General features: G+C 40.2%; 220 protein-coding genes, 1 tRNA gene and 1 pseudogene (1 of these 222 cut by a window edge). 128 read left to right on the forward strand and 94 right to left on the reverse strand.

Annotated features, from left to right (window positions below; all coding sequences use genetic code 11):
- Window positions 1-129 precede the first annotated feature (129 nt).
- Window positions 130-378, forward strand: coding sequence for a hypothetical protein (locus KME09_16615; protein ID MBW4535561.1), 249 nt, complete (start codon window positions 130-132; stop codon window positions 376-378).
- Window positions 379-807: 429 nt separating this feature from the next.
- Here KME09_16615 and KME09_16620 read toward each other — a convergent pair.
- Window positions 808-881 (reverse strand) — tRNA-Pro (locus KME09_16620).
- A 128-nt stretch (window positions 882-1,009) separates the two neighbouring features.
- Between KME09_16620 and leuB the strand changes: the two genes are divergently transcribed.
- Window positions 1,010-2,104: a 3-isopropylmalate dehydrogenase gene (leuB, locus tag KME09_16625; protein MBW4535562.1), complete on the forward strand. Its 1,095-nt coding sequence runs from the start codon at window positions 1,010-1,012 to the stop codon at window positions 2,102-2,104.
- A gap of 96 nt (window positions 2,105-2,200) precedes the next feature.
- Here the strand turns inward: leuB and KME09_16630 are convergent, their stop codons facing one another.
- Together KME09_16630 and KME09_16635 are read right to left on the reverse strand one after the other, a co-directional pair.
- Window positions 2,201-3,328 carry an AI-2E family transporter gene (locus tag KME09_16630; GenBank protein MBW4535563.1) on the reverse strand — a complete coding sequence of 376 codons (1,128 nt, stop codon included), beginning with the start codon at window positions 3,326-3,328 and terminating at the stop codon, window positions 2,201-2,203.
- Between the two features lie 62 nt (window positions 3,329-3,390).
- Entirely contained in the window at window positions 3,391-3,792 is a 402-nt protein-coding gene (locus KME09_16635; protein ID MBW4535564.1) for a response regulator, read from the reverse strand.
- Between the two features lie 402 nt (window positions 3,793-4,194).
- Between KME09_16635 and dapB the strand changes: the two genes are divergently transcribed.
- From dapB to KME09_16650, 3 genes are all read left to right on the forward strand, one after another.
- Entirely contained in the window at window positions 4,195-5,022 is an 828-nt protein-coding gene (gene dapB, locus KME09_16640) for a 4-hydroxy-tetrahydrodipicolinate reductase (protein MBW4535565.1), read from the forward strand.
- 440 nt (window positions 5,023-5,462) lie between these two features.
- Entirely contained in the window at window positions 5,463-6,398 is a 936-nt protein-coding gene (locus KME09_16645; GenBank protein ID MBW4535566.1) for a pentapeptide repeat-containing protein, read from the forward strand.
- Window positions 6,399-6,412: 14 nt separating this feature from the next.
- Window positions 6,413-6,706 carry a hypothetical protein gene (locus KME09_16650; GenBank protein MBW4535567.1) on the forward strand — a complete coding sequence of 98 codons (294 nt, stop codon included), beginning with the start codon at window positions 6,413-6,415 and terminating at the stop codon, window positions 6,704-6,706.
- A gap of 17 nt (window positions 6,707-6,723) precedes the next feature.
- Here the strand turns inward: KME09_16650 and KME09_16655 are convergent, their stop codons facing one another.
- Window positions 6,724-7,002, reverse strand: coding sequence for a TMEM165/GDT1 family protein (locus KME09_16655; GenBank protein ID MBW4535568.1), 279 nt, complete (start codon window positions 7,000-7,002; stop codon window positions 6,724-6,726).
- Window positions 7,003-7,098: 96 nt separating this feature from the next.
- Complete coding sequence (locus KME09_16660; GenBank protein MBW4535569.1) at window positions 7,099-7,467, reverse strand: TMEM165/GDT1 family protein; 369 nt, start codon at window positions 7,465-7,467, stop codon at window positions 7,099-7,101.
- 310 nt (window positions 7,468-7,777) lie between these two features.
- Here KME09_16660 and KME09_16665 point away from each other — a divergent pair, with 310 nt between their 5' ends.
- The 9 genes from KME09_16665 to KME09_16705 all read left to right on the forward strand — a co-directional run bounded on the left by KME09_16665 (window position 7,778) and on the right by KME09_16705 (window position 18,903).
- Complete coding sequence (locus KME09_16665) at window positions 7,778-8,719, forward strand: class A beta-lactamase-related serine hydrolase (protein MBW4535570.1); 942 nt, start codon at window positions 7,778-7,780, stop codon at window positions 8,717-8,719.
- A 26-nt stretch (window positions 8,720-8,745) separates the two neighbouring features.
- Entirely contained in the window at window positions 8,746-9,753 is a 1,008-nt protein-coding gene (gene cydB, locus KME09_16670; protein ID MBW4535571.1) for a cytochrome d ubiquinol oxidase subunit II, read from the forward strand.
- A gap of 443 nt (window positions 9,754-10,196) precedes the next feature.
- A complete protein-coding gene (locus tag KME09_16675) occupies window positions 10,197-11,573 on the forward strand; it encodes an AAA family ATPase (protein MBW4535572.1) in 1,377 nt (458 codons plus the stop codon).
- A gap of 15 nt (window positions 11,574-11,588) precedes the next feature.
- Entirely contained in the window at window positions 11,589-13,028 is a 1,440-nt protein-coding gene (locus KME09_16680; GenBank protein MBW4535573.1) for a hypothetical protein, read from the forward strand.
- Between the two features lies 1 nt (window position 13,029).
- Entirely contained in the window at window positions 13,030-14,178 is a 1,149-nt protein-coding gene (locus KME09_16685) for a PAS domain-containing protein (GenBank protein ID MBW4535574.1), read from the forward strand.
- Between the two features lie 9 nt (window positions 14,179-14,187).
- Window positions 14,188-14,820: a response regulator transcription factor gene (locus tag KME09_16690; GenBank protein ID MBW4535575.1), complete on the forward strand. Its 633-nt coding sequence runs from the start codon at window positions 14,188-14,190 to the stop codon at window positions 14,818-14,820.
- A gap of 463 nt (window positions 14,821-15,283) precedes the next feature.
- Window positions 15,284-16,510, forward strand: coding sequence for a ScyD/ScyE family protein (locus KME09_16695; protein ID MBW4535576.1), 1,227 nt, complete (start codon window positions 15,284-15,286; stop codon window positions 16,508-16,510).
- A gap of 520 nt (window positions 16,511-17,030) precedes the next feature.
- On the forward strand, window positions 17,031-17,948 hold the full coding sequence (locus KME09_16700) for an AraC family transcriptional regulator (GenBank protein MBW4535577.1): 918 nt from the start codon (window positions 17,031-17,033) through the stop codon (window positions 17,946-17,948).
- A gap of 316 nt (window positions 17,949-18,264) precedes the next feature.
- Window positions 18,265-18,903, forward strand: a complete 639-nt coding sequence (locus tag KME09_16705) for a response regulator transcription factor (protein ID MBW4535578.1) — start codon at window positions 18,265-18,267, stop codon at window positions 18,901-18,903.
- A 244-nt stretch (window positions 18,904-19,147) separates the two neighbouring features.
- On the opposite strand, the gene KME09_16710 is transcribed toward KME09_16705, so the two are convergent.
- The 4 genes from KME09_16710 to ispF all read right to left on the reverse strand — a co-directional run bounded on the left by KME09_16710 (window position 19,148) and on the right by ispF (window position 24,484).
- Complete coding sequence (locus KME09_16710) at window positions 19,148-19,579, reverse strand: hypothetical protein (GenBank protein MBW4535579.1); 432 nt, start codon at window positions 19,577-19,579, stop codon at window positions 19,148-19,150.
- A 205-nt stretch (window positions 19,580-19,784) separates the two neighbouring features.
- Window positions 19,785-22,844, reverse strand: a complete 3,060-nt coding sequence (locus tag KME09_16715; protein MBW4535580.1) for a peptidase domain-containing ABC transporter — start codon at window positions 22,842-22,844, stop codon at window positions 19,785-19,787.
- 14 nt (window positions 22,845-22,858) lie between these two features.
- Window positions 22,859-23,599, reverse strand: coding sequence for a peptidylprolyl isomerase (locus KME09_16720; GenBank protein ID MBW4535581.1), 741 nt, complete (start codon window positions 23,597-23,599; stop codon window positions 22,859-22,861).
- A gap of 399 nt (window positions 23,600-23,998) precedes the next feature.
- Window positions 23,999-24,484 (reverse strand): 2-C-methyl-D-erythritol 2,4-cyclodiphosphate synthase, encoded by a 486-nt coding sequence (gene ispF, locus KME09_16725; protein ID MBW4535582.1) that lies wholly within the window; start codon window positions 24,482-24,484, stop codon window positions 23,999-24,001.
- A gap of 62 nt (window positions 24,485-24,546) precedes the next feature.
- Between ispF and KME09_16730 the strand changes: the two genes are divergently transcribed.
- From KME09_16730 to KME09_16765, 8 genes are all read left to right on the forward strand, one after another.
- Window positions 24,547-24,945: a hypothetical protein gene (locus KME09_16730; GenBank protein ID MBW4535583.1), complete on the forward strand. Its 399-nt coding sequence runs from the start codon at window positions 24,547-24,549 to the stop codon at window positions 24,943-24,945.
- 299 nt (window positions 24,946-25,244) lie between these two features.
- Window positions 25,245-25,790 carry a DUF2808 domain-containing protein gene (locus KME09_16735; GenBank protein ID MBW4535584.1) on the forward strand — a complete coding sequence of 182 codons (546 nt, stop codon included), beginning with the start codon at window positions 25,245-25,247 and terminating at the stop codon, window positions 25,788-25,790.
- 229 nt (window positions 25,791-26,019) lie between these two features.
- A complete protein-coding gene (rpmH, locus tag KME09_16740; GenBank protein MBW4535585.1) occupies window positions 26,020-26,157 on the forward strand; it encodes a 50S ribosomal protein L34 in 138 nt (45 codons plus the stop codon).
- Window positions 26,158-26,171: 14 nt separating this feature from the next.
- Window positions 26,172-26,543 carry a ribonuclease P protein component gene (rnpA, locus tag KME09_16745; protein MBW4535586.1) on the forward strand — a complete coding sequence of 124 codons (372 nt, stop codon included), beginning with the start codon at window positions 26,172-26,174 and terminating at the stop codon, window positions 26,541-26,543.
- Window positions 26,533-26,928, forward strand: coding sequence for a PH domain-containing protein (locus tag KME09_16750; GenBank protein MBW4535587.1), 396 nt, complete (start codon window positions 26,533-26,535; stop codon window positions 26,926-26,928). Before rnpA ends, KME09_16750 begins: the two co-directional genes overlap by 11 nt.
- Window positions 26,929-27,028: 100 nt before the next feature.
- Complete coding sequence (gene yidC, locus KME09_16755; protein ID MBW4535588.1) at window positions 27,029-28,183, forward strand: membrane protein insertase YidC; 1,155 nt, start codon at window positions 27,029-27,031, stop codon at window positions 28,181-28,183.
- Between the two features lie 18 nt (window positions 28,184-28,201).
- The gene (locus tag KME09_16760; protein ID MBW4535589.1) at window positions 28,202-28,690 is read left to right on the forward strand and encodes an RNA-binding protein; all 489 of its coding nucleotides are present in this window, start codon (window positions 28,202-28,204) and stop codon (window positions 28,688-28,690) included.
- Between the two features lie 55 nt (window positions 28,691-28,745).
- Window positions 28,746-29,258, forward strand: coding sequence for a DUF177 domain-containing protein (locus tag KME09_16765; GenBank protein ID MBW4535590.1), 513 nt, complete (start codon window positions 28,746-28,748; stop codon window positions 29,256-29,258).
- A gap of 104 nt (window positions 29,259-29,362) precedes the next feature.
- On the opposite strand, the gene KME09_16770 is transcribed toward KME09_16765, so the two are convergent.
- A complete protein-coding gene (locus KME09_16770; GenBank protein ID MBW4535591.1) occupies window positions 29,363-30,514 on the reverse strand; it encodes a spondin domain-containing protein in 1,152 nt (383 codons plus the stop codon).
- A 354-nt stretch (window positions 30,515-30,868) separates the two neighbouring features.
- On the opposite strand from KME09_16770, the gene KME09_16775 reads away from it, so the two are divergent.
- The 6 genes from KME09_16775 to KME09_16800 all read left to right on the forward strand — a co-directional run bounded on the left by KME09_16775 (window position 30,869) and on the right by KME09_16800 (window position 34,548).
- Entirely contained in the window at window positions 30,869-31,039 is a 171-nt protein-coding gene (locus KME09_16775; GenBank protein ID MBW4535592.1) for a hypothetical protein, read from the forward strand.
- A 142-nt stretch (window positions 31,040-31,181) separates the two neighbouring features.
- Window positions 31,182-31,583 carry a CAP domain-containing protein gene (locus KME09_16780; GenBank protein ID MBW4535593.1) on the forward strand — a complete coding sequence of 134 codons (402 nt, stop codon included), beginning with the start codon at window positions 31,182-31,184 and terminating at the stop codon, window positions 31,581-31,583.
- 219 nt (window positions 31,584-31,802) lie between these two features.
- A complete protein-coding gene (locus tag KME09_16785; protein MBW4535594.1) occupies window positions 31,803-33,092 on the forward strand; it encodes an FAD-binding oxidoreductase in 1,290 nt (429 codons plus the stop codon).
- 113 nt (window positions 33,093-33,205) lie between these two features.
- Window positions 33,206-33,403, forward strand: coding sequence for a hypothetical protein (locus tag KME09_16790; GenBank protein ID MBW4535595.1), 198 nt, complete (start codon window positions 33,206-33,208; stop codon window positions 33,401-33,403).
- 99 nt (window positions 33,404-33,502) lie between these two features.
- Entirely contained in the window at window positions 33,503-33,721 is a 219-nt protein-coding gene (locus KME09_16795) for a hypothetical protein (protein MBW4535596.1), read from the forward strand.
- An 86-nt stretch (window positions 33,722-33,807) separates the two neighbouring features.
- Window positions 33,808-34,548 carry a hypothetical protein gene (locus tag KME09_16800; GenBank protein ID MBW4535597.1) on the forward strand — a complete coding sequence of 247 codons (741 nt, stop codon included), beginning with the start codon at window positions 33,808-33,810 and terminating at the stop codon, window positions 34,546-34,548.
- Here the strand turns inward: KME09_16800 and KME09_16805 are convergent.
- Entirely contained in the window at window positions 34,545-35,876 is a 1,332-nt protein-coding gene (locus tag KME09_16805) for a pentapeptide repeat-containing protein (GenBank protein MBW4535598.1), read from the reverse strand. The two genes, KME09_16800 and KME09_16805, sit on opposite strands and share 4 nt — an antisense overlap.
- 306 nt (window positions 35,877-36,182) lie before the next feature.
- Here KME09_16805 and KME09_16810 point away from each other — a divergent pair, with 306 nt between their 5' ends.
- On the forward strand, window positions 36,183-36,947 hold the full coding sequence (locus KME09_16810) for a PspA/IM30 family protein (protein ID MBW4535599.1): 765 nt from the start codon (window positions 36,183-36,185) through the stop codon (window positions 36,945-36,947).
- A 198-nt stretch (window positions 36,948-37,145) separates the two neighbouring features.
- Here the strand turns inward: KME09_16810 and KME09_16815 are convergent, their stop codons facing one another.
- The 3 genes from KME09_16815 to KME09_16825 form a co-directional block, all read right to left on the reverse strand.
- Window positions 37,146-38,480: a hypothetical protein gene (locus tag KME09_16815; protein ID MBW4535600.1), complete on the reverse strand. Its 1,335-nt coding sequence runs from the start codon at window positions 38,478-38,480 to the stop codon at window positions 37,146-37,148.
- A 213-nt stretch (window positions 38,481-38,693) separates the two neighbouring features.
- Window positions 38,694-40,145 carry a tetratricopeptide repeat protein gene (locus KME09_16820; protein MBW4535601.1) on the reverse strand — a complete coding sequence of 484 codons (1,452 nt, stop codon included), beginning with the start codon at window positions 40,143-40,145 and terminating at the stop codon, window positions 38,694-38,696.
- A gap of 336 nt (window positions 40,146-40,481) precedes the next feature.
- Entirely contained in the window at window positions 40,482-41,924 is a 1,443-nt protein-coding gene (locus KME09_16825; protein MBW4535602.1) for a cytochrome ubiquinol oxidase subunit I, read from the reverse strand.
- Window positions 41,925-42,214: 290 nt separating this feature from the next.
- Here KME09_16825 and KME09_16830 point away from each other — a divergent pair, with 290 nt between their 5' ends.
- The gene (locus tag KME09_16830) at window positions 42,215-42,559 is read left to right on the forward strand and encodes a phage holin family protein (protein MBW4535603.1); all 345 of its coding nucleotides are present in this window, start codon (window positions 42,215-42,217) and stop codon (window positions 42,557-42,559) included.
- 95 nt (window positions 42,560-42,654) lie between these two features.
- On the opposite strand, the gene KME09_16835 is transcribed toward KME09_16830, so the two are convergent.
- From KME09_16835 to KME09_16855, 5 genes are all read right to left on the reverse strand, one after another.
- The gene (locus tag KME09_16835) at window positions 42,655-43,005 is read right to left on the reverse strand and encodes a DUF1257 domain-containing protein (GenBank protein MBW4535604.1); all 351 of its coding nucleotides are present in this window, start codon (window positions 43,003-43,005) and stop codon (window positions 42,655-42,657) included.
- A gap of 142 nt (window positions 43,006-43,147) precedes the next feature.
- Window positions 43,148-44,659: an AAA family ATPase gene (locus KME09_16840; protein ID MBW4535605.1), complete on the reverse strand. Its 1,512-nt coding sequence runs from the start codon at window positions 44,657-44,659 to the stop codon at window positions 43,148-43,150.
- A 65-nt stretch (window positions 44,660-44,724) separates the two neighbouring features.
- Window positions 44,725-45,075: a type II toxin-antitoxin system HicB family antitoxin gene (locus tag KME09_16845; GenBank protein ID MBW4535606.1), complete on the reverse strand. Its 351-nt coding sequence runs from the start codon at window positions 45,073-45,075 to the stop codon at window positions 44,725-44,727.
- A 134-nt stretch (window positions 45,076-45,209) separates the two neighbouring features.
- Window positions 45,210-46,085 carry a D-alanyl-D-alanine carboxypeptidase/D-alanyl-D-alanine-endopeptidase gene (dacB, locus tag KME09_16850; GenBank protein ID MBW4535607.1) on the reverse strand — a complete coding sequence of 292 codons (876 nt, stop codon included), beginning with the start codon at window positions 46,083-46,085 and terminating at the stop codon, window positions 45,210-45,212.
- Between the two features lie 371 nt (window positions 46,086-46,456).
- Entirely contained in the window at window positions 46,457-48,148 is a 1,692-nt protein-coding gene (locus tag KME09_16855) for a M3 family oligoendopeptidase (GenBank protein MBW4535608.1), read from the reverse strand.
- A gap of 81 nt (window positions 48,149-48,229) precedes the next feature.
- Between KME09_16855 and KME09_16860 the strand changes: the two genes are divergently transcribed.
- The 3 genes from KME09_16860 to KME09_16870 all read left to right on the forward strand — a co-directional run bounded on the left by KME09_16860 (window position 48,230) and on the right by KME09_16870 (window position 49,530).
- Window positions 48,230-48,904, forward strand: coding sequence for a DNA-3-methyladenine glycosylase 2 family protein (locus tag KME09_16860; protein MBW4535609.1), 675 nt, complete (start codon window positions 48,230-48,232; stop codon window positions 48,902-48,904).
- 27 nt (window positions 48,905-48,931) lie between these two features.
- The gene (locus KME09_16865) at window positions 48,932-49,174 is read left to right on the forward strand and encodes a hypothetical protein (GenBank protein MBW4535610.1); all 243 of its coding nucleotides are present in this window, start codon (window positions 48,932-48,934) and stop codon (window positions 49,172-49,174) included.
- Window positions 49,175-49,290: 116 nt separating this feature from the next.
- Window positions 49,291-49,530 (forward strand): DUF433 domain-containing protein, encoded by a 240-nt coding sequence (locus tag KME09_16870; GenBank protein ID MBW4535611.1) that lies wholly within the window; start codon window positions 49,291-49,293, stop codon window positions 49,528-49,530.
- A 58-nt stretch (window positions 49,531-49,588) separates the two neighbouring features.
- Here the strand turns inward: KME09_16870 and KME09_16875 are convergent, their stop codons facing one another.
- Window positions 49,589-51,661 carry a prolyl oligopeptidase family serine peptidase gene (locus KME09_16875; GenBank protein ID MBW4535612.1) on the reverse strand — a complete coding sequence of 691 codons (2,073 nt, stop codon included), beginning with the start codon at window positions 51,659-51,661 and terminating at the stop codon, window positions 49,589-49,591.
- 174 nt (window positions 51,662-51,835) lie between these two features.
- Window positions 51,836-52,525 (reverse strand): riboflavin synthase, encoded by a 690-nt coding sequence (locus KME09_16880; protein MBW4535613.1) that lies wholly within the window; start codon window positions 52,523-52,525, stop codon window positions 51,836-51,838.
- A 250-nt stretch (window positions 52,526-52,775) separates the two neighbouring features.
- On the opposite strand from KME09_16880, the gene KME09_16885 reads away from it, so the two are divergent.
- Together KME09_16885 and KME09_16890 are read left to right on the forward strand one after the other, a co-directional pair.
- The gene (locus tag KME09_16885) at window positions 52,776-53,276 is read left to right on the forward strand and encodes a bifunctional nuclease family protein (protein ID MBW4535614.1); all 501 of its coding nucleotides are present in this window, start codon (window positions 52,776-52,778) and stop codon (window positions 53,274-53,276) included.
- A 48-nt stretch (window positions 53,277-53,324) separates the two neighbouring features.
- The gene (locus KME09_16890; protein MBW4535615.1) at window positions 53,325-54,455 is read left to right on the forward strand and encodes an aldo/keto reductase; all 1,131 of its coding nucleotides are present in this window, start codon (window positions 53,325-53,327) and stop codon (window positions 54,453-54,455) included.
- A 423-nt stretch (window positions 54,456-54,878) separates the two neighbouring features.
- Here the strand turns inward: KME09_16890 and KME09_16895 are convergent, their stop codons facing one another.
- Together KME09_16895 and KME09_16900 are read right to left on the reverse strand one after the other, a co-directional pair.
- Entirely contained in the window at window positions 54,879-57,965 is a 3,087-nt protein-coding gene (locus KME09_16895) for an MFS transporter (GenBank protein MBW4535616.1), read from the reverse strand.
- Between the two features lie 982 nt (window positions 57,966-58,947).
- Window positions 58,948-59,652, reverse strand: a complete 705-nt coding sequence (locus tag KME09_16900; protein ID MBW4535617.1) for a DUF475 domain-containing protein — start codon at window positions 59,650-59,652, stop codon at window positions 58,948-58,950.
- Window positions 59,653-59,909: 257 nt separating this feature from the next.
- Between KME09_16900 and psaM the strand changes: the two genes are divergently transcribed.
- A complete protein-coding gene (gene psaM, locus KME09_16905; GenBank protein ID MBW4535618.1) occupies window positions 59,910-60,005 on the forward strand; it encodes a photosystem I reaction center subunit XII in 96 nt (31 codons plus the stop codon).
- A gap of 107 nt (window positions 60,006-60,112) precedes the next feature.
- The gene (locus tag KME09_16910; protein ID MBW4535619.1) at window positions 60,113-60,466 is read left to right on the forward strand and encodes a hypothetical protein; all 354 of its coding nucleotides are present in this window, start codon (window positions 60,113-60,115) and stop codon (window positions 60,464-60,466) included.
- Between the two features lie 14 nt (window positions 60,467-60,480).
- Here KME09_16910 and trxB read toward each other — a convergent pair whose 3' ends face one another.
- From trxB to KME09_16930, 4 genes are all read right to left on the reverse strand, one after another.
- Window positions 60,481-61,860, reverse strand: coding sequence for a thioredoxin-disulfide reductase (trxB, locus tag KME09_16915; GenBank protein ID MBW4535620.1), 1,380 nt, complete (start codon window positions 61,858-61,860; stop codon window positions 60,481-60,483).
- Window positions 61,861-61,973: 113 nt separating this feature from the next.
- Window positions 61,974-62,192 (reverse strand): glycogen debranching protein, encoded by a 219-nt coding sequence (locus tag KME09_16920; protein ID MBW4535621.1) that lies wholly within the window; start codon window positions 62,190-62,192, stop codon window positions 61,974-61,976.
- A gap of 214 nt (window positions 62,193-62,406) precedes the next feature.
- Window positions 62,407-62,697 (reverse strand): hypothetical protein, encoded by a 291-nt coding sequence (locus KME09_16925; GenBank protein ID MBW4535622.1) that lies wholly within the window; start codon window positions 62,695-62,697, stop codon window positions 62,407-62,409.
- 275 nt (window positions 62,698-62,972) lie between these two features.
- The gene (locus KME09_16930; GenBank protein ID MBW4535623.1) at window positions 62,973-64,370 is read right to left on the reverse strand and encodes an aspartate ammonia-lyase; all 1,398 of its coding nucleotides are present in this window, start codon (window positions 64,368-64,370) and stop codon (window positions 62,973-62,975) included.
- 161 nt (window positions 64,371-64,531) lie between these two features.
- Here KME09_16930 and KME09_16935 point away from each other — a divergent pair, with 161 nt between their 5' ends.
- The 5 genes from KME09_16935 to opcA all read left to right on the forward strand — a co-directional run bounded on the left by KME09_16935 (window position 64,532) and on the right by opcA (window position 70,575).
- Window positions 64,532-64,741, forward strand: a complete 210-nt coding sequence (locus KME09_16935; protein ID MBW4535624.1) for a hypothetical protein — start codon at window positions 64,532-64,534, stop codon at window positions 64,739-64,741.
- A 374-nt stretch (window positions 64,742-65,115) separates the two neighbouring features.
- The gene (fbp, locus tag KME09_16940) at window positions 65,116-66,177 is read left to right on the forward strand and encodes a class 1 fructose-bisphosphatase (GenBank protein ID MBW4535625.1); all 1,062 of its coding nucleotides are present in this window, start codon (window positions 65,116-65,118) and stop codon (window positions 66,175-66,177) included.
- A 48-nt stretch (window positions 66,178-66,225) separates the two neighbouring features.
- Window positions 66,226-67,374, forward strand: a complete 1,149-nt coding sequence (gene tal / locus KME09_16945) for a transaldolase (GenBank protein ID MBW4535626.1) — start codon at window positions 66,226-66,228, stop codon at window positions 67,372-67,374.
- Window positions 67,375-67,532: 158 nt separating this feature from the next.
- Entirely contained in the window at window positions 67,533-69,062 is a 1,530-nt protein-coding gene (locus KME09_16950) for a glucose-6-phosphate dehydrogenase (protein ID MBW4535627.1), read from the forward strand.
- Between the two features lie 154 nt (window positions 69,063-69,216).
- Complete coding sequence (gene opcA, locus KME09_16955) at window positions 69,217-70,575, forward strand: glucose-6-phosphate dehydrogenase assembly protein OpcA (GenBank protein ID MBW4535628.1); 1,359 nt, start codon at window positions 69,217-69,219, stop codon at window positions 70,573-70,575.
- A gap of 7 nt (window positions 70,576-70,582) precedes the next feature.
- Here opcA and KME09_16960 read toward each other — a convergent pair whose 3' ends face one another.
- Both KME09_16960 and KME09_16965 read right to left on the reverse strand, forming a co-directional pair.
- Window positions 70,583-71,149, reverse strand: coding sequence for a hypothetical protein (locus KME09_16960; protein MBW4535629.1), 567 nt, complete (start codon window positions 71,147-71,149; stop codon window positions 70,583-70,585).
- Between the two features lie 53 nt (window positions 71,150-71,202).
- Window positions 71,203-72,276: a potassium channel protein gene (locus tag KME09_16965; protein ID MBW4535630.1), complete on the reverse strand. Its 1,074-nt coding sequence runs from the start codon at window positions 72,274-72,276 to the stop codon at window positions 71,203-71,205.
- A gap of 165 nt (window positions 72,277-72,441) precedes the next feature.
- Between KME09_16965 and KME09_16970 the strand changes: the two genes are divergently transcribed.
- The 9 genes from KME09_16970 to KME09_17010 all read left to right on the forward strand — a co-directional run bounded on the left by KME09_16970 (window position 72,442) and on the right by KME09_17010 (window position 82,053).
- Window positions 72,442-73,719, forward strand: a complete 1,278-nt coding sequence (locus KME09_16970; GenBank protein MBW4535631.1) for an aspartate aminotransferase family protein — start codon at window positions 72,442-72,444, stop codon at window positions 73,717-73,719.
- A 937-nt stretch (window positions 73,720-74,656) separates the two neighbouring features.
- Window positions 74,657-74,863 carry a hypothetical protein gene (locus KME09_16975; protein ID MBW4535632.1) on the forward strand — a complete coding sequence of 69 codons (207 nt, stop codon included), beginning with the start codon at window positions 74,657-74,659 and terminating at the stop codon, window positions 74,861-74,863.
- Between the two features lie 164 nt (window positions 74,864-75,027).
- Complete coding sequence (locus KME09_16980; protein ID MBW4535633.1) at window positions 75,028-75,231, forward strand: hypothetical protein; 204 nt, start codon at window positions 75,028-75,030, stop codon at window positions 75,229-75,231.
- A 266-nt stretch (window positions 75,232-75,497) separates the two neighbouring features.
- Window positions 75,498-76,190, forward strand: coding sequence for a C39 family peptidase (locus KME09_16985; protein MBW4535634.1), 693 nt, complete (start codon window positions 75,498-75,500; stop codon window positions 76,188-76,190).
- Window positions 76,191-76,451: 261 nt separating this feature from the next.
- Window positions 76,452-77,108, forward strand: coding sequence for a lysozyme (locus KME09_16990; GenBank protein MBW4535635.1), 657 nt, complete (start codon window positions 76,452-76,454; stop codon window positions 77,106-77,108).
- Between the two features lie 265 nt (window positions 77,109-77,373).
- Window positions 77,374-79,368 carry an ABC transporter ATP-binding protein/permease gene (locus KME09_16995; protein ID MBW4535636.1) on the forward strand — a complete coding sequence of 665 codons (1,995 nt, stop codon included), beginning with the start codon at window positions 77,374-77,376 and terminating at the stop codon, window positions 79,366-79,368.
- A gap of 354 nt (window positions 79,369-79,722) precedes the next feature.
- On the forward strand, window positions 79,723-80,442 hold the full coding sequence (locus KME09_17000) for a DUF3120 domain-containing protein (GenBank protein ID MBW4535637.1): 720 nt from the start codon (window positions 79,723-79,725) through the stop codon (window positions 80,440-80,442).
- Between the two features lie 51 nt (window positions 80,443-80,493).
- Entirely contained in the window at window positions 80,494-81,537 is a 1,044-nt protein-coding gene (locus KME09_17005; GenBank protein ID MBW4535638.1) for an ABC transporter permease, read from the forward strand.
- Window positions 81,538-81,768: 231 nt separating this feature from the next.
- Window positions 81,769-82,053, forward strand: coding sequence for a hypothetical protein (locus KME09_17010; GenBank protein ID MBW4535639.1), 285 nt, complete (start codon window positions 81,769-81,771; stop codon window positions 82,051-82,053).
- A gap of 217 nt (window positions 82,054-82,270) precedes the next feature.
- On the opposite strand, the gene KME09_17015 is transcribed toward KME09_17010, so the two are convergent.
- Complete coding sequence (locus KME09_17015; protein ID MBW4535640.1) at window positions 82,271-82,930, reverse strand: hypothetical protein; 660 nt, start codon at window positions 82,928-82,930, stop codon at window positions 82,271-82,273.
- 568 nt (window positions 82,931-83,498) lie between these two features.
- Here KME09_17015 and KME09_17020 point away from each other — a divergent pair.
- The 3 genes from KME09_17020 (at window position 83,499) to KME09_17030 (ending at window position 86,120) form a co-directional block, all read left to right on the forward strand.
- Window positions 83,499-83,957, forward strand: a complete 459-nt coding sequence (locus tag KME09_17020) for a CBS domain-containing protein (GenBank protein MBW4535641.1) — start codon at window positions 83,499-83,501, stop codon at window positions 83,955-83,957.
- Window positions 83,958-84,047: 90 nt separating this feature from the next.
- Complete coding sequence (locus KME09_17025) at window positions 84,048-84,704, forward strand: HEAT repeat domain-containing protein (protein ID MBW4535642.1); 657 nt, start codon at window positions 84,048-84,050, stop codon at window positions 84,702-84,704.
- A 318-nt stretch (window positions 84,705-85,022) separates the two neighbouring features.
- Window positions 85,023-86,120, forward strand: coding sequence for a tetratricopeptide repeat protein (locus KME09_17030; protein ID MBW4535643.1), 1,098 nt, complete (start codon window positions 85,023-85,025; stop codon window positions 86,118-86,120).
- Window positions 86,121-86,196: 76 nt separating this feature from the next.
- Here the strand turns inward: KME09_17030 and KME09_17035 are convergent, their stop codons facing one another.
- Window positions 86,197-87,447: a DUF445 family protein gene (locus KME09_17035; protein MBW4535644.1), complete on the reverse strand. Its 1,251-nt coding sequence runs from the start codon at window positions 87,445-87,447 to the stop codon at window positions 86,197-86,199.
- A 44-nt stretch (window positions 87,448-87,491) separates the two neighbouring features.
- Window positions 87,492-88,202, reverse strand: a complete 711-nt coding sequence (gene ubiE / locus KME09_17040) for a bifunctional demethylmenaquinone methyltransferase/2-methoxy-6-polyprenyl-1,4-benzoquinol methylase UbiE (GenBank protein MBW4535645.1) — start codon at window positions 88,200-88,202, stop codon at window positions 87,492-87,494.
- 249 nt (window positions 88,203-88,451) lie between these two features.
- Between ubiE and KME09_17045 the strand changes: the two genes are divergently transcribed.
- Window positions 88,452-89,099 (forward strand): PadR family transcriptional regulator, encoded by a 648-nt coding sequence (locus tag KME09_17045; protein ID MBW4535646.1) that lies wholly within the window; start codon window positions 88,452-88,454, stop codon window positions 89,097-89,099.
- 261 nt (window positions 89,100-89,360) lie between these two features.
- Here KME09_17045 and KME09_17050 read toward each other — a convergent pair whose 3' ends face one another.
- The 6 genes from KME09_17050 to KME09_17075 form a co-directional block, all read right to left on the reverse strand.
- Entirely contained in the window at window positions 89,361-89,969 is a 609-nt protein-coding gene (locus tag KME09_17050) for a Uma2 family endonuclease (GenBank protein MBW4535647.1), read from the reverse strand.
- 138 nt (window positions 89,970-90,107) lie between these two features.
- Window positions 90,108-91,349 (reverse strand): DUF4912 domain-containing protein, encoded by a 1,242-nt coding sequence (locus tag KME09_17055; GenBank protein MBW4535648.1) that lies wholly within the window; start codon window positions 91,347-91,349, stop codon window positions 90,108-90,110.
- A 326-nt stretch (window positions 91,350-91,675) separates the two neighbouring features.
- Window positions 91,676-92,029 carry a hypothetical protein gene (locus KME09_17060; GenBank protein ID MBW4535649.1) on the reverse strand — a complete coding sequence of 118 codons (354 nt, stop codon included), beginning with the start codon at window positions 92,027-92,029 and terminating at the stop codon, window positions 91,676-91,678.
- 130 nt (window positions 92,030-92,159) lie between these two features.
- Window positions 92,160-92,429, reverse strand: a complete 270-nt coding sequence (gene rpmA / locus KME09_17065; protein ID MBW4535650.1) for a 50S ribosomal protein L27 — start codon at window positions 92,427-92,429, stop codon at window positions 92,160-92,162.
- 49 nt (window positions 92,430-92,478) lie between these two features.
- Window positions 92,479-92,853 (reverse strand): 50S ribosomal protein L21, encoded by a 375-nt coding sequence (gene rplU / locus KME09_17070; GenBank protein MBW4535651.1) that lies wholly within the window; start codon window positions 92,851-92,853, stop codon window positions 92,479-92,481.
- A 188-nt stretch (window positions 92,854-93,041) separates the two neighbouring features.
- Window positions 93,042-94,568 (reverse strand): ferredoxin:protochlorophyllide reductase (ATP-dependent) subunit B, encoded by a 1,527-nt coding sequence (locus KME09_17075; protein ID MBW4535652.1) that lies wholly within the window; start codon window positions 94,566-94,568, stop codon window positions 93,042-93,044.
- Between the two features lie 636 nt (window positions 94,569-95,204).
- Here KME09_17075 and KME09_17080 point away from each other — a divergent pair.
- Together KME09_17080 and aroQ are read left to right on the forward strand one after the other, a co-directional pair.
- The gene (locus tag KME09_17080) at window positions 95,205-95,345 is read left to right on the forward strand and encodes a hypothetical protein (protein MBW4535653.1); all 141 of its coding nucleotides are present in this window, start codon (window positions 95,205-95,207) and stop codon (window positions 95,343-95,345) included.
- A gap of 33 nt (window positions 95,346-95,378) precedes the next feature.
- Entirely contained in the window at window positions 95,379-95,822 is a 444-nt protein-coding gene (gene aroQ, locus KME09_17085; protein MBW4535654.1) for a type II 3-dehydroquinate dehydratase, read from the forward strand.
- 260 nt (window positions 95,823-96,082) lie between these two features.
- On the opposite strand, the gene KME09_17090 is transcribed toward aroQ, so the two are convergent.
- Window positions 96,083-96,208, reverse strand: coding sequence for a transposase family protein (locus KME09_17090; GenBank protein ID MBW4535655.1), 126 nt, complete (start codon window positions 96,206-96,208; stop codon window positions 96,083-96,085).
- Window positions 96,209-96,313: 105 nt separating this feature from the next.
- Between KME09_17090 and KME09_17095 the strand changes: the two genes are divergently transcribed.
- Window positions 96,314-96,550 (forward strand): DUF433 domain-containing protein, encoded by a 237-nt coding sequence (locus tag KME09_17095; GenBank protein ID MBW4535656.1) that lies wholly within the window; start codon window positions 96,314-96,316, stop codon window positions 96,548-96,550.
- Window positions 96,551-96,672: 122 nt separating this feature from the next.
- Window positions 96,673-96,948, forward strand: a complete 276-nt coding sequence (locus tag KME09_17100) for a DUF5615 family PIN-like protein (protein MBW4535657.1) — start codon at window positions 96,673-96,675, stop codon at window positions 96,946-96,948.
- 167 nt (window positions 96,949-97,115) lie between these two features.
- Here KME09_17100 and KME09_17105 read toward each other — a convergent pair whose 3' ends face one another.
- Together KME09_17105 and KME09_17110 are read right to left on the reverse strand one after the other, a co-directional pair.
- Complete coding sequence (locus KME09_17105) at window positions 97,116-98,006, reverse strand: hypothetical protein (GenBank protein MBW4535658.1); 891 nt, start codon at window positions 98,004-98,006, stop codon at window positions 97,116-97,118.
- A gap of 279 nt (window positions 98,007-98,285) precedes the next feature.
- On the reverse strand, window positions 98,286-99,077 hold the full coding sequence (locus KME09_17110) for a TIGR01548 family HAD-type hydrolase (protein ID MBW4535659.1): 792 nt from the start codon (window positions 99,075-99,077) through the stop codon (window positions 98,286-98,288).
- Window positions 99,078-99,150: 73 nt separating this feature from the next.
- On the opposite strand from KME09_17110, the gene KME09_17115 reads away from it, so the two are divergent.
- Window positions 99,151-99,459: a 30S ribosomal protein PSRP-3 gene (locus KME09_17115; protein ID MBW4535660.1), complete on the forward strand. Its 309-nt coding sequence runs from the start codon at window positions 99,151-99,153 to the stop codon at window positions 99,457-99,459.
- 178 nt (window positions 99,460-99,637) lie between these two features.
- On the opposite strand, the gene KME09_17120 is transcribed toward KME09_17115, so the two are convergent.
- Together KME09_17120 and atpD are read right to left on the reverse strand one after the other, a co-directional pair.
- A complete protein-coding gene (locus tag KME09_17120; protein ID MBW4535661.1) occupies window positions 99,638-100,048 on the reverse strand; it encodes a F0F1 ATP synthase subunit epsilon in 411 nt (136 codons plus the stop codon).
- A gap of 298 nt (window positions 100,049-100,346) precedes the next feature.
- Window positions 100,347-101,798, reverse strand: a complete 1,452-nt coding sequence (gene atpD, locus KME09_17125; GenBank protein MBW4535662.1) for a F0F1 ATP synthase subunit beta — start codon at window positions 101,796-101,798, stop codon at window positions 100,347-100,349.
- A gap of 602 nt (window positions 101,799-102,400) precedes the next feature.
- Between atpD and KME09_17130 the strand changes: the two genes are divergently transcribed.
- The 3 genes from KME09_17130 to KME09_17140 all read left to right on the forward strand — a co-directional run bounded on the left by KME09_17130 (window position 102,401) and on the right by KME09_17140 (window position 103,904).
- Window positions 102,401-103,033 (forward strand): hypothetical protein, encoded by a 633-nt coding sequence (locus KME09_17130; protein ID MBW4535663.1) that lies wholly within the window; start codon window positions 102,401-102,403, stop codon window positions 103,031-103,033.
- A 142-nt stretch (window positions 103,034-103,175) separates the two neighbouring features.
- Window positions 103,176-103,598, forward strand: coding sequence for a hypothetical protein (locus KME09_17135; GenBank protein ID MBW4535664.1), 423 nt, complete (start codon window positions 103,176-103,178; stop codon window positions 103,596-103,598).
- Window positions 103,599-103,643: 45 nt separating this feature from the next.
- Window positions 103,644-103,904 (forward strand): cytochrome d ubiquinol oxidase subunit II, encoded by a 261-nt coding sequence (locus KME09_17140; protein MBW4535665.1) that lies wholly within the window; start codon window positions 103,644-103,646, stop codon window positions 103,902-103,904.
- A 131-nt stretch (window positions 103,905-104,035) separates the two neighbouring features.
- Here KME09_17140 and KME09_17145 read toward each other — a convergent pair whose 3' ends face one another.
- Window positions 104,036-104,533 carry a nitrate reductase associated protein gene (locus KME09_17145; protein MBW4535666.1) on the reverse strand — a complete coding sequence of 166 codons (498 nt, stop codon included), beginning with the start codon at window positions 104,531-104,533 and terminating at the stop codon, window positions 104,036-104,038.
- A 399-nt stretch (window positions 104,534-104,932) separates the two neighbouring features.
- On the opposite strand from KME09_17145, the gene rodA reads away from it, so the two are divergent.
- Window positions 104,933-106,261 carry a rod shape-determining protein RodA gene (gene rodA, locus KME09_17150; GenBank protein ID MBW4535667.1) on the forward strand — a complete coding sequence of 443 codons (1,329 nt, stop codon included), beginning with the start codon at window positions 104,933-104,935 and terminating at the stop codon, window positions 106,259-106,261.
- Window positions 106,262-106,349: 88 nt separating this feature from the next.
- Here rodA and KME09_17155 read toward each other — a convergent pair whose 3' ends face one another.
- From KME09_17155 to KME09_17195, 9 genes are all read right to left on the reverse strand, one after another.
- The gene (locus KME09_17155) at window positions 106,350-107,156 is read right to left on the reverse strand and encodes a WecB/TagA/CpsF family glycosyltransferase (protein ID MBW4535668.1); all 807 of its coding nucleotides are present in this window, start codon (window positions 107,154-107,156) and stop codon (window positions 106,350-106,352) included.
- A gap of 3 nt (window positions 107,157-107,159) precedes the next feature.
- Window positions 107,160-108,221, reverse strand: a complete 1,062-nt coding sequence (locus KME09_17160) for an NAD-dependent epimerase/dehydratase family protein (GenBank protein MBW4535669.1) — start codon at window positions 108,219-108,221, stop codon at window positions 107,160-107,162.
- Window positions 108,222-108,894: 673 nt separating this feature from the next.
- Window positions 108,895-109,872 (reverse strand): glycosyltransferase, encoded by a 978-nt coding sequence (locus tag KME09_17165; protein ID MBW4535670.1) that lies wholly within the window; start codon window positions 109,870-109,872, stop codon window positions 108,895-108,897.
- A gap of 423 nt (window positions 109,873-110,295) precedes the next feature.
- Window positions 110,296-111,285 carry a glycosyltransferase gene (locus KME09_17170; protein ID MBW4535671.1) on the reverse strand — a complete coding sequence of 330 codons (990 nt, stop codon included), beginning with the start codon at window positions 111,283-111,285 and terminating at the stop codon, window positions 110,296-110,298.
- A gap of 101 nt (window positions 111,286-111,386) precedes the next feature.
- On the reverse strand, window positions 111,387-112,658 hold the full coding sequence (locus tag KME09_17175) for an oligosaccharide flippase family protein (GenBank protein MBW4535672.1): 1,272 nt from the start codon (window positions 112,656-112,658) through the stop codon (window positions 111,387-111,389).
- A 3-nt stretch (window positions 112,659-112,661) separates the two neighbouring features.
- Window positions 112,662-113,885, reverse strand: coding sequence for an O-antigen ligase family protein (locus KME09_17180; protein ID MBW4535673.1), 1,224 nt, complete (start codon window positions 113,883-113,885; stop codon window positions 112,662-112,664).
- Between the two features lie 115 nt (window positions 113,886-114,000).
- The gene (locus KME09_17185) at window positions 114,001-116,172 is read right to left on the reverse strand and encodes a polysaccharide biosynthesis tyrosine autokinase (GenBank protein ID MBW4535674.1); all 2,172 of its coding nucleotides are present in this window, start codon (window positions 116,170-116,172) and stop codon (window positions 114,001-114,003) included.
- 97 nt (window positions 116,173-116,269) lie between these two features.
- Entirely contained in the window at window positions 116,270-117,754 is a 1,485-nt protein-coding gene (locus KME09_17190) for a sugar transferase (GenBank protein MBW4535675.1), read from the reverse strand.
- Between the two features lie 342 nt (window positions 117,755-118,096).
- Entirely contained in the window at window positions 118,097-120,559 is a 2,463-nt protein-coding gene (locus KME09_17195; GenBank protein MBW4535676.1) for an ATP-binding cassette domain-containing protein, read from the reverse strand.
- 301 nt (window positions 120,560-120,860) lie between these two features.
- Here KME09_17195 and KME09_17200 point away from each other — a divergent pair, with 301 nt between their 5' ends.
- The 8 genes from KME09_17200 to arsC all read left to right on the forward strand — a co-directional run bounded on the left by KME09_17200 (window position 120,861) and on the right by arsC (window position 126,826).
- Window positions 120,861-122,045: a sigma-70 family RNA polymerase sigma factor gene (locus KME09_17200; GenBank protein MBW4535677.1), complete on the forward strand. Its 1,185-nt coding sequence runs from the start codon at window positions 120,861-120,863 to the stop codon at window positions 122,043-122,045.
- Between the two features lie 38 nt (window positions 122,046-122,083).
- Entirely contained in the window at window positions 122,084-123,250 is a 1,167-nt protein-coding gene (locus KME09_17205) for a DUF1822 family protein (GenBank protein ID MBW4535678.1), read from the forward strand.
- Window positions 123,251-123,433: 183 nt separating this feature from the next.
- Window positions 123,434-123,979: a pyridoxamine 5'-phosphate oxidase family protein gene (locus KME09_17210; GenBank protein MBW4535679.1), complete on the forward strand. Its 546-nt coding sequence runs from the start codon at window positions 123,434-123,436 to the stop codon at window positions 123,977-123,979.
- 79 nt (window positions 123,980-124,058) lie between these two features.
- Window positions 124,059-124,376, forward strand: a complete 318-nt coding sequence (locus KME09_17215; protein ID MBW4535680.1) for a metalloregulator ArsR/SmtB family transcription factor — start codon at window positions 124,059-124,061, stop codon at window positions 124,374-124,376.
- Window positions 124,377-124,534: 158 nt separating this feature from the next.
- On the forward strand, window positions 124,535-124,993 hold the full coding sequence (locus tag KME09_17220; GenBank protein ID MBW4535681.1) for a dual specificity protein phosphatase family protein: 459 nt from the start codon (window positions 124,535-124,537) through the stop codon (window positions 124,991-124,993).
- Window positions 124,994-125,012: 19 nt separating this feature from the next.
- The gene (arsH, locus tag KME09_17225) at window positions 125,013-125,639 is read left to right on the forward strand and encodes an arsenical resistance protein ArsH (GenBank protein ID MBW4535682.1); all 627 of its coding nucleotides are present in this window, start codon (window positions 125,013-125,015) and stop codon (window positions 125,637-125,639) included.
- 55 nt (window positions 125,640-125,694) lie between these two features.
- Window positions 125,695-126,408 carry an aquaporin gene (locus KME09_17230; GenBank protein ID MBW4535683.1) on the forward strand — a complete coding sequence of 238 codons (714 nt, stop codon included), beginning with the start codon at window positions 125,695-125,697 and terminating at the stop codon, window positions 126,406-126,408.
- 22 nt (window positions 126,409-126,430) lie between these two features.
- The gene (arsC, locus tag KME09_17235) at window positions 126,431-126,826 is read left to right on the forward strand and encodes an arsenate reductase, glutathione/glutaredoxin type (protein ID MBW4535684.1); all 396 of its coding nucleotides are present in this window, start codon (window positions 126,431-126,433) and stop codon (window positions 126,824-126,826) included.
- 50 nt (window positions 126,827-126,876) lie between these two features.
- Here the strand turns inward: arsC and KME09_17240 are convergent, their stop codons facing one another.
- Window positions 126,877-127,422, reverse strand: coding sequence for a Uma2 family endonuclease (locus KME09_17240; protein ID MBW4535685.1), 546 nt, complete (start codon window positions 127,420-127,422; stop codon window positions 126,877-126,879).
- Window positions 127,423-127,507: 85 nt separating this feature from the next.
- Between KME09_17240 and KME09_17245 the strand changes: the two genes are divergently transcribed.
- Complete coding sequence (locus KME09_17245) at window positions 127,508-128,071, forward strand: Uma2 family endonuclease (protein MBW4535686.1); 564 nt, start codon at window positions 127,508-127,510, stop codon at window positions 128,069-128,071.
- Between the two features lie 105 nt (window positions 128,072-128,176).
- Here the strand turns inward: KME09_17245 and KME09_17250 are convergent, their stop codons facing one another.
- Entirely contained in the window at window positions 128,177-128,734 is a 558-nt protein-coding gene (locus KME09_17250) for an SHOCT domain-containing protein (protein ID MBW4535687.1), read from the reverse strand.
- A 571-nt stretch (window positions 128,735-129,305) separates the two neighbouring features.
- Here KME09_17250 and sufC point away from each other — a divergent pair.
- From sufC to KME09_17265, 3 genes are read left to right on the forward strand one after another with little or no spacing between them, the layout of a single operon-like run.
- On the forward strand, window positions 129,306-130,082 hold the full coding sequence (sufC, locus tag KME09_17255) for a Fe-S cluster assembly ATPase SufC (protein MBW4535688.1): 777 nt from the start codon (window positions 129,306-129,308) through the stop codon (window positions 130,080-130,082).
- Window positions 130,082-131,392 carry a Fe-S cluster assembly protein SufD gene (gene sufD, locus KME09_17260; GenBank protein ID MBW4535689.1) on the forward strand — a complete coding sequence of 437 codons (1,311 nt, stop codon included), beginning with the start codon at window positions 130,082-130,084 and terminating at the stop codon, window positions 131,390-131,392. Before sufC ends, sufD begins: the two co-directional genes overlap by 1 nt.
- A gap of 12 nt (window positions 131,393-131,404) precedes the next feature.
- The gene (locus KME09_17265) at window positions 131,405-132,667 is read left to right on the forward strand and encodes a SufS family cysteine desulfurase (protein MBW4535690.1); all 1,263 of its coding nucleotides are present in this window, start codon (window positions 131,405-131,407) and stop codon (window positions 132,665-132,667) included.
- 281 nt (window positions 132,668-132,948) lie between these two features.
- Here KME09_17265 and KME09_17270 read toward each other — a convergent pair whose 3' ends face one another.
- Entirely contained in the window at window positions 132,949-133,170 is a 222-nt protein-coding gene (locus KME09_17270) for a hypothetical protein (GenBank protein MBW4535691.1), read from the reverse strand.
- Between the two features lie 61 nt (window positions 133,171-133,231).
- Entirely contained in the window at window positions 133,232-133,576 is a 345-nt protein-coding gene (locus tag KME09_17275; GenBank protein MBW4535692.1) for a toxin-antitoxin system HicB family antitoxin, read from the reverse strand.
- A 272-nt stretch (window positions 133,577-133,848) separates the two neighbouring features.
- Between KME09_17275 and chlP the strand changes: the two genes are divergently transcribed.
- The gene (gene chlP, locus KME09_17280; GenBank protein MBW4535693.1) at window positions 133,849-135,072 is read left to right on the forward strand and encodes a geranylgeranyl reductase; all 1,224 of its coding nucleotides are present in this window, start codon (window positions 133,849-133,851) and stop codon (window positions 135,070-135,072) included.
- 122 nt (window positions 135,073-135,194) lie between these two features.
- Here chlP and crcB read toward each other — a convergent pair whose 3' ends face one another.
- The 3 genes from crcB to KME09_17295 all read right to left on the reverse strand — a co-directional run bounded on the left by crcB (window position 135,195) and on the right by KME09_17295 (window position 140,522).
- Window positions 135,195-135,593: a fluoride efflux transporter CrcB gene (gene crcB / locus KME09_17285; protein MBW4535694.1), complete on the reverse strand. Its 399-nt coding sequence runs from the start codon at window positions 135,591-135,593 to the stop codon at window positions 135,195-135,197.
- A 180-nt stretch (window positions 135,594-135,773) separates the two neighbouring features.
- Window positions 135,774-139,052: an efflux RND transporter permease subunit gene (locus KME09_17290; GenBank protein MBW4535695.1), complete on the reverse strand. Its 3,279-nt coding sequence runs from the start codon at window positions 139,050-139,052 to the stop codon at window positions 135,774-135,776.
- A 123-nt stretch (window positions 139,053-139,175) separates the two neighbouring features.
- A complete protein-coding gene (locus KME09_17295; protein ID MBW4535696.1) occupies window positions 139,176-140,522 on the reverse strand; it encodes an efflux RND transporter periplasmic adaptor subunit in 1,347 nt (448 codons plus the stop codon).
- A 100-nt stretch (window positions 140,523-140,622) separates the two neighbouring features.
- Between KME09_17295 and KME09_17300 the strand changes: the two genes are divergently transcribed.
- Window positions 140,623-141,114 carry a helix-turn-helix transcriptional regulator gene (locus KME09_17300; protein ID MBW4535697.1) on the forward strand — a complete coding sequence of 164 codons (492 nt, stop codon included), beginning with the start codon at window positions 140,623-140,625 and terminating at the stop codon, window positions 141,112-141,114.
- A 33-nt stretch (window positions 141,115-141,147) separates the two neighbouring features.
- Window positions 141,148-142,314: an LptF/LptG family permease gene (locus tag KME09_17305; protein ID MBW4535698.1), complete on the forward strand. Its 1,167-nt coding sequence runs from the start codon at window positions 141,148-141,150 to the stop codon at window positions 142,312-142,314.
- Between the two features lie 87 nt (window positions 142,315-142,401).
- Here the strand turns inward: KME09_17305 and KME09_17310 are convergent, their stop codons facing one another.
- Window positions 142,402-143,793, reverse strand: a complete 1,392-nt coding sequence (locus tag KME09_17310) for an aminopeptidase P family protein (GenBank protein MBW4535699.1) — start codon at window positions 143,791-143,793, stop codon at window positions 142,402-142,404.
- 66 nt (window positions 143,794-143,859) lie between these two features.
- Here KME09_17310 and KME09_17315 point away from each other — a divergent pair, with 66 nt between their 5' ends.
- Window positions 143,860-144,273: a DUF4332 domain-containing protein gene (locus KME09_17315; protein ID MBW4535700.1), complete on the forward strand. Its 414-nt coding sequence runs from the start codon at window positions 143,860-143,862 to the stop codon at window positions 144,271-144,273.
- Window positions 144,274-144,618: 345 nt separating this feature from the next.
- On the opposite strand, the gene KME09_17320 is transcribed toward KME09_17315, so the two are convergent.
- The 7 genes from KME09_17320 to KME09_17350 all read right to left on the reverse strand — a co-directional run bounded on the left by KME09_17320 (window position 144,619) and on the right by KME09_17350 (window position 149,737).
- The gene (locus KME09_17320; GenBank protein ID MBW4535701.1) at window positions 144,619-144,861 is read right to left on the reverse strand and encodes a hypothetical protein; all 243 of its coding nucleotides are present in this window, start codon (window positions 144,859-144,861) and stop codon (window positions 144,619-144,621) included.
- 292 nt (window positions 144,862-145,153) lie between these two features.
- Entirely contained in the window at window positions 145,154-145,771 is a 618-nt protein-coding gene (locus KME09_17325) for a DUF721 domain-containing protein (protein ID MBW4535702.1), read from the reverse strand.
- Between the two features lie 69 nt (window positions 145,772-145,840).
- A complete protein-coding gene (gene pgeF, locus KME09_17330; GenBank protein MBW4535703.1) occupies window positions 145,841-146,641 on the reverse strand; it encodes a peptidoglycan editing factor PgeF in 801 nt (266 codons plus the stop codon).
- 269 nt (window positions 146,642-146,910) lie between these two features.
- The gene (locus KME09_17335; protein ID MBW4535704.1) at window positions 146,911-147,720 is read right to left on the reverse strand and encodes a hypothetical protein; all 810 of its coding nucleotides are present in this window, start codon (window positions 147,718-147,720) and stop codon (window positions 146,911-146,913) included.
- A 137-nt stretch (window positions 147,721-147,857) separates the two neighbouring features.
- The gene (locus KME09_17340; GenBank protein MBW4535705.1) at window positions 147,858-148,652 is read right to left on the reverse strand and encodes a type 1 glutamine amidotransferase; all 795 of its coding nucleotides are present in this window, start codon (window positions 148,650-148,652) and stop codon (window positions 147,858-147,860) included.
- 111 nt (window positions 148,653-148,763) lie between these two features.
- The gene (locus KME09_17345; GenBank protein MBW4535706.1) at window positions 148,764-149,099 is read right to left on the reverse strand and encodes an STAS domain-containing protein; all 336 of its coding nucleotides are present in this window, start codon (window positions 149,097-149,099) and stop codon (window positions 148,764-148,766) included.
- A gap of 254 nt (window positions 149,100-149,353) precedes the next feature.
- Window positions 149,354-149,737 (reverse strand): hypothetical protein, encoded by a 384-nt coding sequence (locus KME09_17350; GenBank protein ID MBW4535707.1) that lies wholly within the window; start codon window positions 149,735-149,737, stop codon window positions 149,354-149,356.
- Window positions 149,738-150,045: 308 nt separating this feature from the next.
- Here KME09_17350 and KME09_17355 point away from each other — a divergent pair, with 308 nt between their 5' ends.
- The 8 genes from KME09_17355 to KME09_17390 all read left to right on the forward strand — a co-directional run bounded on the left by KME09_17355 (window position 150,046) and on the right by KME09_17390 (window position 156,818).
- On the forward strand, window positions 150,046-151,728 hold the full coding sequence (locus tag KME09_17355) for an NAD(P)/FAD-dependent oxidoreductase (GenBank protein MBW4535708.1): 1,683 nt from the start codon (window positions 150,046-150,048) through the stop codon (window positions 151,726-151,728).
- 26 nt (window positions 151,729-151,754) lie between these two features.
- Window positions 151,755-152,669 (forward strand): homogentisate phytyltransferase, encoded by a 915-nt coding sequence (locus KME09_17360; GenBank protein MBW4535709.1) that lies wholly within the window; start codon window positions 151,755-151,757, stop codon window positions 152,667-152,669.
- 25 nt (window positions 152,670-152,694) lie between these two features.
- Window positions 152,695-153,642 (forward strand): MoxR family ATPase, encoded by a 948-nt coding sequence (locus tag KME09_17365; GenBank protein ID MBW4535710.1) that lies wholly within the window; start codon window positions 152,695-152,697, stop codon window positions 153,640-153,642.
- Between the two features lie 120 nt (window positions 153,643-153,762).
- The gene (locus KME09_17370; protein MBW4535711.1) at window positions 153,763-154,566 is read left to right on the forward strand and encodes a methyltransferase domain-containing protein; all 804 of its coding nucleotides are present in this window, start codon (window positions 153,763-153,765) and stop codon (window positions 154,564-154,566) included.
- A gap of 25 nt (window positions 154,567-154,591) precedes the next feature.
- Window positions 154,592-154,744, forward strand: coding sequence for a hypothetical protein (locus tag KME09_17375; protein MBW4535712.1), 153 nt, complete (start codon window positions 154,592-154,594; stop codon window positions 154,742-154,744).
- A 61-nt stretch (window positions 154,745-154,805) separates the two neighbouring features.
- On the forward strand, window positions 154,806-156,113 hold the full coding sequence (locus KME09_17380; GenBank protein ID MBW4535713.1) for a DUF58 domain-containing protein: 1,308 nt from the start codon (window positions 154,806-154,808) through the stop codon (window positions 156,111-156,113).
- An 83-nt stretch (window positions 156,114-156,196) separates the two neighbouring features.
- Window positions 156,197-156,442, forward strand: coding sequence for a type II toxin-antitoxin system PrlF family antitoxin (locus KME09_17385; protein ID MBW4535714.1), 246 nt, complete (start codon window positions 156,197-156,199; stop codon window positions 156,440-156,442).
- Window positions 156,429-156,818: a type II toxin-antitoxin system VapC family toxin gene (locus KME09_17390; GenBank protein MBW4535715.1), complete on the forward strand. Its 390-nt coding sequence runs from the start codon at window positions 156,429-156,431 to the stop codon at window positions 156,816-156,818. The genes KME09_17385 and KME09_17390 overlap by 14 nt, the downstream gene beginning before the upstream one ends.
- Window positions 156,819-156,834: 16 nt before the next feature.
- Here the strand turns inward: KME09_17390 and KME09_17395 are convergent, their stop codons facing one another.
- Window positions 156,835-156,990 carry a hypothetical protein gene (locus tag KME09_17395; protein ID MBW4535716.1) on the reverse strand — a complete coding sequence of 52 codons (156 nt, stop codon included), beginning with the start codon at window positions 156,988-156,990 and terminating at the stop codon, window positions 156,835-156,837.
- Window positions 156,991-157,013: 23 nt separating this feature from the next.
- On the opposite strand from KME09_17395, the gene KME09_17400 reads away from it, so the two are divergent.
- Window positions 157,014-157,643, forward strand: coding sequence for a GNAT family N-acetyltransferase (locus tag KME09_17400; protein MBW4535717.1), 630 nt, complete (start codon window positions 157,014-157,016; stop codon window positions 157,641-157,643).
- A gap of 37 nt (window positions 157,644-157,680) precedes the next feature.
- Here the strand turns inward: KME09_17400 and KME09_17405 are convergent.
- The 3 genes and pseudogenes from KME09_17405 to KME09_17415 form a co-directional block, all read right to left on the reverse strand.
- Window positions 157,681-158,019: pseudogene (locus KME09_17405) on the reverse strand (DUF86 domain-containing protein).
- Complete coding sequence (locus tag KME09_17410; GenBank protein ID MBW4535718.1) at window positions 157,991-158,323, reverse strand: nucleotidyltransferase family protein; 333 nt, start codon at window positions 158,321-158,323, stop codon at window positions 157,991-157,993. The pseudogene KME09_17405 and the gene KME09_17410 overlap by 29 nt, the downstream one beginning before the upstream one ends.
- A 138-nt stretch (window positions 158,324-158,461) precedes the next feature.
- The gene (locus KME09_17415) at window positions 158,462-159,418 is read right to left on the reverse strand and encodes a PhoH family protein (protein MBW4535719.1); all 957 of its coding nucleotides are present in this window, start codon (window positions 159,416-159,418) and stop codon (window positions 158,462-158,464) included.
- 352 nt (window positions 159,419-159,770) lie between these two features.
- Here KME09_17415 and KME09_17420 point away from each other — a divergent pair, with 352 nt between their 5' ends.
- Together KME09_17420 and KME09_17425 are read left to right on the forward strand one after the other, a co-directional pair.
- Window positions 159,771-160,331, forward strand: coding sequence for an HVA1 family protein (locus tag KME09_17420; protein ID MBW4535720.1), 561 nt, complete (start codon window positions 159,771-159,773; stop codon window positions 160,329-160,331).
- A 129-nt stretch (window positions 160,332-160,460) separates the two neighbouring features.
- The gene (locus tag KME09_17425) at window positions 160,461-161,315 is read left to right on the forward strand and encodes a DUF2267 domain-containing protein (GenBank protein MBW4535721.1); all 855 of its coding nucleotides are present in this window, start codon (window positions 160,461-160,463) and stop codon (window positions 161,313-161,315) included.
- A 205-nt stretch (window positions 161,316-161,520) separates the two neighbouring features.
- Here the strand turns inward: KME09_17425 and KME09_17430 are convergent, their stop codons facing one another.
- Window positions 161,521-162,483, reverse strand: coding sequence for a protochlorophyllide reductase (locus KME09_17430; protein ID MBW4535722.1), 963 nt, complete (start codon window positions 162,481-162,483; stop codon window positions 161,521-161,523).
- Window positions 162,484-162,628: 145 nt separating this feature from the next.
- Here KME09_17430 and KME09_17435 point away from each other — a divergent pair, with 145 nt between their 5' ends.
- From KME09_17435 to KME09_17450, 4 genes are all read left to right on the forward strand, one after another.
- Window positions 162,629-164,011: a DUF2157 domain-containing protein gene (locus tag KME09_17435; GenBank protein MBW4535723.1), complete on the forward strand. Its 1,383-nt coding sequence runs from the start codon at window positions 162,629-162,631 to the stop codon at window positions 164,009-164,011.
- Between the two features lie 4 nt (window positions 164,012-164,015).
- Window positions 164,016-164,597 (forward strand): GDYXXLXY domain-containing protein, encoded by a 582-nt coding sequence (locus tag KME09_17440; GenBank protein MBW4535724.1) that lies wholly within the window; start codon window positions 164,016-164,018, stop codon window positions 164,595-164,597.
- Between the two features lie 136 nt (window positions 164,598-164,733).
- Window positions 164,734-165,003: a type II toxin-antitoxin system Phd/YefM family antitoxin gene (locus KME09_17445; protein ID MBW4535725.1), complete on the forward strand. Its 270-nt coding sequence runs from the start codon at window positions 164,734-164,736 to the stop codon at window positions 165,001-165,003.
- Window positions 165,004-165,435, forward strand: a complete 432-nt coding sequence (locus KME09_17450) for a PIN domain-containing protein (GenBank protein MBW4535726.1) — start codon at window positions 165,004-165,006, stop codon at window positions 165,433-165,435.
- A 25-nt stretch (window positions 165,436-165,460) separates the two neighbouring features.
- On the opposite strand, the gene KME09_17455 is transcribed toward KME09_17450, so the two are convergent.
- The 6 genes from KME09_17455 to KME09_17480 all read right to left on the reverse strand — a co-directional run bounded on the left by KME09_17455 (window position 165,461) and on the right by KME09_17480 (window position 175,329).
- A complete protein-coding gene (locus KME09_17455) occupies window positions 165,461-168,100 on the reverse strand; it encodes an efflux RND transporter permease subunit (protein MBW4535727.1) in 2,640 nt (879 codons plus the stop codon).
- 295 nt (window positions 168,101-168,395) lie between these two features.
- Window positions 168,396-171,011 carry a CHAT domain-containing protein gene (locus tag KME09_17460; GenBank protein MBW4535728.1) on the reverse strand — a complete coding sequence of 872 codons (2,616 nt, stop codon included), beginning with the start codon at window positions 171,009-171,011 and terminating at the stop codon, window positions 168,396-168,398.
- A gap of 185 nt (window positions 171,012-171,196) precedes the next feature.
- Window positions 171,197-172,054 carry a sugar kinase gene (locus KME09_17465; protein ID MBW4535729.1) on the reverse strand — a complete coding sequence of 286 codons (858 nt, stop codon included), beginning with the start codon at window positions 172,052-172,054 and terminating at the stop codon, window positions 171,197-171,199.
- Between the two features lie 115 nt (window positions 172,055-172,169).
- Window positions 172,170-172,901, reverse strand: a complete 732-nt coding sequence (locus KME09_17470) for a hypothetical protein (GenBank protein MBW4535730.1) — start codon at window positions 172,899-172,901, stop codon at window positions 172,170-172,172.
- 418 nt (window positions 172,902-173,319) lie between these two features.
- Window positions 173,320-174,759 (reverse strand): phosphoglucomutase/phosphomannomutase family protein, encoded by a 1,440-nt coding sequence (locus KME09_17475; GenBank protein MBW4535731.1) that lies wholly within the window; start codon window positions 174,757-174,759, stop codon window positions 173,320-173,322.
- A gap of 210 nt (window positions 174,760-174,969) precedes the next feature.
- On the reverse strand, window positions 174,970-175,329 hold the full coding sequence (locus KME09_17480) for a hypothetical protein (GenBank protein ID MBW4535732.1): 360 nt from the start codon (window positions 175,327-175,329) through the stop codon (window positions 174,970-174,972).
- Window positions 175,330-175,588: 259 nt separating this feature from the next.
- Here KME09_17480 and KME09_17485 point away from each other — a divergent pair, with 259 nt between their 5' ends.
- From KME09_17485 to KME09_17505, 5 genes are all read left to right on the forward strand, one after another.
- Window positions 175,589-176,416 (forward strand): photosystem II manganese-stabilizing polypeptide, encoded by an 828-nt coding sequence (locus KME09_17485; GenBank protein MBW4535733.1) that lies wholly within the window; start codon window positions 175,589-175,591, stop codon window positions 176,414-176,416.
- 233 nt (window positions 176,417-176,649) lie between these two features.
- Window positions 176,650-179,007 (forward strand): heavy metal translocating P-type ATPase, encoded by a 2,358-nt coding sequence (locus KME09_17490; protein ID MBW4535734.1) that lies wholly within the window; start codon window positions 176,650-176,652, stop codon window positions 179,005-179,007.
- A 312-nt stretch (window positions 179,008-179,319) separates the two neighbouring features.
- The gene (locus KME09_17495; GenBank protein MBW4535735.1) at window positions 179,320-180,810 is read left to right on the forward strand and encodes an ATP-binding protein; all 1,491 of its coding nucleotides are present in this window, start codon (window positions 179,320-179,322) and stop codon (window positions 180,808-180,810) included.
- On the forward strand, window positions 180,810-181,322 hold the full coding sequence (locus KME09_17500; protein ID MBW4535736.1) for an HAD-IC family P-type ATPase: 513 nt from the start codon (window positions 180,810-180,812) through the stop codon (window positions 181,320-181,322). Before KME09_17495 ends, KME09_17500 begins: the two co-directional genes overlap by 1 nt.
- Window positions 181,323-181,496: 174 nt before the next feature.
- Complete coding sequence (locus KME09_17505) at window positions 181,497-182,297, forward strand: SAM-dependent chlorinase/fluorinase (protein MBW4535737.1); 801 nt, start codon at window positions 181,497-181,499, stop codon at window positions 182,295-182,297.
- Between the two features lie 12 nt (window positions 182,298-182,309).
- Here KME09_17505 and KME09_17510 read toward each other — a convergent pair whose 3' ends face one another.
- Both KME09_17510 and KME09_17515 read right to left on the reverse strand, forming a co-directional pair.
- Complete coding sequence (locus KME09_17510; protein ID MBW4535738.1) at window positions 182,310-183,254, reverse strand: 4-(cytidine 5'-diphospho)-2-C-methyl-D-erythritol kinase; 945 nt, start codon at window positions 183,252-183,254, stop codon at window positions 182,310-182,312.
- An 88-nt stretch (window positions 183,255-183,342) separates the two neighbouring features.
- Window positions 183,343-183,714, reverse strand: coding sequence for a phage holin family protein (locus KME09_17515; GenBank protein MBW4535739.1), 372 nt, complete (start codon window positions 183,712-183,714; stop codon window positions 183,343-183,345).
- 283 nt (window positions 183,715-183,997) lie between these two features.
- On the opposite strand from KME09_17515, the gene KME09_17520 reads away from it, so the two are divergent.
- The 5 genes from KME09_17520 to KME09_17540 all read left to right on the forward strand — a co-directional run bounded on the left by KME09_17520 (window position 183,998) and on the right by KME09_17540 (window position 190,109).
- Entirely contained in the window at window positions 183,998-185,551 is a 1,554-nt protein-coding gene (locus tag KME09_17520; protein ID MBW4535740.1) for an iron uptake porin, read from the forward strand.
- Between the two features lie 187 nt (window positions 185,552-185,738).
- Window positions 185,739-186,908, forward strand: coding sequence for a glycerate kinase (locus tag KME09_17525; GenBank protein MBW4535741.1), 1,170 nt, complete (start codon window positions 185,739-185,741; stop codon window positions 186,906-186,908).
- A gap of 30 nt (window positions 186,909-186,938) precedes the next feature.
- Window positions 186,939-187,133, forward strand: a complete 195-nt coding sequence (locus KME09_17530; GenBank protein ID MBW4535742.1) for a hypothetical protein — start codon at window positions 186,939-186,941, stop codon at window positions 187,131-187,133.
- Window positions 187,133-188,635 (forward strand): anion permease, encoded by a 1,503-nt coding sequence (locus KME09_17535; GenBank protein ID MBW4535743.1) that lies wholly within the window; start codon window positions 187,133-187,135, stop codon window positions 188,633-188,635. The genes KME09_17530 and KME09_17535 overlap by 1 nt, the downstream gene beginning before the upstream one ends.
- Window positions 188,636-188,639: 4 nt before the next feature.
- Window positions 188,640-190,109, forward strand: coding sequence for a sensor histidine kinase (locus KME09_17540; GenBank protein MBW4535744.1), 1,470 nt, complete (start codon window positions 188,640-188,642; stop codon window positions 190,107-190,109).
- A gap of 164 nt (window positions 190,110-190,273) precedes the next feature.
- Here KME09_17540 and ychF read toward each other — a convergent pair whose 3' ends face one another.
- Window positions 190,274-191,365 (reverse strand): redox-regulated ATPase YchF, encoded by a 1,092-nt coding sequence (gene ychF, locus KME09_17545; GenBank protein ID MBW4535745.1) that lies wholly within the window; start codon window positions 191,363-191,365, stop codon window positions 190,274-190,276.
- Between the two features lie 24 nt (window positions 191,366-191,389).
- Window positions 191,390-192,139, reverse strand: coding sequence for a response regulator transcription factor (locus KME09_17550; protein ID MBW4535746.1), 750 nt, complete (start codon window positions 192,137-192,139; stop codon window positions 191,390-191,392).
- Window positions 192,140-192,345: 206 nt separating this feature from the next.
- Between KME09_17550 and KME09_17555 the strand changes: the two genes are divergently transcribed.
- From KME09_17555 to KME09_17600, 10 genes are all read left to right on the forward strand, one after another.
- Window positions 192,346-193,794, forward strand: a complete 1,449-nt coding sequence (locus KME09_17555; GenBank protein MBW4535747.1) for an aminotransferase class I/II-fold pyridoxal phosphate-dependent enzyme — start codon at window positions 192,346-192,348, stop codon at window positions 193,792-193,794.
- 59 nt (window positions 193,795-193,853) lie between these two features.
- A complete protein-coding gene (gene cbiT / locus KME09_17560) occupies window positions 193,854-194,444 on the forward strand; it encodes a precorrin-6Y C5,15-methyltransferase subunit CbiT (GenBank protein ID MBW4535748.1) in 591 nt (196 codons plus the stop codon).
- 130 nt (window positions 194,445-194,574) lie between these two features.
- Window positions 194,575-195,450, forward strand: a complete 876-nt coding sequence (locus KME09_17565; protein MBW4535749.1) for a phosphatidate cytidylyltransferase — start codon at window positions 194,575-194,577, stop codon at window positions 195,448-195,450.
- A 116-nt stretch (window positions 195,451-195,566) separates the two neighbouring features.
- Complete coding sequence (locus tag KME09_17570; GenBank protein ID MBW4535750.1) at window positions 195,567-197,144, forward strand: hypothetical protein; 1,578 nt, start codon at window positions 195,567-195,569, stop codon at window positions 197,142-197,144.
- A gap of 31 nt (window positions 197,145-197,175) precedes the next feature.
- Window positions 197,176-197,868, forward strand: a complete 693-nt coding sequence (locus KME09_17575; GenBank protein MBW4535751.1) for a hypothetical protein — start codon at window positions 197,176-197,178, stop codon at window positions 197,866-197,868.
- A gap of 265 nt (window positions 197,869-198,133) precedes the next feature.
- A complete protein-coding gene (locus tag KME09_17580; GenBank protein MBW4535752.1) occupies window positions 198,134-200,968 on the forward strand; it encodes a hypothetical protein in 2,835 nt (944 codons plus the stop codon).
- A 151-nt stretch (window positions 200,969-201,119) separates the two neighbouring features.
- Window positions 201,120-201,338: a DUF433 domain-containing protein gene (locus KME09_17585; GenBank protein ID MBW4535753.1), complete on the forward strand. Its 219-nt coding sequence runs from the start codon at window positions 201,120-201,122 to the stop codon at window positions 201,336-201,338.
- A gap of 84 nt (window positions 201,339-201,422) precedes the next feature.
- Window positions 201,423-201,737, forward strand: coding sequence for a DUF5615 family PIN-like protein (locus tag KME09_17590; protein MBW4535754.1), 315 nt, complete (start codon window positions 201,423-201,425; stop codon window positions 201,735-201,737).
- Window positions 201,738-201,893: 156 nt separating this feature from the next.
- A complete protein-coding gene (locus KME09_17595; GenBank protein MBW4535755.1) occupies window positions 201,894-202,127 on the forward strand; it encodes a GFA family protein in 234 nt (77 codons plus the stop codon).
- Complete coding sequence (locus tag KME09_17600; GenBank protein MBW4535756.1) at window positions 202,076-202,759, forward strand: cytochrome P450; 684 nt, start codon at window positions 202,076-202,078, stop codon at window positions 202,757-202,759. The genes KME09_17595 and KME09_17600 overlap by 52 nt, the downstream gene beginning before the upstream one ends.
- Before the next feature lie 100 nt (window positions 202,760-202,859).
- Here the strand turns inward: KME09_17600 and KME09_17605 are convergent, their stop codons facing one another.
- Window positions 202,860-203,579: a polysaccharide deacetylase family protein gene (locus tag KME09_17605; protein MBW4535757.1), complete on the reverse strand. Its 720-nt coding sequence runs from the start codon at window positions 203,577-203,579 to the stop codon at window positions 202,860-202,862.
- 166 nt (window positions 203,580-203,745) lie between these two features.
- On the opposite strand from KME09_17605, the gene rplI reads away from it, so the two are divergent.
- Window positions 203,746-204,204: a 50S ribosomal protein L9 gene (gene rplI / locus KME09_17610; protein MBW4535758.1), complete on the forward strand. Its 459-nt coding sequence runs from the start codon at window positions 203,746-203,748 to the stop codon at window positions 204,202-204,204.
- A gap of 125 nt (window positions 204,205-204,329) precedes the next feature.
- Here rplI and KME09_17615 read toward each other — a convergent pair whose 3' ends face one another.
- Window positions 204,330-206,873, reverse strand: a complete 2,544-nt coding sequence (locus KME09_17615; GenBank protein MBW4535759.1) for an EAL domain-containing protein — start codon at window positions 206,871-206,873, stop codon at window positions 204,330-204,332.
- Window positions 206,874-207,097: 224 nt separating this feature from the next.
- On the opposite strand from KME09_17615, the gene KME09_17620 reads away from it, so the two are divergent.
- From KME09_17620 to KME09_17635, 4 genes are all read left to right on the forward strand, one after another.
- Window positions 207,098-207,859 (forward strand): DUF928 domain-containing protein, encoded by a 762-nt coding sequence (locus KME09_17620; GenBank protein MBW4535760.1) that lies wholly within the window; start codon window positions 207,098-207,100, stop codon window positions 207,857-207,859.
- A 96-nt stretch (window positions 207,860-207,955) separates the two neighbouring features.
- On the forward strand, window positions 207,956-208,846 hold the full coding sequence (locus KME09_17625; protein MBW4535761.1) for an alpha/beta hydrolase: 891 nt from the start codon (window positions 207,956-207,958) through the stop codon (window positions 208,844-208,846).
- Window positions 208,847-209,130: 284 nt separating this feature from the next.
- Entirely contained in the window at window positions 209,131-209,901 is a 771-nt protein-coding gene (locus KME09_17630) for a hypothetical protein (protein ID MBW4535762.1), read from the forward strand.
- A 40-nt stretch (window positions 209,902-209,941) separates the two neighbouring features.
- Complete coding sequence (locus KME09_17635; GenBank protein MBW4535763.1) at window positions 209,942-210,844, forward strand: DUF4351 domain-containing protein; 903 nt, start codon at window positions 209,942-209,944, stop codon at window positions 210,842-210,844.
- Window positions 210,845-210,893: 49 nt separating this feature from the next.
- On the opposite strand, the gene KME09_17640 is transcribed toward KME09_17635, so the two are convergent.
- The 7 genes from KME09_17640 to KME09_17670 form a co-directional block, all read right to left on the reverse strand.
- Window positions 210,894-211,361, reverse strand: coding sequence for a GNAT family N-acetyltransferase (locus tag KME09_17640; GenBank protein ID MBW4535764.1), 468 nt, complete (start codon window positions 211,359-211,361; stop codon window positions 210,894-210,896).
- A gap of 13 nt (window positions 211,362-211,374) precedes the next feature.
- Window positions 211,375-212,106 carry a Crp/Fnr family transcriptional regulator gene (locus KME09_17645; protein MBW4535765.1) on the reverse strand — a complete coding sequence of 244 codons (732 nt, stop codon included), beginning with the start codon at window positions 212,104-212,106 and terminating at the stop codon, window positions 211,375-211,377.
- Between the two features lie 17 nt (window positions 212,107-212,123).
- Window positions 212,124-212,507: a response regulator gene (locus KME09_17650; GenBank protein ID MBW4535766.1), complete on the reverse strand. Its 384-nt coding sequence runs from the start codon at window positions 212,505-212,507 to the stop codon at window positions 212,124-212,126.
- 148 nt (window positions 212,508-212,655) lie between these two features.
- Window positions 212,656-213,015, reverse strand: a complete 360-nt coding sequence (locus KME09_17655; GenBank protein ID MBW4535767.1) for a four helix bundle protein — start codon at window positions 213,013-213,015, stop codon at window positions 212,656-212,658.
- Between the two features lie 131 nt (window positions 213,016-213,146).
- Complete coding sequence (locus KME09_17660; GenBank protein ID MBW4535768.1) at window positions 213,147-214,967, reverse strand: hypothetical protein; 1,821 nt, start codon at window positions 214,965-214,967, stop codon at window positions 213,147-213,149.
- 471 nt (window positions 214,968-215,438) lie between these two features.
- Entirely contained in the window at window positions 215,439-216,422 is a 984-nt protein-coding gene (locus tag KME09_17665; protein MBW4535769.1) for a vitamin K epoxide reductase family protein, read from the reverse strand.
- A 215-nt stretch (window positions 216,423-216,637) separates the two neighbouring features.
- A complete protein-coding gene (locus KME09_17670) occupies window positions 216,638-217,489 on the reverse strand; it encodes a BtpA/SgcQ family protein (protein ID MBW4535770.1) in 852 nt (283 codons plus the stop codon).
- A 512-nt stretch (window positions 217,490-218,001) separates the two neighbouring features.
- Here KME09_17670 and rimO point away from each other — a divergent pair.
- The 7 genes from rimO to KME09_17705 all read left to right on the forward strand — a co-directional run bounded on the left by rimO (window position 218,002) and on the right by KME09_17705 (window position 228,029).
- Complete coding sequence (gene rimO, locus KME09_17675; protein MBW4535771.1) at window positions 218,002-219,336, forward strand: 30S ribosomal protein S12 methylthiotransferase RimO; 1,335 nt, start codon at window positions 218,002-218,004, stop codon at window positions 219,334-219,336.
- Between the two features lie 166 nt (window positions 219,337-219,502).
- A complete protein-coding gene (locus tag KME09_17680; protein ID MBW4535772.1) occupies window positions 219,503-220,972 on the forward strand; it encodes a DEAD/DEAH box helicase in 1,470 nt (489 codons plus the stop codon).
- A 145-nt stretch (window positions 220,973-221,117) separates the two neighbouring features.
- Complete coding sequence (locus KME09_17685; protein ID MBW4535773.1) at window positions 221,118-222,227, forward strand: threonine synthase; 1,110 nt, start codon at window positions 221,118-221,120, stop codon at window positions 222,225-222,227.
- A 364-nt stretch (window positions 222,228-222,591) separates the two neighbouring features.
- Window positions 222,592-223,956 carry an FADH(2)-oxidizing methylenetetrahydrofolate--tRNA-(uracil(54)-C(5))-methyltransferase TrmFO gene (gene trmFO, locus KME09_17690; protein ID MBW4535774.1) on the forward strand — a complete coding sequence of 455 codons (1,365 nt, stop codon included), beginning with the start codon at window positions 222,592-222,594 and terminating at the stop codon, window positions 223,954-223,956.
- A 37-nt stretch (window positions 223,957-223,993) separates the two neighbouring features.
- Complete coding sequence (locus tag KME09_17695) at window positions 223,994-224,230, forward strand: hypothetical protein (protein MBW4535775.1); 237 nt, start codon at window positions 223,994-223,996, stop codon at window positions 224,228-224,230.
- 281 nt (window positions 224,231-224,511) lie between these two features.
- A complete protein-coding gene (locus tag KME09_17700) occupies window positions 224,512-226,764 on the forward strand; it encodes a serine/threonine phosphatase (protein ID MBW4535776.1) in 2,253 nt (750 codons plus the stop codon).
- Between the two features lie 32 nt (window positions 226,765-226,796).
- The gene (locus KME09_17705) at window positions 226,797-228,029 is read left to right on the forward strand and encodes a protein kinase (GenBank protein ID MBW4535777.1); all 1,233 of its coding nucleotides are present in this window, start codon (window positions 226,797-226,799) and stop codon (window positions 228,027-228,029) included.
- Between the two features lie 41 nt (window positions 228,030-228,070).
- Here KME09_17705 and KME09_17710 read toward each other — a convergent pair whose 3' ends face one another.
- Window positions 228,071-228,289 (reverse strand): DUF4327 family protein, encoded by a 219-nt coding sequence (locus KME09_17710; GenBank protein MBW4535778.1) that lies wholly within the window; start codon window positions 228,287-228,289, stop codon window positions 228,071-228,073.
- Window positions 228,290-228,530: 241 nt separating this feature from the next.
- On the opposite strand from KME09_17710, the gene KME09_17715 reads away from it, so the two are divergent.
- Window positions 228,531-230,105, forward strand: a complete 1,575-nt coding sequence (locus KME09_17715) for a S8 family serine peptidase (protein MBW4535779.1) — start codon at window positions 228,531-228,533, stop codon at window positions 230,103-230,105.
- Between the two features lie 202 nt (window positions 230,106-230,307).
- On the opposite strand, the gene KME09_17720 is transcribed toward KME09_17715, so the two are convergent.
- A protein-coding gene (locus KME09_17720; GenBank protein ID MBW4535780.1) for a DMT family transporter crosses the window boundary here: on the reverse strand, window positions 230,308-230,686 show its 3' portion. Its footprint extends 524 nt past the window's final position; only the last 379 of its 903 coding nucleotides appear in the window; its start codon lies off the right edge, out of view — the gene reads right to left on this strand; it ends in the stop codon at window positions 230,308-230,310.

Consider the following 230,686-nt stretch of genomic DNA (forward strand, 5'->3'; position numbering starts at 1 on the left):
TAGGAAAAGCAGCGATCGCCCGTATGCTAATTGAGAAGGATGAAGGCGCTAGACCTAGCGAGGTAGGGATGGAATTGATCGCAAAATGGGAACGAATAGAGGACGAGATCATCAAAGAGGAAGCAAATAATGAACAGGAAGACTGAAGAATTCTTTGCTCTCAAGCACGCTATAGATGACCAGGTTGCTCGTTTAGGTTGGTCAAAGGAAAGATGTATCGTTTACATCAAGGATCGCTATGGGGTACGTTCTAGGCTGTCTATGACAGATGAACAGTTAAAACACCTTTTGAAGACCCTTAGTAAGATGAGTACTTCGATTGTTAGTACTAAACCTAGTACTAAAGTTGACAGAAGACGGAGGAGGAGGCGTATCTAGGAAGTGTTTAACAACTTGTTAAACAACTATGAGGAATGCTCTACCGAGGACAAGGCGAAATACTTGCTGTTCTCGGTTTTTTAGTACCTAGCGCTTAAATAGCTATAGTCTGATCGGCTCTATACAAGAATATTCTATCAGCTCTAGCACTCCTGGGATTACCGCTCATGCTAAATGTTTAAAGAGGTACTTGAGCTAGAAACGAGGTAGGACGGCTATTTGACAATTTTAGATAATTGTATTAAAATAGGCAGTTTTTTTTGCTACGAGCTAATTTAAGCGCTTAAATAATTGGGGTATGCATGTACCCGCTTCTCTTTCGTTCAGCACTCAGTTATAGTTACTTTTGAGTAAGTTTTGAGTAAAGCGTGCTACCTTCGGGAAGTAGAGGTAGCGGTGAAATCATAAGATTCAAGCCTTAGCGCAGAATCGGGATGACAGGAATTGAACCTGCGACCTCTGCTTCCCGAAAGCAGCACGCTACCAAGCTGCGCCACATCCCGTAGCCGTTATACATCCTAACACATCAATTTTTCTTTAGATTAGCGAATTTGAGGTGGCTGCCAAATGGTAAATTAGTAGCTGTCGCCAACGATATTGAAACAGCATTTAAACATTAAAAACAGTCATTATGACCAAACAGCACCGCATTACTTTACTTCCAGGGGATGGTATTGGCCCTGAAATTATTTCCGTAGCCGTAGAAGTATTAGATGCGATCGCTTCCAAACATGATATGGAGTTTAGCTTTACCAAAGCTTTGATTGGTGGTGCAGCGATCGATGCCACAGGCGAGCCTCTGCCAGAGGAGACTTTAACCGCTTGTCGTAATAGTGATGCAGTATTGCTGGCGGCAATTGGTGGTTATAAGTGGGACAGTCTACCCCGTCACCAACGTCCTGAAACGGGATTACTGGCAATGCGCTCAGGATTAGGACTGTTTGCCAATCTTAGACCAGCAACAATCTTACCCCAGTTAATCGATGCGTCCTCTCTCAAGCGAGAAGTAGTGGCAGGGGTGGATATTATGGTGGTGCGTGAGTTGACGGGTGGAATTTACTTTGGACAGCCCAAAGGGATATTTACTACGGAGACTGGTGAAGCAAGAGGCGTGAATACCATGGCATATAGCGCTAGTGAGATCGATCGCATTGCTCAAGTCGGTTTTGAAACCGCCCAAAAACGTAGCGGTAAACTATGTTCTGTAGATAAGGCTAACGTACTGGATGTTTCTCAACTATGGCGCGATCGCGTTACGGCAATGGCAGAAAATTATCGCAATGTAGAGTTAAGTCATCTTTATGTAGATAATGCAGTCATGCAACTGTTGCGCGCCCCAAAACAGTTTGATACGATCGTCACTGGCAATTTATTCGGTGATATTCTTTCTGATGCAGCAGCGATGCTCACGGGTAGCATTGGTATGTTACCTTCTGCCAGTTTAGGTGAGGCTGGTACGCCTGGCGTATATGAGCCTGTTCATGGATCTGCCCCTGATATCGCAGGTCAAGATCTAGCTAATCCTTTAGCGCAGGTATTAAGTGCAGCGATGATGTTACGGTACGGTTTAAATGAGCCTGATGCAGCGACGGAAATTGAAATGGCGGTCAATCGAGTTTTAGACCAGGGTTATCGTACGGGAGATATTATGTCCCCTGGAATGAAAGCTGTAGGGTGTCAAGAAATGGGACAAGTTTTACTCAAATCACTGAGCAATGAGCAGTGAGCAATGATCATTGAAAGAAGAGGTCTTAAACCTGATTAATTAATTGTTCGCGCGTTCATTGATAAGCAGATCATCCCCATTTTTAAATCATTAAAATTAACTTGCTCCTTCAATCTCTGATGTAATTACTACAGGCGAAGACGATTTGGAGATTTTAGTTGGATTGGTGCTGGCTTGTTTTGCTCCAGGGCGATCGCCTTTTTTGCCCCAATTGCTCAAGATATCTTTGATTAAAATTTCTTCAATCCAAACCTGGGAGACAACAGTTAGGGGTAGTGCTAAGAACAGACCAATAAAGCCAAAAAAGATGGCGAAAGTAGCTTGAGCTAGTAAAGTTACTGCTGGTAACAAAGAGACTTGTTGCTTCATCACCAAGGGAGTCAAAACATTACTTTCAGCCTGTTGAATCAGAACATAAAGTATGAGTACTGCTACTGCTTTCCACGGCGCATCAATTACAGCTAAAATTATGGGTGGAATACAGCTTAAAACAGCTCCTAAATTGGGAATAAAAGTTAATAAGCCAGCCAGTAGAGCATTTGCTAGAGGAAGCTGCACTCCCAAAATTGATAATCCCAACCAGCTTAAAAGGCTGATCACCAGCATATTGAATAAAATTCCTTGAGTCCAACCCCCCAAAGCTCGTTCGCATTTTTTGATAATTTGAGCAGCGCGACGACGGTAGAAAGAGGGAAAAAAAGCTAAAAACAACCGTAAATAGGGATGAGGACTGACAAGTAGCATAAGTGTAACCACTACAACCAGTAGGATATTAACAGCAGCACCTAAAGAACCAGAAAAAACTGCATAGAAGTTACTAAAAAGCTGAGTCATTACGTTTGGTAAATTACGAGTAACGTTCTCTAGTTTTTGGATTTCTCCGACTAACTGTTGGGGAACTCGTTCCTGCAACCATGTCAACCAGACGGCAATTTGGTCTACAGCTTGGGGTAATAAATAAAGAGAGTCCTGTACCTGATCGATGAATGGAGGGATAATCAACAAGGTAAAGCCAATCAACAATAACAATAGTAAAGTTAAGGAGAGAACAATTGATGTACCCCGTTTCTTTATTCCCAACCTCATTAAATATCTGACTAAATAATTAATTGCCGTTGCCAAAGCTACCGAAGCAAACGTTAGCAGTAAAATGAAGCGAATTTGCCACAGAATATAAATGGCAATTATTAGCGCGATCGCGCCAGCGAAACTACTAAAATTCACAATAAAACCTACACACTAAAATTTATTTTAATCTCATCTGTTTATACAGTTTAAGCTATCAATTAAATTAGACAAGGACTTAAATATTTAGTTAGCTTGTCTTCCAACTCTTCAAGAAGAAACGGTTTACAGATATAGTCCTCAAAACCAGCACTTCTAATCAGTGCTTGGTGATAAAGATTGGTTAATCCTGTTACAGCGATAACTGGAATATTTCTAGTAAATAAATTAGATTTAAGTTGACCTATTACTTCAAAGCCAGACATATTTGGCATAATTATGTTTAAAAGAATAAGATCTGGTGTCTTATCTACTGCTAAATCTAAAACCCTTCTGCTGTCACTAACTGCATAGCATTTAAAATTTAACGCTTTTAAAACATAGCTGATTAAAAGTAAATTATCATCGTTGTTATCTACAGCTAATACAGAAGGAACACTTGTTGAGCGTTTTTGATACAACATTATATTTTAAGTAAGCTTAATAAAATATCAAGACTCGATCGCGGTTGTGTTGTCTAGAGTAATTCCCCGTAAAGTATTAACGCAAGACAAGAATTTATACTTATGTACTTAATCAGGATTAGATAAATTATTTCTGCCCCAAAGATTGGAAAAAAATAAATTTATGTATATGTTAATTTTAGAATTATTATCGATAATACGATAATACAAATAAAACCTTTAATTGGTATTAAAAATTAACTTTTGTTCAAGATTATATTTACAAAATTTATTTATATGTGTTGTTTGGATAAGGCTTTTATAGATCGGGATCGATGAATTGATAGGTTTGGACAACTCAATTTGGTTTAAAATTTGGTTTAAAATTGTTCTCTAAAGACTTGTAAGCAACATAAAAAACAGATGACAGATAAATCACCAATTCCCGTAGTAGTTAATGGTGCGCTAGGTCAAATGGGTCGAGAAGTAATTAAAGCTGTATCCCAGGCGGAAGATATGATGTTGGTTGGGGCAATCGATCTCAATCTTGAATATTCAGGTCAAGACATTGGCGAAATCATTGGCATTGGTGCGTTAGAAGTGCCTGTGTTAAACGACTTACAAAGTGTTTTAGTTTTAGCGACGCAAGAAAAAGTGCAGGGAGTAATGGTAGATTTTACTCATCCTGATAGTGTGTATGAAAATACTCGTAGTGCGATCGCTTATGGAGTTCGACCCGTAGTTGGTACTACAGGCTTAAGTGATAAACAACTACAAGATTTAGCCGAATTTGCCGAAAAAGCCAGCACGGGAACGTTAATTATTCCTAATTTTTCCATTGGCATTGTTTTACTTCAACAAGCAGCTTTAACCGCCTCAAAATATTTCGACCACGTAGAAATTATTGAGCTACATCACGATCGCAAAGCGGATGCGCCTAGTGGGACAGCGATTAAAACGGCGCAAATGCTGGCAGAAATGGGTAAATCCTTTAATCCACCCAAGGTAGAGTCTAAAGAGACAATGGCAGGCGCTAGAGGTGCTACAGCAGAGAGTAATATTCCCATCCATAGTATTCGTTTGCCAGGATTAATCGCCCATCAAGAAGTGCTATTTGGTTCGCCTGGAGAACTTTATACATTACGTCATGATACTAGCGATCGCTCTTGCTATATGCCTGGAGTATTGCTGGCAATTCGTAAAGTAACTGAATTAAGCTCTCTTATTTATGGTCTAGAAAAAATAATTTAGCTGGCTTTTACAGCGATTTTCATGATTAATAGACTATGTTTTTAATTAGTTAGCTTTTAGCTTTTAGCTCTTAGCTCTCAATACGTAGATTTTATCTAGAACCCAATAATCATGCTGTTCGTGGAACTTATATAATACGCTTCTAGAAAAGCTTATAGCTTATAGTTTATAGCTAAAAATGAATCACTGTAATTTTTAATTCACATTAGGCGTTTAGTACAATTACTTTAAAAACTCTAGCTTGTTTACAAATCGAATTAGAAGCTTAGCTAAAATATATTAATACCTATAATGATTAAGAGTTATTAGACTACTCGATTCTCAAAACAACTATATTTAAAATTAAATAAAGGTTAATTGGTAAATTTGGTAAATTTAGGCACTACCACTGCCTAATAGTTTGAGTTAAACATAGGAAAAGTTGAGGAAGGATTGCCATAGTGATTCAAAACCTAGAACAACACTATAAAGTATTGGGACTAGAGCCAGGTGCATCTCTGGAAGAAGTTAACCAAGCATACAAAGATTTGGTGTTTATTTGGCATCCCGATCGCGTTCCCCAAGACAATGAACGACTAGTCAAAAAATCTGTCGCCAAAATTCAGCAGATTAATGAGGCGCGGGATTCTTTACGTTCGTATCATCGTCAACATAAGCCAGCAGCTAACAAACCAGCCAAATCAGCTGCCTATTCTAGCAACACGAGTCAAAGTAATCGTCAAGCTTATCAAGCAGATAATTCTAGTAGTAAAAATCCTTATAGCGATCGCTATTCCACCTATCGCGCACCCTATAGCGATAGTAGAAATCGTCAACAAACCTATTCTCGGCCTCATTACGAACAAACCAAAAGTTACGAACAGCCACGTCATTGGAACTACCGAGAGTATTATTCTGCGCCAAATAACCCTGAACAAAGTTCATCAAAAGATGGCTATCGGGATTTTCGGGAAACTACGAAAAGTTCTCCTTCCAGTCGTCCAGCCGAAAGTAATCCTCAAAGACCATATTACAAAGACCTTCGGGGTGCAGATCTAAGCAGATCGAACTTTAAAGAAAGAGATTTTTCTGGTCGAGATTTATCCCAGGCTAATCTTTCCTACGCTGATTTAAGCGATTCTTTCTTACATAAAATTATTCTCGAAGAAGCTAATCTTCAGGGTGCAAACCTCAAAGGTGCTAATCTGCTTCAGGCAAACTTACGTAATGCCGATTTAAGAGATGCTAATCTAATTGGCGCAGATCTTAGCGGTTCAGATCTAAGCGGGGCAAATCTTAGTGGGGCAAAAGTAGGCTTTAATAACAAAATTATGGTGAAGATAACTGCCGTTAAATTGACGGGTGCAACTCTACCTGACGGTTCAATTCATCCTTAAAATTGTTTAAATTAATGCGAGTAAAACTTCAAGACAATATTCTCTCGATTAATCACGAAGATTTACCAGAGTATAAAAAAGGGGGTTCGATAGTTCGTAATAGCTATTTTTGGGCCTTAAAATCTATTTCTTGCTATGCTTCAAGACAAAAAGATTGGGAATACGATCCTGAAGTTTGGGTAGCCTTGGCCAGAATGCTAATTTCTTTTACCGAGTCTGGATATTTAGGCGATCGCGAAACCTGTCTGGAATTTCCCCAAGACACCCCCATCCCCAGCGAATTGCGCTCCATCTCCAGCTATTTTTAAGTAAAGGCGTTTCCCCCCTACACGGCATCTTTTGTCCACAAAATTCGCAATGCCATAGTTGCAAAACCGATCGCTGCTAAAGATTTTAATAATTTTTCAGGTAAAAACTGTGCCACTGTACCACCAGCTAAAACGCCAAGCAAACTAGCCAAAATCAAGGCGACTGTCGAACCAATAAATACGGCACGGGGATTATTAGAACTGCCTCCGAGGGCGATCGCTGCAAGCTGGCTTTTATCACCAATCTCGGCTAGGAATACGGTAACAAAGCTGATGCCAATTAGTTGCCAGTCTATGTCAGTTATCATGGGATATTTTTTATTAGTTTTTTATGAGCTTTTTGTAAGTTTAAATCTACAAATTAAATCTACAAGTTAAATCTACAAGTTAAATTAAAGGTTAATTATGTCACCAATCAACCAGGCAGTAATCAACAGTAGCAGAATAGCGACGGATAAATCTAAGGTTTCAGGGGTTAGTTTTTTTGATAGCCAGTAACCGATAAAAACTCCAATCAGACTAGTGGTAATTAAAGCCAATGCCGAACCAATAAACACAGTCCAGGGTGCTTGAGACTCTGCACTCATCAAAAGAGTAACTAACTGCGTTTTATCTCCTATCTCCGCCAGAAAGATCGTAATGAATGTCGAACTAAAAACTAACCAAAAATTGCTTGGCTGTTTTGGTTTAACATCATTTATTTGAACAATAGAAGATGGTGGAGTAATTGGTTCTAGGGATTTGCGATCGCCTGTTTTCATTATTTAGTTTATTTATTGTGAAATTACGACTTTCTAGCTTTAATGGCAATGAATTTAATTAATGCCCTGCTATTGTCGCAAAAATCGGTCGAGATCTCCAAAAATAATCACAGAATTTGCCGACGCGATAAACTAAACGATAGATAAATAAAACATTAGTAATTACTGATTACTGATTACTGATTACTGATTACTGATTACTGATTACTGTCCATTGTGACGCGAGCTTGCGAGCTAATCCTTTAGGACTCATTGTTCACTGCTCACTGCTCACTGCTCACTGCTCACTGCTCATTGTTAATTGATTCCTATGCCTTTTTTCCGCCAAGACGAAAGACTAGCCAAAATTACCCAACAAATTCTGCAAACTACTAGAGAAAAATTTCCGACCCTTAAGAGAGATAAAATTGCTCTAACCTGGATTGTGTATGAAGAACCTGTGATTGTAAATACGGGAGGAGCTTTATCTGTTAACGAGTTTTGGCAATATCAGGTCAAAGGATTTAGCTACCGAGGAGTAGAAAGAATTTATCCCGCCAGCATCGTCAAACTATTTTACTTAGTGGCAATACATGAATGGCTACAGGGAGGAATGATTAGTGAGTCTTTAGAACTCAACCGCGCAATTCGTGATGCTATTGTCACATCGAGCAATGATGCTACTAGTCTACTAGTAGATGTCTTAACAGGGACTACTAGTGGGCCAGAATTACCCTCCAATCCCTTTGAAACTTGGCAGAAGCAACGCAATATTATCAATCGTTATTTTGCCTCATTAGGATGGTCGGAATTAGAAAGTATCAACGTCAACCAAAAAACCTGGTGTGACGGTGCTTATGGTAGAGAAAGAGCATTCTTAGGAGAACTAATGGAAAACCGTAATATGCTGACTACAGATGGAGTTGCCAGACTATTACACAGTATTATTGGTGGAGTTGCCATATCTTCAGAGCGATCGCAAAAGATGATGCAGTTACTCAAGCGTAGTCTTAATCCAGCGGAATTTGTTGACAGTGACGGCGAGAACCAAATTACAGGATTTATTGGCGAAGCTTTACCCCCTAATGCTCGGATTTGGTCAAAAGCTGGTTGGACGAGTCAGGTTCGCCATGATGCTGCTTATGTAGAAATACCAGGAGTTTCACCTTACCTACTAACCATATTTACTGAGGGTAAAGATAATGCTCAAAACAAATCAATTTTACCCTTCATTTCTCGGCTAGTTGTTGAATCAGTAATCAGTAATCAGTAATCAGTAATCAGTAATCAGTAATCACTATGGAAGCTTTAGATAATTTTCTCCCTCAAGTCTGGTTTGCAATCTTGGCATTGTTTTTATTTCTCTACGTGATGTTAGATGGCTTCGATCTGGGGGTAGGAATACTTTCAATTACAGCCTCCAGCGAAGAACGTCGCAGCATATTGATGACTAGCTTAGGAAATGTTTGGGATGCTAATGAAACTTGGCTAGTTTTGATGGGAGGAGCATTATTTGGCGCTTTTCCTCTAGCCTACGGCACAATTCTCCAAGCTTTGTATATCCCGATCATGATTATGATCTTTGGTTTGATCTTTCGCGCGGTGGCATTTGAGTTTCGGGAACATTCTAATACGAAGTTCCTTTGGAATGTAGCATTTGGTGGCGGTAGTTTCCTCGCTGCATTAGGACAAGGATTTGCCTTGGGAGGCATTTTACAGGGAATTAATGTTGATAGTGCTGGTCATTTCATTGGTGGAACATGGGATTGGTTTGGTTTGCGATCGCTTTTAGTCGCTTTAACTTTAATTCAAGGTTATGTTTTAATTGGTTCAACCTATTTGATTTTAAAAACTGAGGGAGAGCTACAAACTACCCATAATTTAACTGCTAAAATTTCAGCGGTCACAACTTTCATCGGTGCAGTATATCTAACGGTAACAACTCCTATCTTCTCTGTAAGTGCAAGAGAGAAGCTATTTGATGCTCCTTTAGTTTACATCTTTGCTCTAATTCCTCTCTTGGGTGCTTTGTTGATTTTTCTACTACTTAAAAGCCTTTTTTCCAACCAAGAAAATCGACCTTTTGTCTGGACTCTACTCTTATTTTTGTTATCTTTTATTGGCTTAGGATTAGTTATCTTTCCTTATATTATTCCTACCCAAATCACTATCTACCAAGCTGCTGCCAGCCCTAGTTCTTTAGTTTTCATGGTTGTCTTTATTGGTTTTCTAATTCCCATTATGCTGGCTTATAACATTTATAACTATATTGTTTTCAAGGGTAAAGTTATTACTGAAGAATATTAGTAAAGGGCTTTGTCTTAGTTACTAGCTCTTAGCTCAATCAAAAAAAGCTTTTTTTGGTAACTAAAGAAATCCAAAGACTTAGCAAGAATGTATTACCTAACCTAACTATTAGTTTAGCTGAGATATTTTAATCTATTTAGCTGCTCTTTTAATTAATGTTCCGATTGTTAGTACCAAGTTTTCTTTAGTTAATTAATAGCATTTTGCCTATCAGAAAAATTGGGGAGGAGAATACCTTAAAGATTTAGATTTTACGCGATCGCCTGCTACTGGGCTGCATGATTATCCAAGCTTGTGGCAGCATTGAGTATAGGGCTAATCTGGGAGATTTTAGCTCGACCTACAGTCAGCACTATCTTTGTTAAATATTTAATCTCTTGGAGTTGGGCAAACGATGTATTTTGTAATAATAGAGTTGATGACACTCATTGGGACAAAGTTTAATGATTACCCTACCTGGAGTTGCCATTCACAGTAAAATCTATGAAAGCTCGGCTTCTCTGGTGTATCGGGGTATTAGAGAGCAGGGTAATCGTGCAGTTGTCGCTAAGGTTCTTAAGCAAGATTATCCCTGTGTTGGCGAATTAACTCGCTACAGACAGGAATATGAAATTACTCATTCTCTCAACATCGATGGCGTAGTTAAAGCATACAGCCAGCAGGACTATCAGTGCACGCTCGTCATCCTTCTAGAAGACTTTGGTGGGGAGTCTTTAGAACGCTTACAGCAGCAGAGATCGGACATAATTTTGAAACTGATGGCGAAAAATGCCGAAGATCGCTATCAAAGTGCCTGGGGCATCAAAGCAGATTTAGAACGCTGCGCGAGGCAACCAGAAGAGATTGGTCAAATTGAGCAAATTCAATTAAGTCTTCAAGATGTTTCCGAACAGTTTCAAATTCCTCAAAAACTGTATGGACGAGAAGCAGAGATCGAAGCATTATTAGTGGCGTTTGACAGAATAGCCGAGAGGGAAAATAAAGACAATTCCCAACAATTCAGCGTCGAAATGATGCTGGTTTCTGGTTACGCTGGCATTGGCAAATCAGCATTGGTGCAGGAACTCTACAAACCTATCACGGCAAAGCGGGGCTATTTTGTCTGGGGTAAGTTTGACCAATTCGAGCGCAATATCCCCTACAGCGCGATCGCGTCTGCCCTCCAAAAATTGGTACAACAACTACTTGGTGAACCTGATGAGCAGTTGCAACAGTGGCGATCGCGTCTACTTACTGCTCTAGGAAGTAACGGACAAATCATCATTAATGTTATTCCTGAAGTTGAGTTAATTATTGGCAAGCAGCCACCCGTATCAGAAGTTGGAGCAACGGAAGCACAGAATCGCTTCAATTTAGTCTTTCAAAATTTTGTGCGGGTGTTTTGCTCAAAAGAACATCCCTTGGTAATCTTCTTAGACGATTTACAGTGGATTGACTCCGCAACGCTAAGGTTAATCGAGTTAATATTACTCGACGAGCAAATCCAATATCTATTTTTGATTGGAGCTTATCGAGATAATGAAGTGACTCCAACACATCCACTAATATTGACGCTGGAGAAACTGCAAAAACAAGGGGCAATAATTCAGGAGATTACCTTAGCACCCTTAACGCCCGAACCTTTAAAACAATTGATTGCTGAGACGCTACATCGCAATATTGACACCGTGCGTTCCCTACCCAAATTAGTGTTACGTAAAACCGAGGGTAATCCTTTCTTTGTCAATGAATTTTTACGAATGCTGTATAGCGAAAATCTGTTGACATTTGATGCAAAACAGTTGAACTGGCAGTGGGATATTGCCCAGATTGAAGCCTAAGATATTGCCGATAATGTGGTGGAGTTGCTGCTGCTCCAGTTAAAGAATCTGCCAGAAGAAACACAGCAAATTCTCAGTTTAGCCGCTTGTGTTAAAGCTGAATTCGATCTAAATACTCTAGCGATCGCCGAAGGTGAAAAATCGCCGCAAGCAATTTCTCTAGATTTACTAGCAGCTATCCAAGCTGGATTAATTCAACCTCTATCTGAATTAGACGAAAACTTGTTAGTTCAAGAGTATAAGTTTTTGCACGATCGCGTCCAGCAAGCTGCTTATGCTTTGATTGACGAATCTCAAAAACAATTTGTCCATCTGCAAATCGGTCGCAATTTACTGGAAAAAACTTCACTCCAACAGCGATCGGAACGACTGTTTGAAATTGTAGATCATCTCAATCGCGGAATTGAGCTTGTTAGCAATCGAGCAGAACGAAATGAAATTGCCAGATTGAATTTAATCGCAGGTCAGAAAGCAAAAGCCGCGATCGCTTGTAGTGGGGCAAAAGAATATTTAGCGATTGGAAGAGAGTGTCTGGTAGTTTCTAGCTGGCAAACTAACTATGAACTGACATTAGATTTATATTTAGAAACAACAGAAGTAACATACTTATGTGGCGATTTTGAGCGGGTAGAATATTGGGCAGAAATCATTCTACAAGAAGCGAAAACGATTCTTGACACTGTTAAAGTATACGAAATCAAAATTCAAGCCTATATGGCACAGAGTCAGCCATTAAGAGCACTCGATACAGCCTTACAGTTTTTACAGCAACTTGGGGTTAGCTTTCCCAAAAAGCCCACTCAGCTAGAGATCGATCTCGAACTTAACGCAATCCTATCCCGCTTTAGTGAAACGTCGGTTGAGAGCTTGATTCGTTTGCCGAAAATGACCGATCCAAATAAGTTAGCGATCGCACGAATCTTATTAAGAACAACGGCTGTTGCTGCTATGGCTGCTTCTAACTTGCACTCTCTAATTGTGTCTAAGTTAGTTAATCTATCGATCGAGTACGGCAATGCATCCGTGTCTGCTTGTGCGTACGTCAGGTTCGGCTCTATTCTCTGCGGAATGACGGGAAACATTGAGCTTGGTTATCAGTTTAGAAAATTGGCGTTAAAGCTATCATCACAGATCGGCAACCAGCCACTTAAAACCCAGATATTAATGAATGTAAGTCACATGATTCTTCACTGGAAGGAGCATAATAGAGAATCACTTGAGCGTCGGTCAAAGATTGCTCAAACATACATGAAAATCGAAAATGCTCAACTTTATTCAAAGCTGCGGAAGAGCGAAAGCAAAATAGCTCAGTTTTTTGAAGCTGTCCCAGTGGGGATTGCGATCGTGGATGCGACTGGTCGTCCTTACTATGCCAACCAACGGGGTAATCAGCTAATGGGGAAAGAAACCGATCCTTCTGTAGCACCAGAGCAAATTTCAACACAAAGCCGTTGAATTGTTGAAGTGGAATGATGAACTACAAAACTTTGAAGTACAGCTCCGCAAACAAGATGGCACATTGTTTTGGGGACTTTACTCCTCTCGTTTGAATGCAGCCGATGGATGTATGGAAGGTGTGATTGCAGATATTAGCGAACAGCAAGCTGCGCTACGCGAACGCAAGCGGGCAGAAGAAGCTCTACAAGCCTCAGAGACAGAGCTACGGGCTTTAATTGCAGCCATTCCCGATCCGTTATCTGTACTGACTGCCCAAGGGCAAATCATCGAAGCGATCGCCGTGGTACCAGATCTGCGATGTCTCCCCATTGAAGAAATGATTGGTAAAACACTGCATCAAATTTTTGCCAAAGAACAAGCCGATGAATTTCTAGGCTATATTCAGCGGATGCTTAGAACCCAACAAATGCTCACAGTCGAATATAGTATGTTTTTGAATGGGCGAGAAACCTGGTTTTCGGCTCGCATTGCACCAATTCGGCACGAGCAGGTGATTTGGCTGGCGCGAGATATTACGGCTCGCAAGCGTGCAGAAGAAGCCTCAATTCTGGAAGAACGCAACCGCATGGCACGGGAAATTCACGATACTCTAGCCCAAGCATTTACAGGTATTCTCATCCAGGTCGGTGCGGCAACTCAAGTACTAGATGATTCAGAAGCTACCCAAGCGCATTTAGACACGATCGAAGAATTAGCCCGTACAGGACTCACTGAGGCGCGTCGCTCTGTAACAGCACTTCGTCCTCAGTTATTAGAGGATGGCGATTTATCGACTGCTTTAGATCGCTTGGTAAACCAGATGAGACCCGCGACCGATACTGCTCTGATTTATACAGTTCGGGGTATAGCCTATCCCTTACCCGCCGAGGTAGAAAATCACTTACTGCGGATCGGACAAGAAGCACTGACCAATGCGATTAAATATGCAAATGCTAGCAAAATTTGGATTGAGTTGGGATATGAAGATGCAGGGTGTAGCTTGCGTGTAAAAGACGACGGACAGGGTTTTGGAGTTGGCGGCGTTCCACCTATAGGCGGATTTGGATTGTTGGGCATGAGTGAACGAGCAGAGCGAATTGGAGCGCAATTGTCAATTAGAAGCCAACCTGGGCAGGGAACAGAAATCATTGTCATTGTCAACCCTTGAATGAGAATTATGAGCGACCAATCGACTACAATTCGGGTTTTGATCGCTGACGATCATTCTATTGTCAGACAAGGATTGGCAACCATTATTAACCGCGATCCAGAAATGACGGCGATCGCTCAAGCAGAAGATGGGCAGCAGGCGATCGCTCACTTTCGCGAATACCAGCCAGATGTTACGCTGATGGATTTGCGAATGCCACAAGTCGGAGGAGTTGAAGCTATTACGGCAATTTGCGCTGAATTTAAATCTGCTCGAATTATCGTGCTAACTACCTACGATGGTGATGAAGATATCTATAGCGGTTTGCACGCAGGCGCTCAGGGCTATCTGCTCAAGGATGCTAAACCCAACGAGCTGCTTCAAGCAATTCGCACAGTTGCTCGCGGTCAGCAGTATATTCCGCCAGAAGTGGGGGCAAAACTGGTGCAGCGCCTTAGTAATCCAGAACTGAGCGAACGAGAGCTAGAGGTACTTGGTCTAATGGCGCAAGGGATGAGCAATCAAGAAATTGCAGCAGCCTTAACTATTGCTGAAAGCACGGTAAAATCTCACGTGAATCGCATTTTAAGTAAATTAGATGTAAGCGATCGCACTCAAGCTGTGATTGTGGCGGTTAAACGGGGAATTGTTAATTTGTAAGCATAACTTTAGTAAAAATCTGGATTCCAACTAAAGTTGGAGTCAACTTTCCATCGATTGATGGACTGATTCATCAATCGCTTTATTGAGTAAAAGTTTCAACTCTCAGTGGACGACAAGTAAAAGTCAATTTTATATATTGAATTTATAAACACTAACAACAGATTCATTCTCACGCTCGACGTGCGGCACAAGCGGCAGCCGCTCAAGGTCAGTTTGGGTAGATGCATGACATTTTGTTCGTCCATCAACAAGAGTTTAAATGCGTAACAGCTTAACTCAACAATTTAAACGTCTTACTGGCATGACACCAAAACGGATTCGCTTTTCACCATTCATCATCAGAATCTGAAAGAAATTGAGTATTGGAACTCAGTAAGCTTTAGGTAGGTAGAACGAAATTCTGGCGATTTTTTTGTCCGCTACCGAAGATAAATCGTTGTAAATTCACAGGAAGAAAATCATGTCTGAAACAGTAAAAACACCACAAATATCGCAAATTGAGGTGCTGGCATCTAATCTGGATGGCCCACGCAAGCTGAGCTTTGATTCTGATGGATCACTTTATGTTACCGAAGCAGGACGAGGGGGAACAGGAGCTAGTGTTCCGTCTCCAAGTCAACCAGGGGCGTTTTTGTCCTATGGCGCAACAGGTGCAATTACCCGCATTCAAAACGGAGATGTGGAACGAGTTGTAACTGGACTACCATCGCTGGCATTACCCGATGGCTCCGATGCTTCAGGTATTAACGATCTTGAGTTTGATGCCGATGGAAATGCTTATGGAATTGTTGGGCTTGCCAGCAATCCAGCCAATCGAGACAGCCTTTTACAAGTGACTGATTTTAGCCATTTAATTGCGATCGATAATTTTGACGGCGGTGCTTCTTGGACAAGATTGACCGATTTTGGCGTTTACGAACAAAACAACAATCCCGATGGGCAAGATGTGATTACCAACCTCTATGACTTGCTGATTGAAGATAATACAGCCTATGTCATTGATGCAGGTGGCAACGATCTGCTCAGTCAAAGAGCCTTTGGTGGCGAGCCAACTTTAGAAACCGTCTTTCCCACTACTACCACAACCGATCCGCTTACGGGTGAAGAAATAGTACGGCAGCCCGTTCCTACCTCGATCGCAGTCGGCCCTGATGGTGCTTTTTATGTCGGTGAGTTGACTGGGGCTCCTTTTCAAGCAGAAACAGCAGAAGTTTATCGGCTTAATGCCGAAGGTCAGCCAGAGGTTTATGCAGAAGGGTTTACAAATATCGCCGATCTAGCTTTTGATGAGTCTGGTGGTCTATATGTCTTAGAATATGACGCAGACGGGATAGCAAATGGAAGCGATGCAGGTGCGCTGATCTATATGTCTCCAGATGGTAAAACTCGCACTACAATCGCAGATGACGAGCTAATTAATCCAACGGGTTTAGAAATCGGTTCTGATGGCGATATTTACATTTCTAACAAAGGCTTTTTGGCTGGAGAAGGAGAGGTATTAAAGTTGAGTTTAGAAGAGGATGCCAGCTTTAATCTCGACCCGATTGACGATTGGGCAAAGCATTACGGGACGACGAGTGGGGCAGATGGCGACCCAGCAGATGTTTACTCTCCAGACGCGTTTGATTATGGGTATAACACGGGTGGCGACCTCGATCCAAATGTAAACGCGAGCGGGTTAATTTAACTCATATCTTGCACCATGCTCAATAGACCGCTCCTCGATTGAAATTACTACCTCTAACTTACTTGTGATGAGTGACTGGGAGACTGGGAGTCCTAAAGGATTCGCTAAAGTACTAGCTCCGCGACATATGCGTAGCGGTATCCTTTAGGACGAAGTTAGTCCTTTAGGGCTTCGCTCCGCGTCAGAGTTTAAGATTTTTTTCTTTATACAAATAAGATGTAGTTTAAATGCGATGGGAGCTTATCTGTTCAACTCCTACTTTTTCAAGCTTGCCCTAATTAGAAAATTAGAAAATTTTATCGTTTAGCGATCGCAACAAACCGAGGTTTGATCTTCCCCAATAATCAATTAATGGTTTCAGAAACAGTTAAGACATCAGAAGTATAAACGGCTGTCCTTTGGGCGATGCCTAGCGTGGGCTTTGTCCAATCGCTTTTGGATAAATATCAACACAATCCTGAAGATTTTTTTAGTGACATAACCAATCTAAAAGTAGCATTAAGTAAAGTAAATCAGTCAAATGTTGAAAACCAAATCTGTGACAGGAAACTTTGTTAGTCCAGTTGAACTCAGCCAACGGTTGAATAAAACTGTGGTGTTATCCAGTCGGCAACTAGGCTGGAATGGCATCTTGGTCGAGCAATGCCAAAATCACAGTCACGCAACTTCATCCTTTGAAATAGAGCTTCCCGCCATATCAGATCATTGGCTCAACTTACCCCTGGGTCATCCCACCTCTTTGATCCAGAAACGTGACAATCGCCTGCATGAATCAATCGTTCAAAAAGGGGACACTATCCTTATTCCTGCTGGACAACCGAGTTACTGGTGTCGGCATAAAGGTGACATCTGCACTCCGCTGCACATCTGCTTAAAACCAAAGTTTATCAAACAAATTGCTGATGCATCTGAAATCGATACAAAGGGGATTGACTTGATCAACTGTTTTGGTAAGCAAGATTTACAGCTTCATCAGATCGCTATGCTTCTTTTAGCTGAGTTGCGATCGGGTGGCATAATGGGACGATTATATGTTGAATCTTTAACTCAAGCGTTAGTCATTCATTTGCTGCGACACTATTCTGAGGTTACACACATTACACCCCAGAACAGAAGTTTAACTGGCGTTCAGTTGCAGCGAGTAATTGACTATATACACAGTCACCTTGATCGCGATTTGTCATTGGTTGAAATTGCCAAAGTCATTAATATCAGTCCGACTTATTTTGCCAGTTTATTCAAACGTGCGATTGGCACTTCTCCACACCAATATGTAATTCAACAGCGGGTGGAACAGGCAAAATTGATGTTGTCAAAAACCGATTGGGCGATCGCCGATATTGCCTTACAAGTGGGCTTCTCCAGCCAAAGTCATCTAACACAACAGTTTAAGCGCCTCACGGGAATGACACCCAAGCAGGTTCGCCCTTCACCATAAGAATCTGACAAATTTTCAGAAAAATCTGAAAGAAACTGAGCGCTAGAACTGGCTACACTCCAAGTAGCAAGGAAGAAAGGACTTAGACACAATGAGAAAGCAACTGATTAATCCGCCAGAAACAAATCCCTTCTCTAAATAAATATCTCCGTCCGATCTCAGCCACCATCAAGCCATTTCTGTCCAACAAGGGACACAGCGCGGAAGACGTTGAAAATATGTATCAAGCGATGAATCTCTCAATGATTTTCGACAATCTCACCAGTTTTTGTTTTGTACTTAGCTTGTTCTCTAAATTAATATGGAGTGTGCAATTATGATTCGCCTTTTACTAGTAGACGATCAAGAATTGGTCTGCCAGGGGTTACAGGCAATGTTAAATCTAGAGTCAGATATCCAAGTAGTTGGCGTGGCAAACAATGGTCAAGTTGCCATTCAGCAGGTAGAAGCTTTAGAACCAGATGTCATCTTGATGGATATTAGAATGCCTGTCATGGATGGCAGAGAAGCAACCAGAATTATCTCTCAGCGATTTCCCGAGATTAAGGTTTTGGTTGTTAGTACCTTCGATGAAGATGATTATATTGCCCATTCAATTAAAGCAGGAGCCAAAGGATATTTGCTCAAGGACATGCCCGTAGAAGAGTTAGCTCAGGCGATTAGATTAGTCGCTCGCGGCTACAGCCAAATGGGCCCTGGGCTGATGGAAAAAATGTTTGACGGAATAGTTAGCGATCGCAGCCAGACAAAAAGCGAATCGCCTGAACTATTAGAGTTAACTGCCAGAGAAATAGATGTCTTAAATTTAATTGGGACTGGTTGTACTAACCGTGAAATTGCTCAACAACTCTATATTGCCGAAGGGACAGTTAAAAGTCATGTTACTCATATTCTCAATCGGCTTAATTTACGTAATCGAGCGCAGATTGCTATTTATGCCAATTCGGTAAAGTAAGCTTGCTAACTAACTGCTTGATATATTTTAGTCAAGCTAATTAGTTACTAAAAAGACTATTCTTATAATCAATATTTTTCTGTCATTCCAAAAAAAGTTTAACTGAGTGTCATTCGGTTAACACATCAGAATCTGAAAGAAGTCAGGCATTAGAACTTAGTACCTTTGAGATAGATAAAAAAAAGAGCAGCATATGAGCGAGCGCCTTTTTTCCGCTTATGATCAAATTCTTTAGAGCTAACAGCTAAGAGTTAATATATTCAACTAATGCTGTTTCTAAACTAATAATTAATCCATCAATATCGCTATTCATAGCAGTAAAACATTCAGCAGGAGTTATTTTAGGTTGAAAGTTAATTAATTTTAATTGCCCTTTGCCAATGCCCACAATTACCACCTCGACGGCTGGATCATAATGATCGACAATACCTAATATTTCCTGGACAATACCTCGAGTATTTTTGTTGAGTTTTTCGAGGCTATCTTGAGAACAGGCGACAAAGTGTGGGACAGGTTGTAAGTCAATTCCTAACACATCATCGCTTTCTCCCCATTCTTGTTTTAATCCCCAGGCTAAAGCTGCAAGCTGTTGTTCATAGTCAGTTACGAACAAGTCAAGTTGCGATCGCCATTTTTGTTCAGCTATTTCTGGTCGATTGTCGCCAAAATCAAACATATAACCCAATTTAAATATTCTGATTTTTGTTCAGCAGCTAATTGTCAACTTTTCTAGACGCTCGCTAGAAAATCACTGCATCAATATTCATCGTCTTCTGAGAATAAACCAAAGTCAAATAAGCGTTACGAATTTTAGTTATAAAAAAGCCTGAGATCTAAATCTCAGGCTCAAACATATTAACTCAATTGATTGGCTAAAGCTTTTAAACAGATGATTCTTGCTGTTGATAGAGATAGCAGTAGCGACCTTTGAGTGCCATTAATTCCTCATGTGTACCTCGCTCAACAATTGAACCCGCATCCATCATGACAATCGTATCGGCATTTTTAATCGTGCCTAAACGATGCGTAATAAAGAACACAGTACGTCCTTTGAGAGCCTCTTTGAGATTACGAGATACCTCTTGCTCGGTAGCAAAATCTAGGGCGCTAGTCGCCTCATCTAGAACCATCATGGCTGGTGCTTGGAGAATCGTACGAGCGATCGCAATCCGCTGTCTTTGACCCCCAGAAAGCGCCGATCCTCTTTCTCCTACTCTAGTGTTATAACCATTCGGTAGGGTCATAATAAAGTCATGAGCAGCAGCAATTTGAGCAGCAGCAATTATTTCTTCGGTAGTAGCATCAGGATTAGTTAGGGCAATATTGTCTAAGATTGAGCCTTCAAATAGTAGAGTGTCTTGTGGCACAACACCAATCTGACGACGTAGAGAATAAAGTTCTACACGGTTAATATCATAGCCATCAACTAAAATTCTGCCCCCTTCGGGTTCATAGAGTCGCGATAACAGCTTAGTCACCGTGCTTTTACCCGCGCCACTTTCTCCCACAATCGCCACAAAAGTACCAGGCTCAAACTCGGTGGTCACATTTTTAAGCTGTAGTGGGCCACTGCTTTTGAAACGGAAGGAAAGGTTATCATATTTGACTCGACCTCTAATGGCTGGCATAGGAATATTGTTGCGATCTTCTTCTCCTTCTTCGGGATGATCGACAATATCAGCTAGGCGTTCTAAAGATAAAGCAGTCTCTTGGAAATTCTGCCACAGAGTCGCCAGACGCATTACAGGAGTAGTAACATAACCAGCGATAATTCTGAAGGCGATTAATTGACCCAGAGTAAGTTTTCCATCCAGAACTAAATAAGCACCCATCCCCAAAATCAGGACGCGCGAAATTTTATTGAGAAAGTCACTGGCAGATTTAGCCAGAGTAGAAGTAATAACTGTTTGAAATCCAGTAGAAATATAGCGGGCATAACGTTCTTGCCATTTCCAGCGCGATCGCAATTCAATGTTTTGCGCCTTAACCGTTTGAATCCCCGTTAAAATCTCAACTAAATATGACTGAGTTTCAGCGTTGCGTTCGGCTTTAACTCTCAACTCTTTCCGAATTTGGGGGGAAAACATGAGAGTCAAACCAATAAATACAGGAATAATTGCTAGAGATAGCGCCGTTAACAACGGGCTATATGCCAACATTACCAATACATATAATACTGAGAATACGCAATCAAGAACTACTGTTAAGGCTGTTCCTGTCAAAAATTGACGAATTTTTTCTAATTCATTAACCCTGGTGGAAATTTCCCCCACAGGTCGCCGTTCAAAGTAGCGCAGGGGCAGTCTTAGCAAATGATCGATAATCTCTGAACCCAGGCTTAAATCGATCCGATTAGTAGTATCAACAAATAGGTAAGTACGTAAAGTCGTTAGTAAAGCCTCAAAAACATTAATCGTAATCAGAAATCCTATTAACCACCAAAGAGTATCGGGACTATTTTGACTAATTACCTTATCAATGATGACCTGAATCATCAATGGATTAGCCAGTTGAAATAGCTGAACAAAAAATGAAGCAATAAAAACTTCAATTAATACCCGCTTGTATTTTTTCAAAGCAGGATAAAACCAATTTAAGCCAAATCTTTCTTGGGGCGTATCCTTGGTTTTTTTGAGTAGCAATATTTCTCCGCCATCACCCCAGCTTTCAATAAAGTCTTCAGGTTTATAGCGACGTACACCCAATTCAGGGACGGCAATTACTAATTCTTGTTCATTTAGTTCATAAATGACGGCTAGACTATCTTGCCAATTAACTAAACAAGGGCCTTCTAAACGAGTAATTGACTTGGCAGGAATATTAATTAGCTGAGGATTAAGCCCCATCAATTCCGAAATACCACCACACAAAGGTAAAGATAGAGTCGGCGATCGCTCAAGCTGTTCTGTCAACACCCGCTTAATTACTTCTTTGCGGAAAGGCATACCAAAATGCTTGCTCAACATTTGAAAACAAGCTACTCCGACTTCTAAAGTGGTCTTACCACGATAAAAAGGATAGTCTTTCTGGACTGGCTCAACAACTTCTTCATCACCCTGGAAAGCGTAACCTTCTCCTAGTCCTTCTGAATCATCAAAATCTCCCTCAGCTAAATCTAGACGAGGTACGATATTGAGATCATCTTGCAAAAGCTCATCAAAAGCACTAAATTCTCGATCTACCTCGTCTTCTTCACCTTCTTCAAACCAACAGGTTTTAGGAATAGAGATCAGGCGAGCTGGTTGATTGCCTGCTACGGTGACAGTCTGAAGATCTTTGGTGAAAGCTAAACGATTGCCTACAGAAAATTCATTTACCGAACCACCACTGACCAACCACACCAAACTAGGATCGATTAATGGCTTGGCAAGTTCTTCATTTAACTGATGTTCTCCAGGGGGAAGATAGTATACCTGCGCCATTTCCGCGATCTTATTCGCCAGTTCTGCCAATTCCCAATCGCCTTGAGCCTGTTTTTCTAGCTGAATTCCCAACAGGTCAAAAACCTCAACTTTGGCGGGTTTAAGTCTATATTCCGCCGCCAACTCAGGATATTGATCCAGCAGCTTTAAAAAATACTCATTGTCCAGGGCTAGGCAAACTACTTCCGTACTAGCCATCGCTGTTTCACAAGGTATGCCCCGCGCCAGATTGACCCAACCAATAATTTCTCCTGGTTTTAGCTTATCTAGGGTGGTAGGCATCTTCGTGCGGGGGTCATAACCCAGTAGCCTGACTTCCCCTTCAGAAATAATTGCTACCTGTCCCTGCATCTTTTCCCGCATAATCATTACCTTACCCACCCCGAACCGCAATGGCTTTAAGTGAGGAGCAATTTGGGCGATCGCTTCGGGAGAAAGTTGATTAAATTGTGGAACTAGTGAGAGAAACTGCTCGACAATCTTGGTAGTCTTAGTAGTATTGATATTAGTGTTGGTCATGAGTTAGGTAAGCCTTATGAGGTTACGGGGCTAGAGAAGAAGGATACTTTTTGCTGGATTGATTCATTCAGCCAGCGATTGAATAACTCATCCAGCATTCTTTGTCGCATGGGCTGATCGAGTTTAGCTGAAATATAATTCTCTAACCGCACAATGACAATCCATTCGCCGACACGAGTAGGGGGAACTAATTGACCAGCCTGGCAAGTAGTCAGAATTTGAGCAATTTTGGGATGGGGAGCATTAATTTCTACAGGGCCAATTAGACCCCCTGTTTGCGCTTCAGTCCCTTGAGAATATTCCATGGCTAAGGCGCTGAATGCGTTTTGGTCGTCTTTAATGCGGAAATATAACTCTTGAGCAACCTCTGCTTTGGCGACGCGAATTAAAGAATAGACCACGCGGTCTAGTTGAGACTTGCGCTGAATAAAATAAGCATCCACATGATCGCTCCAAGTTTCCTGCTTATATTTATCTATTCTTAATTTTTTCGTAATTAGGTTTTGTAATTGCTGGCGGTTCATGCCCTGCTTGTCTAACCACTCTTGCACTTTTTCTTCAGAGGTAAGCTGATTTTGCTGACAAAACTGCTCAAAGATAGTGGTATTTTCTTCTTCGCTACATTTAATTTGGGCGATCGCTCTGTCCGTTAAGATCTCTTGGGCAAGTTTGGGTAGAATTTGATATTGAGTCAGCAGAGGAATAAGATCCTCGGCTGTATAAACTTGGTTATCTACTTCTAAAACTACACTCATATTTTTTGAGTTATTGATGATGATAGGCTAATAAATACAGATAATTACAACTGATTACAACTAATTTTATGATAAGCAACTTAAATTACAACTTTTACAACTTTACGCCATAACTTTATGATTTGATCTGCCGAATCTGCCTTGGTTTAAGCTTTCCTCCCCCCAATTTGGCTATCCTAATTTAACCTAGTTTGCCTAGAATGACACATCTGCGCAGCTTTTTCAGCTTTTTGGTAATTGCGTGAATCTACTATGATGAATTCAATTACACTTACCATTAAGCAGTAAATAATTAGGTCAACCTAATAAAACAGTTATTAATTGAAGGATCGAGAACAGATTAAAGTTAAGGTGCAAAAACGCCATCTTCTGCGCGTAAGGAGCGAACCTATTTTACTTTTATTTGGTCGAGTTATTTAGCAGAACTACTGCATAAGCACAAATTCCTTCCTCTCTACCAACAGGGCCTAATCTTTCGTTGGTGGTTGCCTTGATACTCACTTGTTCTAAATCTAAAGCTAGAGCTTCTGCCAGAGTGGAGCGCATAGCTTTTAAATGAGGCTTGAGCTTTGGCTGTTCCGCGACGATCGTGGAATCAATATTACCAATTTGCCACCCGTGCGACTGGATAATTGCTAAAACTTGTTTGAGCAGCATGATGCTATTAGCTCCTTTCCATTTGGGATCGTCAGGCGGAAAATAATGGCCAATATCTCCCAAGCCTAAAGCACCTAAAAGAGCATCCATGATTGCATGGGTTAAAACATCAGCATCGCTGTGTCCCAATAACCCCAAAGAATGAGAAATCTCGACTCCTCCTAGAATTAGTGGTCTATTCGCCACCAGTTGATGTATGTCATAGCCATTGCCAATACGAATGTTCATTGTTTGAATGAATTATCCTAGATTAGTTTCTGTATTAAATTTACTGTTGGAGTATTAAAAGTATGCCAAATCGTCTTCGTGCTTTTTATCGACAAACAATCTTGACAAGTATCTTAACTGCTTGCGTTGCCACAATTGCTACTCCTGCTTCAAGTCAAATTTTACCCGAAGTATGGGGAACAATCGGCTCGGTTGACGATCTTGTTAGTTATGGTGCTGGGGTTAGATTTGCTGGGGTAGGTGTGGAAATTGGTACAGGAGAAGAAGGTGCTACGGGGGCAGATTTCCTCACGTTTATTGGTTTTCCTGTGGTTTCTCCCTATGCGGGACTCGGTTATTACACTGGGGATGAAACGATCGCCTATTCAGCAGGTATTCACGTTGGCGCAGGTAAAATAGTTATTGGTGGCGGATATCATTCCGTTCGGGGTATTAATGGTCAATTGGGTTTTAAATTTTAATTAGACGCGAAGGACGGACGCGCAGCTAATCCTTTAGGGCGAAGCTTATCCGCAGGTGTATCCGTGATGGACACCTGCGGATAGACCCTTTAGGGCAAAAGATTTAATTTTTGCCAACCAAATAAGTGACACTTTTCAGCCTCTAGTTCGTCCGATCATTTGATAACCTAGCTACAATCACCTGCATAATTTGCATAATTGTCTGTCAAAGTTAAATAGCAAAGTCTTTTAACATCTCATCCATCACGCTTGAAATATTAACCTGGAATAAACTTTTAGTTTAAATAATCAAAATAACTATGTTGTTCTCTAAATCTAAATTGCACTTGAAACCCATACTTACCGCTTTAACTCTTGCTGCCTGTACCTTTGGGGGAGTTCATACCATTGCCCAGGCTCAAGGTAGTTCTGGTCTGCTTCTATTTGGTAACAAAGATGTAGACATTCTTAGTTACTATCTTGATTTTGGTGGTGTTGCTGAAAATCGCGATCGCTACCGTTTGAGAATTCCCAAACAAAAATTAGCCAACGGTGTAACTCAGTTGGTTATTTCCTATCCCGACTATTTCGATGGTAAATTTAACACTGATAAAATTGAAGTTAGAGTTGACGGTAAAAAAGATAATTCGTTACCACTTAAAAATGTGGTTTGGGACGAAAAAAATCACTTGATCCAAATTGACCTGGCTGAACCTCTTTTAAAACCCAAAAAACTTGAGTTAGTCTTTTCTAACGTAAGAAATCCTGATGTGGGAACATACTATTTTTATGCTCAAGTAGTTCCTGCGGTCAACGCACCTATCCCACAACGAGTTGGCGCTTGGGTGATTAGCATCAATCCTTAAATAAATGTAGTTAAAATTGCGTTGAAATTGCCGATTCGACCTCTGGCAGTGTTTAAAGATTAAAAAATAGGTTTATTTTACTTTTTTGCAAGCGACATAAAGTTTGTAAACTATAGCTTATAGCTAAAATATATCTATTAAATTCAAAAAGGTCAGTAATTCTATTGTAAAATTACAGATTGTGGCTTTTGTCAAGCACATTGACTGTAATTTATAAAGGAAATAACCAGTGACCCAGCGTACTTTAGGCGGAACTTCCCGCAAACAAAAAAGAAAATCGGGCTTTCGCGCTCGTAAGCGTACCAGTAACGGCAGAAGAGTAATCTCTGCTCGTCGCAAAAAAGGTCGTCATCGTTTAGCAGTTTAGTTTGAGTATTTGAGTTGGGACTACCAAAACCCCATCGGTTGCGAGATCGAAGAGATTATAGGGCTGTTTACGCACAGGGCATCCGTCGTTACAGTCCTCATCTAACTCTGTTTGCCCTTGACTGTAGGGATACAAAAGGTGCGGATTTCCCCCCAGCAAGTAGTTTTGGCATTTCCATTAGTAAAAAAGTAAGTAAAAAAGCCGTAGTGCGCAATCGGCTTAAAAGACAGATCAAAGGAGTCATCAGAAACTATTTGCAGGGAATTGAACCTGGCTGGAAAATCGTAATTGCAGTCAAACCCCAAGCAATAAAATGCAAATATGAACATTTTTTGCGAGAATTAGAAGAGTTATTAAAACAAGCAAAAATAATCAATGGGTATTAAAGAAGAGGTTTATTACGAAGGTGGTCCCCACGTTGGAGATTTAATTTTTAATATATTTTTAGCATTTACAGTAATCTGCATTCCCTTGACTGTTGGGGCAATTGTCAGAGCTTTGTGGCTTCGCTATCGGATTACAGACCGCCGTATTTGTGTAACTGGGGGTTGGAGAGGTACGCAAAGAACAGATATTATTTATTCTGAGGTCATGAAAATTGTTAAAGTTCCTAGAGGAGTTGGTTTGTGGGGAGATTTAGTGATTACCCTCAGAGACAAAAGCCGTCTAGAAATGCGTGCGGTTCCTCAATTTAGAGAGATTTACGACTATATCTCAGAAAGGGCAGCAGATAAGACAGGTAGACCTTTAGAGTCGATTAGAGTCAACTAAATAGCAGAGTATACAGTTTAGATCGGTTTTCCTCACGGGCGATCGATTAAACTGGACTGGCAATTATAATTATTCCATAAAAGGCTAAACAGATTAAAAAATGGACTTTGGTATCGGCTTCCTCTCAAATAATATCATGCTCCCCATCCTGGATTTTTTCTATGGATTAGTGCCGAGTTATGGTTTTGCGATTATTGCTTTGACAATTGTAATTCGTTTTGCAGTAGTTCCTCTGAGTGCAGGACAAATTCGCAACATGCGAAAAATGAAGATCGTTCAGCCGATGATGAAGGAACGACAGGAGCAAATTAAACAGAAATATAAAAACGACCCTGAGAAACAGCGAGAAGAACAGGCTAAAGTAATGCAGGAGTTTGGGAATCCTTTGGCGGGATGTCTGCCATTGGTCTTGCAGATGCCCATCTTGTTTGCCCTCTTTGCCACTTTGAGAGGATCGCCCTTTACTGACACTCCCTACGATATTAACGTTCAGATTCTGCCACAAGAACAGATCGAACGTGTTGCGCCTCAACCTTTTGCGACTAAGCCCAAGAATATTTATATCGAAGATGGTATCCATGAGAGAATCGCCGCTATGTTGCCTGGTGGTAACAAGTTAGCAGTGGGTGAAACTACCAAGGTGGAACTACAAACTCCTGATGGCAAATCCTTAAATACCCTGCTTAAAGAATACCCAGAGAGCAATATTAAGTCTGATTTAAAAGTTACCAAAGGTTTTGAGCGAGTAAGCATTAATGAAGATGGTACAATCACTGCTCTAGAACCAGGAGACGCGACCATTCAGGTAACAATTCCTGGGATTGCAGCTAATACTGGCTTTTTGTTCATTGAAAAGCTTGGTCGAGTCGGTGTAACTAATGAAGATGGTGGCATCAACTTTGATATTTTGGCAATGGTCTTGATGTTTGGTGTGGGTATCTACGTCAACCAACAGCTGAGTGGAACGCAAAATGCTACTGCTGGTGCAGATCAGCAACAGGCAATTAATAAGATTACGCCTTTGTTGTTTAGCGGGATGTTCTTATTTTTTCCCCTCCCTGCGGGTGTATTAATGTATATCGTTGTGGCAAACTTCTTCCAAACTGGTCAAACTTGGTTCTTAATGCGTGAACCTCTTCCAGATGATCTCCAGAAAATTCTTGATGAACAGGAAAAAGCAGAAGCTGCCACTAATAGAGATGCTTTACCATTTGAGAAAAAGCGTTCTAAGAAGAAAGAAAAAACTTCAGGTTAATAACCATTATCAACTATTGTGAAAAGTCAATTGAGTTTGGGAAAAGAATGGTTAGAGCAGCTACTTACTCTAATGGGTGTGGCTGCGGAAGTTAAGACAGAAGGGTTTGAAACGGTAAGTGCTGATTCAGACTTCAACTGGCTAAGTATTAGCGCTGATGATTTAACCGAGACGCAAAAGCAGCAGCTAATTGGTAACAAAGGTGAAAGTATTGATGCGATTCAGTATTTGACTAATACTATTCTTAATTTAGATACAGATCCAGAAGTACAAAGTTCTTTTGTGGTTGAGCTTGATGGTTATCGAGTTCAACGTAACCAAGAATTAGCAACCTTGACTCAAGATGCGATCGCTCAGGTACAATCAACAGGTGAAGAAGTGGCAATACCTGGCTTATCTTCAGCCGAAAGAAAACAAATACATTCTTTATTAGAAGGCTCGGAAGGCCTGAGTAGCGAGAGTCGTGGTCAAGAGCCAAACCGTCAGTTGGTAATTTTGCCTCGATAGTCTTGCCTAATGCCATCAGTGCGCTAATATCCAAATGCGTCATATTAAGTAAACAATGGAACCGATATATATTCCTCATCTGCTCAAAGCACCTAAAAGAACGGCAGAAATCATTGTAGATGATAATATTTCAGGCTTGGACACGTTAGTTCCTGTTAAGGGATTTATCTCAGTACGTCACGGAGGTAATTTTTTAGAGATTGTTTCCATAGCGGAGACAATTACTACTTTAGTTTGCGATCGCTGTTTACAGCATTATAATCATCGTTTGGCGATCGATACTTCGGAGTTAATCTGGCTCGAATCTGAATTAGAAAACGCGCAAGATCTTCCCTCTGAAAGAGAAGTGCATCTAGAAGATCTTTCCGAAACTTTACCCCCTAATGGACATTATGATCCTGAAGTCTGGCTTTTTGAACAGCTATCTTTAGCCTTACCCTTACGGAAAATCTGTGGTGCAGACTGTCCTGGAGCAAGCATTAAAACAACTTCAGATGATCATTATGTCGATCACCGCTGGTCTTCTTTGGCTGCCTTAAAAGAGCAATTAAACAGTACTCAAGACTAAGTAGGTTTAAGCATCGAGTATCGAATACCAACAATAATTTAATTGAGTAGTAAGAGTTGAATTTTGAACTCTTACTTTTTTTATGGCAACTAATTACTATTCATCTATATTTCGGGGACTGGTTCTGCATAGAATGCAATACCATTTTCTCCTACTGCTTGGAAATCAGGTGATTTAAGATAAGAATCTTTCTCTTCGATTGAGGCAGTATAGAAATTAGCATCTAACTTAGAATTATAAAAAGCATAGACAGGAACTGTTCCCGCTTCTTGCATCTCATAACCATAAAAAGCAATTCCCCCAAACGAGTAGTCAAAGTTTTTGTCCATGACAGCAAGTTCCTCTTCTGATGAAGCGTATAAATATGCTCCCGTATCGCTACTGATAAAACGATACACGGGAGTAACACCCGTCAGATCTGCTAGAGACTCTGGTTCAGGCGCACTCAGAAAAGAACTTTCTTTTAACTCATAATTAGGTTCGTTTTTAATTAAGGAGTCTTTCTCTATCTCTGAAATAGTATAGTATTCTCCCTGAGTTTCGCTTTCAACAAAACGATAAACTTCACTCTTATCGCTATCAACGCTAGGTATTTCTTCAGCAGTAACGGTAATCCTAGCCACATTATAATTATCAGCAGTGAAATCGGCGTTGGCAAAATCTGAAGAACTTAAGATTCTACCTTTTGACTTCAAGCCTGAATGAGTCCGAACTACTCCAGAGGCAGTTGTTCCCGTATTCGGTTCTGTTTGTCCTAAGAATGCTGTATTGGATTGAGCCTCATCATTTACTTCTACTCCTGCATCTAAGACTCGATCGCCAGAAATCACCAAGTCTGCGCCGATAAAATTTCCCTCTTCGTCAAATACAGGAATAGAGGTGGGATTATCATTGGCGATAAAAGCATCATTAGATGGTATCACCATTGAGGCGTAGTTGAAAAAACGACTATTAGGATCGTCGCTATCTAGAGTAAAAGTTTGACTGACACTTTCTCCAGGATCTATAACCCCTTCCACACCATCAATGCCAACTAGCGTTCCCTCAACTGTTCCACTACCACTATTGATAAATTCGGCTGACACCCCAACAGTATTACCGTCTTCAGCTAAACTTTCTAATCCCAGTGATGCTGGTTTATTGTGGTCATAGAGATCGAATTCGCCATTATGAAACCCGACCCAAGTAGGGGTGATGAATGTACCATTTTCGGGAGCAAGATTTTCAATGGTTACAGTAATGTTAGTCTGAGGCATTTTCTGACTACTCGATTATTTAAACTATAATTTTTTTTCTTACTTCTTAGCTAAATCTCGATTATCTAAAATGTCAATATAACTAAAAATATGAGTATTTTCACTGAATATTTTCTAATTAAATCAAGTATTATAACAAGTGTATTAATGCATTTGAGTTTAAACTATTTGCTTTATAATTAAGGTTTAAAATTTTAAATTGCTATTATTTTTTGAAACATTATTTTCATGAATTTTATAGTTAAGTAAAAATCTCGATCTCAAAATAGTAGTAAAATTAGTATTCTAAATAAGCATTGGGATTACAACAATATATAACGTTTCTCACATTAGTTAGATACACTTCGGTTGTATTTGAAAAAAGGGGAAAGAGGAAAAGGGAAAGGGAAAGGGAAAGGGAAAGGGAAAACGATGTATCTCATTTATTTGAGAATTGCTATAGATGTAATTCAATTAGTTAATATTATTCATTTATTAGTGCCAGAAGTAATTTTTTCTGGTAAAAAAAAGGTGATTACTTTATGATTTACTATAATTTAAGACCATAAGTAGTTTTGATGTCACCTAATATCACCTGATGATTTTATATTTTATTTATCTAAATCTATTTGACTAAGCGCAACAAATATTGGTAGGGTGCCAAGGAATAATTCAATAGTCTTAATGTATGAATAATACAGATTCTTTCGATCAACAGATTCTTAATTTAGTAAATGAAGAACGCGCTAAAGTTGGAGCTGATCCTCTACAAATTAATGAACAATTAGATCAAGCTGCCGATCTTCATAGTCAAGATCAAGCTAGTATCAACACTATGTCTCATACTGGCTCAAATGGTAGTAATATGGGTAGTCGTGTTCAGGACACTGGTTATCAATATTCAACAGCAGGTGAAAATGTCGCTGCTGGTTACCCAGATGCAGAAGCTGTTATGGCTGGTTGGATGGGAAGCGATGGTCATCGCGAAAATATTCTCGATCCTAACTTTGAAGATCTAGGAGTAGGATATAGTGTAGGGGATGATGGCAATGCTTACTGGACTCAGGTTTTTGGGGCAGATATGGCTTAGGAGCAATAATTTTCTTCTAAATCACCAAATCAAGCAGAAAAAATAGTTACTCAAAGCGATCGCCTGACCATCATATTTGGTTAAAAGCGATCGCGATCTTGCTCAAAACATAAATGGATTGGTTGCTCCCCAATAGTTAACTAGAAGAAGTACTATTAGCACTTCAAGAAGTTATCAAAGATTTTCTGGATCATGATGACAGAAACACCAAGCTAAAATATGACCACTGCGATCGCCACTGTACTAAAATCAATTACTGATACTGAACTGATTGAACTAGATCATGCTGATGTCTATTGGCACAGAATTTATCAAGTAGTCAACAGTAGCGCGCCGATTTATCTCTTATTTCCCCAAACTATTGAGGCTCTAGCTGAAATTGTAAAGCAGGCATCCCAGCAGCAATGGCGCATTTTAATCTGCGGTAACGCCAGTAAAATCAACTGGGGTAAGATTACTCAGAATATTCAGTTGGTAGTTAGTACTCAAAAATGCGATCGCCTAATTGAACATGCGGTGGGAGATCTTACGGTGACGGTGGAAGCGGGGATGAAGTTAGCTGATTTGCAGTCAAAATTGCGATCGCACCATCAATTTTTACCCCTAGATTCCCATTATGCCGATGCCACTTTAGGCGGAATTGTCGCGACGGCAGATGCAGGAAGTTGGCGACAGCGTTACGGTGGCGTACGAGATTTATTACTGGGCTTGTCTTTTGTCCGTGCTGATGGAGAGATTGCCAAAGCAGGTGGTAGAGTGGTCAAAAACGTGGCTGGCTATGACCTGATGAAGTTGTTTACGGGTGCTTATGGTACTTTGGGCGTAATGACTCAACTTACCTTTCGTCTTTATCCCTTAATAACTACTTCTCAAACACTATTATTAACGGGAACAGCAGAACAGATTACTCAAGCCACTCAAACTATCCGTAATTCTGGCTTAACGCCTACAGCAATGGATTTATTATCAGCCACGGTAATTGAGCAGCTAAATTTAGGCTCAGATATGGGCTTGATGATCCGCTGGCAAACAATTCCTGAAAGCATTGAACAGCAGATGTTACAGGTACAGGCGATCGCTAAACAGTTAGGTTTGGCTACTAGTATTTATCAAGATGAGCTAGAAGAAAAGCTGTGGCAAGACTGTGGCAAAATTATCAATCTTCCCGAATCAGCGGAGATAGTGACCTGCAAACTGGGTATTGTTCCTAGCAAAGCCGTGGAATTACTAGCTCAAATTGACGATCGCCATATTAATATCTCAGCTAGAGTTCATGCTGGTAATGGATTAGGAAGATTACAACTCAAGACCAATTATGAGCTACTAGAGCAAATGCGATCGCACTGTCAGCAGAACCAAGGTTTTTTAACTATTCTGGATGCACCCCAAGCAGTTAAACAACAGATAGATATTTGGGGGTATTCAGGTAACGCTCTCAAAACCATGCAGGCGATTAAAAATCAGTTTGATCCACAGAACATTTTAAATCCAGGTCGTTTCATTGTTTAACAGCAAGATTTAAACTCTGATTATTTTCCCTCAGATAGTCAGTTTTGCCCTCTCTAAGTTCTGCCTGAGAAATTAAATGCTACAATAAGTATGACATTATAAGTTAAAACAATATGGTTCAAAGACTTAAACGGTGGGAATCTCCCCGTAAACAAGGACGTAACGACAAAGGAAAAGGTGGCACTGCCAGAGCAAGACAACTTCGTAAACGAGAACAAATGCTACGACAGAAGTTGAAAAGCAATGATTCATCAAAACCAGAAAAATTCAAGCAAGAAGAGAGGGAAGTAATACTCCCTCTTTTTTATTGACTACTTTATTTGTTTTATTTGTCTGTCTAAAACCGATCGACACCTTAAAAGCTATAATTTATCAATTTCACATCTAGGATCGCCAATATCATCAAGTCTATGTCTTTAGAAATAATTATTGCGATCGCAGCAGCAATCATTCTGTTGCTGTTATTTACTTGGTTACTCAATGTTCTTAAGTCAACTATCAAAACAGTCTTAATAATTGTGGCGATTTTGATCTTGTTACAGATTAGCTTGGGAGTCAATTCAGAGCAGATTATCCAAGCAATATTGCAAATAATAGAACGCATTCAAGAGTTAATCTTTGCTAAGTAGAGCAGTAGGGCGATTTTCCCAGTCAAAGGTTAAGCTAGACATTTCAATTAAGCTAACTCTCTATTTGACTTTATTTCTATCCAGCTATGTCGCCCAAGAATCAAAATAATCGTACTAAAGAATCGTCAATTAGTTCTCAGTTAAAGTCGAGTATTGTCCACAAACCCTTTGAGACAGGGACAATCAATATTTTTAATCCTTATCGAGCTAAAAATAAACCCCATGATCGATTAGATCAATTAGCTGCACCAAAGCTGTATTTAGATGCTCAACTACAATCCGAGCAATTTGCGACTAATTCAGAAGTTGCAGATCATCAGTCCAATTGGTTAGATCGCTTACTCAACCCCTGGAGTATTAGCGCGATCGCTATGATCTTTTTGGTCAATTTAATCTCAGGAGCAGTCATTTGGCGCAATTCTCGTTCCCTTGCTAGTGTTGAACCAGTTGAAGCTGTAGCTAGTTTGGGGAGTGCGAATATTGCCAGTGAGGAATTTATGCCTCTTAACCTAAGTACTCTAAGTCGATTAAAGATGGCAGAAGATTTAACACCATCTACCCTTGTCGCGCCGATTATTCCTGCTCTAGCACCGATTAATCTGGCACGCTCAGCGATCAATCCACAATATTATTACCTACTCACTGAATATCATGGCGATTCTTCCCTAGCTTTAGCCAAACAAAAAGTTGAGCAAGTTTCTCTGGTAAATCTTCCTCAAGGAATATTTATTTACTTGGGTGCATATAAAGATCGCGCTCAGGCAGAACAGTTTGTCGCTCACTTAAAACAAGAAAATTTGACGGCTCACATTTATCCTCCCGACTAGTTTTGTTCATAGGCGCTAAATAGCTCCTGTCTTATTTTTCGCTTAATATTGATATTTTTAGGAGTAGCAAAACTTTCTTTCCCTAAAGCAAGTAAATTGTATTCGTGGCGAAAAGATTCTGTAATCGCTACCCTTTCGGTGCTAAGTTTGACCTTCATTTTAACTACAAACCGATGATTAGACTTGGCTTCAACATATCTTAGTTGCATTTTATGAGCTGGAAATTTTTGCTGTAGGGATTTAAATGCATCAAGCATAATTACCCAGTTAATATCTTCATTGAAAGTTACCTCAACTGAATCCATCAAATCTTGAAGCATTGTTTCAAACTCACTGGAGCGAAGATTATCCTGATGATTTTCAGGCAACCGTTTCTGCTGAGCGCTTGCTAAATACAAATATTGGCAAACCACTTTAGAAAAACTAGTCTGACCATTAATTTTAAGATTTTCAAAACAAGCACCAGTCAAAATTGATTGATTGAAATTGGTAGTCCATGCCTTAGCAAGTATCAAATCAGCTTGGGTTAGGTTTGCATCGGTTAAATTTGCACCTGTTAAATCAGCTTGGGTTAGGTTTGCATCGGTTAAATTTGCACCTGTTAGATTAGCTTGGGTTAGGTTTGCATCGGTTAGATTTGCACCTGTTAAATTGGCTAAACTCAAGTTAGTGGCACTAAAATTTGCATCTGTTAAATCAGCTAAACTCAAGTTTGTTTTGAACAGCTTAGCTTTAGTCAAATTAGCTTCGTTGAGATTTGCTTGCTCTAGGTAGGCGCGGGTTAAATTTGCGGTAGTAAAATTAGCCTGAACTAAATTAGCATGATTAAAGTTTGTATCCTCTAACTGTGCTAGCTCTAGGTTGGCTCTGGTTAGATTCCCTCCCGTAAAATTAGCGCCCTTAAGATTGGCTTGATGAAAGTTGGCTCCCGACAATTGAGCTCCAGTAAAATCGACAACCCTCAAGTCTGCACCAGTAAAATTAGCCAAACTCAAGTTTGAGCTAATAAATCCTGCGCCACGGTAGTTCGCCTTAATTAGGATAGCTCCTGTTAAATTGACCCCACAAAGGCTGGCACCACTTAAATTAGCTTCACTTAAATTAGCTCCCGTTAAATCCGCACCATCAAAATTTGCCCCACAAAAATTACATTTAATTAGTGTCGCTCCTGCCAGATTAACTCCTGTTAAGTTAATTCCCAGTAAAATTTCGCCACTTAAGTTAATTCCTCTCAAATCTAACTGAAGATAGCGGTTTCTTTTTCGCCATTTGTTCCAAGATTTAACACCACGTTTAAGAGCAGTCAAGCATTTTTTATCGACCATCATTACCTTTTAATTAAATTGTAATAATTTTGTTTTTTTGCCCTAAATTATACATAGTACTTTTCCTTATGTAGCAATTAACTCTAATTAATTTTATTTTTAGCTAATTCAGCGTCAAAAAAGTCGCGTATTTTTGATTCAAGCAGGCATTTTATTTAACGATCGACAGTACACTAAAAGAATATGTCACACTAGAAACATAAAGAGCGGTAATTACTCTCTTAATCAAAAATTGGTGGTGGATTTAGTATCCTGGAATCTACCAAACCTAATATTTTTTTTGTAAACGGTTATAAGGATATACAAGTCATGGGATTATTTGATCGCCTTAGCAGAGTTGTTCGAGCCAATATTAACGATCTAGTCAGTAAAGCTGAAGATCCTGAAAAAGTCTTGGAACAAGCTGTCATTGATATGCAAGAAGATCTAGTGCAGCTTCGTCAAGCTGTTGCCAGATCGATCGCCACTCAAAAACGTACCGAGCAACAATATAACAAAAATCAAACAGAGGCTAGTAACTGGCAGCAAAGAGCCCAGTTAGCATTGTCTAAAGGTGATGAAAACCTAGCTCGTGAAGCACTGGTACGTAAAAAATCATTTGCTGATACTGCCACCAGTCTCAAGACTCAATTAGATCAGCAAAGCGGTCAAGTTACAAGCTTAAAACGTAACTTAATTGCCTTGGAGAGTAAAATCTCGGAAGCTAAAACTAAAAAAGATATGCTGCGCGCTAGAGCTAATGCAGCTAAAGCAAATAAACAGCTACAGGATTCCATGACCAACATTGGCACTAGTACCGCTATGGGTGCATTTGAGCGCATGGAAGAAAAGGTCATGGCATTGGAGGCGGAATCGGAAACCGCAGGCGAATTGGGTGGTAGTGGTATCGAACAGCAGTTTGCTGCCTTGGAAGCAGGGAGTGGGGTTGATGATGAGCTAGCTGCGATGAAAGCACAACTATCAGGTACTTCTGTCGAAACTCCCAAATTAGAAGCAGCCGCCCCCTCCGCTAGTCCCCAAGATGCTGTAATTGATGCCGAGCTAGACGAATTGCGTTCTCAACTTGATAAATAATTGACTATTTTTAAAACTATTGATGCAGCAGGTAGTGATTAACATTACCTGCTATTTTTTATATGGCGTTAGTGAATGCATAATGATTTAAATAGAAAATTGACGTAAATGAAATCATTGTCTGACCAACAGCCAGCGCATTTTGAAGAAGAAACGACTCTTGGCGGATAAAAACAGTAAAGTTTGCCAAGCTTACGGCTACCACCGTTCTACATCCTGAATCTCAATCAAAATCTCTACCACAGACTCCTGCCCTCCTATCGCATAGATTACAGCAGCTAGTGCCAGCATATGATGTGCAAACTCCTGCTTGGATAGTGATAGCCATAGCCAGTGTCTCGTAGTTTGCCAAAGGGGAAGAAGTTCGTCTGTTGGCATCTTCGACATTTGAGAGGCTAAGGCAATCAAAATTTTAATGCGATCGCTCTTAGATCTAATACCATCAACAATGCTAAATGCTTCGGGTAAGAGTTCGGATGACAGATGAGGTGCTATATCTGTGAGAGCTTGGACGCGATAAGATTCATGATGTAGACCTTTGACGACAGCGAGGACTTTTGATAACAAGTTAGGTGGCAGCTTAGGTATTAAAACTGAGAGGGCTGTAGCGATCTCCCAATCTTCTTCCTCGCTTTTAATGGCATCGAGAGCTTCCTGTAACACTTCTGCTTGTAACGCCTCTGGGAGCATGGGTGCTAGATCCGCCAGGGATACAGAACGACACCAGTCCTCTTCGACAGCCCTAGCAGAATCAAGAGCTTTTTGTAACACTTCTGCTTGTAACGTCGTCTCTGGCAGAACATCGGCTACAGCCGTTAAAGCTCCAGAACGATATACATTGTCGCGAAAATCTGTAGATGGAAGAGACTTGGCTGCGGTAAGTGCTTCTAATACCACCTCGGTTCGTAGCGTCTCTGGTAGCTTGTCTGCTAGTGCAGAGAGAGCCAAAGCGCTAGTATATTCAGTGTTTAAGTTAGGATTCTTAGCCAGATCGAGTGCTTTTAGCAACAAATCGGGTGACAGATGAGGCGCCAGGACTTTTAGAGCCTGAACGCGATTAATCCCAGATGGCAGAGCCTTACCAATGGCGAATGCTTTTGGTAGCAAATTAGGTGGCAGCTTGTCTACCAATTTCTCCAATGCGTTGAGACGAAAATTTTCATCAAACCCAATAGACTCGATCGCAACCAATGTCTTTTGCAGGACTTCTTCTTTTGTATCCTGCGGTAAATAATCGACAATCTCAGTTATAGCTCGAACGCGATTAAATTCAGATGGCAGAGTCTTGCTAATGGCGAGTGCTTCGGGTAACAGATCGGGTGGCAGCTTGTGTATTAAACTCTTCAGTGCATTAATACAATCTTTGCCACACTCTATAGACTTGACTGCAACCAGTGCTTTTTGCAAGACTTCTTCTTTTATATCCTGTGGTAAGTAATCGACAATCTCCGTCAGTAAACTTGCTTGAATTTGGGAATCTGTGTTTTGTAAAGCATAAGTTAGCGCTTCTAGAATTTGTGTTCGTCTCATCATGAGATTTACTTAAATAGGCGTTGCTGATTTGAAGTACACCATTAATGATGTTATGGCCGAAAAGAAATTCATAGATTCTTTCTTTAGGGTTGCAGCTCTTTAAAATCACACTAACACAGGTTTATTCTGTCTTTTGCAACTTTTTGCGACACACCCATCATGACAATTCGGCAACGCCTTTTATATTTATTTGACTCAGACTCAACAAGTTAACTAAGCTTTATTCTTTGCCCTGGCATAACAAGCTTCCGCTTCGTCAGTTTTCCCTTGAGTGGTCAAGAGCTTGCCCAAAACTAAATAAGCCTGATGGAAGTTGGGATTGAGTTTAATGGCATGGCGTAAACAGGCGATCGCTTTATCTACTTGACCTAGCTGAAAAAGATGTTGTGCTAAACCAAAATGTTCTTCAGGCTTGACTAAATCTGGCTTGAGGTCGAAAGCTTTAAACCAACAGAGTATTGCCTGGTCTTTTTTGGCAATTTTAAAGTAAACTTGAGCTAAATTACGGTAGGTTTGCACAAAATAGGGATCGAGTTCCACTGACTCTTGATAGCAACTAATTGCTTTAAGCCACTGCTGTTTTCGAGCATAGGAATTACCCAAGTTATGCCAAGAAACAGCCGAATTGGGCCGCTGAGCTACAATTGACGATGGTAAAATTTCCGCTGATTTAGCCTCTGGTTTAGGTGTATTGTTAGGTGATGGTGCGATCGCTTGGGGTAATTGCTGAACAACTTGATGTTGGTTGGCAGAAGATTTAGACTTGGACAGCAAGTGTTTAATTGGTTTTGTTAAAGCTAAATTATCATCGGCTGACTCGCCATTAGATAAAGACATTAGCTGATGATAAAAAACTACTGCCTGTTGCCATTCCTCTAACTCTTCTAAAATTTTCACTAATCTTGCTAGTTGAGTTGTGGCTTGGGGATTGAGCCTGACTCCATGAATATAAAAAATACTGGCTTCTTTGAGTTTTCCTGCTCGATCGAGGCGATCGCCAAAACTAAAATACTCGGAAGCCGAAAGCTTTTCTGGTTCAAGGTTAACAGCTAGACAAAGACAGTCTAAGGCTTGTTCTGTATCTCCTAATTCTTCCCAAATACGTGCCAAGCTACGATACGCTCCAGCCAAATTAGGATCGATAATTATTGCTTGTTGATAATAATCTAAAGCCTCTTGCCATTTTTTTTGTTCAGCGTAGAAGCTGCCTAAATTAGCATAGATAGGTGCAGAATTAGGATTAATTTCTAGTGCCTTGGCATATACCCCTAACGCCTCGGCTTTCTTGCCTTTAATTTTTAAAATGTTACCAAAAATTTTATAGGCATCAGCATTTTGGGGATTCAACTGCAAAGCATTTTTACAGGCAGCGATCGCATCACGCCAATTGCGATCCTGAAAATAAATCCAGGCTTGTTCTACATAAATTTGGGCGATCGCTTTTTTCTGCTGTTGATTTGGTCGATTTGGTTGATTTTCTTGATTTTCTTGATTAGTAGATTTGATGAGCGCCAGAGAATGCTGAGAATGTGGCAAATTATTCTCAGGGTTGCTGCCTAAAGAAACAAGATTTGAGGATTTTAAAGTATTGTTCATTAAAAAACCAGGAGTAAAATAATTCGACGCTGCAAAATAAATCACTCGACCTTTTACAGTAGTTTTCATGCTTGATAGACTACGCTGTTTATGAACTAGCTTTTAGCTTTTAGCTTTTAGCTCTTAGCTTTTTAGAGTTCAACTCATGTATTCCATTCAACTGAAAATTGCAGTAATTCAAGGCAAATTGGCGTGACTATCGAGCAACATAGACAGTTATTAGCGATGGTCAATCTTATCTCAGAAAATTATCAATCGCCAGATTTAAATTTTTACTCTGTTAGTTTTCAATGACTAAGATCGAGTACCGATCATGACTTTAAATAAAATGATTCCCCGACGCGATGCTAGTGCTAAAGCATACCGCTACGCATATCCTTTAGGGCTAGTCCCTAGATTCATTGTTCATTGTTGAGCCTCTGCGCGGCGACTATCGGGAATAGGTTCTGCTGGAGTAATATCCAATTCGGGAGATATATCTTTACCAGGAACAGGTAAATCAAAATTTGGCCCTTTACGAATAATACTGCTACCGAAATAAAGAGCGAATACAAACAAGATGCTATAAACGATCGCAAAAGCAGTCAAAGAGGTAAGTACATTACCAGGAGGTAGTTGGGAAGCAGCATCAACGGTACGAATTTCTCCGTATACTGTCCAGGGTTGTCTCCCGACGCAACGCACGATCCAACCACACTCGACGGCAATATATCCTAGGGGGGCAGAAAATAGCCAGAGTCTTAACAGCCATTTTTGTTGTGTAATATCTGCTGGCGATAGTTTTCCTCGTATCCACTGTAAAACGGTAATTGCCATTAATCCTGCCAAAATAAAGCCGATCGCAATCATGATTCTAAAGGCATAATAAACCAAGCCAATCTGATGAGGTCGATCTTCAGGGGCATATTCTTTTAAACCTAATACGGGTTCTGATAGTTGAGGCTTAATTTCCAGAATATAGCTTAATAAGCCAGGAATTGAGATTTCCCAGTTGTTTTTCTCGGCTTTGTCGTTAGGAATTGCTAACATACTCCAAGAAGGCGATTCCCCCGCAGGAATCGTGTCCCATTGTGCCTCCATCGCCGCTAGTTTAGTTGGTTGATAGTGGTACACTTGCTCGCCACTTAAATGTCCAATATATAGCTGGAGAGGAGTAACAGCGATCGCGATCGCTAAAACAATCTTAAAAGAAAGAGTGAAAAATTCTGAATTACGTTTATTTAGTAAATACCAAGCGCTAATCCCGCCGATGACAAACAACGAGGTTTCCATTGTGGCAAAGAACATGTGGAGAACACTATTGAGCATGAACGGATTAAAAATTGCCTGAAAGTAGTCAGTGACTACAAAATTACCATCAATAAAATTTCCCCCCACAGGAGTTTGTAGCCAAGAGTTAGCGCTTAAAATCCAGAAGATCGATAAATTTGCACCAAGAGCTACCATAATTGTTGCAAAGTAGTGCATGATTGGCGGCACTCGTTCCCAGCCGAACAGCATGATGCCTAGAAAGCCAGCTTCCAAAGCAAACGCCATGGACGCTTCAAAACCGAGAACACTGCCAAAAAAGTCTCCTACCGCCTGAGAAAATGGGGCCCAATTAGTACCAAATTCAAATTCCATTGGTAGCCCTGAAGCTACGCCGACCCCAAAATTTAGGACATAGAGTTTTGCCCAGAAACGAGCATGATAGTAATAGTTTTCGTTACGAGTTTTCAGCCATAGTCCTTCTACCACAATCAGATAGATGGCCATGCCAGTTGTCAAAACTGGCCAAAGCATATGAAAGATTGCTGTTAAGGCAAACTGTAATCGCGAGAGGACTACTGTATCGGATAAAAATTCCATTGCTATTATCTTGATTAAGCCTGATAAATTAGGTTGTAGAAGTGTTGCCTTAAGTTGAAAAATAAACTTCTACTCTTGTCTGTTTCAGTCTAACGATTATCTAGATGGGCAATGGTTAAATAAAGCTTTATCAATTCCGCTGTTTAGTTTGAGGGAATTATTTTTTTCAGTCTGGAAAGAGGGTTATCTAGAGTTTGTTTACCGAAAATACCGAACTGCTGAACATAGTAATGAATTGATAATTAATATTATGATTGAATCAAAATATTAATAGCTTAGGTATCAAAAAAATGTGGCAATTTATTTTAACTTGGTTAGCAACTGCTGTTTCCTTGATCGTTACAGCATTTATCGTCCCAGGGTTTACTATTGTCAGCTTTTCTTCTGCTGTAGTGGGGGCAGCAGTTTTGGGTTTGATTAATGCGGTGGTCAAACCAATTTTAATTTTGTTTACCCTGCCGTTAACAATTTTGACTTTGGGACTGTTTCTTTTGGTAGTAAATGCGATCGCTCTTGGTTTAGTCAGTTATCTTACTCCAGGTCTAACTATAGCAGGATTTTTTCCCGCCCTTTTTGGCTCAATCGTGCTTACTATAGTATCGGGACTGATTAATCAGCTTTTTCCAACTGTATAAAGATGAATATAAGCATGAAAAAGGGTTGACACAACTATTACATCGTATCAACCCCAGGTTTGGGAACGCGCTTTTAACTTAAAATATAATTCTTGTTACTGAAGAACTAGTTTGACGTTGGCATTTTGTAAACCACGTTGTTTAACGTCAGCCAAGGTTTTGTTAACAGCGTATTTTTGGTTGATTGAGTTGATTAGCTCAGTTTGGTTGTGCTTTTTAGCAACACCCCAAAGGTCAGCGATTAGGTCGAATGTACCATCACTGTTTTCAGACCAGCCTAGATCGTATTCGCCTTCTAAAGTTGCAACGATATCAGCACGAAGTCTTTGACCGTTGTAACCACGAACGTCAGCGTTAGTTTGAACGTTGATTCCAAGATCGCGAAGGGAATTTACGAGAATTGCAGAATCGCTGATTTTGGTGCGTAGAGTGCTAAAGTGAGACATTTGATTTCCTCCAGTAGAAGAGATATAAACAACAACTTTAAAATTAATAACCGTCTATATTGACGAGTTATTTTCCTGAAAACTGCTAGCGAGTGCTAGCCTCTGCTTCTGCAACTCCTGAGAAATTACAGAAGAAAGCCTGTTAAAACTCCAGTCGCTGATATTCAGCAACGGAGGCTGATGCAGGTCTGGCTCTTTGCCTAGCCCAATCTCTTAGGGCTGTTACCTGTTCAGTCATTGTCCGAGACAAAGGCAAGGTAGCTTTAATCGCAGCGATTATATCAAGCTGCGTAAACTCCCTGTCTTGAGCAAAAGCATCATACATTGCCGCGATGATCGCCTGCTCAATCTCTGCCCCAGAAAAACCATCGGAAACTTTGGTTAACTGTTCTAAATCGAAGCGATTGATTTCAGAACGTCTTTTGCCCAAATGAATCCTAAAAATATCTTCTCTCTCTGCGGAACTAGGTAAGTCCACAAAGAATATTTCATCAAATCTACCTTTACGGAGAAACTCGCCTGGCAATCTTTCAACTCTATTCGCCGTTGCCATGACAAACACAGGGGATTTTTTCTCTTGCATCCAGGTGAGAAAAGAACCAAATATACGACCCGATGTTCCACCATCAGAATCACCAGAACCTCCTCCCCCAGCAAAAGCCTTGTCTAGTTCATCGATGAACAGAATTACAGGAGAAATAGATTCAGCAGTTTTTAAGGCACTACGTAAATTTGCTTCTGAACGTCCGACGGTAGAACCATCATAGACGCGACCCATATCTAAACGCAGTAAGGGTAAACCCCAAAGGCGAGAGGTCGTTTTGGCAATCAAAGATTTACCGCACCCAGGAACACCTAAAATCAACATTCCCTTGGGTTGAGGAAGACCATATTCTCTAGCTCTCTCGGTGAAAGCATTAGAACGCTGTTTTAGCCAGCCTTTTAATTCCTCTAAGCCACCAACTGAATTAAGAGTTTCATCTTCTTCAATGTACTCTAAAATTCCATTACGACGAATTAACTGCTTTTTCTCCGAAAGGACAATTTCAACTTCGCTCTCCGTCAGCTTACCAGCCTTAACCTGAGCTTTACGATAAACTTTTTCAGCCTCATCCTTGGTTAAACCAAGGGCAGCTTTGAGTAATTTCTCTCTCGTCTCAGTATCTAGGCGATTTCCTCTACTCTTAGCTAGCCGTTCGGAAAGAACCTGATTTAGTTCGCTTAAGTTAGGTAGAGGGTAATCTAGGACCACAACTTCTTTCTCAAGCTCAATTGGTACAGTCTGTAGAGGAGACATCAAAATGATTACTTTGTCAGTGCCTTTAAATGATGCGATCGCATCACGCAGCCATCTAACTATCACGGGCCCATCAAGAAAAGGATGAAGATCTTTGAAGATGTAGATACCACCTCCTTTCTGTCTAATAGTCCATTCAATCGCAGCTTCGGGCGACACTGTATTGTGCTGTGTTGCTTGAGTAGTCTGACCGTATTCAATCATTCCTCTGGTAACAGTCCAAACGAATACTTGCTTGTACTCAGCATTGTCTTTGGCAATTTTAGCGATCGCCTGCTCTGCCCGTTCTTCTTCTGGTGTAATCAGATAAATTAACGGATATTGAGCTTGGACTAGAATATTTAGTTCTTCTTTCATGATATCGACCCCACTAAACCCCTTGCTCGCTAAAGTTTTAACCTGCTTCTAAACCTATTTTGAACCTATAAGCAGGAAACTAGTTCCTCTTCGTTAGGCTTCTCCGAACTCGACCCTTGATTAGTAACTTCTAACGGAATACTATCTTCAACTGTAACTGTTCGGTTACTGAGAGAAACCATTTCGCCATCTCGCATTACTATCGGTGAATCACAATCAGGACACATATGGATCTGATGAGTTTGACCGTGAACGGATGATCTAATTTCGTCTACTTTGTCAGGAAACTGCATATAAAAAGCGATCGCTTTTTCTACTAATGCTGACATGGATTCAATATCTACCGCGGCTTTAATCTTTAGCTTACGATGCAGCTCTGGAGGTATATATAAAGTTATCTTTTGCTTAGTTTGCATATCACTTAAGTTTAATAATTACCCGGGTATATAAATCAATTTACCTAGCCTAACTATTTCTGTCAAGACAGTATGCTGTTTTGACGTCATTATTGTAATATTACTTTACAAAGTAGTTAATCGGGATGTTCAATTTACTGGCAAGTGGTTAGTTTACTTAACTGTAAAACAATATCATCGATGCCTTGAACTATAGGATCGCTGGGTTGATCGATCGGTTGGTTAGTAATAATACTAAAGACCAAAGTTCCGTATTGAGGATGATCTAGATAGCCAGATAGAGCCTTAACTCCTCGAAGAGTTCCTGTTTTAGCTCGTACAGTTCCTTGAGCAGTGGTCTGTTGCAAGCGATTTTTCAGAGTGCCACTAATTCCCGCCACAGGAAGTGAAGCCAAGAAAACCTCATGACCTCGCCCATGATACATGGCTCTGAGGGTAGCAACCAAAGTTCGGGGAGTTGCCAAATTATGGTGAGACAAACCAGAGCCGTCTTTCAGCCGATAGCCGTTAGTATCAACACCTAAACTTGTTAAGGCTTGCTGAACCGATTGAGAACCACCCAAGTAGCTCAATAAGGTATTAGCATAAGCGTTATCGCTGTTGAGGTTGGTTACTTTGATCCAATCGCCAATTGATGTCGAATTAATTTGATTGTCGGGATTAAATGCTTGTAAGGCTGCGGCGGTGACTAAAAGCTTCATATTAGAAGCAGGAACCATGTAAGAATCTGGGTTAAGGCTGTAAATATTTGTCCCCCCCAGAGATTGCACCAAAATAGCCCATTTGCCTTGATTTAGTTCTGGGCGATCAATAGTATTATTAATTGCCGTCGTAATATTACTAGAGCAAATACCTGAATTGTTTTCTGAAGAAGGCGGAGGAAGTTTGATTGAATCTAAACTATCGTCAAAACTAATTGCTGTATTGGCACTAGCGACCGAAAGAGAAAAAGGACTAATTAGAGTAATGCAGGCAGCAGCCAATGAAAGATAGTGTGTGAGATAGCGCATGAATTTAGTCAAATTGGAAGTTAAAACTGTTTAGATTGCTTAATTAAGAGCAGATAGAGTAATTGAAGAGAAAAAAGCTCGACGCAACCCAAATTTGTCAAAAAAAACCCTAGTAAAACGCGACGTATACTAGGGTTAATCACGCATCATTAATTCTTTAGCGTTGTTCAAGATAAACTTGATATTAGCTTCAAATTATCTTTATTTCGTCATTAATCAAATCTAAGGAACTGTCATGATGCTTTGAGGAGTAAATTGAGGGTTTTAATCGACAAATATTCTATTTAGCCACAGTTTTAATCGATCTTTTTTAGATTTGTCAAGTAAGAAAAGATTTTCATTTGATGTTAGTTCAGACGCTAATTAATCTCCTACAAATTCAGAAACTGTTGAGCTTTGGTAATTACATTTGCTAAAGAGCCAGGTTGAAAGGGAGAAACTAGATTAGCTGAACTAGTTAAACTTTGAAAAGGTGCTTGGCCACCACGCTGACATAAGGCAATGTATTCGGTTAAAGCGCCTGTAAAATCAGATTCAGCCTTGACCCAAAACTGCATTGCACAGCACAAAGCCAAAGTGTAGTCGATATAGTAGAAGGGAGAGCAGTAAATATGTTGTTTCTCTTGCCACAAACCGCCTTGTGCAGGATATTCAAGGTCTTCATACTGTCGCCAGGGGAGGTAACGAGCTTCCATTTGCTGCCACATTTGGTTTCTTTCCTGTGGTGTAGCTTCAGGGTGAGCATAAACCAGATGTTGAAAATGATCTACTGCGCAACCATAGGGTAAAAACAGAATTGATTGTGCCAAATGAATTTCGCGAAAACGATCGGCATCATCACCAAAAAACTGCTCCATTTGTGACCAGGTAAGGAATTCCAAACTCATCGAATGAATTTCACAGGATTCTAAAGTTGGCCAGAGATAGTCAATTAAAGGTAGATTACGGCTTTGCCAAGCCTGAAAAGCATGACCCATTTCGTGAGTAAATACTTCGACATCACCTTGTGTCTGGTTAAAGTTGGCAAAGATATAGGGTACGCCTGTGGTGGGAAAGCTAGTACAAAAACCACCGCCAGCTTTGCCTGGACGAGTTTTAAGATCCATAAAATTCCCTGCAACCATCATGGCAAAGAAACTACCTAATTCTGGGTGCAGGTTATCAAACATCTTTTGCGCCTGTTGGAGCATCCAGTCATGATCTCCTTGGGGTTTGGGGTTTCCTTGGAGGTCAAATACAGCCTCATCCCAATACATGACCCATTCCAAATGAAGTTTTTGCGCTTTTTGGTCAATGATTTTTTGTGCTAGAGGGACAACTTTTGCCACAACTTCATCACGGTAGCTGGCTACGTCGGCTTCTGTGTAGTCAATCCGCTGCATACGTTTATATCCCAGACCAGTATAGTTATCGTAGCCCAATTTCTGAGCCATTTGGTGACGTAGTTTGACTAGTCGATCGTAGATGCTGTCTAGTTGGGTTTGATGTTGCTTAAAGAACTGCCAGCGTACTTTTTCCGCTTCATATCGGGTTTGGCGATCGCTATCTTGAGTATATTTACGAATTCCTGAAAGATTAAGCGTTTCTCCTCTAAACTCGATTTCAGCACTGGCTAATAATTGGACGTATTGATTAACTAGCTTAGATTCTTGGACTAGATCATCTTCTATAGCTGGTTCAAAGGTGGTCACGTCTGCCGACCAAAGACTAAAAGCTTGTTGACCCAAGATAGATTCTAATTGTGGCCGATCTTGACTGTTTAACAGCCTGCGTTTCATAGCAACTTCCAGGGCGGTTAATTTCGGCCTTAGTTCGTCACTATATTCCTGTGCTTGTTTGTATTCCTCATTAGTTGTATCTTGACTGAAGTTGAGGGAAGTCATTGCACTCCAAGTATCTAAGCGACGGCGCAAATCTTCCCACTGCTGTAGAGCTTGTTCTCGATCTAACCTGGTTTGAGCTTGATCTAATGCGGTGTTAATTGCTCGATACTCTGCTGTAACTTGCTCAATAGTGGGGGTTTCTACTTGGATCTCGGCAAAGTTAATTTTGGTCTGACTCATGACTAAGAGAAATAGCTACATCTAAAATTTTAGCGAAGTTAGAGATTTGGCAGTTGTGACTTAGTTATGATGAGATAAAACATGAATCGACCGTCACCAATAAGCGATCGCTCTCAATTAGTATTAGATAGATCCCCAAGCTTTATTCAAAGCATTGAGCAGTTAACTAAACGCGATCGCGATTTGGCTAAAATTATCGATAACTATGGATATCCCGCTCAGTGGTTAAGAGAACCAGGATTTGCCACTTTAATCAGGATTATTTTAGAGCAGCAGGTTTCTTATGCTTCGGCTCAAGCCACTTTTAAACGTCTTAACCATGCAGTAGATTATTTAAGTCCTGAAAGCTTTTTAACTTTAGATGATCTGCAACTCAAAAGCATTGGGTTTAGTCGGCAGAAAACTAACTATGGTCGTATCTTAGCTCAAGCAGTAGTCGATCGCACTTTGGATTTGACCAGTTTAGAAACATTAGCTGATGGAGAAATTAGACAAAAGTTAACGGCGATTAAAGGTATTGGTAACTGGACGGTAGATATTTACCTAATGATGGCTCTACAGCGCCAGGATGTATTCCCCAGTAGAGATTTAGCCGTGGCGATCGCCGTTAAAGAAATAAAAGATCTCCCTAATCGTCCGCCAGTAGCCGAATTAGAAATCATTGCAGAAACTTGGAAACCCTATCGAGCGATCGCTACTAAAATTCTCTGGCACTATTATTTAAATCGTAAATCTAGTAAAAAATTATATAAATAATATTTAGGAGAGGCGAAATAAAGAGCGATGAAAATCGACTTAGAAATATTAAATAAACTTAATAAAATAACTGAAGATATTGGAGTAATTAAAACAGATGTAGCAGTGATTAAAGCAAGGCTTGATGGTCAGCAGAAAGCTATTGATAAGATTCCTGATTTAGCACAGAAGGTAGGCGAATTAAAGAATTGGAGGCAAATAGCAATAATTATTATTACGGGGACAGCTAGTACTGTTTTTGGCTGGATTTTAAAAAGTGGAAGGATGTAAAGAATCGCTTTTTAAAGCAAAATTTATGAAAAGCCCAATCTTTTACTCAATTATAATTAATTGAGGTGAAATATCTAATAATTGGAAATAATAGCAAAGTAGCCAAGGTTAAAATCATGACCAATCAGCTTTTAGAAAGAATTACCCATCATCAAGATATATGTCACGGCAAACCTTGTATTAGAGGACTAAGATATCCTGTTGAATTTATTTTAGAGCTTCTCAGTTCGGGAATGACAACAGAGGAAATTTTGGCAGATTATGATGATTTGGAAGCGGAAGATATTCAAGCGGTTTTGCTGTTTGCTGCACGATTGAGTCAAGTCAAAAGTATTCATAAAATTGCTTCATGGTAGAGTCGCACCACCTACCCCACCAGCGATCGCCTAAGATATTTTACTTGACAGTTAATGGCTACTGTAAATATTCCATGCCTAAATTTGCCATGAGAAATCCCCACTTATCCGCAGCTTCTTCAATGACTTTGCTAGTGGGTTTTCCTGCACCATGTCCTGCTTTGGTTTCGATCCGAATTAAAACGGGATGATCTCCTTGATGGGCAGCTTGTAAGGCAGCAGCAAACTTAAAACTGTGGGCTGGTACAACGCGATCGTCGTGGTCAGCAGTGGTAATCAGGGTGGCAGGATAAGCTGTACCTTGTTTAAGATTATGTAGCGGAGAATAGGCATAAAGCGTTTTAAAATCAGCCTCATCGTCAGGAGTACCGTATTCCGAACACCATGCCCAACCAATCGTAAACTTATGGAAGCGCAGCATATCTAATACACCCACGGCGGGAATTGCTGCTGCAAAAAGATCGGGGCGTTGAGTCATACATGCACCAACTAATAGACCACCGTTACTGCCTCCAGCGATCGCCAATTTTTCGGTTCTCGTATATTTTTGCTCAATTAACCATTCGGCTGCTGCGATAAAATCATCAAAGACGTTCTGTTTTTTGTCTTTCATCCCTGCTTGATGCCAGTCTTCGCCGTATTCACCCCCACCCCGCAGATTAGGCACAGCATAAATTCCACCCATTTCTAGCCACACGACATTACTGATCGAGAAGCTGGGAGTTAAGGAAATATTAAAACCGCCGTAGGCATAAAGATATGTAGGATTGTTGCCGTCCAGTTTAATTCCCTTTTTGTGAGTAATAAACATGGGTATTTTCGTACCATCTTTACTCGGATAAAATACCTGTTGGGTTTGATAGGCTTCTGGATCGAAATCTACTTGGGGTTGACGGAAAAGTTTGCTTTCCCCTGTAGTCAGATCGTAGCGATAGATTGTGGCAGGAGTTGTAAAACTGGTAAAGGTATAAAAAGTTTCTGTATCGTAACGCTTACCACCAAAACCACCTGCTGAGCCAATCCCAGGTAATTCCACCTCGCGCACAAAAGTCCCATCTAGAGCATAAATTTTAATTTGCGATCGCGCATCTTTAAGATAGTCGGCGACAAACTGATTATTTAATAATCCAATACCCTCAAGAGTTTCGGGGGCTTCAGGAATAATTTCTTGCCAATTTGCTTGGTCTGGATTGTCTAAATCAATCGCAATTACCCTGCCACGAGGAGCATTTAAATCTGTCCGCAGCCAAAAAGTATCTCCATCATTGTCAATGACACTATAGCTGGCGACAAACTCACTAATTAGCTCGACAACTTCACTATCAGGCTGTTCGAGGTTTTTATAAAAGACTAAATTCTTACTATCTGTACCCAGCCACACGCTGATAATTAAATACTTGCCATCCTCTGTAACGCTTCCACTGAAACCCCATTCTTTTTGATCGGGACGATGATAAATGAGAATATCTTCTGCCTGTGGTGTACCTAAACGATGATAATAAAGTTTTTGGTAGTAATTAACATCTTCTAGTTTAGTTTCGGCGTTAGGCTGATCATAACGACTGTAGAAAAAGCCTTGATTATCTTTAGTCCAAGATGCCCCAGAAAATTTAATCCACTGAAGATGATCGGCGGTATCTTGCCTCGTGGCGATATTTTTAACCCGATATTCTACCCAGTCAGATCCAGCCGTGGATAAACCATAAGCCATCCATTGACCATCATCGCTAATGGATAACCCTGATAAAGCTACCGTACCATCGGCCGATAAGCTATTGGGGTCTAATAATATTTCTCCTTCATCATCTAGAGATTTGAGCGTGTACAAAACACTTTGATTTTGTAAGCCATCATTTTTAAAGTAGAAATAACTCTGACCTCGTTTAAACGGGCTACTATATTTCTCATAGTCCCATAGCTGAGTTAAACGCTGCTGTAGTTTATCTCTGGTGGGAATGGTGGCTAGATAGCTATTAGTCAACTCATTTTGCGCCTGTACCCAAGCTTTAGTAACATCCGAATCAGGATCTTCTAGCCAACGATAAGGATCTTTTACCTCTACCCCATGATAATTATCGCTTTGTGCTACTTGATTAGTGCTGGGGTAAATCAAATCACGAGATAATGTCACTGTCTCAACTCCAAGATATTTATCTACAGCATAACTGGCTTCATTAATATCAGGTTCGGATGAACAATTAAATGTTTTAATTTAGGGACTTAGGGATTTAGGGGCTTAGGGACTTAGGGAATCACTCTATTTAAAGTCATTATCCATACTTGATCTAAGCTATGATTTAAATCACTAAACATATCCATTCTCGGTCAAAAAAGACAAGCTGATTTCTGCTGGTTGGTGTTTGTCTGGTAGACGATGGGAAATCAAGCGATCGACGTATTTACCTAAAATATCGCTTTCTAGATTGACTAAATTTCCCGATCGCAAATTACTAAGATTAGTTTCGGCATAAGTATGAGGAATCACCGCAGCTGAAAACCAACTGCCATCAGGGGCGCATTCAGCAATAGTCAAGCTAATACCATTAACAGCAATACTACCTTTAGATACCAAATAACGACCGATCTTGGAGTGCCATTGCTCATCCATTCCTGTGGGTAACCCAAAACGGATCTCCCAGGAAGTAGCAGTCGCCACTGCTTCGACTAAGCAACCAACCCCGTCAATGTGTCCCGTGACAAAATGACCGCCGATTTTACTGCCCATTCGCAGAGAAGTTTCCAGATTGACATATTTAGCTGCGCGATCGCGATCGCCTAAAGTGGTTTTGGCTAAGGTTTCGGGGGAAGCAGTAGCAATAAAACCCTGGTCTAAAATAGTTTCTACCGTTAGGCAGACTCCATCTACCGCCACACTATCGCCAATTGTCAAATCTGAGGTAATTACGTCGTGATTGTGACCGACTATCGATATTTCAAAAGAATTCTGTCCAGAACTCTCAATTAAGCCCAGAGATTGTACTAAACCTGTAAACATAATTATTTTTCTCTAGCTGGAATAGTCTAACTATTATTTTTTCCTGAATAGTGCAGGCAACAGCAAAAAACTGAGGCATACTGTGAATAAACAGTAACATTATGGTTCTAGTTTTTGACCATGTTTGAGGTTGAAAGATACTCAAAACATCTTTACATTTGATCACAAATACGTTTAAATTTTGCTAGCTTATCGCTCTTATTACTCTTATTATTCCTGACAATCTTAATTACTTCAGAGGCTAATATCAATGATTGAAATGAAAGTTGCAGGCATTGTCTTAAATGCTGCTAGTCGTAGTCCGATGATTCTACTCAAGGACAGTTCAGAGCGTAGAGCATTACCTATTTTTATTGGGCAAGACCAAGCTGAAACAATTATCAAAGCTTTGGAAGGACATCGTCCCTCTCGTCCTTTGACTCATGATTTAATGGCAAATCTTCTTTATGACTGTAATATCGACCTAGAGCGCGTTATTATTCACTCTTTGAGCGATGATATTTTTTATGCGGTGTTGTGTATCGATATTAATGGTGTCAAAAAAGAAATTGATTGTCGTCCCAGTGATGCGGTAGCAGTAGCCATCCGTACCGATAGCCCAATTTGGGTATTGGAAGAAGTAATTGCTGATGCTTCAATTCCTGTAGATCGCGATGCGGATAATGCTGAGAGGGAGGCATTTAAAGAATTTGTTTCAGAGCTGAGTCCAGATCAACTGATCAAAAAGGGTGGCTATAAAGAGCAGCGATAAGCAATATCGAGCGCAATACTATATAAAATTGATTTGGTGATAAGTTCGATGCGTCAAAGGCGGTTTGGTAAAACGAAGCTCAACTTATCAGTGTTTTCGCTGGGAACAATGCGTTGTTTGGATGACCGTCAGACTTACTGTCAAACTATCGAGTCGGCGATCGCTTTAGGGATTAATCATCTAGAAACTGCCAGAGGCTATGGGCAGAGTGAAACCTTTTTGGGACAAGCATTACAAGACTTAGCGATTCCCCGTCAGGAAATTTACCTCACGACTAAGCTAACTCCTACCCCAGATCGACTACAAATGAGCCAATGGCTAGATGAATCTTTAGTTCGACTACAAACAGATTATCTTGATTGTCTAGCAATACACGGCATCAATACCTGGGAGCATCTAGAGTGGATCATTAAACCTGATGGTTGTCTCTCCGCAATTAAAACCGCCATGGCTCAAGGCAAAGTTAGACATTTGGGATTTTCCACTCACGGCAGCCTAGAACTAATTTTGGCAACAATTAAGACCGATATTTTTGAATTTATTAACTTACACTATTACTACTTTTGGCAGCGTAACCATCAGGCGATCGCTCTGGCAGCCGAAAAAGACATGGGTATATTTATTATTTCTCCTGGAGATAAGGGCGGAAAACTATATACACCACCTGAAAAGCTAGTTGAATTATGCGCTCCTGTGACGCCTTTAGAGTTAAACTATCGCTTTCTCTTGAGCGATCGCCGTATTACTACCCTCAGCCTCGGCGCAGCTAATCCCGCTGAATTAATAACTCCCCTACAGGTTGCTGATGCCGATCATCCCTTAACTATTGAAGAACAAAAAATATTTACCCAGCTCGAACAACAGTTAACCACTAGCCTGGGTTCAGATCTTTGTCGTCAATGCGATCGCTGTCTTCCTTGTCCCGAACAAATTAACATCCCCGAAATTCTCAGACTACGCAATTTGACTGTTGCATACGAAATGTCAGATTATGGTCAGTATCGCTATGGCATGTTAGAAAATGCAGGACATTGGTTTCCTGGGATGAAAGGTAATCGTTGTACTGACTGTGGTGACTGTCTACCTCGTTGTCCCGAACAGTTGGCTATTCCCACCCTCTTAAGGGATACACATCAGCTGTTGAAAGGAAAAGAGCGTCGGCGTTTATGGTCTGATTAGGAACTAAAAACTTGGCGATCGCTGCTAAGAATTTAAGTAACTTACAAGTTAAGCATTGACAGAAAACAAGAAAAATATTTTATTGTTCGTTGGGTGTTGTTTGCATTGTTGACTCTTCTTGTTCTATTGACTGGTTTTCTGGCGTTGCTGAATGAGTAATATCAGGTTCGGATGAACAGTTAAATGTTTTAATTGAGGGACTTAGGGACTTGCCCTAAAGGATATGCGTAGCGGTATACCACAAGGGTACAATGTGCTTTAGCACTAGCTTCGCGTCGGGGAATTAGTCTATTTAAAGTCATTATTCATACTTGATCTAAGATTTAAGCTGAAAGTGCGATCGCTGCGCTCAATTGCCAAAAAAAAGACGTAGCGCTCAATTACACTACGTCTAAAGCTTGAAGTTGATTACTTTTGAGTTGCTTAGAGATTAACACCTAGCGCGCCTGCACCAGCAGAAGCGATCGCACTAATTAAAGCAGTGAGGAATAACCACCAAGAGGCGGTTGCAGCAGCTTGACGAGTTTCTTCTACCTGTTCAGCAGCCTGTTTCTTGGCATTTTCTAAACGCATTGCCGCTTCGGTTTGAATACGTTCAGCACGTTGTAGAGCGCGATCGCGAGTGCGTTCAATTTGACTAACAATCCGCTCGGCATCAGCCTGAGAAATATCGTCACGAGAACTCATAACAGCTATCAGCGTATCGCGATCTATATGAGCAAAGCGATCTTTAAGCGCCGTAAAACCAGCTTGAGGATCGTTAAATAAGACATTAACATCTCGTTTAATACCTTCATAAGCTAGTTCAGGACGATCTAAGCTATTGAGGTAATTCTTAATTTTGGCTAAGATGCGATCGATTGCAGACTGAATTTTATCCTGTACCAGCTGGAGTTGAGACATGACACTATCTCTAACCTCTAAGATTTGATCTACCACTTGGTTAACATCACTTTCGGAGATGTCTTCGCGTTGACTCAACAAGGCTACTAAAGTAGAGCGATCGAAGCTAGATAATCTGGTTTTGAGGCTTTCTGCGCCAGCGCGAGGATCGTTCAAGAGTAATTCGACATCTCGTTTAATCCCCGTCGGACTTAATTCAGCCTTGTCGGTAGAACGAAGATAATCAGCGATCGCATGTTGGAAGTCTTGAACTTTTTCCTGGGTACGAATAGCTGCACGGCGGGGTGCTTTAGCAATGTTTTTCAGGGTAGACTGCACATCATTAATAATTTGATTGGCATCCTCTTGGCTCAAATCTTGGCGCTGCGCTAATAGCTGCACTAGAGTATCGCGATCCATTGCTGCTAAACGCTGACGTACAGCTCTTGAACCCAATTTGGGATTATTAAACAGTAAAGTTAAATCCTGTTCGATGCCTTTGGGGTTGAGTTCTGGCTTTCCAGTCCGACGTAGATAATCAGCGATCGCCGATGTTGCTTGGTCATATTGTGACTGTGCTTTTGAGGTTAACTTTTGAGGCAGGTTAACGACTTGAATCCAAGAATCTTCAATGATATCAACAATATCGTCGATTTGTTCGCCCGTTAGATCTCCACGTTGGGAAAGTAATTGAACCAAAGCATCACGATCGAAAAGAGCTAATCTAACTTTAAATGCTGAACCATCAGTCTGGGAATCGTCTAACAACAATTTCAATTCCCGTTTAATACCATCAGGATAGAGTTCTCCTCTCCTTGCCTCTCTTAAGTAAGTCTGAAGTTGTAACCACTGTCTTTCAGCTAGCGCTTGAGCCTGGTTGACATTTTGTAGGTTAGTTTCCAGAACCTGATCTCGCGCGATTTCTAATTCTCCTGCGATCGCCGATGCTTCGATTGCATCCATATCACTACGCAACGCTAACATTCTTTCTAGAGTAGGGCGGTTTAAAGCTGTCAAGCGAGTACTCAACTGTTCAGAAGTGGCATTAAAGTCTTCAAGAATCGGCTTGAATTCCAGCTGAATTTTTTCAGGAGTTAAATCGCTTTTGGGTACAGTAGTTAAATAATCTTCTACCTCCGCCATTAGTTCGATACTTTTTGCTCTTGCTTGCGCTGCTTCAGCCGTAATGATGACTTCTAAACGAATTGCATCAAGAATATTAGCCGTACTGCGGATTTGCGACTGTGAAAGTAGTCCTTTTTGCTTTAAGATCTCGACAAAATCGGCGCGCTTAATCTGCCTTAGTTCAGTCGCTACAGCTTCAGGATCGGCCGACACATCGTAAATTAAATCACGAAATTCATGATTCAGATTTTTTGCCTGGAGTTGCCAAGGATAGGCAGTAATTAAATAGTTTTTAATATCTTTTTTGATCGTAGTAGTAGAAGCGTCTTTTAGTCCTGCTTGAACAGCAACTTGGTCAGTTCCCTCTCCCAATTTCGCCGCTGTATCTTTTAATTGACCAACAATTTTTTCTACGTCAAAGTCAGATAGATCCGCACGTCTCATGATGATATTAGCCAGACTGCTAGCACCAAAGGAAGCCGTCGCCTGTTGCATCGGGCCACTTTGCTGACCACTATTTTTTTGACCTGCGGCATTAAGTAAAGAATTTAACCTACCATCAAAATCTTTACCGACAAGTTGTTCCTTGGTAGCTGACTTGAGATAATTGGCAAAATCGCTAATGGGATTGCTTGAGTGAGTAGACTTGTGAGTTTTTTTGCGCCAAACCGACTCTAGCCTACCTGCTATACGTTCAGCATCTTTTTTAGAAATATCAGAGCGATCGCTGATTAATTGCACGAAGGTTTGGCGATCGATGTTGCGAACACTATCACTATCGACAACTTCCTGTAAATTTTCCTCTTCAAGTAACCGTTCAAAATCTTGAGTAATTTTGTCTAGATCTAACCCAGTAGGTTTTACTGACAGCAACAAGTCTTCAATATTTTCGCGCATCGAAACAGGATCGATCGCCATCCCTAATTCTTTTTTGACCGCATTTGCAGCAGCCTCCGCCGTATTAACTACTTGCTTGTTGACTGCACCAGCACCCAAGGCAGCCGTAGCCGTACCAAAAATCATCTGGATGCCAGAAGTAGCAGTGTTAGCAACAGAACCAAGTAGCGAACCAATTGCTTGAGAACTCAGTAACATCATTAAAGCAAAGAAAGCCGCCCAAATAACTAGACCGACAATTGCACCAGATAGGGGTGATGCAAACAAGCTCAGTTTAACTGCTAACAGACTGGCAATAAATAGAGCTAAAGTCACGCTGACCAAAGTTCCTAAGCCAACCATCAAACCAATTTTTTTGATGCTGCTGCCGAATCCTTTAGAAGTGTGACTGGATGATGAATGGGAATCAGAACTACCCTTACCCCCAGCCATTGAAATACCAATAGCAACACCCAAATTAGTAAAGAGTAATTGAAAAGCAAACGCTAAGACTACTCCAGCTAACAAAGCAGCAAAGAATTGGGGCCCATTAAACATAAAAGAAGCATCTTGCATCGCTTCAATATTTGATTCAGTTTCTATAATATTTGTCTGCGCTAATAGCAGTATTTCTTTGTCAAACACAGTTTTTTCCTTATTAATAATTAGATAGTTTATTTTTACTAAGTCCAGCTTTTTATACCTTGGGGCTATTTCCCAAAACTAAATAGACAAAATGAATTTTTTAATAGCTCTAGTAAAAATAATTTAGATAACGAAGTGTATCCTTTAGGATAACCTCACAAAATGTTAATCTGTAATCTACAATTAGACCGTCTCTCTTTAGATAGGTATTAAAGTTACTGTTCAAGAGCTATTAGTTATCAGCTGTTAGCTTTTTTAGTAACCAGGTTTATAAAATTTTTCTTACCTTTGATAGATGGAAGTTTCGCTATGTTAAGATTTTGGATACTACGGTAAAAATCAAAACAATTATGAAAAGATTATTATGTTAAAAAAAAATCTAGCAAAACTAGAGCAAAAAATTTAAAAGCAAAAGCAAATAAATGAAATCTTTTTGACTTAAAGCTTAGATAATAAGATAAATAACAGAGACAATAGTATTCTTATATTTAATCTATTTGCTAACAAGTCTAGATTTTAAAAACATCTATTTTAAAAAAAGTTTAAGAAAAATTTAATTGAATTTTCTTTTAAGCTGAGAATTATATTAAAATGCTTAGTTTTTTTAAATTAATAAATATAAAATACAATATCTATTAATTTTAGTATTTGGCTAATACTAAATTAATCTATTTAAATATTTATATCTAAACTACTAAGCTGTTAATCATTTAATTTATAGCCATAAATAACAAAGTTAGGACATCTTTGAAATACTACTTCCGTCTTACGAAATTTCCTTATCCGAAGGTGTATCCTTTAGGACAACGCGGGAAACACGCGCGACGCGAAGGACGGACGCGCCAGCTAATCCTTTAGGACGAGCTTGCGAGCTAATCCTTTAGGGCTAGTCCTTTAGGGCAACGGAATTTCGCGCTATTTCCTACTTCCTACTTTCTACTTCCTATTAATTTTAGCTCTACAGCTATTTTTGAGAATTGGTATCATCAGACTTTACTAGCTCTTTTTTAGAAAATCCCCAGGTAAAGAAAACAGCCACGACAGCAATTGTGACCCATTCGGGAATCAAGTAGTCTGGTAGCCAAACTTTGAGTAGCAGACGCAACCCTATAAAACCAACGGTAATAAAGCCTGCATCTTCCAGATAAGTATATTCTTGTAGCCAACGAATAAATAATCCCGCCAGAAAACGCAAGATCACAATTCCAATCGTCCCGCCAGCAACAATTAACCAAGTATCTTCAGTAATAGCGATCGCCGAGGTGACGCTATCGAGAGAAAACGCTAAATCGGTAATAGCAATAGTGGGAATAACTTGCCAAACAGACTTGAACCCTAAAGTTCTATGCTTATCATCTTCATTTTGTGCAGAGTAAAAGTAATTAAATACTAGCCATAGTAAATACATTGCTCCCAATAACTCAAACTGCCAATACTTGATCACCCAAGTAGCAGCGAAGATGAGGGCGATCCTCAGAACATATGCCCCCGCTAATCCAATATTAAGAGCTTGACGCTGGGATTTTGGGTCTTTAACGCTTTTGGCGATCGCCGCTAAAGCGATCGCATTATCAGCAGATAAGACAGTTTCTAGCAGCACTAAAACTACCAGTATTAAATAAACTTCGACCCCTGCGTCGCTGAAATAATCAACTATGTTTTGTAACATTAAATAAATATATTTGAAAAATTAAAACCGAAAAATCTTCAGACAATAACTAGCTAATTACCGATTAGCAAAAAATTTTGTTCGGCGGATTTTGCCATTTTCCCTTAATTTCAGCCAGTTTTTGATTTAAGTTTCTTCTTAATTATGTTGCATCTTGTTACAAGATGTTTCTCTTGGGGGCAATTTTGACGCAAATTAGTGATGGAAGATCTTAATTGTTCAGTATTATATCAGTCCAAAAAAGGAGTAAAATCACGATGCCTCTAACAGACACTCAAATATTCATCGCTCTTGCAGTTGCTTTGATCCCAGGAATCATGGCAATTCGCTTATCTACCGAACTATATAAGTAAATTTAGTAGATTTAAGCATCAATTATTGCAAGACTAGTTATGGACTTTAGCTTGGCAATTGTGATTCACAGTTGTTAATCTAGAGTCCTTATTATTGGGGTGGATTCATGAATTCTGGCAAACGAGCGCCTAAAGCAGTCCCTCACAACACTTATCAACGACGTAATCTCTATCGAGGGGTAACGGCAGAAATTAGTCTTAAGCTGATTTTGAGTTGGGCCATTGCCATTGGCGCGATCGCTTCTTTTTTCAGACTTTTACCCTATCATCTTACTCAGCAGGAAAAATTAGAGGAATTGCGCATTCAAGTTCAGGAAACTGACGCTAGAGTAACTCAGCTAAGAGATCAGTTAAACCATAACTTCGATCCACAACAAACTCAAAGTTTGATGAAACAATACAGTACTTTAACTACACCCGATCAAAGTCGTATTTATTGGCTTAAAGATAATGAACAGTAATTACTGATTAGTAATCAAACAGTTGTAGGTAAATATTGTTCAATTAATTGACGGTATTGGCTTTTTTGTTGTACGCCCTTAACTTGCTGGAGTAATTCTCGATCGCGGAAAAACTGTACTGTGGGTGTACCTGAAACCTGACCCATCTGGGCAATTTCGGGATCTGCCACGATATCTATTTCCACAAAGTGAATTTTTCCTGCATATTCTTCAACTACTTTGCTCAAAATTGGCGAGAGAATTCCACACGGGCCACAGGTAGGGGAAACGTATTTCACCATGATCAAGCGATCGCTTTCATGGAAGAGTTTTCTCAAGGCATAGCCACCTACATAACTGCTGGCGTTTAAATCAAAGTCTGCTTCGGTAGTAGCTTGCTTTTCTGTGGGGGTTGGTTTTTCTTCTGGTTTAACTGCTTGAGGCTGTTGAGAGTATTCAACGATGAGATTGTGTTCGGCAAGCCATCTTTCGGCTGCTAGTGCTGCCATACAGCCTGTTCCTGCTGCTGAGACTGCTTGGCGATATTCGTGGTCTTGTACGTCTCCTGCTGCATAGACTCCCGCAATAGACGTGGCGACTGTACCTGGATTTACCTTAATGTATCCGACATCATCTAATTCAATTTGATTAGCGAACAGATCGGTATTGGGTTGGTGGCCGATCGCATAGAATAGACCGTTGGCGTTAATTTCTGATTCTGCCCCCGTTTGGACATTGCGCAGCTTAATTCCTGTCATGAGGTTGTTCTCGCCATATACATCTATAGCTTCTGTATGCCAATGAACCGTCACTTTGGGATGATTGAGAACTCTATCTTGCATGGCTTTACTAGCCCGTAGTTCTCCCCGACGAACTAATAGGTGAACTTTACTGCCATATTTGGTTAGATACACCGCTTCTTCCGCTGCAGAGTCACCACCACCAATAACAATTAATTCTTTGCCGTTAAAAATCGGGCTAGCACCGTCACAGATCGCACAGGCGGAAATGCCGTTGTTCCAATATTGTTTTTCGCTGGGTAAACCTAAACGCTTTGCGGTTGCGCCAGTGGCGATGATCGCGCTATTAGCCTTAACTGTCCTGTCGGTGGAAGTAATTGTAAAGGGACGCTGAGAAAAATCCACCTGGACGACATCTTCTGTGTGACATTCTGTTCCCCAACGAATAGCTTGCGATCGCATTCTCTCCATTAACTCAGGCCCTGTAATTCCTTCAGGAAAGCCAGGAAAATTCTCGACCTCGGTGGTGGTCATTAGTTGTCCTCCAGGCACGCCCCCTGCCTGTAAACCTTCAAACATCAGAGGTTTCAAGTTGGCTCTAGCTGCATAGATCGCTGCTGTATATCCCGCTGGCCCTGAACCGATAATGACGACATTTTCTATTTGTTCAACCATAATCTCAAATTAAAGCTTAAAATGCAAACTCATAACGACTCCGTTTTGATGATTATAACCATGGGTTCACCATAAAGGCAAATGAATTGCGACAAGCTCGTTTGAGAAATTGCTTAAAAACTTAGCTTCAGGGCATTAACAGGGACATCATCCCAAGAATTTACGGTGCGCAAACTAGCAACCCAACCATTTTGTTTCTGCTCATCGGTAAGATTATTAATCCAGTTTTGATGACAGTCATTGGCAGCAGCTTCATTTCGGCAAGCAATACAGGCGTGGATTAACCCACCAGGATCGATTTGTTCGTTGACCCAGATAGTTGTTGATGACATTGATTTAATTTTTTGCTATTTACAGTGATATTATCTGCCACAAATTATAGCGAGGGGAGCTTTGGCAGATCATTAGAATCTGACTCATCGTTATGATTATTTAACTCCTAAGGAACAAATTAAACTGTTAAGACTAGGTAATAGGTAGTGGGTAGTGGGTAGTGGGTTAATTTTCTTTAGCTTTTAATTTTTTGGTAATTGAAACTAATATTTTTCAGTTATTTAAACCAGGAATGCGGGGAATTTCAGCAGTTTTTCGGCGACATTTTTTCGTAACCGCATCACAGGTAAAAGCCTCGCACTTTTGTTTGTTGTCGTCCACTTTGCACTTGGTACAAAGAATTGCCCCAGCGCTAGCGGTTTTACAGTCGTATCCCAGCTTGCTTAAAACGCTTACCGAAGCATTACTAAGATCGTCAGCAATCCCTGCCGAACCTGTAGCTGGGGCGATCGCATTTAGGGAAACAAAACCCACGGCAGCAATTAATAGAGAGCGTATTTTCATTAATTTCAAAGCCTAATCTAGTTGACTTCATTACCATACTTGAAGCTTAGAGTTTTGTTAAGCTTTGGGTTAATAGCTAAGTAGGTAGGCAAAATAATCGATCAAACCCCTACCCTTACAGCTATTTGTTACTCGTCCTAAAGGACTTGTCTACCGAACTAAGCGGCACAAGTCGCATAGTTAGAGATACCGCTCCGCATATTACTCGTTACTCGTTACTCGTTACTTCTTACTCCCTAACCTCGTTTCCAATTTAATTACACCCACCTACTTAACTATTCGAGAATCTGACTCATTTTTTCTAGATCGAGGACTGTTGCCAGTTGCTCTTCGCTCATCAAGCCTGCTTCTAAGACGATCGCCCGAATAGATTTGCCTGTTTCTAACGACTTTTTCGCCACATCTGCTGCCTTGAGATAACCAATATGAGGATTTAGGGCAGTTACTAAAGCAAGACTAGTTTCCGCATAGGCTAAACAGCGATCGCGACGGGCGCTAATTCCTGTTAAACAACGTTCGCTGAGGCTATTAATTGTGTTGCCCAGTATTTCAATACTATGAATCAGATCGTAGGCAATCAGAGGCATCATGACATTTAATTCCAACTGTCCTGCTTGAGCAGCAAAAGCGATCGCCGTATCGTAGCCCATCACTTGAAAGCAAACCATCGAGGTCATTTCTGCCATCACGGGGTTATATTTTCCTGGCATGATTGACGAGCCTGGCTGTACGGCTGGTAGCTGAATTTCTTTAAATCCTGTTTGCGGGCCAGAGTCCATTAGGCGCAAATCGTGGGATATTTTGACTAAATCCTGAGCTAAGTTCCGTAGACTGCCTGAAACATTGACAAACGGACTCATACTCTGCATTGCTGCCATTAGATGCGGTGCTGGCTGTAGTGGCTGCTGGATAAATTCCCCTAACAGTTCGGCGACTCGATGACGATATTGAGGATGGGTATTGAGTCCTGTTCCTGTGGCGCTACCTCCTAAACCCAAGTTATATAGGTCAGTAGCAGCGGTAGTAATTCTCTGGTGATGCTCCTTTAAAATTGTTTCCCAGGCCTTAAATCCCTCCCCTAGACGTACAGGAACGGCATCCTGCATGTGGGTACGCCCAGATTTAACGATATCTTGAAATTCCGTGGCTTTTTGCGCCAGGACAGCGATCGCTTTAGCCAAAGCAGGGTATAGAGTGCGATCTAAAGCCAGCAATGAACCAACACGAATAGCCGTAGGGATCACATCATTAGTAGACTGCCCATAATTGACATGATCGTTGGGGCTAACTCTTTGATAATTACCTTTCTCCTCCCCTAGAAGTTCCAAAGCCCGATTTGCCAACACTTCATTGACATTCATGTGGTGCGAAGTACCCGCCCCCGCCTGATAAACATCCACCACAAACTGATCCCGCAACTTCCCGCCCAAAATTTCATCTGCTGCCTGGACAATTGCCTGAGAGATCTCTTGATTAATACAGTTTAATTCTCCATTAGCGATCGCTGTGGCTTTTTTAATTAAAATACAGGCATCAACATAAGTTGCCAGGGGTTTGATGCCACTAATCGGAAAATTCTCCGTTGCTCTTAAAGTCTGGATGCCATAGTAAACGTTGGCAGGGATCTGTTTTGACCCCATCGAGTCTTGTTCGGTACGGTAATTATTGCTCATCTTTTCAAAGTCAAAAATCAGAAGTCAAAAGTCAAAAGTACCATAAGGGCATAACCTCAAGAGTAAAAAACTAGCATTTAGTCAGACATAATCCATGACCTTGATAATCACGCTAAAATTTTTACTATAGACCTAACAGATCGTAAATAGTACTTGATTTTATGTTTTTAACTGAGTTAGCACCAGTCGTGCAAAAACTAATCCAACAACCCGTCGCTTTTGCCAGTGGTTTTATTTCAGGGGTTTTACATCTCAATCTCAACGAAGAACCTTTGTCTCAATGGTTAGCTAAACAGGGATATAATTCCGTGAGTGATTTTCCGACTACGGCTAACAAAAGCGATCGCCCACAGTCAATTGATATTGACTAAATGTAAGGCTAATAAGACTAATTAAGATCGAGCTGCTGAGTACAACACATCAATAGTTCAGCAGCTAATCTTAGCCTGAGACAATTAAAACGTGTATCAGAGATGGCAAAATTTGTCGCTAATCTGAAGCTAGTCTTAAGGTTCTTACCTTGACTAAAAATCCCTTCCTAAGATGAATTATGTAGAGTTAAATAGCCAAAATAACAGTTTGTAATTTACTTCGGGCTTGAATGAACAAAGTTAAGTTACGCCAAAATTGTTTTAACTGGCTTGATTCTCTGCCAACCGCTAAATTGTCTCAAAAGTCCACTGTGACTACGTAATGGTTAAAGGTTGAACGAAACAAGAAATATAGGCGCAGGAAGCTTAATCCTATGGAAAATTTAGACCAAGCTGTCATTCCAGAATACAGCCTAGATAGAGATTGTCAAACTCTATCTCAGCATGTGCTTCAGCAGTTTTCCGACTTTACAACTCAGGCACAGGACATTAGCGCGATCATGAATCGTCTGGCTTTAGCAGCAAAATTAGTGAGCCGTCGCTTAAGTCGCGCTGGTTTGATGGCAGGGGCATTAGGTTTTACAGGAGAAACCAATGTTCAGGGAGAATCTGTCAAAAAAATGGATATTTACGCTAATGATGTGTTTATTTCTGTTTTTAAGCAAAGCGGGTTAGTTTGTCGCTTGGCATCAGAAGAGATGGAAAAACCCTATTATATTCCCGAAAACTGTCCTGTGGGCCGATATACTCTGCTCTACGATCCCATCGATGGTTCTTCCAATGTTGATATTAATCTCAATGTAGGTTCAATCTTTTCTCTACGTCAACAAGAAGGTAATGACCTAGACGAAAAAGCACAAGATTTATTACAGAATGGCGATCGCCAAATTGCAGCAGGCTATATTCTTTATGGCCCTTCAACGGTACTGGTATATACCCTGGGCAAAGGAGTTCATTCGTTTGTGCTTGACCCCAGCTTAGGGGAATTTATTCTCGCTGAGGAAAATATTACCATCCCCAATCATGGCCCTGTTTATAGTTTGAATGAAGGTAATTACTGGCAGTGGGATGAATCTATTAGAGATTATATTCGCTATGTTCATCGTCATGAAGGTTATACCGCTCGCTATAGTGGCGCATTAGTTGGCGATTTTCATCGGATTTTATTACAGGGTGGAGTGTTTCTTTATCCAGGCACAGTCGATAAACCTGAAGGAAAATTAAGATTACTATACGAATCAGCACCGCTAGCTTTCCTGGCAGAACAGGCAGGAGGGGCAGCTAGTACTGGTAATCAAAGACTGTTGAGCTACGTTCCTCAAGAGTTACATCAAAGAACTCCGCTAATTATAGGCAGCATTAAGGATGTGCAGCTAGTCGAGTCTTTTATTCAAGAACGAGCGCGTCACGATGCCGAAGAAAAAGCTTTAGTTTAATCGCTTAACTAATTACGTTTATCGTATTACAGGAGTATTTATCAAGCTATGTCTACAACCAACCCAATTTTAGCCATCGAAAATCAATACGGTCAAAGTATTTGGATGGATAATCTCAATCGCGATCTGATTGAATCAGGAGAATTAAAACAGTCGATTACCGAAAAAGGAATCCGTGGGATTACTTCCAATCCTGCCATCTTTGAAAAAGCGATCGCTGGTAATAAAATTTACGATCGCTCGATTGAGGCAGGAATTAAAGCTAAAAAGTCAGTCCAAGAAATCTACGAAGATTTAATCTTTACTGACATTCGTAATGCCTGTGATATCTTGATGCCCATCTATGAGGAAAGCAATGGTTTAGATGGCTATGTCAGCATTGAAGTCCCACCCAGTTTAGCCAAGACTACTGATAATAGTACTATTAAAGAAGCGCGTCGCTATTATCAAACTATTGAGCGTCCCAACTTGATGATCAAAATTCCAGGAACTAGAGAAGGTTTACCTGCGATCGAACAGGCAATCTCTGAAGGGATGAGCATCAACGTAACTCTGTTGTTCTCTGTTCAAAGCTATATTGATGCTGCTTGGGCATACATTAGAGGCTTAGAGAAACGGGCAGAATCGGGGGCAGATATTAGTAAAGTGGCTTCTGTTGCCAGTTTTTTCCTCAGTCGGATTGATGTGATGATCGATGAACAGATTGACAGCAAGTTAGAGTCTGCCGAAGGCGATGCCAAAGCTAAACTTGAGGCAATTAAAGGTAAAGTGGCGATCGCTAATGCTAAAATAGCTTACCAGAAATATAAAGAGATCTTTGGTAGCGACAGATGGAAAGCTCTAGCAGCCAAAGGTGCCAAGGTACAGCGTTTGCTTTGGGCGAGTACGGGGACTAAAAACCCTGACTACAGCGACGTGATGTACGTGGATGAATTAGTTGGGCAAGATACAGTTAACACTTTACCTCCCGACACCATTGATGCCTGCGTCGATCACTGCGATCCTGCTAGTCGGATCGAAAGCAATCTAGATGCAGCACAGCAAGTTATCGAAGGTTTAAAAGATGATGCGGTAAATATCGACCTAGATGCTGTAATGGATGCGCTACTAGAAGAAGGAATCGATAAATTCATTAAGCCTTTTGAATCTTTAATGTCATCTCTAGAATCCAAAGTTGAGCATTTAGCAACGGTATAAACAGGATGAAAGATCGATAAGATAGAAAATGAGAATGAGGAATCTAAAACTACATTTCTCATTCTTTTTTGTTCCCAGCTGATCTCGGGGCGGTTTAACCCTATGGCTCAAGAAAATTAACAGCATCAATTTTAACCAAAATTCTCTCAATCAAACATATGGTTGCAATATTAGAAAATCCGTTACGAGTGGGATTGCAGCAGGCACGTACCGCCGATCCTGCTATTATCGTTATTTTTGGCGCATCGGGAGATCTTACCCAAAGAAAGTTGATTCCTGCGATCTACCAAATTAGACGAGAGCGCCGTCTGCCCTCAGAAATGACCATTGTGGGAGTTGCCCGCCGAGATTGGGATCATGACTATTTCCGACAACATCTTAAAGATGGGATCGAAGAATTTGGTAATGGTGTTGGTAATGAAGAACTGTGGAATGAATTCGCTCAGGGTATCTTCTACTGCTCAGGCAATATGGATGAGGCGGAAAGTTATCAGAAGTTAAACAACTTTCTGACGGAATTAGACGGTAAACGGGGAACTAGAGGCAATCGTATCTTTTACTTGGCAGTATCGCCTAATTTCTTTAAACCAGCCTTAAAACAGCTTGGTGCAGCAGGGATGCTAAACGATCCGCTCAAAAGCCGAATTGTGATTGAAAAGCCTTTTGGGAAAGACTTAAGTTCGGCTCAGTCTCTTAATCGTGCGGTGCAGCGAGTTTGTAAAGAAGAACAGGTTTATCGCATCGATCATTATTTAGGTAAAGAAACTGTCCAGAATATCTTAGTCTTCCGTTTTGGCAATGCTATTTTTGAACCTCTGTGGAATCGGCAGTTTGTCGATCACGTTCAAATCACCGTAGCAGAAACCGTCGGCGTAGAAGAACGCGCAGGATACTATGAAACTTCGGGTGCTTTGCGAGATATGCTGCAAAATCATTTGATGCAGTTATTTGCCATTACAGCCATGGAGCCTCCCAACTCGTTAGATGCCGATAGTATTCGCAACGAAAAAACCAAAGTTTTACAGGCGACACATATTGCAAACGCTAATAACTTGGAGCAATCGGCAATTCGAGCGCAATATTCTGAAGGTTGGATGAAAGGTCAACCAGTTAAGGGTTATCGTCAAGAAGAAGGGGTGAATCCTGAATCTACTACCCCAACTTTTGTCGCTTTGAAGCTAGAAATAGATAACTGGCGCTGGAAAGGAGTCCCGTTTTATCTCCGTACAGGAAAACGGATGCCCAAGAAAGTCAGTGAGATTTCAATTCATTTTCGCGAAGTTCCTTTATTAATCTTTCAATCGGCAGCACAACAAACAAGTCCTAATGTTCTAACGATGAGGATTCAGCCGAATGAGGGAATATCGCTCAAGTTTGAAGCCAAAACCCCTGGGCCAGATTTAAGAACTAGAACCGTTAATATGGACTTTAGCTATGGTTCATCTTTTGGTATGACGACAGCAGATGCTTATCATCGTTTGTTACTCGACTGTATGTTGGGAGATCAAACTCTCTTTACTCGTGCCGATGAAGTGGAAGCAGCCTGGAATATTGTCATGCCTTTGATTAATGCCTGGGAATCTCCTAGCGATCCTAGCCTCATGCCTCAATACGAAGCGGGTACTTGGCAGCCGAAAGAAGCGGAAATGATGATTAACCGCGATCATCGTAGTTGGCGGAGACTTTAAATGATTACTGATTACTGATTACTGATTACTGATTATTTGCGACGCGAAGCTAGTCCTTTAGGGCGAAGCTTATGCTAAAGCACTAGCTACGCGTCGTCCTTTAGGACTGATTACTGACATTCTACCGTTGTGGTATTACTAACTACTAATAATTATGGTTTCACCAATAGTTTCTTTACAAGCACCAAAAGACGTATCCATTGATGAAATTGAAGCGGAATTGCGATCGCTTTGGCAGAGTCAGGGTAAGGATGAAGATAGCACAGCCGTTACTAGAGCAGCAACCTTTAGTCTGATCGTCTATGAGCCTGACGGTACGCAGCAGCTATTAGCCTCTTTAGGGTTTTATACAGGGCCTATTGACGGAATTGCTGGGCCAAGAACCAGTGCTGCCATTAAAGCTGCTCAAAAAGACTACGGTATGGAAGCCACAGGAAAATCGAACACAGCTTTACGTACTAAGCTACAAGAAGAATTTATTCAGGCAAAAGCCCAAGATAAGTTGACCGCCGAAAATAAAACTGCTGCTGTTAGCTATACTCCCGATTCAGAAGGTATTACTGCCGATGTAATTGCTGCTTCTAATCCCTGTCGAATTATTACTCTTTGTCCGATCTTGGGGGAAGATACAGGGGTTACAGCTCAGGTATCGGCATACTGTCCCATTAATAAGCAGAGCCAAAATACTTTAATTTGCTGTGAGTATATTACTCTTAGTGGTACTGCTGAAGCACTAGATCGGATTGGTGGTATTATTGCCGAATTAGCGATCGCCGATTTGCCTAAGTTTATCTGGTGGAAAGCAACTCCAACTCCCGACTTGCCCTTGTTTAAGCGCCTCATCTCCTCTAGCGATACCGTAATTTTTGATTCTAGTAGCTTTGTTGAACCAGAAACAGATCTCCAAGCTTTGGCAGGATTACTCAAGCAGGATACTGCTTTGGCAGATATTAACTGGCGTAGACTAGCACCCTGGCAAGAATTAACCGCAGCAGCTTTCGATCCCCCAGAAAGGCGAGCGGCAATTTATGAAGTAGATCGAGTTACTATTGACTATGAACAGGGTAATCAGTCTCAGGCATTAATGTTCCTTGGTTGGTTGGCAAGTCGTCTCCAGTGGACTCCTGTCAGCTATAACTTTGAAGGTGGAGACTATGAGATCCGTCGAGTTAAGTTTACTGATGACAAACAGCGTACTATTGAAGCTGAATTAGCAGGTATCCCTACTGCCGACTGGGGAGATATTCCAGGCGATTTAGTCAGCTTACGTTTAACCTCAACCAATGAGAATGCAGATTGCTGTACTGTTCTTTGCTCAAGCACCACAGGCTGTATGCGAATGGAAGCAGGGGGAGGCGCACAAGCTTGCTATATTGAGCAGGTAACTCCTTTATTAGACCAAAAGAGTGAAGATTTGCTCGGTCAACAACTCCAGCGCTGGGGTCGAGAAATGCTTTATGAAGAAAGTATGGCAGTTTCGGCACAAATACTCAAACTGATTACTGATTACTGATTACTAATTACTGATTAGTAATTTTCTTTTCTACTAACTGAAGTTGGTGCGGTTCGATAGTTAAGGGTTGTTGTTTCAACAGTGCTAAATCTTGGATAATTTCCTGTTGCTGTTGTTGAATTCGATCTAAACGAGTCAGAATTTCCTGTAGCTGTTGCGAGTCGTTGGTTACTTCGTAGTTGGTTACCGTGGTGTTAGAAGTAATTGTTTTCGGCTTTGTCTCCCAGCCAAACAAGAATTTAAGTAAGCGCCAAGGCGATCGCAAAATTGCCAGCCAAAGGCGATCTATCGTACTGGCGATCGCGCGATAGACTGTGAGTAGTAATCTTACTAGCAAAATAGTAGCAATTAAACTAGTTAGGATAGCTATTAAAGGATGATTAACTAACCAAGCGATCGATGGATGTTGAGCTAACCAAACAGCTATGGGAGAACCAATTGAATTACCAATACTTTTGATTAAATAATCGTCTGCGGAGGACGCTTTTTCCGCAGCCTGGTGAACTAGAGATAAAGCTTCTGTTTTTAGGGGGGTTAACTTGTTAGCCAGATTATCTAGATTATCTAATAACACAGGGCAAAGGATTAAAATTCTACTTTAGCTAAAATAAGCTTAAAAAGTATGATCTACTGATTATTTTTGGGAAGTCTCAATCCAGCATTAGGATTAATTGGCCCGAGAATTTTATTTAACATTCGCAGCTGATCTGCCGTTCCCATACAGATTAAGGCATCACGTTCTAAAATTTGCGTATCTCCATTAGGCCCAGCAATTAAATTGCCGTCAAAGCGTCGAATTGCTAAAACTAATGCCCCTGACTGAGAGCGCAATCTAGCGTCTTTTAAGGTCTGACCAACATAGGGACAAGCTGCTGAGTCGATTAAAAATTCTTCCATATAGTAAGAACTATTCGACCCTGCAATAATGCCATCTACAAAATCCATGACCTGGGGTCTTAATGCTGCTGCTGCTAATCTTTTGCCTCCTGTAATATAAGGGGAGACCACCGCATCTGCCCCTGCACGCTGGAGTTTTTGTACCGCTTCTTCATTACTAGCGCGAGCGATCGCTCTAATGCGCGGATTTAGAGTCTTGGCTGATAGCACTGTATAAAGATTCTGGGCATCTGAAGGCAAGGCGGTAACCAAACAAGTTGCCCGTTCAATCCTGGCACGGATTAATGACTCATCAAGGGTTGCATCTCCCAAAATTACTGTATAGCCAAGCTGCTTGATTTCTTCAACTTCTTCGATATTATCGTCAATAATCACGAAGGGAATATTTTCCGCAAAAAATTCGCTGGCAACATGACGACCTGTCCGCCCAAAACCACATACTATATAGTGTTCATCTAGAGATTCAATCAAACTTTTCTCCTGCCTTAGTCTGATTCCTTCCTGAAAATACCCTTGAATTAGGGCTTCTGTAAACCGATTGACGATATAACCAATGGTGAATAAACCCATAAGAATTAGAGCAACGGTGAATAATCGCCCTCTTTCTCCTAACGGATGTACCTCCAAAAACCCTACGGTAGATAGGGTAATCACAGTCATATAAGCCGACTCAGCCAAAGTCCACTTTTCGACTAACCAATACCATAAAGTACCGAGCAGTACGATACTGGCTAATGCTACACCACCCCTAACTAACTCCTTGCGTAAACGCCCATATTTTGCCTCAAAAGTGTAGCTATACATTCAATATTTATTGTTACCGTATTCGATAACACTCTTTTTCCCAAATTAATTACATTAAGATTAAATTGGCATTAAAATCAAACTACATTAGTCTTAGCTTTAGCAAATAATAACCGTTTTTTTACACATAATTATTTCAAAATAATCTTTATCAAAGGGTATCTTGTGATTCAATCTACAGCCATCAATAATTCTCAAACTACTTTAAAAACCACTGAATTCGATCGCGATCGCTTTGACCAGAGTGTAATGTCAACTTATGGTCGTTTTCCAATTGCGATCGACAAAGGCGAAGGCTGCCGTCTTTGGGACACTGAGGGTAAAGAATATCTCGATTTTGTGGCAGGAATTGCTACCTGCACCCTAGGTCATGCCCATCCAGCCTTAATTAAAGCTGTTACTGAGCAAATTAACAAGCTACATCACGTATCTAATTTATATTACATTCCCGAACAGGGTCAGTTGGCAGAATGGTTAGTGAACCACTCCTGTATGGACAAAGTATTTTTCTGTAATTCTGGAGCGGAGGCTAACGAAGCTGCAATTAAGCTAGTTAGAAAATATGCTCATACTCATTTAGACAAGGTTGATAACCCAGTTATTCTCACTGCTAAGGCTAGCTTTCATGGGCGTACCCTTGCAACTATTACCGCTACAGGACAAGAAAAATATCAGCAAGGTTTTGGCCCTTTGCTTCCTGGCTTCGCCTACGTGCCGTATAACGATATTACGGCGATAGAAAACGCCATTACCGACCTTGATGAAGGTACTTTGAGTCGAGTAGTGGGAATTATGATCGAACCCCTTCAAGGGGAAGGAGGAGTACGTCCTGGAGAGCTTGAATATTTCCTCAGACTGCGTAAAATTTGCGACGAAAATAATATTTTGCTGGTTTTTGATGAGGTACAGGTAGGTATTGGTAGAAGTGGTGAATTCTGGGGTTATGAAAAACTGGGAATTGAACCCGATATTTTAACTAGTGCTAAAGGTTTAGCAGGTGGTATTCCCATCGGCGCAATGCTCTGTAAGGACTCCTGTGCTGTATTTGAGCCAGGCAATCATGCGAGTACTTTTGGTGGCAATCCTTTTGCTTGTGCTGCTGCGCTGGGGGTACTGCAAACTTTGGAGGAGGAAAATATTTTACAGAATGTCCAGCAGCGAGGAGAACAACTTCGAGTTAGATTAAGAGCGATCGCCCACAAATATCCTAATTTGTTTAGCGAAGTTCGTGGCTGGGGTTTAATTAACGGAATTGAATTACGCTCAGATATCGATCTTACTTCTATACAACTGGTTAAAGCAGCAATGGAGCAAGGGTTACTCCTAGCTCCCGCAGGGTCAAAAGTACTACGTTTTGTGCCACCGTTAATCGTATCTGAACAGGAAGTAAACCAGGCTGCAAGTATCTTAGAAGCAGTAATTATGCAGAATCAATTCAATTAGAGCCTGCTCCGATCTTTGGTCAATAATGCGCAGTGACAATCATTAAACTGTTACACTTCCATTAGAGTTTTTTAGGCTAATAGGTCAAAATTTTATATGTGGTGAGGAGTGAACTTTAAAAGGCTTGCTTTTGGGATCGAAACACGGACAGAACCCCAAAAGCAGGTCTTCTCGCTTTTTATTAGCCTTGCACTCTAAATTAAACTTGTCTGACTCAGTTTCAAGATTTATATTGACGCTCACCGTTGCTAAAAGCCCTAAAAGATTAGCTCCTACTTCGCATCGCGCGTCACAACGGTAATTCCTTATACACAGGGATTTTTTAAGACCTTTCCTCTTCAGAGGCTGTCTTGCGACAATTAAAGAATTAATCCTTTTTCAACTAAATAGACAAATGCTTTAGAACTGACTAACATAATCGCTGGATATCGCTCATAATCAGGATTAGTAAGGGCGTTTCGCGTTTGCGTAGTATTTTTGAAGGAGAAATACCCCTGCAATTAATCTGTTTTACCTAAAAATTAAAACATATTACGTCGCTGATTATTACTTCTACAGTTCCACTGCTGGAGAAAATTAACCAGAAAAAATTAACTTATTGGAATACTAGTGCCAAATTAGACTTTTGCCCCCTCTCGGCAAGAGTTTTTTGCATATTTGGTATTGATAATTAGCAATTGTAACTTTAGTCATAAATAGTTTACTCAGCTGAATAACTAAAGTACTAGAGAGTTTATTTATTTCGTTTATAGAGAAAAAAGACCTTTGTGAGATGTTTTATTTAGCTCTAAATTTTATTATAAAAACAGTTAAGAACCAAAGCAAAAGTTGATTAATTAAGATTATTTTAGAACGAGCTTTGGCGAAAACAAAATGATAACAGTTTTTGTTTTCATTGAAAACTACTTAAACAATTAAACAAAAAGAGGTCAACACAATGATTATTTCTGACTTAGAGTATATCGAATTAGCTGAGAATTCCGAGATCCAAGGTGGAAAATGTTGCTGCTCCAATACTAATGCTCAAGCTTATGGTGATGATGATGTTCAAGCTTATGGAGACGACACTAACCCTTACACCGATACTTTCGTTGCAGCAGATGCCAAGGTTGGTTTTAGGGGGAGCAATCGATCAAGAAGATAATTCGCCTTGACTAGGTTATTGAAAGCATAACTATCTTTAAAACTTACCCTGACACTGGATTTTAATCAGGTAGTGTTGCCAAAACTTAAATTAATCATGATGAGAACAACTTTTGCTCTCAGTCAAAAACTACTTAAACAAATAAACAAAAAGAGGTCAACACAATGATTATTTCTGACTTAGAGTATATCGAATTAGCTGAGAATTCCGAGATCCAAGGTGGAAAATGTTGCTGCGCCAATACTAATGCTCAAGCTTATGGTGATGATGATATTCAAGTTTATGGAGACGAAACTAACCCTTACACCGATACTTTTGTTGTAGCAGATGCCAAGGTTGGTTTTAGGAACAAACGAACAAGAAGATAATTCGCCTTGACTAGGTTATTGAAAGCATCACTATCTTTGAAACTTACCCTGACACTGGATTTTAATCAAGGGTAGTGTTGCCAAAACTTAAATCAATAAGATCGAGCAAGATCATCGCTACACAAAAAGAAGGATTGTTGCAGTCATACTCGCGCGTGCTTAAAATGCGAAATTTTGGGAGTGCCAGTCGTACCATTTCTGGGTATGAATCGACACTTCTTACCACACAACCGTTCAATTAAACAACCTATTAAGGGAGCAAGATCATGGATTTAACTTATAGTTCTACTACTTTACAAAGCCTTGAAACAAACCAAAGCAATAGCTTGGGTGGATTATCTGACGAAATGCTGGCCCATAGCAATGTATTAAACAACAATTCCAATAGCCTAGGTGCCTCATCTAAAAATACCATTGAATACGGCGATCCCTTAATCGATGCCGACTATTGGCGAGAACAGAGGGGTGATTATTCCTGTGCAGTTGTGGCTCAAATTTCCGTATATGAATCATTAACTGGTCAACGTATTTCCGAAACCGATGCCGCTGATTATGCCTACCAAAAAGGATGGTTTGATCCTGATAGTGGAACTTCTCCAAAAGACATGGACAATCTTCTTGCCGATTGGGGGATTGAAACGTATACACCACCTGATGCCTCTTTTGCCAATTTGGAAAATGCTCTGGCAAGAGGAGACAAGCCTATTGTCGCATTGGACGGTAACGAAATTTGGTCGCCTCAATCTGACCGCCAGGGTAATAGCTTAGAACAATCCGATGCAGGTCATGCTGTTTGGGTAACTGGTATTGACTACGAATCCAATGACTCGGTGAACATTATTCTGAATGACAGTGGAATTCCCAATGGTAGCTCATCAGTTGTTGAATACGATGACTTTATCAATGCATGGTCAGACTACGATTCTTTTGTCGCGATCGCCGATAATCCTCTTGTTTAAAATCACAAGAAGCTAGCTTATTGCCAACACTGGCGACTCTAGACTAACTTGCCATTAGCCAAGCGATACTGTTTTTAGGCTGAAATAGCCTTGGCTCAATGACAACAGAACAGATGAAAAGTGGCTACAAATTTTTTTTGTCTAAAATTGCAATCGCAATTTTAGTAAAGATTTGCTAAAACTTAGCTCAATTGAATCGTTTTACTCTTGACCATCGGCTAAAACAGTCGGTTGAAAAAACAAATATTTAAAAAATTAGTTATGAATAAATACATTGACGGAATAATTGTCATAACCAGTGTTTGCTCTTTAGGATTGACAACTATCTCCCTCGCCGAGAGCAAAATTTATCAACCAGCCAATAACGTAGTTAAAGATTTACAACTAGAGAGATTAGATGATTCTCTCACTACTAAGCTAAAAAAATCAGAAACCTATATTGCACCTACCCCAATCAAACCTCAGCTGAAGCCTGTATCTAACCTCGCCATTAACTTAATTAAGGAGTTTGAGGGATTTAAAGACTACGCATATATTGATACTGATGGTACTCCTGTAATTGGTTATGGTTTATCGCGAATCGGTGGTTTACCTGTACAAATTGGCGATCGCATTTCCACCACCCAGGCTAATGCAGCTTTAAATGCTCATATAAGAGAAATTAATCAGGAATTAGAGCAGATTATCAAGGTTGATTTAAGCGATCGCCAGCTCAGTGCTTTAACTTCCATTGCTTTTAATGTTGGCGTAGATAACATCAAAAATAGTACTTTAGTGCGGAAAATCAACACCAAAGATTATACAGGTGCAGCAGATGAGTTTCTCCGCTGGGATAAAGCTAATCTCCAAGGTGCATTAGTCCAAATGCCTGGATTAAGTAGAAGAAGAGCCGCAGAAAGGCAGCTATTTTTACAGTAGTTTTCCGTTGAGTAGACACATTAATTTATCGAAGTAATGGGTAATGGGTAATAGGTAACGGGTAATAGGTAATGGGTAATGGGTAATGGGTTCTATCCAACTGAAATTCGCTGTTAAGTGACAATCAAAATTCCTAGATAGTTTGCTGTTGACCAGGCTTATAGCTTTTATTAAAAGTGGCGTAATAAACCCATTCATGTATATCTTGGAACATTAAGTTAATACTTAATATAGTTCGATATATTTTCTCTTAGGTCATAAATTAATGGTAGATACAGCACCTAAAATCAATCGTATTGATGGTCGTCTTTGGCAACGGTTTATTGAAGTAGCTTTGCCCTATTGGTATCCCAGTAAGAAGAAAGCGGGAACTTTCTTTTTGATGCTGTTACTGTTGTTGATATTTCTCTTTGCGGCTTTGTTTATTGCGATCGCGGGAACTGTTTGGTTGGGACAGCAGTTGTTCCCCGAATTTACCAATGAGGCTGCTGCTGGCTTGATCGGCATCAGGAAGCAGGTATTTACTAACTCAACTTCGCGCCTGATCCTAGCTTTTGCCTTAATTTTGCCCACAGCAATATTTGTCTGGAAATTTCAACGTTGGCGAGAACGCGCTAAACAGTGGGGATTGTTGTCTATATTATTGCTGTTTTCCATTATGGTTAGCGGTTTAAATGTGGTAATTTCCTTCACGATCCGCTTTATTGAAACTGCTTTGGTAGATAAGGATGAATCGACGTTTTGGCTGTTTTTATGGGTTTATGGCGGGGTATTTGTGGTCGGCACAGCGATCGTGGTGATTTATACTTACTGTCAGAAATTATTGGGAGTTTACTGGCGAGAATGGTTAACTCAAAATCTGCTCCAACGGTACTTAAAGAACAGAGCTTACTATCGAATCAATGCCCAAAAGCAAATTGATAACCCCGATCAACGTATTGCCGAAGATATTCAATCTTTTACCCGTACTAGTCTAACTTTGCTGTTAAGCATCCTCGACTCAGTTATTACTTTAGTTTCCTTTGTGGGAGTGCTGTGGGCTATTTCTAGCAGTCTTTCCCTGGTGTTAGTGGGTTATGCCCTATTTGGGACTATTGTTACTGTCTTGTTAGGGAGAAGACTAATTGGACTTAACTATAACCAACTCCAGCGAGAAGCGGATTTTCGCTATGGTTTGGTTCATTTGCGAGACAATGCTGAGTCGATCGCTTTTTATGGTGGAGAATCACAAGAATTAACTAGTGTCGGTCAAAGATTTGCTCACGCAATTAACAACTATCATGTTTTAATTGGTTGGCAACGAAATCTTGATTTTTTTACCACAGGACATAGTTATTTTGTCCGAATATTGCCTTATGTAGTGGTTGCACCGCTTTATCTAGCTGGTAAAACTGATTTTGGCGCGATTAGTCAGGCGACGATCGCCTTTTTCCAGATTTTTGGGGCTTTGAGCATAATTATTGGTCAGTTTGAACTATTAACTGCTTTTGCTGCGGGTATAAATCGTATTGCTGTTTTTGATGAAACTCTAACAGATTTTGATCTAGGAACTACTTCCGAGTCAGAAACAACGACTATCGGCTCAACTATCGATTCTCGTTTGGCATTAGAACAAGTAACCCTATTAACCCCCGATCATCAACAAACTCTGGTTGAAGATCTTTCGCTAACTGTTGAACCGCAGCAAAGTTTAGCTATTGTAGGGGAAAGTGGGGTAGGTAAAAGCTCTGTGTTAAGAGCGATCGCTGGATTATGGAATCAAGGTTCAGGTAACATTGTTCGACCAAGCTCTAATTCGATGTTGTTTTTGCCCCAAAAACCCTATATGATCCTGGGGACATTAAGACAACAGCTACTCTATCCGCATACCGATAGCCATATTCCTGACGCGCAGCTAGAAGAGGCTCTAAGAGAAGTTAACCTAGCAGATTTAACCGCCAAAGTAGGTGGATTAGATGTGGAATTGAGTTGGTCGGACGTTTTATCTTTGGGAGAGCAACAAAGACTAGCTTTTGCCCGATTATTACTGACTAAACCTAGCTATGCAATTTTAGATGAAGCCACTTCAGCTTTAGATGTGCAAAATGAAAAACGGCTATATCAAATGCTCCAGCAGTCTGAAACGACTATTGTTAGTGTCGGTCATCGTCCTAGTCTATTGCAATATCACCAGAAAGTGCTTCAGCTTCAGGGATGCTCACAATGGCAAATATTACCAGTAGAAGATTACCTGGCAACTTTTAATGAGCTAGATACTTAGCCTCAGAGGCATTGTGATGCCAACTGTGGCTCTGCAAAGATTAAGAAATATTGAACATACGACATCTCATCATTAGGTATCTAGGGAACTACTTAAGCTCTTAGATACCTCGATCATCTACGTAGTTTTAAAGCCTTAAAATAAGCTTAAACTCTTGATTTTAGGTAGGTTAATCGGGTTAACTTATCTTTGAGCAACATTGATATTAACAATTAAATTAAGCTCAGATAACTGTTGTACCGATTTTTGTTGACCAACCCTGAGCCAAAAAAATTGTGGTAACGTAATTAAAGTAAAGATAAGTAACAAAAATAAGAAAAAGTCTACTTACACTAGCTCATACTCATTTAACCTGTGACATCTTCCTCAAGTTCCGATCGCCCATTAGCAACCCCTGCGACTATTCTCGATTTACCTCTACAACCAAGTCGAGGAAGTCAATCCTGGCGAGTATTTTTTGCCTCTTCTTTTCTCGTTTCAGTCCCCGTATTTTTTCAAGCTCCCATTGTCAGGCTATTTCCCGAACTTAGTCTGGTATTAACTCTATTTTGGGTAGGACTGGGTTGGTATCTTTATCAGCGTCCTCAAAATCGTTGGTGGGGAGATATTATTTTAGGCTTTAGCTGGAGTTGGTTAGCTGGTTCTATCTATTGGGGATGGTTAAGATCTGAGCCTTTGATTCATATGCCAGTTGAGGCGATCGGTTTGCCTTTTGCGCTGTGGTGTATTTGGCGAGGCTGGGGCAAAATTGGTAACTTCTTTTATCTCGGTTCACTGTTAGGTACGGCGATTACCGATCTCTATTTCTACCTAGTGGATGTAATTCCTTACTGGCGATCGCTAATGACGGTGGACATGAACCCTGCTTTAGCCTCGCCCATTTTAAAAGCAGCGCTAGGACAGGTGCAAACTGTTTGGGGCATCAGTTGGGCGATCGTTTTAGTAAATATCTTGTTAGGAGTTAGCTGGTGGGCATTGAAGAAAACCGAGCTACACTGGTGGGCATTCGCTGGAGCAGTTTTAAGCACAATTTTAGTTGACAGCTTGTTTTGGATTGTTGCCTACTTTGCTTAAAGGAATGTCCGTTGTTCTACTAACATAAAGGCTAAACCTAACCTATATATTATGGCTCAAAGTAATGATGGGGTAAGACCTTCATCCCTACTCCAAAACCTACAGCAAAATGAAACTATTCTCTATATAGTTAAACGGCTATTCCAAGCTGCAATAACTTTGCTTTTGGCTTCGGCACTTTGTTTCCTAATCTCAGAAATTGCCCCTGGAGACTATTTAGACACCCTCAAACAAGATCCTCAGATTACGCCTGAAAGGATTGCCGCGTTGAGTGAACAGTTTGGTTTAGACAAGCCTGCTATAGTGCAGTATTTTCGTTGGCTATGGCGCATCTTAACTCGATTTGATTTTGGTCAAAGTTTTGTTTATTTTCGCTCCGTTTCTTCCCTGTTGGTAGAGCGAGTCCCCGCCACGCTGCTATTGGCGATCGCCTCAATTATTTTGACTTGGGCGATCGCTATTCCTTTAGGTATTTTAAGCGCGGTTCAACAAAACAGCCGTGTCGATCAAGTTTTACGAGTATTGAGCTATATAGGACAGGGATTTCCTAGCTTTATTACGGCTCTCATTTTTTTAATCATTGCTCAGTTTTTGTCGCCTCTGTTTCCCGTAGGCGGAATGACCAGCATCAACCACGATCAGCTGTCTCTAATTGGTAAGATTCTCGATATTGCTTGGCATATGCTGTTGCCGACGATCGCCTTAAGTATTACTAGTTTTGCTGGGCTACAACGTTTAACCAGAGGTCAACTGCTAGACGTTTTGCGCCAAGACTATATTCAAACTGCTCGGGCTAAAGGTTTACCAGAAAACAAGGTAATCTATGTCCATGCACTGCGAAATGCCATTAATCCCCTGGTGACACTTCTGGGGTTCGAGTTCGCAAGCTTGCTCGGAGGTTCGTTTATTGCCGAATTTTTCTTTAATTGGCCAGGATTAGGTCGTTTAACCTTACAAGCAGTGCAGGCTCAGGATAAATATCTGGTGATGGCAAGTTTAATGATGGGTGCAGCCATGCTAATTGTTGGTAATTTACTGGCCGATCTACTCCTAAAAGCTGTAGATCCTAAAATTAAATTAGCCGATCTTAAATAGACCTTAGTTCGGTAAGCTGGTATCAGTTTAAAACTATAGAACGAATCAAAATTAACCACAAGACAACATAATTTCGTTCTATCCAGTTATAGTCGTACAAAGTTAGATTAGGACATTCATAGTAATTGGCTCGTAAGTAGGAAATAGGAAATAGGAAGTAGGAAGTAGTATTTCAAAGATGTCCTAACGTTGTTACGTAGGGCTATAACTAGACCAGAGGGATAAGTAATTATGTTACTACAAATCAATTATTTAATTCGTTCCAAGCAAGACGGCAAATACTTAGTAGCTCGAATGCCAGAACAAAGCGGGATTGAAGCCAGCTACCTTTTGGTATTTCTAGAGGATTATGATGCCATGAGCTATATCAATACTCACGGTCAAGAATTTAGCGATCGCCTTACCGTTGAAACCGCCTCCCCAACTCAACTCAAAGGACTAATGGAACGGTGGAAATATGCTGGCTTTGCGATCGTCAAAGATCCCTTATTGCCTGAGATCCAATTCGTCAGTTGATCATCATTGGCGATTAACCTAAACCATTAGAGCATAAAGTTATGAGAATTCCCTTAATTTAATGTTTGAGTCATAGACGAGATGAACCGCCCGAAAATCAAGGTAAGCTTCGGTAGTAAAACTAGTATTTGCTGTTGTTTTTTAAGATTACTGCTAATAAGCTATATGACCTCATAGCCCTATTTCTTTAAAAATGTGTTTGTTGTGTTGACTACATTTATTTTGGTAGACGAGCGTTAATGTCATTCTGTATAGCTATTTCGTTTTGTGCAGAAACTATTCCTAATAAACCCCATCCGAAGTAAAGCCTTCCTGTTTCCAAAGCTAATCGTCTTGCTTTACTTTGAGATGGATTTTTTTCTAAATTATTTAAAGCAATATCATAAAAAGATTTAATTGGACGACTTGTCATTATTCCACAACCTATTAAAGAGTCTAAAAAAGATTTTATTTTTTCCCAAAGTTCTTCTTCTTTTAAAGATTGACAGAATGACTCAACTAAATGTTCTTCTAATCGAAGAGTAATTTTTTTAAAATCATTATTATACAAAGGATAAATTTTGAATGGACTAATTTTTTTAATGATTATTTTTAATAAATCCCAAGTCTCAAGGTTAGTTAGATTCATTTCGCACACTCTAAAAGTACGCTCAATATACTTTTTTTTGAGATAAAATTCTAAATTAGATGGTGATATTTTAGTTTCTTGCCAAATCAAGATAAGCTTTTTTAGAATTTCTGGCGAAACTGGATATTTTAATGATGAATCTAAGACAAGACTAAATTTTCCTAATTCTTCCTTGCCTATTTTTTCAGCGTAGATCGCCAATGCCAAAAAAACAATTACAAAAAATACAGTTACAAATAAAGACAACATAATTAGCTATACATGAATTTTCTTCACATATAGTTCCCGTAAATTTGCCATATCTAAACTTTAATAGACAAAGCTTTGCATAAAATTTAATTTCATCATCTTTAGTCATATCTAACTCTTGCTTAAGCCACTTCCGCATTATTTATGTATTATGTGTGAACTAAAAATAGAGACAGAAAATAACGACTAAAGCGGTTAAGGTAGCTGCAATCAAGTTCAAGATAATGGCACTACACCAAGGCATTTAAAATGTGTCGCTCAGTCTTAGGGGAATTAAGCTAATGATTGTTGTGACACTACTAGTTAAAATATGTTTTATGCGATCGCCTTACCGTTGAAACTGCCTCGCCAACTCAACTCAAAGGACTAATGGAACGGTGGAAATATGCTGGCTTTGCGATCGTCAAAGATTCCTTACTGCCTGAGATCCAATTTGTCAGTTAATAATTCAGTAATCAGTAATCAGTAATCAGTAATTACTAAATATAGTGACATTTCTATTCTAAATGGTAGCAATTCGCGATAGATTGAGACATAGAGTAGCAAACTATACAATCTAGCAAGATAAATGAGCAAAACCGTCGCTGAAGTCATGACTACTGACATAGTAACAGTGTCTCCTGAAACTTCTCTACAGGAGGCAATTCAAATTTTGGCAGAGCGAGAAATTAGTGGTTTACCCGTAGTCGATGATCGAGGACAGTTGGTGGGAGTAATCTCCGAAACCGACCTTACTTGGCAAGCTACAGGAGTAGAGACACCCCCCTATGTAATGTTTCTTGATAGTGTAATTTACCTGCAAAATCCTGCTAAACATAACCAAGAAATACATAAAGCCTTGGGTCAAACAGTGGGAGATGCTATGAGCGATCGCCCAGCAACAGTTAGAGAGAATCAGTTAGTGCGGGAAGCTGCTCAAATTATGCACGAAAAGAGAGTACGTCGTCTGCCTGTGGTCAACGAGCAGTCGGAGTTGGTGGGCATGATTACTCAAGGAGACGTAATTAAGATGATGGCAGCAGAATAAGCTGCTCAATTTGATTTGGCCACAATTTTAAACGAAAAATTTTTTAACAATCGACTTTAATTTTATCGGTATTGATTAACCAATTTAAACATGAGCATTACACCAGAATCAGTCCAAGAGTTGTTGAATTCCGAAGACTTTGGCGAGCGGATTCGAGGTCTAAATCAACTACGCCAGATTGACCCCAAAACTGCTTTCGATCTCTTGCAACCAATGATTACTGATAATAATACCCGCGTGCGCTATGCGGCTGTCAGTCAATTAGATACTCTTGGTGTGATAGATAAAGATACTGCCTTAGAATTTTTGCGCGATCGCCTATTTAACGATCCAGAAGCAGATGTTCAAGCAGCAGCAGCAGACGCTATTGGTGGTTTGAAGTTAACTGAAGCTTTTGAAGACTTAAATAATGTTTATCACGACACCTCTGAATGGCTAGTGCAGTTTAGTATCATTGCTGCTCTAGGTGAATTAGGAGAGCCTAGAAGTTTTACCCTCCTAAAAGAAGCTTTGCATTCCAATAATAATCTGCTACAGACGGCAGCAATTGGCTCGATGGGTGAATTGGGAGATCCTCAAGCTATTCCTCTGCTCAAAAACTTTGCCGAACATGAAGACTGGCAGATCCGTTTTCGGCTAGTACAGGCTTTAGGAAGATTAGGTGGTGAAGAAGCTAAAGCCATTATTACTAAGCTGGTGGACGACGAATCTGAACAGGTAGCTCAAGAGGCAAAAAATAATCTTTAATACAAGCTTTAGGACTACCCACTAACCACTACCCACTACCTATTTGCCCTAAAGGATTCCCTACGGTCACGAAGCTTATGCTAAAGCATTTGCGAAGCTTATCCTTTAGGACTAGCTACGCGTCGTCCTTTAGGACTACCCACGAGCCGATCACTCTAATCGTCCTAATTTAACTTTGTACGGCTATATATCTATATTTTTAAGGTGAATTTTTGCGCAACTAAACTTTAAACCTCTCATTAAAGGGTAAGATTTGGCTACTTATTTAAAGGATCATCTTTATTGATCTATGTCGCCAAATAGCTAATCGTCGCCATCATGTTATCTAAACTTTTAAGTATCGCTTCCATATCTTTGACTATTTTGTTCTTTCCGTCTGTCGTTTCTGCTCAACCAAGTTTTACAGTGGCTCAAAGCAATGAGCTAGACCTAAACAACTTGCTGTTAGTGGGAAATAAATACGTAGAATCACAAAATTATGACAAAGCCTTGGAAACGTACGAACAAGCAGCCGAGATGGATGGCGATAATTTCCAGATTTTTTCGGGAATTGGCTATGTACAAACCTTGAGAAAAGATTATGCGGAGGCGGTAAAAGCTTATGAAAAAGCAGTTAAGTTATCTCCAGATGACCCCAAACTTTATTACGCACTGGGTTTTTGTTTAGGTAACTTAGGCAAGAATTTAGCAGCAGCAGAGGCTTATGAGCAAGCGATCGCCCTAGAGCCAGATAATCTGCAAAATCACCTTGGTTTGGGAGTGGTGCTAGTTAGAGCAGAAGAATACGATCGCGCTGTTGAGACATACAAAAATATTATTGCTCTAGCGCCTGATAACCAGGAGGCTAAAGATGCTTACAATATTGCCTCACAGATTTTATTAAAGCAACAGCGCTACCCCGAGGCGATCGCTCTTTTGTCAGTAGCCGTAAAACAACAGCCTTATGAATTAGATCTTAAGTTGCAGTTAGCTGAAGCTCTTTTAAGTCAGGGAAATATTCCAGCAGGATTAAAAACCCTAGAACTAGCCACAAAGGTTGCTCCTCAAAATCATCTTATTTACCTGCAAATCGGCAAGATTCTTTATCAGCAAGGAGAATTAGACCGTGCTTTAGCCGAGTATCAGTGGGCAGCCAGACTCAAACCTGATGATCGATCGGCTATTGAAGGTACAGGATTAATTTATCTGGCACAACAAAATTATTATCGGGCAATTGTTGATTTTCGCCGTTTAACTGAACTTGCGCCCAACAACCCGCGAGGCTATCACAATTTAGGTCTTGCCTTAAAAGGTAGAAACAGAGATGAAGAAGCGATCGCAGCTTTAGAACAGGCTTCAAAGCTATATAAAAATGATGGCAACCAAGAACAGGCGAATCAAATGACGAAGTTAATTGAAGAAATTAATCAAGGGTAGAGAAGTTGAGATTTAGGTTCGCTTGAATGGGAATGGGGAAATAGGGAATTAGGGAATTAGGGAAAATTTTACTTTTTTAACTGAACAACATAATGACTGTCTGTAATAGTCCGACAATAAAACCGAGTATCCCTCCTAAATTGACGATCGCCTGAAGTTCGTTTTTGACAATACCCTGCACTGCCTGCTCTAATTCTTCGGGAGTGGTAGCAGAAACGCGATCGATGATTACCTGATCGATGGAGAGAATTGGGATTGCTTGAGCCACTAGTTTTTCTAGATCTTCTTCTAAATAGCGTTCTAGCACTAAGGCTAATTCTTGACTGATCACTTCTAATGAATCATTTACCGTCGGTGAAGACTGTAAACGATTGAGGATCAACGTCGCCAGGTTTTCCCATTCTACAGACTCTCCCAAACCTGTAATAACTCGACCTCCTTCTTCACGTACATAGTTACGTACAGATTCTCTGACGGTTTTACGCAGTTGTCTGACGGTAGAAACGGGGAGATTTTGCAAAGAAAGGTTCATCAACCAATTTTTAATGCGATCGCGAATTTGTAGCGAGAAACTTAACTCTTCTAGGCGCGCGTTGGTAATCCCTGGTTCATCAATACAAAAAGAACGTAGCCTCAGTAAACTATTACGTAAACCAAACAGGTTAGCTACTACCCAATAAGTCCCACTCGTTTTTTCGCGAAAACCTTCATCAATAATTTGAATATTGCGATCGCTCAAGAAATCAATCAGGGCGCGACGAATAGTGTCTGGAGGTAATACTGAACTCAATAGCCAGTCGGAAAACTTTTTAGCCTGCTCATCTTTGAGCTGAAAATTGAGGAGAATCTGATCAAAAATCTGATTAACCTGCGCTTCAAGAAAATCTTCTTTTCTAGCGAGTACTTTTAACAGTCGAGGCAAGGATTGACTAAATAGATCCCGCAGAATCTTACCTAAAATCTTGGCTGTTTTTTGTTCGCGATCGGATTTAACCCGATCTAAAGCTAATTTTAAAAGCCAAAGAATTGCCCCTTGAATCCGTTCAGTTGCCAACAATCTTTGAGCCAGATTTTGTAATTCTCCTGGGGTTAACAACGAACCCATGATCGTATCAGAAACTTTCTGCGCCAGACGCTCTTGATTGCTAGGAATTAACCCAGGAGTAAAAGGCAGCTTACGTTTGCCAAGATAAATAGCTTTGTAGGGACGAAACAACATCTTAATTGCTATGTCGTTAGTGAAATAGCCAATGATGCTGCCAGCTATAGGGGGAACTAAATATATCCAGAGATTCGCTAGTGCCAAAGCAGTATGTTGAATCGACAATAAAGATTAATTAACAGAAAAAGCAATTGTAGCTATTATTTATTTTATTTGGTTAATACCAATATTCCCATCATCCCACCCATTAAAGGATAATGAACAGCTTGGTTAAATCCTGCTGTATGAGCCAGTTTAATTTGTTCTGAACCCGTGGGAAATCGTTCAACGCTGGGATTAATATAAGCATACTCTTCTTTCATCCCCATATTTTCCGCAGTTGGCACGACAATATTAGCTAAATACCATTCCTGGAATAGTTGCATATAACCAGCTTCAGGACGATGAAAATCAAGAATTGCTACCTTTGCCCCTGGTTTCAAGACTCGTAATAATTCTTCAAGGCTCAGAAGAATATTTGTTACATTACGCAATCCATAGCCCATCGTGGCGCAGTCAAATTGATTATCGGCAAAAGGTAAAGCTAGGGCATCTCCTTCGATCCAGTTGATCGGCACTGTTGGACATTTAATCATCTGCCTTTGTTTAGCGATCGCCAATTGCTCACCAGCAAAATCTAAACCAATTACCTGACCCGAAGCACCAACTTGTTTCGCTAATAATAAGGCTAGATCCCCACTCCCACAGCAAACATCTAGAGCATGATCTCCTAACTTAGCCTCACTCCACTTAACCGCCATTAGCTTCCAGATACGATGCTGTCCAAAGCTCAAGCGATCGTTAAGGCGATCGTATACAGGAGCAATGCGATCGAAGATTGCTTTAATTTCTGATGCTTCAGGGGGAAGGGTTTTGGTCATTGAACGATCTAAGTAAAGTTGCTTGTTCTTTAGTAATCATATGGCATGGCTCAAGCTGACAATAATCGAGATCGAGAATCTTAACTCAAGCAAAATACTTGAGGTGAATCGGGGTTTTTGAACGAGAGGGGTGGCGAGGTTTCCTCGCCATACCCAATCGAGTTTTTGAAGATTAATAAATCTATAACGATATATCGCGATATATCGTTATACTGAAATCAGTTAATTCAAAATAAATCAAATAGACTTATGTTTAGAAACTTTTTCGTCGGTTTTCCAGTATCGGCATGGGCAGGCGATGAGGCGAAGCCTCCGCTATATGCGGAGCGGTATCCTTTAGGACGCGATCGCATCGATAACCCAGAGCTAGATTGGTTTTTATTTCAGCATAGCGAACATCACGGTAAACGTCGTCGTCATGGCTCATTTGGGCGAAATTGGGCAAATGACCATCGAACTCGCCGAGGCGACATTAAATTTATTCTGTTGGAGTTACTTGCCGATCGGCCAAATCATGGTTACAACCTGATTAAAGAAATGGAAAAACGCTATGGTGAATTCCGCCGTCTTAGTCCTGGTTCGGTTTATCCAACTCTGCAAATGTTAGATGAAGGGGGCTATTTAACCAGTGAGCAAATTGGCGGAAAGCGTGTTTATACTATTACTGATACTGGCAAAGAACTTCTAGCAGAGCGTTCCCCACAAGCTACGTCAAACGCTTCTGGGGGGATCGGCAATGTGCCTTCAGAATTCAGTGAATTGCGAAATACTTTAAATGACCTAGCTACTGTGGTAATGCAGGTAAGTCGCAGTGCTAACACAGAGCGCATGAGTCAAGTCCGCGAACTGTTAGAGCAAGTAAAACGAGATATTTACGCAATATTAGCAGAAAAATAACGGAGTAGTCTGTCAAATATTAATTGATGGGTTAAGGTTAGGTAGTAGGTAGTAGGTAGTAGGTAGTAAGTAGTGGGTAGTAGGTAAAAAACTCATTACTCATTATTCATTACTCATTACTCTCAGTTTGCTCACCCATCATTAATTAATTGATAAAGCAGTAGGGGCGATTTACCCTAAAGAGCTAGCTGTGTCTCGCAAATCTTAACTTACAGTCATTTCCAGATAGCCATTCCCCATAAAAACCACCTGTAAAAACGACTACTCTAATAGCCAAGTAAAAACTTCCTCCACTGTCAGTTTTAGCTCGTTGGCAAAGGATGGAACGGGAATTTGCTGTTCTGGCAAGTCAAACACCAATGTCTGTTGCTTTGGCAGATAAACAAACACGGTTCTTTCATCAGGATCGATTAACCATCCCATCTCACTACCATGATCGAGACAATGCAAGATATTTTTAGTAACTTTTGTTTGACTTTGATAAGGGCGCGTCTCCCGAATCGAATTCGGGAGCTTGTACCGCCCGTCTGGTGATAAGATTTCAATTGTCCAATCTGGTGCAAGCTGAAAAACGTTGGCAATCTCGCCATTTTCATCTCGTGCAATTCTCTCCCAGATGAAGACAGACACATCTGGAACTGTTGACCGACCACCAAATGTACAGCGCAACTCCGAAAATGCTCGGGCAATTCGTTGAGGTCTTAACTGGATGTTGACAGTTGTCGATAACTCTGTCTGAATTGAGCTGTGCTTTCCTTGTGGCATTGGTTTTTGAGTGATTTGTCCACCCATATACTCACTAGCAGGTTCTGTTTCTGGTAATTTCAGAAACTCTTCTAAGGTCAGCGATTTTAAAGAAGTTTTTACCATTAATACTTGCTCAAGAAACTCAACAACATACACTAGACGTATAAATGATAGCCGATCGCCAAAAAACCGAGGCGCAATTTTTTACACCTCGGTTTCTGTCTGATATTTGTGGATCTAATATCCTAAATACCTAATAAATTAAGCAAACCATTCTTCAACGGCTTCGGCTTTGGTATTAGTATTGCGCGAAGGAGTCTCACGCTCGAAGTTCATATGAATCGAACGAGTTTGTTCTCCGTCGATCGCTACTGCCTTGATCGGATAATCAATTACACCGTCTTGGAAGGACATTTGAAAGCGGAATGTACCATCGGAATTGAGCTTGATTTTGCGATCGCCAATTGTTACCGTAGCATCAGGTTCAGTTGCACCATAAACAATCAACTCAGCATCAGCCACTAGCCAGAACTTGCGTGGACGAGCCTCTGCTAGACTTCCAGAGAAACCAGCCCCAGACATATTTTGACCAGAAGCGGTGGGTACAGCCCACATTCCAGCACCTGAAGGGAAGACATAGGAACTAACTGCTGCTTCAGGAGTTTGCTGCATCGAGCCAAACAATGACCCAGCCATGCGCATCGATTCAGTATCTTTAGTCATACCAAAGACAGCATCATAAAGGCGATCTGCTCCACCTAGACCTGTAGCTGTACCACCAGCACTCATGGCTTGCTTCTTAGCAGGAGGAACTAAGTTATAGAGAGTGTTGCCTTGAAGACTATCTTCCCAATTTACAGTGATAAAGGCATCTTCAATCCAGTCAGAAGGATATACAGGAGGAATACTTACAGTTGCTGAACGAGCCAAAACTAACCAACGTCCATCCGCACAACGGTAGCCAATATCTGCTACATAATCGCGATCGCTGACGGGAATTGGTAAATACCATTCTCTTGCCATCTCATCACAAAGATATTCCTGAACGCTGTGGGGTGCTTGATGATTGAGATCCACGTCAGTTACATCATAAATCCGAATCGCCAATTGCTGTCCGCCCTGACGACGTAATTCTTCTTTATGATCGTTAGGGACATCCCAGTAAGCATAAGCCCATTGAGGATCGCGAGGCATTAGCATAATACGGCTTTCACCATAACCGTCAGGAAGTTCTCCCAAATCCTGGTCTACGGAAGCAAGAGTTTCCATCGTATTCTCCTCTTGACCAACTTCAAATTTTGTTCCTTTCACCTGTTGTTCCTCCTGCATATCTGATGAATTTTGAGAAAATCTTTCCTGTTCTGTGTTTTTAATTGCTTCTCTAATCGAAGTTAACAGTTGCGATTTACGCATTCTGCTATATCGGGATATTTTATATTCGCTAGCAACCTTTCTTAGCTGCCGCAAGGTCATTTCTTCTAGTGGTGGACGTTCTTTTGCCATTAACTTACAGCCCCTGATTAATTAGACGTTGTTTAGCTGCTGGCAGCCATCATATAAGACTTACACAAAAGTTTTTTGACACTCTGCTTCATCTTTTAACCTTAATTAGTCCGCGTCTATTTAAATTATTTTTGTTATATGTACGTATGTGGGAAAGGTCTTAACCACTTGAACTAGTTATAACAATAAAATACCCTTGGGGATCAAGTTATTACTAGAGTAATCTAGCCATTTGACGAGTTTCTTAGATTTGAGAGTTTTTATTGTCATGATTTTATAACAATACTGCTTAATCAGGGATCGCTAAATGTCATAGATTAACAACTTTAAAGCCGAAATCGATAATCATGAGCATCTGATGCTGGAAAATCATTGATTTTTTGAGTGGACGTAGCAGGATTTTGTTCGCGTTCTCGCTCTATTTTTTCTTGCTCTAACTGATATGGTTTTTTAGTTAGACCAAATTTATGGAGTAAATAATATGCACCAATACCTAAAACTGCTCCTAAAGCCAAGCCAAAAACGATCAGCTTGACGAAAATGCTTTCCAACTGTTTTTTACGCACGGCAACACTTTCTGTTGATAAATTGGCATCAATGTTGTCTAAGTTGGGATCTGAGGCATTATTGCCAGCATTTTGAGACTGGTCTTGATTTAAATCATCTTCTGACTGAAACATAAAAGTAAAATTCTCAAATCTAATAGAGCAAGAGAGTGATTGTATTGATTGATTGTCTTATTTAATTTAAGCCAAGCCATAAAAAAACACCCACCTTGGTGAGTGCTTTATGTTTAAATCTAAGAGACTTCTATACTGCGCTTTCAGCAATAGGATAAACGCTTACTTTTTTCTGACTTCTAGTTCGATACTCAAATTTGACTTCACCGTGAATCAAAGCATATAAAGTATCATCATTTCCACGACCAACATTGTTGCCAGGATAGACACGAGTGCCTCTTTGGCGAACTAGAATGCTGCCTGCGGTAACTTCTTGACCACCATAACGTTTGACACCCAAACGCTTAGAGTTAGAATCACGACCGTTACGTGTACTACCCGTTCCCTTCTTATGAGCCATGTTATTTTTCTTGCTTGTAATTTAGATCTAGATTGTAGTTAAAAATTTACTATTCTGCTGTTGCTGTTGCTGCTGCTGTTTCCGCCTCTGCCTTAGCAACTACTGAGCCATTTAGACTAATAGAATCGATCATTAAGCGAGTCAATTCTTGACGGTGACCGCGCTTTTTACGAGTTTTCTTTTTAGGCTGCATTTTGTAGACAATTACTTTTTTGCCCCGTCTGTGACGCATTACTGTTCCCTCGACGGTAGCACCTTCAACATAGGGACGACCTACATTAACTTCATTGTCATTGTTAACTAACAAAACTTTGTCGATGGTGTAGCTAGCTTCAGGTTCGGCATCTAGTAAGTTGATGTCATAAAAACGACCTGGTTCAACTATAATTTGCGTCCCACCTATTTCTACAATTGCGTAAGTCATAAAATTTTTTTCTCTAATATTGCCGTAAGGGTAGCCAAGTAGAAATAGAAATCAATCAGAGGTTAATCATGCAGATTTCTGACATTTCACTGTGGCATTTAAGATTTAACCCGCTCCGAGCAAGTTATGTGATGCCCAATCTATAATCATCTTGATTTCTGGGAATTTTGTCAAGTCAGTTTGGCTTGTTATGCACCTACTGATTCCTTGGCTGCGTACATTACCTCTAGGGTAATTTCCGACATATTGCGATCGCGGGCAAATTTTTCGGTATTGCGCTTGACCTTACCGCGAACAAAACCAGGAATTTTACCCAGTTCTACTTTAGCTTCTTTATCCCAGTTGAGATCTGAGTCAGCAGAAATGCCTTTAGTAATTACTTCTTTGGTATCGTGTCCGCCAAAGATTTCTAGCAGGTGGTCTTCCATTCCCAGAGTAAAGGAGTTGTAAACTAAATCGGCGATCTGATTTGTTCCTTCATAACCCATAAACGGTTTGTAACCAATCGGGAAATTCTGAATATGAATTGGTGCAGCAATCACACCACAGGGAATGTCTAACCGTTTACCGACATGACGTTCCATCTGGGTGCCAAAAATAGCTGAAGGTTCGTGACGAGCGATCGCATCACCGATTTCGGCATTATCTTCACTAATTAAAACTTCGTCACAATATTCGCTCACCTGTTCTTTAAACCAGTCAGCATCGTATTTACAGTAAGTGCCAGCTAAGACAACCTGGATACCCATTTCTCTGGCGAGAATTTTCGTCATGGCAACGGCGTGGGTATTATCACCAAAGACAACAGCTTTTTTACCTGTTAAGTTTTGACAGTCAATGGAACGAGAAAACCAAGCTGCTTGAGAAACGTATAGGGTTTGGTTATTGATATAGTCTTCATAATCGACTTCTGCACCCTGGTGATTAATTACCTGCTGTATTTTACGAATACAACGGGCTGTTTCCACTACTCCCATGGGCGTAATATCGACATAGGGCATGGCAAACTCAGCTTCTAAGTATTCTGCCGTCATCATACCTAATTCGCGATAGGGAACCAAATTAAACCAGGCGCGGGGTAAGTTTCTCAAGTTATGTACCGAAGCACCATCAGGAATAACTTCGTTAACTTCAATACCCAATTCTGCCATCAGACGTTTTAACTCAGTACAGTCATGCTGATTATGGAATCCTAGAGTAGAAATGCCAATAATATTGACCGAAGGTTTTTCAGTTTTACCTGTAGGTAGTTGCTCTTGTTTACGTGCCTTCTCCAGGTAATATTTCACTACCTGATGCAAAGTGCGATCGGCTGCTTGGAGTTCGTTATAGCGATAGTGATTCACATCCGCTAACATCACATCTCCCTTAGTATCCATCGAAGCACGGCTGACAAAGTTTTGCAGATCTTCCTGCAAGATGCTGGAGGTACAGGTAGGAGTCAGCACAATTAAGTCTGGGCTTTCTTCTTGGTCTTTGCGGGTAATATTATCGACAACTTTCTCTTGAGAACCTCTGGCTAAAACATTGCGATCGACAATACTTGCTGTAACTGGAGTAAAATTTCGCTCCCTTTCGAGCATTGAACGCATAACATTGAAGTAATCATCTCCTAAAGGCGCGTGCATAATTGCATGAACATTTTTGAATGAGCTGGCAATACGTAGAGTGCCAATATGTGCTGGGCCAGCATACATCCAGTAAGCTAATTTCATGGGGTTTCTCTCCTAAGTAAAATTGACGCGATTTATTATGGCTGTTTATGTGGATGTTTGAACAGAAAATAACGGTATAGTCTTAAATCTTGCTCTTTATTGTCTCAGAAATAGGTGAGTAAATGTCATCAGCTAATCTTGTTAGATATAACCTACTTAAGTAAGACTACAAAGATTGCCATCACTAGCTTAGAGCAAATCCTTATTGTCTATCAAAAAGATTTTTTGGCAATAATTCTTAATATTGATTGGCTTAAATATTTCCCCAACTCCAAGATTTAAAACACAAAAAGTAAATGATTAATAATATTTTATTTATTTTAGTTAAAACTTTGGACTAAATACTGTATATTGTCCCTTGAAGCGCAATTATTATAATATAATTAAGAATGTGCCTATTTCTAATAAATTTTGCTCTCGTTTCTTGGGCTTATGTTAATATTCACTAATGGTATTAAAATTACATCCTAGTTGCTAGTGAATATTTGTGACAAAAGTTGTAATATAAATAAAAGAAGTCTGATTTTCACTCATTATCCATCAATAGATAATGGTGGATATGTGAATGGCTGAAGGTCAGAGAGCATAAACTATCAAGCAAGTAAAGTTAGGGAACTCCTTAGGAGCTGTTATCCGATGGATTATATAGATAAAATACTCGAAAAATTAAAAGATATAGCTCAAAAACTAATTGAGATTTTGCTAGGCCCACAAGCAGAACCTGAACGAGAAACAATCCCCATTCCTGTTGATAGTCGTCAACGTCATTATCACTAGTGGCAAGTTTAGCTTCGTTAGCAGTGGGTTATTTTGTCTGAAATCAGCGTGTTAGTATTGCATGGCCCTAACCTAAATTTATTGGGGTTAAGAGAGCCTGCTGTATATGGAAAAACTACTTTAGCTCAGATAAACGACTCACTAACTCTTGATGCTGCAAAATTGCAGGTAAAGATTACCTGCTTACAATCTAATCATGAAGGCGCTCTGGTAGACGCGATACATAATGCCAGAGATCTGCATTCAGGAATTTTGATCAACCCAGGTGCTTATACTCATACTAGCGTGGCAATTAGAGATGCTTTGGCAGGAGTCATGCTACCCACTGTAGAAGTGCATCTTAGCAATATATATACTAGGGAAGAATTTCGGCATCACTCATATATTGCACCTGTTGCTGTTGGGCAAATTAGTGGATTTGGTACAGATAGCTATCGTTTAGGATTGCAGGCACTAATTAACTATTTAAAAAGATAGTAAAGTAAACGCAGTTAATGAATAGAGGTATATTTTTACATTGCTAGTTTTTATAAATCTAATCATATTATAAAGGACAAAGTATTCAAAAAATAGTAAAAGAGGCAGGATGTAAAATAGGGATATTTCTTCTAATATTCGTAAAAATTTAGTATTTAAATGCTTAAAAATTTAATTGGTGATAAAAAGATATTTGCGATTGAATATTCCATTATATCTGTCAAGCGCTCAACCGCTTTGGGCGATTGTCTGATTTGGCTTCAAGGAAATTCTCTTGGTGGACTGGACACAATATCAATCAGACAATGTTTAATAGTATGTTCGGCACGTGGGTCTGTTAAAGAACGAAAATGGGTTTCAACAGATGTTAGTGGTGATGAATTCATGCTTAATTAGAACGCTCAAAATAAAGATTTTTCAGGATCCTACATCAATTTTTTTTAGGTGTTTAATCCGTCAACCTCATTAGTTACTTTAGAAAAAAGTTGATAATGCCAATTACTGAAGTTATCCAAACAACACCTGGAGTTAGTGGCGGTCATGCTTGTATTCGTAATACTAGAATACCCGTTTGGACTTTAGTATCTCTACGCCAACAGGGTGCAACAGAACAAGAAATATTACGTAATTATCCAGGCCTGACTATAAACGATTTAACTGCTGTTTGGGGTTACTACTATAATAATCAATCGGAGATAGACCGTATTATCGCTTCTCTTGATGATTAGTTTCTATGACTAATTTTAGTTTTTATTCTAATGAGAATTTTGCCCTAGATATGGTTAAAATGCTCAGAAGTTTAGGACATAGTGTAATTACTAGCTATGATGCAGGACAAGCTAATTAGAGCATTCCCGATAATGAAGTTTTAAATTTTGCTACTCGTAGTAACCTTGCGGTTATTACTTTTAATCGAGATGATTTGATTGAATTACACAATAATGGTATTCAGCATTCAGGAATTATAATTTGTAAAACAGATCGAGATTATCAAGGGCAGGTTCACTTTTTGTATGAATATTTGCAAAATCAAGAAAGTCTAATCAATCGGTTGATTAGAATTAAAAAACAGCAAAAAAAAGGTTTTCGCCAGCAAATTTTTGTTACTTCAGAATACTTTAGATAAGCGAGATCGCTCTTCAAAAATCACCTCAACCTCCTCGCACCTTACTTTAGCCATCTCAGCAGCCTGACAGTGTATTATCTGAACCTAAAATGTCAAATTCTAACCTAGAAACCAGAATTCATCAAATTGAAAATGGTTTATTGTTGCAGTTTACTACTTAATTACTTCTAAAAAATATTTGGATCTATTTCAAAATAGTATTCTGCATCTTTACTTATACCCACTTTAACTGCTTCACCCTGCTCATCAATCAAAAATGAACCTTCCATCATCGATCGCGCTCTAAGTGCGTCTTTTCTAGTGTTACTGCGATTATCGGTGGCGACAATTTTGAGATAATTGTTTTGATTGAGTTTAGTTATTTGTTCAGAGGTGAGTTGAATAGCTCGATCGACATGTAAGATTTGATCGAAGTCACCATCGGGTGCGCCACTAATTCTATGTGCTATATATTGTTCTGAAGCATCACCAAAAAGTACATACTCTAGTTTAGAGAGTGCATTTTTAGGCATACAGTTGGAGTCGGCAAAATCACAAACAAAAACTTTTTTCTTAATTTTGATTTCTACTTCGGGATTGCCAGGAATTAGAGCGAGCGGACACAGTTTAGTGCCTCGCGATTTTTTCCGCAAACACTCTTCTATGTCACCTCGATAAATTTGACCTTTAAAAGACTTAATTGAACCATTCAAAAGTTCTACCTTGGTAAAAGCTTGAGTGGGCATTATAGTGTATTCATTTAAAGAGTTTTGACTCTGATCGCTCAAATAAACTTCTTGAGGATTGACAGAATTTTCATTTATTAACCCTGCTAAATCAACTTCATAAATTGCTTGAAAATTATGAGCTTCGCTAGGAGTATTAAGAAAAGGTTTATGGGTAATATAAACAGAATTATCACCCACAATTCTCATACTATGAACTAAATCAGGGTTGAGTTCGGAACTAGGACATCCTTGTGTACAAGCAGAGTTGGAGATTGCTGGTTTCGATAATAAACTGATAACTATTATGGTTGCTGCGATCGCGATTAAGATAAATTTAGTAATTTTTGACATGTGAAGCATCAACAATGCTTTATTTAACATCATTCTTAAATAAATAAAAATATTAAAAATATTACCACTTTTATTTATTTTTGCGACCGCTCTTTAACAATCACTCTAAACTCTACATATAGGTGGGTGTAATTAAATTGGAAATGAGGTTCGGGAGTAACGAGTAACGAGTAACAAATAGCTCTAAGGGTAGGGGTTTGATAACGAAGTGTATCCTTTAGGATAAATTATTTTGCCTACCTACTTAATGCGATCGCTCAAAGCGACAAAGGGTGCTAATTAGTGACCTGTCAACTCCTCGATCAACTGTAAGCTAAGCTTTTCGACATTACTTAAAACGATCTCCGCACCAGCTTCGAGCAATTTCTGAGCATAGTCTTCCTGTCTTGTCTGAGAAGTTTGTACATGAGGTGGCAGAATGCCAATTCCCAGCCAATTACGCTCTGGTTGGAGTTCTCTGGCTTTAATTACGGTGTACATGTCTGCTACCGTATCTCCTAAATAAAATGCAGGGACATCATTAGGCGTAATGGTAATTTGAGCGATCGCCTCAAACATTCCCGTGGGATCGGGTTTACTCGGTGCATCTTCCATGGCTACTAAAACTGGATTTTCTAACTTTAAACGTTGTTTGAGGATAAATTCTGCCGAACCTCTGGTAGCACCGCTAAAAAAGCCATAAGGGATCTGATTATTACTTAGCTGCTCGAAATAATTAGGAGTTACCAGTAATGGTTCATTGGCAATGTAGCCATCAAAAAGTTCAGGATGTTTGCCCCGATAACGCTCCTGAAAATACTTGACAATGCTGTCATAATTTAAGTTTACTTCCTCGCGAGTTCGATCGAGGGATTCAAAATAGCGATAGGTCAACTCTTGAGATGCTTCCCAGTCATTATTCCAAATTCCCTCTGACTTGAGGTTGTCTAAGTCTTCCATCGTTGGTCGCCAGCCACCATTTGTAAACTCTTCTACGGTATCGGCGATCGCCTTACGATAAGAATTGCCCACATCTCTAATTACGCCGTCAATATCGAAAATAATAATTGCTGCCGATTGGGCTTGGTTCATGGTCAAATTCTTGTATAATTATTGTGGTTTGCTATGTAAAATATTCCTTAAAATAAATTTATTGGAGGCTTAATTGGAGTCAGAGGCAAGATTTAAATTAAAAGTTCTGTGGTTAGATAAGAACGTGGCGATCGCCGTGGATCAGGTAGTAGGTAAAGGTACTAGTCCGCTAACAGCTTATTACTTTTGGCCGCGTAATGATGCTTGGCAACAGCTAAAAGACGAGTTAGAAGCAAAGCATTGGATTGAAGAAGCCGAAAGCATCGATATTCTCAACCAGGCAACCGAAGTAATTAATTTCTGGACAGAAAGAGGTAAAGTTACTCCGATGACCCAGGCACAAACTAAGTTTCCCAACATTGTGTTTACTGGAACAAATTAGTTGCTCACTCGGGAAATTTTAGTCACATATTTTTGATTTAAGCTTCAAAATTAAAGATATTTCCTAGCTAAGGGCAGATTAAAGCGTTATTCTGCCCCTTATAGCTTTGTTTAAACGATTAGCCACAAATTAGTAGAGATAGCTAGATTTTTTTCTCATTTTAACTCTACTTGTCTGCTTATACTGTCCCGCCTGAAGCTTGAAGGCGCGCTCTAGCCTTTTTCATCGAGGTTTCCGCCTGGATTTTCGCTTGACGATCTTCACTGTTGCCGACTTGCTCGAATCTTGACTGTGCAGTTTGATACTCGCTTTGAGCAGCATCGCGATCGATGTTATCGCCTAATTCTGCGCCATTAACCAGAATTTTAATCTCATCATTTTCTACTTCGGCGAAGCCACCCATCAAAGCGATCGCTTTCCATTCTTTCCCAGGACGAACGCGCAATACACCGACTTCTAAAGCTGTCAGCAAAGGAGCATGACCGGTCAGAATTCCTAATTGTCCTGTAGTGCTAGGAAGAATCGCTTCTTCTACCCGATCGTCCCAGACTGTCTTGTCTGGAGTTATTACTTTTACACTTAACGCCATTTCTTTAACTATTATTTATTGATTAATTTCTTGTCTATCTCTACTTAGCAAAACTTAGCCGAACTCAAGCAATAAGAGATTTGGTAGGTTGGGTAGAACCAAGCGTGAAACCCAACAAAATCTTTTAATCGTTGGGTTTTGTGCCTCAACCCAACCTACTACTACTATTATTTATTGATTAATTTCTTGCCGTTCTTTACCTAGCAAAACTTAGTCGAACTCAAGCAACAGCTAACAGCAAGAGTGAGTAAAAGCAAAATATTTACTGTTCACTGCTCACTGCTAGACTGCTCACTGATTAAGCTGCTTTTAGTTTTTCAGCTTTTGCTTTGGCTTCTTCAATGTCGCCGACTAAATAAAACGCTTGCTCAGGCAATTCATCTAATTCACCATTAAGAATTGCTTGGAAGCCTTTGATCGTATTCTCTAGAGAAACATATTTTCCAGGAGAGCCTGTAAATACCTCTGCTACAAAGAAAGGCTGAGACAAGAAACGTTCAATCTTACGCGCGCGGTCAACCACAATGCGATCGTCTTCAGAAAGCTCATCTAAACCAAGAATTGCAATAATATCTTGTAATTCTTTATAGCGCTGAAGAGTTGATTGCACAGCACGAGCAGTATTGTAGTGTTCTTCTCCCACAATACTTGGCTGAAGCATAGTACTAGTGGAATCAAGAGGATCTACCGCAGGATAAATCCCTTTGGAAGCTAATCCACGAGACAATACTGTAGTTCCATCTAGGTGAGCAAAAGTAGTTGCGGGAGCAGGATCGGTTAAATCATCCGCAGGCACATATACTGCTTGAATTGAAGTAATTGAACCTTCTTTAGTCGAAGTAATTCGCTCTTGTAAATCGCCAACATCAGTCCCTAGAGTGGGCTGATATCCTACCGCAGAAGGCATTCGACCGAGCAATGCTGATACTTCAGAACCAGCCTGCACAAAGCGGAAAATGTTATCAATAAATAGCAGTACGTCTTGCTTATTAACATCACGGAAATATTCAGCCATAGTTAGAGCAGAAAGACCAACACGCATTCTTGCTCCAGGTGGCTCGTTCATTTGACCGTATACCAGCGCAATTTTGGATTCTTCGGGGTTATCCGCATTGATCACGTTGGATTCGATCATCTCGTTATAAAGGTCATTTCCTTCACGAGTACGTTCACCCACGCCACCAAATACCGACACACCACCATGTTGAATGGCAATGTTATTGATCAACTCCATCATAATAACGGTCTTGCCAACACCTGCACCGCCGAATAGACCAATTTTGCCCCCCTGACGATAGGGAGTAAGTAAGTCTACAACTTTAATGCCAGTTTCAAATACTTTTGGTGCTGTTTCTAAATCAGTTAATTTAGGAGCAGGTCTATGAATAGGGAATGTCTCATCTGTACTTACAGGGCCTTTTTCATCGACAGGTTCGCCTAGTACGTTAAAAATTCTACCTAGAGTTCCCTTCCCTACAGGTACGTTAATTGGCGCACCAGTATCAACAATATCCATGCCTCTGACTAGTCCATCAGTACCACTCATGGCAACAGCACGAACCTGGTTGTCACCAAGTAGTTGTTGCACTTCGCAGGTAACTGAAACATCCTGTCCCGCAGGATTTTTACCTTCTACTTTTAAGGCATTATAAATACGAGGCATTTTTCCGCTAGGAAATTCGGCATCTAGAACGGGGCCGATAATTTGTGTAATTCTACCAGTGGTTGTTTTATCTGTGGTGGCTACCATTTTCTTATATCTACTTGGTGGTTAGCTGTTTTATATGGCAGGTCAAATCTTAAAAATAATGTAAAATTTTGCCACCTTCAAGATTATCATTTAACGAATCATCTAAAAAATATAGTTTTGCTAGTTTTGTCGTCGTTGGGATCAAAACTCAGGCTAAACAATAATCAAATTTTCGGTCAAAATAATGTAACGTTTTGTTAAAAAAGACACTAAGCAAAATTAAGTTAAGCTAAGAAAAAAATTGACTGACAATACGCTCTATTTAGTATTCTTTGTTAAAAGCATTGCTATCAAAAGATTCTAGAAAATGTTATTTTAGTACGCCAATAACACTTCAAAGATAAAAAAAGTAATATAGGCGCTAGTGTAATAATTCATTCTTCTGTAGGATGGCAAATAGCCAAGCAAGTATTGGAATTAGAAATTTCACTAGTCTTGAGATCTCTAAAGTATCTACAATTTTGCTTTAAAGCTTGACAGTATCAGTTTAGAGTAGTTTGTTGTCTAGCTTTTGATGCTGAAATTTTTGGTGGTTGGGGTTTGGTATTCTGTAGTCGATAGTTGCTTGGCGTGAAATAGAAGTTAAAAGAATATCTAGTCTTATGAATCGAAATACCTTATCGGTGGAGCATGAGGATAGTTTGACCCAGGATAAACCGCTCAAGCAAAAAGACATTGCCACGGTTTGTATCTATGGTTTGAGTTTAATATCCGCTGGATTGTTTCTCTTCTTGCCCTTGGTAAATTTGCTCAGTCCTAGTCCTTGGCAGCGTTATATGGGTGCAATTCACGGCGGTGCTTCCTTATTTGCCGTAGTAGTAATTGCATATGCAGGACATTTGGCTTTTCCTTTGCTGAGAGGGAATGCCTCAATTTTGCCTCAAATGCGCACTTTAACTTTCTGGGCAAGTTGCTTATCTTTTCTAGCGATTGTCTCGGGAAACTGGGTTTATATGCGCTATCGAGCGCCTTTAAATGGGCCTAGAGGATGGATAGTGGAAAATACTCCTTTGGTTCATTACTTGTTTATGGAATATCACGAATTTACTGTACTGTTTACCTTGCCTTTGGGTATTGCCTGTACCTGGAGCTTATGGAAGTATGGAGATTCAATTCTGGAAAAGCAAAATCGTTCCGTACTAACTGCTACTTGCTTTGCCTTGATGGCAATGATGTTTTTTGCGATTGGCGGATTAGTTACGGGTTTAAATGTCGCCAGAATCCACTCTTTGTAAATATCTCTCAAATATCTTTCAAATATGTCTCAAATATCTCTCAGTAGAGATTCGGTAAATAATTAGTTGTCTACTCAAAAATGTCCAGCTTATGACTAAATCAAGATCATCTTATTCCGCACCGTCTCCCTGGTATGTTCGACTGGGCAATTATCTAAAAAGATTTCCTCAAGGTTTAGCTCAAGGTGCTAAAAAACCTCCTATATCATCTGGTGCTGCGGGTGCAGCCTTAATTAGCGCTGCTTTCGCTAGCTTCGTCATGATGGTTAATCAGCATTTTGCAGCTGCCTTTAAAAGTTACGAAGACCTGATTTGGAACTTAGGTGCATGGATTCCTGGCAGTCGTAATGCCGATCCACTGTACGGAGAAATTGGTAGTTATAGTGGCAAAGAAACTATTTTACTAATTACTTGGTTATTTAGTTGGTTATTCCTAACCCTACTTTGGCGTAATCGCGAAATCAAAGGAAATACTATTTTCTTTTGTCTGTTTTTTTTCTTGGTTGCCGCAACCGTGATGAATTGGCATCCTTTGTTTCCTTATATGCCTTTAATGCCTAAATAAGGCAACGTCAATCAAATCACATCACTTTTGTTGGTAATAAACATCATGAATACAGATAAAATTCAGCACTCATCATCCCACCAGTTCGATCATCTTTTAAACAGTAACCCAAAATCAACATCGACCAATTTACATAAGTATGTTTGGGGGTTAGTGGGAGTTGTCGGTTTATTTTTTGCTAGTTTTCCGATCGCTTATGCACGAGTGTCTCAGAGTGAAAATTTTGACCAACAGCCTGTCCACTCAATTGACTGGGATGAAAGTCAAAAAGCTAACCTAGTCTATCCAGAACCAAAGCCAAAATAGTCTAATTATCTAAATTCAGCGAAATTAAATTAAGCGCGATCGCCATAACATAATCTTACTAGTAGTCTAGTAATTAAAGCTTGTTAAGGCGATCGCTTTGCTACATAAAGCATCATCTCCTATCAGAGTATTCAATCAGTTGACAAGATACCAAACTCTTGAAGTGCAGGAATAAAGTTTTTATTTTCGTGGCTAGGACGACTCAACTTGATTAGAGCAAAGCGTTGAGCTGGATTTAAATTAGACCATTGCTCTAAAGACAACGATAGGTGATGCTCTTGTGCTTTAGTTTGAACACTATCAGGAATATTTGTCTCATTTAACCAGAGTGGATTGGATTCTATTGCCAGTTCTTTAGCTGCTTGACCAGTTTTAGCAATAATTAAATTTTGTAGCCATTTACGGTACGTCTGACATTGATTAGGGGTGGTACAGGGTAAATTGACTAAAGTTTCGCGTTCAGCCTGACTAAATTGATTCCAGTGGGCTAGTTTGAGCTTGACACCACAGTTATCTAGCTTCATCCTGACTAACATCGGAATACATTGTAGAGTGCCAACAAAATCTGCTTCAAACTGAAAATAATTGGCAGATTTTGCTTCTTGTGGTTGAGGTTGAATATTTCCCATCAGTTTTTACCTTGCCAAAATCAAAACTTCAGCATACTTAAGTATTTATTAGAGTGATTAATTCCAATCATATTCAATTTTGTCGTTCCAAAGCAGAGTTAATCTGATTTGCCGCTGTAACTTATAACACTACGTAGAAACATTAGGACTTTTCCTATTTCCTATTTCCTACTTCCTACTTCCTACTTCCTACTTACGAGCAGATTACTATTAATGTCCTAATCTGCGGCGGCTTTTGAGTGTGAATCTTCATACTCAAAACGCGCCGCTAATTTTGTACGTCCATAACTTGCCAAAATTCAAATACTCGATAGAATCGGCAGTATCTTTGATCAATGTTGAATCAACTATTATTGAATAGTTGCGTACCTTGATTACGGTGAACCATATCAACTATTAATGTTCACCTATTTATCTAGTTATAAAGTGATTAAATCTCGTCTTCAACCCAGCAAATCAAATATTGTCAAGTCTAAATTTACATCCTTAAAACAACGGGGATGGTTTTTGGTCAGTTCTTGGCGATCGCTTGACTGGTTATTGCTGTTATCAGTCATCACCGTAACTGTATTCGGTGGATTTGCAATTTATAGTACCGAGTTGGCTGGAAAACATAACTACAGTTACCAACATTGGCTATTTAGCGCAGTGGGATTAATTATTACTTTGGTTATTGCTCGTTGGCATTATCTAATATTATTGCGTTGGCACTGGTTGATTTATGCTCTAACTAACATTTCTCTAATTGCCGTAATCTTTACAGGAGTATCGGCAAACGGGGCGCAAAGTTGGATTAACATTGCAGGTTTTAATGTTCAGCCTTCTGAGTTTGCCAAAATTGCGATGGTAATTACTTTAGCAGCTTTATTACATAATCAGGACGGTACGAATTTAAAAACTATCCTGCGAACTTTAGCCATTACTGCTGTTCCTTGGGGCTTAGTCTTTATCCAGCCTGATTTAGGTACTTCTCTTGTTTTTGGGGCGATCGTCATCACGATGCTGTATTGGGCAAATGCTAAAATAGGCTGGCTGATTTTGCTGGTTTCTCCACTGTTTTCAGCTATCCTTTATAATCTTTATCTTCCAGGCTGGATCCTTTGGGTTTTACTAGTGATGGCGATCGCCTGGTTAACTTTACCCAATAGAATTATTTCTACCCTTAGTGCTTTAATAATTAATTTAGGTGCGGTGGAGTTAGCTATTGTGTTCTGGAATGCCTTAAAAGACTATCAAAAAGCGCGATTAACTCTGTTTCTCGATCCCGAACAAGATCCTTTAGGTGGAGGATATCACTTGATTCAATCACGAATTGCGATCGGTGCGGGTGGATTCTGGGGCAAAGGATGGCATCAGGGGACTCAGACTAAGCTTGATTTTATTCCCGAACAGCATACTGATTTTATTTTTTCTGCCGTTGGCGAGCAATTCGGCTTTATTGGCTGTATCCTGCTCGTGTCATTTTTTTGGCTAATCTGCGTTCGTTTGCTTTGGATTGCAGCTACGGCAAAGGATGATTTTGGTTCTTTACTGGCGATCGGCACTCTAGCTATAATTGCCTTTCAAATTGTGATTAACGTTAGTATGACGATTGGATTAACACCGATTACTGGCATCCCTCTCCCTTGGATGAGCTACGGCAGATCTTTTCTGTTAACAACCTTTATCAGTATCGGTTTGGTTGAGTCTGTCGCTAACCATCGAGAAAAGGTGCGTGGCGATCGCTAGATTTGCTCTGAAAATAATCAGGATGAAGTAAAAACCAAGAGCTGGAAAACTCATCAATTACTTTCATCCTGACTCGCTCTTTACTTAACTACCCATAAGATTCGATCTTTTCTTCACCATTTGGCATACTTGGCACAAATTTCTTCAAGCCCAAATATTGCTGTAAAACGTGCCAGACATATAGTGGATTCAAAATAGCATAACGCTGCCACAACCTTTTCGGCTCTTGGATTAAACGAAACAGCCATTCTAAACCCACATCCTGCATCCATTTTGGTGCTTGAGGTAAAGTTCCTGCATGAAAATCAAAAGCTGCGCCAACTGCCAAAATTGGCATATTGAGTAAGTTACGATATTCATAAGCCCAAGTTTCCTGTCGAGGACAGCCTAAGCCGAGAAAAACGGCACTAGCACCAGAAGCCTTAATTCTCTCAACTAACTCTAAACGTTCATCAGGGGAAAGTCTTCTAAATTTAGATTCTTCCATGCCTGCAATCTTAAATCCAGGATAGAGCCGCTTTAAATTACGCGCAAACTTGGCTAAAGTTTCTTTTTTGCTACCGTATAAATAAATGCTTAATCCTTCTCTAGCAAGAGACTCTGCTACTTTTAGAGTCAAGTTCGGCCCATAAACGCGATCGGGTAATTGCTTTTTGTAAATCCCTGACAATGCCCAGCGCACAGGCTGTCCATCAGGAACTACCAGATCGAGACCATTCAATCGCCTAGCATGGGTGCTATCTAAAAAACCAGTCATTACCCCGTGTACCGCCAAGGCGCTAACTGCAAATGCTTGCTTATTTTTGGCAGCATCTGTAATTGTTGATACTGCCGACTCATAATCAACTGCGTTAACGTTAATTCCTAAGATTGAATATTTTCCTAAATTAATCATTGTTTAATTCCATCTTTCTATACCACTTTCATAAATTTCTGACAAAATTTGTTTGATGTCATACTTAAGTGACCAATCTGGATAGTGAGATTTAAACTTGGCTAAATCACTAACGTACCAGATATGATCCCCACTGCGATTAGTATCTGTATATGAATAATCTAATTTTTTACCAGAAAGTTCCTCAGCAATGGCGATCGCTTCAAGCATTGAGCAGTTGCTTTCTTTGCCACCACCAATGTTATAAACTTCGGCTACGCGAGGATTTTTATAAAACTCATAAAAGGCAGAGATTAAATCTGAACAGTGGATATTATCGCGAACCTGTTTTCCCTTGTAGCCATAAATGGTATATGGCTTAGCGATCGCCGTACACTTAACTAGGTATGCTAAAAATCCGTGTAATTCTGTTCCTGAATGATTTGGCCCAGTTAAACATCCTCCTCTAAACGAAGCAGTACGAATCCCAAAGTAGCGCCCATACTCTTGTACAAGTACGTCAGCAGCAACTTTAGAAGCTCCAAATAAAGAATGTTTGCATTGATCGATACTCATGCTTTCTGGTATTCCCTGAGCATATTCATGAGCTGGATCGATTTCCCAGCGTCGATCTAATTCTTTCAAAGGCAAGGAGTTAGGTAAATCTCCATAAACCTTGTTGGTAGAAGTAAAGATGAAAACCGCATCAGGACAATATTCACGAGTAGCCTGGAGTAGATTTAAGGTACCATTAGCATTAACTGTAAAGTCCGAAAAAGGATCTTTAGCAGCCCAATCATGAGATGGTTGAGCTGCTGTATGAATAATCAGCGATATGTCATTACCAAAGTGTTGAAATATTTCTTCGATCGCATCATAATCGCGGATATCAACTTCACGATGCTGATAGTTATCAATCTCTTTTTCTAATCTTTGACGATTCCACTTAGTTGAAGCTTCTTCGCCAAAGAAAAACTTACGCATATCATTATCTATACCGACAACATCCATTCCCAAGCTACTGAAGAATCTGACGGCTTCCGAACCGATCAAACCAGCCGAACCAGTAATAATTGCTACACCCATATTCAACTTTAATTTTTAACTGCTTATTTATCTCACTGACCCAACTGTTATCTAAAACTCGGAGTTAAAATTCAATAAGTTTCAGGTGAGTTATGAGTATTTACTATTAAGTATATTTACTATTAAGTCTATGCCATAATAGCTTGAATTTATCAATATGTCGATAACTAATCAGTAAAAATGCTGAGAAAAAGACTGCAATAATTAAATATTACGAGATATAGCTTATTTTGTTTAGTAAGCCAATTTAAATTATCAATTTGAATAACCAAGGGTTTTAAATAAACAACAAAATAGTAGTCTACTTAAAGATAATTTAGATTAGGATTACGAAGTACAAAAGTATTTGAACCCCTGACGATTTTTGAGCTTAATTTAGTGCAATTTATCGACAAATATAGCCATACGTAAAAACGTTAGGACATTTTTGAAAAACTACTCCTACTACCTACTACCTACTACCTACTACCTACTACCTTCGAGCCGATCACCTTAATTGTCCTAATCTAACTTTGTACGGCTATAAGTCAAATCCATTCATAGTTCAAGCTACTCGATCTACTAAATTAGTATTTAGTTATCTGAAATTTGCATGATGGGTTGAAAGCAAGAATTTCCCTAATTCCTCAAATCCCTGTTGTCGAAACTGTTTAACTATTCAAACAACTCGATCTTAAACACGGTGAATGGTTCTATATTCTTGATATTCACTACCCAGACTACCCGTAATCATACCAGCCCCTAAAAATGAGGTTTGAATGCCTTTGACGAAGACAGCCTTGCGACCAAAAGATATAGCTGCCGTTAATATGCCCTGAACTAAGCGAAAACTGCCTTTAGCAAATCGCTGAATTCTCGTGCCTAGAGAGCGATTTTGAACTAATTCACAAAAGGCGAATCCATTTCCACGACGATAAGCTCTTTGCCACAGCCATTTATAATTAGTCCGACTGGTCGGGAGCCATTCTGTCACCAGAGCCTTCTCTGCCCAAATAGCCTTGTATCCCTTCTGGTAAACCTGCATGAATAGATGTGTATCATCCGCACCATTAGAACGAAACTGCTCATCAAAACGAATATGCTGAAATAATTCTGCCTTAGCGAAAAGGTTGCTAGTATAGGCGTATTCATAGTTATGATGCAAATTTTGCCCATTAGACAAATTGTCAGCTCCAAAAAAGCTCTCGAGCCAATTGGCGGGTTGCTCGACAAAATGAGGTGTTACGGGGCCTGTTAGAATATCCGCAGAGAATTCCTGTTGAGCTGTCATCAATTCATCTAGCCAGTTTTCAGCAGGTACTTCATCGTCATCCATAATCGCAATAAAATCTACATCATTCTTCGCTATATCTACTGAATGATTGCGAGCGAAAGGAATGCCTCTTTGCTTTTCAATCTCGTATACTAGGTGGATTTTGTGATGAGCCACAAATTCATCGCAAACACTTCGGGCAGAACCTTCAGCATCATTATCCACAATCACAAGCTTGATATCTGGTGCTAGATTTTTAGTGAATTTTTGTTTTGCTACACCATTTAGTAATCTCTTGAGTCCGTCAGGTCGGAAACAGGTAATTACACAAATAGCAATTTTAGTAGGCTGGGGGTTGTTTAAGGTTTCGATTTCGTTCTCTACGACTCTCATGTTCATTTTGCTTAGTAAGGCGTAAATACAGTAATGCCACTTATGAATACTTACGCAGATTGCAGATCGATTAATCAACAATCAACTGGCAGCAGTAAAGCATTACTTTCATTTTTAAGTTTTTTTATATGTCTGCTAAAGTTTTTAGCCTAGCTTATTATGTCTTGTATCCAAAAATTTTCGTTTTCTGCTAATCTTGAATACCCAAGTTTTTTAACCTAAGCATATTTTAATTAGACCATTTTAGGGTTCATATTTAGGTAAAGATTCTAACCTAATATTCACCTAAATAATACTAACTTTACAATATATTATTATCACCACTAAAATAGACAAAAATAGTTATTATCCTCCCTTCAACTTGATGGTTGACTAGCTTAATCCAGCTTAAATCAACAAGTAATTAATGAGCTTATCTGGCAATCTCCTTTACTTTTTGTGGTGCTGCTGCTCAATGAACTTTGAAAGTCGAGTAATTTCTTGCTGTACTGACATATTCCATTTTTGACGATAGGCAGCTAGGTCTAATTCTTGGACTGATAAAGAGCGAATAGCTTGGGCGATCGCTTGAGGGTTATTATCAACCAATACCGCCCATTCTCCAAATAGTTTTTCCGTTAGAGAAGTTCGGCTAATCACTAATTGAGTATCAGAAGATAGAGCTTCACAAGCACCACTCGGCTGGGTAGCATCACTGGTAGTTAGGACTAAAGCAGCCAGGCTGGAACACAAAACTTGGTGATAATCTTCAGTTGCCAAAAAACCCGTTAAACTGACGTTGTTTAACTGCTGTAGACTGCTTGCGGTTGCTGCATTAAGTTTATTAGCATCAGCGGTAATGACAAAATTATATTCAGTCAGTTTTTTCATACTGTCGATTAGCAACTCTACAGGCTCATCCCAGGGATCGAAAGAGGCAATCACCAAAATTTGCTTTTCTAGCCGTTTTGGCGGACAAGAAGGCGCGATCGCCTTAATGGGATCGGAAATTGTAAACAGCTTTGTTGCAGGATACATTCCCTTAACTAGCTCAAACATCTCGGTGTTATGCACAATTATGCCGAGAGAGTTGCTTAAAATAGTCTGGGAAATAGGTAACTTTTGCCACATTTTTACTTGAAATAGTGGGTTATGTGCATCAATAAGGTAGGGAGTTTTGGTTATTAATGCGGGTAGAGCGCTAAAAGTTGGCGGACATTGGGCGATCGCAAAATCAGGTCTTTTCAGCAGAATGTCTTTGATATTGACTGCTAATTTGAATAGGTAGTCTAAAGGTCTAAGATATTTACTGGGAAAAAGATGAGGCAAAAATTTTAGTTCACAATTTAAAAGAGAAGCCAAAACTTCTGGTCTTCTCTGATATTTTTTCCAAACAATAAATAAGCCACTCAGTTTTGTTGGAGGTGTTGTCTCTGACATTAATTAAATGGATTCACTGTGATAATTTTTAATGGTTTTAGTTGATTGCCAAGTCACGCTGAACATCATAATATGATGCTGTGAATATTGTGAGAATTAGTTTACGCTGATTTTCTAGAATATAGATAGACAGCACTCCACAATACAATCATCAACAAACATTCAGAGACAAGAGTTGCCCAAATAGCACCACGCCAACTATACAGGGGAATCAGCCAATAATTAAGTAAGCCATTAACAACTGCTACTAACACTTGCGATCCACTTCTAACTTCTTGTAAATCAGCTCCTGTTAATGTATCAGCTGCAAATATATGCATCGTCCGAAAGAATATACTGGGAGATAACAATATTAGAGCAGTCGCCGAATCTTTGTATTCTGAACCCAAAATTAATGGTACTAGAGGAGCGAAAACTGCCAGTCCCACAATAGCGATTAGCGAATAACCTACAGACATAGGTAGTAATTTTTTGCATAGCTCGAAACTACTTTTGATTCCCGAAGCTCCCTGTTGAAAAAAGTTTCTAAACGAAGCCATCGCTAATGACATAATTGGCGTAAACGAGACATTTAAAATGTGGTAAGCCGCTCCATAAATTCCCGCAGATTCTAAAGTTGATAGCTTAGCCAACATCGATTTGTCGATGTCGTTATAGATAGTTTGAGCGGAAATACCGATCGCGAAAGAAAAACCTAATTTTAGATCCTCCTTTACTTTTGCTAAAACAAACTTAGGATAATCTACCTGCTTCACTAGTAAATAAGTAGACATCACCGCCGCCAAGAAGGTAGCAATACAATAAATAATTGTCCAAGTTAAAATACTCGGATTATCATATAGGGTAATTAATACTAACACGCCAAAAAATCTGTTTACTGAAACTAAAAACATAATTTTTGCGGTATAGTCAAGCATTCCAATCCCCACAAAACTGTCTCTAACTAAGTCATTTAATCTTAAAAAAATTAAATTAGCTAAAGCTACCACAAAGACGACCTGAATAGAGATTCCAGGTATAGGGAAAAAACTATAAACTATCAGAATTAAACTGGTAAATAGCGAACCAAAAATAAGCGTTTTGAGGATGCCTGTTCCCCAAGATTCTCGAAATAAACTTCTTTGCCGAGAAACATTTTGAATAATTATTTGTTCGCTGCCCCAGCTAGCAAAAGGTATTAGTATAGAGACTATAGCAACTATTCCTACATAAGCTCCATATTTTCCAGGAGCAAAGGTACGGGCTAGAATTATAAAATAAATCCCTTGAACCAGCAATTGCAAAATGAAAGACAGAAAAATTGCTAACGAATCTTTGAATCTTTCACTTTGAGTAAGCTGCTTAATTTTTGCTATGACTTTTTTTTTAGGCATTAACTAACTTAAAAGCTTGATTTTTGAAGTTGTTTTCATGGAGTAGATTGCTGCTAAAGAGATAATCCAGAGCGTACTTTGACTCAAGAAAGATACTTCGGTTAGGTTGAAAAAAATAGTATAGAGTAAAAGCAGAAAAATCCACAGCACTTTAATTTCTTTAGACAATAAATATTTAAAGAGGGCATTGAAAATACAGCCAAAATAGCTAACGCTAAATACAGCTAGTCCAATTACGCCTATATCTAACCAAGTTTGAATAAAGCCATTGTGTGCATGAGGAGGAATCCAAGTATGAACTTTCCAAATTATATCTGTTTCTCGGTGTGAACTCGAAAAAAACGCACCATATCCATAACCAAGCCAGGGCTTTTGTTGAATGAAACCCCAGAGATCGGCCCATAAAGGAGTTCTTCCTGTGAGGGTAATGTCTTTATCAAAGGCATTTAAGAAGGTATTAAAATTGATCATCAGGAAGAATAGCGATAAGGCTATGAAGATCAACAGGAGCAGGATTGCCAAAACACTCTGCTTAGATTTAAACGATACTAGTTTTAATCCTTGAGCAGTTGTAAAAATAAATATCACGCTAATCAAAGATGTCCCAGATTGAGCCAAGAGTATGATTACGACTGAGAGTAAGCAGCAAATTTGGTAAAATGTCCGATACTGCTTGGCTGAAATTGAGCGAAAGTAGAAAGTGAGAAAGCTCATAAACATAGCTTCCCCCAAACCATTTTTATGGGGATAAATGCCCCGCCAATTACCAGAAGGCATAATTCCATAAGTGGGAATGACCAAGGCAAATAGAAAACTACAAAATAAGCCGATTCCAAAGCTCCAAGCATATATTTTAAGCTGTTCCTCAAAGCTATATCTAGACCCCAAATATAGGCCAAATGCACTTGTCCCAATTAAAGCGATCGCTTTTCTTAAGGTAAGATCGGGGAGTGAAGACCATGAAACCGAGAATATTACCAGCCCAATTAAAAACAGTAGCCATAAATTGGTTTTGAGAAAAGCGATTGTTCTTTGCCAGCGCAAGCCTAACAGAGCAAAAGTGATGAGATAGATTGAGAGGAAAGCAAAGCGCAGCAGCGCACTATCGATATCTCCTTCATCACCACCAATTGATGGCCCTAAAATTAGGCTGTAAAATCCTTGAGAAAATAGCAATAAAGAAGCCACTGCAAACGTATTTTCCCAAGGACGAATTGATAATTTCATGCTGCTTTTAAATGAGAATAAAATTGATAGTTACGCTTGAAGTTTAGAGCATAATAAAAGCTAACATCTGCCATCAGCTGAATAATCAATTTGGCTAACTCAAAAGTTTTAAATTTTATTTTTTCTTAGCGTAATAGTAACTGCTGTAATGATAAGGTTCTCGCTTCATATCAGCCCCATTGACAATTACGCCTAAAACTTTTAATCCAGTGCTGTCAAGCAGTTTTTTGGCCGCGGTGGCACTATTATAGTCTGCCACTCCTGGACGAACTACAAACAAAAAGCCATCAACAGCCTTGCCAATGATTTTTGCGTCGGCAAGACCAATGATTGGTGGAGTATCAAAAATAACCTGATCGTATTCTTGAGCTATTTCGGCGATAAAATCGAGAAAAGAAGGAGAATCTAATAGAGCAATAGGATTGGCAGGAATTGAACCAGAAGTTAAAACATCCAGATTAGGCATCACATTTTGTACCCCTTCTGACCAGAAAATTTTTCCTGCCATAACTTCATGTAGACCAATTTGGTTAGAAATTTCCCAAATATGATGTTGAGTTGGGCGGCGCATGTCTGCATCGATTAACAAGATCCTCTGACCACATTGCGATCGCGCTACGGCAAGATTGGCTGAGACAGAAGACTTTCCTTCCTGGGGTACGGAGCTAGTGATGGCAATCACTTTTTTCTTGGCATTAGCGTCAAGAAGATTAAGATTAACCTGAATATTTTGATAGGCTTCTTTGAGTGGCATCATCGATACTTCGCTGACAACCTGCTCAGGAAAATTCGCTCTCTCGCTCCCAGGAAGCTGAAGCTGCTGATTATTTCCTCCCAAACTAAGATCTGGTACAACCCCATGAAGAGGATAAGCAAACATACTTTCTACTTCTTGAGTATTTTTGATAGTATTGTCCTTGAGATCTAACAGAAAAGCTAAAGCCGTACCAAAAAGTAGCCCCATCATCGCTCCTGCTGCGACAATTATTTTGCCATCAGGATTAACAGGATCTTCAGCCAGAGCTGCTGCCGAAATTACTCTAACTTTATCTACCTTGTAATCTTGACGAATACCTATCTCATTAGCCTTAGTCAAAAGAGTTTCATAATTGGCGGTTACTGACTCAAGCTTACGCTCTAATTGTCGCTGTTGCTCTTCTAGTTGAGGTGAAAGATTCGCCCTTTTTTGGTAATTGTTGTAAGAATCTTTCAGGGATGCCAGTCTCTGCTCTAAACCTTCTTTGCGTAACCCCAGATCGGCAAACTCTGTAAGTTGCCCTTGCTTTAATTCCCCCAATCTTAAAATATTAATTTGTCCTGCCAGTCCTTGTTGTTGAGGGCCCAAGGCACTTGCTACTTCTGTTCTCAACAAAGCTTCTAAATCTGCTTGTTCCTCCTTGAGGCTAATAATTTGGGGAGAACTATCCGATAAAAGATTACTCTTTTGAGCCAGCTCTACCTTGACCTTTTGTAGCTGAGCTAATGTTTCCTGTAAGCTGATGGATTGGCTGAGAGAACTGACTGCTGAAGCCTCTTGCCAACTCATACCGAGTTGACTCTGCAATCTGTTATAGCGTGCATTCACGTCATTCAAGTCAGCGCTCACCTGATTGATCTGATTTTCAACCTGAGCAACCGAATCAATATCGGCGGTAATTTGCCCTTGAAGATCAGAAATACCATTGCGATTTTTAAAGTTGCGGAGGTTTGCTTCGGCATCTTCCACCTCAGTCTCTAATTTCGGTAGCTGCTGTTTGATAAAATCTCCGTCTTGTAGTGCTGCTTCACTGTTAAATAGAGCATAACCATCAGAGTAGAGTTCTACCGCCCGATTAACAAAGGAAACTGCTACGTCAGGATCTGGATTCTCATAAGATATTTGTAATAAATCAGTACCGATGACGGGTTGAACCTTGAGCGCTTTTTTGACAGTTTTATAAGTTAGAGGCTTACCATTTTCTTCTTTAAGGTCGAGTTCTTGAATTACTTTTTCCACAATGGTTCTCGAACCAAGAATCTCTGCTTCAGTCTCAATCGGATCTTTTTCTAAAACGGTTTTTTTTACTTCAGGATTACCATCGGCAATACCGATACGGCTTGAAGTTTGCTCAGGCTCAATTAGTAATCTTGCTTCAGCTTCATAAATGTTTTTTGATGCTAAAGCTGCAATTAAGGAAAGAGTAACAATCCCGACAAAAGTTGCGCTAGCTGGAATCCAGTGTCGTCTGATTACCTGCCAGTAACGACTAAAATCGATATGCTCTTCAATGGGTAAGTTAGAATCCATAAATTTCAACTTGATGAATTTACTGTATTAATTTTATTTATCTTAAGAAATAAGCGATCGCAATCTGATGACTGCGAAGACCGTAAATACTAATATATTAATATGCACCTTTTGCTAAAAAGACGACCTGAATTGTCTGGAGCAAAATTTTAAAATCAAGGGCCAAAGACCAGTTTTCAATATATTCAAAATCTAAATCGAAGACACCTTCAGAACCAGTATCAGAACGACCGCTAACCTGCCACAATCCAGTAATTCCTGGTAATACTTCTTGGCGAAAAAAGTGATCCTGAGAAAATTTGGCAACGTCTCTAACAGGAAGCGGTCTAGGCCCAACCAAACTCATTTCTCCTCGCAGAACATTAAGTAGTTGGGGTAGTTCATCAAGACTATAGCGACGTAGATACTTACCAATCCGAGTAATACGGGGATCGTCTTTGATTTTAAATAAGATTCCTCCCTGAATTTCGTTTTGCGCTTCAAGCTTTTGCTGTAGTTCACTAGCATTTTCTACCATGGTACGAAACTTACAGATCTTGAAGTGATTTCCTTTTAGACCAACTCGCGTCTGTTGGTATAAGATTGCACCTGGTGAATCTAACTTGATTAGCATGGCAATTACCAGTAATGGTAGCCCAATAACTGCTAACAACAAAGAAGACACCAAAATATCAAAAACTCGCTTGCTGAAAAAGTCGATCCCGACAATTGCCGATTGAGCAAATCTAATCGTTGGTACGCCGATAATTGTCGCAATTTCCGCCTGTCTGGCGGGCAATTTGAAGTTAATTGGCAGAATTCTCCAGTTGACACCAATCGTTCTTAGTTTCCAATAAAGACTAGCAGATCCTTTGACCGCTTCCCATGAGCAGATAAACACTTCATCTAGCTCTTTATAGTTAATTTGATCCAGAGCCAGGTAAAGTGCCTCATCTTGATGAAATTTGGATAGATCTAGCTGTCCTGCAATTAGATAAACTTCACTACTTTCTAGTAAGGCTTTTGAACTCTTTAATTCTTCTGGGTTACCAATCAAAAGAATTTTTTGTTTTAAAGGGTAGTATTTTTGACGCACATAAAACCAGACCCAATTTAAACTTAAACGCTGTAAAGTAACCAGTAAAATCGTTATGATGCTAGCTAGCAATAATTGATAAATGACTTGAGATTCATAAAATCGCCAAACAATTGGTACAATTGCTATATGCGCTAGAAAAACAGCTTTGATTGGGTTTGAAAGGTTGCGGCTTTTATTCCCCTTACGATACAAATCGTAGGCAGAAAATAGAAAAATCATAAATCCCAATACAGTCAAAAAAAGACTGAACATTGCTGGATTTTTGTGCATAAAATCAGAATCAAGTTGCGCCCAACTGTAGTCGAAGGCAATTGACCATCCTAAAGCCAAAGCTAAACTGTCCATCAAGAACAAAATAGTGATTTTTAGTCTGTAGGAAATTTCTTTTTCAGCTAACTTTAAATACCCAGGAGAACGAAGATCTCTACTCTCTATCATCTGATCATCTAAACGATCTTGCTTATTTACCGCGTAGTCTGGAGTACTAGAGAATTTGTCTAACATAAACTTGTTTTTGAATTAGTTTTAAAGTTCTGAATCAGAGCGATAAAGTAATAGCAGTACGAACTCTTACTTAAACTACATTGTAAAAATACTCGAGTGTTCCGCTAGCAATTTAATAGGAGCTTTTTTGTAGATAATTAAACTTTAAAAAATATTAGTAATTTAGTATATACAATAATAGGATAAGTGTATTCATTTAAGAGAAAATACTTAGTCCTAGATTAATGTATAACCTACGGTCGATCGTACTGTCAATGCCCTAACTAAAATGAACCCAACACTTTACAGCAACTTCATTTAAGATGCAAAAAAAAGTAAAAAACCTTAGTAGGAAATACTGGGCTAAAAAATATCTTTTCGGCGCAGCACAATCAGAGCAACTATGCTGTAAATTAAAGTATGAACTATTAAAATTCCCCAATTAAGATTAAGATTTGACCAAGTAGCTTCATACACTGAAGAAGGTTGAAAGATGTCTTTTAGTACTTCACTACTCAAAACAGGGTTGGGTTTGGGCGCCATGGCATTAACGTCAGCTAAAGCACCATATGCTCCAATTGACCAGCGACTAAGCATCAACCAAGACAGCTTGCTTGACCATCCTTCTAAGTTAAATAGTACGCCAGAAAAGATAATTTGGGGAATCATTACTAGAGGTAAAATCCCATTACCTTCGTTCTCAGTTTTCACCAATGCAGACAGCATCAAACTCAAACTAGTGCTAGCAAGTAAAGTTAAAAAAGTAGTGATAGCAAAGCCTAAAGACCAAGGAAGTAGTTGAGATTGAGGGGATTGAAATACCAGTAAGACCACCACAGAAATTAGTAATGTTTGAACTACAGCCAGACCACCACGAATAATTAGTTTGGAGGTTAAATAAGACCTTAATCCCAAATTAAGTAAGCGTTCGCGAAAGTAAATTGCTGTTTCTTGAACTATCTCCCGAATAGAGTTAGCTAAACCAATCCAAATGGCGATTGAGCTAAAAATAAACAACAGACGAAGTGCTAAAGAAGCTTGAGTAATGCTGGGGTCATCGACAATGCTTAGAGGCTGTTCGTCACGTAAAGGCAAGCCAGTCAGAGCAATAGTAATTGGCCCTGCTAATAAAGTTAAAATCAGGCTGGTGCTGTCTCGACTAACTAGCTTCCAATAACGTTGGCACAGTAAAAATAGCTGTGCAAAAGGAGAAACACTTTTAGTATTGCTGGACTTAGCAGCCTGCTGATTTTCCTTGCCTGGACTCAGAGAATTTTGGATATATGCTCTATACTCATTGGAATTAGCATATTTTTGTGACCAGTAGCGAACCCGTTGAGCGATCGCCGCTTTATTTTTACCTTTGTTTAATTCAATGTAAATATCGGCAAAATCACCAAAATGCTCGTTTTCAAAATGTCCGCCGTTACGCTGAAAAAATGCTAAAGCTTCGTCTGGAGGGCCATAATAGCAAAGGTTACCCCCCAAACCGAGAAAGGCGATGCGATCGCAAATTCCAATATTATCTGTAGCGTGGGTAACTAAAGCTATAGTTCTGCCTCGATCTGCTTGCTCCCGTAGCAGCTGCATCATTTCTTTATCTAAACCAGGATCTAGTCCTGAAGTTGGTTCGTCTAGGAAAAATAGTTTGGGATCTGCTAGGAGTTCCACGCCGATACTAACGCGCTTGCGCTGACCACCACTAAGTCGAGACACCAGGGTATTTTGCACATGAGAAAGCTTGATTTGCTCTAAAGTGCTGTTAATCGCTTCATTGATGTCGGTGTCTGGTGGTAGTCGTAGCTGACAGGCATAGCGCAATACCTCTTCTACCGTCAGATTTTGGTGAATAATGTCATCTTGGGGAACATAACCAACCTGAGAACGATAAACAGGCCAGTTTTTGCGTAGGTTATCGCCGTTGAGATAGACATTACCTGAAGATATTGGAGCAATGCCTAACAGTGCCTTCATTAAGGTAGATTTTCCTGCACCACTGCCGCCAACAAAAGCAACTAGCTGTCCTGGCTCTAAGACCAAATAAACATCATTGAGGATCGTAAAAGTTTCGCCTTTTTTATCTTTGACCTGAAAAGTCAGCTTGTGAGCATCGAGGCGAATTTGATTGGTAGCGTTAGTTAATTCGAGCGCTTCCCCTGTAAACAACAAGACATAAGGCCCAATCTGGATTGTATCGCCGTTTTTGAGTTGAAAAGGCTTGTCTATACGTTCCCCGTTAACAAAAGTACCATTGCTGCTGTGATCCTGAAGAATATATCCCCCTCGACTATCAGGATTAATCGTGGCGTGGAAACGAGAAACCATCGGAGCATCTAATTCAATTGCCGACGTGCTATTAGGAGAGCGTCCTAATTCGACGGGCCATTTTTGTAACCCTTTGAGGTCAAGTCGTCGCACGCTGGGGATAATCATTTCCCCTTGTTTGGGATTATAATAAGTGAGAATTATTTGTTGCCTGGGATCTTGCCCAATATGCAGTTGCTCTCCGTTTTTAAGGATGTGTCCTTCCGTTAAATTGATGCGAGACTGATTGAGAAAAATACCATTACCGCTGGGCTTTTGCTGATCGCGATCGCCATCATAGATCCGAAAGTTATTGCCTTGTTTTTCGATAATTGCCTGTCTGCGAGAAACTATATTCCATTCACTGGGAGTCAGCATATTTGCCCAGCTAGGATCTCTACCCAAGTAATTAAGCTCATGACTAAGACGCAGAACTTTTGTTTGACCTTGATTATTAAGTTCAATATAAGGTTCAGTCTCAGCAGTTATGAGTATTGTCTCCTCGGAATAATTGCTAGTCATGATATCTAATATTTAGCTGATATTTATAATTGTCTAAAAACATGATGGAGAACACAAGATAGTTTTATAATATATATGCCTTGCAGTAATTAATATTGCTACGCAGAACTTAAGATTGAAACTCTCAGCAAATCAAACTAATTTAAGTATTGTGTAGTATTTTGAGTAAATAGCTAGCAGTATTGAAGATGTTCTAAACTGCCAACAACCTCGCTCTAGAAAATATGCTGTTTAGCAGTCTTAGAGTGAAACTGTTGAACTAATGCCAGTACAACTATTACATTTATTTTTTGGTCGATTAATGCTCCCTCGCCAAGATCCAGTTGAAATTTTTTCTACTTTTATTCAATTTGATGACGATCGCTTTGCAGGTTGGGCAACAGATCCTCGCCTACGTCGTAGCATGAGGCAGTCTGTGGATCAGATCTCAACGGACAACTCAGCTAATTTTTGGGCTTTATACTGGCATCAAATTTGGCAGCAACAGCCGACAGGTTTAGCAAAAGACCATTTAGCCGCTTATTTACAGGAAGTTTGCTTTTGGTCGGCGACCAAAACTATTAGTGGCTTTAGCAGTAGTCAATATACTGTTGCCGATTGCTTTCAAGTAGCGATCGCCCGTATTGATAAAATTCTTCAAGGGTTTGACCGCGAACGAGGATTTAATCTTACAAGCTATGCCAGTATTACTTTTGCCAATTTGATTCGAGAACTATTGCGCCAGCAGAAAGAAATTGATATTTGTTCTGATTGGTCTTTACTGCGCAAGCTGAGTCAGAAAAGAATGATTGAGGCACTAGTTAATGCAGGACTAGATCGAGAAACAACTGAACGCTATATTTTAGCTTGGACTTGTCTTAAAACGATCTACGTTCCCGAACGAGCATCTTCGACTCGCAGTCTCCCAAAACCACAACCAGAAACCTGGTTAGCGATCGCTAATCTTTATAATCAAGAACGGCATACTCAGTTAAAGCTGTCTACAGAAACGGCTAGCTGTTCACAGCTAGAAAACTGGCTGCTGATCTGCGTTAAGGCAGCACGTTCCTATTTATTTCCCAACGTAGCTTCACTGAATCAACCTAAGCCTGGTTCTGAACAAGAAATCGGTGATTCCCTAGTGGGAGAGGTAACCCAATCCCTCTTGGCAGATATGATTGCTCGTGAGGAAATCGAGCAGCGCGCTCAGCAACATACCGATCTTAATCAGTTTTTGACCGCTACTATTAACCAATTAAAGCCAGAAGAACAGAAGTTACTGCAACTATATTATGCTTTGGGATTAAAACAGGCAGAAATTGCTCAGGAATTAAACACCCAACAATACAGTATTTCTCGCAAGTTATCTAAGATTAGAAAAGGACTGCTATTAGCTTTAGCACAGTGGAGTCAGGCAACTATGCATATCTCTTTGACCTCGGACATACTCGACAATATCAGCTCACTATTAGAAGAATGGTTAGCTAGCTACTATGACAGCAATTAACAATTAAATAGAAAATCTAGACTTAAGGATTTACACCGATGATTACCGCAAACTCAACTATATTCAACTCTACAGATTTAGTTCTTGCATTAGACCAAGCTACTATCGATCGCGCTTGGTTACAAAGTCAAGCGGCTGGTAGCGCTTCTAGCCGTTGGCAGAACTATCTCAATCAAGTTACCTTAGCGGTTTTCCTACCCTGGTTACAAGAGGAAGTAGATGCTACGGCTAAGACACAGTGGCAACAAGGGCAAGTTGATGTTTGGGAAGTAGTTAACGGTACAGCGATCGCCATTGAAGATGCTAAATTGGTTTTGATTCCCAGCGAAGCCGAAGACCTAGAAGAACTAAGAGTACCTCAAGAATGGATCGATCTGCCTAACTGGACAGCGGACTATTATTTGGCAGTACAGGTCAATGTTGATGCTGGTTATGTCCGAGTTTGGGGTTATACTACTCATCAACAGTTAAAGCAGGGTAGTTTTAATCCTAGCGATCGCACCTATAGCCTCAGCGATCGGCAGTTGATCGCCGATCTTAATGTCTTATGGGTTGCTAGAGAATTATGTCTTAATGAAGTTACCCAAGCTGCAATTGAACCTCTTGCCGAACTTACTCCCCCACAGGCAGATAATTTAATTGAGCGTTTAGGTAATCCCGCTCAGCTTTTACCTCGACTAGCCGTTCCTTTCACTACCTGGGGTGCCTTGCTGCAAAATCCTCAATGGTGTCGTCGGCTGTCTGCAACTCGTCGTGGTGTACCAAGCAAAACTCCTGTTTTACAGTGGCTCAAGCAGGGATTGAGTGACCTTTCGACAGAATTTGGCTGGAGACAGATTGAATTAAGTTTAAGCGCCGATGGAGCTAGAGGTGCTGCTACTGTTGATGGTGTTGTTCCCGCTTTTGGTTTAGCCAAAAAACTGGCGATCGCTAATCAACCTTACGAGTTAAAAATCCTCCCCTTAGAAGAACCAGGATCTTGGCGCTTTGAAATGTCCTGCCTCACCCCTGGCTGTTTGATCCCCGCTGGCTTTAAGTTGAAATTACTCACCTCAGAACTACAAGATTTTGAGGGTAACGAAGATTTGGCAACGGAAGCAGTTCCCCAACTTTCCTTAGAAGTTGACCTCGATCCAGGAGAATTATTAGTCTGGCAAGTCGAACCGACTCCAGATAACTATCAACAGGAAACTTTGCAGTTCTAAACTGGCAAAATCTGCAAAATTTATTTAAGAGAAGATCTATATCTATTTTCAGGCGATTACCCTTCAGGTAGGCTGTGCGATCGCCAATATTTAATTAATTGAAGAATAATTGAAAAATTCAACTTTTTTGCTCTATATTTCTAATTATATTTAGAGAAATATTGAAGCTGGCAGCTAATCACTATGGGTAAGATATTACCTGAAATTGACAATAACTTACAATCTTGGATTAATAAACAACAAATGTTTTTTGTGGCTACTGCTCCTTTATCTGCTAATGGTCATATCAATTGTTCTCCTAAAGGGGCTGATTCTTTTCGCGTAATTGATCCAAAAACAGTAGCTTATCAAGACTTAACAGGAAGTGGCATCGAAACTATTGCCCATCTTCAAGAAAATGGCAGAATTGTGATCATGTTTTGCGCTTTTGCAGGCGCACCTCAAATTGTTCGGTTACATGGTACAGGTACTCCGCTCTTTCAAGATAGTGCCGATTACCAACACATAGCAAAATTATTTCAGCCTCATCCAGGGGAAAGATCGATTATTAAAATAGATGTCCAAAGAATTGCTACTTCTTGTGGCTATTCCGTACCCCTATATGATTATGTAGATGGACGTGATGTTTTAAATAAATGGACAGAGCAGAAAAGTCCAGAAGAATTAGCTGCTTATAGACAGAAGAAGAATCAATTAAGTATTGATGGTTTACCTGGATTGTTATTTTGAAAGTCTATCTTGATATTTAGTTCTTGATATTTAGTTTTCAGAATCTTTTAAGATGGAAAAAACATTTCAATAAAACTTGATGCAAGCTATCACTCAAGATCCAATTCAAGTCTCAACTTACTTTCGCGCCCTTGCCGATCCTTTAAGAATACAAATAATCGAATTACTGCGTAATCAAGAGCTATGTGTTTGTGAACTGTGTGAAAAAATTGATGTAAGTCAATCTAAACTATCTTTTCATCTCAAAAATCTTAAAGAGGCTAACTTGGTAACTGCTCGTCAAGAGGGTCGCTGGATTTACTATCGTCTTAATTTAGCTCAATTCGTCATTCTCGAACAGTATTTAGCTGAATATCGACGATTTGGAACTATTTTACCAGCAAAAAGCTGCAATTAATTAGCTCGACTGGGATTGGCGTAATTTATCGTAGCTGGTAATTTAACACATCAAGTTTTTTTGATGCATCAAGTTTTTTTGATGTAAAATCAAATATTATTTTCGTAGTTTCACAATATCTCATTAGTTGCGAATCTTAAGACGTAAAAACATATCAAATGTCAGTATCAGTAACATATCCTAATTATATTTGGTGGCTTGTACCACAAAAACTAGCAGGAATGTCCAGACCACCACTAGAAGACTTACCTTTGCTCTATCAAGCTGGTATGAGGGGTATAGTTTCAGTCATGGATGAACCTTCGGGGATTAAAGAATATCAAGAGGCGGGATTTGAAGCCCTTTGGCTGCCAATTACAGGAGGTAAGTCACCTAGCTTAGAGCAAGTTAGACTATTTATTCAATTCGCCAAACCATTAATTTCTAACAATCAACCAGTAGCTGTTCATTGTACTAGCGGTAATCGTAGAACAGGAACGTTGCTTGCTGCATATTTAGTTGCAGAAGGAGAGTTGCCATCAAGAGCAATCTCCATGATTCAAAAAGCGCGCCCTACAGCGGAACTACGAGATGTCCAAAGAGAGTTTCTTGTCAGTTTGCCACAGCTATTAAGATGATGTTTTATAAAAAGCAAAAATGACCAATTTTAATCATCCACCCAGAATCCTATTTTTATATGGCTCATTAAGAGAGCGTTCTTACAGTCGTCTTGTGGCAGAAGAAGCCGCCCGAATTATTACCAATATGGGGGCAGAAGTTAAATTCTTTCATCCCCACGAATTACCACTACGAGGACAAGTGCCAGAAACCCATCCCAAAGTACAAGAACTACGAGAGTTAAGCCAATGGTCTGAAGGTCAAGTTTGGTCTTCTCCCGAAATGCACGGCAATGTTACGGGTATTCTCAAAAATCAAATTGACTGGATACCTCTAACTATTGGTTCTGTAAGACCAACCCAAGGCAAAACTTTAGCGGTGATGCAGGTTAGTGGTGGTTCACAGTCTTTTAATGCAGTCAATACCTTGCGGATTCTGGGGCGATGGATGCGGATGTTTACCATTCCCAATCAATCCTCGGTAGCTAAAGCCTATCAGGAGTTTAATGAAGATGGCACGATGAAAGATTCTGCTTATCGCGATCGCGTTGTCGATGTTATGGAAGAGTTATATAAGTTCACTCTGTTACTACGGGATAAAATTAATTACTTAACTGATCGTCATAGTGAACGTAAAGAAAAAGAAGAAGCAGAAAATAAACAGTAAGCATTTAGTAGATAAAATTACTCCAAAACAAAATGAAAACTGCAATTGAAGATCAATGAGCAAATTACCGAAGCCTAAAAAAACTGGGATGAATCATATTTTCTATTACTGGCAAGAAGCTATTACAGAATTTATCGGTACTTTTATCCTAGTTTTTACTGGTTGTGGAGCAGTTATGGTGGATACCATTAGCAATGGTAGTTTATCTCACCTGGGAGTTAGTTTTGTGTTTGGGGCAGTAGTAGCTGCTGTGATATATAGCACGCAACATATTAGCGAGGCTCATATCAACCCTGCCGTAACTCTCGCTTTTTGGACGAGCGGTTTTTTTGCTCGGCAAAAAGTAATACCTTACGTTGTAGCACAATGTCTGGGTGCGATCGCAGCTTCAGGGCTACTTTTGCTCACACTGGGTAAAGTTGCCAACCTGGGGGCTACTTTACCACTAGAAGATAATTGGCTTCAATCCCTAATCCTCGAAACTATTCTGACTTTTATCTTGATGTTTGTCATTTTAGGTTCTGGCTTAGACCGACGTGCAGCAGGGGATTTTGCAGGGTTAGCAATTGGCTTGACAGTAGCATTGGAAGCAGCTTTTATGGGCCCGATTACTGGGGCGAGTATGAATCCAGCAAGATCGCTGGGGCCTGCTTTTGTCAGTGGTCTTTGGCAACATCATTGGCTGTATTGGGTTGCACCAATTATGGGAGCGCAATTAGCCGTATTTGTTTACGGTTTTCTATCAAATGGTTTTCACGATATCCAATAAATTATCTAACCGAATAAAAACCATGAAAAAAGTTATGTTTGTCTGCAAGAGAAATTCCTGTCGTTCCCAAATGGCGGAAGGCTTTGCCAAAACATTAGGAGAGGGCAAAATTGAAGTTACTTCTTCTGGGTTAGAAGCCAGTCGGGTACATCCCACAGCAATTGAGGTCATGTCAGAAATTGGGATTGATATTAGTAATCAAACTTCCGATCCTTTGAGTGATTTTAATGCCGATGATTACGACGCTGTAATTTCCCTGTGCGGTTGTGGGGTAAACTTACCACCTGAATGGGTAATGCGATCGGTATTTGAAGATTGGCAATTAGACGATCCCGACGGACAACCGATAGAAACTTTTCACCGTGTTAGGGATAAAATTAAAGAGCGAGTAGCTAACCTAATTGAAAAACTTAGCTAACTTTAGTAAGTTTAGTTTTAGGCTTAAAATTATAATTGCTCCATAATTTATTACAAGAGCAAACTATCCAGACTAATTGTTATTTCAGGAAAAGCTTGTGGCGCGATCGTCTCAGACTTATATTCTACTACTTGCAAATAATTGTCTTGACTAGGTTGAGTGTGAACAATTAGCTTTTTATTTACTAAGTCAATAACCCAATATTCGGATATTCCATTACGAGCATAAATAACTGTTTTTTGTGACAAATCTTTAGCTAGAGTACGATTAGCAATCTCAATTAACCAATAAATATCTTCTGCGTAAGGATGATGCAAATCATAAGTACTTTCTGGTAATCGAACGATGCTAACGTCAGGTTCAGGTTCAGAATTATCTAGAGTAATTGGATGAGCTTCATAAACTTCTGCTCTATCTTCTAGCAACTTACGCAAATATTTCACTATTTTATGGCTAGTATTGCGATGAGGAATTCCTTCTGGACTCATTTCGACAAGCTCTCCTTCCAGCAATTCAACTTGTTGTCCTTCTAGTACCCCAGAGTCCACTAATTCATGCCATTTTTCAATTGACCACTTGTATCTAGTAGTAGCCATGAGTGTAATACAATCAATTTAAAGTTTTGAGCTTTTGTTAAAATATTAGCAACAAAGGTAAATTAACGGCACGAGAAAAGTTGCAATGAATACTGTGGTATTAAACTTAGAGCCAATTCCTCACTTAACGGATGAGCAATTTTATCAACTGTGTGTTGCCAATCGCGATTTAAACCTGGAAATGAATGCAGCAGGAGAATTAATCATCGTGCCACCAGTCGGCGGAGAAAGCGGTAATCAAGAAGCAGAACTAATTACTGATTTAGAGATTTGGAATCGTCAGGCTAAATTAGGCAAAGTGTTTAGTTCTTCAACTATTTTTATCCTTCCTAACGGTGCAAAACGCTCTCCTGATGCTGCTTGGGTCAAGTTAGAAAGATGGGAAAATTTGACCCCAGAACAACGAAAAAAATTTCCTACCCTGATACCAGACTTTTTGATTGAACTGCGTTCAGAGACAGACAGACTAACAACGCTGCAAGAAAAAATGCATGAATACATCCAAAATGGTCTGCGTTTAGGTTTGCTGATTAATCCCCAAGATGCACAGGTAGAAATTTACCGCTTAGGAAAAACTGTAGAAGTTAAACAAATGCCAGCAATTATTTCTGGAGAAGATATACTACCTGGATTTGAGTTAGAAGTGTAGAAAGTGCGATCGCCTTACCCAAAATATTTATTTTATTAACTAAAAGCTGGATGACTATTTTTTGATAGCGATCGCATCTTCAGCAACTTGACTTCTAATACGATGCTATATTTGCTCAATTATTTTCTTGCGCTTTTCCTCATATTCTTCTTGAGTTAACAAACCAATCTGATATGCTTCATTAAGTTTTTCTAAAAGAACAAGAGATTTACCAGAACTCTGAAGAGACTGAGAGGCAACCTTCTTACGAGAAGTTACTTCTTTTTTCTGTGCTTTGAGATCTTTCAACTCACCTTTTAGAATAGCAATTTGTCCTTGAATCTGTCGGACAAGTTCTTGAGAATTTTGCTTGCCGTGCTTAATTTCAGCTCTTTTAGCTGCCACATTTCGGGCAATACCAGCATTATAACTAGCTGCTTCTTTTCGGCGTGCAGCCCGATATTTTGCTCCTAACAATGTACCGCCAAGACCTCTTCCCATTGACTGAGTTTGCGCTCTTGCCTGAGCCGCAGATAATGACAAAGACGAGTTAGCATCTACCCAGCTTTGTACATTTTGCTTTGCGCCTTCGAGTTGAGATGTAAGTTGTGACAGTTGCGCTTCGACTTCAGAGATTCGACGTTCTAAAGTCGCTGCGATCAGGGAATCATCTTGCTGAACCATGATTAATAATAAGCAAAAGTTTTGAACATATACGAAGCAAGCAGTCCAAAAGGCTACCACTTCTCTTAATTACAGATAATGCCCAAAAACTGATGTTGATTAACAGTAATCGATGAATCTAACAGAACGTCTCTACCAGCCAATTGAATCGTAGAACTACATTATTATACGGAAACTTTCTGTATATCTACCCCAATAGGTTATGTTATCCAGAATTATTCTTGATATTCACCATATGTGGGGCGTTATCTGGAATTGTCGCGTATATTATTCTTTTTTTGCGCATTATCCAGGAATTTTTTTAAATGTCATACATTTGATTTAAGATGCACTGCTTTTATTAAAATCGTGTCTACTACATATTGAGCGTTGATTAATGCGATCGCCCATCAGCTAAAAAAAAATCAGATTCACCACAATTTTGACAACAGGTTGATGGTTGATATAGTCTACAATAAACTTAAACAACAAAAACGTTGTTTTAATCTATAATTCTATAGTTCTTTTCAGCGTATATCTTCTGCCTGAGAATATTACAGCCCACAGTTATCAATTGTTTATTTAGCAAACAATGAGTGAAACGATTTTATCAATACGTAATTTAACCGCCAATGTAGACGGGACTCCCATTCTTAAAGGAGTCAATTTAGAAATCAACGCTGGAGAAGTCCATGCAATTATGGGGCGTAACGGCTCAGGAAAAAGCACCCTTGCCAAAATTATTGCGGGGCATCCAGACTACGAAGTTACTGGTGGAGAAATTATTTATCAGGGCAAAAATGTTGTTGATTTAGAACCCAATGAAAGAGCTAATAGCGGTATCTTTTTAGCCTTTCAATATCCGATGGCAATTCCAGGGGTTAGTAATCTCGATTTTATGCGGGTAGCATATAATGCTAAACGAAAGTATCAGGGATTAGAAGAGATTGACACCTTTGATTTTGACGACTTGATTGAAGAAAAGTTAGAAGTTGTCAAAATGAAGTCTAGCTTTTTAGAGCGTAGTCTTAATGAGGGTTTTTCTGGAGGAGAGAAAAAACGCAACGAAATTCTCCAGATGGCATTGTTAGATCCTACTTTAACTATTCTCGATGAGATCGATTCAGGATTAGATATTGATGCCTTGAGAATTGTTTCTGATGGTGTAAATCAGCTGAAGACTCCTGAGAAATCTCTGTTGGTAATTACTCACTATCAACGTCTACTCGATTATATTGAGCCAGATTTTATTCATGTAATGCAGGAAGGCAAGATTATTACTAGTGGTGGTAAAGAACTGGCACTAGAACTAGAGTCTCGTGGTTACGATTTCCTGGATGATAAATTTAAGGTGGAGGCAGGAATTTAATGGCGGTACAAATTCCTTTTGCAACTATTTCGCAGATTCATCAAGATACTGTAGTAGAGGATATTTTCTTTACTGGTTTATTGCAGCAGTGTCAGGTAAATCAAGCTGCACCTCAATGGCTGATAGATATTCGCCAGCAGTCTAAAAGCTGGTTGTCTCGTTTATCAGTGCCGACAAAAAAAGATGAAGATTGGCGCTTTATCGATTTATCGTCTTTAACAGCAGGTAAATTCGTCACCCCAGTAAGGGCGAACGGCCGTTCGCCCCTACCTGAAACAAACAATAGCCGTTTGATCTTTGTCAACGGGATTTACAACGCTGAATTATCTAACGTTGCCCAATTGCCTCAAGGAATATATGTCGGCAGTTTAAACAACTTGCCCGATCGCTACGATGCTGCAAAATACTTTGCCCAACAACCAGGCGCTGATGCGTTTACTGCTTTAAATACCGCAGGGGGTGATGATGTGGCAGTAGTTTGGCTCGATAAAAACGTTGTAGCTGAAACGCCGATCCAGTTGATCTTTATTGCTGATGGCGAAACAGAGGCTAGTTTTGCTCAACCTCGGACATTGGTAGTGGCAGAAACAAGTTCTAGTATTTCTCTAATTGAAGAATATCTCGGCACAGGGGAATACTTTACCAACGCTGTAACTGAAATTTTTGTTCAAAATAATGCCAGAGTAAATCATACTCGCCTACAGCAAGAATCAGACTCTAGCTATCATATTGGTAAAACTGCCGTAGCTCAAGAGCGTGATAGTCACTATACTCTCAATGAGATCAATCTAGGGTCAAAACTCTGTCGTCATAACCCTGAAATGTGGCAGCAGGGACAGCAAACCGAGACGAACCTTAATGGCTTAACTGTAGCTACAGGAGAACAGATATCCGATACTCATAGTATTATTGCTTTATCTAAACCCTCTGGCACTACAAACCAACTGCATAAATGTATCATTGGCGATCGCGCTCATACAGTATTTAACGGCAAGGTATTTGTCACTAAGGAAGCACAGTTAACGGATGCTACCCAACTAAACCGTAACCTGATGCTCTCTCCTAAAGCTAGAGTCGATACTAAACCAGAATTACAGATTACCGCCGATAATGTTAAGTGCGCTCATGGGGCAACGGTAAGCCAGTTAGAAGCCGAAGAAATATTCTATCTTCGTAGTCGTGGTTTGAGCCAAGATGATGCCAACCAACTATTAATCGATGCCTTTGCCAAGGAGATTATCGATCGCCTTCCCTTAGAATCCCTGAGAAATAGAATCACCCAAACTATCGAGCAGAAAGTAAAGCATTAACTAGTAATCAACATGACTTTTACCCAATCAAAGACTTTAGGCGATCGCGTTAGAGATGATTTTCCGATTCTTCACCAAAAAGTTAACGATAATCCTTTAATTTACTTTGATAGTGCTGCTTCTTCCCAAAAACCCCAGGCGGTACTAGATGCTCTGCAACATTATTACCGAAGAGATAATGCGAATGTTCACCGTGGCGCTCACACCCTTAGCGGTAGGGCGACGGATGCTTATGAAGGGGCAAGAGATAAAGTTGCTCAGTTTATTAACGCTGCTGATCGTGATGAAATCATCTATACTCGCAATGCCAGCGAAGCAATTAACCTGGTGGCATACAGTTGGGGATTAGCTAATTTAAAACCTGGGGATGAAATCATTCTTTCCGTCATGGAACACCACAGTAATATTGTTCCTTGGCAGCTCATTGCTCAAAAGACTGGTGCAGTAATTAAATATGTTGAATTAACCCCTAGCGAAGAGTTTGATTTTGCCCAGTACCAATCCCTACTGTCTGACAAAACTAAGCTAGTCTCGATTGTTCATGTCTCCAATGCCTTGGGGGTAATTAACCCTGTTACCGAAATTACCGCCGAAGCTCACAAATACGGCGCAAAAGTACTAATTGATGCCTGCCAAAGTGTACCTCATCTGCCTATTGATGTTCAAGCGATCGACTGTGACTGGTTAGTCGCTTCAGGACATAAAATGTGTGCGACTACGGGGATCGGTTTCCTCTACGGTAAAAAAGATCTTTTATTAGCCATGCCTCCCTTTATGGGTGGAGGGGAAATGATTGATGAAGTATTTCTCGATCATTCCACCTACGGCGACTTACCCCATAAGTTTGAAGCGGGAACCCCTGCTATCGGTGAGGCGATCGCTTTAGGGGCAGCAGTAGATTATCTTAATAGTATCGGCATGGACAAGATCCACGCCTACGAAGAAGAATTGACCGCCTACTTATTTAAGCAACTGGAAACTATTCCTGACATCAGAATTTACGGCAAGAAACCGACTCCAGACGGCAAAGGTAGAGCAGCCTTAGCAGCTTTCAACATTCCAGGTGTTCATGCCAGCGACCTAGCGACCCTCCTCGATCAAGAAGGAATTGCCATTCGCTCAGGACATCACTGCACTCAACCTTTACACCGCATCTTAAACGCTGCTGGTAGCGCTAGAGCCAGCTTGTATTTCTATAACACCAGGGAAGAGATTGATGTGTTTGTGGAAGCTTTGAAAAGTACGATTGAGTTTTTTCAGAGTATGAATGAGTAGATATCATATTACTTCCCTTTCTACAAATACAAATATTGGGCTGACTTAACTCAAAAGCAGTTCATATTCATCATGAGTACCAATCCACACCCAGTAATAATCATCACCTTTTTTAAGAGCCAAAGCACGGTAATTTTGAGTAATACGAGCAGACCAAAGATTTTTTCCTACTTTTTTAAAATGTTAAAGATGGATGGGACTGGTTTTCTTGCCAAAGTTGATAAGTTTTACGAGCTTGTTTTCTGATTTTTAACGGAAGCTTGGCGTGTGAATTCCAAAAATCAGGTGTTGTCAATGATTTCATCTAAATCTTTCACCTGATGAGCTTGGATGTCAGATTCAACTTTAGCAATAAACTTATCTAGTATTCCTGTTGCTAAATCAGTTTGGATTTGTCGATCCCAAGCATCATCAAGATATCCATTTAACCAACCTGCAAGTTTGCGAGCTTCAACTGTTGATAATTCTTTGATCGCCTCTTCGATTTCTGTAAGAGTTTTCATCTCTAGTAAATTTTGCAAATATATCTTAATGTTGCCATAGAAATGAGTCATCTGGATAGAATTACTTCCCTGCTAATTTAGTGCTTACAAGAGCATTAAGGGAAATTCCAGCCTGTGCAGCTTCAATAGCTAAAGCTCTGTGAACTCGTTTATCAATACGAACGTTAAAACAGCCACTGTAGTCTTTACGAGATGGGGCAATTGGTATTTTTTCGCCGTCTTCTTCGTAGTCCTCCTTGACCATTTCCCAGGCTAGGTAAAGCTCCTCCAATGCCTCATCTGCTGTGTCTCCATGAGCGGATACGTTTGGGAGTTCTACTAGATGTGCTATCCAATCTTGCTCATCGTCAAGATAAAGATTGATGGTAAAACCGTCCCAATCATAATTTCTAGGTTTCTTGTTCATAATTCTTGTCATGATCTCAACTCGGCAACACCGAATAAAGTTTTGTTACCTCAGTTGTTAAGCAGTATTTCAACTTTCATCGAATCAGGCGATCGCTTAAAAATAACCTAAAGCATCGTGATAGTATCCATTCTAGAGATGATCGGAGATTACTAAAAAATTTAGTATGCGATCGCTAAATTTGCTGTAAGCATGAGTAAAAATTCAACAACAATTTACTGATGGATGCAGCTTTAGTAAAAATTGATTTATAGATATTTAGGAGAAAAACTTTGGGATTAAGGGTAGCCGTTGTCGGTTCAGGGCCAGCAGGGTCATCAGCCGCAGAAGTTTTAGCCAAAGCAGGTATTGAAACTTATTTATTTGAGCGTAAGCTAGACAACGCCAAACCTTGTGGCGGTGCAATTCCTCTTTGTATGGTGGATGAGTTTGATTTGCCCCAAAAAATTATCGATCGGCAAGTCAAAAAAATGAAAATGATTTCCCCCTCCAACAGAGAAGTCAATATCGGCTCAACGCTTAAAAATGGGGAATACATCGGCATGTGTCGCCGAGAAGTCTTAGATGGTTTTTTACGCGATCGCGCAGCGGAATTGGGAGCCAATCTCATTAACGGTACTGTCTATCAGTTAGATATCCCCGATAGTGACAAAGATCCTTACACTCTTCACTATGCTGACCATTCTGGTGGTTCTGTCAAAGGAGAAATGAAAACCCTGAAGGTGGATCTCGTCATCGGTGCTGATGGTGCTAACTCCAGAATTGCCAAAGCGATCGATGCTGGCGATTACAACTATGCGATCGCTTTCCAAGAGCGTATCCGCTTGCCCGAAGACAAAATGGCATACTATGAAGATCTGGCAGAAATGTATGTCGGTGATGATGTTTCTACAGATTTTTATGCTTGGGTATTCCCTAAATTCGACCACGTAGCGGTTGGTACGGGAACCATGAAAGTTAACCAAGCCGATATCAAAAAGCTCCAGGCTGGCATCCGCAAACGCGCTGCTAAAAGATTAGAAGGTGGCAAAATTATCAAAGTTGAAGCTCACCCCATTCCCGAACATCCACGTCCTCGTCCCATCCGTGGCAGAGTGGCTCTAGTTGGTGATGCTTTGGGTACTGTTACCAAGTCTTCGGGTGAAGGTATTTACTTTGCAGCCAAATCTGGTCGTATGTGTGCGGAAATGATCGTAGAGCGATCGCAAAACGGACAGAGAATTCCTACCGAGAAAGACCTCAAGGACTTCATGAAGCTGTGGAACAAAGAATACGGTGCAACTTATCTAGTATTGGATATCCTACAACGAGTTTTCTATCGTAGTGATGCTACCCGCGAAGCCTTTGTGGAAATGTGCGACGATATCGATGTTCAGAAAATGACTTTTGATAGCTATCTTTATAAAACAGTAGTTCCTGCTAATCCTCTAACTCAAATGAAGGTGACAGCAAAAACTCTTGCTAGTTTGCTGAGAGGCAATGCTTTAGCACCCTAAGTAATTACTGATTACTGATTACTAATTACTGATTGTTCAGTAATCTTCTCTCGCATCAGGTTATTTAACCTGGTGTTTTTTTGTGTTTAATTAAAGAATTTTTGCTTTTTTATTTTCTTTACCTATCTCATTAATCTAGCTGCAACTATTCCCAGATATAGACTGAAAGCACCGATCGCAGCACTACCAAACCAATATATTATGGCTTTATTAAAACTAGATTCTTGTACCAGGTTAATCGTATCCAGCTCATAGGTAGAGAAGGTGGTGTAAGAACCAAGAAAACCAGTGGCAATCAGTAGACGAACCTCTGGGGAAATAGCTAAGACTCGCTCTAGCACTAAACTGGTTAATAAACCCAGCGCAAAAGAACCTGTCAGGTTAATAATTAGCGTTCCGTAGGGAAAATTTGTTCCTAAACGTTGAGTTATCCAGATACTTAAATAATAGCGACTAAGAGCGCCAGCGATCGCACCTAAGCTGACCGCAATTGGGTTTCGTACAGACTGTTTTTCAAGCACTTCAGGAATAAAGTCAGAAGTTATAGTCACAAAGTAATTTAAATTGCTCAAAGAAAATCTCATTTGCATAATCGTAGCTGTATTTTGTTTGGTCTTAACTAATCAGGAGAAGATCTAAGCAAGAAAACAATACGAGCTTGAGCAAATGAGATACTTTAAATTTGATTTAAATTAACTAACCTATGAATTGGAATCAAGTTGATAGTTAGGAGCTAGTTCGGTTGCTGATTTTTCTCGATCGACAACGCGCTGATGATGATCATCTGTCTTACTGTTACTTCCTGGGCCTCCAGAGTCTTTATCTTTTTTAATATAAGACTCAAGACTTTTAACCATGATATAAAGAGACGGGACTAAGAAGAGACTTAAGACAGTGGCAAAGAGCATTCCGCCAAATACTGCTGTCCCTAATGACCAACGACTAGAAGCACCAGCGCCAGTAGCCACAACTAAAGGAAAGAAACCAATCAAACTGGAGATAGCAGTCATCAAAATAGGACGAAAACGTTCTTGTCCCGCCTTAATTGCTGCTTTAGTCGTGTTTACTCCCTGTTCTTTTAGTTGATTAGCATATTCCACAATCAGAATCGCGTTTTTACTAGCCAATCCAATTAGCATCACTAATCCCACCTGAACGTAAACATCGTTGTTGATAATCGGCCAAATACTACCAGCCTGGAGGATATTTGCCCGTAACCAAATAGCAGCGATCGCACCTAACACCGCCAAAGGTACAGTGAGAATAATAATAAATGGATCGACATAGCTTTCGTATTGAGCGGCCAAGACTAGGAATGCCATCAATAAGCCCAGACCAAAGATCCATACTGACTGTCCGCCAGCCGATTTTTCTTCTAGGGCTGTCCCCGTCCATTCATAACCCAAACTAGCAGGTAAAACTTCTGTTGCTATCTCTTCCATTGCTTGAATTGCCTGTCCTGTACTAAAGCCAGGGGCAGGAGAACCTTGAATGTTAATTGAGCGGAAAAGATTGTAGTGAGTAATGGTTTGCGGGCCAGTAAATTCTTGTAACTCGACAAGAGTACCTAACGAGACTAATTGACCATTAGCAGAACTTACATAGAGTTTATTAATATCCTGGGGATTAGCGCGAAAATTAGTATCTGCCTGAACATAAACACGATATTGTCTTTGTTCGAGGACAAAATCATTAACATATCGAGAACCTAAATAAGATTGCAGGGTATCAAAAATATCGTCAACGTTAATCCCCAAGGCTTTAGCGCGATCGCGATTTACTGATACTTCAATTTGCGGAGTATTAGCAGCAAACTGGGTAAAAACGCTGCTCAGTTCTGGTCTTTGGCTAGCAGCAGCAATTACTTTATTAGCATTTTCTACTAGCACTGAGATCGGTAAGCCAATCCGATCTTGTAGTTGGAATTCAAAACCACCAAAGGTACTCAAACCCCTGACAGGAGGAGCGTTAACTGCTAAAGCTCTTGCCCCTGTAATACTTTGAAGAGAAGCATTCAGCCGACCCAAAATTGAATAAACTGATTGTTCCGTATTGGCTCTCTCATCCCAAGGTTTAAGTTTAGTGAAAACAAAACCGCGATTACTACCGTTACCGTCAAAACCAAAACCACTTAGGGTAAAGTAACTTTCAACATCTTCGATCTTGCTTATTTGCCCCCCGATTTGATCCATGATGTCCTGGGTATAGTTGAGGGATACACCATCAGGAGCTTGAGCAATGGTGAAAAAATAACCCTGGTCTTCTTCGGGAATAAAGCCTGTAGGAACTAAGTTGTACAAAAAGTAGGTAAACAAGATCAACGCAATAAAGCCAGCTAAAACAAAAAGACGAATTAATTTTTTCGTCAAGAAAGTAATTGCTTGGGTATATTTAGCTGTAATCCAGCCAAATACTTGATTAAACTTGTTAAAAAACCTACCTAAAATATTTCTATTTCTATTGGGGTTTGTCGGACGGAGTAAGATACCTGCCATAGCAGGGGAGAAAGAAATAGCATTAAAGGTAGAAAGAGCGATCGCAAAAACAATAGTTAAAGAAAATTGCTTAAAAATTACTCCCGTCGAACCTGGAAAGAAAGATACAGGGATAAATACCGCCATTAAAACTAAAGATGTGGCAATTACTGCCCCAGTTAACTCATCCATGGCTTCTATTGCCGCTAAACGAGGCTGCATACCCCGCTCAACTTTAGTCGCGATCGCTTCTACCACCACAATGGCATCATCTACTACTACCCCTGTAGACAGCACCATCGCAAATAGAGTCAGGGTATTAATTTGAAACCCGAAGATGTTCAGAAAAGTAAATGCCCCAACCAAAGCTACAGGAATAGCGATCGCGGGAATCAGCGTAGTTCGCCAGTCTTGCAAAAAGATAAACAGAATTAAGACTACTAGCAAAATTGCTTCCACTAGAGTTTTTACCACTTCTCTTAAAGACACCTGCACAAATTCAGTCGCATCCAAAGCTAATTGGTAATTCATCCCTGGCGGAAATGCCTGAGACAGTTCGGCGATCTTTGCTTTAACTGCTGTACCAACTTCTAAAGCATTACTCCCAGGCAACTGAAACACCCCAATCGCCACAGCAGATTTACCTTGAAACTTGGCTGAAGTATCGTAATTTTCTGCGCCTAATTCAGCTCGACCAACATCTTTAAGTTTAATTAAATTACCACCTTCTCCTGTAGCGACTACCAGATTTTCAAATTCTTCGACACTAGCTAATCTACTGGCAGCACGGAGAGTAAACTCAAATCTTTGATCGGCAGGAGCGGGCTGTTGACCAATTTTACCAGCACCTACTTGAATATTTTGTTCTTCTAGAGCATCTACTACAGCATCCGCACCCAGATTACGAGCTGCCAAAGCATCAGGATCGAGCCAAAGACGCATGGCATATTTTCGCTCACCAAAAATAACTGCTTGTCCTACACCTTCGATTCTTTTGATTTGATCGAGTACATAAAGATCGAGATAGTTACTTAAAAATAGGTCGTCATATTCGCCATTATCAGCATAAAAAGAAGTCGCTAATAACAAGTCTGGGGAGGATTTCTGGACAGTTACGCCAGTTTGTTGAACAGAACTTGGTAATTGAGGTTCAGCTAAAGCAACTCTATTCTGCACGTTGACTTGGGCAATATCACGGTCTATCTCTGGAGGAAAAGAAACTACAATACTGCTAACACCATCATTACTGGTATTGGAGGAGATATAACTCATATTCTCCACCCCATTGATTTCTCGTTCAATGACGCTTGTAACGTTCGTTTCTGCCGTTTCCGCATCCGCACCAATATAAGCAGAACTAACCTCTACCTGGATCGGCGCAATTTGTGGCAGCTGAGAGATAGGCAGCATCGGGATACTTATTGCCCCAATTAACACCGTAATAATCGCAATCACCGTCGTTAAGATGGGTCTTTTGATAAAAGTATTTGCAATACTAAGGATCATGATTTTTTGAGTAGAGGGTGATTATTGATTACTGATTACTGATTACTGATTATTTGCCCTAAAGGATTCCCTACGGTCACGAAGCTTATTCTTTAGGACTAATTATTAATTACTAATTGGTAATTACTGATTACTAGTTTGCGCTGATTGGGTAGCGACAGCTTCTGTGGTAATCAAAGCACCGTCGGTAAGGTTGAGAATTCCTGAAGTAATTAAGCGATCGCTGGGTTTTAAACCTGAAAGTACCTGATAGGATTGTCCTTGAATTGCTCCTAGTTCCACAGGTTTTTGTTTCGCCACCATGGCAGTTTTGCCGTCTTTTTGTTTTTGCTCTACCGCTACAAATACAAAGCTTTTGCCTGCCAAACGAGAGATTGACTCAGTGGGAATTAAAATACCTTGTTGTTCAGACCAAATAACTCTGGCATTGACCACGGTATCATCTTTGAGTTGTCCGTTATTATTAATTGCTGCTTTAACTAGAACTCCCTGACTGTTGCGATCTGCACGGGGGGAAATAAAGCTAATGTCACCTTCGGCGATCGCTTTGCTTTGACGATCGACAACCTCGACTGGTAAACCTAATTTTAATTGCCCAGCCTGTTCGATCGGAACGTTGATATTTAGTTCTAAGGCATTATCTTGAGTAATACTAGTTACTTGCGCTCCAACTTGAACATAATCACCAACTTTAGGCTGAATATCCCCTACAACTCCATCTATCGGTGCAGTAAGACGATTAAAATCTAGGTTATCGGTAGCAATGCCGACTCTCGCTTCTGCTTGTTGGAGGGCAGCTTTTTGTCCAGCGATCGCCGCTCTGGCTGAATTAACTCTTGCTCGAGTAGCAGCCAGAGTTTTTTGACTGGAATTTACAGCTGCTTTTAGGGCATCGGTTTGGGCTTTGGCTGCGTTTAAATCTCTGATGCTATTGTCTAAACTTTGTTGTGACTGCGCACCTTGTTTCACCAAAAATTTAGCTCTTTCTAGATTAGTTTGGGCTAGTTTTAATCTCGCCTCTTGTTCTCTTAGATCCGCTTGACTTTGCTGCACCGCTGCTTCGGCGCTGGCTACTTCTGCTTCTACTGCGCTTAATTCGGCTTCAGCATCACTGACATTAGCTCGTTGAATACTCACTTCCGACTGGGCTGCCTCTACTTCTCCCTGTTCTCTATCTAGCTGTAGTTCTAAAATTAAATCGCCTTTTTTGACGGTGTCTCCTTCTTGTACGGCAATTTGTATTACCCTACCAGCCACTCTGGGGGCAAGAGCAACTCTTTGTTTAGCTTCTAGGCTACCAACAAATTCCGAGCTTGATTGTACCTGATTATTGCCTAAATTTTTGACTTCGACAGGAACGGCAGGTGGTGGAGCTTGTGCTTCTGGCTGTTGTTTACCACAGCCTGTTAAAACCAAAAACAACAAGGATGCACCCAGGACTTTGCTGGCGATTGCGCTATTTTTCTGCATAGCAATATAAATAATTATAGGGTTGTATCTCTTGGTTTATAATATGGCGTATCTAGACTCTTTTATACAAGTAGGTACTTAAAAGTTATATAGTCACCTTATGGTTTCCAACTCAGAGCCAGAACTTATTTTAGATCAAGATTGCCCTGTACTCCAGGTGATTGACATTGTGGGGGACAAATGGACCTTGCCAGTTTTGTATGTCCTTAAACAAGGTACAAAAAGGTATAGTGAGATACAGCGAGAAATACCAGGAATATCTAAAAAAATGCTGACTCAAACCTTAAGAAGGCTAGAATCAGACAATATCTTAAAACGGAAAATTTATCCTGTCGTCCCTCCCAAGACGGAGTATACTTTAACTGCTTTTGGCAATCAGCTAATTAAACCTTTAGAAGTTTTGGCGGACTGGGCATGGGAGCATCAAGCCGAATTAAAATTAATTTGCGATCGCAGAGGCTTGGCACGTCCTAAAGGATTAGCTCCTAACGTCGCGTCACGCGAAGCTAGTCCTTTAGGGAAGCCTCATCGCCGTCAAAAATCTGCTGCTAAAAAATTACAAAATTCTAACAAAAAGCCGAATTCAGGTTAGGCTACGGCTAAGTTTTGTTTCTTCTCTGTACCCATGAAAATTGGCGCTTTAAAATTAATCGATCGCAAGAGAGTTGGTTTATCCGTGATGAATCTCTACATCATCAAGGAACTAACCCTACCGTTTTTATTTGGCATGGGTATCTTTACTTCTTTAGGTTTATCTATTGGCGCAGTTTTTGAGTTAATTCGTGAGGTGACGGACTCAGGACTAGATTGGAGCGTAGCTGCCAAAATTATGTTGTTGAGAATGCCAGAGTTTGCCGTATTTGCCTTCCCGATGTCAATCTTGCTGGCAACTCTGATGACCTATAGTCGGCTTTCTAGTGATAGTGAACTCATTGCTTTGCGAAGTATTGGTGTCAACATTTATCGTTTAATCATGCCAGCGATCGCTTTTAGCTTGTGTGTTGTGGCAATAACTTTTTGGGTTAATAATTTTGTCGCTCCCGCAGCTAGCTATCAGGCTGAATCGACTCTCAAACAGGCATTAGGAGAAACCCGTCCCGAATTTGAGACGAAGAATATTCTGTTTCCTGAGTATGCAGAAATTGAGACAGAAAATGGTGAGACACAAGAGGTATTGACCCGCTTATTTTATGCTGAAAAATTTAACGGTCAGCAAATGACCAACCTGACAGTATTAGACCGTTCCCGTAGACCAGTTAGTCAAATTGTCGTAGCGCGATCGGCTCAATGGAATATCTTAGAAAATATTTGGGATTTCTATGACGGTACGATTTATCTAATTGGTTCAGATGGAGGCTACAACAATATCGTTCGTTTCGAGCATCAAAAGTTAGCCTTACCAAAAGAGGCGCTCGATATCACCCAAACAAGCCGAAAACCTAATGAAATGAACATTTTTCAAGCAATCGAATATCTGGAATTAATTAAACCTGGTAGTGATGAACCCAGAATTCGCAAGTGGCAGGTACGGATTCACGAAAAGATTTCAGTGCCGTTTGCCTGTTTAGTGTTTGCCATGATCGGTGCAGTATTGGGGGTTCAACCTCAAGACTCGGGTAAAGCAACTAGTTTTGGTATTTGCATTATGCTGATTTTTGGCTATTATTTACTCTCGTTTATTTCTCAATCTCTGGGTATTTCAGGAGCTATTCCTCCTTGGTTAGCTGCTTGGTTGCCCAATTTCATTGGCTTCGGGGCTGCTACTGGTTTATTAGCCAAAGCGATGGATTAAGATTATTCTTTTATTTGAATAGACTACGCTGTTGATTAACTAGTTTTTAGCTCTTAGCTTTTAGCTTTTAGCTTTTAACTCTTTAAATTAATTATTCAAAACTAAGTTTTCAACCTCTGCTATTTTTGTTGGTAACTCTTTAGTTAAGACTTCTGAACCAGATTCAGTGACTAAAATATCATCTTCAATGCGAATACCTCTAACATCAGCAAACTGCGCCAAGCGCTCCCAATTAACTACATCCTGGTACTTAGCCCGAAAATTAGCATCATTTAAAATCGCGGGTACTTGATAAAAACCTGGCTCAATCGTAACGAGCATTCCTGACTGGAGAGGACGGTTCAATCTCAGATAACCTAAGCCAAAGCGATCGCTTCTAATTCTTCCTGGTGCGTATCCTGCCACATCTCCTAAGTCTTCGAGATCATGCACATCTAAACCTAGTAAATGTCCAATACCGTGAGGAAAAAAGAGGGCGTGGGCATCCATGGCGACTAAATCTTGAGGCTTACCTAGAAGAATACCTAAATCGACTAAACCTTGGGCAATTGTCTCGGCTGCTAGTAAATGAATGTCTTGATATTCTACTCCAGGATGTAGTTTGGCAATACAATCGTCGTGAGCCTTGAGAACTAGTTGATAAATATCTCTTTGAGTAGCCGAAAACTTGCCTGAAACTGGCCAAGTGCGCGTAATATCTGCTGCCCAACCATTCGCAGTTTCTGCCCCCACATCTGCCAGTAAAAGATCTCCTGGCTGTAGCTGATGGTGATAAGACTCGTTATGCAATACTTCTCCCTGTACGGTGACAATACTGTTGTACGCACAGGTCATATTGTGAGCGATAATTACTCCTTCCATTGCTCCGCGTATTTCGGCTTCCGTGGTGGCGTTTTTGGTTGTTCGCATTCCTGCTAGGTGAGCCTTAACTGATACCGCAGCGGCGGAACGTAATTCTTGTAAGGCTAAATTGTCGTGGCGCGATCGCAATTTTACCAACGCTTGAGCAAGTTCTAAATCAATATTGGCTGCTCGATCGGACAAAGCTATAGGGCGGTTTAATAACTGACACTGTTGTTGATAAGTAGCCAAATCTTGGCTCGAAATAGTAGCTGCATCTGCGGTTTTGCTGGTCAATTCTGCCAAAGGATATACTCGCTCTGCGCCAATCATCGCCCCTAGTTCATCTCGACTAGGTGTTGCACCATGCCATAGAGTGGCTTCTGCTGGTGGATTATCGATAAATAATTCTAATTCCCCTGCTGATAAACGAATAGCTGCGTTGTTTAAAGGGATTCCTGCAAAATAGAGAAAATGACTACTAGCGCGAAAAGGAAGCTTGTTTGCGGGAAAATTGCGTCCGACAAAATTACCAGACCACAAAATAACTGGATGTTTAATTAGCTGCGCTAGTTTTACTCTTCTTTGTTTTAAAGCTTCGATTAAAAAGCGATCGCTTAAGGCACTCAAGACAACCATTTTATTTTTTTTACTAATCAATACCAATTAGTATAGATAATTCTCCACTCTCAATTAACCAAAGCCATGCAACCCCAATATTGGTCGATCAATCTCTTACCAGGATTGATGTTAAACGAACAAAAACTGTTGAAAACTCAGGGAATAGAAAATACTCTAGATTTACTTAAACAGACTAAAACTCAAGAGTCAAAGCTAAATTTAGCTAGTAAACTCAAGTTGCACCAGAAACACCTCAATAAGTGGATTGCTCTGTCAGATTTAGCTTGTATTCCTAGTGTCGGCAGACAATATTGTGGACTATTGCTACATGCAGGTATAGCCTCCGTACTTCAACTCGCTCAAACCCCTTTCCATCGCCTACATTCCCAGATTATTCGCTTACAAGTGGCAACTATAGGTCGAAAAGATTTAACCTCAGTATCACAAGTAAAACAATGGGTCGAAGAGGCAAAGATACTCAGTAGGAATAGGTTTTAATTTCCAGTATCGCGATCCCGAAGGGTAGGCGCGACGCGAAGCTAGTCCTTTAGGGGAGCCTAATCGCTTTATCAATGATCAGATAGATCAGTGAACAATTGATAGCGAAGTGCGACGCGCGACGCGACGTAAGGAGCTAGTCCTTTAGGGAAGCTAGTCCTTTAGGATATCCTTTAGGATTAATCAGGTTTAAGACCTCTTTTCAATTTTTCAATGAACAGTGATCATTGCTCACTGTTAAATGATCCATCGAATGTATAAATTTAAATCAAACTAACAAATTTTCATATACTATATAAATTATTCTGTTTTAGGAACAGCTAGTTGAGAGCGATCGCTTTTGATTTAATTGTCAGCTAGCTGAGGAATTATTCTCTCAGGAGAATCTAGGGCGATTGAGGTTTCTAACTGAAAAATATCTTCCAGTTTTTGCAAAGTGGTATCAAAAGGAGGACAGGCAAAATCGCAAGCTTTCCAACTACTTTGGACTGGCACGCCTAATATTTGGCACGAACCACCCCTGCGTCCTTCTGGCTCGTAAAAACGGCAGTAGCGACAGGCAGAAGTTGAAAAATTTCTTTCTTTCATTTGGGTTTTTTAACTCGGTTTTTATTCAATTCCGCTATCTACATTTTGCTTGGTCTTCATAATCTAACTAATCCAATTCAAATCAATATCTAGCCTGGGTTATAGTGATCCCCAGGGGGTCTTAATGCTTTATATTGTTTTTATAATTGATTAACGAACAGAAACGAACACACATTTAAAAAAAAAAGAAAGTAGCACAAAATACTTTCTCCTCTTTATTTTCTTGAAGATTTAGTTAAAAAACTCGATAGGGATCATGAACAAAGAACTCAGTTTTCTTTATATTCTCTTTTTATTCTGGCTGGGGAAAAACTGGGGGACAATATTCTTCTGACCATTTTTGAGCGACACAATGATGGCATAAATTCCATCGGCTTAGTTCTGCTTGAGATACCCGTGAATTACACTTAGGACAAGCTAAAGTATCTTTAGTCTGTTCAATAGTTCTCAGCCAGCGTTGAGCAGCATTTTTAGCCCGCTCTTGAGCAGATAGGCTATTTGCTTTGTCCTGATGATCTTGTTTTAAAACAGCGTCAAGATCGCGAGGGATTATGGTTTTATGGCGATCGCTAATGGTAAATAAAGCTTGAGTCTCTTGCAGATAGGTCTTCTGATGCCATTGAGACGAGGAAAAATGAAGATCTTTAATTTCAGTAGTCAGCTGTTGATTAAGTCTTTTCAGCAGAGTGTATCTTTGAAAAGAAAGCTCCTGCGCCCTGGCTGCACTGGAAGTCGCTACATAAAGTATTTGCCGATTAAGATAAAGAGGGCGAGTAGACTGGGCAACTTGTTGGCTAACCACTCGCTCCCAACATTGTAGTAACTGACGATATGCGCGAAATTGCTCCCAGCCAGGCTGGCTTTCTAGCTGAGTCAGGATTTGTTCTACAGAATTGAAGTGCAAGGACATGAGGAAATAGGAAATAGGAAATAGGAAATAGGAAATAGGAAGTAGTATTTCAAAAATGTCCTAACGTTTTTACGTAGGTCTATAATTAGAGACAATTCCTGACCATTGGACTTTCTTTTCACCTGTGCGTCGGTAGGAGAAAAATAAATCCTGTGACTGAAATGTACAGTAAGGAGCGATCGCAATTTGTTCTGGATTAATTCCTAGCTGTTCGAGTTGAATTTGATTGACTCGTGGCACATTTAAACGGACTTTTCCTGATACCTCATCATCTAAGATTGGTGCATTGGGCAACTGCTTTAGTTTACTCAAAATTGTTTCAGGTTCTAAGTCATTATCGGGCATAAGAGTTTGACTAACTTCAATTGCCACTCTTTCATCTACCTGATACATTTTCCCTGAAATAGCTGGGCCGATCGCAATTCGCAGAGCGGATTTTTCACTACCAAAAGCTAAAAATCTGGCGATCGCTTGGGGGACAATTTTTTGCGCTGTACCTCGCCAGCCTGCGTGAATGGCACATACTTGTCCTGTAACTACATCCCCAATTAAGACGGGAGTACAGTCGGCACTAGCTGCCCAAACAGATTGTTGCGGGCGATCGCTAATTACGGCATCAGCTTCGGCTAATTTATCAGCATCATCTTGCCGATCTAATGTATCTGTGATTTCTTGGGGAGTTAAAACTATATTGCCGTGTATTTGCTTGACTCGATAGGCAGTTATTGGCGATCGCCAAATAGAAGTTAGATCTTCGGGGGGGCGAGGATAAAATTCTTGAGTAAAAAAGCCGTGTTGCCAAGGGGACAGTAAATCACAGGTGAGATAGGAATAATTCTGCCAAGTTTGCCAATGCCAGTGCTGATTCATTAATTTTTACAACAGATTGAGATTAAAACTTAGAGTTGAATAACGCATAATTTTGATTAGACGCTTTTGCTCGATACCCTCATAAAATTTTAAGGACTAGAGAGAGTAGAGAATAACACCTTTAATTTAGGCTATTTTTCTAACTTCAACTCTAATCCTTGGGTAAGATTGAAAGCTATTGAAAATTTTGGTGGCTCAAAAAGATTTTTGAGCTAAGTCTGGTTAATTCGCGATCGCCAACAGTAAAGATGCTTAGAGCTTTTTGATCATTAGTTTGAAACGACTGCTACGTAGAGCTTGGTCTCCTGGTCATATCTCCAAGCAATTCCTTCAGGATCTTTGCTCATGCTCCATAGTTCAAAATCTGGATCGGATTTGCGTCTGCCAACTGTACTGGAATTTAGGTCGAGGCGTTTTGCTAGTTCAGCTTGAATCAATGATTGACCAGCATCAATAGAAGTGGCTTGATTGATAGTTGAACTATCTGTCTCGGACTCAGGACTAATTGCAGTGGACTGGGGATCTGCTTTGGTAATCAGGGCAACAGAAGATGATTCGGCTTCTTTAGCACTATCGTCAGCGTCGGCTTCGTTTTGTTCTTGTTTCGCCAATTGAGCAATGCCTCTAACAGATAATTTACTAGAGTCTTTGGCTGCTAATTGGTATGAGTTTATTGCTGGTTCTGGTTCACTATCGTCTAAAATACTACCTAAAGCACTAGCGGTAGGAAAGTAGTAAACTACTCCTTTATTGGCTACATTTTTTGGCTGAGTGCCGTACTCTTCGCTTTTACGAGCGAGGAATGCTTTAGCAGCACTGGCGGTTAGGTTGGCTTTTACGGATAGGTCTACTGGAGTTACATAGCCTCTAGTTTCCTTAATTAGCTGATTAAAATAAGGATTGATTTCTGCACACCATTTTTGCCACTTATAGTCTTGCCAAATTTTGAAAGCGACGATCATTGCTGCAATTAAGAGCAAGAATGGCCATAGCATATACAAAACTACAAAACCAAAAGCCACGGGGATGAGCAGAACTAAAGCGCCAGCAGAGCCATTATCTAGTACTTTTCCAGTCATAGTTGTGGTTGCAATTGCTAAAATTTACAGATTGCAAGATTATCTTGCATAAATTGTCTTTATGCAATACTAAGGCAATTTACGTTGCAACGCACGCAACTGAATTAGAAAATTGCTAAAAAATTGCCCAGATCTTTCTAGACGGCAACGGCTGAAACAGAGATTCCAAGGCGTTTAAACATAGCTTTGCGCCCTGCAATTGCTAAAGAATCGTCTAAAGGAGACAAGGCAATTTCAGTTGCGTACTTTCGTTGCAAAGCTGTTTTAATGAGCCAGTCGGCGATAAAGTAATTTTTGGGTAGTAGTGGCCCATGAGCATAAGTAGCGATCGCATTTTGATAGAAAGCGCCTGCGGTTTGGTCTTCGCCGTTGTTGCCATAACCTTTGATTACTTTACCCAAAGGCTGCACATTCTGGAGATAAGTTCTGCCTCCATGATTCTCAAAGCCAATCACTATAGGTTTTTCACCGAGTGTGGCTTGTAGTTCTGAAGCGATCGCCGTAGCCGTGATTTCAAACACTAAGTTACCAATGCAGCGTCGTGCTTCGATACCTGGATGCTGACTCACCATATCTAAGATGCCTAAGCCTTCAATCCTTTTACCCTGAGCAGGTTCGTAATAGTGACCCAACAGTTGAGGTGAACCACAGGTAAATACTCCTGGTGTACCTTGGTCTAGTTTTGCTCGAAGCGCTTCGGCTTTTGCTCCCTGCAAGTCCCTCATCACAATTTCTTGCTGACGATCCTGCGCTCCTCCCCCAACGATAATATCTACCTGCTCAAATTCTGCTGCTGCGCTTTCCCGCTTTAAAGGTATGATTTCGACTTCAATATTTCGCCATTGACAGCGCCGTTGTAAACAAATAACGTTACCGCGATCGCCATAGGTACTCATTAACGTCGGGTATAACCAGCCAATTGCAATTTTCATGTTGTCGGTAGTGAAAGTTAAACGCTAACAAATTCTAACTGCGGTTTAAACTAAAACAAATTATTAGAATTATTAGAAAACAATTTAGCTGGTTAAAAAGATCTGCAATAACTATTTAGTTTGAACTGAATTATGTAACTGACTGGTGAACTCTTGGCGATCGCTCAAAATCGTAAAGTAATCGTCCATACTGGTTAATTCAAACAACATACTAACTTGCTCATTAACTGAGCATAAAAAGAACTTGACTTCCGCAGCATTAACTGTTTTTAAAGCTTTGACTAAAGCGCCTAGTCCCGAACTATCCATAAAGGTGACATTGTGGAAATCAACTAAAATGGTATCCACTCCACTTTCTACGCTTTGCTCAACCTGATGCTGAAACTCAGCACTTTTAGTGCCGTCTAAAATACCTTCAGGTTCAATTATTTGAACGACAGAATTCATATAATTTAAATAATTATTAAAAATTAATGTAACAATTAGTATAGCAAAATGATCGCATCTTAACGAGCTAAGATTGCTACTAAAGAAAAAACCGCAGTTTTTTAATTAGAACTTGATTAAATCTCATCAAGAGATAAAAATAAGTTAAATATAAACATATTTTCCAATTAAAATAACTATTGTAGATAATCAAGTCGCCTTCTATGGTTAACATTAGAAGACGATCTGACAGACTGTGTTGCTTGAGAAATTAATTAGTTTCCCGAAAAATTAGCAGCATCATCGAACATTTGTCTAGTTTTTTCTAGTAGCTTGTTATTCGGATCGACACGGTTTATGCCTGGCTGTTTTTTTGCTGGGATTTGGGTAGGGTCTAGTAATTGTTTTTGTTCTTCAGGACTAACAAAATCATCAACACTATTCAATGATTCAACGCGATCGGAATCTGAATAAAGTAGACCATCTATATTATTGTCATCTGTTGGATATGTAGTCTTGCTTTGATTACTAGCTGCGTTGGCAAAATCCTGATTAAATGCAGTGGTTAAAAGTAGTATAACTGCCAGAAATAAAGAAGTTAAAATCTGGTTAATTTTGATTTTTTTTAGATAAGATACTATCGTGACCAGTACATTCATAAGGCTTGTTGAAGATATTTTAATTGTTTTAAGAATAAATAACTGTACGCAGCATTTTTGCTGTGATTTAAGCTTTTATTACTCATAATTTAGCTGAGTTTTTTAAATACATCTTCTAACTAAAGTTGGATTATTATAAGCAATAATAAAATGAATTTATGAGCAATTTATATCTTATGTAAGATTGAAACTGTAATAACTTTTAAAAAACTTTTAGCTTTTGGCTGTCCTTAATCAGGTTTAATTTGTTATTCTCAATTGAGAAATGGCTAAAGAAAGTATCTAAAATAGGGGACAACAAATATTTAATGGAAGCGTATGATGCGATCATAATTGGCGCTGGTCACAATGGGCTAGTTTGTGCAGCCTATCTATTAAATGCTGGCTACAGCGTCTTACTGCTCGAAAAGCGTCCTGTACCAGGAGGGGCTGCTACTACCGAAGAAGCCATCCCCGAAGAAGCACCTGGATTTAAGTTTAATCTGTGTGCGATCGACCATGAGTTTATCTTTTTAGGGCCAATTATTGAAGAGTTGCAGCTGCACAAGTACGGTTTAGAATATCTTACCTGCGACCCTCATACCTTTTGTCCCCACCTAGACGGAAAATATTTCCTGGCACATCAATCATTAGCCAAAACTCAAGCAGCGATCGCTCGCTATAGTACTAGAGATGCGGAAAAGTATGGCGAGTTTATTGGCTACTGGTCAAAATTAATGAGTGCGATCGCGCCTTTTTTTAATGCCCCACCCCAGTCTATTTTAAATATTGCTAAAGGCTATAGAGGCAAAAATTTGGCGGACATTTTGGCGATCGCTGGCTCTAAAGATAAGGCTTTAAACTTTATCCGTACGATGATTACCTCGCCAGAAGACTTGCTGAATGAATATTTTGACACTGAGATCGTTAAAGCTCCCCTCGCCCGTTTGGCAGCCGAAATAGGTGCGCCACCATCGCAAAAAGGTATCACCGCAGGATTAATGATGCTGGCAATGCGTCACCATCCAGGTATGGCTCGACCCAAAGGAGGTACAGGGGCGTTAACTCAAGCCTTAGTCAAGTTAGTCACGGCTAAAGGAGGCAAAATCTTAACCGAGCAAATGGTTAAGGAAGTGATCGTCGAAGATCAGAAGGCGATCGGCGTGAAAGTGTTTGAGGGCAAGGAATATCGAGCTAATCAAGCCGTAATTTCTAATATTGATGTCCGTCGATTGTTCTTACAGTTAATTGCTCCCGATGTGATTAAACCTGAATTAAGAGAAAAAGTCGATCGCCGAATTACTAACAACAATGAAACTATTCTCAAAATCGATTGCGCCCTATCTGAAGTACCCCGCTTTACTGCGCTAGAAACCGATAATCATGACCATTTGATCGGTACGGTATTAATTGCCGACTCTGTAGCCCATGTCGAACAGGCTCACTCCCTAGCCACCATGGGGCAAATTCCCGATGCCAACCCTTCAATGTATCTCGATATCCCCAGTGTCCTCGATCCCACCCTCGCGCCAGAGGGAAAACACACCCTTTGGATCGAATTTTTTGCGCCCTATCAAATAGCAGGTAGAGAAGGAACAGGATTAAACGGCACTGGTTGGACAGATGAATTGAAAAATCAGACTGCCGATAACGTGTTGAAGAAGTTAGGGGAATATGCGCCTAATCTTCAAGACTCAATTATTGCCCGTCGGGTAGAAAGTCCTGCGGAATTGGGCGAAAGACTGGGTTCATATAAAGGCAACTACTATCACTTAGATATGACCTTAGATCAAATGATCTTTTTACGTCCTCTACCAGAAATTGCTAACTACACCACGCCGATTAAAAACCTTTACCTGACAGGGGCAGGAACTCATCCAGGAGGTTCTATCTCAGGGATGCCAGGACGTAACTGCGCCCGCGTCTTTCTCCAGCGACAACAGCCCTTAGCTAAGGCACAACAGTCAGTTAATTCGATGTGGCGATCGCTTTTAGGTATCAGTAATCAGTAATCAGTAATCAGTAATCAGTAATCAATATGAATTGGCTTAAAAGTTTTTGGCAATTTTCCCGTCCCCATACAATTATCGGCACTAGTTTAAGTGTCTTGGCACTCTATTTTATTTCCCTGGCTACTACAGTCACTCAGATTAACCCTGTAAATTTAGAGCAGATGATTGCTGTTTGGTTTGCCTGTCTGTGTGGCAATGTATATATAGTTGGCTTAAATCAACTTTATGATATTGAGATAGATCGAGTTAATAAGCCAGAATTGCCCTTAGCTTCAGGAGAATTTACAGTTGGACAAGGAAAGCTGATTGTTGGGGTTACGGGATGCCTGTCCTTAATTATTGCTGCCTTATCTGGGACATGGTTATTCGCGACAGTAGCTACTAGTTTGCTGATTGGTACAGCCTATTCAACACCACCGATACGCTTAAAACAGTTTCCCTTTTGGGCAGCTTTTTGTATTCTGACGGTGCGGGGAGTGATTGTTAACATTGGCTTGTTTTTACACTATGGCGACAAACTTAATGGGCAAGAAGTCTTAAATCCGTATGTTTGGACTTTGACCCTATTTATCTTACTCTTCACCATAGCGATCGCTATTTTTAAAGATGTCCCCGATTTAGAGGGAGACAAGCAATATAATATCAATACTTTTACCCTGGTAATTGGTAAACCTGCGGTCTTTAATCTTTCTCGCGGAGTGATTACTGTTTGTTATTGTGGCATGATTGCAGCAGGATTATTTTGGCTGACTGCTCTTAACGTCAGCTTTTTTGTCGCTAGCCACGTAATTTTATTAGGGCTACTTTGGTGGCGGAGTCGAGATGTAGACTTAGAACAGAAAAGTGCGATCGCCAACTTTTATCAGTTTATTTGGAAACTATTTTTTGCCGAATACTTGCTATTTCCCATAGCTTGCTTTATTACTGTCGTTGGTAAATAAACTTAGTTTCTAACGCAGTATCTAAATGCCAAGTAATTCGTTGCTCAATAGTCTTAGTCAACAAATAGATAATGTCGTTATTGGTCAAGGGAATCTAGTTCAACAATTGCTGATTGCCTTATTGAGTGGTGGTCACGTCATCATTGAAGGAGTACCAGGTATAGGTAAAACCTTGTTGGTAAAAATATTATCAAAGTTGATTGCAGCGGATTTCCGTCGTATTCAACTAACACCTGATATTTTACCTTCTGATATCTTGGGAACAAATATTTTTGATCTCAATAGCCGCGATTTTATCCTCAAAAAAGGCCCTGTTTTTACAGAAATTCTCTTGGCTGACGAAATCAACCGTACCCCTCCCAAAACCCAAGCAGCTTTACTAGAAGCGATGGAAGAGCAGCAAATTACTCTAGATGGTCAAACGATGTTGTTACCACCATTATTCTGGGTGATTGCAACGCAAAACTCTTTAGAATTTGAGGGTACATATCCTTTACCTGAAGCACAGCTCGATCGCTTTCTGTTTAAGCTAGTGGTGGACTATCCTGCTAAGGATGCCGAGAAACAGATGTTGGTTAATGCTCAACAGGGATTTAAAGCTAAAAAATTGGATCTCGACAAGCTAAAAGCGATCGCCACAGTAGAAGATATTTTGGTTCTCAGAGAACAGGTGCAAAAGGTTCAGGTAGAAGAGAATATTTTAGATTATTTACTCGATCTGGTGGAGCGTACTCGTCAACATCCTGATTTAATTTTGGGTGCATCACCGCGATCTGCCGTGGCTTGGTTAAATGCGACTAAAGCTAGTGCTTGTCTGGCAGGAAGAGATTATGTTACCCCTGATGATGTTAAGGAAGTCGCCATCCCTTTGTTGCGCCATCGCCTAATCTTAAAACCAGAAGCGCAATTGGATAACCTCCAGATCGCTGAGGTGATTGAATCTATACTCAAGCAAATATCTGTACCAAGGTAATGATTACTGATTACTGATTACTGATTACTGATTACTGACGTTGTCCTAATTTACTGGAAATAGCCAACTATTAAATAGAGTAATAATTTAGCTGATGGTCATTTTCCATCGTTTAAAAGTATGGATTATATTCACGGTTATTCTGATACAGAACAAGTAAGACTAATTCAACAGGCGGAATATTGGCGAGAAAAGCTGATTCTCAAAGATCTTGACTATCAAGCTGGAGAAAAATTATTAGAGATCGGTTGTGGTGCAGGAGCAGTATTAGGTATATTGGGGCAGACTTTTCCTGGTTTAAAGTTGGCGGGAATTGATTTAGAACCAAAGCAAATAGATTATGCCCAGAAACATCTGAATAATCTAGGTTTAAGTGATGCCGATCTGCGAGTAGGAGATGCCACGGAACTACCCTGGCAAGATAATTACTTCGATCGTATATATGCAATCTGGTTTTTGGAACATTTACCCAATCCGCTACAGGCTTTACAAGCAGCAAAAAGAGTGACTAAGCCTGGAGGAACAATTACAGTTACCGAAACCGACTACCGTACCATTTTAATTACCCCAGAATCTGCTGATTATCGCTATTTAATTGACTCGCTATGTGAGTTACTATTGCAGGCTCAAGGGAAACCCTATATTGGACAATCTTTAGGAACATTGCTCCTTCAGGCTGGTTTTGAGCGGGTAAAGAATCAGCCATTTCCCGTGCATTATGCTTACAGTTTGGATAGTCAAGAATTAAGAGGTTTTATTGACTATGTAGACTCTTGGTTAGCACCTACAGTAGAGCAAGCTGTTACTCAGTTAGGTAAAGATTCTCAACGGCTACAGGCTGGATTAGAGTGGTTTCGGAGTATTAGCGATCGCCATGATGGCGCAGTCTCCGCCACAATTTATCGTGCCTCAGCAATTATTTAATCATTTAAGTAGGTAGGCAAAATAATTGATCAAACCCCTACCCTTAGAGCTATTTGTTACTCGTCCTAAAGGACTTGTCTCGCATAGTTTCCGTCGCGTTTTGGGTAGGAAGATTCCCACCCAAAAGCCGACGGGGAGATACCGCTCCGCATATTACTCGTTACTTGTTACTCCCTAACCTTATTTCCAATTTAATTACACCCACCTACTTATACTCCTCATCCTTCATCCTCCAGATTATGATTCCCTCCCGACGCTGTTATGTACTGCTTGCTATCGGTGGCTTAAGTGCTGCACTGTTAGATGTTCTGATTAATCGTCAGGCTAGTTTAAATTTTCTGCGGATTTATAATTTTAGTTTGTTAGTTGCCACGCTCATTGATGCATCTCAGGTTAAAAATAGTGCTGTTGAAGTAACCAGACAGGAGATTCAAAAGTTATCAGTCGGTAGAGATAATGAGATCGCTCTAAAGATTAAATCTGGTCAAGAAAAAGCGATCGCGCAAATCCGAGATGCTTATCCGCCAGAATTTACCGTTGACAGAGATACTCTGGAAGTTAATCTACCTGCCAATAGCAACTGCGAAGAAACCTATATTATTCATCCCGATCGGCGTGGGGAATATACCTGGGGCGATCTACAAGTACGTCAGTTAGGGAAACTGGGTTTGGCTTGGCGAGATTGGCAAATACCCGCAAAACAAGAAGTTAGAGTTTATCCCGATTTAATTGGCTTAAAAGAACTAGCTGTTCGTCTGGCGATTGAAAACAGTGGAGCGATGCGTCAGGCACGAAGAATGGGCAATGGTACTGAATTTGCTGAACTGCGAGAATATCGTACAGGAGAAGATATTCGCTTGATTGACTGGAAGGCTACGGCGCGTCGCGATCGCCCTGTGGTTAGGGTATTAGAACCAGAACAAGAACAAACTCTCTTTATCCTCTTAGATCGGGGGCGTTTAATGACGGCAAAGGTAGATGGATTAAAACGATTTGACTATGGCTTAAATGCGACTTTATCTTTAGCTATGGCAGGCTTAAGCCGTGGGGATAAAGTCGGGGTGGCGGTATTCGAGCGCGATATTACGACTTGGATACCCCCTGAAAGAGGTAATCATCATTTAAGCAAATTAGTCGATCGCCTGACACCAATTCAACCAGTATTATTAGAGCCTGATTATCTTGGTGCTGTAACGAAAGTTATTACTCAGCAAACTAGACGAGCATTAGTTGTGGTAATTACAGACTTGGTAGACGTAACCGCTTCGAGTGAATTACTTAGCGCCATGATGCGTTTAGCCCCTCGCTATCTACCTTTTTGTGTCACCCTCAACGATCCGCTAGTAGCTCAAATTGCCCATGCTCATACTGACAATACCAAAGACACCTATGCCCGTGCGGTAGCTTTAGATCTTTTGGCACAGCGTCAGGTAGCTTTTGCTCAATTAAGACAAAAAGGAGTATTAGTTTTAGATGCACCTTGCGATCGCATTACAGGAGAGTTAGTCGATCGCTATCTAGAGTTAAAAGCGCGTAATTTACTCTGATTTTTACTAAAATTTAATTCACATGAAACCTATAGAGTTTATTGTATTATTTAAGTAAGGAGCTAAAGTAAGGAAATAAACTCATGGTACAAGCTCGGCTGACGGTAAAAGGACAAGTCACCATTCCTAAAAAAATTAGAGATTATTTGCAACTCGATAATGGTAGCAAAATAGATTTTGTTATTGACGAACAGGGAGATGTCAAAATAATCCCCTTAAATGTATCGGTAGAAAAGCTTTCTGGCATATTACATCGTCCAGGAATGAAATCGGCTTCTTTAACAAATATGGAACAAGCAATTATCGAGGGTGCTAGTGATTGGACTTGATACCAATGTTTTAGTCAGGTATTTAACCAAAGATGATGAAGCACAGTGGCAAAAAGCAGCAGCAATAATTAATGATGCCCAATCTTGTTTTATTGCAGATATTGTCTTATGCGAACTAGTTTGGGTTTTAAGTAGAAAACCCTATCAATACTCTAAATCAGAAATTCTCAAAGTTTTAGAGTTGATATTACAAAGTTCCAAATTTGAATTCGCCAATCGGACTATTATTTATCAAGCAATTAAGCTAACTCAGACAGGTAAAGCTAATTTTGCCGATTATCTGATTGGTGCAACTAATCGTAATTATGATTGCAGTCAAACAGTTACTTTTGACCAAAAACTAAAGGGAGAAAAATGGTATCAAGTTTTAATTTAGGATTGTTTTTTATAATTTACTTTACTACACGACCATAATTTAGTTTAATAACGCGATTAGGCTTACGCCTACCCTTCGGATCGCACTCGGTAAAATAGCGATCGTCATGACTAACAGCAATTACTGTTTTACCTCGACTTCTTAACTCAGGTATGCGATGAGTTAAAAGCAAAATTAAAGTTAGAAAATATCTCCATGACTGAAATAAGCAAAACATCCTGGACAATGACGATCGATACCAAACGTCTGATCGTTCGTCCACAGCAGGCTGATGATTATAAGTCATGGTACGCTGGATTTATGGGTAGATTGCCTAAACAACACCAGTATGACGCTGGGAAGCTAGATATGAATGGTTGCGATTCAGCTTGGTTTTCAGATTTGTGCGATCGCCACCAAGAATTGGCTTTAAAAGATGACACTTATGTCTTCGGTGTTTTTAATCGTCAAACAAATCAGCATCTGGGTAATATCGATCTCTCCACCATTCGTCGTCAGGAAAATCAATGGGCTAATTTGGGATACAGCATTCACAATCAGTATCAACGGCAAGGTTTCGGTAAAGAAGCTACTCAAGCCGTCTTGAGAGCAGGATTTGAGCAACTTAACTATCATCGCGTTGAAGCAGCAATTAATCTTGACAATTCAGTTTCTATTGCGTTTGCCGAGAGTATAAAAATGCAAAAAGAATGTATGCGTAAAGGCTTTTATTATGAACAGGAGCAGTGGAGAGATAATTTAATTTATGTGGCAATTCCCGCCGATTTTGGCTTGGAGGAAAAACCGCCAGAAGTATTATTCTCAAAATTTTCCAGCCGAAATTAAACATAACTTAAAAATCGCCATCTCCGCTTAACTACCCTCAACGTTCAGGAGGAATTTGTAACTTTAACTCCTCAATCAATGATGGGATCTGCGATTGAACTACATCCCAAACGATGTTGAGGTTAACATCATCATATTCATGAACTAGCCGATTTCGCATTCCATTGATTTCTGACCATGAGATATTGGGCAAGATCTGTCGGCTTGTTTCGGAAACTCGTCTAGCGGCTTCGGCAATCACTAAGAGCCTCCGAATCACTGAATTTTGAAGCTGCACATTTGCTAGGAACTCAGCTTTTGAACATTGAGCTGTGTAGGTCACGATCAGTTCTGCCGATTACAGCATATCAAGCAGAAATTGAAGATCCCGTTGCATAAATCACCTGGGCGGAGGAAAGAATTTCGTGACGGCGTAAGTAGTTACGGCTAGTTTCAATGCCTTGACGGGTAATCAGGTCAATGTCTCGATCAAAGATGGTTTTTAGCTCTGCTTCCATTTGGTCTAGAGTCCTAAACGTGGGGTGGGCTTCTGGATGAAATTGCACCATTACGTCAATGTCACTGTCGGGGCGGAAGTCGTCGCGCAGCACGGAACCAAATAAGGCAAATTCTGTCACCTGCCACTGATGGCAAAACTCAGCAATTTTTTCCATCGGTAGGTCGATCGCAGTAATGGTCATGTCAGTTTTACTTCCAAGGTTTCAAGTTGTTTTGTTAGTCGATCGCTATCTAGAGTTAAAAGCGCAAAATTTACGATAAATGTTACACTGTCAAGTTTAATAATGCGATCGCTAAAGCCTACTGATAAAAATTTTTATTCAACGATCATAATGCTCGTAAGCTGCAACTATTTTCTGCACTAGAGGATGACGTACCACATCAGCCTGAGTCAATTCGCAAAAAGCAATCCCCTCAACATTACGTAAAATTTTGCGAGAGACAACTAATCCTGAATCTTGACTAGAAGGTAAATCTGTCTGGGTAATATCTCCCGTCACCACCATTTTTGAGCCAAAACCCAAGCGAGTTAACACCATTTTTAGCTGTGCAGGAGTGGTATTTTGTGCTTCGTCAACAATTACAAAAGCATTTGATAAAGTACGTCCTCGCATATATGCTAGAGGGGCGACTTCAATTTTGCCTCGCTCCATTAAATCAGGAATTTTCTCAGCATCAATAAATTCATATAGGGCATCATATAAAGGACGCAAAAAAGGATTAACTTTCTCCTGTAAGTCTCCTGGCAAAAATCCTAGCTTTTCTCCTGCTTCCACCGCAGGGCGAGTTAAAATAATTCTTTCGCATTCATCACTAAGTAGTGCTTTAACTGCCAACACAGCAGCTAAAAAAGTTTTCCCTGTTCCCGCAGGGCCAATACCAAAAGTAATATCATGTTTTTGAATTGCTTTGACATATTGCTTTTGTTTAAAAGTTTTAGCGCGAATGATTTCACCTTTTTTGGTACGAGCTAAAATATTACTTTGTAGATCGCTATATTCTTCTGTTCTACCAGTATCGATCGCTTGAAATGCAGTTAAGATATCTGGTTCATATAGAGGCTTCCCTAACGACCACAATGGTTCTAGGGTTCTAATCGCTTTAGCACAACGTTCGACAGCTTTTTCCTGTCCTTGTAATAGTAAATCTTGCCCCCGCAAGACTAGATTAACTCCCGTTTGTCGCGCTAGAAATTGGAGATTTTGCTCCCTGCTTCCTGCTAAGGCGATCGCGCTTTGGCTATCTGGAAGTTGAATTGTTTGAGACGTTTGGGTCATATATTAGTTTGGAACTTTAACTTTTATCTTACAAGTTCTGTTCGGCAATATTGTTACAGCTATCGATATTGCCGTACAAAATTAGTTTATGACAATTAGGGTGATTGGCTCGAAGGTAGTCCTAAAGGATAAGCTTCGCAAATAGGTAGTAGGTAGTAGGTAGTAGGTAGTAGGTAGTGGGTAGTAGGTGTAGTAGATATCAGTAAATAAAACGTCTTAACTTTGTCTGGTATTGCTTTATCTTTTGCTGCTTTTTGACTTCAGGACTAAAGATCAATCTTACAGGAGAGGCAAAATACCTATAAATCAGCCAATATTCAGAAGTATATTATTTCAGTATCGATCATAGAATATGGCAACTAAGTTGAAAAAAGGAGATCTGGTCAAATGGAAGATTGGAAAAGGGGAAGCTAGAGGAAAAATTACGCAGAAGGTAACCCAATCTACCCAAGTTGATGGCAAAGAAATTAAGGCAAGCAAAAGCAAACCAGTTTATTTGGTCAAGAATGACAATACTGGAAACGTAATTTCCCGTCGCATAAAGTCTCTATCCTTAATTGAAAACGAGCAGAATCTTAAGCCACAGCAGCAAAAAATATTAGACGATTTTCAAGCAGCAGTAAATATGACTGCTTCTGAGATTAAAGTGTGGCTAAAAACCAAGGAAAGTAATTCTGTCGGTCAAAAAGATCGCCAAGGCAAAATTAAAGGTCGTAAGTCAGGCAAAAAAATTATTAAAATCCTCAACAAAGAGCAATCAAAATATCAGGAAAAAGATTTTAAACAGATGAAAAAGGTCGTCGGTTATATTCACCGTCATTTGGCGCAAAAACCTTCAGGCGATATTAAAGAAACTCCTTGGCGATATTCTCTAATGAATTGGGGACACGATCCAATGAGCAATGAACAATGAACAATGAACAATGAGCAGCTTTATCTATCGATAGTTATAGATTAAATATTCTCCTCAAAGTAGATGCGCTAAGTTATTTAATTTTCTTAAGATTGACCCTATAACTTAAGACTGTAAATAAAATATTTCATGACTATATCTTTAAGAGATGATGTAATGTACATCTTGCTTAGTAAAATTCATCAACAAGATTCAGAGGGAATGCATTCTGTAGATTTTAAGGCGACAGATTTTACGGGGAGAAATTTAACAATTAGCGATTTTTTGGGTCATCTAGATTACCTTAATCAAAAACAATATATTATTGCTGACTTTTCTGGTAATGCTTATGCTAATCAAGAAGATGTACCCGATTTAGTTGACGCTGAAGAGGTGGATTTTCGGGTTGCTAACACCTTCGGCGCACCAGATGGCCCTTTACCTCACTTAATTAAGTTTAAGAAAGCAAAATTGACTGAAAAAGGGCTAAAAATGCTGGAACGGATGGAGAAAGATCCTCCCCAGGCACTGATGAAAGGCACAGCTATCCCGATTGTGGACAAATATACGCCCTTCCTAGAAGAAGTTGCCCTCAAAGCTGAGTTACCAGACATTTTCGACGCTAAAGATTTAAGCAACATAGTTTATCGTACCATGCGCGATCTGATGCCCACTGAAGCATCAAAGGCGGTTGAAGCTGAACTACATGAAGAGATCGAAGAAGGCGCGACTAACAAAAGACTTCAGGATGAAATTGCTGATTTGTGGAAAGATGACAATCCGATAGTTGCTTGGTTAAGCAAGGTTCGTCCGCCATTAAAGTTTGATGCCGACACTTTTATTTTTCGGGTGGAAAAAGAAGGTGGTTTACCCCGTGGGACAACTGGCGAAAAGGTAATCAATGCCGTATTTTCTGCCACCAAACAAGAACTATCTGACGAGACTAAAAAACAAATATCCCAATTCTTGCCTGGCAAAATTAAGGATATGTGGGAAGCAGCTTAAAGCGGAATAGGAGATTATTAGTTAGAGTGTTTGATATGTGATTCTCTCTAACTAACTCCTAACTTTATTTAAGTAGGTAGTGGACGCGCTAGTAGGTTGGGTTGAGGCACGAAACCCAACGATTAAAAGTTTTTGTTGGGTTTCACTGTCGTTCTACCCAACCTACCAAGTCTCTTTAGGGAATCCTTTAGGACTCACTGTTGAGTTAAGCCATTCCCACTAGCTTCTCGCTCAATTCCCAAAGGCGTTTGCCCTTGTTGTTGTCCATGGCTTCGTCAGAGATTTCTTGTTGGAAAGCAGCACGATCTTCTTGTTGGCGATTACCCCAACTATAGTAGACTCCCGACTCATTAAATTTAGGATCGGCTACTACTTTGGCAACTCTTTCCCCTGCTAATTCTTCTGTTACATAGCCCCCTGTAATATTTTTCTGAAACCAAGGAAAAATGGTTTGAAATAGAGAATAATGGTTACGGAATAGGCCTGTCTCAGCTACACATCCAGGATAGAGAGCGTTAAAGATAATTCCTGTCGATTGATGATAGCGATCGTGTAACTCCCGCATTGTCAGCATATTACACAGTTTGCTGTCTTTGTAAGCTTTTCCAGGTTTAAACTTTTTGCCGTCAATCATAGCGATCGGTGCTTTAAAACCTGCTTCCATCCCCTGTAGATCCCCTAGATCTGGGGGTGCAGGAATCGGAATTTTGCCGCCAATTTCTTTCGGGTTAGCGGTGACAGTACCTATGGTTACTAATCTTTTTTCTGGCGCGGGGGAATTCTTGAGATCTTCTAGCATCAGATTACACAAGAGAAAATGACCCAGATGATTAGTCGCCACACTTAACTCATAGCCTTCTTTGCTACGCTGTGGCTCTTTTTCTAAAGGTAAATAAACTGCTGCGTTACATACCAAAGCATCTAAAGATTTTCCCGTCGCACGAAAATCCTGGACAAACTGATGCACGCTATCTAGTGAGGCGAGATCGAGATGAATAACACTATATTTATCTTTGGGGATACCAACTTCTTTTGCTACTTGTTCTGTTTTAGACAGATTACGACAAGCCATAACTACATGCCAACCGCGATCGCTGAGGGCTTTGGCAGCATATAAACCGACACCAGAAGATGCGCCAGTAATTACAACAGTTGATTCTTGTACCATTTTCTTAAAAGTTGTTATTTAGTATTCATACCTATTTATAAAATCTCACACTCCACAACCCATAGTTAGCAGTAAGTCATAAAGTGTCATATTTTTGTTGAGTAGATAATTCAGGTGAGTTATCTTGGTATCTTTCTATCTGGTTATGACTTCAGAAAAGTTTAGATATCAGTTGCGTCAGGAAGCGCAGCAGTGGCAATCAGAAGGGATAATTAGCTCAGAAGTATATGAGCAGTTGGTTTCGCGCTATCGGTTACGGGAATTGGATTCGGCTTCACGCGATCGCTTTATTATTATTGTTTTAGGATTGGGTTTTATTCTCCTGGGTTTGGGAGTCATCACCTTTGTGGCAGCAAACTGGCAAGTATGGTCTAGATCGATCAAAGTATTACTGCTGCTGAGTTTATTTATGGGAACTAACTGTGCAGGTTTCTTTTTATGGAGATTGCCCGAGGGACGCAAATCTAGATTGGGACAGGGACTATTGTTACTCGGTGCGTTAAGCCTGGGAGCAAATATTGGCTTAATGTCTCAGATGTTTCATCAAACTGGTTCAGTTTATACCCTTTATTTAATCTGGGGTTTGGGTGTCTGTGGGATGGCATATGGTTTGAGGCTAACTTCTTTGGGATTTATGGCGATTATTTTAATGGCGATCGCCTATTATGCTCGGACTTTTATCGGTACGGCTTGGGATGCAGACGGTTGGAGACTATCAGAGCAAATGTCTTTAATTATTGCCGTGCTATTTATTCCCCTGGCATATTATTGTCGCTCTCGTTGGATTTTTGGTCTAGGTTCAGTTTTAATTATTTCAACTTTGCTCACAAATTTGGGGCAATATTTTGAGTTTGCTGATTTATCTCGTTACAGTTTGCTTCCTGCCTTCTTTTTAGTTCTTCCTCCAGGTTTACTTTGGAGTTATCGCGATAATTTATTAGTCGCCAATTCGGCAGTCAATTTTGATGATATAAATCGTAAGCTAGCGGTGTTTTATCTGGCTGTTGTATTTTACCTATTTTCATTTAATTTCTGGTCAGATAGTTTCGATGCATCGCAATCTGGTAAGTCGATCGATTTTACCCTTTGGTCAACATTAATTGCTCCAGTAGTTTTTACTCTCTTGACTATCTGGGCGTGGTGGAAATTAGGAGTTAGAAGAACCAGCAATCTATCCTGGAGACTCGATCGCAACTCTACCTACATCGGCGTAACTTTAGTCTTTCTCTTTGGTTTGATTTGGTTTAATCTTGCTATCACTCCTATTGGCATAGCAGGAACAATCATCTTTAATTTACTGCTGTTGGTATTAGCAATAATTTTAATCAGTCAGTCAGTTAAGGAAGGACAAAGATTTAACTTTTGGTTGGGAATAATACTGTTAATTCTGCAAATATTTTCGCGGATGTTTGAATATAATACCGATTTAATTTTAAAAGCGATCGCCTTATTTGTCTGTGGTGTTGCAGCAATTTTAGCTGGACTCTGGTTTGAACGTTATTTAAGTAATCTTAATTCTCCAGGTTAAAAATATGACTACTTCAAGAACATCTTATCCCTGGTGGCGCTTTCTTCTACCTTTTAGTTTACAGTTAGCGATAATTTTAATTGTTCCTGCTCAAAGTGCCTATACCTATAATTATGGTAAGCCAGCCGTGCTGCAAACCCTACCTGTAGACCCCTATGATTTACTACGGGGATACTCCCAAACTCTAAGTTACGATATATCTCAAATTAGTAATTTACAGCAGTTTCCTGGTGGTGATAACTTAGTTGCAGGAGAAATATTCTATGTCATCTTAGAACCAAATTTAGCAGTAACAAAACTTCCTCCTGTTGCTTCTAAAGTAATTAAAGTAACCAAAGAAATACCTTCAGATCTAGCGACAAATCAAATTGCTCTTAAAGGTCAAGTTCAGCAATCTGGTCAAGCTAGCTATGGCTTAGAAACCTACTACATGCCAGAAAGCCAGAGAAACAAAATCAATCGAGAAATTAGCGATCTACAACCTAATGTAGATAAAAGACCATTTGTAGTAGAGATAAAAGTCGATCGTTGGGGCAATTCTGTACCGACTAGTCTTTGGGTCAATCAACAAAAATACAGTTTTTAATGCGTACTCGCTCTCTACCGCTTACACTCTTGGGGTCAATCCTACCTATTAAGTACCCTGTCGAATTCTGTAACCGCGATCGCTATCATATTTAGATCCATGATATTATAGTCAAGATGTCCAACTTGACAGAGAAATGAGCAAAAGTTTATCCACAGCACAGATCAAAGCCCATTTATCAGAATCGATCAATCTAGCTATAGAAGAAGGTTTTGTGACCATAACTCGTTATGGTAAACCTGTAGCAGCGATCGTTAGTTATGAAGACCTAGAGCAACTTCAACGTCTGCGTGCAGCTCGATTGGGTAAGGGATTGGCAAATTTAGTTGAAGAATGGGAAGATGCAGATGAATTTGCTCAAGAATTAGATAAAGTTGTTCAAGAAAGACAGCACAATATCCTCTAAATGGCTTATTTGTTTGACACAGACGCTATTTCTGAAACATTAAGAAAAAAGCCGTTAAAAGAGTATGTAGAATGGTTAACAACTCTTACTAGAGAAGAACAATACACCAGTTCGATTGTGATTAGTGAGTTGTACAAAGGAGCTTATCGATCATTAAAAAAAGAGCAATTAACCTTCAAAATCAGGACGACAATTCTACCAGTTTTAACAGTACTTCCGTTTGATACTAAGACGGCTCAAATATATGGTCAAATTGCTGCTCAACTGGAGCAAACTGGACAAAAACTGGCTCATCCCGACCTGCAAATTGCTGCTACTGCTATTCAGCATAAATTAGAGTTAGTGACAGGGAATATTAAACATTTTGCTAGAATACCTGATTTGGCAATTAATCCTATTTTGTCACGGCTGCGATCGCAATTAAATCATTAATACAATTAAAATTAAAATAACTAAGCTACTGTTTTTTCCCAGCTCGATCTTCCAGCAAAGTAAAAAGTACGGGGACAACGATTAAACTGAGTAAAGATGAGGTAATTAAACCACCAACAATTCCTACAGCCATTGGTTGACGTAATTCTGCACCTGCGCCCCAGCCTAAAGCAATCGGTAACATCCCTAAAATAGTTGAAGAGGTAGTCATGATAATTGGGCGCAAACGCAAGACTCCAGTTTGTAAAATTGCTTCGCTGCGCTCTATTCCAGCAGTACGTAGTTGGTTAATATAATCGAGTAGTAGGATCGCGCTTTTATCCAATAATCCCAACAGAAAAATTAAGCCAATTAAAGAGATCATGCCAAAATCACTTTGAGTTACCAGTAAAGCTAGCATCGCTCCCACGATTGATAAGGGTAAAGATAAACCAATTACCATAGGCTCTAACCAGCGACGGAAGGGTAAATAAACCACTATCAGCATACAAATTAGCGCCAGAGAGAGAGTAAGGGCGAATTCTCCTAGGATTTTCTTCGATCTAGCGGAATCTCCTTCTAAATTAAAAGTAATTCCAGGCGGTAAAATCTGATCGGCGATCGCCTGAGCTTTGGCTGTAGCATCACCAATTCCCTGCTCGGCGCTCAAATTGGCATTGAGATAAACTACTCGTTTTTGGTCTAAATGAATCAGCTTATCTAAAGGTTCGCTGGCTCCATCTATGCGTACATCTTCAAACCCTTGTAACTTTTGAATTTCTGTTTGAAAAGCGATCGCACTTTTTCTTAACTGCTCAATATTTTCTCCTTCTAAAGCCACCTTAAAAGAAGGATCTTCCCCTGTCTCGACAAAAGGGATATCTTCAACACTAACAACACCCTGGGGAATAGAAGGTAATTGCTGTCGAATTTCTGCCTGTATTTGACTAGTGGTTAAGTTGCGATCGCTTTTGAGTTTAATATATATTTTGCCTTTATTCGGTTCACCCCGTAAGCCAGCCACAGTATAAACAGATTCGACATCGGGATGCTTTAAGACTACCTGTTCTAATTCCTGTCCAACTCTAATCGTTTTGCGTAATAAAATTCGTTCAGGCGATCGCGCAAGATTACTTAACCAGCTAAACTGACTAGATTTGGGTTTGGCTGCGGAATTATTATCGAGCTTGATATCTGCACTACCAGCTAATTTCGGCAAGGGAGTGGTATAAACAATCTTAAATTCCCCGCGATCGAGTTGAGGGATAAAACCCTGGGGAATCAAAGGGATTAAAGCAATTCCTGCGATAAAACTCGCGATCGCAATACCAATCACTGCACGACGATGATTTAATGCCCACTGCAATAAATTATGATAACTATTAGTAACAAAGCCTCGCTCTTCAAGATTATTTTGAGTTCTAACTCCCCTGGAATCAAGCCAATATACCGCTAAGACAGGGGATAGAGTACGAGCTGCTAACAAAGAAGTTAACACCGCTGCCGATATAGTAATGCCAAAAGGGCGGAAAAATTGTCCTAAAGTGCCACCCATAAAACCGATGGGGAGAAATACCGCCACAATAGTTAAAGTTGCCACCGAAGCCGTAAAACCGATTTCTGTTGTCGCAGCCAAAGCAGCTTCCCGAATACTTTTGCCTTCTTCCAGATGACGTATTATATTTTCGATCTCGACGATCGCATCATCGACAATAATGCCAATTACTAAGGCCAAAGCTAATAGAGTTAGAGTCTCTAGGTTATAGCCAGCTACTGCCATGACGATAAATGTTCCTAAAAGAGAAATAGGAATTGCCACCGCCGTAATCAGAGTTGCCTTGAGATTGCGTAAGAAGGGGAAAATAATTAAAATTGCCAGTACCACCGATCCCAGCAAAGCATCAATTGTCGCTTGGGTGCTGTCACGGATATAGCCAGCGGAAGTTTCGGCTAAAACCAACTGAATATCTGGTAGACGTTGCTGGAGTTGAGCTACCTGTTGTTCTACCTGTTTAACTACTTCTAAAGTATTAGCATCCCCCTGTTTAATTACCTGAAAAGCGATCGCTGATTGCCCGTTAAAATGAATCAAAGTGTTGTTAGCAGTGGGATTATCTGGATTAACTTCACCGTAATCAGCATTACCTAAGACATCTACTCGCTCTACTCCTGATAATTTTTCAATCGCAGGCAGAATATTTTCACCAGTAATCTCATTTAACTTACCCAAATCCCTTTCTTGATTGGTAACTATATAACTAATGGCACTGGTTTCATTGAGGTTAAAAGGAATAATATCTAACTCAGTCTCAGTGGGTAAGGATAATTGCTTCAGACTACTCTCCACCGTCGCCGTAGCTGCTTGAATATCTATATTGGTATCCAGTAAGAGATTAACTACCGTCTGTCCTAGATAAGTTGAAGAATATAGCTGTGTTAATCCTGGGGTGTCGACTAAAGCTGTCTCTATTGGTTTAGTCAGTTGCGCTTCTGTATCTAAAACCGTCTCCGTATTAGCTTGAGCGCGAATTACCACAACAGGAAAGTTAACCGTTGGAAATAAGGAATATTTTAACGAACTAAAAGCAAATAAACCCGCTACGGCGATCGCAATCCAAAAGGCGATGGTGATACGGGAATGTTCAATTGCTAAACGAGAAAGGTTAAACTGCGATTTTTTAAACATCAGAGATTAAACAGGTAGTCTAACCGCTATTTTCGCAGAAGTTACTTCGGGATTGAATGTTAATTATTAAAGTGTTGCTTTGACTCAGGGATGAGCGATCGCACTGGAAATTAATAATAATGCGATAATCAAGCAGAAACTACATTCCATCCATGTTGGGTTTAATTATACCAATTTCATAAACTTAGGCTACAGTAAAGCCAGAAGGTAAAACAGCGCTCGCGAACCATGTCAGGACTAGTAAAAATTGAGATAACTGAATCGGCAGAAACTCTCAAATGTTTCGTAGGAGTTATTAAAGCCAATTGCCCAAAAGCACATAAGGGGCCCAATAAAACGGGTGTTTATACCAGCGATTGTGTAATAAGCTTAACTGAGCCTGGCGTAATGCTTCGGCTTTAGGTAGATGTTGCTCTGATAATTCTTGATAAAAACTACTCATCAGTTTAGCAGTGGCTCGATCGTTAACTGACCAGAGGGTTGCGAGGGTGCTTTTGGCTCCTGCTCTTACTGCCATTCCTGCCATTCCTAGTGCTGCCCGATTATCTCCTGTCGCTGTTTCACAGGCACTCAAAACCAGTAGCTCGATCGCATTTTTTAAATCGACATTTCTAGTCTGCAAAATACTACCTAACTCGTTAATATTAAGGCGATCGTCCCAAGTCAGCAAAAAGGTATCTTCCAGAGCAGAACTAAACTGTCCGTGGGTAGCAATATGGACAATGGGATAATCTGAGTCTTGAATTTCTTGTTTAAGTGCTGCACTAGTAAAATTTTGATTGACTAAAACTCGACTCTCAATTCGCGATGTAATCTCTTTAAGCTCGGAATTGACATAATCTAATCCAGCAAAACCATCAACTCTTTCCGTCAAACCCGCAGCTATGGTTTTAAGTTTTACTTGTTCTAAGGGACGAGGATTGAGTAGCTGTAGTCCAGGAGTTAGGGCAATACTATAGTCTTCGAGCAGATAATGTTGACCGTCGTAGAGTGCGCTTAGGGGAATATTGCGGAACGCACCATCGGGAACAAAGACCAAAGTTTTGAGGTTACTTTTAGTTAAATCATCAACAACGGGACGAATAATTAAGTCATATAGCTTTTGCGCTGAACGATAAAAATTACGCCGACTGCGAATTACTAGGTTATGACGAAACTGTTCAATAATTAACTCAAGCTGTTCTTGAGAGATTTTAGTGCTGTAGTGCTGGAGGGGTTGGTTCGGTAAACTGAGAATTACTTCTAGGCGATCGCTTAAAATAATCGGATAAATGACTGCTGCTTGGCGATCTAAGCGCTCGATATTAACTTCTTGAGTATCTAAACAGGCTTCGCGAAAAAAGTTATTCAGTTCGGCAACTTGCAGAGATTCCATAACTTCTCGAGCTTCTTCTAAATTTGCCTGACTAACGCTATTTCCTCGATCAGTTGCTAATAATAAACCCACTAGCTCTCGATAGACAGGTTCTACACTATTGCGAAAAGAAGACTGTACATCAGGGTTGCTCGCTACTAAATCTCGACTCAAAGACTTAAGTAATTCTACTGCCTGAGTATAATTAGCGATCGCCTGCTCGGACTGGCCTAAAGCCTGATTAATTCTGCCTAGCTGCCATTGCCAGAGGTAGCTTACTTCGGGAGCATTAATACCTTGAGCGAGCATTAGAGCTGCTTGAGTATGTTGTTGGGCGTTATTCCAATCTTTTAGTTCTGCTCGAATTTGTCCCTGTAATCCTAAACTATAGGACTGAGCCTTGGGATAAGCAATCGTCTCTGCTTGCTCGCTCGTGGCGACTAAAAATTGCTCAAGATCTTTTACTCGACTATGGTTTAGCTTTGAATGTTGAGTTAGTTCGAGCCAACTATGAGCAAAATTGAGACGACGGTCAATATTAGCCCGATTAACTGCTAATCTCGCCAACTCTGCCTGAATCTGAGGAATTAAGGACTTACTTTGTTGCCAACTAGGAGTTTCCAACGAGGTATTTAATTGAGCAAGATAAATCTGGAGGAGTAAATCAGTTTGCACACAATTGTCTTGCTGCTGACAGGTTGCTAATCCTTGCTGATATAGTGCTAAAGCTTTTTCAGGCTGATTTTTATAAGTATTGCCCAGTAATAATAAAATTTTGCTCTGTTCATCCACATAATCCAAACGAGAAGCAATAGTTAAACTAGATTCTAAAACTTCTCGCGATCGCTTTAGCTCACCTACTAGTAGCAAAATATCGCCATAGCTTCTCAATCCTGCTATTTTAAGCTCAGAGTCAGGCTGTTCTACTAAAATGCTTTCTACCTCTGCCAGGGTTTTGAGAGCGCGTCGATAAAAGCCCAATTGCTTAAAAGCACTCGCCTGATTAATCAAAGTGCGAATTATGCCTAATTCATCTCCTACCTGCTGATAACTATCCTGAGCTTGTTTCCAAGTGGCGATCGCTTGTTCTGCTTCTCCCTGACTCAGCTGCAAGATTCCCTGGTTGTTTAATACCTGTGCTATGGCACGAACTTGGCGATCGATACTCAGATTAGGGTCATTATACAGTAGCCTTAAACTAGCGTTGATATTGTCTGTTGCCTCTGACCAATTACTTAGCTGGCTTTGAGCTAGGGCTAAATTGCTCATGATTCTGGCACGACTCAAAGAATCTGTAGGCTCAGATATTTTAATTGCTTGCTGCCACGAATCTATTGACTGTTGAAATTGAGAAATTGAATAGAAATATTTCCCCTGAATCTCAAGTTCAGCCACAGTTTTACTTTTAGTTTCGACTATCTGCTGAGAAGGGGGTGTTGTCGCCAAAACCGCAGAAATCTGATAAATCCTTTGAAAGTTAGGCAATAAACCGCTCGACAACCCTACTAATGCCAAAACCAACAGCAGCAAGTAACTTCGTCGAAGTTTAAAGGGCATAGAAATATCAATTGAAAATTTATCATTAGCAATAGAATGCCCACTTACTCATTTGTAGTTACCAAAATCAGTAATACTAAATCCTGTTGGTATACAACATTTAAAAGTTGAGCAAAGGTAATGGGCATTGGTGACAAGTTAAGCTTGAAAGCTAGTTGTCAAGAGGGAAAAGGAGATAAACAAAATTATTGTCCAAGCCAGCTTCTAGTACCAAAGGATAGACAAGAGCGACTAGCGATATTTGCTGCTAACTTCAAAGCAGTAGGGAAATCCTCTTGCAGAATATAATGACAAAATGCGCCATGAAAAATGTCCCCTGCGCCTAACGTGTCCACAGGTTTAATTGTCGGGACAGAGATAGCAGAATTGTTTCCTCGCTCTCGATATCTAATGGCTTGCTCCCCTTGAGTGATGGCGATATATTGAATGCCACTATCTTGTAAAAAATCAAACACATCTTCTGTCTGCTGGCATTGAGTCGGATAAAAGTTAGCCGAACAGATAGCGTAGTCTACCCAGGAAAGTAATTCTTCTAATCTTGGCTTCCAGCTACCACCATCAAGGATAACGGGAATTTGCTTGCTTTTCGCGATCGCCGCCACTTTCAAACTCACCTCTAGTTGATGTCCATCCAGTAAAACCAGATCGATATTAGCCAACAGATCGGGTGTAACTATTTCAGAGTTAGCTTGAGATTTTATGGCATTGAGGGAAATAATTGCCCGCTCTCCCGTAGCTGCGGTGACAACGATTGAGGAAACAGGAGGAGTGTCGCTCTTGTCTGGAATCAGATCTATGGTAGCAACACCCTGTTGCGAGAGGTCGCTTTTGATTAATTCCGTTAGAGGATGTTTACCTAGCACAGACAGTAATTGAGCTTGATTACCAAAATAGTTAAAAGCAACGGCAGCATTGGTTGCTGGGCCTCCTGCTACAGTGAGATAGTCCTGCGCTACTACTTTTTGGTTTGCTTGTAGAGGGCGATCGCTTAAGTAAATAAAATCTAAGGTGGTTAAACCAACAAATAACCCTCGATATGTCATATGCAGTTGAGTTTAGAGCTAGCTGCTGATAATTAACTAGTAAATATTAGTCAGGTAACAAACTTTATTTTACAGCGATCGCCCATTTTAGCGAGCATTGAGGTTTTATCGCTGCTTAGACAAGATCAAATTGCTCACCTGTAATCACATCATCACTGCTGCCGCTAGTAAGATTAATATCGTCTAAAGTAACTTGTTGTCCAAAAATATCTGTTACCACCAAATCTTGCGCTCCCGATAGATCAGAGCCAGTACTCAACACAAAACGATTATCAGATCCACGCTCTAAAGGAATTATACTGCCATCTTCTTCCAGTAAATCGACGCTTTCCACTGGATTGCGATGATTATTCAGTCTTATTGCTCCATAATAGGGATTAGATTCAGGAATTCCCTCAACTACAATACCTTGACCGATGCTGTAACCATAAGGAGTGACAAAACTGTCATCGGGACTAACTAATTTGTATTCAATATCTACTACCCCGTCAATAGGATCGGCAACTTCAAAAAAGGCTTCTGCACTCAGATCTAAGCCATCAGCCCGTTCGTATAATAGATCCGAAACTTGAACTATAATCGGAGCAGCGCCTTCTGCTTGTTTAGGGCCAGATACTTCCAAAAAAGCACCACTAGCTTCAGATCCATTCCACTGGACATTATTAATTGCGGTAATACCTGCTAATGCATCTCCAGAAAGAACATCATAGCCAGAATTGCCTTTTCCACCAGCAGGGTTAGCCGCATCGTAGAAGGTTGCTCTTCCTTGATAGGTCTGACCTGATTCTAGCTCTGGGCTTATATTAACGTCGATTGGTTGTTGAACGTTGGGTACTACTGCTTGCATGTCGTTAAATTCTCATGATGAGGTGTAACGATCCACATCTAAATACCTAAGAAACTGCCAAGTAACCTTAAGTTGTTTTCTGTAAATCGTCAACCAATTTATATTGCTCAATAGTTTTAAGCTTCTGGACACTATCAAAATGAGGTAAATTTTCGGTTAAGGTGTTTAGATAAAGTATTTAATATTAGCGATTAAACCTGTCTCATAGCCTGGGTTCAACACCAGTATTTCTTTCTTTTTCTCAGTTCAAAAAATAAGCGAGGATCTCACTAACAGTGTCCTCGCTTGGTAAAATTTACTGTGAAAATTTGAAAAGCTATCAGCTATCAGCTCTTAGCTCTTAGCTTTTAATTAATCATTACCCATTACCCATTACTTCGACTAATGTGTTTACTCAATTGAAACCTGCTTTAATTAGCTATGAATTTGCCCAATCTTTTGCCCATTCAAGAACCTTGTGTACCTCTGGCATCGTGGTAGCTTGACAATAAAGACGCAATACAGGTTCAGTACCACTAAAGCGAATTAGCAACCAAGTATTGTCATCCATTCTAAACTTGTAACCATCAACATCAAGACAGTCGATTACGGGCATTCCTGCTACTTCTTTGGGAGTCTCGTGTTGCAAACGTGCCAATAACTTAGCGCGGACTTCCATATTAGCTAGGGGGAGATCGATGCGATCGTAGTGTGCGGTAAAATCGGTTTTTTGCTGTAATCGTCTGTAGATTGTGCCTAACTCTTCTCCCGACTGAACTACCGCTTCGAGGACGTATAAAGCGGATAACAGGGCATCACGTTCGGGTATATGGGTACCGTAACCAATACCACCTGATTCCTCCCCGCCGATCATGACTTGGGCCTGAAGCATTCGATCGCCAATATATTTATAGCCTATTGGCGTTTCATACACCGATCGCCCATAGGATTTAGCTAAACGAGGAATTAAATCTGAACCACTGACGGTTTTGACGATCTCCCCTGTAAAGCCTTTGCGTTCTGCTAGATGCTCAATCAAAATAGGAATTAATACTTGCGAACTTAAGAAATTCCCTGCTGCATCAGCCCCAGCAATGCGATCGCTATCTCCATCAAATACTAATCCCACCCGCAGACTATTAGGATAATCTTGCTCTCCTGCTTTGAGCGCCTGGAAAAAATCAGGCAGATATTTCGGGAGGGGTTCGGGTGCGCCACCACCAAATAAAGGATCGCGATCGCTGTTGATTTCTTCTACAGGACACCCTAACAGTCGTTCTAACCCCGTAGCTGCTGCACCGTGCATGACATCTACGTAGACTTTGAGTCGCTCGGCAAGAATGGCATTTTTAATCGCTGCAATATCAACTTTTTGCTGCAACCCCTGACAATAACTTGCCCAGGGGTCAAACATTTCTAGCTTACCTGGCCGATCGGCGGTCGGCAAAGATTGACCCAGTTTTGCTTCGATCTGTTCGGTAATTTCTGGCGGAACAGAGCCACCAAAAGCACTCTTAACTTTTAATCCTAAATATGAGGCAGGGTTATGGGATGCTGTCAAAACAATCGCACCCAAGGCATGATGAGCTTTCGCTGCCCAACTAAAAGCAGGAGTGGGGGCAAAACACTCTGATAACAAAACATCAAATCCCGCTTCTTGAATTACTGTTGCAGTTAATTTAGCAAAATCTTCTGCCATAAAACGGCGATCGTAACCCACAATCACAGTCCGATTATTAGCGATATCTCCGTAGTTATCTGCCAAAACTTGAGCTGCCAGAGGTGCTAGCATGGCAACGCGTTCAAAGGTAAAGTCAGCCGCAATCACTCCACGCCAACCATCTGTACCAAACTTGATGGGATTAACAGTAAAAGACATAGAACTAAAAATTTAGTAACTTTGGAAATAACACCTTCCAGATTAACTGTTTCTCTAGGGTTTGAAAACCAAAAAGTTATCTAAATTGGGATGACAATTACGCGCAAATATAACTGCATGACTGTAAGTTTTGCCTATAGTCGATCTGCTTGATTAAACTAAAGATTAAATAGTTTATGGCTTGCGGTATAAATTTTACGAAGATTTGCTCTAATACTCTTTCGATTCCAGCTGTTGTTCAATATTGCTGTCGCTCATGGTAGAAGTTGGAAATTCGCCAGCCTTTAAATTTTTCAATAAATCTCTTAATCTCATACGTTCAATATAAGGCCAGCCACCTTTTTCTTCTATATCTTTAACAAATTGATATAAATCATTGCGCGTTTGCGGTAAGGCTGATTCAAAATAATTCACCCTAATTTGACGATGAATCTCCTCTAAATCTCGTAGCAATGATAATAAGAAGAGGCTGTCATGCTGATTTTCCTTTGCTAAGGCACAAAGATCTTGAGCTGTGTCCGTTAATAAGCTCACTGAATTGATTGCGTTAATGTCTTGATCTTGAGTCATGTACCCCAAATAAGCCTAAAAATGAACTTTGTCTACATTTATATGAAATTTACACTAATCTTAAACTGATTACAGAACAGTTGTTACCAAATTGAACGGGTTGTTCAACAGAATATTTTTGGGCGATCGGCTGATTATGTAGTCCTTCTTTGGTAGAGTAGATAGCATCTATAAAAATGGCTATTTTACTAAGAACAGCCTATTTGCAGCATCTTTCGCGCTTGATGTTAAATTTAAAATTGACAAAATGAAGTTGATTATGAGAAACCGTTCAATTATTGCTTGTTTCCTAGCATTATGTTTAGGAGTACTAACAGCCTGTAGTAATTCTAGTGATGTCAGTAGAAATGAGCTGACCTATGACGATATTGTCAATACTGGAATTGCCAACACTTGCCTAGAGTTGCCTGATAGTAGCCGTGGCACTATTGCTATAGAATCAGGTAAAAAATATGCTATTCGCGATTTGTGTATAGAACCTAGAGAATATTTCGTTAAAGAAGAACCCGTTAGCAAACGTCAAAAAGCTGAATACATCCAAGGTAAATTATTGACTAGGTATACTTCTAGTCTCGACCAGATCCAAGGAGCTATTGACACTAATTCTGATGGAACTTTAACCTTTACTGAAATTGATGGGATTGATTTCCAGCCTGCTACCGTTTTGTTACCTGGTGGAAAAGAAGTTCCCTTCATGTTTACAATCAAGCAATTCCAAGGAACTACTACAGCCAGTGCAGACAGTATTAATACCTCAACTGACTTTAAAGGTGAATTTGATGTCCCCTCCTATCGTGGACAAGTATTCCTCGATCCTAAAGGGCGTAGCCTTGCTAGTGGTTATGATAATGCTGTAGCTTTGCCTGGATTAGCTGATGATCAACGATTCTCTAACGCTAATGTTAAAGAGTTTGTTTCTCGTAAAGGCAAAATGTCTCTTAATGTCACTAAAATTGATGGTGACACAGGAGAAATTGCTGGAGTATTTGAAAGCGAGCAGCCTTCGGCGACTGACTTAGGTGCAGAAGAACCAGAAGAAGTTAAAGTTCGCGGTATTTTCTATGGCAGAGTTGTCTCTAACGCCTAAGAAATAAATTTAATTTACTCAAAAATATTTAGCTGAGAATAAATAAATTACAAATTGATCTTACGAGGGGCAGATGCCCCTTTTTTTGTCTCGATTTTTTGTCTCGATCGCCTCTTTTAATTACCTAAACTTTTCGGTTGAGTAAAACACCAATGATCGATCGACAATTAAGCCTTTTTACCTACTGATTGATCTAAGATCAAACATAATAGAATTTTTAAGCTACTCGTTTTATGGTTAAGTCTCTTCTACCTCCTTTAGATCGCCAACAGGCAAATATATCTGAGCCTGAAACTAAAACAGTTGCCCTAGATGTGGGGGGGATGAAATGTGCAGGGTGTGTCAAAGCAGTGGAGAGACAGCTTGAGCAAAATTTGGGAGTGGTATCTGCCTGTGTGAACCTAATTACCGAAGTGGCGGTGGTGAAATATCAGGCTGAAAATATTGCCCCAGAAACCTTAGCGGAGAAATTAACTAAAACAGGTTTTCCCAGTAAGTTACGAGCAAGCGATCGCAGTATTTATCAAATCGCTCAATCAAATCAAGCTAAACGAAGGCAGCAAGAGCAAAAGTGGACGCAGCAATTAATTACCGCCACGGTGTTGTTGGTCTTTTCGAGTATTGGTCATCTACATCACTTGGGGTTGCCTACTATACCCCTACTGAGCAATATTTGGATTCACTTTGGTTTGGCGACATTAGCTTTATTAATTCCAGGGCGATCGCTAATAATTGATGGTGGGCGCAGTCTTACTCAAGGAATGCCCAATATGAATACTCTGGTGGGGTTAGGCACGGTTAGCACTTATTTAGCTAGCTGTTTTGCCCTGTTTATACCTAGTTTGGGTTGGGAATGCTTTTTTGATGAGCCAGTCATGTTACTGGGCTTTATTTTGCTGGGGCGTACTTTGGAAGGAAAAGCCCGTAATCGAGCCTCTGCTGCCTTAGAAAAGCTGGTGATGCTACAGCCACCGATTGCTCGTCTGATCGGTAAGCAGGAAAATTCGGAAACGATTGAAATTCCTGTAGAGCAAGTTAAGCCTGGGGAATGGTTGCGAGTATTGCCAGGGGAGAAAATACCTGTAGACGGCACTGTGATTGCAGGAGAAACTACTGTAGATGAATCAATGCTCACGGGGGAATCGGTAGCAGTGGTTAAAACTAGCTCGGATCTGGTGCGGGCAGGTACGATTAATCAGTCTGGAGTAATTACGGTCGAAATAACTGGTATTGGTCAAGATACCGCTTTGGCGAAGATTATTAATTTAGTAGAAACTGCTCAAACGCGCAAAGCACCAGTGCAACAGTTAGCAGATACGATCGCTGGCTATTTTGCCTATGGGGTAATAGCGATCGCTACCCTCACTTTTCTATTTTGGTATTTGATCGGCACAAATATTTGGGATTCAGTCTTAATGAGTTCCACCCAGTCAATGGATATGCCGATGGGGGAAATGATGGCGATTACTTCTCCTCTGTTGCTCAGTTTAAAATTGGCGATCGCTGTTTTGGTCATTGCCTGTCCTTGCGCTTTAGGTTTAGCTACGCCGACGGCTATTTTAGTGGGAACCAGCATCGGTGCGGAATCGGGCATTCTCATTAAAGGTGGTGATGTTTTAGAAAGAGTGCAGCAGCTAAATACTGTGGTGTTTGACAAGACTGGTACTTTAACTATCGGTCAGCCCCAAGTTACTGAATGCATCCCTTTAACTGAGGTTACTGCTCAACAACTACTTCAGATCGCCGCCTCCATTGAAAGTGGTAGCAATCATCCCCTAGCTAAAGCCATTATTACCGCAGCCCAGCTAGAAGATTTAACTTTACTGGAGACTACTGATTTTGTCACAGTTATTGGACAAGGAATGTCGGCGATAGTTGCTGGGGAACAAGCATATTTAGGTAATCAGGAATGGTTACTAAACAACGGGATTGAAATCAATCAACAGCAGGAGTTCAAGGTTCAATCTTTAGCAAAATCGGGCAAAACGGTGATTTATCTGGCAAAAGCAGGTATTTTACAAGGTTTAATCGCCATTGAAGATAGTTTACGTCCTGATGCAGTCGCAACCGTTAAACAATTACAGTCCTTGAACTTAGATACAGTATTGCTCACAGGCGATCGCCCTGAAGTCGCCCAGGCGATCGCCCAAAAACTCCAGATTACCCAAGTTTTCTCCGAAGTCAAACCAGAAGATAAAGCGCGGGTAATTCAGTCTCTTCAGCAAGATCGAATAGTAGCCATGATTGGCGATGGCATTAATGATGCTCCAGCTTTGGCACAGGCAGATGTTGGTATATCTCTTCAGGGTGGAACAGATGTGGCGATCTCTACGGCGGATATTGTCCTGATGCAAAATCGACTGCAAGACGTAATTAAATCGATTGAGATCAGTCGCGCCACGGTGCAGAAAATCAAGCAAAACTTAGCTTGGGCTTTAGCCTACAATGTCTTGACGATTCCGATTGCAGCAGGGGTTTTATTACCTAAATATGGTGTGCTTTTATCACCAGTATGGGCAGCAGCAGCAATGGCATCCAGCTCTTTAATTGTCGTAACTAATTCTCTATTGTTGAAAACGGACATTAGATGAGCGCTTATACTTAAGAGTATTTTACATCAAGAATTTAAGACATATATATCCAAACTTTAGAGGCAGAAAGGCTTGCGCTTCAAACACGGAAAGTAAACTTAAGTTCAAAATTATAGTTTAATCTAGCCTAAACTTAATCGCCAAGTTAGCCGAAGGCATCGCACCAACTGCGTACTATTCTCTCAAAATGCGATCGCTCAGAAACTAAAGATTAAACAAGTTTTCGCTTCTAAAAAAACCAGATTAAGATTAGTCGATTAATCTTAATCTGGTTTTTGAGTATACTAAGGTTAGACATTTAATCTTAGCTCTATGCTTGAAATCGCCAAGGAAGACATCATCTCCCGCCTTCAATTTGATAATCCTTGGTGGGAAACAGGCAGTAAAGAAAAAATAATCTACGAAGATGTACCACGACGCAAATACTTTGAGACTTTCTCTCAAAACATTTTGGAGACAAGTGTGCGTCGGGCGATCGTTTTAATGGGTCCTAGACGGGTTGGCAAAACTGTAATGGTTTATCACACCATCCGTCTACTTCTGGATTCCGGTATTAGCGCAGAAAATATTTTATATCTCTCTCTTGAAACTCCAATTTACACTGGGCTGTCATTAGAGCGAATACTTAGTTACTTTCAAAAATTATTCAATCACAATCGCAACTCAAAGCTATTTGTCTTTTTTGATGAAATCCAATATTTGCGCGAGTGGGAAATTCATCTGAAATCTCTGGTTGACTCATTTCCCAGTTATCGATTTGTTGCCACTGGTTCTGCGGCTGCGGCGTTAAGACTAAAAAGCACTGAGTCCGGTGCTGGTCGATTCAGCGATTATGTCTTGCCACCCCTAACCTTTGCTGAGTATTTAATGTTTATCGGCAAAGAAGATAAATTAATAGAGACAACTATTAATGACGCTGAGGATTTTGGCTATCTATCTGAAAAGCATGAGTTTGTATCTCCAAATATCGATCAATTAAATGAGGAGTTTATTAATTACTTAAACTTTGGTGGATATCCAGAAGCTGTTTTTTCTGAGACAATTCGACAGAATCCTAGCCAATATATTAAAAGCGACATCATTGATAAAGTTTTACTAAGAGATTTGCCAAGCCTTTATGGGATTAGTGATATTCAAGAACTGAATAGACTTTTCACAACCCTAGCGTATAATTCGGGCAACGAAGTAAGTTTAGAAGGATTATCCAAATCCTCTGGTGTGGCTAAAAATACGATCAAACGTTACCTTGAGTATCTTGAGGCAGCATTCTTGATGCGCCGTGTAGAGAGAATTGATCAAAATATCAAGAGGTTTAAGAGAGCTGTATGCTTTAAAGTTTATTTGACTAACCCATCAATGCGAGCTGCGCTATTTGGACAGCTTGAAACAAACTCCAAGGCGATGGGAGCAATGACTGAAACCGCTATCTTTAGTCAATGGCAACACAGTAAAATGATTGAGCTTTACTACGCACGCTGGAAAACAGGCGAGATTGACATTGTTCATTTAGATGCTGCCCATCAAGTGCCTTCTTGGATTGTTGAAGTTAAGTGGAGCGATCGCCCCCATAGTTCACCCTCTGAACTGGACAACTGCATAGAATTTGTGAAAAAGAATCCAGCAGTCTCTCAACCGATTTTGATAACTAGTAAGACTATCAGCGATCATGATTTTTTATACCAGGATGTTCGGTTTGAGTTTATGCCTGCTAGCTTATATGCTTATGCTCTTGGTACTAACACATTTCTAAATATTGATGCCAACGACAAAGAGACGCGTATCAGCTCACTACCACCTGAGTAATAGTTTCATGGTGCAAAGGCATCGCACCAACTGCGTACTATTCTCTCAAAAATGCGATCGCCCAAAAACTCCAGATTACCCAAGTTTTCTCCGAAGTCAAACCAGAAGATAAAGCGCGGGTAATTCAGTCTCTTCAGCAAGATCGAATAGTAGCCATGGTTGGGGATGGCATTAATGATGCTCCAGCCTTAGCACAGGCAGATGTAGGCATATCTCTTCAGGGTGGAACAGATGTGGCGATCGCTACGGCGGATATTGTCCTGATGCAAAATCGACTGCAAGACGTAATTAAATCGATTGAGATAAGTCGCGCCACGGTGCAGAAAATCAAGCAAAACTTAGCTTGGGCTTTAGCCTACAATGTCTTGACGATTCCACTGGCAGCAGGGGTTTTATTACCTAAATACGGCGTGCTTTTATCACCCGTATGGGCAGCAGCAATGGCATCCAGCTCTTTAATTGTCGTGACTAATTCTCTGTTGTTGAAGCAAACGCGAAACAAAAAGCAGTAAAAGGCTTTGTCCTAGCTAAGAGCTAATAGCAATTGGTGACAAGTTAAGAAAATGTACAATCTGTCATTTTTCTATTTATCCTTATCGTATTCAGCGTGGGTCAATTAATTGGTTGAATTTTCTGAAAAAGAATACTATTAAAAAGAAAACCATCGCTATCTCACTAAATCATAGATGTTTATCAATCTCATTGCCGATTACGGTATTGGAGACCCTGCATTCGCTGAAGTTAGCCAACGTCTAAATCATTTGCTGCCGTCTGCTCAAATCTATTGTTTAAGCGTTCCTCCTTTTAGTACCTTGGCAACGGGATTTTGGATTGCTCAACTCGGTTTAAACCCAGGTGCGCCCGAACGTTTAATCTTTCATAACTGCGCTCCTCGACAAGATAACTCCGAAGCTCGACCTAACAATGAAGGAGAGGGATTGACTTACGTTAAACTTCATAATGGGGTTGAGATAGTTGGTGTTTTGGCTGGCTATACTCTCTCATTTATCAAGTCAGAAGCCTTAGAGATCAAAACGATTGAAGTATCTAGAGGTGGTTCTCAGTTCCGCTCTCGCGATGTTTTTCCTCAAGCAGCAGCAGCGATCGCAGGTAAGGACTATAGTTTGTTGGGAGATGAAATCTTACCTTCGCAAATTCCCGACTTGCCTACAGATCGCGTAGCTTGGACTGATGGTTATGGCAATATTAAAACCACCATACCAGCAAGCAGTGTCAATCTACCTCTATCGAGTAAGGTTACAGTTCGCGTGGGTGATGTAGTCAGCGATGCTGTTTATTCTGATGGTAGCTTTCGAGTACCAGAGGGAACTTTAGCTTTTGCTCCTGGTAGTTCTGGCTGGCAAAAGAAAGACGGTCAAAAAGTAACTTGGATAGAACTGTTTTTACGTGGTGGTAATGCCTGGGAGCGTTTCGGAAAACCTAAGATAAATCAGACTGTATCCTACACGAAATTAGATTCACTTTGATTTTTTAAATTGCTATGCCTTAATTTGAATTCCTTGAGTATTCAGTTTGGTGACCCAGAATTGCAATTGCGGATCGGCTATTTGAGTTCTCACCGCTTGTTGAACCGCGATCGCCTGAGCTTCTGATGCACACAAAGCAAACACAGTTGGGCCAGATCCCGACATCATTGTCCCTAAGACATCTTGAGCAGCAAAAGCAGCCTTTAGTTCTGCTACTTGAGGATAGGCAGGTAAAACTATCTTTTCTAAATCATTATGGATTAATTTGCCAATTTCTGAATGTTCGTGATGGGATATTGCCTTAACTAAAGAGCCAGAACTTACTTTGGCGGTACGAGATTTAACTCCTGCTGTATCGGACACATAAGTATCGCTATATTGTTGCCGATAAGTTTTGTATGCCCAAGGAGTTGAGACGCTAAGATTGTCATATTTAGCCAAAACCACCCACATATTCTTTAAAGGCGGGAGATCGTCAAGTTGCTCCCCTCTACCTGTAGCGATCGCTGTCCCACCAGAGACACAAAAAGGAATATCAGAACCCAACTCCGCAGCCAAATCCTGTAATTCTGGTTGAGTTAACCCTAATTTCCACAGTAGATTAATTCCTACCAGTACCGCAGCTGCATTCCCCGAACCGCCAGCCAACCCCGCAGCTACAGGAATATTTTTCTCAATTCTGATACTGACACCACCATAGTTAGCATACATCTGAGAAAAGGTATCACACATCAACTGAGCAGCACGATATGCCAGGTTTGTCTTGTCCGTAGGAACTTGAGGATGATCGCAGTAGATTTTAATATTTTCGGTATCACTAGGTTGAAGATCGATGCGATCTGCCAAGCTAACACTTTGCATAATCATGACTAACTCATGAAAACCGTCAGGGCGATCGCCAATTATTTCTAGGTACAGATTAATCTTCGCTGGCGCAATGAGAGAATAAGATTGCATATCATTAAAGGCACTATTACTTACCTGACCTAATATATAGCGATTATACGCCCTTCAAAATAAATAATAACTAACGGTCATTTGACTTCTAAGGTGTTGGTGCGATAACTCCCACATTCTCAAGAATTTTAAAAATGATTGAGTTGATGACACTTAAAGCAAATGTCCCAATAATCGGACTCCAGATTTTAGAACGCAATCTAAAACCTTCAACTAATAATGCCGCTAGTCCAAAGATAATTATATTTGCTACTAGAGAAGCCAAGCCAAAAGTCAACACGCTAAGTAAACCAAAGGCTGTGAGAATAGGATGTAGAACTGCATTAAGAATGCCAAAAACTAGGGCTGCAATTATACCTTTTTGCAGATTGTCAATCTCAATTCCTAGTGGGAGTTTAGAAATAATTAGCAAACTAATAGTAGTTACTACCAGGGAAACGAGAATAGCGATAATATTCATCAAAGAAAATCCTCTATCTTGATCCCCTGTAGGTTAGAACGAGATTAAAAATTTCTTTTCTTTCGCAATAAATTCTTTATTTTTAGGTAAATTTCTGTGTTCTAAAGTGACAAAAACTGTATTTTTTATTTTCTCCTAATCAATTCTGTAATCGGTAACTAGTATAGATAAAGTTACATAATAGTAATCTGGTAATGATAAGATTGATTTTTGGTGACTTCGGATCAATATTGTTATAGCTGAAACTTTAATGTTTAACGCTTTGAGAAAAGCAACTTGAGGAATGAATCAAATTGGCCAATTAATTATTAAAAATAAACTGGGTATTTTTAAGATTACGTTCTTATTTTTGCATTTTTTTGGGAGTTTGGAAGCATCTTCCGCCGAAGTCACACCTGCGATTAATCGAGAGGATCATAATTTACAACAAGTTACGTCAGTGTCTCAGTTATCTGACGTAAAAAAGAACGATTGGGCATTTCAAGCTTTACAGTCTTTAGTAGAACGCTATGGCTGTATTGAAGGAGATACAAACGGCAATTATCGAGGTAAAAACTTACTGACGCGAGATGAATTTGCTGCTGCTTTAAATTCTTGTCTAAATAATATCGAGCGCTCAACCAATATTTATAGAGAAGATTTAACCATCCTGAGACGGTTGCAAACAGATTTTGCTGGCGAACTAGCCAAACTACAAAGTCGCGTTAATAGTTTAGAAAATCGTACGGCTAAGTTAGAAGAAACTCAGTTTTCGACCACTACTAAATTTAGAGGTGAAGTTTTAGGGCAACTGGGAGATACTTTCAGCGATTTAGATGAAGGTGAAGATAGAAGCCAAACTTATCTTGGCTATCGCGCCCGTCTCAATTTCGAGACTAGTTTTAGTGGCGAAGATCTCTTGCGAACTCGGTTTGAAAGTAAAGACATCCCTGATTTAGGCGAAGTTACAGGGACAGATATGACTCGCTTAGAAACTGATGGCAATACCGATGATGGAGTAGAACTTCAAGTATTTTATCGATTTCCTTGGGGAGAAGACACCGAAATTACCGTTGGCCCTGTAGGGATTGAAACCGATGATATAGGGGAAGTTTTGAACCCATTAGAAGATAGCAGTCAGAGGGCTATTTCTCGTTTTGGATTGAGAGATCCAGCGACATTACGAGGCCCTGAAGGTGCGGGATTGGCCATTCAACACGAATTTAACGATAATTTAGCTGTTAATGTTGGCTATCTAGCCTCAGAAGGTGATTCTGCCGATCCAAGTCCAGGAAGAGGTATATTTAGTGGTTCTTATAGCGCGATCTCTCAATTGTTACTCGAACCAAACGATAATTTAGATTTTGCTCTTACCTATACTCGTATTTACGAACGAACTGATGATGTGGATGTGATGGCTTCTACAGGTAGTGCTAACGCCAATAATCCTTTTGGCGACAATGCGACCTCAAGTAATAATTTTGGCTTGCAGTTTAATTGGCAAACTAGTTCCAAGTTTGAGTTTGGGGGCTGGTTTGGCTATACCAATGCTGCTCAAGAACGAGGTGAAAACAGTGAAGCAACGATTCTCAATGGCGCATTAACCTTCGCTTTTCCCGATTTATTTATCGAAGGTAATTTAGGGGGCTTGATTGTAGGTATTCCTCCCATCGTCACCGACCATGATAATAGCAATTTTATCGATAATTCCACTTCATTGCATTTTGAGGCTATTTATAAAATCTCTGTCAACGACAATATAGCAATTACCCCTGGTGTCTTTGTAATTACTAGTCCTAACCACGAAAACGGAGAACCAATTTGGGTGGGAAATATTAGAACTCGATTCACGTTCTAAAGAGAAGCGATCTCTCATCTATAAGACTAAAGATAGTTTATTGCCTTTTTTCTATAGCATCTACAACCCGCGATGGATGGTCGCTCTATTTCTGGCAATTAGGATTGTACTTAATCCGTTCTTAATACTTTCATCTCAATTTTTTAACATTATTCATCCATTAACAAATAAATTATGGGAGGTAAATTTGGCATTAAACATTCTGATCGCTCCTTCTGGATTTAAAGAAAGTCTTGGTGCCGAAGAAGTAGCGAATTGTATCGCTACAGGCATCCTCAAAGTTTTACCAGATGCTTGCATCCGTAAAGCCCCTTTGGTAGATGGTGGTGAAGGCTTTACTAAAGCTTTAATCGCAGCTACTAACGGTACTTTACATTCTCTTAAAGTAACAGGGCCAGTCGGTCAACCAATCGACTCACACTTTGGTTTATTGGGTGGAACAGATGATAAAACAGCTGTCTTGGAAATGGCAGCAGCAGCAGGGCTACGTCTCGTTCCCTCAGATAGGCGCAATCCACTGACAACGACGACTTACGGTGTTGGCGAATTAATTAAAGCAGCTTTAGATGCTGGGGCGGAACGCATTTTACTTGGCTGTGGCGATTCTGGTACTAACGATGGCGGTGCTGGAATGGCGCAAGCTTTGGGGGTTAAATTACTCGATCGCACTGGCAAACAATTAAATTTGGGCGGTGGAGAATTAATAAATCTCGATCGCATCGATTTCTCTGAACGAGATCCGCGCCTGGAACGAGTACAGATTGATGTAGCTTGTAACTGGCATAACGTCCTATGTGGAGAAAAAGGTGTCGCTAGAGTTTTTGGCCCTCAAAAAGGGGCTTCAAAAGAAACCGTCGAACAATTAGCTTTGGCTTTAGACCATTATGCCGAAATAATCAAACGCGATTTAGGTATAGATGTTAGGGAAATGCCTGGGAGTGGTGCTTCTGGTGGTCTGGGTACAGGTTTGTACACTTTAATTGGCGCTAAATTATATCCGCGCTACGAAATTGTCATGAAGTATCTCGATCTCGATCGCTTGTTGCCAGAGTCCGATTTAGTCATTACTGCTGAAGGCTGTTTGGATTATCAAACCCCCCATGGCAAAATTCCTGCCGAGGTTGCTTCTAGAGCAAAAATATATGACTTGCCTGTAATTGCTTTAGCAGGAAGTCTGGGTAAGGGTGCAGAGGTCAATTGGCAACATGGAATCGATTACTTTACCAGCATTGTCGATCGCCCTTGTCAACTAAGTGAAGCGATCGCCGATGCAGCAACCCTATTGACCAATTCAGCAGAATCTATGGCCCGTTTAATGTTAGTTGGGCAACAAGTCGAATTCAAAAGTCAAAACTAATAAGCAATAAGTAATAAGAGGATTAAAAAAATGGAAAGTATAAACAACGACAATTTAAATTATTTTTTAACGGCAGAAGATTATTTTAATTTAGGCAAATCTGATGCTTGGGCGGGAAAATCCAAGCGTCCACCAGAAGAGACGGTAGAAGGGGCTGAGTTATACGATCTCGGTTACAACGAAGGAAATATCGAATACGCGCCGATTCAAACCGAGAATAGCTAATGAGTAAAGCTTCTACCAGCAAAGAAGCAGATAACAAGGCGAGATTGAGCGAGACTAACATTTGGTCACGCTTTGAAAAACCACAAGCAATTACTACAAGACCACCAAAACGAAAGTTTCGCTGGGTTGTGGATGCTGTATTGCCGATAACGCTATCGCTTCTGGCTGGAATTATTGTTTTATTACCAACTTCATTGCCAACTGAAGGGCGTTTGTCGTTATTTGCTTTTGCAATAGCGATAATTCTTTGGTCTACGACATCGTTGAATGCAGCTTATGTTGCTTTGGCAGCAGTTATTTTACTAATTCTCTCTGGCGGTAGCGACCAAGAAAAACTCTTTGAAGCACTAGAATCAGATGTCATTTGGCTGATGATTGGTGCTTTTATCTTGGGTGGGGCAGTACAGCAAACTGGTTTGGCTGCCCGCTTGACTCAAGTTGTTGTTTCCAAAGCGCATACTGTTGGAAAGGTTTTTTGGTTAATGACAACTATCCTAATTCCCTTAGCTTTTGTCATACCATCTACTTCTGGCAGGGCAGCTGTCGTTATTCCAGTTTTTCGTAGTATAGTCAATGCCACGGGCGATCGCAAAATTACCCGTGCTTTAGCTTTGTTGATGCCTACCGTCATTTTAGTATCGACAATTTCTACTTTAATTGCTGCTAGTTCCCATTTAATCGCGATCGATCTGCTTGATGAAATTGCTGATGTCAACCTTTCCTACACTCAATGGGTAGTTTATGGATTTCCTTTTGGAGTAATTGCCAGCTATCTTTCTTGCTGGGTGGTAATGCACCTGTTTTTGGATAAAAAACGTCGCCAACGCCCACTAGAAATAACCAAACAAAAGCAAAAATCCTTTTCTCGTGCTGAAAAAACAACCTTAGTTGTAGTTATGGTCATGGTGGTACTATGGCTTACGGAAAGCTGGCACGGCTTGGAGATTGCCACCGTCACCGTTATCGGTGCGCTAGTGTTAACTGCCCCAGGCATCGGTGCGATCGCTTGGAAAGATGGATTGAAAGCAGTTTCGTGGAATCTGATTATTTTTGTTGGTGCTGCTTTAGTTTTGGGAGAGGCGTTAATCGAGTCAGATGCAGCCCAATGGATTATCGATCGCCTGTTTGTAGCCAGTGGTATTGTTGGGGCTGATTCTCGCTTATTAATTTTGCTGGTATTGTCTTTAATCTCGCTTACTTCGCATATTTACATGACTTCTCATTCGGCGAGGGCAGTAGCGTTAGTACCAGCATTGTTATATCTAGGGAATAGTTTGCAATTAAATCCAGTCGCCGTTTTATTTATCAGCACAGTGGGGATGGATTATTGTCTTACTTTTCCAGTGAGTTCCAAAGCCTTGTTGATGTTTCAGGAACTAGAAGAAGAAACCTACAAACCATCGGATCTATTGCGTCTGAGTTCAGTACTACTGTTGGTTCATCTGGGATTAATTATTTTGTTTTATTACACTTACTGGAACTGGATCGGCTTGCAATTATAGGCTTATGAACTTACGCAAAAAACTCTTAACTACATTTAGTGCTTTGGCACTATTAACCTTGGCAACGGCTGGTGTAACACTTTGGGCGATCGCTAAATGGCAAGATAGCGAACAGAGGCTTCGAGCGCATTATCAGCGTAGTTTGCTGCTTCTCGGGGTTCAGTCTGCTACCTTTCGCGCTATCAAAGAATTGCCAGATGCGATTGTTGGTAATGATCCAGATGCCCGACAGGAGTTTGAAGATTTTCTTAAGCCAGCCGATGCAGACTTTAAAAGCTGGACAGCCTTGGCTGACACCGAAGCCGAACAACAACAAGTCCAACAAGTTCGTAATGCCTACGAAACTCTAATTAAGGATGCTCGCATAACTTTAGATCTTATTGACCAAAATCGACGCGATCGCGCTTTAAGATTATTAGAAGAGCAATTGGAAGGGGTAGATTTTGTCAGATTTCAAGAATTAACTCAACAGGCAATCACCAGCGATCGCCAAAATCGCCAAATTATTCAAAGTCAAACTCAAAATACCCGACAAACCGCTCAACTGGTACTAGCGATCGTCGCTTTTGGTAGTATTTCTTTGATGTTGCTTTTAGCAGCCTATTTGGCTTCAGATTTATTTGCACCTTTAAGAGAAGTAGAGCAAGCATTGAACGATGTCGCTAAAGGAAACTGGAAACACCGTCTCAATCAAGAAAGAAGTGATGAAATCGGGGCAATTAATCAAGCTTTCAATCACATGGCAGAAACTATTAGCGATCGCGATCGCTTGGCAGGTTTAACCAATTTACCAGATAATACCCATAATAATGGTAGGGGAGTAGATAATTCGGCTTGGCAAAACATACCGTCGCGGCTAACACTACATCGATTATTATTCCAGTTGCGATCGCAAGTTTTACAGCTAAACTACGATGATGGAGTTTCTTTAAGAAAACACAAGCAAGAATTAATCAATCGACTCGATTTACTTTTGCAAGCAGTAAGACGCATTACCGAATTTGGCTTTCCCTTAGATTTAAATCTTGCCCGTACTGACATTCGCTCACTACTTTACGAAGTAATAATGCGGTTTCAGTCAGAGTTAATTGAAAGAGCAATTAGCCTCGATTTAAATCTGTCTCCAGAGGTAAGCTATGCTGTCATCGATCGCCTTAAATTACGCGAGGTTTTGAGCGAACTCCTTCGTAATGCTCTATCCGCCTTACCTGAACGAGGTGGTAGCATTGGTATGCGTACTAACCTTAGCGACGATGGTACGGCATTTCTAATTGAAATAGCTGACGACGGTAAAGGTATTGAACAGCCTCTAGTTGAAAAAGTTTTTAGTTCTTCAAACACTTTATTAGATAATAATATTGGCGTAGGACTAACTTTAACCAAAGCGATCGTCGAACAGCATGGAGGTCAATTGCTCATTAACGGCGAACCAGGTAAAGGAACATACATTCGTATTGAAATTCCTTTTCAGTGATATACTTCCATCGCCTCCGCTATTCAAAAATATTACTGTGGTATTGATATCAAAAGGTTCAAAGGAAAAATAAACTCCAAGAGATTGCAGCTTATGGCTTAGAGCTTATAGCTAACCTAACCGTTAAATTGTCGTAACCCGAACTCACGTAAATTAGTCAAATTTTAACCCCCAACGCGGAATTCAATCACGTCTCCCTCTTGGACAACATAATCTTTACCCTCTAAACGCAACAAGCCTTTTTCTCTGGCTGCATTTTTAGAACCTGTAGTAATTAAATCATCGTAGCTAATGGTTTCTGCCTTAATGAATTTCTTTTCAAAATCGGTATGAATTACGGCTGCTGCTTGGGGTGCTTTCATACCTGCGGTAATTGTCCAGGCGCGGGTTTCTTGCTCTCCTGTAGTTAGATAGGTACGCAAACCTAAAAGATCGTAGGTAGCGCGAATTAGAGATTTTAAACCCCCTTCCTCTACTCCCAAGGCTTCGAGAAAGTCTGCGGTTTCCTCTGGCGAAAGCTCGACTAATTCAGACTCTACCTGAGCCGAAACCACTACTACCTTAGCTGCTTCATCCTTAACAAATTCGCGAACTGATTCTACCCATTCATTGCCTGTCGCCAAATCATCTTCAGAGACATTAGTGGCATAAATAATTGGCTTGTTGCTTAATAATCCTAATGATTTAATCATCAGTAGATCATCTTCCGTTAAATCCATGCTGCGGACAGATCGACCATCATTGAGAACTTCACTAATTTTCTCTAGCAGGGCAACTTCTGCTTGAGCCTGGGGATCATTTTTGGCGCTTTTACGCTGTCTGGCAATGCGTTTTTCTACCTGCGCCAGATCCGCCAGAATCAGCTCCAAATTAATGATTTCAATATCTCTGACAGGATCTACCGAGCCAGCAACGTGAATAATATCGTCATCCTCAAAGCAGCGTACCATGTGAACGATCGCATCTACTTCCCGAATATTAGCGAGAAACTGATTACCTAATCCCTCTCCTTTACTAGCTCCTTTGACCAATCCAGCAATATCCACAAACTCAATTCTGGTGGGGACTAATTTTTGTGAGCTAGAGAGTTTAGACAGTACCTCTAGTCGATGGTCAGGGACAGATACCACCCCCACATTGGGTTCAATGGTGCAAAAAGGAAAATTGGCAGCATCAGCCTTAGCATTGGCTACCAAGGCATTAAACATTGTAGATTTACCCACGTTGGGTAATCCGACGATTCCTGCTCTTAACATGACGGCTTATATTAGCTTTTAGGTTCAGTTTGCCAATTTTACTGCATTGGAACTAGATAACTCAAACATATAGCCTCGTCCCCAGACAGTTTTAATATAGTCTCCGTTCCCGTCGCCAATCTTTTTACGTATTCGCCCAATGTGAATATCTACTTTGCGATCGTCTCCTGCATAATTTTCATTTTGCCAAATAGCGGAAATTAATTCTGCGCGATCCCAGACTCGATTAGGATTATTAGCTAGGAAATACAACAGATCAAATTCTAGCGCCGTTAGAGAAACAAGGCGATCGTTTAGTAGAACTTGTCGGCGATAAAAGTCAATTTTTAAATTATCTAATGAGATGGATTTTTTATTGGTGAAAGATACCAGGTTATTGTTGCCTCTTCTTAATAAGGCTGAAATTCTTGCTTGGAGAATTTGGAGGTCAAAAGGTTTAGTAATATAATCATCTGCTCCCCTAGAAAAAGCTTCTAAAATATAGTTATTATCAGTCATCGAACTGAGCATGATAATCATCACACCAGTCTGGCGCATTTCTTCACACAGATTAAGTCCCGTATCATCTGGTAAATTGATATCAGAAATAATTAAGTTGGGTTGAAATTTAGGAATTATTTTTCTAGCTGTAGCACAGTCTGTAACAGCTTCTGTGGTGTAACCATTGTAGTTAAGAAAACGACCAATTAAATGATGTAAAGTCAGATCATCATCAATAATTAAAATCTTTTTTTTTGAATCTGCCAAATTATAATAATTTTTTAATAAATACACTTAGAGCAACCAGAGTTGTTTATTTGTGACTTTTAAACAATATCAGAGTAATTACTGACAAATCGACCGTAATTATCTTTTTTTACCTAAACTTTATCTAAAAAATAGTCTGTATGAAGTTAGGATTAAACCTAGTTTATAGAGTGTTTTAATTAAAATTCAATTAGATATTTATAACTAAATAAAGTACTTGGGCTAAAAGTAGAATGACCGAAGATTTTCTCGAAACACCTTTGTTAGATGCATTAAGCCAGTCAGCACGCAGAAAACAGGCTGCTTTTTATGCCCCAGGACATAAACAGGGCAAGGGAGTTAGCCAAAATATAAGCGACTTAATCGGGAAGCAAGTTTTTCAAGCCGATTTACCAGAGTTGCCAGAATTAGATAACTTATTTGCTCCAGAAGGCGCGATCGCGGAAGCTCAAGCATTAGCAGCTCAAACTTTTGGCGCGACTAAAACCTGGTTTTTAATCAATGGTTCAACTTCGGGAATTATCGCAGCAATTCTAGCTACCTGTGGCATGGGAGAGAAGATCATTTTGCCAAGAAACATTCATCAATCGGCGATCGCTGGCTTAATTCTTTCTGGAGCAATCCCCATTTTTATCAATCCTGAATACGATCCTCAAGAGGGATTAGCCTATAACGTCACTCCAGCAGCGGTTAAACAGGCATTAGAGCAGCATCCCGAGACTAAGGCAGTGATGATGTTGCATCCGAATTATCAGGGGGTGTGTGGTGATTTAAAGGCGATCGCCGAGCTGACTCATAGTTATCAGATCCCTTTGTTGGTCGATGAAGCACACGGCGCACACTTTGCCTTTCATGATGATTTACCTCCCTCGGCGATGAGTGTTGGGGCAGATTTGACGGTGCAGTCTACCCATAAAACCTTAAGTGCCATGACTCAATCATCGATGCTGCATCTCCAGGGAAATCGCGTCTGTAGCCAGAGAATTAGTCAAGCTTTACAGCTAGTGCAATCTACTAGTCCTAGTTACCTGCTGCTGGCGTCTTTAGATGCTGCTAGACAACAGATGGCAACCGCAGGAAAGGAATTAATGAGCCAGGCGATCGCTCTTGCCAACGAAGCCAGTCATAAAATAGCCCAAATTCCCCACTTATCTGTCTTAAATCCTCAAATACAACCAGGCTGTAAAGATTTCGATCCTACGCGACTCACAATTAATGTCTCGCAACTAGGCATAACAGGCTTTGAAGCAGACGAAATATTACACCAAGACCTAGGCGTTACCTGCGAATTGCCTCTATTACAACATTTGACTTTTATTATTTCTTTGGGCAACACTTCAGAAGATATTCAAACCTTGATTCAAGCTTGTAAAACTCTCAGCTCATCCCCTACTCCCGTACGGGCGAACGGCCGTTCGCCCCTACTTCCCCTACCCTATATTGCCAAAATTTCTCCTCGACAAGCGTACTTTATGTCAACTGAAACTGTATCAATTGACCAAGCAAGCGATCGCTTTTGTGGTGAGCTAATTTGCCCCTATCCTCCAGGAATTCCTCTCTTAATGCCAGGGGAAATAATTACTCCAGGAGTAATTAAGTATTTAAAGCAGCTGATAGCTGCGGGGGCAACTATTACAGGGTGTAAAGATCCGAGTCTCCAGACCATTGAGACGCTTAAATAAGATAATCAATCTGCTTTTAAAATTTAGCCAAATTTAAATTTCAGTAATTATAATCAACTATGCTCTGGCCTTATAAAACTCCAGGAATTCCCGATCAACTGTTTGAACGTCTACCAGGAATTCCCCTCAGCAAAAGAGAGGTGCGAGTCCTAATTCTCTCCTCCCTAAGAATGAAGCCAGATTCAGTATTCTGGGACATTGGCGCGGGGACAGGGACGATCCCTGTCGAAATCGGTTTACTTTGTCCTGAAGGCAAGATTGTAGCGATTGAACGAGATGAAGAAGTGGCAAAACTAATTAAGCGTAATTGCGATCGCTTTGGGGTCAATAACGTCGAGGTGATTCAAGGCAGTGCGCCAGAATGTTTGGCTGCAATTAAACCTCAACCAAATTTAGTTTGTCTCGAAGGTGGTAAGCCAATTAAAGATATTTTAAAACAAACCTGGAAATATCTTCAGCCAGAAGGACGGATTGTTGCTACTGTTAGTAACTTAGAGAACTTATATATTATCTCCGAAGGTTTATCTGAACTTCAGGCAAGAAATATAGAAGTAGTTCAATCAGCAGTTAACCGTTTAGAAACTAGAGGCATTCATCAAACTTTTGCAGCGGTAAATCCGATGTTTATTCTCAGCGGGGAAAAATTGTAGGTTACGATGATCGTTATTTTCTTAACAAATAATTGCTAGGACTTAATCCAGTAATTTGTTAATCTTTCATAAAGGTTTCGTTAAACTTAATTCTCCATTCTAAATTTAGCGTTTGTAGCAGCAACGCATTATGCCCTTGTCTCGTATAGTTAGTTCAGTAGTTGCGATCGCCCTAGCCTTGGGCATGATTATTCTTGGAGGATGGTACTTTACTCTGGGTATCGGTATTTTGATTGTCTTAGCCCAGCGAGAATATTTTCGCTTAGTCCGCGCCAAAGGGGTTGAACCCGCAGGCAAAACGACTTTAATTGTCTCTGTACTCCTATTACTCAGCGCTACCGTCGCTCCCAACGTTACGGATGCCATCTTCTGTCTGGGGGGAACAATTATTTGTTTTTATCTGTTATTCCAACCAAAAATTGCGACTATTGCCGACATTGCTAGTTCCATTTTAGGACTATTCTATACAGGCTATCTGCCAACTTTTTGGGTTCGTTTGCGAGTTAATCTGCCTAATAGTAATAATGCCAGTAATTTACCTTTAAATGGTTACTGGCCAGACTCTTGGCTTAACCCCAGTCAATTTCCCACTGCCCTAACTCTAACTTTTTTAGTCATGGCTTGCATCTGGGCGGCAGACATTGGCGCATATACTATGGGCAAAAATTTTGGTCGGACTAGATTATCGGATATTAGTCCGAAAAAGACGGTTGAGGGAGCAGTATTTGGCATCCTGGGCAGCTTAATTGTCGCTGAATTAGGAGCGTGGTATTTCCATTTTCCTGCCTGGCAGATTAGTGGCGTGATGCTGGGTATATTAATTGGTATTACTAGCTTACTCGGAGATCTGACCGAATCGATGATGAAACGAGATGCTGGAGTCAAGGATTCTGGGCAATTAATTCCTGGACATGGAGGTATTTTAGACCGCACCGATAGTTATGTATTTACTGCTCCTTTGGTTTATTATTTCTTCACTTTATTACTGCCCTTATTTACAGTTTGAATAATTTTTAGTTCTTAAACTGTAATTTTCTTAAAGTTTTAATTTTTGATTTTTAGGAAAAAAAGAAATATTATTTATGGTTAAGCAATATCTTAACTTTCAAACCATTGTTTCCTATGTTACAGCAAAATAAATTGCCCATGGGGCTATTACTACAGCAAGCTGGGTTAATTTCTCGTGAACAGCTACAAGAAGCGTTGGAACTTCAGGCAAAATATACGCAAATGAAGTTGGGGGAAATTTTAACGCTACAACAGGGGATCAAAATCAAAACTATCGATTTTTTTGTGGATAAATGGCAAGAAACTATCGAGCAGGGTCAAATATTTCCGCTGGGTTATTATCTGCAAAAAGCATATTTATTGAACCAGGAGCAAATTAAAGTCATACTTCAAGAACAAAAAAATAATCAGCAAAAATTTGGTACTCTTGCCGTACAAAAAGGCTGGGTTAAACAGGACACAATTAACTTTTTTCTGGATAACTTATCTTCTAAATCACCCCAGATTATGTCTTTAAATACTTTAGAAGAATATAATCGAGAAAAGTTATATTTAGAATTAAAATATGACGACCATACGTTGATTTTAAGTCGCATTTTAGCTTGGACTGGCGGTATTCCTTATCTAACTAAAATTATTGCTCAGGTATTTGCTAAGTCTGATTTTAATATTCCTCAAGGGAAAGAAATTAATACAGTCGATCGCTTTATTGAAGTAACACTAATTAAAAAATGGCAGACCAGTAAGTCAGCAAGATTAATTAGAGCAATCAACCAGAGTTTACTCAATAATTTTCGCTGCGATTCTAGCCTATTGCTGAAAGAATATCGAGATATTTTAATTTCAGGTAGTAAAAAATATCTAGGGAATAAAGAACAAAAAGAATTACTCTTATTAGGTTTGATTATTCAAGAAAATGAGCAGGTAAAAGTTAGCAATAAAATTTATGAGCATGTTTTTAATCAAGAATTTATTGCCAATGAATTAGAGAAAAGACAGCTAAAAGCTACTAATACAATTAATTTTGATAATTCTAACCCAGTCAAATCAACCAGCTCAATTATTGAATACAATCCTCAGATTTCCTTAAAAAAATCAGTTTCCCTGTTTACGCAGGCTGATACTAAAGTCAAGCCTAATTCTGTCCCCAAACAGACTATAACTATTCCAGCTCCATTGACTAAAATAACTTCCCTGGCAGCTTGTGTCGCGATCGCCTCGCTGATCGCGATCGCCTCGCTGATTCCTTTATTTTTAACTCTTAATAATTATTTCTCACCCTCCAAAACAGAAAAAGTAACGGCTAATTCTATCTGGAAAGCTAATCAACTCCAACAATTTTGTCGGGAATTAGATTTTGCAGATTCTCAGTCTTTGTCTTTTTTAAGCCTGATCTCCAAATTGGAAACAAATCAACAACTGTTAAATAACTTTCCTGCTAACTGCAACGTCGCCCTCGATCACCTGAGACTATTAGCAGCACCCCAATTAGGTAAGGATAATCGAATTTTAGAGGCGATTCGCCATCTCTGCAACGTACCTGCTGATTCAGAAATGTTGATTGATGCGGAAATCTGGCTCAAGCGCTGGTATGATTCGGCTAGCTGGGGTAAAGAGACTAAATTATATATCGAAGAAATTAATCGGCATGAAAATAAAAGCTGTCCCGCTGCGCATTTTACTGAGTATTAAGGGTTGAAATAGGAAATAGGAAGTAGGAAGAATGTTAATCCTTAGCAGCACAACAGATACGGCGATCGATCGCCTTTGGAGTTTAGTCTCTGGAGTTTTATTATTAAATAGCGAAACTTTTAAATCGATTAACAACTTACCTTTGGGTTTAATTGCCAGTATTTTAGTTGTTTTGTTAGCTGGCTTATCGCAAACTTTTGGTCAAAGTGTAATGCTGTTTATCAATCGAGTGCGTCCTTTACGGTTTTTGCTCTCAGTGGCGATCGCTGCTGTCTTATTCGTCTTTAACTACAATTTTTGGGTTTTTAGTACTTGGCTAGTAGCGGGGTGGTTATTTGGCGTCGATCTGCCGTTGATAGAAGTGATCAAAACATTAGGCTTTAGCTATGCACCTTTGTTACTCGGTTTTTTGATCGTAATTCCTTATTTTGGGATGCCAATTTTAGTCGTGCTGTCAATTTGGACTTTATTGGCGATCGCTAATGGTTTAGGCGCAATTTCTAATTTAAGTATCTGGCAAGCTTTTGAATGTTGTTTAGGTGGATGGTTGGCGCTGCAATTATCTCAGCGGGTTTTGGGAAAAGCGATCGCACGGATTACCAGCAGGATAGTTGACTGGGTGGCGGGGGTAGAATTAGTTACTGAACCCGACTATCTCGAACAGATGCTTTATAGTGGCTTGCCGATCCCTCCTCAGAGAACAGATATTCCTGACTTGTTGTAAGTAGGAAATAAGAAGTAGGAAATAGGAAATAGGAAGTAGCAAGTAACAAGTAACAAGTAACAAGTAACAAGTAGGAATTTGATAGCTATAAGCTAATTTAAATTAAGCGTATAAATATAGCAATGTTAAACAATGTTAGGACGTTTTTTACTACTACCTACTACCTACTAACTACTACCCATTTGCGAAGCTTATCCTTTAGGACTACCTATGAAGCCGATCACCCTAATTGTCTATCGCTAATTTTGTACGGCTATATAATTCCATGTTTAAACGAGTAGCATTTATCTTACTGGCATTAAGTATAGTTGCCTTGTTGTCTCCAGCAAATGCTTGGTGGATAGAGTGGTACGCGATGATCGAAAATCAATTAGTCAATTTACTAATTGATAGTGGACGGATTATTGGGATTTCTCTAGTGCTGGCGGGTTTATTAGCGCCGTTTGAAGCTCTCGGCTGGTGGGCAGGATGGTATGGTGGTAAACGAGAAATCTCTTTTAAACCTACTCAAGCCACTCTCGGCAAGGTAACTGCTGCACCTCATTACATAGTTTATCTAGACGGAATTGGTAAAAGCTCATTTAAATATTCCCTTCGTAGTGGAAGATTTTTACAAAGGTTACAAGAATCTTTGCCCAGCGATCGCATTTTGATTGATAACATTATTCCCTACTCTGTAATTAATCTGCCTTTAACCCTTAATCGCCCTTTAGCTAAGTTTTGGCTTTGGATTGAACGGAGGACTAATTTGGGATTCTTAGTCTTACTCCGTAATATGTTTCAGGTGGCGGTATCGGTTGATAGTCGCTATGGGCCAATCTACAATCGTGGTACGGCAGAAATAATTATTGACCGCTTGTTGACTAATGGTTATCAACCTGGAAGTGGTGCTTTAATCACTCTAATTGGTTATAGCGGTGGGGGACAAATATCTTTAGGGGCAGTGCCTTATATTAAAAGAGTATTAGCTGCACCAATAGAAGTAATTTCTCTAGCAGGAGTGATTAGTGGCAATAATGAGGTGGTTCAGGTAGAACATCTTTATCATTTAGTCGGGGAAAAAGATCGAGTCGCCAATTTTACTCCTTGTTTATTTCCTCGTCGCTGGTCAATTATTACTTGGTCAAATTGGAATCTGGCTAAAAGTCGAGGTGAAATCAGCTTTATTTCCTTGGGCAAAGTCGGACATGACTCTAAAAATGGTCCTTTAGATGAAAATGCGCTCTTTCCTGATGGTAGCAACCATTTAGCCAGAACTATAGAAATCATTCTCCGCATCCTCACTCGCGTCGATGGTTACGAACCCTATCCTGCTGCTGTTGCCGATTACTCAGCAAAATCTAAGCGAGTAGTTAGCGACTATGAAAATTACGTTCAAGCTAAATTTAATCGACCAGACTTTTATCCGATTCAACAATCATCTTCTGCTCATTATCTCCCTGTAGCCGAATGGATCGGACGTTTAATCTTGCCTGACGTTACCGAACGTTCTCAGGTTGGTGGAGTTTATTTAGAAGTGCATCATGCACCACAACTAGACTTAATTGGTAAAAAAGTATACTTACGCTGGAGCGATCGCCCTGATATCCAGGCTTATGTCAATCAAGTCAAAATTAGGATTGATTTTTCTCAACAGGCTTATCAAAGTATTAACCAAGGAATAATTCATCCCACGCGCTTAAATCATTGGCGACAGGTACAGGCGCTGGAATCTTTGGCTGGTGCTAGACCAAATGATGATGTGATAGTTGCCTTGACTTCGGTAGAGGTAGTTAGAGAACCTCAGCTTATTTTATCTATCAGCCGTGAACCGATTTTAATTACGGGTAGATATTACGCCTTAGTCAGCTTTACTGAATTATTTCCCACTGACTGCGCCCTAGTGCGTCACTACAATCACCATTCTGGGCAGTTTGATGGCAAAGAAGATCTAGTTTATCTTCCCCCAGTAGTGCCAGATCGCAACGGAGTATTACCTGCTACCGCCAATAAAATTACGGAGTCTCCTTTAAATCAAACAGGCTGGTATATTTATGGGGCAAAAAATGAACAGGGTATATTTACCGTACAGGCGATCGCTCCTCGCGCTTTATTCCAACTACAGCCTGCTAAAATTATTTCTGGATTACAAAAAACTACCGACTACATTCACAACCAATATTGGCAGGGTGTAAAACAAAAAAAAGGTCAGATTGATTCGATTCTCCTGAACCCTGGTAACTTATCAGACACCGAATTAATTAATTCTTATCAAGAAGGCGATCGCCTGTTAGTTCTTCATACTTATGGCGGTATTGGTGGTAAAAAGCAAGAATTTGCGCCTTTAGGTCTCTTTTTCGGTCATTTTGCCTTTGGTCTGGCTAGAGTTGTCCGCGAACCACTTACCCAAGAATTACGCTTTAAGATCGGCTATGGTCAGGTATATACCCAAAACACCACGGGAATTATTGCAGGTAGTTTGGACTGGAGTAATTTTATCGGCGATCGCCAATTTGGTTGGCTAGGTAGTCGTCCCATTACCGATATCATCGTCAAGCTGGATGTCTTGGACGAATATAACTTTGATGGCTTACGCCGTTTTCCCCTCAATGCTTTAGCCTATCAATTAGACCGTATGATGGCGCGTTATCGCACTGGAGACGGTACTGGGGCTACATTTGTTGGCCCTGCGAACTCCTGCGTACAAGATTCCTGTCAGGCTCTATATCAAGCAATTAATATGACTCTAACCGAAATTGAGCATAACCCTCAAATTAAAGCCTGGATTACAGCTAACCCCGAACATCCCCAAACCCAAAGACTACAGCGTTTAGTAGCTTTAAACAAAGCCATTGAAGACGGACTAATCACTTGGCAAACTCGTGCAGATTGGGTCGATCCCTATCAATCCTTAATTGGTACCCGTTTAGCAGATAGTCCTGTAACTACTGTAGTTAATGCTTTAACTAGCTGGCGATCGCTTTTACCTCGTTTAGCCAACGACAGCCTAGCAGAAATCTTCCTCAATCATGGTGCGAGTTTATGGCTATTGCAAACTTATCAAGTAGGAGGTTGGGATCGAGATATAGAACCAATAGCGCCAACGAAATTATGGATTTAATTCCTAAGCGATTCGATCGCACCTGCTAATTTACTCTAGAGTTTTTACATTTAACTTCCCTTAAGTCTTCTAAAATACTGGAAAGTGCGATCGCCCGAGCAAAACCCACGTTGCGGGAAGGAAACAGAACTCTATAACCATTAGATAATTTATGAATGATTATCAACTTAAAAATCTAGAACGCATTACTTTCAATCCCCAAATCATGGCAGGACAGGCTTGTATTCGCGGAATGCGAATTCCCGTATCTTTGCTCGTTAATTTAGTGGCTAATGGTAAGCCTTTTGAAGAGATTTTAGAAGAATATCCAGACTTGGAATTGGATGATATCAAGCAATCTTTACAGTATGCAGCTTTACTGACGCGATAAACCGTCTATCCTTTCCCTACTAATGCCTAGATAAAGATGAAATTTTTGGCAGATATGGGCATTTCTTTGCGTACCGTAGAATGATTGCGCGAACTCGGTCACGATGTTTTTCATCTAAGGGATAGGGGATTACAAAAGTTACCAGATGATAAAATTCTCGCTTTAGCTCAAGTCGAGCAACGAATTATTTTGACTATAGATTTGGATTTTGCTCAACTATTAGCCGTTAGTAAACAATCTCTACCCAGTGTAATTCTATTTAGGTTGGGTAATGAAAACTATAATGAAATCAATCAACGGCTAATTGAGGTCTTGAAGAATTGTCAACAGGAGCTAGAAACAGGGGCAATCGTCTCTGTAAATAATGAAACTTTTAGAGTGAAAAAATTACCAATATAAGCAATCTCAAAACGAAGCTGAAAGTATGGCTTTTTGTCGCTGTTATGCCAGAATTATGGATTTAATTTCTAATAAAGAGGAAACTTAAATTATGCGAATTTTATTTGAAGCGATCGCAGATAATAAACGCAAGCTATTAGTATAGGGTGATTAAGTATGACCGCTCCTTATACTGGAGGATGTCAATGTGGGCAAATTCGATATGAAATCCAAGCTGAACCTTTGACACTGTATGCTTGTCATTGTAAAGAATGTCAAAAGCAATCTTCTAGTGCATTTGGGATGTCTATGCCCGTTCCCCGCGATGCAGTTGTTATTCTCCAAGGACAACCGAAACAATGGAAGCGACTCCCAATTTATTTGTCTTACTTCCAGCACTTTGGGGGCTGACGCAATATTTTAAAAAACTGATTGCTGAGCGTCGGCTCAAACCCCAGGATGACTTGACCACAGCCTTAGTGAAAGCACAAGAAAATGACGATCGCCTAACCGACGATGAAATTCTCGCCACGCTGTTTTTACTTTTAAGTGCGGGTCATGAAACTACGGTAAATTTAATTGCCAGTGGGACGTTAGCCTTATTGGAACAGCCAGAACAATTAGCCCAGTTACGGCAAACGCCAGACCTAATCGAACCCGCGATCGAAGAACTATTGCGTTTTGTCTGTCCAGCGGAAACAGCTACTGAGCGATATGCTCGTGAAGATATTGCGATCGCAGGTACAACTATTCCCAAGGGCGAACTAGTTTTGGCTGTGATTGGCTCAGCAAATCGCGATGCTAACTTTTGTGACAACCCCGATCTACTGGACTTCACCCGCGAGAAGAATAATCACGTAGCCTTTGGGCATGGTGCGCATTACTGTCTGGGTGCGCCTCTAACACGACTGGAGGGACAAATCGCCATTAATACCCTCGTTCAGCGTATGCCTGATTTGCGCCTGAGCATTGCTCCAAATCAACTACAATGGCGAGGCGGTTTAATTTTGCGTGGATTGAAGACATTACCAGTATCTTTTTAGATAATTGCCAGTTCTTAATTCTTTATTGCTTATGAGAGTAAGAGTATCCCGCGCGATCGCCTTCTGTAAAATAAGATTGCACCTAACTAGAACTAATTTATTAATCTTGGTTTAATAGTTCACTGACAGTAACGATACGATAGCCTCTTTGTCTCAAGTCTTTTAAAATACTTTTTAAGGCGATCGCCGTATTTTTGGCGACCTTCAGCGAGTTAGCATGAAAGACTAAAATTGCCCCAGGAAAAATCATTTGTTTGGTATACATTGCCGTTAACCAGGGATGATTAGTTAAATCAAAAGTATCAAAGGGGATCATGGAAGCGAGAACTAATTTAAGGTCGTAACTTTCCTTAGCGGTTAAGTTAGCGATCGCTTGCACCATAGTCTGATTATAAAAACCTCTCCCTGGACGATACCAACGAATATCTCTTCCTGTAAGGTCTAATAGTCGATCGTGTGCTTCTTTAAGCTGCTGCTCAAACTGTTGAGGCGTTAATAAGGCATGAGTTTCGTCGATTACTCCATGATTGGCTATTTCGTGACCTTGAGCCATAATTTCCGAGATAATTGCTGAATCAGGACTAAGATGGCTGCTAATGATGAAAAATGTCGCTTTAGCTGGCTCTAAGTGAGCGTATTCTTGATTGTGTTGGGCGATCGCTTCTAAAATCAATTTAGTGCCACAATCTCCTCGATCTTGGGGACAAGGTGCATCATCAATCGTTAATGCCACTATTTTTTCTGTCGTCTGGTGATAAAAAATTGCATCAGGAAATAGCTGCGCCACACCGTTGACCAATTCCTGAGATAATTTTTTCATAGTTGATAATCAAAAATTCAGATAATTTAATTAGTCTATGATTATTTTCAGGTTACGCACCGTGCCTGTTTCTGATCCGAACTCAGGTTATAATTAAAAACTCTGAGGTGCAGACAAAAATCGCCACATCAAAATTAATCGATTATAGGAGAATTTAAGTAAAACAATGGCAAAGCGCGTATCCGTAGTTTTGAATCAAAGTGTCAGTAAATTAGGCAGCGATGGAGATCTAGTCGACGTTGCTCCTGGTTTTGCTCGTAATTATCTAATTCCTCAAGGTTTAGCCAGCATTGCTACTAAAGGAATTATTCAGCAGGTAGAAGTCAGAAGAGAGAAAGAAAGACAAATCAAACTAGCTGAAAAACAGGCAGCCGAAAACAAAAAAGTTGCTTTCAAAACCATTGGCAAATTGACGATTCGCAAGCAGGTTGGGGAAGAAAACGCCATTTTTGGTACTGTAACCACCCAAGAAATAGCAGACGTAATTAAAGAGCAAGCGGGAATTGAAGTCGATCGTCGAGGAATTGAAGTTCCTGATGTTAGCAAGACTGGAAACTATCAAGCAGAAGTCAAACTACACCCCGAAGTAAGCGCTACAGTTGATTTCCAAGTAATTCCTTTGTAGAAAATAGCTGCAAGAACTAGCAATCGGTAATTTAGGTAATTTAATAACTAGCAACTGGAGATTGAGAAGTAATTATTTTCTTAGCCTCCATTTTTATTACCTCCAAGATCATTAGTAATCAGTAATCAGTAATCAATTTCCCATGTTTTGTTCTGCTCAAATAACTCCGTTGCATCCTTTTGGGATAAGGGTTTAGCAAAATAATAACCTTGTCCGTATTCACAATTAAACTGATGTAAAAGATCTCGCTCAACTTTAGTTTCAATGCCTTCAGCAATCACATCCATCCCCAATCTGTGAGCCAAGATCACAATGGTGTTGACAATATCTTGATTCTTAACTCCTTGATTCATATTACTGACAAAAGAGCGGTCTATTTTCAAAGTATCTGTCGGAAAAAGATGCAGATAATTAAAAGAAGAATAGCCTGTGCCAAAATCATCCATGCTAATTTTGATATCGAGTTTTTTTAGCTCGTGGAGTAGTTCGATCGTATTGTTGACATCATCCATCACCATGCTTTCCGTGATTTCGAGCTTAAGATTTGCCCCACCTAATCCTGTGGTGATTAATGTTTCTTGGACTTGGGCAATCAAATTTGCCTGAGCAAACTGTCTACTAGAAAGATTAACGCTCATCACCACCGATTCTGCATGAGGAAACTGTTCTCGCCATTGCTGCATCTGATGACAGGCGGTGGTCAAAATCCACTCTCCCATCGGTACAATCAAACCTGTTTCTTCGGCAACGGGGATAAATGCTCCAGGAGAAACAAAACCACGAGTCGGTGACTGCCAGCGGACTAAAGCTTCAAATCCCTTAATCATGCCCGTTTTTAAGCAAATTATCGGTTGATAGTGAAGTTCAAACTCTTGCTTGTTGATGGCTTGGTTTAAATCAGCTTCCAATTCCAGTCGCTTCAAAGCCTGTTGATGCATGTTAGTGGTAAATACTTCATGCCGTCTTTTACCCGATATTTTTGCCTTATACATAGCAGCGTGGGAAGCTTGTAATAACTCTTCTGGCTGAAAGTCTTCTCCCAAGGGACTAAAGGCTAAACCAATGCTGACACAAGTAAAAATTTCTTGTTCTTTGAGTTTATAAGGCAAAGCGATCGCTCGATCTAACTTGTTGGCAGTTTCAATCGCTTCTGTGGTGTATCGGTCAGTTTTAATCGCGATCGCAAATTCATCAGCACCAACCCTTGCTAAAATTGTCTTGGAATGTAAATTTTCTTGCAATCTTTGAGCTGTTTCGAGTAGAATGCGATCGCCCGCTTGATATCCTAAACCATCATTAATTAACTTAAAACGATCTAAGTCTAGACATAAAATCCCAATAAAACCAGGAGACTTGTCCTTGTCCTTGCGCTTAATTTTCTTTAGTTGTTTAGCAAATAAACTGCGATTCGGCAATCCTGTTAAAGAATCGTAAAAAAGATTATAAAGTGCTTTATAACCTAAAACACTGGCGATCGTTACAGTTAAACTAATTGCTGCTGGCATCAAGGGAATCCAGCCTGCCAAAGTAAAGGCGACAAAACAAATAATAATTAAACTGCCAACACCAGCGATTCCCCCCATAATAATTGCTACTGGGTGTTTTAATCTCCAGGCGATCGCCACCGCTACGATTGACCAACCCCAAACCCAAACTCCTTCAACCCATTCTGACCAAAACCAAAATAGGGTAGCATCATCCAAAACGATGCTTAAAATTTGACTGGTCATTTGAGCATGAGCTACCACTCCTGGCATTAAGCTTTCAGAGCCTTGGTTATAGGGTGTGGATAAAATGTCTTTGACACTGGGGGAAGTAGCACCAATTAAGACTATCTTGTTTTTAATTAAGCTAGGGGCAACTTTGCCTGCCAAGACTTCATTTAAAGTAACCCGTTGAGCAATATTGGGTGATTGATAATCGAGCAGAATTTGTTGACCTGCGGTTTCGGCATCTTTTAGCTGATATCCGCCTGAATTTGGCTTTAAATCGGGAAATTTTGCCTCTCCAATCTGAAGATAATCATCACCAACCTGAAACTTAAGTTGACGTTCCTCCAAATATTTAAGACTCAAGCGCAGTGAAAAAGAATACATTTCCTCAACTTCTGCTGAACCAAACTGAACATACATTAAGTTGCGACGTAAAACATCATCTTCTACATCAGCCACAATATCGTTAAAACCTATTTGTTCTGAGCGTACTCCAGGGGGTGCTGAAACACCATTTTCTCCATGACCAATTAATTGAATTACAACCACATTATCTTTTTGTAATTCCTGTCTCAGGGCATTTGTACCAGGGGGATAAGCTACTTCGCGATATAGATCGAATCCAATCGCTTTAGGTTGATGCTGCTGTAATTTTCTTAATAGTTGAGCAATCACCCAATCTTTAATCGGATAATTATTATATTTTTCTATATCTTTATCCGTAATTTCTACTATTAATAACCGAGAATCAGTTTGATTCTCATTGTGTAGATTGACCATACAATCATATGCCAACAATTCTAAAGCCTGTAACGCACCTAAACGCCGAACTCCCATTACTATAACTGTAATTAAAATAGTTAAGAGAAATAGAGAAGATCTATATGTGTTCAGCCAATTATTAGCTTGATTAAAATTCAAGTGTTTATCTTTTAGGCTATTAAAGCTAAATTTCATAAAGATATTTTAGGTTAAAATAATTATTTTGCTTATGTATTTTTACTTAAAAAAATCTTTGGTTATCAGCAAATTAAGTAATAATATTGATTTTTTATTATTGAAAACTAAGATTCAAATCAAGTATAAATTAGTTTTGCCGACATGGTGTTATAGATTGACTATAGTTAAACTAGCAAATGTAAAAATGATAATTATCTTGTTAATAAATAAATCAATAAATAATGTTTAACATTAAATATATACCCACTCAATTGATGAGATTATTTAGCTTAGCTTTGGTTTTAAACCTAATTTGCTTAGGATTAGCTAACTCTGTCACAGCAGAACAAAAATCAGAAAAAACTAGGACAGCAGATTTTGGCTTACCAACTCATCGTCGAGATGGAGGTAGTAGAGGTAGTCAAGATAGTTGCGTTGTCAATGCCGAAACCCAAAACTTAATGGCGTTAATTCCGCAAAAGAATGTGGGTAAGAATGCTTCTGCTTCGCCCAAGCTATTTTTCTATGTTCCAGAGCTTAAAAAGCCTAGTACCCTAGAGTTTGTTTTACGCAATAAACAAGACCAACTGATATACGAAACTTTTCTCTCGACTGAGGGTAATGGTATTATCAGCATTGAAGTTCCTGCTGGGGTGAAGTCTAATTTGCTGGAAACAGATCAAAACTACCATTGGTATTTATCAATGATCTGTAATCATCAACAGCGTTCTCGTGACATTGTAGTTGAAGGATGGATGCACCAAGGAAGACTCGATCTGGCTACTCAAACGCAGTTAAATAAAGCAAGTTCGCTAGAAAAAGCCGAAGTTTACCGCCAACAAGGTTTTTGGTTCGACGCTTTATCGGCATTGACTGAAAATCCAGATTCTGTAGCAGAGGAAACTATGATGCGTCAAAAATGGTCTGAAATGTTAGTTTCTGTTGGTTTAGAAACCTTAGCATCCAAGCCTTTTATTAAAACAAAATTAATTGAAAATCCGTAGAAATCTCTACCAATTAACTAAAACAAGACAATACCAAATACCGTTTTGCGCTAATTTGATTAATAATGCAAAAATATTATTTCCCCTGATTTATTAATGTTTCCCAGCTACATACCAGCCGAAGCTAGCAATTTAACTGAAGCTCAATCGATCGCTTTAACAAAACAAATTAAACAAGTAGCTATTCCTACACCATTAAGCAAGGAAGATGTGGCAACTACCTATGTTCATCAAGGAACTGGGGGTACACCTATTTTGCTCATTCATGGCTTTGATAGCTCTTTACTAGAGTTTCGTCGTCTCTTGCCTATTCTCGCAGCGCAACAGTCAACCTATGCAGTAGATCTGCTGGGATTCGGTTTTACTCAGCGGAATTTAGAGATTTCACTGAACTCAGAAAATATTAAAACTCATTTATATTGTTTTTGGCAAACTGTAATTCAGCAGCCTGTAATTATAGTAGGTGCTTCGATGGGTGGTGCAGCAGCGATTGATTTTACGCTCAATTATCCCGACGCAGTAGAGAAGCTGGTTTTGCTAGATAGTGCAGGTTTAGCCAAGCAACCCGCCATTGGTAAGTTCATGTTTTCTCCTATCGATACATTTGCCACGGAGTTTCTGCGTAATCCCAAGATTCGTCAAAGCATTAGTCGCTCTGCTTATTTCGATCGAAGTTTGGCTAGTTTAGATGCTCAAGTCTGTGCTGCACTGCATTTAAAGTGTTTCAATTGGCACAAGTCTCTAATTGCCTTTACTAAAAGTGGTGGTTATGGATCTCTAATTGACAAAATTTCCACCATCCAACAGCCTACCCTAATTATCTGGGGCAGACAGGACAAAATCTTAGGCATTAAAGATGCTGTTAAATTTCAGCAAGCTATTCCTCATAGTAAGCTCGTTTGGATCGATCGCTGTGGTCATGTTCCTCATTTAGAACAGCCAGATATTACTGCTACAGAAATATTGACTTTAGCTCTTAGCTCTTAGCTCTTAGCTCTTAGCTCTTAGCTTTATGTTAAATATTGCTCCAGCAAATTTAATTCATTTTAATCAACAATAAATAAAGTTTTGATAAACTCCATGGTTAACTTTTTACTCTCCTAAAATTTATAAACATAATCAATCCTAATAAAATCAATACTTTACTCAAATCTTGAGCATATTTCAAATAATTTAGCAATTATTGTCACGATCAAAGACAATGATAATATAAGTATATTCTCGTAAGAAAGAATACTGAGAAATAATTATTTGTTATCTATTGAATTAATATGCTTGCTGCAATACAAGGAAAAATAAGCAAAATTTTATCTAGTATTTCTCCTTTTATCGCTCTGGTAGGAATTGTAATTTTACAAAGTCAAGAATATAAAAAATCAGTAGCAAAACTCAACAATACTGATTATCTAGCACAAGAACAAGAGCAAGCAAAACTAGTCGATTGGCAGAAACAAACATCTCACCTTGGCTTTGATAATCTTAAGGCTGATTGGATCTATTTAGACTTTGTTCAATATTTTGGTGATGCAAATGCCAGAGAAACTATTGGTTACAAATTAGTTCCTAAATACTTTGAAACTATTACTAAGATTGACCCTCGCTTTACTACAGCTTACCTCAATCTGGCGATCGCCAACTCGATGTATGCAGGGTATCCAGACAAGACGATCGCTTTGATGGAAGATTTATTAAAATCTGTAGATCCAGAATCTCCTGATGCTGCATTTCTCTGGACTTCCAAAGGATTAGATGAATTATTATTTATGGGAGATAAAAAAGCGGCGATCGAGTCTTATAAAATGGCAGCCAAATGGCAGTCTTTAACTAATACAAAGCGACCAGATGGTTTAACTATTCAAGATTTGGAATTGGCTTTAAAAGATACCGATGAAATAGATCTTAAACAAGCACAAATTAGAGCTTGGTCTAGCGTCTTAGTTTATGTTAGAGATCTGCCCAGACAGCGAGAAATTATGGATAAAATCTCTAGTTTAAAAGCAGAACTTTCAGTTTTAGAACAGGCAAATACTACTCAGCCTTAGAAAAGGTAGTAACAGAAAGCTTATCCGATACACTGTATTAATGGCTAATATCAACCACGACCAATTATTTAAAGAGCTTTTAACTACTTTTTTCGTTGAATTTCTGGAGCTTTTGTTTCCCTCAGTTCTTGAATATCTGGACACTGATTCAATTCAGTTTGTAGATAAGGAAATTTTTACTGATGTAGTTGGCGGTGAAAAGAAGATCGTGGATATCGTTGCTCTGGCTAAGTTTCAAGAACAGGATTACTCGTTTTTGATTCATGTTGAAAATCAAGCTTCTAACGCTCCCAAATTTAATCGCCGAATGTTTAGATATTTTTGTAGCCTCTTCCTTAAATACGATCGCCCCATTTATCCGATTGTTGTTTTTTCTTATGATTCTCCGCAAAGGCTAGACAAAAGTAACTTTGTGATTGACTTTCCAGATAAACAGATTTTAAAGTTTGACTATGAAATAGTGCAGCTTAATCGTCTGGATTGGCGTAATTTTTTACAGCAGAAGAATCCTGTTGCTGCTGCGCTGATGGCGAAGATGAAAATTGATAAACAAGATCGCCCGACGGTCAAAGCTCAATGTCTTCGCCTTCTGGTTACTCTCAAACTTGACCCTGCCAAGATGCAGTTGATTTCAGGCTTTGTCGATACCTATCTCCGTCTTAACTCTAATGAGGAGGCGTTATTTCAATCTGAGTTAGGTACAATGGAAACAAGGGAACAGGAACAGATTATGCAGATTACTACATCTTGGAAAGAAGAAGGACGAATTGAAGAAAAGCTTGCTATTACTCTGCGTTTACTCAATCGTAAACTAGGGAATCTCCCAGAGGCGATCGCCGATCGCATCAAGTCTTTAGAACCAATCCAGTTAGATTCTTTGACAGAGGATTTACTCGATTTTCAATCTCTTGACGATCTTCAGAATTGGCTCAGTAAGTCCTAGAGTAAGTTGTTCAGCATTTTGTGACGATTTTAGAACAGGCAAATACTACTCAGCCATAAATATTCTTGTCCATTAAATAATTGATAAAAATTTGTCCTCGGCAAGACACTTCTTGAGGATTAATGATTTCAAATCCGCGACTAATAAAAAAAGGTTTGGCAGTAATACTAGCTTCAGTAAATAAGCGAGTCAAACCTAATTGCATAGCTTTAATTTCTATAGCTTGATAGATCTTGCTACCAATTCCTTGACGCTGATGTCGATCGTGAATATAAAAACAATCAATATGACCGTTTGATTCTAATTCACCAAAGCCGAGAATTTTGTCGTTTTCTAAGGCAACATAAGTAAAATTACTCGAACATATTGCCAGCCAATCTCTAAAATAAATATCATCAGGCGACCAAGCGATAATCTGTTCCGCCGAATAATCCTGAATATTGACTTTTCTCACTGTATTGTGAAATAGCTGGGCAATTTGTGGTGTATCTTCAGGTTGAAATAATCTAATCTGCATTATAAATCTGCGATTATTGGCGATAAAAATTATTGTGGAAAATCTGATAACATTCACAGGAAGTCTCCTCTAAAGCTGGCCGATTTAGAATATGAATTTTGCCTCGGGCATAACTAATTAATCCCGCTCCTTGAAGTGTACTGGCGGCGATGGTTACTCCTGAACGACGGCATCCCAGCATCTGACCAATAAATTCCTGAGTCAGAGGCAGCTCTTCAAATTGGGTTAAATCCTGAACTGTCAGCAGCCAACGAGCTAAACGCTCTTCAATTGTATGATGACGGTTGCAAACTGCTAGTTGAGCAACTTCGTTTAGTCTGGTTTGAGCGTATTCCAATAATATTTTTTGCAACTTTCCTCCTCGGTCAAACTCCTGTTTTAAAACCAAAGCCGAAATTTTAAGAGCGCTGCCAACTAATTGAACAATTGCCCGTTGACTACTGTAGCCATTTCCCAAAATAACTGGAAGACCAACCATTCCCGTACCGCCAACGATCCCAATTTCCGTAGTTGTACCAGTACTTAAAGTGTTAACCAAAGAGATTAACGCAGATTTGGGAAAGTAAACGGTTTCGATCTTTTCTGAAGCTTCGTAAAAAACAGTTCCCACAGGAAGAGATATAGAAATTAAGTGAGGCTCTAGGCGACTATATTCCTCTTCTGGCAAAGCTTTTAAAAGACGATTTGCCGAGCGGGATTGATCATAAGTCAACGGAAAACCTCCATAATTTTCATAATTTTTCATCACCTTAAACGTAATGATTAACTAGACTCCCATTCACAAATTTTTGCTATTTGCGAATCTAGATTAACAACATCAAAAGGCTTAGTAATTACTCCTTCAGCTAAAGTTTTTTCTAACTCACAAAGCATCTTTTCTTGAGTAAAAGCTGTCATGAAAATGATGGGGATTGTACAGGTGAATAAATTAGACTTTAAGACTTCATAAACAGTCAGTCCATCTAAGCCAGGCATGAGCAAATCTAAAAGAATTACATCTGGTCTTTCAAGTTCTGCTTTAGTAATACCTTCTATTCCATCGATCGCAGTTGAAATTGACCAGTCTTGATTCATCTCCAGAGCAAGCTTAACTAGTATTCTGTTATCTTCGTTGTCGTCAATAATTAACAACTGTTTGCTAGTCATTTCAATACAAGCTTTTAGTAATATTTCAATTGTGATTAAGTTTTTTGACCGTCTCTGTACGGTTATCGACATAAGTGAAATTACTTAAATTTTATCGCATTTTTAAAGGGATTGATGATGCTAGCTTTTAGCTTTTAGCTTTTAGCTCTTAGCTCTTAGCTCTTAGCTTTTGATTTAAAGCATTTATCATCCTAGAAATTTCATTGATCTTGTCTGTTAATAATTGAGATTTATTATGATCTAAATAACCTAAATCTCTAGCAATTAATATTTGACATTTGACCTCATAAGCGCTACCTTGAGCTATATCTAAAAAACGACTAAATTCTTTATCCCCATTACGCCCGCATCCTTCGCTAATGTTTGATTCAATTGACACAGATGCTCGTCTAATTTGATTAGTTAGACCAAATTTTTCTTCTGTCGGAAAGTCTTGAGTTATCTTGTATAAGTTGACAGTGAAGTTATGTGCTTTTTGCCAAACTTTTAACTGGGTGAAATCTTGGATTTAGATGCGTAGTTGAGGACACGTTTGAGTGGGTCTCCCGCCCAGCTCGTGATATACGTACTGTTAAAATATTGTAATATAAAAGCTAAAAGCCAATAGCTAACAGCTAATAGCTAAAAAAGTTGTCAAAGTTAGATTGAAAACGGCAAGAACAAACCAACGCCAACACCAAGACTATTATCTTCTCTGACTCTTAACTGATGCCAAGTAGAAGAACCCACGCGATTAGTTAGATATAGTTCTAAATAAGGATTGCTATTGTCTGTTGTCGGTTGTTTACCTACCAAAAATGATGGCTGCCAGCGAACTCCTGTTGTCCAAGGAATTTTATCGGCTAATCGTCCATCATTAAAGCTATTCCCTTCACCAACTAAATTAGCCCCAACTTCTGCGGTTAAGCTTACTTCTGGCGTGATAGCGATCGCTCCACCTAAATTAAAACCACCAATTTCTAATCCTTGTCGTTGGGCGTAACCCAAAATCGGGGTGAACCAAACTGCTGCGTTGGCATTGATTTTGTAATGGATGGGCAAGCTAGCAGTTAAAATTAAGAGTTTTCCGTTGCTGCCATCATCTCCCCCAGGAGTAAAAATCGGCACTGTCTTATCTAAATTGCGATCGGCAAAAGCATCTGCATCATTATTGACAAAATTAATAAAGGGTTCGTTGGTTAAACTTACAGTACCAGCAGCACTGAGAGTTATGGGGGAATTTTCCTGCTGATTGAGCAACCTCACTTTAGCGCCGATCCCCTGTTCCGACTCATCCACTTCCCCAGACACATAATCGAGAAAAATTACCCCCTCAAAATCCCTGAGCAAACCGTAACGCACTGCGGTTAATATCCCTTGACTACCTGCTTGTAAGTTCAAAGCTAATTTTCTACTAGGCAGAGTTCCCCCATCAAAAAAAGCTACCCCGTCAGTAGTAAATTCTGGTTTATTTTTTGGATTAGCTAGCTCACTGTACCTACGATTAGCAGGCAAAGCATCGGGCATAAATCTCACATTAGCGCCCACGCCTAAAAAATCGCGATCGCCAGTTAAAGATAACGGCGCAAAACTAGCAAAAGTATTAGTAGCATAAAGATCTAAAGCTAATTGAGGATTAGCCAGATAACGTAAGCCCGCATTATAAGCGATCGCCCGATCTGGTTCACCAGAATTACGATTAATACTATTGTTTCCCGTCAGAGGTAAAAAGACATCACTGACTAAGGAGAGTTGGGAGCTAACTTGATAAGTAACACCAGCACCCAAGCCCACAACAGTTCCGAAGCTACTATCTTCATCATTAGGCAGACGACGAAAAAAAACGGCACTCTCATCTTTAAAGAATGCCACAGTAGGGGTAAAACTAAATTGCCAGCGATCGCCCACATCAGCAGTGAAGGGAACAGCCAGAGAGACAAATACATCTCGGTTATTAATTTCTGTCATCGTTCCAGCTTGGGTGAACATAAAGCCCCTAGTACCCCAAGAAGCTGCCACTACTCCACTCAATGAGCGATTACCCGACTGATTTTGCCAAATACGCTGTTTAAGCTCTAATGCTGCCTCATTATCTTCCGTGCGCTCAGACGTAAATTCCCCCTGTTTGACTGGTGAGCTACTGTCTACATGTTGAAACTGGAGGCTTAACTGTAGTTCATCGCTAATTCCCCAGGTAAAGCCTGTATTAAAGTTGACGGCACTATCACTATCATCAACTGCTCCGCGAACTAGATCGGGAAAAAAGAAGCTACGAGTATCAAGGTTAATTATTACTTCGCCCTGACTTAAATGACTTGCTGTTGGTTGAGATAGGAGAAGTTCACCTAAAGGAGTTAAGCTAATTTCTGCTTGTTCCAACTCCGATTGAGTAATCTTTTCCTGTGGCAAAGCTAGAAGAGGATTTTCGCCCAAAATTAGCACAACAATTAAACCAAATAGCCTCACCAACAGTTTATTCATGCGATCGCCTTTTACTCCCTACCTCAACCAAAATTGATTAGTCTTGACTGAGAATTACACCAAAGTTTGTATTCTATCAGCTAGAGGTAAAAGGCTTTGTCCTAGCTAATAGCCATTGGCGACAAGTTAAGAGACTACGTTGTTTGTCAATTGGTTTTTAGCTATTAGCTGTTAGCTGTTAGCTTTTGAGATATTTTTGAGAACTTTAGTTACCTTGAAGCGATACCTATATGCTCTAAAGGACTAGCTTCGCGTCGCGTAGCGGTATACCATTTGCGAAGCTTATCCTTTAGGACAAGGGTACAATGTGCTAAAGCACTAGCTCCGCCCATATTTGGTGTTGAGTAAAATAAAAAATAATATCTGTAGTAGTTGAGCAAGACTACTTTTTTTTACTTGTCATCAATGGGCTTTGCCCTAGCTAAAAGCTAATAGCTAATAGCTAATAGCTTTTTTGAGTAAAAAGATTCTTTAAAGCTTGTACTTAAAGTCTTTATTACCCTGATAATTAGACATTTCGGCTAACTCTTCGGGAGTTTTGATTCCTGGATAAAACTTACCGTCAATTTCCCAGGTAGGAAATGATTGAATTTTTGCTGCTCGACAAACATCTGGTTGCGGATTTTTACCTTCAGGAGCGCACTCAATATAGTTAATCTCGTCAAATGCTTCTTCACCAAATAATTGCTTCTGTTCAAAGCAGTGGGGACACCAATAAGCACCATACTTTTTAGCGCCTGTAGCTGTTAAATGTTTGGCTAATTCAATTTCCGCTTCTCCAGAAACTGAAGTGACTTTCCAACCATAGGGCGCAGTGTAGTTTCCTGTCGGCTCAGTAATGGCAATTTTACCGTCTCTAGGATCGACTACCTCATCAGCGATCGCATTGTTATTAATTCCTGAATAGATGCCTAGCGTCACGACAATCGTTAACAAGCCGACAATTGTTCCTGTAAACAAGATTTGACCCAAATCTTCCCAATCGCGACCAGTAAGGGTCAAAATCAAGAGGCTGAGAGCAAACATCGCCGAGGCAATACAGTAGGGACAAACAGTTTTTAATTCCGTTGCCAAAATATACATCAAGTAGCCACTAAATACCGCCATCGCGATACTCCCCGCCAACAATAGCCACCAAGTAGCATTTTCCACCTGCTGCTTGAGTTTCTTTTGCGTGTCTGAATTAATAGCTAGAGGAATTAAGGCAAAAGCAGCCATGCTGATATAAGCTAGACAGCCAAATAGACTTAGAGGTAAACCAAACACCGTTGCATAGTCACTGTCTAAAACTCCTCCACAGCCAGCACCAGCAGATTCAGCCGAGCAAACTGGCCCTCCTCCAGTAAGTTTAGCAATAGTAAGATAAGCAGTGAGGATTGCTCCTGCGATCGCGATCGCACCAATAATTGGTCTTGACCAACGATAAATCCAAGGTAGAGAACGACGACGGCGCATAATTTAAAAATTAATTAGTAGTTTTTGACAGGAAGATTTTAAGTACTCAATTATCCTCAACCCATAAGAACATTTTTGCAAAACATTACTTAATCAAAAGCTGAGTAGTTACTGTAGTCAGTTAAAATCCTCTCAGTTATATGGCATTTTTTCAGATTATAGCTTGAGTCAAATTTGCCTCTAATTTTGCTTTGAATTTTTGCCTTAAATTTTTGCTAACGCCACTGCTTAACCGAAGCATTCGATTCTGAATGCAATTTGGTCTTGGGGGGAGTCGATCTAGCTGCTTCGACAAACTGAGATACTCTAATCGGATCGATCGTCTCGCTAATCTTGCCCTGGCGCTTGAGGGAGCTAGAGACAATTACCCCATCGGCTGCCTGCATTAACTGCGAGATATTTGTCCAGTCTGCACCACTGCCAATAAATACAGGGGTATCTCCTGCTGCTGCGGAGGCTAATTCCAAATCTTCTTGGGTTGGTGGACTACCCGTTGCCCATCCCGATAAAATCACCCCATCTGCCAAACCTCGTTCAATCGTATCTTTAACAGCGGTAGTTAAATTTGGTGTTCCCAAAGGACGCGCATGTTTAACCAGAACATCTGCCAAAATTGCGACTTCTGAGCCTAATTCACGACGATATCTGAGTATTTCATAAGCTTTGCCTTCAATTAACCCTTGATCTGTTGCCATTACTCCCGTTAAAACATTAACTCGAATAAACTGAACCTGAGTACAGGTAGCGATCGCCATGGCGCTACGAGCATCATTACGCAAAACATTGATCCCAATGGGTAACATGACCATCCCCTTAAGGCGATCGACAATTAAGGTCATGGCGCTAACCACAGCGGGATCCACACAATCCTTGGCAAAAGGAGCATCAAAAAAGTTTTCGATGATAATTCCGTCTACCCCTCCTGCTGCTAAAGCTGTAGCTTCTTGTTCGGCTCTGGCAATTACCTCATGTAGTTTGCCTTGCCAACGGGGGGAGGTAGGTAGGGGAGCTAAATGAACCACACCAATTACTGGATTATCTACTTGAAAAATATGTTTTAATTCCACTTTAATTCCGTCACGCCTGCTTGCTCCTCTTCAAAATTAACTATTATCTCAGACAAAGCTAGGTACTGTACATACTCAAATTGACATTAAACTCAAAACGTTTTGTCGATTTCAATCAGTATTTTCTCAAGTTTTGTTCCCAGGGTCGAATTTATCTGTTAATATATTTTAACGAAAAGGTTATTTACGTATCCTGATTAGATATGTATAGTCTCAAGTTCAGAACCCGTCAGAGGCGGTGTCTTGAATCCAAAATAGTTTTGCGGCAGATGAACTGTCTGGTTAGCTAATGCTCCACCGCGAAACTAGGAAGCAAAAGCCAACAGTTTGGTCTAAAACTAAGCCCAATCTATCTTTAATATAGCTCTCAAGAGCCATCGGGTTAACGCTTCAACCAAGATATTAAGTCTGACCAGTGGTCGAGAGAAACCTTGTCAAATGGCTTTGCCATTTAGACCAAAATGTAAACTTACACCAACTTTGAGATAGGTCTCGAAAATTTAGGATAAAGAATGGCAAACAAGCCAACCATAGCTATATCCCACTTGGGATGTGAAAAGAACCGTATAGATTCAGAGCATATGCTGGGCTTGCTAGCTCAAGCAGGCTATCAAGTAGACTCCAACGAAGAGCTAGCCGATTATGTAATTGTCAATACCTGTAGCTTTATTCAGGCTGCGCGGGAAGAATCAGTTCGTACTTTAGTTGAATTAGCCGAAGCCGACAAAAAAATAGTCATTACTGGCTGTATGGCGCAGCACTTTCAGGGGGAACTTTTAGCCGAGTTACCAGAAGCTGTAGCCGTCGTGGGCAGTGGAGATTACCACAAAATTGTGGATGTTATTGAGCGCACCCAAACAGGAGAAAGGGTTGAGGAAGTGACCCCTGAACCCGTGTATATTGCTGACGAAACTGTTCCGCGCTACCGCACTACTACAGAGGGAGTAGCATATTTGAGAGTCGCCGAAGGCTGTGACTACCGCTGTGCCTTCTGTATTATTCCTCATCTAAGGGGTAATCAGCGATCGCGATCGATTGAATCCATCGTTGCCGAAGCAAAATCTTTGGCAAGTCAAGGAGTACAAGAAATTGTCTTAATTTCTCAGATCACCACCAACTATGGTGTGGATCTTTATGGCAAGCCGATGTTAGCCGAGTTGCTTAAGGAGTTAGGCAAGGTTGATGTAGCTTGGGTCAGGATTCACTACGCTTATCCTACGGGACTCACCCCCGAAGTATTAGCTGCCATTAGAGAGACACCTAATGTTTTGCCCTATCTCGATCTCCCTCTACAGCATTCTCATCCTGAGATTTTGCGGGCGATGAACCGACCTTGGCAGGGAAGAGTGAATGATGGCATTATTGAGCGAATTAAGGCAGAACTTCCAGGAGCAGTGCTACGTACCACCTTTATTGTTGGGTTTCCTGGAGAATCAGAGGCTCATTTTCAACATTTAGTAGATTTTGTCGAACGCCATCAGTTTGACCACGTTGGAGTGTTTACCTTCTCCCCTGAAGAGGAGACTCCCGCCTACAACATGGCAGATCAAGTAGCGCCTGAAATTGCAGCTCAACGTCGAGACATTCTGATGGAGACACAGCAACCTATTGCTGCTGCTAAAAACAGTTCTTGTGTCGGTCAACGAGTAGATGTTTTGCTAGAGCAAGAACACCCTGAGACAGGACAGCTAGTAGGTCGCTCCGCACGCTTCGCGCCAGAAGTAGACGGCTTAGTGTACGTGCGTGGTTCAGCTTCTCTCGGTTCTATAGTTTCAGTAGATATTACCGCTGCTGATGTCTATGACCTCTACGGAGAAATAGCAGTTGCAGCTTACACAGCTTCCTAATTGCTATTGATGAGAGTCTACTGCCTTATGCCTCCAATTGTATTAAGGTAGATTATTTTCCAGCAGAGCAAGAAACAGTAAGTCGATTGTATGATGATCTGATTTCTGGATCATGCCTCGACTTTTTACCAACCATTAAACCATTAAAGTAGAAATACCAAGACTTATGACGACGACTTTTAAAGATTTAGGATTATCCACTAGCACTTTATTACAACTAGAAGAGTTGGGTTTTACCGATCCAACACAAATTCAACAAGATGCAGTACCCGCTTTACTTCAAGGTAAAGATATTGTCGGTCAATCCCAGACAGGGACAGGTAAAACCGCAGCCTTTGCTCTACCTGCTCTTGAACTTGTTGATGCTGATAACAGAGCTGTACAGGCGTTGATTTTAACCCCTACCAGAGAATTAGCGCAGCAGGTTGGAGAAGCCATTAACGATTTCTCTTCAAAAGAAAGAAGAGTTTTTTCGCTGACGGTTTATGGTGGTCAATCGATCGAAAGACAGATTAGTAGATTGCGTCGCGGAGTCCAGATCGTTGTTGGTACTCCTGGGCGAGTAATTGACTTGCTAGAACGTCGCGAACTAGTTTTAGATCAGCTCAAGCTGGCAATTCTGGATGAAGCAGATGAAATGTTAAGCATGGGTTTTATTGATGATATCAAGAAAATTTTGCGTCGAACTCCCGATTCCAGACAAACTGCCTGTTTATCGGCTACCATGCCTCGTGAAATTAAAGATCTAATCAACAACTTTTTGACTGACCCAGTTTATATTACGGTTAAACAACAAGAAGCTGCTCCCACGCGGATCGATCAGCGCGTATATTTAGTACCCCGTGGCTGGCAGAAAATTAAGGCATTGCAGCCCATTTTAGAAATTGAAGAACCAGATTCGGCAATTATCTTTGTGCGCACCAAGCGGACTGCTAGTGAACTAACTAGTAAACTACAAGAAGCAGGTCACAGCGTTGATGAATATCATGGTAATTTAAGCCAAATTCAGCGAGAAAGACTAGTTAAGCGCTTCCGTGAGGGCAAGGTAAAAATGGTCGTAGCAACAGACATTGCTGCCAGAGGTTTGGATGTTCAGGATCTAACTCATGTGATCAACTACGATTTACCCGATAACACAGAAACTTATATTCACCGTATTGGTCGTACTGGTCGTGCAGGTAAAACAGGGACAGCTCTGGCTATTGCTCAAGCTGGGGATCGACGTGCCATCAAACAGATTGAACGTCGTATGCGAGCTACATTAGAAACCGTCCAGATTCCCAATCGGGCGCAGGTAGAAGCCAAGCGCATTGGTAAGCTCAATAGCAGAATTAAAGAAACCCTAGCAGGAGAAAGAATGGCATCCTTCCTACCTTTGGTTAGAGAACTGGGTAGTGAATATGATGCACAGGCGATCGCTGCTGCGGCTCTCCAAATGGTCTATGACCGCGATTGTCCTAACTGGATGAAAGGAGAGTGGGATGTTCCCGAAGATACTGATAGCTTCAGCAAGCCACTAATCAAGGGCAAGAAAAGTAGTCGTTCTGCGCATAAAACTAATTACAATAAATCTAAATCGATGCCAAGAACTAAGCCTCAAGGTAAGTTAAGATCGGGAGTGATTATCGAGCAGTAGATCTTGCTTAAGCTCTGAGCAGTTTTAAAGTGTGTTAAAGATCCAAAATTAGGGTATTTTAAAACTGCAAGCATCTTCTGCAATAATTGTTAAATAAGCTAAATAAGCCAGAAGCTCTTTCTAAACATTAACCAGCATAGCCCCCGTGACTCTGAGTATTCCAAGCAACTTGTCTTACCCCACTATCGCCAAGACGGCGAATAACTGGCAGGGTTTAATTGAAACCTATCGTTCCTATCTGCCCGTTAGCGCTGCTACTCCCGTAATTAGCTTATTGGAAGGTAATACACCTTTGATTCCCGTGCCAGCGATCGCCAATCGGCTTGGTCGTGGAGTCAAAGTGTATGCCAAGTATGACGGTCTCAATCCCACGGGGAGCTTTAAAGATCGGGGAATGACGATGGCGATTTCTAAAGCTAAGGAGGAAGGAGCTAAAGCAGTTATCTGTGCCAGTACAGGCAATACTTCCGCTGCTGCTGCTGCCTATGCTCGACGAGCAGGTATGAAGGCTTTCGTGATTATTCCTGATGGTTACGTGGCTTTGGGTAAACTAGCTCAGGCGCTACTATATGGGGCAGAGGTCATTGCCATCGACGGTAATTTTGATGATGCCCTAAATATCGTGCGCGAAATGGCCGAAAGATATCCTGTCACCTTGGTCAATTCAGTCAATCCTTATCGTCTTCAGGGACAAAAAACCGCAGCTTTTGAAGTAGTAGACGTGTTGGGGAATGCTCCAGACTGGCTTTGTATTCCTGTAGGCAACGCTGGTAATATCAGCGCTTACTGGATGGGTTTTTGTGAATATCGCACCGCGGGTAAATGTTCTAGTTTACCCAAAATGATGGGCTTCCAGGCTGCTGGCGCTGCTCCTTTCGTTTCTGGAACAAAAGTTGACAAGCCTGAAACTCTAGCTACGGCAATTAGAATTGGTAATCCTGCTAACTGGTCAAAAGCGATCGCCGTCCAAGAAGCTAGTGGAGGGGAGTTTAATTCCGTAACCGACGAAGAAATTTTAGCTGCCTATCGCATTTTGGCATCAGAAGAAGGAATATTTTGTGAACCTGCTAGTGCTGCATCCGTAGCTGGGTTACTGAAGGTCAAAGATCGTGTCCCTAATGATGCTACCGTGGTCTGTGTGCTGACGGGGAATGGTCTTAAAGATCCTAGTAGTGCAGTAGAACATAGTTTCAACGAACTTAAGCAAGGTATTCCTAACGATCTTGCCAAAGTAGCTGAAGTAATGGGCTTTTAAAAAATATAAAAAAATATAATCTTCCTCATCACCATTGCCAAGGGAAGAGAAAATTGAAAAAAACCGTGTATTAGTGGCTGCTAATACACGGTTTAATTTACGACTTAACCGATATTGCTAAAATCACAGTTCTATAATCAACGTTGCGATATCTTAGCAAGAAATTTAACGCGCTTATAAGATAGATCTACTATCTATTTTCGTCTTCCGTGAAAACACTGAGATAATTATTTTGATTTTTTACAGTGATGTGCCAACAACCAGTTGTTAAAGGATTATTGGTATATTCAGCAATAGTTTAATTTCTTTGTATGATTAACTCAATCGACTTTTCCAAGATTTTAGCTGAGCGGAATAAAGAGATATGAGTCAAAGTAAAGTAACCGTAATTGGAGGTGGTCTAGCAGGAACAGAAGCAGCCTGGCAGATTGCTCAAGCAGGGGTAGCAGTAACTCTTTACGAAATGCGCCCGATGAGAACCTCGCCTGCTCACCATACTGAAGAACTGGCAGAGTTAGTTTGTAGCAACTCTTTTGGGGCGAAAAATAGCGATCGCGCAGCAGGCTTACTCCATGAAGAATTACGCCGTTTGGGTTCTCAGGTAATTGCCATGGCGGATCGCCATGCTGTTCCCGCAGGAGGAGCATTAGCAGTAGATCGCGCCGTATTTAGCAGTGAATTAACTCGCGCTTTAGCCAGTCATCCCCTGGTGGAATTTAAGCGAACCGAGATTACCGAGATTCCCCAAGAGGGTATTGTGGTTCTAACTACAGGCCCTCTAACCAGTCCGAGCCTAGCCCAAAATCTCCAGCAATTTACAGGCATGGAGTATATGAGCTTTTTTGATGCTGCCAGTCCCATTATCGTCGGGGAGTCAATCGACAGAGAACGGGCTTTTTTGGCATCCCGCTATGACAAGGGAGAAGCAGCTTATCTTAACTGTCCGCTGAATAAGGAGCAGTATCTCCAGTTTCAACAAGAGCTATGCCAAGCAGAACAGGTAGAATTAAAAGATTTTGAACGAGAAAGCGCCAAGTTTTTTGAAGGCTGTTTGCCGATTGAAGAATTAGCTCAACGGGGGGAAGACACCATGCGCTATGGCCCTTTAAAACCTGTGGGGTTATTTGATGCTCGTTTAGGCGATTTTCGCGATCCCGACAACCGTGGTAAGCGTCCTTATGCAGTGGTGCAGCTGCGACAGGAAGACAAGGCGGGTCAACTGTGGAATATGGTAGGTTTCCAAACTAATTTACGTTGGTCAGAGCAAAAGCGAGTTTTCCGTCTGATCCCAGGGTTAGAGCAGGCAGAATTTGTGCGGATGGGAGTGATGCACCGCAACACCTTTATTAATTCACCCCAGCTACTAGAACCTACTTTACAGTTCAAACATCAGCAAAATGTTTTGGCAGCAGGACAGCTAGTGGGGACAGAAGGCTACACCGCAGCAGTGGCAGGGGGCTGGTTAGCAGGAACTAATGCAGCTCGCTTGGCGCTGGGACAACGACCTCTAGCGATGCCTGAAACCACTATGATGGGTGCATTGTTTGAGTTTATTAGCTCTGCCTCGCCTAAACATTTCCAGCCTATGCCACCTAACTTTGGGATTATTCCTCCCTTAGCCACTAAAGTCAAGAACAAGCAAGAAAGATATGGTCAGTATCGCGATCGCTCTTTAGCCGATCTGACTAAGTGGACAACAATCTTGTCCGAAGCCTTAGTTCTCAATTAGCAACAATCAAGATTAATTAGCATATTAAAACTAAACTATGAAAGAACAAATTGTCCTGTGGCTGAATCGTCTGCTGGTTGCCGATGTATTTATAGTTTTACTGGGCTTTATCTGGTTTGCGATCGCTGTAGCTGGTCGCTATCTCAATATACCGTTAGGGTTTGACCTGTGGTATCGCCTTTGGATACCCGTGTTTAATCCAGCGATCGGGATCCTGTTTTTGGGGGCATTCATCACTTGGGGAATTAATAAAATTTCTCGCAAGTTTGGCTAAAAATCATTCGTTGACCAATCTCCTTAAATTACCCTTGAATAATTGTTTTTAAACCTACCTCTGTGGCTATGATTTGGCAGACGGTGAGGGAAAAAATTGGTCTTCCAACAGAACATATTGCCAAAAAAAGACGATGAGCTAAGATTGCAGGTATGATCGCATTATTTTGATGATGTTGGTTTATTGTGTCTACTAAATTTAAATTTAAATTTATCTTAATTTTCAATATTTAAAAACTAGTCTGATGTAGGCAGCTCAACCATATTGAGAGAAAATACAAGATGCTTATATGTCCCCAGTGTGAATTTGAAAATCCTGAGTCCAACAGATTTTGTCAAAGTTGCGGTGTTTCTTTGACTCATAAAGTTTGTTGTCAATGTCAAGCAAGTATTCCTATTAAAGCCAAAATTTGCAATGCTTGCGGTGCTGCTAACCACACTGTTCTATGGGCAATAATCTCTCAAACAAAAACTTTGCAACTCGATGCTCAACCAGAATTAGCTCAGGCTGTTAGTGATATTAATCATCAATCAGCAGTAGAAATCGCTAGCTTGGCAGATTTATTTGCTCATAGCCAGTCAAAAGCTACTCCTGCCTTCCAAATTCAAACGGATACAGAACAGACCTACAATCGTTATGCGCTCAAAACCGAGCCAGATTTGGCAAGACGCTTGAGCTTGAGCAATACCCATAATTTTTCTCGTGCATTTATCCAGAGTCAGGTAATCGATCAATATCCCCTACAAAAATCTCATTTGGCAACCTTGCAAAAACAGCAAATGGATTTATTCACTGAATTAAGTCAAGACTTAAACGATTCTTATTTAGCGGTAACTGAATACTGGAATTTGATCGGCTTGCCTACTCACGCCCTACCATATCTAATTTTAGAAAAATATACGCCAACAATTCCCAAAATTTATGATGCTTGGCAACAACAAGATCAAGGAGTTGTTCTGTTACCAGATCGTTCTCAATGGCAATTAGTTACTGAACTATGGTCACAGCAGCAATTATCCCTAGCGCAAATTGTTTGGTTTTTGGATGAAATGACCAAGCTTTGGCAACCATTGCAGCGAATTAGCTGCGCTCAAAGTCTTTTAGTCCAGGAAAATTGGCGGCTAGATGAAGACCAAGCTTTTTGTCTCCAGCAATTATATATGGATGGGGATCAAACACTAACCTTAAAAGACTTAGCTCAAACTTGGCAGTTTTGTTTTGCCAAATCTCATCTAAATCAGATTGAACAGCTAAATTTGCTCCTCAACAAAATGATCGCAGGAGAAATTATCGAAGTTGAACAGTTGAGATTAGAACTGCATAATCTAGGTTTGGACGAGCCTGAAGTTGAATTCTTAGATAGCAATGAACCAGATCTAGCTAATACTACCCTTTTTGAACCTAAAATGACTGAATCAGAATCTGAGGCGATCGCACGACGAGAAGCACGAAAAGCGAAGCGTGAAAAGCCCCGTGAGCCATCGCGACGCGAAGCCGTTGCCATAAAGGGAATCCCTTCGGATCGGGCTATTGAGCAAGAAGCTAGTGCTAAAGCATACCCTAAAGGATCTACAGGCGCGTCCAGCTCCCCAGATCCTTTAGGGAAGCCAGTCGTCCTAAAAGACATCGCTTCTCAACCTGAAATTTTCTTTGAAGAAACTGACGATGATATGATGTACTCCAGTGAGTTTGAAGAACAGGCAACAGCCATGATTTCCATGCATCTCAAAGACCTTACTGATGCTTGCTGCACCAATATTGGAGTTCAAAGAAATCACAATGAAGATTTTTTTGGCATAAAAACTACGATTGAAAAGATCGAGAACAACACCGAAAAGAATTTAAGCGTTCGCGGTTTATATATAGTTTGTGACGGTATGGGAGGACACGCAGCAGGGGAAGTGGCTAGTGCGATGGCGGTTGAAAATCTGCAAAAATATTTTCAAACACATTGGCAATCAGAATTACCCACTCACGAGATCATTGAATCTGGAGTGCTGTTAGCTAATAAAGTTCTCTATCAGACCAACATTGAGAATTCCCGTTCTGGTAGTGGCAGGATGGGAACAACTTTGGTGATGGCATTATTACAGGATACTCAACTGGCGATCGCTCATGTCGGAGACAGTCGTATTTATCGTCTCAGTCGCAAACAGGGGTTGGAACAGTTGACCTTAGACCACGAAGTTGGTCAAAGAGAAATTAATCGAGGAGTAGAACCTGAGATAGCCTATGGTCGACCCGATGCCTATCAGTTAACCCAAGCATTAGGGCCTAGAGAGAATAACGGTATTCGACCTGAGATTAAATTTCTGGAAATTACGGAAGACTGCTTGATCTTACTTTGTTCCGATGGTATGTCTGATAATGATTTTATTGAGGAAAATTGGTCACAGCATCTAGAGCCTTTAATTAGTTCTCAAGCAAATCTACAAGATGGTTTATTTAAATTAGTAGATCTGGCCAACGAGCATAATGGTCATGATAATATTACCGCTATTCTGCTTAGAATTAAATTAAAGCCTGATTTCTAGCATTATGCTTTTCCTTATATTTTAATTTTCTTATGGTCATTTTTACGCTTTTAGAGCCACAGACAAATCAACCACTACAACAGTGGGAATTTTCTGAACAATCAATGATTCGGATTGGTCGTGCGCAAAATAACGACATTGTTCTGCATGGCTATTTTCAAGTTTCGCGACAGCATTTAGAATTGAACCTCATCGATCCCCAACAAGAAAAATGGCAGCTGATTAGTAGAGGAACAAACGGCACACTAATTAATAATAGTTTTGTGACTGAAGCCGTTGTCAATCATGATGACCTAATTAGGCTGGCAGAAAATGGGCCTGTATTTAAGTTTGAACTAAAATCTTATTTAGCGCCATCACAGCCTGAACTAGAACAAACCAACATTCTTAGTAGTCCAGAGGTTTGCGATCACCGAGATAATCCAGAGGGCAGTATTTTTTGTCGGCACTGTGGACAACCCGTCGTGGAAGATGAACACTTTGTTGGCTCATATCAAATTCTCCGAACTTTAGGCAGAGGAGGTATGGGAACTACTTATCTGGCTTGGGATCGCAATCGTACTGTGCAAAACGCACCGATGCTGTTAGTTCTCAAAGAAATGAACGCAGATATGGCTCGGATCGCTAAAGCCAGAGAATTATTTGAACGAGAAGCTCGTATTTTAAAGTCTTTAGAGCATCCTGGTATTCCTAAATATTATGATTTTTTTGTGGAAAATAATCGCAAGTATATTGTCATGGAGTTAATTCATGGTCATAATTTGGAACAGTTTGTCAACCAAAGAGGGGCAACAGACCCTAAAAGGACGATCTCTTGGATGATCCAAATTTGCGATATCTTGGAATATTTACATCATTTAGAGCCTCCTTTAGTCCATCGCGATATCAAGCCTGCTAACTTAATGCTGAGAAATCTAGATGGTCGTTTGATGTTGCTTGATTTTGGTGCAGTCAAAGAACTGGGTACTGCTTTAGAAACTCGCATTGGCGTGGAAGGCTATAGCGCTCCCGAACAATATCGAGGCAAACCCTGTCCTCAATCTGATATTTATGGCGTTGGTACGACAATTATTTTCTTGCTGACGGGGAAAGCACCTATGCAATACTATCGCTATCAAAGTAACAAATTTGAGTTTGATATTGAAAATATTCCCAATGTACCAGCTAATTTGGCTAAAATTCTCCAGATTGCTTGTCAACCAGAGCCAAGAGATCGCTATCAAACAGCCCAAGAGCTTGCCGAGGCTTTAGCTACCTGTCTTTAATCTCTTTGGGCTGCCTCTGAAAACTCCAAGATTTAACTCGATTAATCTTCATCCCAGTTTTCTACTAACAGTAATTCGCGGATCTGGTCTTGAGGAGAAAAATCAAAGTCTAATAATTCGTTTTTCCAATGCGACCAGTCATTGCCTAATAATAAGGCAATTTTACCAATTCGATCTTCTGGTTTAACAATTTTAGATTCTACTAAGGAAGACACCTTCCGTTGCAATTTCATCATGGGATGCGCAACTTGCTTCGTCATACGCTCAATCTTGCCTGCTATGATATGTTGATTAAATAATAAAAAGATTAAATCCGTCTGGCTCGACTCTTAATTGTCGTCAGCCTGAAGTTTACGGAAAAACCTCATATACTTCATAACTCAGGATAAACTATTTTGGCAAGAGATTGTCACAATTATTACGGTAATTACACCAAAAAGTCGTGAGATCCGATAAAGTCCTGAGATTCGACATCAATTGAGAACTAAATATGAGTAAATAATGAGTAAACAAATTGGGTTTTTGGTTTTTGCAGGTATATCTTTATTGATTGCTCCTGTTTTGGCTCTCAATAATTCGATCGACAAATCGGGAATTAATGCGCTACGACTACATCAGCCCCCCTATGATTTGCTGGGACGAAAAATTGGCATTGGTCAAGTAGAAGTAGGTCGTCCAGTTAAGCTAGGTAAAGATAAATCTACTAAACTCTTGGAAGTGATCTCTCCTAGAGCCGTTTTTTATCGTAATCAGCCCCCTGCTTCAGATCAAAATATTGACGATCATGCCAGTATGGTTGCACAGGTAATGATTGCTCAGGACAAGCAACTAAGGGGGGTTGCGCCCCAAGCTAAGTTATACTCTTCCGCAGTCGGAGCATTGGGCGATGCTGGACAATCCCAGGAGTGCCTGGCAAGTCAGCATGTAGCTCTACAGAATAGTGGTGATATTAGAGCAATCAATTTTAGTTTTGGCGAATCTTTAGAACCAGATGATGCTCCCTTAAATGGTAAGGCTCTATTAACATCTTGTATTGATTGGTCAGCACGAGAGCATAATGTTCTCTATGTAATTGCGGGAAATCAGGGTCGGGGAGGCATTCCCTTACCCACCGATAATTTTAACGGCATCACCACTGCCTACACCATGCTTAAAGATGGTCAATTTAGTAAGGTGGACTTTGCCAATCTTAGTGCTTTACCCGTCGGTATTGGTAGGAGCTTTATTAAAAAAGAAATTAATTTTGGTGAGAGGAGAGCTGTCAGCCTGCTAGCGCCTGGGGGGCAAATTTCGGTCTATAACCAAAAAGGAGAAATTGAAAAGGTTAACGGTACTAGCTTTGCTGCACCCCACATTACGGCAACTGTTGCTTTACTACAGGAATATGGCGATCGCCAGCTACGGTCTAAATTAGCCAACTGGAGTCTTGATTCTCGTCGTCATCAGGTAATGAAAGCAGTATTACTCAATTCTGCCGATAAGATTGCCGATCGCGGAGATGGTTTGCTATTGGGTATGGAACGTACGATTCAAGGGGAAAAGAATCAAACCTGGTTTGATGCCGATGCCTATGTAAACCCCCGCGTTCCTTTGGATATTCAAATGGGGACAGGACAAGTTAATGCCTGGAGAGCTTATCAGCAGTTTAGCGCGGGAGAACCCCCGTCAAAGCAGTCTGTTGCCCCATTGGGTTGGGACTATGGAACAGTGAAAGCAAATGAATATCAAGAATATGAGCTAAAACAACCTTTAGTGGCAGGAAGTCATGCTGCCATTACTTTGGTTTGGGATCGGCTGGTAATGCTCAATGATTTTAATCGCAATCAACAATATGATGCGGAAGAAACATTTCGCGATCGCGGTTTGAATAATTTGGATCTTTATCTTTTGCCTGTTGGGGAAGATAGCGACATGAGAAATATCTGCGCTTCTTCTAGTTTTGAAGATAGCATTGAACACATTTTTTGTCCGATCCCCACCACAGGACGTTATAAAATCCGCGTCTATTATCGTCACCAACTGAATGAACCTGTACAATCTTATGGTTTAGCCTGGTGGACAAAGAGTAATGATTGATTACTGATTACTGATTACTGATTACTGATCATACTAAATCCAATTCTCAAAAATAACTTTGTGGTAAGCAGTTTAATTTTGCTGAAACTCTATTACCCATTATTCAATGTTCGAGGGGGTTTTATTTGTTTATCTCTTTTTCCCTCTTGACAACTAGCTTTCAAGCTTAACTTGTCACCAATGGGTAATGGTAAGAGCAAATTCAATCTGTTGGTTGATTTACTAATGATACTCCTACAAGAACGCAACCACCGCCAACAAATAAAATAGGGGTGAATGATTCTTGTAAAAAGATAAACCCAAAAATAGCAGCAAATACGGGGACTAAATTAATAAAAATGCCAGCTTTGGCAGCACCCAATATTTTGATTCCTATGTAATACCAATTAAAAGCGATTACTGTGCCTAAAATTCCTAAATACATTAAACACAATCCAGTTAACCAATTAATGTTTGGTAAGTGATTTTGTTGTTCCCAAATTGCCAAAGGTAATAAAAACAGAGTTCCCAGCCAAATAGCATAACTAGTAGTAGTTACAACAGAAAGTTGTTGCATCGCTAATTTACCCACAAGTGAATAA

This window comes from Pleurocapsa minor HA4230-MV1 (genome assembly GCA_019359095.1).
In the GTDB taxonomy this organism is placed as follows: Bacteria; Cyanobacteriota; Cyanobacteriia; order Cyanobacteriales; family Xenococcaceae; genus Waterburya; species Waterburya minor.

Bases quoted from the DNA above. Each gene is read 5' to 3' on its own strand.
- KME09_17575 (MBW4535751.1), top strand. From the start codon at position 197,176: ATGTTAATCCTTAGCAGCACAACAGATACGGCGATCGATCGCCTTTGG.
- KME09_16910 (MBW4535619.1), top strand. From the start codon at position 60,113: ATGAATTCTGGCAAACGAGCGCCTAAAGCAGTCCCTCACAACACTTAT.
- tal (MBW4535626.1), top strand. From the start codon at position 66,226: ATGTCTACAACCAACCCAATTTTAGCCATCGAAAATCAATACGGTCAA.
- KME09_16800 (MBW4535597.1), top strand. From the start codon at position 33,808: ATGTCGCCCAAGAATCAAAATAATCGTACTAAAGAATCGTCAATTAGT.
- KME09_17360 (MBW4535709.1), top strand. From the start codon at position 151,755: ATGAATTGGCTTAAAAGTTTTTGGCAATTTTCCCGTCCCCATACAATT.
- arsC (MBW4535684.1), top strand. From the start codon at position 126,431: ATGAAAAAAGTTATGTTTGTCTGCAAGAGAAATTCCTGTCGTTCCCAA.
- KME09_17705 (MBW4535777.1), top strand. From the start codon at position 226,797: ATGGTCATTTTTACGCTTTTAGAGCCACAGACAAATCAACCACTACAA.
- KME09_16790 (MBW4535595.1), top strand. From the start codon at position 33,206: ATGGTTCAAAGACTTAAACGGTGGGAATCTCCCCGTAAACAAGGACGT.
- KME09_17335 (MBW4535704.1), bottom strand. From the start codon at position 147,720: ATGACTGGAAAAGTACTAGATAATGGCTCTGCTGGCGCTTTAGTTCTG.
- KME09_16990 (MBW4535635.1), top strand. From the start codon at position 76,452: ATGAATAAATACATTGACGGAATAATTGTCATAACCAGTGTTTGCTCT.
- KME09_16615 (MBW4535561.1), top strand. From the start codon at position 130: ATGAACAGGAAGACTGAAGAATTCTTTGCTCTCAAGCACGCTATAGAT.
- KME09_17300 (MBW4535697.1), top strand. From the start codon at position 140,623: ATGGTTTCCAACTCAGAGCCAGAACTTATTTTAGATCAAGATTGCCCT.
- KME09_17350 (MBW4535707.1), bottom strand. From the start codon at position 149,737: ATGAATGTACTGGTCACGATAGTATCTTATCTAAAAAAAATCAAAATT.
- KME09_17110 (MBW4535659.1), bottom strand. From the start codon at position 99,077: ATGAACCAAGCCCAATCGGCAGCAATTATTATTTTCGATATTGACGGC.
- KME09_16890 (MBW4535615.1), top strand. From the start codon at position 53,325: ATGCGTCAAAGGCGGTTTGGTAAAACGAAGCTCAACTTATCAGTGTTT.
- KME09_17520 (MBW4535740.1), top strand. From the start codon at position 183,998: ATGAATCAAATTGGCCAATTAATTATTAAAAATAAACTGGGTATTTTT.
- KME09_17660 (MBW4535768.1), bottom strand. From the start codon at position 214,967: ATGAATAAACTGTTGGTGAGGCTATTTGGTTTAATTGTTGTGCTAATT.
- KME09_17380 (MBW4535713.1), top strand. From the start codon at position 154,806: ATGATTCCCTCCCGACGCTGTTATGTACTGCTTGCTATCGGTGGCTTA.
- KME09_16660 (MBW4535569.1), bottom strand. From the start codon at position 7,467: ATGAAAACAGGCGATCGCAAATCCCTAGAACCAATTACTCCACCATCT.
- KME09_17665 (MBW4535769.1), bottom strand. From the start codon at position 216,422: ATGCGCCGTCGTCGTTCTCTACCTTGGATTTATCGTTGGTCAAGACCA.
- KME09_16690 (MBW4535575.1), top strand. From the start codon at position 14,188: ATGAGCGACCAATCGACTACAATTCGGGTTTTGATCGCTGACGATCAT.
- ispF (MBW4535582.1), bottom strand. From the start codon at position 24,484: ATGAACATTCGTATTGGCAATGGCTATGACATACATCAACTGGTGGCG.
- KME09_17425 (MBW4535721.1), top strand. From the start codon at position 160,461: ATGACTATATCTTTAAGAGATGATGTAATGTACATCTTGCTTAGTAAA.
- KME09_17630 (MBW4535762.1), top strand. From the start codon at position 209,131: ATGCTTGCTGCAATACAAGGAAAAATAAGCAAAATTTTATCTAGTATT.
- KME09_17505 (MBW4535737.1), top strand. From the start codon at position 181,497: ATGTTTATCAATCTCATTGCCGATTACGGTATTGGAGACCCTGCATTC.
- pgeF (MBW4535703.1), bottom strand. From the start codon at position 146,641: ATGAATCAGCACTGGCATTGGCAAACTTGGCAGAATTATTCCTATCTC.
- KME09_17185 (MBW4535674.1), bottom strand. From the start codon at position 116,172: ATGGATTCTAACTTACCCATTGAAGAGCATATCGATTTTAGTCGTTAC.
- KME09_17435 (MBW4535723.1), top strand. From the start codon at position 162,629: ATGACTTCAGAAAAGTTTAGATATCAGTTGCGTCAGGAAGCGCAGCAG.
- cbiT (MBW4535748.1), top strand. From the start codon at position 193,854: ATGCTCTGGCCTTATAAAACTCCAGGAATTCCCGATCAACTGTTTGAA.
- KME09_17060 (MBW4535649.1), bottom strand. From the start codon at position 92,029: ATGTTTCAGTCAGAAGATGATTTAAATCAAGACCAGTCTCAAAATGCT.
- KME09_16720 (MBW4535581.1), bottom strand. From the start codon at position 23,599: ATGAGTGTAGTTTTAGAAGTAGATAACCAAGTTTATACAGCCGAGGAT.
- KME09_17320 (MBW4535701.1), bottom strand. From the start codon at position 144,861: ATGAAAGAAAGAAATTTTTCAACTTCTGCCTGTCGCTACTGCCGTTTT.
- KME09_16810 (MBW4535599.1), top strand. From the start codon at position 36,183: ATGGGATTATTTGATCGCCTTAGCAGAGTTGTTCGAGCCAATATTAAC.
- cydB (MBW4535571.1), top strand. From the start codon at position 8,746: ATGGAAGCTTTAGATAATTTTCTCCCTCAAGTCTGGTTTGCAATCTTG.
- KME09_17445 (MBW4535725.1), top strand. From the start codon at position 164,734: ATGAGCAAAAGTTTATCCACAGCACAGATCAAAGCCCATTTATCAGAA.
- KME09_17015 (MBW4535640.1), bottom strand. From the start codon at position 82,930: ATGTTGTCTTTATTTGTAACTGTATTTTTTGTAATTGTTTTTTTGGCA.
- KME09_17210 (MBW4535679.1), top strand. From the start codon at position 123,434: ATGGGTAAGATATTACCTGAAATTGACAATAACTTACAATCTTGGATT.
- KME09_17355 (MBW4535708.1), top strand. From the start codon at position 150,046: ATGGAAGCGTATGATGCGATCATAATTGGCGCTGGTCACAATGGGCTA.
- KME09_17635 (MBW4535763.1), top strand. From the start codon at position 209,942: ATGGCTAATATCAACCACGACCAATTATTTAAAGAGCTTTTAACTACT.
- KME09_16870 (MBW4535611.1), top strand. From the start codon at position 49,291: ATGACCAATCAGCTTTTAGAAAGAATTACCCATCATCAAGATATATGT.
- KME09_17410 (MBW4535718.1), bottom strand. From the start codon at position 158,323: ATGACCATTACTGCGATCGACCTACCGATGGAAAAAATTGCTGAGTTT.
- KME09_16780 (MBW4535593.1), top strand. From the start codon at position 31,182: ATGAATAATACAGATTCTTTCGATCAACAGATTCTTAATTTAGTAAAT.
- KME09_16865 (MBW4535610.1), top strand. From the start codon at position 48,932: ATGAAAATCGACTTAGAAATATTAAATAAACTTAATAAAATAACTGAA.
- KME09_17200 (MBW4535677.1), top strand. From the start codon at position 120,861: ATGCTCCCTCGCCAAGATCCAGTTGAAATTTTTTCTACTTTTATTCAA.
- KME09_16770 (MBW4535591.1), bottom strand. From the start codon at position 30,514: ATGCCTCAGACTAACATTACTGTAACCATTGAAAATCTTGCTCCCGAA.
- atpD (MBW4535662.1), bottom strand. From the start codon at position 101,798: ATGGTAGCCACCACAGATAAAACAACCACTGGTAGAATTACACAAATT.
- KME09_17305 (MBW4535698.1), top strand. From the start codon at position 141,148: ATGAAAATTGGCGCTTTAAAATTAATCGATCGCAAGAGAGTTGGTTTA.
- KME09_17010 (MBW4535639.1), top strand. From the start codon at position 81,769: ATGTTACTACAAATCAATTATTTAATTCGTTCCAAGCAAGACGGCAAA.
- KME09_16830 (MBW4535603.1), top strand. From the start codon at position 42,215: ATGTGGCAATTTATTTTAACTTGGTTAGCAACTGCTGTTTCCTTGATC.
- rplI (MBW4535758.1), top strand. From the start codon at position 203,746: ATGGCAAAGCGCGTATCCGTAGTTTTGAATCAAAGTGTCAGTAAATTA.
- KME09_17025 (MBW4535642.1), top strand. From the start codon at position 84,048: ATGAGCATTACACCAGAATCAGTCCAAGAGTTGTTGAATTCCGAAGAC.
- KME09_17595 (MBW4535755.1), top strand. From the start codon at position 201,894: ATGACCGCTCCTTATACTGGAGGATGTCAATGTGGGCAAATTCGATAT.
- KME09_16705 (MBW4535578.1), top strand. From the start codon at position 18,265: ATGATTCGCCTTTTACTAGTAGACGATCAAGAATTGGTCTGCCAGGGG.
- KME09_17095 (MBW4535656.1), top strand. From the start codon at position 96,314: ATGCCAATTACTGAAGTTATCCAAACAACACCTGGAGTTAGTGGCGGT.
- KME09_17030 (MBW4535643.1), top strand. From the start codon at position 85,023: ATGTTATCTAAACTTTTAAGTATCGCTTCCATATCTTTGACTATTTTG.
- KME09_16855 (MBW4535608.1), bottom strand. From the start codon at position 48,148: ATGAGTCAGACCAAAATTAACTTTGCCGAGATCCAAGTAGAAACCCCC.
- KME09_16700 (MBW4535577.1), top strand. From the start codon at position 17,031: ATGTTGAAAACCAAATCTGTGACAGGAAACTTTGTTAGTCCAGTTGAA.
- KME09_16925 (MBW4535622.1), bottom strand. From the start codon at position 62,697: ATGAAAATACGCTCTCTATTAATTGCTGCCGTGGGTTTTGTTTCCCTA.
- KME09_17140 (MBW4535665.1), top strand. From the start codon at position 103,644: ATGAATACAGATAAAATTCAGCACTCATCATCCCACCAGTTCGATCAT.
- KME09_17310 (MBW4535699.1), bottom strand. From the start codon at position 143,793: ATGGTTGTCTTGAGTGCCTTAAGCGATCGCTTTTTAATCGAAGCTTTA.
- psaM (MBW4535618.1), top strand. From the start codon at position 59,910: ATGCCTCTAACAGACACTCAAATATTCATCGCTCTTGCAGTTGCTTTG.
- KME09_17290 (MBW4535695.1), bottom strand. From the start codon at position 139,052: ATGATCCTTAGTATTGCAAATACTTTTATCAAAAGACCCATCTTAACG.
- KME09_17440 (MBW4535724.1), top strand. From the start codon at position 164,016: ATGACTACTTCAAGAACATCTTATCCCTGGTGGCGCTTTCTTCTACCT.
- KME09_17455 (MBW4535727.1), bottom strand. From the start codon at position 168,100: ATGTTTAAAAAATCGCAGTTTAACCTTTCTCGTTTAGCAATTGAACAT.
- KME09_16840 (MBW4535605.1), bottom strand. From the start codon at position 44,659: ATGAAAGAAGAACTAAATATTCTAGTCCAAGCTCAATATCCGTTAATT.
- opcA (MBW4535628.1), top strand. From the start codon at position 69,217: ATGGTTTCACCAATAGTTTCTTTACAAGCACCAAAAGACGTATCCATT.
- KME09_17465 (MBW4535729.1), bottom strand. From the start codon at position 172,054: ATGACATATCGAGGGTTATTTGTTGGTTTAACCACCTTAGATTTTATT.
- KME09_17165 (MBW4535670.1), bottom strand. From the start codon at position 109,872: ATGAACATGAGAGTCGTAGAGAACGAAATCGAAACCTTAAACAACCCC.
- KME09_17365 (MBW4535710.1), top strand. From the start codon at position 152,695: ATGCCAAGTAATTCGTTGCTCAATAGTCTTAGTCAACAAATAGATAAT.
- KME09_17295 (MBW4535696.1), bottom strand. From the start codon at position 140,522: ATGCAGAAAAATAGCGCAATCGCCAGCAAAGTCCTGGGTGCATCCTTG.
- KME09_16920 (MBW4535621.1), bottom strand. From the start codon at position 62,192: ATGTCATCAACAACTATCTGGGTCAACGAACAAATCGATCCTGGTGGG.
- KME09_17540 (MBW4535744.1), top strand. From the start codon at position 188,640: ATGAACTTACGCAAAAAACTCTTAACTACATTTAGTGCTTTGGCACTA.
- ubiE (MBW4535645.1), bottom strand. From the start codon at position 88,202: ATGACCAAAACCCTTCCCCCTGAAGCATCAGAAATTAAAGCAATCTTC.
- KME09_17710 (MBW4535778.1), bottom strand. From the start codon at position 228,289: ATGACGAAGCAAGTTGCGCATCCCATGATGAAATTGCAACGGAAGGTG.
- dapB (MBW4535565.1), top strand. From the start codon at position 4,195: ATGACAGATAAATCACCAATTCCCGTAGTAGTTAATGGTGCGCTAGGT.
- KME09_16975 (MBW4535632.1), top strand. From the start codon at position 74,657: ATGATTATTTCTGACTTAGAGTATATCGAATTAGCTGAGAATTCCGAG.
- KME09_17385 (MBW4535714.1), top strand. From the start codon at position 156,197: ATGGTACAAGCTCGGCTGACGGTAAAAGGACAAGTCACCATTCCTAAA.
- KME09_17495 (MBW4535735.1), top strand. From the start codon at position 179,320: ATGCTTGAAATCGCCAAGGAAGACATCATCTCCCGCCTTCAATTTGAT.
- KME09_17555 (MBW4535747.1), top strand. From the start codon at position 192,346: ATGACCGAAGATTTTCTCGAAACACCTTTGTTAGATGCATTAAGCCAG.
- KME09_17515 (MBW4535739.1), bottom strand. From the start codon at position 183,714: ATGAATATTATCGCTATTCTCGTTTCCCTGGTAGTAACTACTATTAGT.
- KME09_17325 (MBW4535702.1), bottom strand. From the start codon at position 145,771: ATGTCCTTGCACTTCAATTCTGTAGAACAAATCCTGACTCAGCTAGAA.
- KME09_16985 (MBW4535634.1), top strand. From the start codon at position 75,498: ATGGATTTAACTTATAGTTCTACTACTTTACAAAGCCTTGAAACAAAC.
- KME09_16885 (MBW4535614.1), top strand. From the start codon at position 52,776: ATGATTGAAATGAAAGTTGCAGGCATTGTCTTAAATGCTGCTAGTCGT.
- rodA (MBW4535667.1), top strand. From the start codon at position 104,933: ATGTTCACCTATTTATCTAGTTATAAAGTGATTAAATCTCGTCTTCAA.
- KME09_17430 (MBW4535722.1), bottom strand. From the start codon at position 162,483: ATGGTACAAGAATCAACTGTTGTAATTACTGGCGCATCTTCTGGTGTC.
- KME09_17485 (MBW4535733.1), top strand. From the start codon at position 175,589: ATGAGAAACCGTTCAATTATTGCTTGTTTCCTAGCATTATGTTTAGGA.
- KME09_17645 (MBW4535765.1), bottom strand. From the start codon at position 212,106: ATGAAAAATTATGAAAATTATGGAGGTTTTCCGTTGACTTATGATCAA.
- KME09_17370 (MBW4535711.1), top strand. From the start codon at position 153,763: ATGGATTATATTCACGGTTATTCTGATACAGAACAAGTAAGACTAATT.
- KME09_17075 (MBW4535652.1), bottom strand. From the start codon at position 94,568: ATGAAATTAGCTTACTGGATGTATGCTGGCCCAGCACATATTGGCACT.
- KME09_16980 (MBW4535633.1), top strand. From the start codon at position 75,028: ATGATTATTTCTGACTTAGAGTATATCGAATTAGCTGAGAATTCCGAG.
- KME09_16965 (MBW4535630.1), bottom strand. From the start codon at position 72,276: ATGTATAGCTACACTTTTGAGGCAAAATATGGGCGTTTACGCAAGGAG.
- KME09_17190 (MBW4535675.1), bottom strand. From the start codon at position 117,754: ATGTTAGACAAATTCTCTAGTACTCCAGACTACGCGGTAAATAAGCAA.
- KME09_17420 (MBW4535720.1), top strand. From the start codon at position 159,771: ATGGCAACTAAGTTGAAAAAAGGAGATCTGGTCAAATGGAAGATTGGA.
- ychF (MBW4535745.1), bottom strand. From the start codon at position 191,365: ATGTTAAGAGCAGGAATCGTCGGATTACCCAACGTGGGTAAATCTACA.
- KME09_17400 (MBW4535717.1), top strand. From the start codon at position 157,014: ATGACTGAAATAAGCAAAACATCCTGGACAATGACGATCGATACCAAA.
- KME09_17155 (MBW4535668.1), bottom strand. From the start codon at position 107,156: ATGATTAATTTAGGAAAATATTCAATCTTAGGAATTAACGTTAACGCA.
- leuB (MBW4535562.1), top strand. From the start codon at position 1,010: ATGACCAAACAGCACCGCATTACTTTACTTCCAGGGGATGGTATTGGC.
- KME09_17105 (MBW4535658.1), bottom strand. From the start codon at position 98,006: ATGTCAAAAATTACTAAATTTATCTTAATCGCGATCGCAGCAACCATA.
- dacB (MBW4535607.1), bottom strand. From the start codon at position 46,085: ATGCGCTATCTCACACACTATCTTTCATTGGCTGCTGCCTGCATTACT.
- KME09_17340 (MBW4535705.1), bottom strand. From the start codon at position 148,652: ATGAAAATTGCAATTGGCTGGTTATACCCGACGTTAATGAGTACCTAT.
- KME09_16860 (MBW4535609.1), top strand. From the start codon at position 48,230: ATGAATCGACCGTCACCAATAAGCGATCGCTCTCAATTAGTATTAGAT.
- KME09_16845 (MBW4535606.1), bottom strand. From the start codon at position 45,075: ATGCAAACTAAGCAAAAGATAACTTTATATATACCTCCAGAGCTGCAT.
- KME09_16750 (MBW4535587.1), top strand. From the start codon at position 26,533: ATGGGTATTAAAGAAGAGGTTTATTACGAAGGTGGTCCCCACGTTGGA.
- KME09_16820 (MBW4535601.1), bottom strand. From the start codon at position 40,145: ATGAAAACTACTGTAAAAGGTCGAGTGATTTATTTTGCAGCGTCGAAT.
- KME09_17180 (MBW4535673.1), bottom strand. From the start codon at position 113,885: ATGAAATTATCAATTCGTCCTTGGGAAAATACGTTTGCAGTGGCTTCT.
- KME09_17055 (MBW4535648.1), bottom strand. From the start codon at position 91,349: ATGGCAAAAGAACGTCCACCACTAGAAGAAATGACCTTGCGGCAGCTA.
- KME09_17005 (MBW4535638.1), top strand. From the start codon at position 80,494: ATGGCTCAAAGTAATGATGGGGTAAGACCTTCATCCCTACTCCAAAAC.
- KME09_16825 (MBW4535602.1), bottom strand. From the start codon at position 41,924: ATGGAATTTTTATCCGATACAGTAGTCCTCTCGCGATTACAGTTTGCC.
- KME09_16715 (MBW4535580.1), bottom strand. From the start codon at position 22,844: ATGACCAACACTAATATCAATACTACTAAGACTACCAAGATTGTCGAG.
- KME09_17120 (MBW4535661.1), bottom strand. From the start codon at position 100,048: ATGGCGTTAAGTGTAAAAGTAATAACTCCAGACAAGACAGTCTGGGAC.
- KME09_17605 (MBW4535757.1), bottom strand. From the start codon at position 203,579: ATGAAAAAATTATCTCAGGAATTGGTCAACGGTGTGGCGCAGCTATTT.
- KME09_16635 (MBW4535564.1), bottom strand. From the start codon at position 3,792: ATGTTGTATCAAAAACGCTCAACAAGTGTTCCTTCTGTATTAGCTGTA.
- KME09_17585 (MBW4535753.1), top strand. From the start codon at position 201,120: ATGAATGATTATCAACTTAAAAATCTAGAACGCATTACTTTCAATCCC.
- KME09_17565 (MBW4535749.1), top strand. From the start codon at position 194,575: ATGCCCTTGTCTCGTATAGTTAGTTCAGTAGTTGCGATCGCCCTAGCC.
- KME09_17570 (MBW4535750.1), top strand. From the start codon at position 195,567: ATGTTACAGCAAAATAAATTGCCCATGGGGCTATTACTACAGCAAGCT.
- KME09_16710 (MBW4535579.1), bottom strand. From the start codon at position 19,579: ATGTTTGATTTTGGCGACAATCGACCAGAAATAGCTGAACAAAAATGG.
- KME09_17415 (MBW4535719.1), bottom strand. From the start codon at position 159,418: ATGACCCAAACGTCTCAAACAATTCAACTTCCAGATAGCCAAAGCGCG.
- KME09_17510 (MBW4535738.1), bottom strand. From the start codon at position 183,254: ATGCAATCTTATTCTCTCATTGCGCCAGCGAAGATTAATCTGTACCTA.
- KME09_16880 (MBW4535613.1), bottom strand. From the start codon at position 52,525: ATGTTTACAGGTTTAGTACAATCTCTGGGCTTAATTGAGAGTTCTGGA.
- KME09_16835 (MBW4535604.1), bottom strand. From the start codon at position 43,005: ATGTCTCACTTTAGCACTCTACGCACCAAAATCAGCGATTCTGCAATT.
- KME09_17080 (MBW4535653.1), top strand. From the start codon at position 95,205: ATGGATTATATAGATAAAATACTCGAAAAATTAAAAGATATAGCTCAA.
- KME09_17160 (MBW4535669.1), bottom strand. From the start codon at position 108,221: ATGGGTGTAGCAATTATTACTGGTTCGGCTGGTTTGATCGGTTCGGAA.
- KME09_17230 (MBW4535683.1), top strand. From the start codon at position 125,695: ATGAGCAAATTACCGAAGCCTAAAAAAACTGGGATGAATCATATTTTC.
- KME09_16650 (MBW4535567.1), top strand. From the start codon at position 6,413: ATGCGAGTAAAACTTCAAGACAATATTCTCTCGATTAATCACGAAGAT.
- KME09_17215 (MBW4535680.1), top strand. From the start codon at position 124,059: ATGCAAGCTATCACTCAAGATCCAATTCAAGTCTCAACTTACTTTCGC.
- KME09_16815 (MBW4535600.1), bottom strand. From the start codon at position 38,480: ATGATGAGACGAACACAAATTCTAGAAGCGCTAACTTATGCTTTACAA.
- KME09_17275 (MBW4535692.1), bottom strand. From the start codon at position 133,576: ATGAACAAGAAACCTAGAAATTATGATTGGGACGGTTTTACCATCAAT.
- KME09_17535 (MBW4535743.1), top strand. From the start codon at position 187,133: ATGAGTAAAGCTTCTACCAGCAAAGAAGCAGATAACAAGGCGAGATTG.
- KME09_17480 (MBW4535732.1), bottom strand. From the start codon at position 175,329: ATGACTCAAGATCAAGACATTAACGCAATCAATTCAGTGAGCTTATTA.
- KME09_17580 (MBW4535752.1), top strand. From the start codon at position 198,134: ATGTTTAAACGAGTAGCATTTATCTTACTGGCATTAAGTATAGTTGCC.
- KME09_17170 (MBW4535671.1), bottom strand. From the start codon at position 111,285: ATGTCAGAGACAACACCTCCAACAAAACTGAGTGGCTTATTTATTGTT.
- KME09_17145 (MBW4535666.1), bottom strand. From the start codon at position 104,533: ATGGGAAATATTCAACCTCAACCACAAGAAGCAAAATCTGCCAATTAT.
- KME09_16935 (MBW4535624.1), top strand. From the start codon at position 64,532: ATGTTTTTAACTGAGTTAGCACCAGTCGTGCAAAAACTAATCCAACAA.
- rplU (MBW4535651.1), bottom strand. From the start codon at position 92,853: ATGACTTACGCAATTGTAGAAATAGGTGGGACGCAAATTATAGTTGAA.
- KME09_17130 (MBW4535663.1), top strand. From the start codon at position 102,401: ATGAATCGAAATACCTTATCGGTGGAGCATGAGGATAGTTTGACCCAG.
- KME09_17715 (MBW4535779.1), top strand. From the start codon at position 228,531: ATGAGTAAACAAATTGGGTTTTTGGTTTTTGCAGGTATATCTTTATTG.
- KME09_17045 (MBW4535646.1), top strand. From the start codon at position 88,452: ATGTTTAGAAACTTTTTCGTCGGTTTTCCAGTATCGGCATGGGCAGGC.
- KME09_17450 (MBW4535726.1), top strand. From the start codon at position 165,004: ATGGCTTATTTGTTTGACACAGACGCTATTTCTGAAACATTAAGAAAA.
- KME09_16930 (MBW4535623.1), bottom strand. From the start codon at position 64,370: ATGAGCAATAATTACCGTACCGAACAAGACTCGATGGGGTCAAAACAG.
- KME09_17625 (MBW4535761.1), top strand. From the start codon at position 207,956: ATGTTTCCCAGCTACATACCAGCCGAAGCTAGCAATTTAACTGAAGCT.
- KME09_17315 (MBW4535700.1), top strand. From the start codon at position 143,860: ATGCAACCCCAATATTGGTCGATCAATCTCTTACCAGGATTGATGTTA.
- KME09_17620 (MBW4535760.1), top strand. From the start codon at position 207,098: ATGTTTAACATTAAATATATACCCACTCAATTGATGAGATTATTTAGC.
- KME09_17700 (MBW4535776.1), top strand. From the start codon at position 224,512: ATGCTTATATGTCCCCAGTGTGAATTTGAAAATCCTGAGTCCAACAGA.
- KME09_17640 (MBW4535764.1), bottom strand. From the start codon at position 211,361: ATGCAGATTAGATTATTTCAACCTGAAGATACACCACAAATTGCCCAG.
- KME09_16795 (MBW4535596.1), top strand. From the start codon at position 33,503: ATGTCTTTAGAAATAATTATTGCGATCGCAGCAGCAATCATTCTGTTG.
- fbp (MBW4535625.1), top strand. From the start codon at position 65,116: ATGGAAAATTTAGACCAAGCTGTCATTCCAGAATACAGCCTAGATAGA.
- KME09_16900 (MBW4535617.1), bottom strand. From the start codon at position 59,652: ATGTTACAAAACATAGTTGATTATTTCAGCGACGCAGGGGTCGAAGTT.
- KME09_17205 (MBW4535678.1), top strand. From the start codon at position 122,084: ATGATTACCGCAAACTCAACTATATTCAACTCTACAGATTTAGTTCTT.
- KME09_17220 (MBW4535681.1), top strand. From the start codon at position 124,535: ATGTCAGTATCAGTAACATATCCTAATTATATTTGGTGGCTTGTACCA.
- KME09_16665 (MBW4535570.1), top strand. From the start codon at position 7,778: ATGCCTTTTTTCCGCCAAGACGAAAGACTAGCCAAAATTACCCAACAA.
- rpmA (MBW4535650.1), bottom strand. From the start codon at position 92,429: ATGGCTCATAAGAAGGGAACGGGTAGTACACGTAACGGTCGTGATTCT.
- KME09_16675 (MBW4535572.1), top strand. From the start codon at position 10,197: ATGATTACCCTACCTGGAGTTGCCATTCACAGTAAAATCTATGAAAGC.
- yidC (MBW4535588.1), top strand. From the start codon at position 27,029: ATGGACTTTGGTATCGGCTTCCTCTCAAATAATATCATGCTCCCCATC.
- KME09_16695 (MBW4535576.1), top strand. From the start codon at position 15,284: ATGTCTGAAACAGTAAAAACACCACAAATATCGCAAATTGAGGTGCTG.
- KME09_17460 (MBW4535728.1), bottom strand. From the start codon at position 171,011: ATGCCCTTTAAACTTCGACGAAGTTACTTGCTGCTGTTGGTTTTGGCA.
- KME09_17600 (MBW4535756.1), top strand. From the start codon at position 202,076: ATGGAAGCGACTCCCAATTTATTTGTCTTACTTCCAGCACTTTGGGGG.
- KME09_17470 (MBW4535730.1), bottom strand. From the start codon at position 172,901: ATGCAAGCAGTAGTACCCAACGTTCAACAACCAATCGACGTTAATATA.
- KME09_16950 (MBW4535627.1), top strand. From the start codon at position 67,533: ATGGTTGCAATATTAGAAAATCCGTTACGAGTGGGATTGCAGCAGGCA.
- KME09_17615 (MBW4535759.1), bottom strand. From the start codon at position 206,873: ATGAAATTTAGCTTTAATAGCCTAAAAGATAAACACTTGAATTTTAAT.
- KME09_17175 (MBW4535672.1), bottom strand. From the start codon at position 112,658: ATGCCTAAAAAAAAAGTCATAGCAAAAATTAAGCAGCTTACTCAAAGT.
- trmFO (MBW4535774.1), top strand. From the start codon at position 222,592: ATGAGTCAAAGTAAAGTAACCGTAATTGGAGGTGGTCTAGCAGGAACA.
- KME09_17475 (MBW4535731.1), bottom strand. From the start codon at position 174,759: ATGTCTTTTACTGTTAATCCCATCAAGTTTGGTACAGATGGTTGGCGT.
- KME09_16735 (MBW4535584.1), top strand. From the start codon at position 25,245: ATGTTGTTCTCTAAATCTAAATTGCACTTGAAACCCATACTTACCGCT.
- arsH (MBW4535682.1), top strand. From the start codon at position 125,013: ATGACCAATTTTAATCATCCACCCAGAATCCTATTTTTATATGGCTCA.
- sufC (MBW4535688.1), top strand. From the start codon at position 129,306: ATGAGTGAAACGATTTTATCAATACGTAATTTAACCGCCAATGTAGAC.
- KME09_17345 (MBW4535706.1), bottom strand. From the start codon at position 149,099: ATGAATTCTGTCGTTCAAATAATTGAACCTGAAGGTATTTTAGACGGC.
- KME09_17695 (MBW4535775.1), top strand. From the start codon at position 223,994: ATGAAAGAACAAATTGTCCTGTGGCTGAATCGTCTGCTGGTTGCCGAT.
- KME09_16805 (MBW4535598.1), bottom strand. From the start codon at position 35,876: ATGATGGTCGATAAAAAATGCTTGACTGCTCTTAAACGTGGTGTTAAA.
- rimO (MBW4535771.1), top strand. From the start codon at position 218,002: ATGGCAAACAAGCCAACCATAGCTATATCCCACTTGGGATGTGAAAAG.
- KME09_16730 (MBW4535583.1), top strand. From the start codon at position 24,547: ATGCCAAATCGTCTTCGTGCTTTTTATCGACAAACAATCTTGACAAGT.
- KME09_17270 (MBW4535691.1), bottom strand. From the start codon at position 133,170: ATGAAAACTCTTACAGAAATCGAAGAGGCGATCAAAGAATTATCAACA.
- KME09_17490 (MBW4535734.1), top strand. From the start codon at position 176,650: ATGGTTAAGTCTCTTCTACCTCCTTTAGATCGCCAACAGGCAAATATA.
- KME09_17050 (MBW4535647.1), bottom strand. From the start codon at position 89,969: ATGGTAAAAACTTCTTTAAAATCGCTGACCTTAGAAGAGTTTCTGAAA.
- KME09_17650 (MBW4535766.1), bottom strand. From the start codon at position 212,507: ATGACTAGCAAACAGTTGTTAATTATTGACGACAACGAAGATAACAGA.
- KME09_17265 (MBW4535690.1), top strand. From the start codon at position 131,405: ATGACTTTTACCCAATCAAAGACTTTAGGCGATCGCGTTAGAGATGAT.
- KME09_17245 (MBW4535686.1), top strand. From the start codon at position 127,508: ATGAATACTGTGGTATTAAACTTAGAGCCAATTCCTCACTTAACGGAT.
- KME09_17195 (MBW4535676.1), bottom strand. From the start codon at position 120,559: ATGACTAGCAATTATTCCGAGGAGACAATACTCATAACTGCTGAGACT.
- KME09_17020 (MBW4535641.1), top strand. From the start codon at position 83,499: ATGAGCAAAACCGTCGCTGAAGTCATGACTACTGACATAGTAACAGTG.
- KME09_17090 (MBW4535655.1), bottom strand. From the start codon at position 96,208: ATGAATTCATCACCACTAACATCTGTTGAAACCCATTTTCGTTCTTTA.
- KME09_17680 (MBW4535772.1), top strand. From the start codon at position 219,503: ATGACGACGACTTTTAAAGATTTAGGATTATCCACTAGCACTTTATTA.
- KME09_17240 (MBW4535685.1), bottom strand. From the start codon at position 127,422: ATGGCTACTACTAGATACAAGTGGTCAATTGAAAAATGGCATGAATTA.
- KME09_17530 (MBW4535742.1), top strand. From the start codon at position 186,939: ATGGAAAGTATAAACAACGACAATTTAAATTATTTTTTAACGGCAGAA.
- KME09_17250 (MBW4535687.1), bottom strand. From the start codon at position 128,734: ATGGTTCAGCAAGATGATTCCCTGATCGCAGCGACTTTAGAACGTCGA.
- sufD (MBW4535689.1), top strand. From the start codon at position 130,082: ATGGCGGTACAAATTCCTTTTGCAACTATTTCGCAGATTCATCAAGAT.
- trxB (MBW4535620.1), bottom strand. From the start codon at position 61,860: ATGGTTGAACAAATAGAAAATGTCGTCATTATCGGTTCAGGGCCAGCG.
- KME09_16765 (MBW4535590.1), top strand. From the start codon at position 28,746: ATGGAACCGATATATATTCCTCATCTGCTCAAAGCACCTAAAAGAACG.
- KME09_16995 (MBW4535636.1), top strand. From the start codon at position 77,374: ATGGTAGATACAGCACCTAAAATCAATCGTATTGATGGTCGTCTTTGG.
- KME09_16785 (MBW4535594.1), top strand. From the start codon at position 31,803: ATGACCACTGCGATCGCCACTGTACTAAAATCAATTACTGATACTGAA.